Below are 196,408 nucleotides of genomic sequence, written 5' to 3'. Positions count from 1 at the left end.
CAACCTCGGCATCCAAAAAGGCTGGATCAAATAACCGCAACACGCCCGGAAAAGACACACTTTTCTTTACTTAACCCTGCCCACCGCCACCGAACATAAACGAAAAACCCGCCACCCAGACGCATTTTCATACGCCCTGGATGACGGGTACTTGCAGGGGCGACAGGACTCGAACCTGCAACCTGCGGTTTTGGAGACCGCTGCTCTACCAATTGAGCCACGCCCCTTCACCACCAGCGAAAGAACTTTTCAGTCCTTAGCTGACAATGTCCCACCTTACTGCATTGCTGCATAATCAAGGCGGGGTTCGACGAACATCACTGTCCGTAGTAGCGATGGGGGGGATCGAACCCCCGACCTCACGATTATGAGTCGTGCGCTCTCACCATCTGAGCTACATCGCCCCTATTCTCTACCGGACATAAGTCCGTATAAAAGAACAGAGCCCCCTGACAGAATCGAACTGTCGACCTTTTCCTTACCATGGAAACGCTCTGCCGACTGAGCTAAGGGGGCATCAGCATCCGTTGAACCCAGCACGTAACTCTGTGGCCAATTGTTGACCGCTTCGTTTCGCTCTGTGCTCTCCGTGAAGCCTTGCAAAGATTAACCCGAAATCACCACTAAGCACAAATCAGCAGGTAGGCAGCGGTATTTCTTGTCACGTTTGCAGACATTTGGCGCGCACTTATGGATAATCTATTCACTTATCGATGAGCCCCAGCGGAACCATAAGTGAATAGCTCATCGATGAGTGGCTGACCTCTAACTCGAGCCTCTAACTCGAGCCCCTGCCCCCGCTTAATCCAGAGCCCCTCACTCGAGCCCCTACCCCAAACCCCTGCCCCGCATCCCCACCAACGGCCCCTACAAACAAAAAATCACCGCGAGAAAGTTCTCGCGGTGATTTCACTGTGCCAGATGATGGATTCGAACCAACGAAGGCAATGCCGACGGATTTACAATCCGCTCCCTTTGGCCGCTCGGGCAATCTGGCGTGCACTCTTAAACGGTGCGAATGGAATGCTACCCACTACTCTGTCATTTACACAAATCGGCAGGTCGAGAGGATATTTCCCTACCTGGATTCACCCCTCAGCAGAGCTCAGCCCAGAGGAGAGCTCACCTCGGAGCAGTGCTCGCCCCTAGACCCATCTCGCCGATGGAGCTCAATCCGCTACCCCACGCGCTCCACGGTGTAGCGAGCAACGTGACGCAGGGCCTCCTTGGCCGCACAGTCAGGAAGGTCAGCGATGACGCGGTCGGACTCATCCAGCAGTTCATTGACCTTCTCCATCGCGCGAGCCACACCGTTGGTCTGAGCCAAAAGCTCGAGGGCCTCGTCGACAAGCGCGTCGTCGGAGACTGGGCCGACGAGAATCTCACGGAGGCGGTCAGCGGCTGGGGTATCCTCCTGCAGCGCGTAGAGCACCGGCAGCGTGAAGACGCCCTCGCGCAAGTCAGTACCCGGAGTCTTGCCGGACTGATCGGTATTGGAGGAGATGTCGATGATGTCGTCGACAATCTGGAAAACGATACCGATTAGTTCGCCATAGCGGCGCAGCGCGTTGGAAATCTCGGCGGACGCACCGGCGTGATAGGCGCCGAGATAACCGGCCGATGCGATGAGCACACCGGTCTTTTCGGCAATGACCTTCAGGTAGCGCTCGATGCGCTCTTCAATCGGCAGGTCCAAGTCGTTGAGGCACTCGCGCATCTGACCTGTGACAAGAACACCGAAGGTCTCAGCGAAGTGAGCCACGCTCTCGGAGCCGAGCTCTGCCAGCAGGCGGGACGCAGCAGCGAAGAGGTAGTCACCGGCCAGAATGGCGACGGTGTTGTCCCAGCGCGAGTTTGCGGAGGGCACGCCGCGGCGCTTATCCGCTTCATCCATGACGTCGTCGTGGTAGAGCGTCGCCAGGTGCGTCAGCTCCAGCACCGTCGCGGCGGTGATGACCTTATCGCTCTCCGGGTTCTCCCCGAACTGCGCGGCCAGCATGGTAAACATCGGGCGGAAGCGCTTACCACCAGCGTGAGCTAGGTGGGAAACCCGCTCGACTAGGAAGTCCTCGCCGCGCCCCAGCTCGGTAATCAGGAGGTCCTCGCTCTTGCGCATTCCCTCGGTGATTGTTGCTTCCAGCGCCTCATCAACGAAGTGAGAACTAGTGGCGGTGTGCTCACCAGTGCCCTGAGCACTTCCGGAACTAAGCCCGGAGTAGTCTCCAGTACGCATTCGAGACCTGCCTAACTGACGATAAAAGATAAGAAACTGCTAAATAAACTACCTTACGAGCATAGTGGCTAGCAGACCAGTTCCCATATTTGTTTCAACGTCGTTATACGCTGGGGCAATGACCTCAAGCCCGATTTCGCGAGTTTCCCCCACGTTCGACGGCACCGTCGCTCTACCCAGCAGCACTGACGTGCTCATTGTTGGCGCAGGCCCCACCGGCTCCGCAGCCGCAATTCACGCCGCCCGCGCCGGTTTTTCGGTCACTGTGGTCGACTCCCAGCGCTTCCCGCGCGACAAAACTTGTGGCGACGGGCTCACTCCTCGTGCCATCGCTGAGCTACGTCGTCTAGGGCTTGACGACGAGCTCCTGCGCCGCAACCGCAACCGCGGACTCAAGCTACACGGTTTCGGCGGCTCCATCACCGCACCTTGGCCAGATGATGCCTCGGGCACTTTCCCCGCTGTCGGATCCGCGATGCCGCGAGTTGAGCTCGACACTTTCTTGCTCAATGCCGCCGCTGATGCCGGTGCGCAGGTCTTTGATGGAGTCGCAGCGCGGAAGGTGGTTCTCGGAGCGCTGAACACTGGCGGCACGCGGGGTCATGGCGTGCGCGAGGTGGAGCTTTCCGACCGCGAGGGCAAGCCACACACCATCTCGGCCCGCTGGTTGCTCGTGGCCGATGGGGTCCGCAGTACCGTCGGCAAGCAGCTGGGGCGTGCGTGGCATCGAGACAGCGTCTTTGGCGTGGCCGCACGGTCGTATGTCAGCTTCGACAGCGCAGACGTAGCGGATGACTGGATTCACTCGCACCTGGAACTGCGCAGCTCCGATGGGCATACGCACCCGGGCTATGGCTGGATTTTCCCGCTGGGAGAAGGCCGGGCGAATGTGGGGTGTGGGGCGCTGGCGACATCGGCACGCCCGGCGCGCACGAACGTGAAGAAGTTGCTGCGTGAGTACCACGGACAGGTGCGCGATCAGTGGCAGATGAGCGAGCCGGAGCACGTGACGTCGGCGCTGCTGCCGATGGGCGGTGCCGTGTCGAATGTGGCGGGGCCGAACTGGGCGTTGCTCGGTGATGCTGCGTGCTTGGTCAACCCGCTCAACGGTGAGGGCATTGACTACGGCATGGAGTCGGCGCGGCTAGCGGTGGAGCTGATTAGTTCGATTGGTGCGTGCAGCGATGGGCTGACTCACTCCTGGCCCGCCCTGCTTCGCGAGCACTACGGCACTGGCTTCTCGCTGGCTCGCAAGTTGGCGCTGACGTTGACGTACCCGAGCTTCCTCCCCACGGTCGGCCCGCTGACTATCGGCGCCCCGTGGGGCAGCCAGCTCATGGGCGTTGCCGCACGACTGATGGGAAACCTGGTCACGGAACACGACCGCGATGTGGTGGCGCGACTGTGGCGCGCTTCGGGGCAGGCGGCGCTGGCCTCCGATAAGTGGTTCGGGCGCCAGCCCTGGCAGTAGGAATCGCTTTACGACGGGCCCTGCGACCCAGCCCCGATTGCGAGCTCGCGAGCTACTGTGCGGGCTTGGTTGCCGAGTGCAGCGCCGCGATGCCAAAGGTGAGGTTCTGCCACCCGGCATCCTCCCAGCCAGAGGCATTGATGTCGCGGGCAAGCTGCGGCTGGTTCGGCCAGGCGCGAATCGACTCCGCCAAGTACACGTAGGCCTCCGGGTTCGAGGAGACGACCTTGGCGATCTGCGGCAGTGCCCGCATCAGGTACTCCTTGTAGAAGGTGCTGAACACTGGCACCACAGGGGTGGAGAACTCACAGACTGTCAGCTGGCCTCCGGGCTTGGTCACGCGGGCTAGTTCGGCGAGGCCCGCCTTGTAGTCCACGATGTTGCGAAGACCGAAGCTGATGGTCACCGCGTCGAAGGTGTTGTCCGGGAATGGCAGCTTCATGCCGTCACCGCAGACCTTGGGAACATCGCGATGTGCACCGGCCTTGAGCATGCCTCGGGAGAAGTCACAGGCAACGACGTATGCGCCAGACTTTGCCAACTCCACTGAGGAAACAGCCGTACCGGCGGCCAGGTCGAGGACCTTCTGGCCAGGCTGCAGGTTCAGGCGCTTTGCCGTGCGCACGCGCCAGTAGTGGTCAATACCACCAGTGAGCACGGTATTAGTGATGTCGTAATTCTTCCCCACGCCGTCGAACATCGAGGCGACTTCGCTGGGATTTTTCGTTAAATCAGCCCTAGACACGATGTCCAGATTACGCGACCGACTTCTGACGCGTAGCAGCACCTGTACGGGAAGCGTCAATCGTATCTGCTGCGACCTTGCTTGACGTCTCGGCCGAGGAGACCCCAGAAACCTCCTCGTAGTGACAAACAAGGTCTGCACACAGTGCTTCCCAGGTACGTTCGGTCACGGTGTCGCGGCAGCGGTTGCGCAGCTGCTTGCGTGCCAGCTCATCGTCGACGAGCAGCAGCTTGTCGACCGCCTCAGACAGATCGCGGGTGAAAGTCTTGGGCTCCAGCAGATAGCCGTTGACATCGTTAGTAATCAGGTCGCGCGGGCCGCCTGCGTTCGGAGCGATGGCCGGAACACCGGAAGCGTGGGCTTCCTGTACGGCCTGGCAGAAGGTTTCAAAGTCACCGGTGTGAACGAACACGTCCAGGCTGGCGAATGCCGCTGCCAACTTATCGCCGGTGAGCTGCCCAGTGAAGACGGCATTCGGCATCTGCTTCTGCAGCTTCGGCAGCTCCGGGCCATTGCCGACAATGACCACCTGGATATCATCGCGGCCGTTCAGCGCTGCCAGCCGCTCCACAGACTTCTCCGCCGCGAGCCTGCCGACATAACCAACAATTGGCTTGCCCTCCGGGCTCCACTGCTTCCTGAGCTCTTCACTACGCTTTGTCGGAGTAAAGCGAACCGCATCAACACCACGACCCCAGCGGTAGACGTCACGAATTTTGTGATTCTGCAGGTCCTCAATAGTCGGCGACGACGGCGCCAGCGTTCGGGCGCAGGAGTTGTGAATCACGCGCGTCCACAACCATGCTGCCGTGGAGAGCCCCGCCAACTTGTAGTTCTTGGCAAAACCCGCAACGTCCGTCTGATAGATGGCCACAGCCGGGATGCCCAGTGCCTTGGCAGTCAGCGCGCCCGCACCACCGAGCACAAATGGCGAAGCCAAGTGGACAACATCCGGCTTAAACTGCGTCAGCGCCGACGCTACCCGACGGTTCGGCACACCAATCGGTAGCGAATCAATCAACGGCACCATCACAGTGGGCACACGCTCAATGCGGTAGTCGCAGTAGAACTCTGCCTCTTCCTGCCAGTCCCGAGCGCCCGGCGCAATCACCAGCGCCTCGTGTCCTTCACGGCGTAAGTGTTCCAACACCCGCAGCACGGAGTTTGTCACTCCATTGATGTTGGGCAAGAAGCTTTCAGCAATGATGGCAACGCGCATGGTGCTAGTTTTCCATCTCGTCGGAAAGCGAAAGTGACCCTCTGTTTACCTTTTGGGGATCTCTTTGTAAACGACGGGTTGCGCGCAACGACGACCACCACAACGGCGCGACGACGAGAAATGTAACCACAGCGATACTGGTCGCCGGGAGAAGTGACAACGTCCATGTGCGTCCGGCGACGCGGACGACATTGGGATCAGTGCGGTCGTATTCGACGCGGACGCGCTGCCCCTCTTCCAGACCAACGGGATAGAGCAAACCGGTTGGCGGCGACTGAAAATCACCATTCTCGTCGACGAAATCAACCGTGGTGCGAAGGAGCTCGACCGAGCGCACGTTGGCTACGGACTGCCCCATGTTCGACTCGATATTGCGGTCATTAATGAAGCAGCCAACCACCATGGCCAGGCACGACAGCAACAGGCAAATCATTACAAAGAGCAGTACCTGACGAAGGAAGCGCGGCCAATTGGCCAGGGCAGTTTTCCACTGCATGGCGGTCGCGACCTCCTATTTTTCTGTCTCTGATTGTTTCCAGCTCTGATTGGATGCTGCCGGCCGGCTAGTGCTTGTTCACCAAGCCTTGTCCAGCTAGTGCTTGTCCAGCACCCCAATCTCCGCATTGTATGCCAGCTTGTGGTGCAACTGCCGACGCGTCGCACGTGTGGTCGCCACCTCGATGACGCGGATGCCATCGACGTCGGTATCCGGGTGCAGCTGCGCGAGCAGATCTGGGAGGCGGTCGACACGCACGTGCTCGACTCCGTAAGCCTGGCAGATGCCCTCAAAGTCCACGTCCTGCGGCGTGCCGAAGATGCGCTCAAAGCTTCCCCGCAGAGCCGGGCTGCCCGCCTCCAGCGTCTCGAAAATACCGCCACCGGCATCATTGGCCACCACGATGGTGAGGTTTTCCGGCCTCGGCTCCAGCGGCCCAATTGCCAACGCTGCGGAGTCGTGCTGGAACGTCAGGTCACCCATAAGTGCAATCGTCCGCGGCGGGCGAATCTCGTCGGCATGCTCACGGTCGGACGCCAGCGCAATACCGATTGCCGTCGCCACCGTGCCGTCGATGCCCGCGGCACCTCGTCCCGCATACGTGTTCACACCCGGGAAAGGCAGGCCCGTGTACGACGCATCGCGCACCGGGTTCGACGCGCCCAGCACCACGTTGTCACCCGTGCGCAGGCTATCCGTCAGCGCCGCCGCCACATGAAATCCGGTCAGCGGTTCCTCCGCTTCAATCGACTCTGTCAGCGTCTCTCGCACGGACTTCACCGCCAATTCGCTGGCAGCCTCACAGATTTTCGTCCACTGCGGGTCCTGCTCCCCCACAGTCTGCACATGCTTTACGACGGCCCTTGCGTTCGCCGTCACATCCGGGAACTCCACCCCAAAACCGTGGTTTTCCGCTTCGGAGACAACGGTCAGCTCGATATCCGGATTGGCCAGCAGCTTAGAGATACCTCGGTGCAGCGTCGGCCTGCCGACTAACACAATCTGCTCCGGCAGAATCTGCGCAAAAGTACCCGCCGCGAGCGGGTGAACCGGGTGCGCCGGCGCATATGCATTCGGCTCAGCGATGGTTGGCAGATCCTCCAGTTCTGGCAGGTGCGAGGCATTCGAACCCGCAATCACGAGTGTGCGGCGGCTGATGTCAATTGTGGCTGTGCTAGCCGAGTTGGCCGGGCCGGTTGCGGTGGCCGAGTTGGCTGCGATGGCGGCCGCGCCGACGTTGTTGCTGTTGGTAGGCGCAATCGTGGTCCAGGGGCCGCCGTCGGCGCGGCCCTCGGGGATGTCGGCGACGGAGTCGTCGTCAGGCACGAGCGGTTCGACAAAACGGACGTTAAGGTGGCCGGCGCCGGATGCCATGGCGGCGACAACGCGATCGATGCGGGCGCGGATCTGCGCGGCGGTGGCCTTCGTGACCGGGGCGGTGCCGTCCAGATCGAACTCGACGACGGAGGCATCAGCGAACAGGCGGTCCTGGACGATGGTCTGGTTCGCGCCAGTGCCTCGATAATGCGCGGGGCGGTCGGCGGTCAGTGCCAGCAGCGGAATGCCCGACGCGGTGGCTTCCACCATGGCGGGCACGAGGTTCGCCACTGCTGTGCCGGACGTTGTAATTACCGGGGTCACCTTGCGGGTGCGCGAGGCCAGGCCGAGGGCGAGGAAGGCGGCGGAGCGTTCATCGATACGTACGTGGAGGCGAACCTTCGCCGCGTCGGCGGCCTGGACCAGAGCGCGGGCGAGCGGGGCGGACCGGGAACCCGGGCACACCACGGCATCGACCATGCCGAGACGCAGCAGCTCATCGACGATGAGGCCCGCTACCACTGCGGATGGGGCCGTGGGGGCTGCGGGGGTATGGGACGTGGCGTCGGTTGCCGAGGCGTTGTCGTTCACCGAGATGTCCGGGGTATGGGAGGTGTCCTGGTTGTCGTTCACACTCAATAGGCTACTTGCCGGAAGTTACTGACTAGGTTTATGTCAGTTTGGAAGCCGTTTTTCGGGCTCAAAGTGTCATAAACCTAGTCACTTTCTTGGCGTTATAGATGGGCGTACGCCGCGCGGAGGCGGTCGAACCACCAATCGCGGCGGGGGCCCGGCGCGGCGAGCTCGGCCAGGCGGGAAGGGTCGGGAGCGGGGTTGGTGACGGGCAGTCGGCCATCGATAAGTGGCCGGGGCTCGATGACGTCCTCGATAAACAGCGAGGACGTGGCCAAACCCGCCGCGTTCGGCTCCGGCTGCAGCTCTGTGGCAGGCAGGGCCGCCGCCGTGAACAAACCGGCGGCCATGCCAACACCGGTGTCCAAAGCGCTGGCGACGGTCACCTTCATCTCCAGTTCCTCGGCCAACCGAAGCAAGCGGCGTGGTCCACCAAGGGGCGCGACCTTCATTACGCCCACGTCAGCAGCCTGCTCGCGCGCAACCAAATACGGGTCCTCGGCCTTGCGAATCGACTCATCGGCAGCAACCGGGCAAAACTCCCCCACTGCGTCGCGGACCTCGCGCAGCTCGGCGACAGTCGCAACGGGCTGCTCCATGTACTCCAGCGGCCCCAACTCATGAGCGGCGCGGATGGCCTGCTCCACCGACCAGCCACGATTCGCATCCACCCGCACCACAGGTTCATAGCCATAGGCTTCCGCCACCGCGGTGCGGACGGCGGCTACGCGCTCGATGTCGTCGTTAAGCGATTGGCCGCTCTCTGCGACCTTGACCTTAAACGTGCGGCACCCGGGGTAGCGCGCCACGACCTCCGGCACCTGCTCGGGTGCGACGGCGGGGATGGTGGCGTTGACCTCGACAAACTCGCGCTTCGGGATGGGCAGGCCGACGTATGCGCATTCGATGGCCGAGCGCAGCCACGCGGCGGCCTCGGACGCCTCGTATTCCAGGAAGGGAGCGAACTCGCCCCAGGTGACGGGGCCGTCGATGAGGAGTGCCTCGCGGGTGGTGACGCCACGGAATTTCACTGCCATGGGCAGCGCGACGACGTGGGCGCGGTCGAGGATGTCATCGATGGGCGGAAGCTGGATGTTGGGCGCAGCGGACACAGACATACCCCTCATGCTAGAGACCTTTATGCTGGAAGCCATGACTGATACCGCGAAGTACTCGACCGATAACCCCTTCCGCCCCGAGCAGTGGAAGACGGTTGATGGTTTTGAGGATTTGACCGACATCACCTACCACCGCCACGTCGGCGAGGGCCGCGAAAACGGCATTGTGCGTATTGCGTTTGATCGCCCGGAGGTTCGTAACGCATTCCGCCCGCATACCGTCGATGAGCTCTACCGCGCGCTCGACCACGCGCGTCGCACCCCGGATGTCGGCGTTGTGCTGCTGACCGGTAACGGCCCGAGCACCAAGGACGGTGGCTGGGCATTCTGTTCGGGTGGTGACCAGCGCATTCGCGGTCGTTCCGGCTACCAGTACGCCACATCCCACGAGCATGACGACGCTACCGCGGACGCATCCACCATCGATACCGCGCGTGCCAAGGTCGAGGGTGGCCGCCTGCACATCCTGGAGGTGCAGCGCCTGATTCGCACTATGCCGAAGGTTGTCATTGCCGTGGTCAATGGTTGGGCCGCAGGTGGCGGACACTCCCTGCACGTGGTGTGTGACCTGACACTGGCATCCCGCCAGGAGGCCCGCTTTAAGCAGACCGACGCTGACGTGGGATCTTTCGATGCCGGCTATGGCTCGGCCTACCTGGCGAAGCAGGTTGGTCAGAAGTTTGCCCGCGAGATTTTCTTCCTCGGCCGTTCCTACGACGCTGAGACCATGCACCGCATGGGCGCTGTCAACGAGGTCGCCGACCACGCTGAGCTGGAAGATGTCGCGGTGGAGTGGGGCCGCATGATCAACGGTAAGTCCCCAACGGCGCAGCGCATGCTGAAGTTCGCTTTCAACCTGACCGATGACGGACTGATGGGCCAGCAGGTCTTCGCGGGCGAGGCTACTCGCCTGGCGTACATGACCGACGAGGCCGTCGAGGGCAAGGAAGCGTTCCTGGAAAAGCGTGACCCGAACTGGGACGAGTTCCCGTTCTACTACTAGGGGCAGTTAGGGGGGCGCCGGCTGGGGCGCTCGTCGGGCCCTGCACTTTAGCGCTCATTCGTGGCTGTAGAACAGCCGAGAGCGTGCGCTACAGTCACGGGTCTGCGCTAGAGTGCCTCCGACGCTTCGACCGCCAGCCCGCCATTGCGAGTCGGGAGCACCGCACCTTCTACCTGATAAACCTCTCGCAGCATAGCTTCATTAATGACCTCTGCCGGAGGCCCTGCACTGCTGACCCGACCATCGGCTAGAACAACCACATGTTCGCAAAAGCGCGCCGCTTGCCCCAGGTCATGAAGTGTCATCACTACCGCGCAGGGCAATTCCCGCGCACACTTGCGTACCTGCCCGAGAAGCATCAATTGGTTACGCAGGTCGAGTGCGCTGGTGGGCTCGTCGAGAAGCAATACCCGAGGTCGTCGCACAACCGCCTGCGCAAAACTCACCAACTGCCGCTGTCCCCCAGACAACTCAGACATCAGCCGCGATGACAACGCAACCAACCCAAGTCGTTCAATGGTGGCCTGCACTTCTGCCCGCACTGTGGATCCGACACGCAGTGCGGAAAACCCAGAAAATGACTGTTGCCGGGCAAGCAGGACGCTTTCGTACACGGTCAATGAGCTCAGCGGCGGAGGGTCCTGTGGCAAATATAGAGATCTTTCAGCACGTACCTGCCCCGAGCAGTTTTCAAGGCCCGCCAAACACCTCAGCAGTGTCGATTTGCCAGCTCCGTTGGGACCGACCAACGCAGTCACGCTTCCCATCGGAAGAGGCCCAACGTCGACATTGTGCAGGACATGATGGCCGTCGTAAGCAAAAGACACTCCTCGCGCGCTAAGAGCGGACGATTCTGGAGGGGTTTCGCCGAGGGGTTTACCGTCAGGTTTACTGGGGCTGTCGTGATGACCATGTACAGCGTCGTTCCCGACAAAGCGACTTGCCTTTAGCCAACCCACATTTTCCTCCTCTGGCCAGCGATAATCGCGACAAATACGGGCACTCCTACAATTGCGGTAATAATGCCTACGGGAAGAATTACACCCGGTTGAATCACCTTCGACACTGCCGATGCCGCAACCAGAAGCAGCGCCCCTACCAAAGTCGAAGCAGTAAGAAAATAACGTTGATCTTCGCCTACCAATAAGCGCGCAACGTGTGGGCCGACGAGACCGATAAATCCAATCGTACCGGCCATCGACACAGCGGTTGCCGCCATAAAGGACACCACGATAAGGGTCAGCGCACGCAGTCGATCAACGTCTACGCCAAGGGCTTTTGCGCGGTCATCGCCCATCCGGAATGCAGTCAGCGACCAGGCATTGAGGTAAAAGAAGAGTAGCCCCATCACGAATATCACCGCGAGCAACGCAATCTGCGTCCAGTTCGAGCGGGTGAGACTACCCATCGTCCAGAACACAACCTGTTCCAACTGCGTCTCCGAGGCCAGGTATTGCATCAGGGCCAGTAGAGCGTCGAAAAAGAATACAATCGCGATACCGAGGAGAATCATCCCCTCGACTCCTGGGCCACGAAATCGGGAAAAGAGCAGAATCGCAGCGCAGGCCAGCATCGCGAACACCCACGCAGTCCCGGCCATCCCCAGCACCGCACCGATTCCCTCAGAAGCGAAGCCGGTGACCACAGCCAGGGCAGCACCGAATCCGGCCGCCGCTGACACGCCCAGGGTGTACGGCTCGGCCAGGGGATTTCCCAGAATTGTCTGCATTTGTGAGCCCGCCGCTGCCAGCGTCGCTCCGACGAGCACTGCAGTCACGGTCATCGGAAGCCGAATGTCGAAAACAATCTGGTGGTCAATGGGTCGCGCACCAACCGGATGGGTCAATGTATGCAAAACTTCGCTGGCAGGCATGCTACCGCCACCGAGTAGAAAGTCAGCAAGCGATGTCAAAGCCAACACCACAGTAATCAGAGCGATTATCACCCACTTCTTCCGTGCTGCGCGCTGATACCAGTGAAAAGTTGACTGCACCATTACTCTATCAGGGCTGACTTCCTGCTCCCCGCGAACGGCGTCTCCGCTCCCCTGCGTTGTTGCCAGGTTTCCGTGCGAAACTTGCATGTTCGACATCACTCCAGCCCAGTCCAGAAGGTGCCCGAGGCCTCGATTGGCAGGAACTTATCGTGCAGGTCCTGTACCTCTCGTTCAGTGTCAATGTCGCCGAACAAGTCCGGGTGCATGGCCTTTGCAAACATCTCGACTGCCAGGAAGTTATATGGCGAATCGTAAAAATGATGCCATGCGACGAAAGTACGCTTACTTTTCACCGCGTCGACTTCACGCACAGCGGGTTGCTTACCGACGACATCGTGAAGGGCCTTTTGCGCCTCTTCCTTCGATTCCGAGTAACCCAGCGGTACGTAATTTCCTTCCTTGACCGGAGTCTTACCCTGATCCCAGTCTGCGCCTGTGGCAATGATGACTTCAGGATTCTTCCCGGCCAATGCCTCTGGCGATACCTGCCCTTGCTTCGCATCAATCATTTCGTCGCCAAGGTTTAGTCCACCGGCAAAATTGACAATCTGCGCCAGGTTGGACTTGGCGAAGGTTGAGCAGCAGTCAAAGTAACCGGGTGCTCGCCACAGGAATGTCGGTGTCGGTGCTGGTTTCTTCTCGGCAAGGCGGTCAGCGACCTTGTTGACCTTCTTCTCGTAGTAGTTGATAAAGTCTTCCGCCTGCTTTTCACGCCCCAGCAGTTGTCCCATCATTCGAATACTGGGCTCGGTGTTTTTCACTGGGTCAATGAAGTAGTCGACAGTCACCGTCGGCACGCCTGCCTTTTCTAATCCATCAACGATTCCAGCATCTTTAGCCGCGTCGAAGACACCCGCATTTACTACGAAGACATCGGGTCGGGACTCCAGAGCCTGTTCCAGCGACATAGTGTTGTTGTAAATCTCGCCTGTGGTCGGGATGTCCTTGATCTTGGGGAACTTCTCAACGTAGCGGTCGTAAGTGGCTTTGTCGTTTTCCTTCAGGTCCTCTGGCCAGGCAACGATCTTGTCAGTTGGATTGTCTGGGTTCAGAAGCGCCGTCGTGTAAAGCATCTTCTGCCCGCCCATCAGGATTCGCTCGACATTCTGCGGGACTTTAACTTCGCGTCCTAGCGCATCGACGACGGTACGCTTCTCACTGCTAGCGGATGCGTCTCCATTTCCATCTGAGCAAGCGGCGAGAAGGACGAGCGACATGCATAGGAGTACCGCGAAAAGCACCCTTGCGGGGAAGTCACGCAGTAGCACGCTTGGAGTAAGAGGAGAACTAACCTTCATTTTCTTCTTTCCGGAGCAGGCGGTCAGTCGACCGCATATTCAGCTCCTCGGATCCCCTTCGGTAGAGGGAAAACGTCATCTTTACGTGGATGGTTCAGACTATTTCTGGATGGGTGTTACGAAGCTTCGGCCGTCACACGGAACTAGTGGGTTGCAGGTGACGCTGCAGAGCGCGGTAAAGCAGAGCAGCGGTCGTGGAAAAGCCAAGGATGAGCCCAACCCAAACGCCATATCCTTCCCAACGAAGGCCAAGGCCAAGAATCAGGAGAGCTGGAACCCCCACCGCCCAGTAGCCCCAAAGGGTCGCACTGAGACCCGACTTCGTGTCGCGCAGCCCACGAAGGAGCCCCACCAGCACGTTCTGGGAGCCTTTAGCGAACTGCTGAAGCACGGCAAGGCACAACAAGATTGTCGCTATATGGCGTACATCGGGATTGGCACTAACGTTGGAATCAGTAAGGAACAGTCCAACGACGTACTTGCCCAGTAGCAACCAGAGCAAACCGACGACGGCAAGATAAATACCCACTGCGTGCAAAACCCGACGTGATACCTGTTTGACTGCCTCGGCACCATCCGCTAATGCACGGCTGACCAGTATAGATCCTCCGTGCGAGAAGCCGATACATACTTGGTAGACGATATAAGCGAGTTGGTTAACAACGGTGTGCGCTGCCAGCATGACTGGGCTAACCAGGCCCATCGCTAGACCTGCGATAGTAGTAATCGCAGCTTCAGAGCCGTAGGTAAGCGAAACTGGAATCCCAAGCCGAATAATGCGCCTCATGCATGCTGCGTCGCCGGGCCTCGGAATGACCGCGAAGAATTTCCGTAGCTGACGGTCTCTTTGCAGCAAGCCAGCAAAGGACAGCAGGGTAAAAACCTGGACGCAGGTGGTCGACAGACCGATGCCCACCAGTCCCCATGCAGTTCCCCATTCATTGACACTTGTTAGCCGGAGGAATCCAGCGTTGAGAGCAGCGTTGACAACGATGGAGATGAGCGTAACCACCAGCAGAGAGCCCGGCCGACGCATGCCGACTGCAAACTGCCGCAGGACATTGAGCCAAATCATCGGGATAAGGCCTGGTGCAAGCGCGACCGTCATCGAGAACGCTAGCTCGGCAACAGTGTCGTCGATGGGCAAGATGAGTGCAAGCGCACCAAATGAAATCACGATGAGGCCACCAATGATTGCAGTTGCGGTACCGACGGCCATGCAACTGCGTACCGCTTGGCGGATTCGCTCAGCCGCAACTTCCTCGCCTGTCTTTTCCCACTCCGACGCGGCCTCGGCTACTAGGTTGCCTCCGGCGGTGACCATACCGACACACATGGTGCGAATCTGGTTGTAGAACTGCATTGCGAGTCCGCCGCCGGCAATTGCCACTACACCGAGGGTCTGCAGCATCAGCACATCGGTCGTGGTTAGCGCAACCCCCGCTAGCTGAACGCCCGCGATGGGTAGCGCAAGCGAATAGACATCACGGTAGGACACGGTTTGCTGGCCAATTGCACGAGCTGGTTTTATCACCCGGCCACCTCGAAGGAACTAGCAATGGCACGAGAATCACCATAGGCTCTGAGCATTCGCGAAACTTGACGCTCCATAACTTCTGAATACAAATGATTTTTCTGAAGCCAATCAGTATCAAAAATTGTGTCGAGATATTTCTCACCAGCATCACAAACAATGACGACCATTGTTGTTCCTGCCTGAAACTCGTGTAGATGACGCAAACCTTCGTAGATTGCAGCACCTGCTGTGCCTCCAACCATGAGCCCATGTTCCCTAGCCAACACTCGGGCCACAGCGAATGCCTTGACATCGCTAACTTTGACTCCATGGTCGATGAGGTTGTAGCGGACGTTATTGCCGATTTTGAAACCCGACGGAGCACCGGCACCTGATTGCTTATATGCCCCTGGCACCCCACCAAAAATGATGGAGCCTTCGGGTTCAACAGCCAACGACTCGGCGGTATGCCCAAGCTTCCTCAGATGTTCCGTTGTACCGCACAACGTCCCGCCCGTTCCGATTGCCGCAACGAGAACGTCAACCTTTTCTGGGATTTGCTCATCGAGTTCGTATGCAAGCTGCCAGTAACCAGCTGGGTTGTTGGGATTATTGTGCTGATCTGGCCACCATGCATCCGAGGTCTCGGCGACAATTTCTGCGGCCTTCGCACGTCTAAGGCTCGTAGACGGAACACAGGATTCTTTATCCCCGACGAAGACCAACTCTGCTCCAAGTGCTTGCATGGAACGCAGCTTGTCCTTAGCAGCGTGATGATCCACAATCGCCGTAAACTTGTATCCCCGCTGAGAGGCCACAAATGCCAGACCTAAACCAGTGTTTCCACTAGTGGGTTCAATGATTCTTCCGCCCGGCTTGAGCTCGCCGGAGATCTCCGCAGCAACAATCATCTCCAGCGCCATTCGCACCTTTACGCTTCCCGTCGGATTTAGGCAATCCATCTTCAGTAATAACCGGCTTCCGGATCCGGTATTACACAGTTCAAGAATTGGCGTGTTTCCAATTAAACTACAACTCTCAAGCGAACATGTTGCGCAAGGTTTTCTTAATTTTTTTTCAGAATATGGAAAATCAATCATGACAGACCCCAATTAGACATTTAAACCAATTCCCGATATAAAGGCCTATCTATTTTCGGCAAGCTTCCCCGACCTTCCCAAACAAACCGCATGGGCAGGCGAATTTGATGAAATTCGCTTTCATTTTTGTCCATCTGATAACCAGCCGTATTGTGATAAATAACCAAATCCCCAACTCTCGGAATTCGATTCATTTGGACCTTTCGCCAAGTGAGCATGTCATATTCCATACAGCTACTTCCGCCAACACAGACACCAACCGAGCGCGATAGACAATTACTGCCACCGCTAGGCCTGCCCATGTAATTGGCGCCATCATCTGAGCCGGGATTCTCCCATAACGTCATGTCAGGCATGTATTCACTGCCTTTCCATTGCTCAGAAAGGCTCATACTTAAACCCGCAACAGTAATAATTATGTAGTCGTCTCTCCATTTCACACCCTGAATTGGAAAAACGCTCAATCCACAACCATCTAACGCCGCTCGGCCTGGTTCAATGGCCAACTGAAATCGCCCATTTTTTAGCCGTTCCGCAAGCGAAGTGCTAGTTTTATCAATCCTCTCAACTGAAGGCGAATTAGCTACTCCTGAAAGAATTTCATCTAACATTTCAGGGCCATCATTGCCCTGCCCACCATACGGATAAAGCCCTTCTGGAATTCGACCAGAATGAAAATAGTCTCGCTTATCCGGTGAATCAATAACCTTTTCCCGAAACATTTCCCACTGGGATGGCTCACAATACTGAACCGAAAATCCTCCACCTATGTCCAGCATCTCTGCCGTCCATCCTTTAATTCGAAGAATTTCCATAAAATCCAAAGCTTTATGTGCTTGGCGGTTACGCTGAGCGGGACTGTATCCGTTCAAATGGAAGGTCACGCCCCTACAGTCAATCCCATTACTAGATTGTTCTCGCAGGGCCTCAAGCTCTCGAAGCCACTGTGCCATGGAGGTGCCGAAGCGAGTCTCAGGCTGTTCTTCAGGCAGTAACCTAATCAACACCGGAGCATCAACGACTCCAAGATCCTTAGCCAGCGAATTAATTCGGAATAGTTCGCTCGGAGAATCTACTGCAATTAGAACTCTCTGCCTGAGAGCAAGAGTCAAAAGCGATTGCGATTTTTCCGCACCCGTAACAACTAAGTCGGCAGCACACACACCAGCGCCTAAAGCGCCGGTGAGCTCCTCCCCGCTCGCAACGTCTACGCAATGCCCCTCTTCGGCGACTGCGGGGATCCAGCACGCAGACTTATTTGCTTTGTGAGCGAAGTAGATATGCGAGTCGACTCCGTGACGCTCGCAAACAGCAGCAAAAGCATTCAAATTCTGGCGAAAAACCTGAGTATTTAGAACATGAAAAGGCCCTGCCGCTAGTGTGGCTAAACGAGTTAGTTCCGAGACGCCGTCACTTGGAATTGACAGTAAATCTTTCGCCCAGTCACGTTGTTTCGGGACCAGGGTCGAGGTCTTGGGCACAGAGGGTGTAGAAGCAAAAGTTTTATCGTTCACTTTTCATTTCCCGTAGTGCCGACAGCGAGCGTTACGACCATAGCGACACCTCCGTACCTCGCCCAGCAGAAAATGCACGAACCGCAAGTTCCTGAGCAACTGGAATATCCGTAATAATCATTCCCGTCGAGAATGCAAAAACTCGGTCAGTTTCATTCGTGCGCCCTGGGGCCTTTCGCGCGAGAATATCGGGTAGTGTTGCATCCAATTCCACTTCTTTGCCCTGGAGCAATCGCTGCCCAACTAGCTCGAACTGTCCGGCACTAGTAGCAATTACCCTGTCTGCAGCAGCAACAGCACCATCCGCAATTCCCTTGGAAGCAACAGAAATTAGCAGCCCACCTTCGGGAATCCATTCAGTTTGAATCGATGGGTGCCAGGCACGACCGGAAGCAACTACGGTGATATCGCTGCTTTGAACTGCCTTCATAACAGAAGCATCATCGCGTTCAACTAGTTCGATATTCCGCTCGGGAAACCAGTGATTAAGCGACTTCCGGCTTTTTTCTAATCCTCCCGGATGAGTTCCATGCAGCTGTAGTTTTTCGAGGCTCGGCACTGCTGTGACCAAGTAGGAAAGTGTGTTAACTGACTGAATCCCAGTGCCAAAAACAGTCACAGTCTTCGCATCAGCGCGTGCACATTCTCGCGCAATCAATGCTGTCGTAGCGGGAGTTCGCGAGGCTCCAACTTTTTGGCAGTCCATTAGCGCGTATGGCATGCCGCTTTCATCGTCGTAGAGACTAATGGTGGTGTAGTACTTATCTGGGTTGTCGCTTCCGTGGCGATAAGAGGTCTTGTATCCAACGAGATCACGGTTGGCATCAAAACCGAGCATCGAAAAAGCAATCGAGTCCCGGCTCTCAACCGGTAAGTCAATCATCATTTTTGTCGGGCACTGCGAGGAACCTTCCGCGAATGCCAAGTATCCATCTTCTACTGCACGGATAACCAGCGAAGGTTCGAGTTCGATATCTTCCAAGTCCGATCGGGTCAAAAGTCGAAGCTTTGGAGTTTTTGAATCAATCAATAGAAGTCCTTCAAGCAAGTAACGATTGATAGCCAACCATTCAACCAACAAAAGGAGAGCCTACACTACCTGTCATAGGTATGGCTACCCTAATTCCTAAATTCTATCGGCGATCACAGGCAGTGAAGGTTCAATGACTCCAAGCTGGGCGCTAAGCAATATCGCTACTCTAAGGCGACGACGCCGTCGCACACGGCGGCGAGAAGCCTGTGTTCATGGCTAATCATGAGAACACCGCCGCCAGATACGGCGAAATCCCGGATGACCTCGACGATTGCCGCGGAGTTGGCGGCGTCGAGCATGGCGGTCATCTCGTCGCAGATGAGGTAGCGTGGACCGGCGGCCAGGGTGCGAGCGACTGCGGCACGCTGGAGCTGCCCGTCTGAGACCTGGCTAGGGAAGCGATCGAGAAGGTCCGGAGTCAGCCCAACGTTTCGGATGAGCTCGTCGATGTCCACACTTTTCCCGGTTCGCTGACCATCCCGTCGCCCTTGCCGCCCCTGTCGTGCGGCTGAGCGAATGGTGCGCCCCAAAGTCATCCGCGGGTCGCAGGACCTTCGGGGAGACTGAAACACCATCCCAATCTGGCCACGAACCCGCTGCCCGGCGCGGCTGCGCACAGCGCCGACCGGCACCCCGTCGCAGAAGCACTGCCCTAAATCGGGCACTTCCAGGCCTGCGAGGATACGGCCGAGCGTGGACTTGCCAGCCCCCGAAGGCCCACGAAGCCCGACGATCTGCCCTGGATCAACCCTGATGGAAACGTCCGATAAAACGACTCTCGCAGAGCCGTCCTTGGCGCCGAATGACTTCGACACGTTCTCGGCGACCAGCGCTTTGCCACTCGCCTGCGCGTCACAGCTCACCGAAGCCTGCTCACTCACCAACGCCTTACTCACCACAGCCTCCTCGTTCATTTCCCCGCCTCCTCGAGCCTGCGCGCGTAGCAATAGTCCTCGTCCAGGTTCGTCAAGCTCGGCACCACGCCGGGCATCGGCCGCATGCCGTTTTCGGGCAGCGCTGCGAGCAGGTCGCGCATGTATTCGCTGGCTGGGGCCTCAATCACCTGTTTTGCCGGTCCCGTCTCCTCAAGGCGCGATGCGTACATCACTGCAACTCGGTCGGCGATGCCGCTATCGCGCAGCTCGGAAATGTCGTGCGTAATTAGCATGACTCCCACACCACTGTCGGCGATTTGGCGAAGCATGCGCAGCAGGGCCATGGTCAGGTCGGGGTCGAGGGAGGCCGTCGGCTCGTCAGCAATCACCAGAGCAGGGTCGCCAGCCAGGGCGAATGCCACTGCTGCGCGCTGCGCCATACCCCCGGAAAGTTCGTGGGGATACAGCGCCGCGACCTCCGCATCCAGGCTGACTCGCCGCAGCATCTCCTCCACCGTGTGGTTGCGTCCCAGAACGGAAATTGTTTCTTTTAGCTGTGCCCCGACCGTGCGCACCGGTGTCAAAAACGTCGCCGCCGACTGCGGTACTAGCGCGATTTGCCGCCCCGCCAGCTCCTCGTCAGTGCGAGCAAGGCCCGCGCCGGTACGTCGCCGCGCCAGAATTTCGATGGGCTCGGCGTTCCTCTCCGCTTCTGCACCACTGTCAGCTGCCCCTTCGCGCGGATAGAAACGCACCTGCCCCTCTACTCTCGCGTGCGGCGGCAGCATGCCAACCACCGCCGAGGCAATAATCGACTTTCCGCAGCCCGACTCACCCACAACCGCGACGACCTCTCCCCTACCCACAGTCAGGGACACGCCCGTCGCGGCATGCACCACGTCACCACCGCGCAGGGGAATCCGCACTGTCAGTCTCTCAATGTCCAGCAGCTTCTCTCGCTTGCCGACGCCCTCCCGAGCACTCACACCAGCACCTCCTGTCCGGTCACCCGCTCCTTCAAATGCGTGCCGACGGCCGCAATACACAACGTTGTGGCGACGAGGAAAAACGAGGGAAACACCAAAATCCACCAATGGCCGAGAAGCAGGGCGCCCTCGGCGTCGGCAAGCAGAGTCCCGAGAGACGGCTTGTGCGGCGGCAGGCCCACCCCAAGGAAAGACAGCGTCGACTCGTGCCAGATTGCGTGCGGGATCAGCAAGATAAGGCCGACCAAGGACTGCCCCAGTGCCGCCGGAACAACGTGCCGAGCTAGCACGCGTGCGCGGCTCATTCCGGACAGGAGCGCGGCCTCGACGAACTCGGCGCCCCGCAGATGCAGCACGGACGCACGGACCGTTCGGGTGATGGTCACCCAGTGCGTCAGTACCAGGGAGATGATGATTGCGGGGACCGAGCCTCGGAAAAGGCTGACGATGAGCAGCCCCAGTAGCAGGTGCGGCAGCGCGTTGGTGACGTCGGCGCTGCGCATAATGACGCGGTCGACGCGCCCGCCGAGCATGCCTGCGGTAACGCCGAGGACGATACCGACGATCGCCGAGCACACTGCCGTGACCAGTGCAATGAAAAGGGAAATGCGCATTCCCGCAGCAACTCGAACGAAAACGTCGTGCCCCTTCGAATCGGTACCGAAGAAGTGCTCAGGCCCCGGGGCGACACCGGAATTGGCGAAGTCGGTGAGCACCAGGTCGGAGTCGTGAAACAGCGGAGTTAAAAAGGCGTAGGCAGCGATGAGGACCAGGCACGCCACGGCCACGACCGGGGCGACCGGCCTCTTTGTCGTTTTAAGCATCTGCATCCACCCGTGGGTCGAGGACGACGAAGGCGACGTCGGCAAGCAGATTTCCGAGCAGGACGATAGCCGTCGTCGCGATAGTGAGAATGCTCAGCAGCGGAAAGTCCAAGCTCTGAGCCGATTTGACCAGCGCGGTTCCGAGCCCAGGCCACGCGAAGACCGCCTCCACCAGTGTCGATCCGACGACCAGCTCAGACAGTCGCGCGCCGATGAGCGCGAGGAAAGGCGGCACTGCGGTCGGCAGGATATGGGAGAAAATGATCGTTCGGCGCGGAATGCCGCGGACCTGCGCTCCGGTGACCGCGCCGGAGTCCATGACCTCGACGATGGACTCACGCAACGACAGCACCAGCCACGGCACCTGCGTAATCGCAAGAACGACAGCTGGCAGCGTAAGGTGCGCCACTGTAGAGGAGAAAGTCACGGGCTCGCCCGGGTAGGTCAGGCCTCCGGTGGGAAATAGCTTCCAGGCCAACGCAAAAAGGCCGAGGCCGCCGAGTGCAACGACGAAGGGCGGGGTCGCCTGAATCACCGTCGAGATCGACAGGACTAGCCGGTCTAGCACTCCCCCGCGCCGCACCGCAGCCCACAGTGCCAGAACGAATGACAGCGCGATAGCTCCGGCAAGTCCGCAGGCGCCGAGCAGCATCGTCCACGGCAGACGCTCGGCGAGCACCTGCGTCACCGGCTGTGAGTAGGACCTCGAAATGCCAAGGTCGCCCACCGCCAGGCCCTGCAGCCACACCAACCACGACTCCCACCAGGGCCTATCCAGCCCCAACTGGTGAGAAATCGAGACTCTCTGCGCTTCGGTCAGGTTGCCCGCCTGACCTTTGAGATACGCATCCAAAGGGTCGAAGGGGCTCACCGCCGCCAGCGCGAACACTGCTGCCGTCACCGCCACAACGATGGGAACGGCTACCAGCACTCGCCTCACGACGATTCCTGCGACCTGCCGTTTCCGGCTCTTGAAACGGGGTTGATGCTCAGAGGGGTGTAGACGCGGGTGTGAGTGCGGGCGCGAGCGAGGGTGAGGACGTGGGTGTGGCTCGGCTTTTGTCATTTACTTGTGCCATGCCCCCAGGTTGAACCACGGGCCGAAGTTCAGGCCGTGGGCATGGGGCTCAAGGATGGCATCCGGGTGCGTGTAGCCACGGTCGCGCTCGACATAGACATGGTCAACGTAGACCAGCTGCAGCATGGCGGGCTTTTCGGCGTAGAGCTTCTGAATCTTACGGTAGAGCTCGTCTCGCTTGGCCTGGTCCGCTTCGACGCGCGCCTGGTCGAGCAGCTTGTCGATCTCCGGGTTGACGTAGTCGGAGCCGTTATCCCACTTGGCACCGGCACCCGGCTCAGCGTACTTGGAGTGCAAGATTGAGTAGATCTGGCCGTCGACGGAGTACGGGGTACCGCCTCCTCCCAGCATGACCGGGGTCTTGGCGTAGTCCTCGCGGGTGACAGACTTGGAATCACGGGCGACCGGATTGACCTCAATGCCGACCTTCTTCAGGTCGGAGGCTGCGGCCAACGTCAGGTCTGTGCGGGCGTGATCGCGGTTCGGGAAGTAGATGACATCGAACGCGGCGCGCTGGCCGTCCTTGACGCGGATGCCGTCCGAGCCCTTCTTCCACCCGGCGTCGTCGAGAAGCTTCTCGGCCTTCGCGGTGTCGTGCTTGATCTCGGCGGTCGGGTCGTAGGCGTCGCCGTAGAAGTCCGCGAGGAAGGTGGAGTTCGGCTTCGCGTGGCCCTTCATCACGTCTTTCGCCATGGCCTCACGGTTGACAGCCAGGTTGACCGCATTGCGGATTGCCTGGTCACCGGTGACCGGGTTGCCCGCTGGAAGGGTGATTCCGCGCCAGTCCGCCGAATGCGCCGACTCGACCTTGAATCCCTCCTGGCCTTCAAATTCCTGCGCCAACGCCGGCTCCATAATGGTTCCGTCGCCCTCGCCGCCGCGCAGCTGCTGAGCACGGGAGTTTTCGTCCTGATTGACTCGGTAAATGACTTTCTTCAGCTCAGGGGCCCCGCCGTGATAATCCTCGCGGGCCGTGAAGATGGCCTCGTCGGCACGCAAAGATTCGAGCTTGAACGGGCCAGTTCCCACGGGCTTGGTATTGAGATCTGAGTCCTCGGCGGGCTTCAAATCATCGAAGTTGAAGGCCTCCGACGGGGCGATGCCGTTGAGGAGCTGGTGATCGAATTCCGCGTACGGGATATTCAGCTCGAAGACGACCTTGTCTCCGTCGGCGTGCACCTCATCGAGCATTTCCCAGTTCGGAGCCTCAGAGGAGGCCGAGCGCTCGTCGAGGATGGCCTTGTAGGTCGCCACGACGTCCTCCGGCCCGAAGGTGGTCCCGTCGGAGAAGGTGATTCCGTCCTTGATTGGAACGGTCCACGTTTTGTTGCCATTGCTCGGCTCGGCGGGGCCGGAGGCTAGCAGAGGCTCAAAGTCGACGGGCTTCGTGGAGGTGTCACCCGACACCGGCTTGAGCCGGAAAAGGCCCTCGTAGACCGGGGAATCGCCGGACCTGCTGTAACCAGCAACCGGGTTGTATCCGCCGGTTTCGTTGTTATCCAGCAGGACCAGGGTCTGCTCGGCGCTGGCGCCGGAGTCCCCGGCGGCACCGGAGGCGGACTTATCATCGGGGTTCGAACAGGCGGTCAACCCGAGGCCACAAATCGCAAGTGCAGAGACCGAGACAGCCAGGGTTCGCCCCGTGCGGGTAGAAAACATTTACTCCCCTTTATTGAAGGATAGGCACAACTAAGTAGTAACCGTTTTCATTATCTACTCATTGGAAACTTTATTTCAATGGTTCAAAATCTTTTCTTCTTGTTGCGCAAATGTTTAGAACCCAGGTAAAAGGCAGAAAAATCCCGAAGACCTGGTACGACGATGGCGGCAACACATAAGTGCTGCCGCCATCGACTCCCCCCCTATATTCGCTTATAAAGCGCTACGCTACCTTCGTAACCTCAAAACGCTGCTCCGGGTGAACGTAGGCCTCCTGCGCGCGCACGAGCTCCAGCTCGCCAGAGCCGGACTCGTGCGTGACCTTCAGCAGCTCAAAGATACTGGCCGCTGTGTTACCCAACGCGACCGAAAGGTCACCGTAAATACCGCGACCGCGCAGCAGGTTGCCTGCAAACAGCGCAGCCGCGACATCGCCGGAACCGTTGCGCTTCAGGGGCAGGTACGGCGTCGCCACCAGCCATGCGCCCGCACCATTGACGGCGAGCATCTCAATCTCGCCCTCCTTGCGCTCCGGACGCAGCACACTGGTCACCAACACGGCCTCCGGGCCCATCTCACGAGCAGCATGGGCTGCCGCAATGGTGGACTCCAGGTCGTTGACCTCGCGGCCCGTCAGGTATCCCAGCTCAAACTGGTTCGGCGTAATCACGTCTGCCACCGGCACAACCTTGTCGCGCAGCAGCGGCGGAATGTCATCCGAGACGTGGCAGCCGCTCTTGGCATTTCCCATCACCGGGTCACACGAGTAAATGGCCTTCGGGTTGCGCTGCTTGGCCATCGCCACGGCCTCGATGATGACATCCGCAATATCGCTACCGCCCTGGTAACCGGAGATAATCGCATCGACGTCGTCAAGCTTGCCCAGCTCATCGATACCCTTGATAACCTCGCGCACATCCGTGGCCGGAATCATCGGGCCGCGCCACTGGCCGTAGCCGGTGTGGTTGGAGAAATCGACGGTGTGGACCGGCCACACTTCAAAACCTGCGCGCTGCAGCGGGAAAACGGCAGCGGAGTTACCCACATGGCCGTAGCTCACATGCGACTGGATGGACAGGATCGAGGGCACGCGGTTGAACTCCGCGACGGCTTCAGCTGCCTTTTCGGTAGGGACCTGATTTTCGTTCATTCCTCTATATTGCAACGGATGCACGAAAATCCCATATCCCCTAGTAGGCGCTGGGGCGACGTCGGCTGGCTTTGAGCTCGGAGCGGCGTTGCTTCTGCGCTTTACGACGCGCAATCGAGGCCCGACTCGGTCGAGTCCGCCGGCGCCTCGGAGGCGGTGGCTGCACGGCTTCTCGGATGAGATCTGCCATGCGACGCCGGGCTTCCGCGCGGTTGCGTACCTGGGAGCGCTGCGTGGTAACCGACACGGTGAGTGTCGTGCCATCGAGTCGGTGGCTGAGGTTCTGGAGAGCGCGGCGGCGGTAGACGTCGGAAAGCACGCTGAGCTCGGCGATATCGACCGATAGCTGCACCTTGGAATCCGTGGTGTTAACGCCCTGACCGCCCGGCCCTCCGGAGCGCGCGAAGCGTTCGGTGAGCTCCGCCGCGGGGATGACGAGGCCCTTTGGGATGCCGGGACCTGGTGGGATGTTCAGGGGTTTCATGGTGGCCAGTGTAGAGGGCGCGTTTGTAATCAGGGCGCGTTTCCTCTAATCCGCGGTTAAACAACAAATACTCACCTAAGCTGGCAAATAACACTTATCCACTTATAAAAACAGCAAGAAAAGGCAGGATTGAGACACCATGGCCACTTCTGATTCCCCGTCCATTTTCATCTCCGGCGGCGCGCAGGGCATTGGCCGCGCGGTGGCCGAGAAGTTCCTGGCTGCAGGCTGGACCGTCGGCGTCTACGACATCAATGAGGATGCCCTGGCGAAGCTCAAGGCTGAGCGCCCGGAGGTAATCGTCGGCAAGCTGGACGTGACGGACTTTAAGCAGTGGGAGGACGCGCTTGCGGACTTCACCTCCCACACCGGCGGCAAGCTGACGGTGCTGGACAATAACGCGGGCATCATCGGCGATGGCGATATCACTGACCAGTCACCGGAGATTATCCGCGCGCAGGTGGACATCAACTGCACCGGCCTGACACTGGGCGCGAAGGCGGCGCACCCGTACCTGAAGCGCACTAAGGGGTCTCACCTGGTCAACATGGGTTCGGCTTCGGGCATTTACGGCCAGCCGCACATCGCGCCGTACTCCGCGTCGAAGTTCTACGTCTCTGGTCTGACGCAGGCTCTGGATCTGGAGTGGCGCAAGGACAAGATCCGCGTCGTCGCAATCATGCCGCTGTGGGCGAAGACCAAGCTGGCGGACGTTTCCGCCGGTTCCACCCGTCGTCTTGGCGTGCGCATTACGCCGAACCAAGTCGCTGATGCTGTGTGGAAGGCAACGCACCCGCAGAACTTCATTGAGCGCCAGCGTCACTTCTACTCGGTGTCGGCGGCAGACTTTATCCTGCGCTACCTGGGCAAGATTGGTCCGCAGTTCCTTTCCCGCCCGGTTAACGCAATCATCGCGGGTTAAGAGGCAAACTAGACCTATGCTCTTCGATCAACTCCCGCGCGACGATGCCCGCATCACGCCGGGAGTTGTTCATTTGCCGGGATGGCTTCCCCTGGACCGGCAGGCGGGCATCATCACGCAACTCCGCGACATCGCCCGCGACGTTGCCGGCACTCCCCTGGCCATGACTCGCCCGCAGCTCAAAAGTGGTCAGATGCAGGTCTTTATGCTGCATCTCGGCCGCATGTGGGCCACCAATCCCTACCGCTACGTCACGCACGCAGGCGGCGTTCGCGTCCCGCCCGTGCCTGACAACCTGCTACAGCTCGCTACCGAAGCACTCGGCGCTGCCGCGCTTTACGACGAATCCCTCAGCCAGTGGCCCACCACTTTTCGGCCCGACATGGCGTTGGTCAACTACTACCCGCCCGGGGCCACCATGGGGATGCACCAGGATCGAAACGAAAACTACCCTGCCCCGATTGTGTCACTCTCTATCGGCGATGAGGCCCTGTTCCGCATTGGCGGGACTGAAAACCGCAACAAACCCTGGGATGACGTGACTCTCGCCAGCGGGGATGTGATTGTGTTTGGTGGTCCGAAGCGGCTTGCGTTTCATGGTGTGCCCAAGACTCGTCGCGGCACTTTGCCGGAGGGGTGCGGGCTTAAAGAGGGCCGCATCAACATCACATTCCGGCAAGTGGAAAACTCACACTAAACCGCGCAAGCCACCGACCGCTAGCCTAGACACATGCAGCGCACCGCTTCCTCCATGCACGCACAGCCTGCCACCGCGCAGACCCCTGCCCCACTCGACTGGCGCAGCCGGGTACGTTTCTTTGTCGGCTCGTTCCCAACTGCCGATCTCGCTATTGCGACTGCTTTCCTGCTGTGCTGCTGGTTGAGCATGACGCCGCTACTTACTTATGGCCCGAGCTTTACTTATGTCACCAATGTGATTCTGTCCGCGATGATTGCCGGGGCCGCAGCGTTTCGTCGTAAAGCAGTGCGTGCATCGTTTGTGGTTACGTACAGTGCCCTAGCGGGTCTCGCCTTGCTGGTGTGGCTATCCCCAGTGAACCTTGGGCTAGACCCCATTATTGTTGCTGCCCCACTATCTCTATGGGCTGTGACCAGGTGGGAACCGAATCGCACCTGGGGCATCGTTGGGCTGTTTTTAGGGTTGATTGGCAGCTTCCTCAACCCGGCAGTTCCTGCCTTCGGCTTTACCCCGGAACGACTATTGGTCTTCGGACTACCGGCGGTGCTTATCACGGCGAGCGCGTACGCAGTGCCACTATGGCTGCGCATCAACGCCGAGGAACATGCCGCGGAGTTGGAGAACGTCGTGGCGCTCAACAAGCTGGAGTTGTCCAGGGAGCTTCACGACGTCGTGGGGCACGGACTCACCTCTATTAAGGTTCAGGCCCAAACCGCTCTGTACCTGGCGGAGATGGATGGCTCACGAGCGGAATCCGCTGCTGAAAAGACCACGCTGGAAGGTATTGCCCAGACCGCAGACCAATCGTTGCGGGATGTGCATGCGCTTGTCGATGCGCTACGTGATGGCGGCGAGATTAGCGCTGACCCGAATGAGATTCCGCGTCTGGTTGCGGCAGTTTGTCCGCCGGGTCGCGATGTTTCGGTGACTCTGCCGGAGTCTTATGGAGACCTGGCGGATTGGCCACTCGCGAAGCGTTTGACTTTGGTGCGGGCAGTGACGGAGTTGGCCGCGAATATGGCCAAGCACTCATCGGGCGCTGGTCAGCTGGCACTGGTAATCGATCCACCTGCCGATGCTGATGACAGCCCGGCGCGGGTTCATTTGGTGACTGCAAACCGGGCTGAGAGCGAAACTTTGGAACCCAGGAAGCGAGCTGGCGCTGGCCTGATTGGTCTGGAAGAACGCGTGGCTCAGCTCGGTGGCGAGATGACTTATGGTGAAAGCGACGGCATGTTCCGCGTCAGTATTCGGCTGTAAGCGGTTCGACCGAAGCAGGGCTGACTGTCAATCCTGTTGAGAAAGACGAGCAATGGATGTAATTCGAGTATTAGTGGCTGAAGATCAGGCTTTGATTCGGCAGTCTTTCGCGCAGCTTATTGATGCCCACCCGCAGATGAAAGTCATTGGTGCCGTGGGCGACGGCGCCGAGGCTGTGCGTCGTGCCTCCGGAGCCGATGTGGTCGTCATGGACATTCGAATGCCCGTGATGGACGGTATCGAGGCCACACGACAGATTGTGCAAGGCGTGCCGTCCGGAGGTGCGGCTCGCGCTTCCACTCCAAAAGTCTTGGTACTGACCACTTTCCGCGAAGAAGACCTGGTGCTCGGCGCTTTAGAAGCTGGGGCCGCAGGCTTTTTGCTCAAAGACTCCAATCCCCGTGAGCTGCTTTCGGCCATCATGCGTATCCACCGTGGTGAAGGAGTCATCGATCCGAAGGTGACGCCGATGGTGTTGCGGCATGTTTCACCGCGCGCACCGCACTCAGGACAGCCAGCGAGAGCGTTCTCGACACATGGCGCTGACTCAGACCCCACTCACACAGGAACCCAATTCACACCCCGCGAACAGGAGATTTTGAACCTCGTCTGCCAAGGGCTTTCCAATGACGAAATTGCTCGCAGGTTGGTTGTCGCCACGACGACAGTGAAAACCCATGTGAAATCCCTGTTGACCAAGACAGGCTCACGCAGTCGCGTGGATCTTGTCATTTGGGCTGCGAAAAACGGGCTGCTGTAGCTTCTCCTCGCTGGTACCGTCATCCTCGCTATCGCCTCCTCCCTAGGGAGGATATTTCCGCCACCTCATCCTCAGGGAGGGCGCGAACCGTGCCAAACACTCCTATTACTTAAGGCATGAACGCACCAACCCCCACCTCAGGCCCTTCCGCAGACGCCGCCGCTCCCCTCCTCCAGCTGCGCGGCATCACTGTCTCCTACGGCAAGAACGAACCTGTCCTGAACGGCCTCGATATGAACGTCCGCGCCGGCGAGGTCTACGGGCTATTGGGACTCAACGGCGCAGGTAAATCCACGTTGATGAGCACGGTGCTTGGGCTAATTCCCTACTCCGGTGAAATCAGCATCGCGGGACACCCGTGGTCCGTTGTCGACCTGGACCGCATCGGCGCCTCCATCAATGGCCCGGCGTTCTACCCACAGCTCTCAGCCACCGACAATCTCAAAGTGCACGCACATCTGACCGGCACGGACAAGAGCCGTATCGCCGAAGTCCTCGACTTGGTCGGGCTTCATGCTGGTAACAAGCGTGGCCGCGCTTTCTCAACGGGCATGAAGGTTCGTCTTTCCCTGGCGATGGCGCTGCTCACCGACCCCGACATTGTGCTTCTCGACGAGCCCACCAACGGCCTCGACCCCGAAGCTATCGTGGGCCTGCGCACCTTGTTGCGAAATCTTGCCGCTAGTGGCAAGGCCGTCGTGGTGTCCTCCCATCAACTCGGAGAGGTCGAGAAGAGCGTTGACCACCTTGGCGTCCTTGCTGGTGGCCGACTGGTCTACGAAGGCCCGCTGGCTGACTTTGCGGCTGCTGGTCAATCCCTCGAGCAAGCTTTCTTCACCGCAGTAGGTGTTGCCCGATGAGCACTCAACCGCACACGCGCACTCTTAACACGCGCACCGTTCCTGCCCGCCGCTACTTCCGCGCCGAGCTACTGCGGGCAAAGTGGTCACTCACCATGTTTCTTCCCATCATCATGGTGGCAATCGCTCTGGTCAGCATGGTCTTTTCTAGAGGCGTTGACGCCACCGCCATGGCGAGCGCCCACATCTACTCGCTTATCCTGCTTCCTCCCCTGGCTGCTATTACGTCCGTCATCGGCCAAAACCGTGAAGAAAAACTCCGCCAAGGCGGCCTAATCTGGCGCAATATCTCGGGCACTCGAGTGCTCCTTGCCCGCGCAGCCACTGTCATTGCCTCCGCGGCCCTCGGTCACGCATTGATGGCTGCACTCCTTGCCCGGAGCGTGAGCACCGCATTGCAATTCACGCTCTTTAGCACGTTGTCATTCTTCGTCTTCTGGACATTCGGCCTTGCCCTATGGCGCCTTGTGCCACGCGCAGCTCTCTTCCTCGCTCCGCTCGCTTCCATCGCTTGGGCCATCGCAGGAACACTGGACGCCATGAGCCCAAACTGGAAAGTTCTCCCGTGGACCTGGGCAATCCGCCCAACGTTACCTATCCACGGAGTGCAGGCTAATTCCATCTCGGCTCCCGCCGACAGCGAGATCTGGAACATCGCCATCCTGCCGCCCGCGTTGCTGCATTTACTCCTCGGGCTAGGTCTATTTGCCATCGCATTGCTTGCGCACGGAAAATCTCTCAGCTTGCCGACGGGCCGGGAACGCAGCACTTCGTCGTTAAGCCATGGCATGAGCGCGACCCTTCCCTGGCGCACCTGGTGGAGTCTCGCAGCGCTGATGCTTGCCGGACTTGCGGTCGTGCGTGTGGTGTGGAACCCGGAGTATGCGCTGGGGCTGCTGAGTTTCGTCTGCGTGCCGACGGCCGCAACCGTGGTGGCCATCATGACATGGACTTCGCAAGCCGATGCCTGGCCAGCACTGATGTATCGGCGTGCGCGACGCAGCATCACGCTCCGACTGTTTGCCTTGGATATGGCGTTTCTCCTGCCGGTGCTGGTGGTTGCGGTGGTTATCAGTGGTGCAGGCGGCGAGACCAATAGCCAGACGGGCATTAACCCCTGGCCGTACCAGGCGGTAATCGCGTCTCTTGTGGCCGCGATGATTGTGACCGTGACCGGCTTAATTGCGCGTCGAAGTGTGGCGGCCGCAATCTTTGTCTCGGTCGCGCTCGGCGGTTGGGCGGTGATGGTTGGCGGTGATGTCCTCAGCGCCTCACCGTTGTGGTGGACCTCGGAATGGGGATGGACTTGGGTAGTCCGTGATTACCCCGATCGGTGGCCAGTGATGGTTCTCGTGTCCGCCATTGTGATGGCGGCGTTCGTGGCTTGGGCTCGGGCGACATCATTGAAAGCGATCCGATCCCAAGACTGACGGCGGCGCTACGAGCAGCCCACCTACTCCTCGATCGCCTCGCGGACCTCTTCGACACTGAGGTTGGAGTCTTCAATCTCCTCGCGGGCCTCCTTGTTCCGGCCACGGCGGACCAGGCGGAAGATGCGCTTGCGGCGGGAAGTCTCTTCACTGATGCGCTCGCGGCCGCGCAACCAGGCAACAAGCATGACAGTAATGAGCAGCAGACCGATGTAGCCCAGGATTGGGTAGACCCAACCGATTAGGTTCTGGAAGCCCATGAAGCTCAAGGCGAAACCGAGCAAGACCAGCGCGACGTAGACAATCTTGAATTTTTCCGGGTGATTTGCGGTGACGCGACGCCCCAGTGCGTAGAACATGCCAAGTGCCGTGTTGAAGATCATGCCAAGGATTACCACGGCCATGGCCTGGCCCAGCCACGGGTGCAGTCGATTAATGACGGTGAGCATTGGCACGGCATCGGTGGCGACAGTACCAACAGTGTGGAACAGCGTGATGGTGGTAATCAGCAGCATCGCGGAGTAAATCAAACCACCGGTAAACCCACCGGCTCCAGCGGCGCGGGGATTGAACAGGCTACCGCCAATAACAATCGCCATGGAAACCGCAACCATCAGGTTAAAACCAACATAGTTCACTGCGGCGACAACCCAGTTCGGCAGGGTAGTCGGGACTTCCGCAACGGCAGCTGCCTGCTCCGCGGCCGGGGTGGCATCGGTGAACGCCAGCGTATAAACACTGGCCAGCAGGATAAAGCCGACGATAAACGGCGTGATGGAACCGATCACTGTGGTCACTCGGTCAACATCGAGGAAACCGGCTGCAATGGTCACCAACACCATGATTACGGCACCGATCCACACAGGGATGCCCCACTGCTGCTCCATGTTGGCACCGGCACCGGCGAACATGACGAACCCGGTGGCGAAGAGCGTGATAATCACGCCAATGTCCAGTACTCGCGAGAAGATGGGGTGCGATACGCGTCGGAAAACTTCGCCGTGCTCGCTGGCCTGAAAATAGCTTCCCAGCTGCAAAATGATCATCGCCATCAGGCTCATGATTACCGCTGAGAGAACGGCACCCCAGACACCATTGATGCCAAAGGCGACGAAGTATTGCATGATTTCCTGACCCGTCGCAAAGCCCGCGCCGACGACCACGCCGACGAAGGCAAATGCAACGCGCAGTACTTGCTTCACCACAAGGGTTCACTCCTATTCGACTATCGGATTAATATAACCACCTTACTTTTCTCAGTGAGTTTTACTAATCGCAATTAAGCGTTCTACGAAGTTTCGCCTTTAAATTCCGCAGGCCACGCCGGTCGAATGCACTGGGCAGTAGCCGTTCGGATTCTTAAACAAGTACTGCTGATGCTCATCCTCAGCCCGGTAGTACTCCCCTGCCGGGGTCTCCGCGAGTGGCTTAATCTCCGTGGTGATGGCCCCCAGGCCAGCGTCGGCAAGCTTCGGCGCGTAGGCATCGGCGATCTCCTGTGCCCGGCGCGCTTGCTCGGGCGTCGTCGTGTAGATCGCGGAACGGTACTGCGTGCCGACATCATTACCCTGGCGGTAGCCCTGCGTGGGATCGTGGGCCTCGAAGGCCTTGGCGATCAGCTGGTCGAAGCTAATCTGCTCCGGGTCGTAGACGACCTCCACAATCTCGGTGTGGTTGGTGCGTCCGGTGCAGGACTCGCGGTAGGTGGGATTCGGCGTCATGCCCCCGGCGAACCCGACCGATGTGCTGAGCACGCCCGGTGTTTCCCAAAACAGCTTCTCAGCACCCCAGTAACAGCCAATCCCGATGTAGACGACCTCCTGGCCTTCCTCCCATGGGCCGGTGATCGGCGTGCCGAGCACCGCATGCGGCTTCGGATTTTCCAACACCGGGTGCGAGCCGCCCTTTAGCGCCTCATCTTCCGGCACCAGCTCCGCTGATCTACCAAAAATCCAACCCATCTTCGACGCCTTTCTATCTATGACTGTCTTTGGTCTGCGCAACGCGCCCGAGGCCACGATTGTTCCGACCTCGCCACCAGAAACTACGGAATAACACCGACTATGGTTTGGGTTGTGCGTACGCTCAGCCTGCTTTCCATCAATCCCCACAACCCGACCGCCATCCTGCCCGACCTCCGCGCTGCGCTGGACGGTGAGGTCTCTCTTCTTCCCGTTCCGCTTCACGACGGCACGCGCGCCTCAATCTTGCGGAACTCGCAACGCGCAGGTGAGCCAATTGATGAATCCATCGCGCTTGTTGTCGGCACCTCCGGTTCCACCGGCACACCGAAGGGTGCACAGCTGACGGTGGATAACTTGGTCTCCTCTGCTACCGCTACACATCAGTGGCTCGGCGGTGAAGGGCAGTGGCTGCTGGCGATGCCGGCCTACCATATCGCTGGCCTGCAGGTTCTCATTCGTTCGCTGCTCGCGGGCACGAATCCGGTGTGTGTGGATGTGACCGACGGTTTTGATGTGGCCGCATTCGCCGACGGCGCCGAGGCCCTCACCAGCGACCGTGCCTACACCTCGCTGGCTCCGATGCAGCTGGCCAAGGCCATGGAAGAACCCTTTGGCGCGGCAGCCCTGCGCCTGTTTGATGCTGTCCTTGTCGGCGGCGCAGCCTTGAACCCGCAGGTGGCAGCGCGCGCCGAAGAACTCGGCATCAACGTCGTGACCACCTATGGTTCCTCCGAGACAGCCGGCGGCTGCGTCTATGACGGACAGCCCATCGAAGGTGCACAGGTCGCCATCGAAAATGGTCGCGTTTGGCTGGGCGGACCGATGACTGCACACGGTTACCGCAACGCGCCCAGTCACGAGGCTTTCCATAAACCAGGTTGGTTCGCCACCTCCGATGCGGGCGAGATCCACGATGGCCGACTAGTCATTACGGGACGCCTGGACACCATCATCGACTCCGGCGGGTTGAAGCTGCACCCCGAAGTCCTCGAACGTGAACTGCTCGCCATCGATGGAGTTACGGGAGCCTGCGTGGTCGGTGTGCCACACCCAAGGCTCGGCCACGCTATCGTCGCAGCGTATGAAGGCATCGCTGAGCTCGGCGATGTCATGGACGGGCTCGGCGATGCTGAAGACGCCGGGCGAATCAATCACTGGATGATTCCCAAGGACCTGCGTCGCGTGGAGGTCCTGCCACTGATTGGTCCGGGCAAGGTCGACCGGAAGAAAGTCGCGGCGCTCTTTTAGCTCATTCAGACACGCATTAGTTCAAGGCATTTGGTGTCACGTCCTATTATTAATTCATGTCTGAAGCACCAAAGAGTCCTGCAACGGCGTCGTTAAGCGATTGGCTGGAAGGCGCGCGCCCCCATACCTGGGCGAATGCGTTTGCGCCGGTCATCGTCGGTGTCGGAGCGGCATCGACGCACGCGCCGATTATCTGGGGACGTGCGGTGCTCGCGCTGGTTGTCGCGTGGGCGTTGATTGTGGGCGTGAACTTCGCCAACGACTACTCCGATGGCATCCGCGGCACTGACGATGACCGCTCGGGCCCGCTGCGCCTGACGGGTTCTGGTCTGGTCGAGCCGAAGGTTGTGAAGTACGCGGCGTTCGGTTCCTTTGGTGTCGCCGGTCTTGCCGGTGTGGCGCTGTCCCTGATGAGCGCGTGGTGGCTCATTCTGGTCGGTGCACTGTGCATCGCGGCTGCGTGGTTCTACACCGGCGGTAAAAATCCCTACGGTTATCGCGGACTTGGCGAGGTCTCGGTCTTCGTCTTTTTCGGTCTCGTCGCGGTGCTCGGCACGGAATTCACCCAGACGGGCTCGCTGTCTTGGGTCGGCCTGGCCTGCGCAATTGGTATTGGTTCGGTGTCTTCTGCCGTGAACCTGGCGAACAACTTGCGCGACATCCCCACCGACGCCGCTACCGGCAAGATCACCTTGGCAGTTCGCCTGGGCGACTTCCGCACCCGCATCGTCTGGCAGATTCTCTCCCTCATGCCCGCGCTGGCCAGCAGCTTTATCGCTTTCTGGCGCCCATGGGCGCTGGTGGGTCTGCTCATCGTGCCGCTGTGGGTGAAGGCCTCCGAGCCAATTCGCATGCATAAGAAGGGCAAGGAGCTCATCCCGGTACTGGGGCTTACCGGCAAGATGATGCTTGCCTGGTCCGTCATTACGGCACTCGCACTCGCGCTCAGCTAGGGGGTACCGATGGACTTCCGCACACTGACGCACAAGGCGCTTGACGACGTCCAGGAGGCCGCAACCCGAGTTGGCGACACAGCAGCCAAGGCTCCAGCTTTCGCCCGCAGCGCTGCTCTGCGTTTGACCAAATCGGGACGCCGCCGACTGGCGCTGGAGCACGGTGCGCTGCATTCGCAGACCCGTGAACCGGGACTCACCGATCTCACGTCAACCGGCGTGGTGCATATCAAGACCGCACCGGTCACGGCCGAGATTGCGGCCAAGGACGACGAGCGGAAGGCCAGCGACAAGCCGGATGCTGTCACCACCGATATTCCGGTGCACTGGTACGAGGTTGAACCTAGCGAACCCGCCAAAGAACCCGTGACCATCGTCTTCGTCCACGGCTTCACCCTGGCTGGTGAGTCCTGGTACCGGCAGTTCAACGCGCTGCGCAAGTCGCACCCGGAAGCACGCCTGTTGACTATGGATCTGCGCGGCCACGGCCTGACCGGAGCGGTTCCGGCTTCACTCTGCACGGTCGAAGGGGCTGCGGCCGATGCGCTGGCCGTGATCGCCGAGCGTGCCGCGACCGGAAAACTCATCGTGGTTGGGCATTCGCTAGGCGGTTTGATTGCACTGCACATGGTGCGGGCTGCCGAGGAAAGCATTCGCCGTCGGATAGCAGGCGTAGTGTTGATTTCCACGTCTATCGACAAGCTGGCCGCCCAGGGTGTGCCGCAGATTCTGGCGTCCCCGGTGGCGGATGCGGCGCGCAATGCAATTGAGTCCTCGCCGAAGGAGATTCGCAAGTTCCGCGAGGCAATCGCGTCACTGATGGCGCCGTCGTTGGCGGTGGCGGTGTTCGCCCGGCGCACGGACTACGAGATCATCGAGTTCCACGCGGCCATGATTAATGAAACACCGCTGGAAACTTTCGTGGGATATCTCGACGACCTGCAGGATCACGACGAGTTCGCATCCGGGCCTTACTTGGAGGGCTTGCCAGGAGCGGTACTGGTGGGCACGAAGGACGATGTCACTCCGCGCAAGCAAGCAGACCTAATTATGGAAAAGTGGCCGGACGCCGAACTGGTTGAAGTCGACGGGGCCGGCCACATGTTGCCGCTCGAGGCTCCGGAAGCGGTGAACCGGGCTATCGAGCGGGCCCTGGAGAAGGTGCGCTAGTTTTCCTCGCGGTCCTTAATCTGCTGCGCAATGTATTCCTTGTGCGCGCGGCGGTTCTCCGACCACACTGCAACAGACTCATTGGCCTGGACGCGCAGCTTCGGGAACACAAAAACCGACAGCGGCATCGCAATAATCAGTGCGAACACAGCCGTAATTGCAGCCGGAATCTGCACATTAACGAGGTAGATAATCACGAGCAGAATGAAGAACAGCACTAGGAATAGCAGCAGACGAGCAAGGCCGTACCAGAACAGCCCCTTCATGGCATTGCCGCGACCAGCATTCTTGGTCACCGGAGCTGCTGGCATCTGAGCCTCAGAAGCCAACTTGTCCTGCTCTGCTGGATTGGTCATTAAACCCTCACCTCTACGTGTTACGCCTGTACTGCGCCCCGGGCGTTGTTAGCGTCCATGGCTGTTCGTGTCCAACGTTCCTTTGTACCCTAACGAACTCTGTACGCCGTACCGCATGCAGTGCGATACCCCTCGTGGGCACTACGGGACTCGTTGCGTATTCTAGTCGGTAAATCCAGGAGGTTAGCTATTACATGGGTCGGCTCATTCTGCTGCTGTTCATCATCCTTGTCGTAGTCATGCTGTGGAAGGCATTTGGCCCCGGCAGTCGCGGCAACGGCATGCGACGTATTTCCGCTCCGCAACCGGAACCCCGTCCGCTCGCTCCCGACGATGATCCGGAGTTTCTCTGGAAGCTCAAGAAGGCCGAATTCGATCGCCGTAAACGTGAGCAGGAGCTGCAGGAGCGGCGCGAACGGGAGCAGGACGACAACCCCGATAATCCCGGCGAAACTGACTAAACGTCCTTGCCACGCAGCAACAACTGCTGTAGATATTCCCCGTAGCCACTGGCGCTGAGGGCGTCGGCACGCGCGCTAAGCGCAGCATCGTCAATGAATCCCATGCGCCACGCCACCTCTTCCGGCGAGCCAATCTTTAGCCCCTGCCGCTGCTCAATCGTGCGCACGAAATCACCCGCGGCCATCAGATTGTCCACCGTGCCCGTGTCCAGCCATGCCGTGCCGCGCGGCAGCACCTCTACCTGCAGTTTCCCGCGCTCCAAGTAGGCGCGGTTAACATCCGTGATTTCCAATTCGCCGCGTGACGACGGTTGCAGCGAGCGAGCTATCTCAACAACCTCGGCATCATAGAAGTACAAACCAGGCACCGCGAAATGGCTGCGTGGTTTCTTCGGTTTCTCCTGGATCGCCACGGCTTTGCCGCTTTGGTCGAAGTCCACGACTCCATAGGCTGTGGGATCTGCGACCCAGTAGGCGAAGATCGCTCCGCCATCGACGTTATGGAAGCGGCGCAGCTGCGTGCCCAAGCCAGCACCGTAAAAGATGTTGTCGCCGAGGATGAGGGCAACGGAGTCATCGCCGATGTGGTCCGCACCGATGATGAACGCTTCAGCGAGACCACGGGGCTCGTCTTGGGTGGCAAAGGTGAGGGTGAGGCCCCACTGCGAGCCGTCGCCAAGCAAGCGTTCAAACTGCGGGGCATCATGTGGCGTGGTGATGACGAGGATGTCCCTGATTCCCGCTAGCATCAGCGTGCTCAGCGGGTAGTAGATCATCGGCTTGTCATAGACGGGAACCAGCTGCTTGCTTACGCCAAGTGTGATGGGAAACAGCCGAGAGCCCGTACCACCTGCGAGGATGATGCCCTTCATAGTGCTCGCGCCTTTCTGCCTTACTGCCCGGCCGCTTCGTTGGCGATTGCCCACTCGTCGCGAGCCATGTTCTCAAGATCCTTGCAGTCAAACTCACTGGGGAGCTTATTGCCCTCGGCCTCGAACTGCTCGATAGTCGGAGCCTTCTGATCGCGCTCGGAGAGAATCATGTCCGCGTCGGTGAGACCACCCTTGGCCAGCAGCGCAGCCAGGTCAATTCCGAGAGTCGGGTCCTGGATGCTAACAGCACGCTCTGCCTCCGGGTTGTAACCGGTGGAAGTGAGGTAAGTGAGCACAGAGTCGTCGGCAAGCGAGACGAAGCCATGTCCGATGCCGTTGGGCAGATAGACCACTCGGCGGGTCTTGCTGTCGAGCTCGAAAACCTCGACCTTGCCGAAGGTATCGGAGCCGCGACGCAGGTCAACCGCAATGTCGAGGATGTGGCCCGCGGGACAAGTAACCAGCTTCGCCTGGCCGGGGTGGCCATCTGGCGCGGTGCTGACGTCAGCGAAGTGCAGGCCACGGACAACGCCTGCGGCGGAGACACTCATGTTGGCCTGCTCCGGGAAGAACGGGTAGCCCGTGGCCTCGGCGAATGCGTCGAGGCGATACCACTCGTGGAAACTACCGCGGCTGTCGCCGTGGATGACCGGTTCGAAGGTGAAAACGCCGTCGATAGAAGTGGGCTGGAATGTGCTCTTAGGGCTCATGGGTAACAAGTGTAGACGGGGCGCCCGGGCTGAGGCTGTGGCACGCGTTGAGTGTGCACTGAGTGTGCGTTGAGGGTTCGCTAGGCATGCCCCAGCAGCGAACTACAACTCCTGCTCGCGCTCCGCGTAGCCAGCCTCAGCGGCATCGTAGGCCGCCGCCCACCAGGACTCGTTGGCGCGATACCAGTCGATGGTCTCGGCGAGCCCCGCGGAAAAGTCTTGGTAGCGCGGCTGCCAGCCAAGGCTGCGGATGGATGCGGGGTCAATCGCATAACGACGGTCATGCCCCGGGCGGTCAGTGACATGGACACAGTCGGACCGCTCACGACCGAAGCCCTCCAGGATGTCTCCGACCACGTCGAGGTTGGAACGCTCGCCATCGGCACCAATCAGGTAGGTCTCCCCCACCTCGCCAGAATCCAAGATTGCCCAGACCGCGTCGTTGTGGTCATCGACGTGAATCCAGTCCCGAACATTCTCGCCAGTGCCGTACACGCGAGGGCTACGACCGCGCAACAGACCACAGATCTGGCGGGGAATCAGCTTCTCCGGATGCTGCCTCGGCCCGTAGTTGTTCGAGCAGTTACTAATCGTCGCAACCAACCCGAAGCTGCGCACCCACGCCCGGACAAAGTGATCCGCTGAAGCCTTGGAGGCCGAGTAGGGGCTGGAGGGTTTGTACGCGGTGGCCGTCGTAAAGCGTGCTGGATCGTCGAGAGCGAGATCGCCGAAGACCTCGTCGGTGGAGATGTGGTGAAGGCGGACGTCGTGGGTGGCGCAAGCCTTGGCCAGATTCACGGTGCCCATGACATTAGTGGTGACGAAGGGATCGGCATCCACCAGCGAATTGTCGTTATGGCTCTCTGCGGCGAAGTGGACGACCACGTCGAAGCGGGGCACGAGGCGATCGATCAGCTCCGCGTCACGAACATCGCCGCGGATGATTTCACAGTCCGCGCCATCCAAGCTCGCAGGGTTCGCGGCATAGGTGAAAGCGTCCAGCACCGTGACATTCACATCGGGCCGTGTAGCCAGAGTGCGGAGAACGAAGTTGGAACCAATAAAGCCGGCACCACCGGTGACGAGAACGCGCATGGAAGCGATTCTAGTTCACCCGGCGATGCCGGCTTTGTACAAGTGTGAAGACTTAGTTCAGACCAGCGTAGGAGTGCAGGCCCGAAACCACCTGGTTGATGAAGAAGAGGTTGAACACCATGGTGGCAAAACCGAAGATGTTGATCCACGCGGCCTTGGTATTACGCCAACCCGAAGTCGCGCGAGCGTGCAGGTACAGGGCGTAGATAATCCAGGTAATCAGCGCCGTGGTCTCCTTCGGGTCCCAGCCCCAGTAACGACCCCATGCGGACTCGGCCCAGATAGCGCCCAGCACAATGCCCAGACCGAACAGTGGGAAGGACCAAATAGCGGTGCGGTAAGCAATCGCATCCAGCTTTTGAGCATCCGGCAGCGGCGCGACCAGTTTGCCCAGGAAGCCCTTTTCCTTGCCCTCGCGGTTGTACATCCGCAGCATGTAGAGAATCGAGGCAACACCGGAAATCAGTGCGATACTGCACCCGATAGAAATAATCGAGACGTGAACCGGAATCCAAATCGACTGCAGTGCCGGCACCACCGGAGCAGCCTCAACATATAGGTTCTTACCACCGTAAAACATCAGCGCCAGAATCGGAGCCAACAGCCACGGCCAGAACACACGCATGGTTTCACGATGCAGTACGCCAGCTGCAATTGCCATAGCAAAGAGGATTGAAACTGATACGTACTCGTAGAGGTTGCCCCACGGGAAACGCTGCACGGCCAGGCCACGCAGCAGCACCGATGCAAAGTGCACGGCCACCCCGACGTAAATCAGCATTTCCGTCACAACGCCGAGTCGGTTCGTCAGCACCTGGTTCTTAGGCTCGCTTGCCGACGACTTCGTCGCCGACTCCCCAGAGTCAGCAACACTAGCGGTGGTAGCTCCCTCACCCGCACCGGCGGCTACCAGCTCGCGTTCCGCAACCTGGCTTTTCGCTTCAGCGGCCGCGATACGACGACTGTAGTAGGCAATGGAAATAACAAAGGCCACAAGATAAAAGGCGAAGGCCGTGAAGTACGACCAGTCCGAAAACTGCGCCAGTGTCTTATTGACGAGCATGTACTTGGCTCCAAAGTGTGGAATTAGCGGAATACTTCTTCAAACCCTAGTACTAAAGCAGGACTAAGCAAAAGGGGACCGGGGACACGGGGGACGCAAAAATGCGCGGAGGCGCAATTCTCGCCCCCGCGCATTCACCCTGCAGTAATGATGGACCAGACTTAGTGGTCAGTTAGCTTTTGTCCTTGTCGTCCGCGCTCTCGTCGGTCGCAGCATTGTTGTCAGCAGCATCCTCGTCATCACTGTCACGTTCCAGGATGTCATCTACGATGTACTGGAACTCCTCGCCCCAACCTGCCTTGTCGGTGCGGGCAAGGCCACCGAACTCAACGCGAGTGCGGCCATCTTCCAGCGGGAACATGCGCACCCAAACACGTCGGCGCTTAATGCCCAACGAAAGAACCATGCCCGCCAGTGCGGCCACAGTTGCCACCAGCACCCAGAACTGCGTGGGATCGTGCGAAACCTGCAAGTTGACGAATTCCTTCGCACCGAGGAATTCAATCTTGGTGCCGTCGGCAAGCTCGGTGGATTCGCCCTGCTTGAGGTTGACGCGGGCTTCCTTAGCCAGCTGACCCGAGTGCATCAGATCGCGGTCGAGGGAAAACAGCCCCTGCGAACGACCGGTGTCCAAGCCCGCGTCGCCGCGGTAGATGTCGACAGCCACGGCCGGGTCTTGCATCGCCGGGTAAGAGGACTGCAGCAGAGCACCCTTTTCACCAGTAAACTCCGCGGTCGGAGCGAACAGTCCCTCGATTGCAATCTGGTTCTGGCGGCGCTCGAACAAGTCCGGGTACATGCCTGCTGGTGGGTCGAAGCGCAGCGCACCAGAGGACAGGAAGAAGGTCGGATCATCCGGACGGAACTGGACAATCGACGTACGCGACTCGCCATTCGGCCAGGTCACCTTAAAGGCCGGGGCAAAGCCGTGCCCCTGCAGGTACACACGGTCACCGGCGACGCGCAGCGGATGGTTGACCTGCAGCGTGGTCTTTTCCCACTCATCGACCGGCTTGCGCATATCCTCTTCTTCTGCGAATCGGATATGAGAGGTAAACATCTTGGCCTGACCGTTCGGCAGGTAATCGGCGAAGAAGTCATCGACCTGAATACAGAACGGGTTCAGAGTTGTACCGTCGAAGGTGTTGCCAGCACGCAGCGAGTCATAGTTCGCAGCAGCGGTGTTACAGAACGGAACGCCCACCGCGCTATTGACGTTGTCGTCAGAAATCTCGGTGCCGGTGTTGGTCAGCAAAATGACCTGACCCTCGTAATAGATCATGCGGCCCAAGCCGACGATGATAATCAGCAGCGCAATGCCCAGGTGGAACACCAGGTTGCCAAACTCACGCAGGTATCCCTTCTCCGCGGAAAAGGATCGTGCCCCAGCGCGATCTTCATCTGCTGGAGTCTCGGTCAACGCCCACTTGTTCAGGCGCTCACGCACCCGCTTAGAAACTTCATCCGCAGAGGCATCGACCACGGCTTCGTCGTGAAGCGGAAGACGCGCCAACCGTTTCGGCGCCTTGGCCGGTGGCGTCTTCATGGCCTTGTAGTGGTCGATGGTGCGCGGAATAATGCAGCCAACCAGGGAAATCAGCAGCAATGCCACGATGGCGACGAACCAGACGGACGAGAAGACATCGAAAAGCTGCAGCTTATCCATGATCTCGGCGGTCTTGCCGTTGGCGGCTAGATACTGGTCGACCTTGTCCTTATTCAGCGAGCGCTGTGGCAACAGGGCGCCCGGAACCGCTGCGAAAGCGAGGATGAACAGCAGAATCAGCGCTGTGCGCATGCTGGTCAACCAGTTCCAGACCTGCTGGAAGGGCTGTCGTACCTTATTCCAATTCACCGACATCGAAAAATCTTTCACTAAATTGGCGTTACCGTATCAGTAATAAAAGCGGCCTGAACCCAGGCAACAAAAACATCCCACAGTCCCGTGACCAGGGCAATTCCGACCAGCACCAGCGCCACACCACCGATGAGCTGAATAGTTCGCGAGTGCTTACGCAGGAAGTCCACTCCACGCATCGCGCGTGCCGACCCCAGCGCCACCAAAATGAACGGCAGCCCCAGCCCCAGGCAGTAAGCGATAATCAGCGCCACTCCCCTGGCCGCGGTCATACCCTGCGTGCCCGCGGACACCGAAATAATTGCAGTCAGCGTCGGGCCCAGACACGGCGTCCACCCCAGCGCGAACACCGCGCCAAGCAGTGGCGCTCCCAGCCACGTGGTCCAGCGCTTCGGCGCCATGCGGGTGTCCTTCTGCAGCGCCGGCACCATGCCCATGAAGGCGAGTCCCATCACGATGGTCACCACGCCACCGACAATCGTCAGCGTGCGCGCCTGCAGACGCAGCGTGGACACGAGCCCGAAAATTGAGGCCGACCCCAGCACGAAAATGACAGTGAAGCCCAGCACGAACAGCAACGCAGCCAGGCCGACGCGGGCAGTTGCGGAACGCTTGCCACGCCCTCCATCGCCGTCACGCTTATCGACGGCGGTTGCGTCCGCAGTGCCCGTCGTCAAGCCCTGGCCCTGCGCCCCCGATGCTCCGGAAATACCGGTGAGATACGAGACGTAACCGGGCACGAGCGGAATGACGCACGGGCTGGCAAACGAGACGAGACCAGCCAGCGCAGCAGCGAGCAGCCCCAACACAATGGGACCGCCGGTGGCGACGTCGGCGAACTGCTGGCCGATGCCATCGGCAAAATAGATCGTGTCCATGGCAAAAGTTCCCATGCCGGGGCCTAGCCCTCCGCCTTCACTTCATCGACAGCCTTCATCAGCATCGTGTGATCGACCTCGCGGAGGAAGACCTTGGCCGGGCGGTGCTGCTTGTCCAGAATGATGGTTGTCGGAATCACCGAAGCCGGGATGCCGCCGAGTGCGCTGGCGTTGACGAAGGCCGGGTCATAGATGGACGGGTAGGTGATGCCGTTGTCCTTCACAAAGTCGATGGGAGCCTGGCGGACATTGTCGCGGACGTTGATGCCGAGAACGGTGCCGATACCTTGCTCTTCCATCTGTTCCTGGACATACTGCAGGTCATCCGATTCGGATCGGCACGGTGCGCACCACTGCCCCCAGGCGTTTAGGACCACAATCTGGTCCTTGAAGTCATCGAGGGAGATTTTCTTGTCGTCGTCCTCTAGAGAAGGACCGAACACCTTGCCGACCGGTTTGCGCTCCTCGGGTGCGTAGTCAATGATCTGCTGACCCCCTGGAGAAACAAACTCGAACTGACCGCCGACGGCAACGGCATCGTGTCCCACTGAATCTCCGGGGTTACATGCTGCGAGCGACAGAGACAGAGTTGCTGCCGCTAGCGTTGCTGCAATTCGGGACGATGAGACCTTGGCCACTTGGGGTGCCACCTTCCGGGGGTCAGTGAAACTTCAACAAAACTATTTATTCACCTTACAGGTGACCGGCCGGTTCACTGTAGCGCACGTCGACAATGGTGTCGCCGACGAAGACCAAGGAGGTCACGCTGGCCAGATCGCACTGCCTAGTTGCCGGGTTGTGGGCGAGCTTCAAGTACCGCGCACGACGCTGAGCTGCAATGATGCACAGCTGGTGCGTCACCAGCACCGCTTCCGCTCCTTCGGCGGCCTCGCGGGCTCGCTCGATGGCGTGGAACATACGGTCCGCGATCTCCTCGTAGGGCTCGCCCCAACTGGGCACGCTCGGACGACGCAGCCGTGGCCAGTACTTCGGATTCCACAGTGCGGAGTCAATGCCCTTGATGTGCAAACCCTCAAAGGAGTTGCCAGCCTCCAGCAAATCTTCATCCAGGGTCGGCTTCATGCCGATTATCTCGGTGAAGGGCCGTGAGGTTTCCTGCGTGCGCTGTAGCGGGGAACAGGCGAAGTAGCGGATGTCGTGGCCTTCGAAGGACGAGGCCGTGGCCGCTGCCTGACGCTGACCGCGCTCAGACAAGTGCCAGCCGGGCAGGCGACCGTAGAGAATCTTATCCGGGTTATAAACCTCGCCGTGGCGGACGAGATGTACGACCGTGGTCTTGGCGTGCTTTGTTGCACGCTTAGACGCCTGGTTTTCCGGCTGTGTCGGCTGCGATTCCTGCTGTGCTGCCTGCGAATTGGTCTTGTTCGGCACGTGTCACCTACTCCGGCTTGGCGGTTGCCGCCGCCTCGGCCGCGCGGGCTGCTGCACGCTCGATAATCTCGAAGTCGGCGTCGGTCAGCGCAGCGGAGACGAACCAGGTCTCGTAGCAAGAAGCCGGCGGGTAGACACCATTGGCCAGTAGGGCGTGGAAGAAAGCCGGGTAGCGGAAAGTATCCGCTGCCTGCATCTGCTCAAAGTTATGGCCCTCGCCCTCGGCGAAGCGTGGCGAGAGCATCGTGCCCGCACGCTGAATGTGGTGGGCCACGCCCTGCTTGGTCAGGGCGTCGGACAGAATCGTGGCCAGGCGATCTGCATTGGCTGCGACGGTGTCATAGACATCCTTCGTGGCATTCTCCAGGTTGGCCAGGCCAGCTGCCATAGCGACCGGGTTACCGGAGAGTGTGCCTGCCTGGTACACCGGACCGTTCGGAGCCAAGTACTCCATGACGTCGCGGCGACCACCGAAGGCAGCTGCCGGCAGACCACCGGAGACGACCTTGCCGAAGGTGGTCAGGTCACCGGCCACACCATCAATGCCGTACCAGCCGTTGTAGGAAGCGCGGAAGCCAGTCATGACCTCATCGAGAATCAGCAGTGCGCCGTCTGCGTGGCAGACTTCCTTCAACTTCGCGTTGAAGTTGTCCTGCGGTGCGACGGTACCCATGTTGCCCGCTGCCGCCTCAGTGATGACACAGGCAATCTCGCCCGGGTTCTCAGCGAATGCGGCCTTGACGGCCTCAATGTCGTTATAAGGAACAACAATGGTGTCGGCAGCCGATGCACCGGTGACACCCGGCGAATCCGGCAGACCAAAAGTAGCGACACCGGAACCGGCCGATGCCAGCAGCGCGTCCACGTGACCGTGGTAGCAGCCGGCGAACTTGATGATCTTGGAACGGCCAGTGAAACCGCGAGCCAGGCGTACTGCGGACATAGTGGCCTCAGTGCCGGAGTTGACCAGACGCACCTCATCTACCGACGTGCGCTCAACGATGTGACGAGCCAGGTCGGTCTCAGCCGTCGTCGGAGCGCCGAAAGACAAACCGCGAGTGGCGGCGCTCTGAACGGCCTCCACCACTGCCGGGTGCGCGTGGCCCAGAATCATTGGACCCCACGAGCAGACCAAGTCCACATATTCGTTGCCATCAACATCCACGAGACGAGAGCCCGCGGCGTGGTCAATGAAACGTGGGGTGCCACCGACGGAACCGAAGGCGCGGACCGGCGAGTTCACGCCACCCGGCGTCACTGCCTGAGCCTGCGTAAAGAACTCTGCCGAACGATCGGTGAGCTCAACGTTTTCTGGGACATGAGGAGCATTAATGTCTTGAGTCACGGTGACCATCGTAGACGGCCACTCGGATGAAGGGCTACCCTGCCCTACCAACGTCCCAGCTTCACCCTGAATAGATGCTTGCGGCGAGAGGACACTCGACGGGATCGCCAGTCGATCCACAAGCTGGAGAAAATCATCAAAAGCGATGCCAGCAGCGGGTGAATCATACCGGTCATACCCAGCAGGATGACCGCAACGTTGTAGAACCACGCAAAGTAGATGTTGGAGTCCATCATCCGCACCACAGCACGTGCGATTTCAATGGCCTCCGGAATCGACAACACGTTGTTACGCAGTGCCACGACATCGGCGTAATCAACATCAAGATTCTGATTGCCTTCGGTGTTGTCCATCAAAACACCCACGTCAGCGGCACGCAGAGAGTCCCGGATGTCCTTGTCGCCAACCATCACGACAGTCTCGCCGTCACTGTGGACCGAACGCACCGCAATGGCCTTGCGGGAGGCAATGATGCCCGCGAATACTCGTGAGATATTCAGCCGGTCAGCAAAACGACGGGCTACTGGATACGGATCTCGCGTGATCATCATGGTGTCCACGCCCATATCCTCAAGCTGGTCAATGCTCTCGACCGCATCGGGCTTAATGTCCTCACCAATGGTGATGACACCACGGACCTTGCCACGCCACGACACCACCATCGGAGTACCGCCACTGAGCGCAGCCACGGCCATTTTCTCGCTGAGTGCAGTGAGATCACGCGGACGCCAAACACGCCCCTCAACAAAGCGCATCTCCAACTTGTCGTCCGAGTCCTTCACCGGGATCTCTACCTGGCCAACGAACGCACCGTCTTCCGCAATTGCGACGTGTACAGTCTCAATCCAGTGCGGCACCTCGCCACCGCCGGAACCGGCGTCGCGGGATACACGGCACGCGCGCACGATTGCCGCTGATGCCGGGTGGTTGCTCTCCATCATGAGAGCGCCCGCCACACGCAGAACCAGATCCGGATTTTCATTGCGCTCAGCGGCGACACCGAGCACGTGGGTGTCACCCTCGGTCAGCGTTCCAACTCGGTTAAAAATCACCACATCGGCAGCGGCCAGCTTTCGGAAAGTCTCATTGCCACGAATCAAGATTCCGTTACTAGCACCGGCCAGAATCCCGATGCGCTGCACGGTCGACGTAGACATTGCCAATGCCACCGGCGCGATGCCCGAGAGCATAGCCAGCGCCACCGCGAGGGCACCGCTCATCGTGCCAGTCGCCAGCCACCAGCCGCAAAAAGCCACGCCCGCCAACGACAGCGTCCATGGCACCAGCTCTGATGCCGAGTGCACTGCGGTCTGGTGCATCACCGTTTCTTCTCGAACCGCTTGACGAAGCCAGCGCGCTATCGATGACGCCCGGGTCTTGAAACCGGTGCGTTCCACGCGCACCTTGAGCTCCGAATCCAGGTTGATTGCACCGGCCCAAACCTTGGAATTGACCTTGACCTTCTGCGGTTCAACGCCGATACCGAGTAGCTGCGCATCCATCGTGGACGCACCACCGATGACTGAGCCATCAACCGGAATCACCGAGTGCGGTGGAACCACGATGTCATCACCGATATTGAGCTCCGCGACCGTCACCTCCACCCGTTTCGGCTCCGCGGATTTAGCGCTCTTGCGCACGACTGTCACGTTTCGCTCAGCTGGAATGCGCAGGTTGCGCAAGATTTGTCCAGTACGCACCTTGTTGTAGCGCGTAAACATGCGACCTGTTAGCAACAGCACAGTCAGGCCGCACGCAACGTCGAAAAACACCTCTGCCGAGGCGCTTTCCCGGTAGTTGAAAGCAAACCAAGTGGGCGCAGTGGTATATCCAATCTGTCCCGCGGGACCAAAGATAAGCTGCGCTAGCGACCACAGCCACGCCAGCAGGATGGCAATGGAGCTCGCCCCATCCAGCGCCGACATCCGCCGACGCAGGGACGCCGCCATTGCCCGGTGGAACGGCCAACCACCCCACCACACCACAATCGTGGTCAGCACAAGACACATCCACTGCCAACCCGGGAACTGCCAGTTGACGTTCAACGACGTCACCAGCACCGGAATCGATAGGAACAGGCTTCCCCAAAAGCGTTGCTTGGTCACCAGTTCACGCGCCGTGAACAGTACTTCCGCGCCACCGCCGCTTCGGCGCAAGGCCGCTTCACGACGGCGAATGCGCTCCTCCTCATTCTGTTGAGCGGCAGCCGGAACAGCGGGACGGCGATGTTGTGACACATCCAGCCGAGTTGCACGACGCCGAAGCGTGCTGCGCGTGAGGTACGACTCGACCCCAATTTCGCGGAGAGCTTCGATGAACTGATTCGGATCGATGGTATCGGGCGCGGTAATCCACGCGCGTCCGGGCTTGTAGACCACAGAGGCGGTCACATCTGGAAAGGATTCCAAAACATGCTCAGCACGCTCAGCGCTCTCGGCGTTTTCCAAGTTTTCCAGGATGAGTGCGAAAGCTGTGTTGGACTGGCCTCTGCGGTGTGCAAGCCGCTGATGGGCACTTTCTTCGTCGATGTCCTGACGGCTTCGTGGCAATGCCTTACGAGCAGCGACCTTGGCATCCACAATCGCTTGTTCAACGCGATTGTCCAGAGAGAAATCAAACTCACCGGTGTCACTCATGGCCTTTGAAACTTTCCGTCTAATCCTGTGGCTGGTTGGCGCGCGTGAGCGCTAATTCACGATAGAGCAACAGTAGTCCACACGCCATCGCCAGGCTGGGCGCGATAACCCATACAGTCAGCGCTCCAGCCATAATGGCAAAGAACATGGCGAGAGCCGTGATAATCACCATGATGAGCAGGCAGTTCCGGGAGAGTTTGAACTCAGTGGCCGTCGGCAAGCAGCCGCTACCAATAAGCGAGCAGACCAGCGTCACACCGGCGACGATGTAGATATCGCGGCCAACGGCGGCGGGAGCCTGCGAATAGTCGCCGGTGACCAGTATCAAGCTCAGGACAATCTGGGCGATGAGCGCGACGAAGAGCACCCACTGCCAGGGCCGACTCGGCAGGGACATCATCGCTTGGACTCCTCAGGCTGCTTGGATTGCTTGGGCTGTGACTGGCCCAGCTGCTGTTGCCGCTTTGGATCAGCGCCATGCTTCGACGCTCTCGGCAGATGCGATTCCGGAGCGGACGGGGTCCACGGTTTCGACGGGCGCTGATGATCGAAGTAGTCCTTGGATTCCTTCGAAGCGGCGAGCACTAGACCCGCTACCGCGGCAGTGGCCGAGGCGATTCGCACAATTCCGCTGATAAGAACGAGGGATGCCGGCACTCCCGATTCTGAAGCCGTAGAAGAGAAGAAGGACATCAGCGCCGACAGTGCCAGGTAAAGCGAGCCGATAACCAGCACGGTGCGAGCACCTTCGCTCCCCTTGCGCATTCGCTCGATAATGGCGAAGAACGCGATGCAAAGCCCCACTGCGAAAAAGAACGCGATAACGATAGTCGCCTTCATGGCAGCATCAATCTGGCCCTCGCTGAAACCCGGGAAATTCTCCTTAGCGGTTGAGGGGCTCATCAGCATTTCCGGATGCAGCCAGTAGGTCACCGTAGCTACCGCAGCGACGAGCAGCTGCAACACGGCCGTAACCCGCCACGCCTGCCTAGCTCCCTCGACCTGCTCGGGAATTGCGGGCTTCTTCTCTTCTTTAGTCATCCGTCCACTTCTCGATATTTGCTACTGCACGTTCACCCGAGCGAATTAGAACTGGGCGCGCAGCTTCTTCGCCAAGTCCACCGCTGCGTAGGTCAAAATCTGCTCCGCACCGGCACGGCGAATGCTCAGTACTGCCTCCATCATCGCAGCATCCAGGTCAATCCACCCGTTGGCGGCAGCGGCGTGAATCATCGCGTACTCACCAGAGACCTGGTAGGCGGCAACCGGCACCGGCGACATATCCGCGACCTCGCGCAGAATGTCCAGGTAGCTCATGGCCGGCTTGACCATCACCATGTCCGCACCTTCGTCAACGTCGAGCTGCACTTCAAGCAGGGACTCACGACGGTTTGCAGGATCCTGCTGGTAGGTACGGCGATCACCCTGCAGCGAGCTGCCCACAGCTTCACGGAATGGACCGTAGAAGGCGGAGGCGTACTTTGCCGAGTACGCCATGATGGAGACATCCTCATGGCCAGCGGCATCCAAGCCCTCGCGAATTGCGGCAATCTGGCCGTCCATCATGCCCGAAGGGGACACGATATGGGCACCGGCGTCGGCCTGCGCAACGGCCATCTTGATGTAGTTAATCAGCGTGCGGTCATTCTCAACGACCGTGTTGCCGAAGCGGTCCTTGCCCAGCACACCACAGTGGCCGTGGTCAGTGAACTCATCCAGGCAGGTGTCGGCCATAATCAAAATGTCATTCCCGAACTCGTCGCGGAGACGACGCAGGGCACGGTTGAGTACGCCCTCCGGATTCCAGGACTCAGAGCCCTCGCCGTCCTTGTCCGCATCCAGCGGGACACCGAAGAGGTCAACTGCCGAGATACCTGCCTCAACAGCCTCGCGCACAGCTTCTACCAGGGAGTCCTCGGTATGCTGCACTACCCCGGGCAGGGAGCTGATTGGCTTCGGCTCATCAATCCCATCTGCAACAAACATGGGCAGGATGAGATTTTTCGGAGTCAGTGTCGTCTCCGCCGTCATCGCACGCATCACCGGGTTGGTGCGCAGCCTGCGTGGGCGACGAATCGGGAGAGGAAATCCAAACTGTTCGAGATCGATTTCGCGGGATGATTCAGAAGCTCCAGATGTAGTCATAAAGACAACCTTAATCAAAACGCGAACTCGCTCCGGTACGCCCCTGCTCAGTCCTTGGTTTTACGCGAACGACGACGCTTCTTGCGCGGTGGTGGCAGCTGCCCTGCCGCCCGCAGTTGCGCAACATGCTCTGCCAGCGCATCCACCAGCTCCGGGATGCTTGCGCGCTCCGGCACGACATCTACCCGCAGGCCGTACTCGCGAGCCGTGGCTGCGGCCATCGGCCCGATGCAGGCAATGATGGTGCGAGCATGCGGCTTACCCGCGATGCCGACCAGGTTCTTCACCGTCGACCCCGAGGTGAAGCACACTGCGTCGAAGCCACCGGACTTAATCATGTCGCGGATATCCGCACTCGGTGGCGCTGCCCGCACGGTACGGTAAGCGACCACATCATCAACTTCCCAGCCCAGGTCAATCAGACCGTCGACAAGCACATCGGTGCCGATATCGGCGCGCGGCAGCAGCACGCGGTTGACCGGATCGAGATCCTCGATGTACTCCGGGAACACGTCGACAATGCCCGCGGCATTTTGACGAGTGTCATCCGGAAGCAGCTCCGGAGTGATGCCGAGATCGCGGATGGCAGCGGCGGTGCGATGGCCGACGGCTGCGATGCGGACCCCAGCGAAGGAGCGCGCGTCCAAGCCGAATTCCTGGAACTTCTCCCACACTGCGGTGACGGCGTTGACGGAAGTGAAGACAACCCACTGGTAACGGCCGTCGACAAGCCCCTTGATGGCGCGTTCCATCTGCGCCGGGCTGCGCGGTGGCTCGATTGAGATGGTCGGGACCTCAATCGGGATGGCGCCGTGCGCAACGAGACGGGCACTCATCGGGCCTGCCTGCGCCTTGGCACGTGGGACCAGCACCTTCCATCCGTAGAGAGCGCGGTTTTCCCACCATGAGTACTTCGAACGATTGTCCACACCCTTGCCAAGCGTGACCACCAGCGGACCGGTCAGGTCACCCGAGAGCTGCGCCAAGGTGCCCAGCGTGACGTCGTAGGTGCGCTGCAGACGAGTCGTACCGTTGACAGTCACCGACACCGGCAACGACGACGGCAGGCCGCGTTCGCCGAGCTCAGTTGCAATGGCGGACAGGTCGTCCTGCACGGCCTGCAGTACCAGCGGCTGCGGTGCCTGGGCCAGCTCGTCCCAGTCCACATCGGCGCGATCGAGATCGGTCTCCGTGTACGTCGAGCCCAACGCGATACCGGCAAATGCCGGGACGGTGGAGGGCACGGACATGCCAGGGACGATCTGGAACTCAACATCGGCGTGCGAGACCTCGTTGATTTCGGCCAGCAGCGAATCGTTGGTCAGCGGATTGCCTGCCACCAAACGCACCACGTCATTGCCTTTAGCGGCTTCCTCGACGAGCAATTCTGCCATCTTCTTGGGATCGTCGATAGGCGTGCGCAGATCTGCGGCGGTCGGTGGTGCCGGACGCGGCGGCTTACGACGAGATCCCTTGGCCTTGGCTGCGGCGCACATGCGCTCGTACTCTTCCTCGGCTTCCTTCAGCAGCTCGGGAGGAACAGGCACATCGGTTGCGACGAGCTCTCGAACCCCCGGCATGACATCGGCGTCGACGTAGGCGATAGCGGTGTCTGCGAGAATCTCACGGGCGCGAAGCGTCAGCAGGTCGGGATTTCCAGGACCAGCGCCGACGAACAGGATGCGTCCCGTTGCTGAGGGGAGGGAGGTGTTCATCGTTGCGGAGTGATTTCTTTTCTATTGGTTGTTCACTTTTCGTGCCGATGAGTCTTGAAGGAAGAAAGCGGACATGCGCCAACGCATGTGAGGGGCAGGTAGATACCTGAATCTCACATGCGAGCACACGAAGGAAACCCTTATCCCAACGGCATGCATACAGGCCTATTAGCATAAAGGGTTTGAGCCAAATTAACTAACCGGCTACTTTTGAGATTCCCGCAGGGTATCGCCCATTACCTCATGAGCACCCCGTTCGAGCAGGGCCGCCGCAACCTTCCGGCCAAGCTCATCGGCCTTATCCACGTTTGCGGTAGCGGTCTCGAGCAACTGACGCGAACCGTCGAGTGCGAACACCCCCGCCTGCAGGGTGAGTTCACCACTGTCGCTCACGGTTGAGTAGGCCGCGACCGGAGCGGTGCAGCCCGCTTCCAGCTCATTGAGTACCGCGCGCTCAGCGACAGCCCGGGCATGGGACACCGGGTGGTCAATCTTGCGCAGAATATCCACAATTTCGCGGTCAGCAGTGCGGCACTCCAGCGCCAGGGCGCCCTGAGCCGGGGCTGGCATGAGGACATCCACATCCAGGGATTCCGCAATCTCTCCGAGGCGACCCGTGCGCTCCAGCCCAGCGCGAGCCAGAATGACAGCGTCCAAGTCCTCAGAGACGCGCCCCATGCGGGTTTCGATGTTTCCACGCAATGGTACAAGTTCCAGATCGGAGCGCAGCGCACGCAGCTGAGAGACACGACGCGGCGCGGAGGTACCCACACGAGCCCCCTCAGGCAGGTCCATCAGCGGCGTGGCATCGCGGGAAATCAGCGCTTCTCGCGGATCGACGCGCTCCGGCACGGCTGCGACCATCATGTCGTCTTCCGGCAGGGTCGGCAGGTCCTTAAACGAGTGCACGATAATGTCGCACACCCCCTCGCGGAGTGCATGACGCAGCGCCTGGGTGAAGACACCGATGCCAATCTTTTCCACCGGGTCGTGGCGGTTATGGTCACCGGCGGTCTTTACAATCACCAGCTCTGCAGGCTGTCCCAGCTCAATCAGTGCATCACGGACGTGACCGGCCTGTGTCGTGGCCAGTTCCGAGCCCCTGGTACCGATACGAATAGTCGCTGGGTCAGGCATGTTTCCCTCCGGGTGTTAATTTTTGGTGGTTTCAGCAACGCCTTCAATGATGGCACTACTGTCAAGACCATACTGCTCAAATCCCTGCATCCGCCCAATTCGGCCCTCTACCATGAGATCTGCGGGGATATCGGTGTCAGCATACAGGCCAGAGGGGGTGGATAGGGGCAGGTCGAAGAGCTTCTGCAGGGCAAGCGCGTAGTTGCCACCACCCTGCTGGCTAGAAAGCTTCTTGACCTGAACCGTTGGCGCGTGCAAGAGCTTATCGACGACGCGGCGAACCGTGGACTCGACCTCGCGACGTTCCTTTTGAGTAAGACCCGGTGTCTTCGCCTCCAGGCGAGCGAGCTCAGCCGCCGCCACATCCGCCGCGCGCTCACGCAGAGCGCGAACAGTCGGTGCTACCTCGCTTGCGCGCTGCGCCGTGAGGTAGGACTCCAACTCTTCGGCCACAATGTCGCGCGCTGCAGCCTCATCATCACGACCCGGAACCTCCGTGCGAGTCATCTGCAGCAATTCGATGTTGAAGAGTGCGATCCCCTCAAGCCCGGAGACATCCTCCGCGACGTCGCGAGGCATAGACAAATCGACGATGGCGAGCGGGCCGTGGTCGACAACATCTGCAGCTGAGACCACTGGAGTCATGGCTCCGGTGGCACTGACGAGAATGTCCACATCATCGAGGACATCAGCGAAATCATGCAACGCAATAGCAGTAGCGGGGATGCCCGCTTCGATCGAGTGGTTAGCCAGGTTCTGCGCCCGGTCAACGGTGCGGTTGGCAATAATCAGACGATCAATGCCGCAGCGCCCCAGGTAACTGGCGGCCAGCGAACTCATCGCACCGGCGCCGAGGATAAGGGCCGAACGTCCGGCCAGAATATCGGTACCCTCAGCGACGTCAACACCAGAGTTGAACCCAGGATGCAGCGCAGCAATCGCCTCGTCGATGGCCACGGAGACCATCGATGCGCCCGCATTATCAATCAGTGTTTCGCTGTGGACTCGCTTGCCTGTGTGCAGCGCCTTCTGCGCCAAGTCATGCAGCATGCGACCGACGGTGCCGGCTTCGTCCGCTTCCTGGTAAGCATTGCGAAGCTGACCGATAATCTGCTGTTCCCCCAGCACCATCGAGTCAAGACCAGCACACACCGAGAAGGCATGCTCCGCTGCGGCCTGTGCGTACCGCACATAGAGGTGCGGTGTCAGTTCATCGAGTTCGAGCCCAGTACGACCGACAATTTCACGGACCACGGCCGATAGGCCAGAGTGGAAGCCGTTGGCCACCACGTAGTACTCAACGCGGTTACAGGTCGACAACAGCATCGCTTCGCTGATCGCTTCATCCGCGACCAGCCGAGCCAAAATGGCCTCTCGCTCAGTTTCACCGACGGAGACCTTTTCAAGAAGGGTCACCGGTGCAGACCGGTACGACATTCCGACGAGAAGCACACTCACCGCTCAATCACCGCTCTATTGCTCCTTCACAGGCCCCGCTACGGGCTTTTTCACACAGCTATGACTGTTAACGCTAGACAACTCTGCCATCTCGTCACAACAAAGGCATACTTTACTTAGTCTCTACCTCGATGTTCGCAGCACTCCCCTACTTCTTTGCCGCTACTCCACATTCTGCCATGTCTCCGCAGCTCCTAGCAGTTCGGCAGAGTTGTCTCCCGAACTTATTCGGCCTCCGCTATCGCTTCCAGGAGTTCATCATCATCGATTTCCCAGCAAGCGATTTCCTCATCATTGACCAAAATCACCGGCACGCGATCGCCAAATTCCATGGCCAAGTTCGGATCGGTATCGACGTCTTCCACCTGGAACTGCGCATTTTGGTCCCGAACTAGCGGCTCAATCTGCGCAATCACTCGGGCGCACGAACCGCACGTCTTCCTACTCATCACCGTCACAGTCACCATAACGGCCAGTCTAAAGGTCGACTGTTTCGCTTTACGACGTCCCCCTCCCCACACTTCCCCTGCAAAAGTGACTCTTCTTATCCTTGCCCCATCCGCTCCTTGAATCTCAGCGCGCAGCTTTGCCTAAAGACCGGATACTATTCAACAAGAGCTTCCGATAACGGATGTCGGTTGCATACACCGTGGAAAGAGATTTTCGTGCCGTGAGTGAGTTCAGTGCCGACAACCGCTCCCCCTTCCCCATCGACATGCTGGGTGACCTTGCGTCCTCGCAGGGTAACGTCCGCAACTTCCTCGAGCAGGTAGTTCTCGCTCCGCTCAATGACGAAGCACAGGAGGAAGCTGGTGCTGCAGCGGCTGCCAATGCACTGGAAGCTCTCGGCGAAGTCTACGACGTCGGCGGCGAAGAACTGGCTACGGGATTTCGCAGTGTAGCTGGTGCCGAAGATGCCGCTGGCGGTGCCCGTGTGCTCTCGCAGCCCATTCCAGGTGTCGAACGCGATCAGGGCGCAGCCGCTTTCTTCGATGTGGACAACACGCTTGTCCAAGGCGCATCAATCTTCCTCTTTGCCATGGGTTTGGTCGAGCGCGGCTTCATCAAGAAGCGTGATTTGGCCGGCATGATTTGGAAGCAGCTGAAATTCCGAATCTCAGGCGCGGAAAACGCTGCCGACGTAGCTAAGGCCCGTGAACAGGCATTGGAGTTTTTCGCCGGCCACGATGTGAATGAAATGGTCAAACTCGGCGAAGAAATCTTTGAAGAAAAGATCAGCGACCGCGTTTACCAGGGCACCCGCGATCTGGCGGAACTACATATCCAGGCTGGCCAAGAGGTCTGGCTGGTCACCGCCACCCCGGTGCAGCTGGCCCAGGTTATCGCTAAGCACATCGGACTGACCGGCGCCCTTGGCACGGTCGCCGAGGTCAAAGATGGCAAGTTCACTGGCCGCCTGGTAGGCGATATTCTCCACGGCCCGGGTAAGAAGCACGCGGTGGCAGCTCTGGCGGCCTCTTCCGGGTTGGATATGTCTCGCTGCACGGCATACTCAGATTCCGCCAACGATATCCCCATGCTGTCCATGGTAGGCACCGCCGTGGCCATCAACCCGGACCGCAAATTGCGGAATTACGCCCAAAAGATGGGGTGGACTGTCTACGACTACCGTCACTTCCGCTCCGCAACCTTCGCCACGATGCGGTGGCTCTCGATCGGAGCACTGCTGGCAGGAGCTGTCGGGGGCGCGGGACTCGTCGGCAAGCGACTGTGGGACGCGAACAAGGAAAGTTAAACGCTGCTAGGCGCACTCGAGAGTTAGTGACTGCGTTTATGACAAAAATGGCTCGAAAAATGGCCTGAAAGTGTCATAAACTCCTACAGTTTCACATTTGCAGCCCGTAATCGGCAGCCCGTGATTAGCCCCCCCCCAACGACAAAACCCGCCCTATCTCAACGAGACCGGGCGGGTTCTGCTTTTAAAACGTGTACGCGACGCAGCACGCGCGCTCCTGCGATAACGGCAGGAATGCTGGCTTACTTGCCGAGCTTACGACGCTGCACGCGGGTACGGCGAAGCATCTTGCGGTGCTTCTTCTTCGACATGCGCTTGCGACGCTTCTTAATGACGGAACCCATCGGCTCGACCTCGCTATTCGTTGACGGAAATTTCTTTTCTTGCACAATGGCGGCGTACTCAATGCGGCCTTACAACCGCCGAGATGTCACGCCCTTTTTCCTTCCGCCTTCACAGCTAGATACTTCATGACTTGAAGACGATAGGAAACAGGGGCGCAGCACAGCACCATGTACTAATCGGATTAATCATAGCGGGGACATATGCGTTCAGGTCAAACAGCCCCGCTTAAAGGCAGAAAAAATTAACCCGCGTTGTAGAAGGAGGAGTCCAGGTATTCCTTGACTGCGGACTCATGGACGCGGAAAGAACGGCCAACGCGCACTGCCGGCAGCTCGCCAGCGTGAACCAGGCGGTAGACGGTCATCTTGGATACGCGCATGATGTCAGCAACTTCTGCAACGGTCAGAAAGGTGCCTTTATCTGCATTCTGCATTAGTAAATATTCCCTTCAGCGCACGCGACGCGCTGCAGGCTTCCCCTCCTGCAGAAAATCGTGACACGCACGTGCTTTTCATATCCTACCGGTAGGCAAGGTGCCGGTGCGATTTTTGATAAAAAATAGGGGCATTGGCGAATGGTGTGACAGTTGTGACTAACCCATCGTCCCTGCGTATCGGATTAGCTACTGCCGCTGACCATTTCCAATGCCCCAAATATTGGGGTTACTTGTACACCCGCCTCTACTCGGCGAAATGCTTATTTACCCATCTCGTTGGCCTTGTCATAGCAAGCCTGCAGCGCACGATGCACCGCGCGACGAATGCCTTCTTCCTCGAAAACTCGGGTGGCCGCAGCGGTTGTACCGCCCGGAGAGGTGACATCGGCACGCAACGCAGTCGGGTCCGCGCCTTCCTGCATCATCATCTCGGCTGCACCAGCAGCCGTAGCCGACGCCAGACGCTTAGCCTGATCACGCTTGAGGCCCAGATTCACACCCGCGTCGGTCATCGCCTCGACGAACTGGAAGAAGTAAGCCGGACCGGAGCCCGAGACTGCAGTGACTGCAGACATCAGCGACTCATCGACAACCTCAACGCTGCCGACCTTCTTCAACAGTTCGACAACCTCGTCGGTCTGGCTCTCCGTGACAAAGCGGCCCGGCGCGACTGCACAGACCCCCTTGCCCACCAGCATCGGGGTATTCGGCATGACGCGGATCACCGGAGTACCGACAGCACAGACGCTTTCCATCTTGTCCAGCGTGATGCCAGCCGCCATCGACACCACAATGGTGTCGACCTCAGAGTCATCGAGCACGTCGGCAATCTGCTCGAGCATGTCGATAATCAAGTACGGTTTTACGCACAAGAACACCACGTCGGCACCGTCGACGGCCCCTACTGGGTCGTCGGCATCGACAATGCCGTAGGTCTCCTTCAGACCGGCCAGGCTCTCCTTGGTGCGCCCCACCACATAAATCGAGGAGGGCGAGACACCACCGTCGATGAGACCACCGACGAGTGCGCTACCAATCTTTCCGCCACCAATTACAGCAATTCTTGTCATGGACGCTAAGTGTGCCAAAACTGGCCCACACATGCGAATGCAGGGACCGGAAAACTACGCTTCCGACCCCTGCATCAGGTGATGATTATTCTGTTGACCCCACTACAACTGGAAGAGAATCCAGGGGCCAAATGTCAGCGCCAAACCGACAAGTCCTGCGAGAATCGGTGTCAGTTTGTCCTTCTCACGGCGCAGGTAGTTCGCCATTCCCGCGAAGCCACCAGGGACCACGAGAGCCATGATGACAACCACAATCTTTGGCAGCGACGACCAGGCCATGGTGAAGCCCAGGAACACCAATGCACCAGCAATCAGACCCACGAAGACCTGGATTAGCAGCAACGGCACCGAGAGGGAATTGTCCTCGGCGTAGCCATCGCGCGCGACGGCCTTGCCCTTGGAGCTCTTGGATTCTTCACGCTTAACGACGTCCCGGGGCTCCGCCTGCTTCTCGTCAGCTGCGGCCTGGGTCGGTGTGGTCTCGACCTGTGCAGCCTCAGTGGGGGCGTCCTCGGCCTGCTCGATATCGGCCTGTGCGTCTTCTGCCTGTGCAACTTCAGGAGCGACAGCGGCTGCCACTGCCGCCTTGGAAGCGGCACCGGTATCGGCGTCAGCGTCGGCAGCCTCGAAGGTAGCGGTTTCCTGAGCAGCTTCAGCCTCAGCAAATTGTTCACCGTCGACGTCATCCGATTCAGCGGATGCCTCGGACTCTTCGTCGACATTGTCCTGGACAACCGGAATGGAGGCAGTCGGACGGTCGTCGTAAGCGTTGGAACCGGTGAGTACCGCACGAGCGACTGGCCCCGGCTCCCCAAGCTGCTGCGACTCGTCTGCCATGTCACGCAGTTCGGTGAAGGTGTAGGTAATCTCCGAACGCTCGGAGTTGACCATGACCGGACGGGGTTCCATCGGAATTGCCAATGGCACCGCAGGGGCTGCTGGCTGCGCAGTTGGTGTGCTCTGCGCGGCTTGCTCCTGCTGCGGAGCTGCCGGTGCAACCGGTGCAACCGGTTCTTCAGCAACTTCGGCAACCTCGTCAGCTTCGGCCTCAGCGACCTCGGCGTCAGCTACTTCGGCGTCAGCCTCAGCTAATTCCGACTCCTCTTCTTCCTGATCAGCAGCTTCAGCCTCGGCCTCAGCTTGAACCTCATGCTCCGACGAATCCGCCCCTTCAGCAACTACCACTGGCTCAGCGACAGCCTCCGAGTGCTCCGGAGCTTCTACCTCCGGTTCGGTTGCCTGCGCTTCTTCGGCGGCGTTGGCCGCAGCTTCGTCGGCAAGCAAATCACTCGTAGTCGTCTGATCGTCGTCTGCGTTGGAAAGAGCGTGAGCACCACGTCGCGGTTCGTCGGCCTTTACACGAGGGATTGAGCCGGTGAGCTCCTGAACAGACACACCGCCTTCTTCAAGGCTGCGTCGACGGCGGCGCCGCGGTGGTTCAGAGGGGGCTCCCTCCTTCTGCCGCCGCGCCAGCAGTTCGGCAACGGTGAGCTTTTCCTCGCTCATCTCAACCCTTTCCGTATAGGTCACTGTCCAGTCGTCGGAAGATAATGCCCTCACGCAGCGCCCAAGGACAAATCTCGACCTTCTCTAATCCCAATGCTCGCATACTAGCCTCTGCAACGAGAGCACCTGCGACAATTTGGTGAGAACGATTCGCACTAACACCCTCAAGTTCAGCACGGTCAGCCGCCGTCATGCGGGAAATAAACGCAATCAACTGGCGCAAACCAGCGGCAGTCAGAGTGCGCTTAACCCGGGGACCAGCAGCGGAAGGCGCCGCACCGGTCAGGCGAGCGAGAGTGCGGAAAGTCTTCGAGGTGGCGACAGCCAAGTCCGGCTCACCAAGCGTACGCAGATGACGAGCTGGCTCAGCGAGCTCAGCATCAATGTAATCGCGCAGCAGGTCAATCTTCTTGCGCTCCGGCGGATCGGTCTCGAACCACTCGTGGGTCAACCGTCCCGCACCGAGCAGCAGCGAGTACGCGGCCTCCGGATCTTCATCAGTACCCGACGTCAGCTCAAGAGAACCGCCACCGATATCCAGGTTGATTAGACGACCAGCAGACCAGCCGTACCAGCGCCGTACTGCCAAAAAGGTCAGACGAGCCTCATCCTCACCGGAGAGAATCTGCAGCTTAATGCCAGTTTCTTTCTCAACGTGGGCGAGAACCTCGTCCGCATTCGTGGCATCGCGAACAGCTGAAGTGGCGAAGCTAATCATCTCTTCGCACTTCATCTGCTCAACCAATTCCTTGGATTCAGCGACGTAGCCCGTCAGCTTGTCAATGCCCTTCTTGGACAGGTTGTTGTCCTTATCCAGGTACTCGACCAGCTTCATCGTCGACTTGGAATCGCTCATCGGAGTCGGATGTCCGCCCCGGCGGGCGTCCACCATCACCAAGTGGACGGTATTACTACCTACATCTAATACACCTAATCTCACTCTTAGTAGGTTAGACGGTCTACGGTGTATTGGTGTGAATCAACCCCACCCCCGCCCCGGTCGTGGACCGCAACCGTCTCCCGCTGAAGTCGCCTATGACTTTCCCCGCGAGTGGTTCGAGTTCGCCCACCCGGAGGACCCAGAACATATCATCACCTGCGACCTAACCTGGTTGATGAGCTCCTATCAATGCGCTTTCGGCACCTCCGCTTGCCAGGGCATCGACTCCGCGAACGCGGATGTCGGATGCTGTGGCCATGGCGCCTTTATCACCGACGAAGAAGACCGCGAGAGGGTTATTGACGTCGTAAAGCGAATGGAAGGCGACTCCGCAGAGCCCCAGTGGTGGCAGAACCGCCCCGAACAAACTCTGAAGTGGCTTGAAACCTACGAAACCGACCCCTCCGAACCGTTGGAACCGTGGTTAGTGTGGGACGAGCTTGACGACGAAAACGGAGAGCCTGAGCCTGCTCTGAAAACGAAGGTCGTGAAGAATGCCTGCATTTTTGCCAACCGTGACGGATGGCGCAATGGTGCGGGCTGTGCCATCCACCAATGGGCGATGGCCAACGACATTGACCCCGTAAAGGTCAAGCCGGATGTGTGTTGGCAGGTGCCGCTGCGCCGACTGGAGGACTGGGAGGAACGCCCGGACGGCCAGGAGATTCTGCGCACGACCATTACCGAATACGATCGTCGTGCCTGGGGCGATGGCGGCGAGGACTTTGAATGGTTCTGCACGGGCGCGCCGGCCACACATACCGGTGGCGAGCCGGTGTGGCGCACGCACAAGTCCGAGCTAATAGAGCTCATCGGCGAAGAGTGCTACGAAATTCTGGCGGAGCACTGCCGTGCCCGAGAAATAGCGGGCGCGGCCAAGGCTTTCGGGCCGAGTGGCTACCCACTGCTGGCGATTCACCCGGCCACACGCGCAGCGGCCGAGGGGCTGGCGCCGGACGAGGTTTAAGTCGGGGTTTCTCAGACCGACGGCGGAGATTGTCGGCAGCAGTCTGCTGAGCTAGTCCTCGAACTTGTAACCCAAGCCGCGAACGGTGACCAGGAACTCCGGCGAGGAAGGATTGCGCTCGATCTTGGAGCGCAGGCGCTTGATGTGTACGTCCAGCGTCTTGGTGTCGCCGACGTAGTCGGAGCCCCAGACGCGGTCGATGAGCTGGCCACGGGTTAGCACACGACCACGGTTGCGCAGCAAGTACTCCAGCAGGTCGAATTCCTTGAGCGGCATTGCGACATCATCGCCGTCAACGGTGACTACATGGCGCTCGACGTCCAGCACGACCGGGCCGCCGCGCAAGACCTCCTCGTAGATATCCTCGACATCGTCGGAGTCGTCGTGGCGACCGCGGCGCAGCACAGCCCGGATACGGGCAATAAGTTCCCGAGAGGAATACGGCTTGGTCACATAGTCATCCGCACCAATTTCGAGGCCGACGACCTTGTCAATCTCAGTGTCACGGGCGGTCACCATAATCACTGGGACAGAGGACTTTAAGCGGATGTTTTTGCAGACCTCGGTGCCACTCATACCTGGCAGCATGAGGTCCAGCAGCACAATGTCCGGTTCTGCCTTGGAGAATTCTGCAAGTGCTTCCTGGCCGTCAGCGGCCATCCGCACCTCGAATCCTTCGCGCTGCAGCAGAAACGCAAGCGGCTCCGCCAAAGCCGTCTCGTCTTCGACAATAAGTACCTCAGTCACGGATTACTTCATTCCTTCCTTGGAATCCTTGTTCTGGGAATCCTTATCCTTGCCACGGGTTTTGCCCGTACCGCGCTGCGCGTTTTTCTTAGCCGCAATTTTACCCGCAGGCTGGGTGTGGCCGATTGGCAAACGTGCAGATACATCGCCATCATTCGACGCGGAACCGTTCTTTTCCATCAGCGGGAGCTCAATGGTGAAGGTCGATCCTGTGCCCAGCCGACTCCACAGCTTCACGGTTCCCTTGTGATTCGCTGCGACGTGCTTAACAATTGCCAAGCCCAGACCGGTACCGCCTGTCGCCCGCGAGCGTGCCTTATCCGCACGGAAGAAGCGCTCGAAGATACGCTTCTGATTCGCCTGGGAAATGCCGATACCGCGGTCAGTGACGCGGATAGCGACGGTGTCGTTATCCTCCTTGACCGCAGTCACAGATACAGGCGTGGCCTCTGGCGAGTAGTTGATCGCATTTGAAATCAGGTTGGACACCGCGGTGATCAGCAGGCTGCGTTCACCTTCAACCACCAAATCCGGCTCACAGTCAACGGTGATTTCAATACCCGCCTGCTCCGAGAGCATCTGGTTACGACGCACAGCTCCTTGGACAATCTCTTCAACCTTCACGGGAGACATGTCCGGCAGCGGCTCTGCCCCCTGCAGCTTCGACAGCGAGATGAGTTCCGTAATCATGGTCGACATCCGCTTGGACTCCTGCGTCAGGCTCTCACTAAAGTGACGCACGGCAACCGGGTCGTCGGTAGCTTCATTCAGCGCCTCGACCAAGAGGCTGATGGCCCCCACCGGAGTCTTGAGCTCGTGGGAAACGTTAGCCACAAAGTCACGTCGCGCGGCCTCCATACGGGCCTGTTCGGAGACATCCGCCGCATAAATCACCACAAAACGGTCGTCCACCAGCGACAACGGAGTTAGCTGACAGCGGACAATTGTGTCCGGCGCCCCCGCCCGGCGCGACGGCAGCACCAGCGTTAGCTCCTGGTCCTCCTGCGAGTCAAAGACCTTGAGCGCAGCTTCCCAGCCCACGTCATTGAGGCGGCGCTCATAGACCAGCCCCAACTTGTGCGCCATGGAGTTCGACAAAATCAAATCACGTGAGATGTCAACGACCACCACACCCGTCGGAGACTTCTGAATGGCCAGGTGCATGACCTGCGCCATGGTGGTTATTGAACTTTCCTCGTCGCTCTTCTGACGCCGAGCGGCGTTATAGGCACCCGAGACAACTCCACCAAGAATCAGCACAGCTGCCATAACCGCAGCACCTAATAGAGCGGCGATAATGATTTTTGACACGGGTCTTACCCTAAGCTCTTTTCACAATCCGCGCGCGCTGAAAAATCATTGCGCTAGCTAGCTCTAAATAGACCAAGGAGCACAGCCCCACTTGGCTGCGCCCCTTATCGGCCTATCAAACACCTACATATTTACTTGTTGCCCTGAGCAGCAACAGCAGCAGCACCTGCAGCTGCAGCTTCCGGATCCAGGTAGGTGCCACCCGGGTTCAAAACCTTGCCCTCAGCATCAAAGTCGTAAACCAGCGGGATACCGGTCGGGATGTTCAGAGCGGCAATGTCCTCGTCCGAGATGTTGTCCAGGTGCTTGACCAGTGCACGCAGGGAGTTACCGTGAGCTGCCACCATGACAGTCTCACCGGACTTCAGACGCGGCAGGATTTCCTCTTCAAAGTAAGGAATGAAACGCTTCACGACGTCCAGGAGGCACTCCGTGCGCGGAACCTCATCCAGGTTGGCGTAACGCGGGTCATTAGCCTGCGAGAACTCACTGTCATCCGACAGCTCCGGCGGCGGAGTGTCGTAGGAGCGACGCCAGGACATGAACTGGTCCTCGCCGTACTTCTCCTTGGTCTCTGCCTTATTCAGACCCTGCAGAGCACCGTAGTGCCGCTCGTTCAGACGCCAGTCACGGATAACCGGAATCCACAACAGGTCAGCGGTATCCAGGGCAATGTGTGCGGTGTTAATTGCGCGACGCAGCAGCGACGTGTAGAGAACCTGTGGCTTCAGGCCTGCCTCTACGAGCATCTCACCGGCACGTACTGCCTCAGCGCGGCCCTTGTCGGTCAGTGCAACGTCGACCCAGCCCGTGAACTGGTTGGATGCGTTCCACTCACTCTGGCCATGACGGACAAGAATCAGTTTTCCATTGCTCATACCCCCAATTGTGCCCCAAAACTGGAAAGCCCGCCGTTCGTTGCCCCGCTATGTGGGTTGCTACCCCCGGCTACTCAACCATGTGGCGGAACTGCTCCAGATTGGCCAGGTTTTCCCCACGGTCAACCCGCCACTCCCACTCGCGCTTAATTGCCGATGCAAAGCCGCGTTCGAGGATCTGGTTGAAGTCCCCATCGGCCGTCTCCAGCAGCTGACCGAGGAGACGGTCGAGGTCATCGTCGGAAAGCTCAGCGGGCAGTTGACCGACCAGGTAGATGTCGCCGGCGGCGTCGATGGTGTAACCGATGCCGAACAGACGACGGTTGCGCTGTAGCAACCACTTGTAAACGGCCTCGTGGTTTTCTTCGACCGCGCGACAGACGAAGGCTTCAACACGCAGGGAGTCCGGCGCCGGGATGAGGCCGACGATAGTCTTGAGCTTCTTCTTACCAGGCAGGACCACCACGGCGGCATTGTCTGCAATACCATGCTCGACACCGAGGCGTTCCAGCTGCTCACCGAGGGATTTCAGCTGTACTTGGATGTCCGTGCTCATCGTGAATCATCTCCCTGTTTTTGTGGTTACGGCCCTGGCGATACTGAAGCTAACGAAACTTACCGGGAGCCGCCCGCATCCCGGATAGAGCCGGGACAATTTTCCTTTTGGAGTTCGGTTCGATGATAGACATCGGCCAACCGATCCACGGTCTTTTGCCAGGAAAACTCCAAGGAGTGCTCACGCGCCTGGGTGGCCAACTTAATGCGCAGCTCGTCGTCCTCCACCAGGCGACCGAGGGCATCGGCCCAGGCTGCGGGCTCATGACCGTCGACAAGCAAACCGCTGACCCCATCGTCGACAGCGATGGAGAGCCCGCCGACATTCGCCGCGACAACGGGAGTGCCAGTGGCCTGAGCCTCCATCGCCACCAACCCGAAAGTTTCGTTGTAACTGGGCACGGCGACAATATCTGCGGCCTGGTAGAGCTTCGCCAGGTCCTGCGGCGGGCGCGGGGGCATGAAACGGACCAGGTGGTCGATCCCCTCTTCCGCGGCGAGATTGGTGAATTCGTCGGGCGCATGCAGCCCAGAACCGGAAAGTCCACCGCAGATAATCACTCGGACATTAGTGGCGGGATGGCGACGCATGAGCTCACCGACACCCCGCAGCAATACCTGCGGGCCTTTCAGCCGCTGCAACCTGCCGACGAACAAAATGACCTTAGTGTGCAACGGGATGCCCAGCTCACGACGGGACCGCTCGGTGGCACGATCACTGCCCGGCGAAAAGAGCTCCACGTCCACCCCGGGCGGCACGACATTGATGCGCCACGGGTCGGCATCGTGGAGATCCGCGAGCTGCTTAGCCTCGGCATCGGTGTTGACGATGAGCCGGCACGCATTGTCCACAATCTGCTGCTCACAGATACGCCGAGACTCCGGCTCCGGCGTATCTCCCTCCGCCAGATGGAGATTCTTCACTGCCGCCAGCGTGTGCGCCGTGTGCACAAACGGAATGTCAAGCAAATCCGACAGCAGCCAGCCCACCTGTCCAGAGAGCCAGTAGTGCGAATGGATCAGGTCGTATTCAATCCCCTGTTTGCGGGCGAATTCAATGACCCCACCGGCAAAGGCCGGCATCTGCGTAGCCAGGTCTGACTTCTCCAGCCCCTCATATGGGCCAGCCACAATGTTGATGACGCGGAAGTTCTCACTGACCTGAATCACCGGTCCATCACTGGAACGCGTGGCGCGGGTAAAAACATCCACCTTCACACCGCGGCGCGCCAGCTCCTCGCAGGTGCGCAGCACGTAGACATTCATGCCACCAGCGTCACCGATGCCCGGTTGCTCCAGCGGAGAGGTATGCATGGAGATCATCGCGATGCGGTTCGGCCACGCCGGCGTGTTAGAGGTGGCTGCGTCTGCGCCCTCCGTTGCCGCCGGAAATATTTCGCTCATACTGCCCAGAGTGCCTATGCCAGGGGCAACCCCGCAAATGAGTACCTCAAATACGTGTATAGGAATTCCGGCATCGCAGTGCGACGTAGGGCACAATAGAGGTCGATACCTACTACGTCGTAGGTTATTATCACCTCACGACATAGTCAGGCGATAAACAAAACTTTAGGAGGACCCCATGGCCGATACATCCAGCTCACACGCTGCAAATGACTCTGCCCCAGCTCACGGTTCCACACCCAACGCTGCGGCCTCCAAGGCCTGGCTGAACCTGTATCCGGAGTGGACCCCACCCCACATCGACTACAACTTCGACACCCTCCTAGACGTCTACCGCCACACTCTGAGCAACCACCCGCGCCGCAAGGCATTGACCTTCTTCGGTCGCTCCACCTCCTACGCCGAGCTGGATGCCAAGGTTCGCAGCGTTGCCGCCGGCCTGCGCGCACTTGGCGTACGCAAAGGCGATCGCGTGGCACTGCTCATGCCGAACTGCCCGCAGCACGTCATCGCCTACTGGGCAGTTCTGCACCTCGGCGCTGTTGCCGTAGAGCACAACCCCCTCTACACCGCCCACGAACTGCGCCACCCATTCAACGACCACGGCGCCCGCTTTGCCATCTGCTGGGACAAGATCGTCCCCGTACTTGAAGACCTCCGCAACAACACCCCGCTCGAGACCATCATCGCGGTCAATATGCTGCAGGACCTGCCGTTTGTCATGCGCACCGCCCTGTCGATCCCGCTGCCGAAACTCCGCGCCGCCCGCGCTAAGCTGCACTCCTCCGCACCGCAGGTCATGGGTTTTGACGCTTTGCTTCACGACGCCGTCGGCGGAGACGGCCACGACCTCCAGGCCGATGAATCCATCATTGCCGATGACACTGCAGTGATGATGTACACCTCTGGCACCACGGGCTCGCCAAAGGGCGCGCAGCTGAGCCACCGCGGGCTGGTCGCCAACATTCTGCAGGGCAAGGCCTGGGTGCCGGGCCTTGGCAAGGAGCGGGAAATCTCCCTCGGCATCCTGCCAATGTTCCATGCCTACGGCCTGACCATTGTCACCAACTTGTCCATGCTGATTGGCGCTGAACTGGTGCTGGTGCCGGCACCGGAGATTCCGCTGATTATGAAGGTGATGAAGAACAATCGCCCGACATGGGTGCCTGGTGTGCCGACTCTCTACGAGAAGATTGTCGAAGCCGCCGAGCGCGATAATGTCGACCTCTCCGGCGTGAAGTTCGCCTTCTGCGGTGCTGCTACCCTGCCGGTTTCCCTTGTGCAGAAGTGGGAGAAACTCACTGGCGGGCGCCTTGTCGAGGGCTACGGCCTCACCGAAACGTCACCGATCATCGTCGGCAACCCGATGGACGGTAACCGCCGCCCCGGCTACGTTGGCCTGCCATTCCCGGACACCGAGGTCGCCATCGTTGACCCCGAAGATCCCACCAAGCTCCGCGCTGACGGCGAGGAGGGCGAGGTCATCGTCCGAGGCCCACAGGTTTTCGCCGGTTATCTCAACCTCCCGGAGGCAACGGAGAAGTCCTTCACCGATGGGCCTGCTGAGCTTCCCGCTGGCGATCGTTGGTACCGCACCGGCGATGTCGGAGTCATGGAGTCGGACGGCTTCATCAAGCTGGTTGCCCGCATCAAGGAGGTCATCATCACAGGTGGCTTCAATGTCTACCCGGCCGAGGTCGAGGAAGTACTGCTCTCCCACCCGGACATCACCGATGCCACGGTCGTCGGCCTGCCGAAGAGTGACGGCTCCGAGATGGTCGTGGCCGCCATTACCCTTGCTGACTACGCCCGACTGGATTCTGACGCCTACCGCGACCACTGCTACGACAACCTGACCCGGTACAAGGTGCCGCGCGCATTCTTCCACCTGGAGGAACTACCTCGCGACCAGATGGGCAAGGTCCGCCGCCGCGATGTCCGCGACGTGCTGCTCACGCAGCTGGAGCAGAAGGGCCAGAGCGTCGATTCGCTTTCCCACCGCAAGCACCATTAGGTCACGGTGGTTTTGTAGTTGGGATAGGGGCCTGAGTAGAGCGGGCTCCTATCCCTTTAAGGCGGACCCCGGCTCCCCCCCCAGACTTAGTGACTAGGTTTATGACAAAAAACTGAGGGTGAATAATATTCACATGTCATAAACCTAGTCACTTTCTCTATCCCCGACCCTGAGAGAAGGCCCGGGAGCGCAAGCTGAGGACTACTCAGCGGCTCCAGCGACTCCAGCGCCCCCCATCAAGCCCGCCAGCCCCATCAGGCACGCCAGCCTCTCCAGTCCGCCCCCACTGGCCATCAGCCACCCGCCGCGGGCCTAATCGATGCTCACGCCGACCCACACCGGCTCGGGCACCAGGGTCACGCCGAAGGCCTTTTCCACACCAGCGCGCACATCGCGCGCTAAAGCCACCAAGTCGGCGGCGGTCGTAGGCGTACCATCGCCGGACTCCCCGCGGTTGGTCAGGGCAAGAGTGTGCTTAGTCGACAGTCGTGCGGGCGCACCGTCACCGGGGTAGCCCTTCGGGAACCCGGCGCGCTCGATAAGCCACGCCGCCGAGAGCTTCACGGCTCCCTCGTGGCCGGGGCCAGCGGGGAATGCGGGCATATTCGCGGCCTCATCGGCCCCACGCAGCGCGGCAACCTTTGCACGCACGGCCTCCACCGAGTTCTCCGGAATGATCGGGTTGGTAAAGAAAGAACCCGCCGACCAGGTATCGCGGTCAGCATCTTCGAGCACCATGCCCTTGCCCCGGCGCAGCTCAAGCACCTTTTCGCGCACCAACTCAGCCGGCCTGCGAATCTCGCCAGCCGCAGCCTCGGCCTCGTCGACGCCCAGGCGCCGCGCCAGTTCGCCATAGCGAAGTGGCGCGGACATGCCATCCACACTGAGCTCGAACCGCACGGCCAGCACCACTGCCCGTGCGGTGAACTTCAGGTTCGAGTAGCGGTAGGAAAGGTCGAGAGACTCCGGTTCCACCCACTCGACCGAGCCGGTTGCGCGATCGTAAAGCTGCACCGAGTCCAGGACCTGCGACACCTCAGCACCGTAGGCGCCAACGTTCTGCACCGGAGTGGCTCCGGCCGATCCCGGAATACCCGACAGGCATTCAAGGCCGCCAAAACCTGCGTCGACACTCATCTCCACGACCTCGTCCCAGACCGCACCGGCCTCGGCCTCCACGATTGCCGACACGGACTCCAGCCCGTGTCCGCGAGTGCTCATGGTCACGTTGTCGGCCTCGATCACCACGGCCACCAGCGGCTCGAGTTCATCGGCTACCACCAGGTTGGATCCGCCTCCCACGATGAGGAGGGGCACGTTAGCGTCGTCAAGCGCGCGTACAACATCGACCACAGCGTCCGTCGTGCTACACCGGACGACGGCACGCGGCACCCCGCCGAGGCGGAGCGTCGTCAAATCCGCGAAAGCGGTATGCGTGCTGAGCTCCACCCCCTCTAGCCCCGCAAGCCCATCGATGGCTTCTTCCATGTCGGAGGTCAGGTGAATTGGGTTCGGCGATTGGTCGAGATTTTCCACGCCCCTAGCGTAGTGCAAATTACGTATCATCAAGCGCATGACTACGACTAACACGCACACCGTCAACTTCGACCAGCCGATTGAGAAGGTTTACGAGGCCCTCACCGACGCCGGTTTCTGGGAGAAGGTCGCAAACCGTTTCTCGGCGGCTGACGGCAAGGTGGAAAAGTTCGAGACCACCGACGCTGGCACCACCGTCGTGATTCGCCAGACCGTCTCTGCTGACAAGATTCCGGCGCAGGCACAGAAGTTCGTCAAGTCCGGGGTCGGCATGACGCGCACGTTCGTCATCAGCCCGCTTAACGACGACGGCGCGACCTCCACCGTGACCACAGAAGCTTCGGGCGTACCGGCGTCCTTCAGTGCGTCCCAGAAGCTCACCGCCCAGGGTGAAGGTTCAGTGCTGACCACCAACTCCGAGTTCTCCATCAACGTGCCGCTGCTCGGCGGCAAGCTCGAGGAGAAGGCAGCTCCGTACCTGGAACGCGTCCTCAACGCTGAGACCGCTGTGCTGGCGGACTACGTCGCTAAGTAGGTTGCGCACTGGGGGGGGCACTCCGGGGCGACACCGAGGGGACGGATACCGGGCGAAGATAAGCGGTAGCGACGGAGCCGTCGTTAAGCAAGACTGGGAACCATGAGTTCTGCTAAACGCTCGTCGAGCGTCAAAGTCCTGCCCACCGTCCTCGGTGTCATCATCGTGGTGGCGCTCATTGCGATCGCCGGCGAAATCGGCGTCCGGATGTTCGTGAGCAAGGAGATTTCCGACGGCTACCGCACCTCCGCCGAAGAGCGTGGTGCGACGGTCACTGAAGACCCCAAGGTTTCTTTCGGCACCCGCCCGATACTGCTCGCCTTGGCCACCAAGTCAGTGCCCTCGATGGATCTGTCCACTCCGAACACACTGGAGGTCAAGAACCCGGAGGCGCTGGGTGGCGCACCGGAGATCAACGGTGACCCGGCAGCGGAAGTGCACCTGGAAAACGTGGATCTGAGCAATCGTGCGGATCCGACGGCAGAGTCGCTGCGAGTAGACGTCACAATCCCACCTCAACTGCTGCAGGCGCTAATTAACCGGGAAAGCGGTGTACGCGCTTCCACAATCACGCCGTTGCCGGACGAAGGCCTGTTCAACATTGAATTCGCCTCCGGATTTGCGACCTCCAAGTTCCGCCCGATTGCCAACGGCGGTCATATCGAAATCAACTTGGAGGGCGGCTCAATCCTCGGCTTAAACCTCGATGGCCTGGCCGGCTGGCTGGGAGAAGCGAGCGGTACGCTGTTGAGCTACGACATCGGCCACGGCATGCAGGTGGAGGAGGCGCACGTCACCGGGGAGGGCCTGGCGTTGACACTGACGGGCGCAAATCTGCCTTTGTCGACCGTGAGCGAACTTACCTTTAGCTAGCAGGTAAGATACCGAGAATGACTCGCTCTCTCATCACCGCAAAAAGCGGTACTCCCACCGAGCGCCAGTACATCTTCTCGCTCGGCTGTCCAGACCGTACCGGTATCGTTTCCACCCTGTCGACCTTCCTGTCCGACATTGGTGCGTGGATTACCGAGGCGGACTTTTTCTCCGACCCGGAGACCGGATGGTTTTTCACTCGCCAGGCGGTCCGCGCCGACGCGCTCGACCTGACTGTAGAAGAGCTGCGCGAGAAGTTCGCTGAGCTCATCGGTGATTGGGGCCCTGAGGTCCGCTGGAAGGTCACCGACAACGCTGTCCCGAAGCGCGCTGTCATCCTGGTGACCAAGGAAGGCCACTGCCTGCAGGATCTGCTCGGCCGCGTCGCACAGTCGGACTACCCGATGGAAATCGCTGCAGTAGTTGGCAACCACCGCGATCTGGAGCCACTGGTCGCAGCATATGACATTCCTTTCCACCACGTGCCCTTCCCCAAGGATGCCGTCGGCAAGCGTAAGGCATTCGATGAGGTCGCCGAGATTGTCGACGCCGAAAACCCGGATGCCATCGTGCTCGCACGTTTCATGCAGATTCTGCCGCCGGATCTGTGCGAGAAGTGGGAAGGCCGCGCAATCAATATCCACCACAGCTTCCTGCCGTCGTTCATGGGCGCGCGCCCGTATCTGCAGGCTTATCGACGTGGTGTGAAGCTCATCGGTGCCACCTGCCACTACGCCACTGAGGACCTCGACGACGGCCCGATTATTGAGCAGGACGTCATGCGTGTCTCCCACAAGTACACCGCTGCGGACATGCAGCGTGAGGGTCGCGATGCGGAGAAGCAGGTCCTCGCCCGCGGTTTGCGCTGGCACCTGGAGGACCGTGTGCAGGTCTACGGCAACCGCACCGTGGTGTTCCAGTAGGTTACCGTGGTGTTCCAGTAGGTTTTCGGGGAACCAGATCTTTCCCCTATTCCCCCCCCCAAAAAAAGAAAGTGTCTGGGTTTATGACAAAATAACCGGGTTTTTCACCCAGAAACTGTCATAAACCCAGACACTTTCTCAGTTGTGCGGGCTAACACCCGCCCTGGGCTAGCACCCGCCCGGGACTAATACCCGCCCTGTGCGTTCGACAAAATGTCCTTGATCTGTGGGCGAACATCCAGCCAGTAAATACCCGTGATGACTAGTCCGGCAATCAGCGGGATGCCCAGCATTGCCCAGCCCAGCCACGGCAGGAGTAGGAAGATAGCCGAACCGACCAGCATGCCGGCCCAGACGTTGCGGCTCTTGCGGTCTGCAGCGTCAAAGGCATCCGCGCGGGTGGTGATGACAAGCACCGCACCGATTAGCGCCAAGATGCCGATGACAAACGGAATGGCGAACTGAAACAGGACGTCCACATAGACGGAAATTGCCATCAGCGGCGAATCCGCAAGACTGGGCAAAGATGGTAACAGGCGCACCGGGGGAACAACTCCTTTAACAGGGATGCATTGCTTTTTACATGCTAACGCACACGGTCTGATGTGCTGGGTTGTGCTGCTAAATAGCCCCAAACACCAAGGTCGACAGGGTGTAAATAGCCAAACCGGCCAGTGATCCGACAACAGTGCCGTTAACGCGAATGAACTGCAGATCGCGACCGACCATCAGTTCAATCTTGTCGGAAGCCTCATCGGCGTCCCAACGCTCGACGGTCTCGGAAATGATCGAGGTAATCTCGCCCGCGTAGTTCTCAGCGATGAAGACGACAGCCGCTTCCAGACGGCGGTCCATTCGTTTGCGCAACTCAGGATCGGACTGGATTCGCTCGCCGTAGCGGGCGGCCGTTTCCGAGACCTTCCGACGGAGCAGGGAGTCCGGGTCGCGGGCAGCGTCGACAAGCTTTGCGGATGTTGATGCCCAAATCTTCGCCGGTGCCTGTGTGACGGCGGCGGACGAAAGAATGTCAGTCTTAATTTCTTCGACCTTGGCGATGGTCTTCTCGTCGTTCTGCAAATCAACGGCGAGCTGCGTGAGGAAGCGGTGGAGCGCCAGGCGCGCGTCGTGCTTAGGGTCATGCTGCACCTGCCAGGTCCAGTCAACCAGCTCGCGATAGACCTTGTCGCCGATGAGATCGTTGACAAAGCTCGGTGCCCAGGATGGGGCGCGCTCTCCGACAAGTCGGTCGATAAGATTCTGCGAGCCCAGCGACTTCCGGTGCAGCCACTCAGCCATCTGCTGGACAATAGGCTCGGTGCGCCCCTCTTCGATGAGCTGCTCGAGAACCTTACCCGCTGGTGGCCCCCACTCCGGGGCTGCAACTTCGTCGATGACTGCTGACTTCAGCACTGCGGCGGCATCGTCAGGATTAATCGCCTCCAGCACATTTCCGGTGAACTTACCGACCTCTGCGGACACTTTGTCGGCGTTTCCCGGCGCTACCAGCCATTCGCCGATACGCTCAGGAATCTCGGCCTTACGCACCTTGTCCACAATCAAAGCGGGGTTCAGGAAGTTATCACCGACGAACTGCGCCAGGGACTCACCGACTTGGTCCTTCTTGCGGCGGACGATAGCGGTGTGTGGGATAGGAATGCCGAGCGGGTGGCGGAACAGGGCTACGACTGCGAACCAGTCGGCGAGGGCACCGACCATGCCAGCCTCAGAAGCAGCGCGAACGTAGCCCACCCACGCGGGCACAACTTCGCCTGCGGATAAGTGTGAAGACTCAATACCGCGGCATGTGAAATACACAGCGGTTGCGATGACCAGCAGCATCGTAGCGAAGGCCTTGGCCTTACGCAGTTGCGCACGTTTTTCCGCCTCAACCTCTGGTGATGGCCCGGGAACTTCGAGACGGCCCGAGACCGTATCTACAGCTGCCGGGAGCTTAGCGGGGTTGTTATCCATGTGTATAGATTAGGCGCCGAAAACGCGAAAATGCCACCGCGCCGCAGTCCGCTGTTGGTGAGAGAGGTACTTCTCAATACTTCCCTACCCCAGCGCACTGTGCACAGTGGCATCAACTGTGGAGGTGCTAGTTCAAAAGGCTAGCGTTGCATCCGCCTAGAGGCGAGCCCCTTTAAACTGGGGCAAGCCTTTAGTGGTGAGTGCCGAATTCCTTTCGGTAAGCCTTGTAGTCACGACGACCGATGGAGATGCAGGCCAGACCCGCAATAACCATAACCAGTCCGACTACCAGGCCAGCCCACATGAACACGCTGCCGTCGAAGTTCCAACCACCGGTGTAGTCGGTGTAGTTGGCGGCATCCTTAGCCAGGAAACCGTTGCTGTGAGAGGCAGCAGTCTGGTCGGCAAAAACGGTCGTTGCGAGACCGAAAATGAAGGTGCCCCAAGCCGCCAGAGAGGCGAGCATGAGTCCCATGCCAATCCAGGTAATGCTCTTGTGAAGCGAGGAGTATTCGGCATTCATGCTCTGAGGCACGTAACCGTCGACGAAGTGCTCTTCGCCCTGGTAACGCTTGACTGCATTCGCCATAATCTATGTCCCTTCTGGAAAACTCTAATCGAGAAAGAGTTTAGTCGTCCTTACCGCGGAAGAACGAACGAGCTCGTTCCTTGGTAACGGCGGCAACCGCAGTCAGCGGGATACCGGCCGGGCAGACATCAGCACATTCACCATAGAGGGAGCACGGACCGAAGGTGCCTTCGACCTCGTCAACCATCTTGCGAGCACGCTTGCCACGCTCTTCCTTACCCAGCGGGACCAGGGAGAGGTGAACCAGCTTTGCGCCGGTGAACAGGTGTGCAGCACCGTTCGGGCAAGCTGCCACACAAGCACCACAGCCGATGCAGGCTGCGTGGTCAAGTGCGAACTCAGCCGTCTCGTGGTTCAGGTGCAGAGTATCTGCATCCGGAGCGGTACCAGCGTTGATGGAGACGTAGCCACCCTGCTCGAGGACACGGTCCAGAGCGGAGCGGTCAACGACCATGTCCTTGATGACCGGGTATGCGGCGGAGCGCATCGGCTCGATCTTCAGGGTGTCACCATCGCTGAACTGGTGCAGACGCTGCTGACAGGTCGGGGTGTTCTGGCCCGGGCCGTGCGGACGACCGTTGACGTTCAGACCACAGGTACCACAGATACCCTCACGGCAGTCAGATGCGAACGCGAACGGCTCCTTGCCGGACTCGACGTACTTGGAGTTGACGTGGTCAAGCAGCTCCAGGATCGACATCTCTGCGACGGCGTCGTCAACGTCAACGGATTCAAAGTGTCCCTCGACGTTCGGACCTGCTTGGCGCCAGATTTCAAGGTGCAGTTTCATTACTTGTAGTTCCTTGTCATGAGCGGGACGGCTTCGAAGGTGAGCGGCTCGGCGTGGCGAATGAATTCGTAACCGGACTGATCCCATGCAGGACCGTTGTTGCCTCGCTCCCATGCGGAAACGAAGCACCAGTTAGCGTCATCGCGCTCTGCCTCGCCATCTTCGGAGATGTGGTCATCGCGGTAGTGAGCACCGCAGGACTCATCGCGGTCGAGGGCGTCGACACACATGAGCTCACCGAGGTCGATGTAGTCAGCAACGCGGTTAGCGTACTCGAGCTGCTGGTTCATCTCGTTCGGCTCACCCGGAATGAACAGGTCAGACCAGAATGCCTTACGCAGTTCGCGGATCTCCTCGATACCGCGAGCCAGGTCTTCCTTGTTACGGGCCACACCACAGTCGCGGTAGAGAATCTCACCGAGCTGGCGGTGGAAGTACTCAGCGCCGTGCTTACCCTGGATGCTCATCAGCTTGTCCAGGCGAGCCTGAGCGCGGTCCAGTGCTTCCTTGGCCTCCGGGGCATCCTCAGCCAGGCGGTCGGTACCGAGCAGCGGGCCGAGGTAGTTCGGAATGGTGAACGGCAGGGTGAACCAACCGTCGACCGAACCGGACAGCAGGGAGTTTGCACCCAGGCGGTTTGCACCGTGGTAGGTCCAGGATGCCTCGCCACCGGTGAACAGACCCGGGATGGAGGTCATCTGGTTGAAGTCAGACCACAGGCCACCCATGGTGAAGTGGCAGGTTGGAGCAATACGCATCGGAACCTTGTACGGGTCCTCACCGATTGCCTCTTCGTACATCTGAATCAGGTTCGAGTAGCGTTCCTTGATGACCGGCTGGCCCAGGCGCTCAATTGCGTCACGCAGATCCAGATAGACGGAGTTCTTCAGCGGGCCAACACCGTAGCCGGCGTTAATCTGCTGAGAGTTGGCGCGGGAAGCGACGTCACGCGGGACGAGGTTACCGAATGCCGGGTAGCGACGCTCCAGGAAGTAGTCGCGCTCGTCCTCCGGGATGTCGTTGGCCGGGCGCTCGTCGCCCTTCTTCTTCGGGGTCCAAATACGTGCGTCGTTACGCAGGGACTCGGACATCAGAATGGTCTTCGACTGCCAGTGCGCGTTGACCGGAAGACCGGTCGGGTGGAACTGGATGAAGGACGGGGATGCGAAGTAAGCACCCTGGTCGTATGCACGCATGATGGCCGAAGCGTTGGAGTTCTTGGCCAGCGTGGACATGTGGTAGACGTTGCCGTAACCGCCGGTAGCCAGAATAACTGCGTGAGCAGTGTGAACGGTCAGCTCACCATTGATGAGGTTACGCATGATGGCACCCTGGCAACGGCCGTCGGCGACGATGATGTCAACCAGCTCGTTGTGGGTGAAGATCTCGACGTTGCCGAGACCAATCTGACGCTGCAGAGCCGAGGTAGTCGACAGCTGCAGCTGCTGACCCGTCTGACCACGGGTGTAGTACGTACGGGAGACCTGCACACCACCGAAGGAACGGGTTGCCAGGGTACCGCCGTACTCGCGAGCGAACGGAGCACCAATTGCATTCAGGTGGTCGATGACGCGGACAGACTCGACAGCCAGACGCCAGCAGTCGTTCTCGCGGCAGCGGTAGTCGCCGCCCTTAACGGTGTCCTTGACGTGGCGGTAAGCGCCGTCGTTGTCGACCTTCTTACCGCGAGCGGAGTTGACACCACCCTGTGCAGCAATGGAGTGCGCACGGCGCGGAGCGTCGTGGTAGGTGAAAACCTGCACGTCGTAGCCGAGCTCGCCGAGCGCAGCAGCGGCAGCGCCGCCAGCCAGGCCGGTACCGACGACCATGACGCGGAACTTACGACGGTTCAGCGGCGAAACCAGGTTGGCGTGATCCTTCTGGTACTGCCAGTGGTCCTTCATGGAGACCTTGTCACCCGGGGAGTTATCGGACAGAACCTTGCCGATCTTGACCCCGTCGACAGCGCTTTCCGGCGCGCGGAAGTCCGCAGCGACGGTTGCTTCAGTGTTAGTCATAGTAAATTTCCTCCTCGACCTACGAGACCAGACCGGTCAGGACGGCGACTGGGATGAAGATGTTGCCGACAACAACCAGCAGCGGCAGCAGGCCGGACAGGAACAGCAGAACCTTGCGCCAGCGCTTACCGGTGATACCGAGGTCGGAAGTAGCGGTCCACAGACCGTGGGACAGGTGCAGCAGCAGAGCGAGCTGCGCAATGATGTACCAAACAACAACACCCGGACGCGAGAAGGACGCAACCACGTTCTGGTATGCCTCACCGTGCTCGAAAGAAGACGGAGCAACGCCAGCACCGATGGTCAGGTCCAGCAGGTGGAAGATGATGAAGGCCAGCAGCACAATGCCGGTGATCACCATCGAACGTGCAGTAAAGGTGTTCCAGCTGGACACCATGCCCTGACGGCGGAACTTGCCGCGGGACTGCTTAGCACGTGCAGCCAGGGTGAGGCCACCGAAAATGTGCAGGACAATAGCTACCAGCAGGACAATGCGGAAAATCCACAGAATGCCCTCGTTCGGAACTGCCGGAGCACCGACAGTGCGCAGGAAGGTCGCGTATGCGTTGAAGTCTTCCTCGCCAGCGAAAATCTTCAGGTTACCCAGCATGTGGACAATAACGAAGAGGCCAAACAGCACGCCAGTGACGGCCATGGTCAGCTTCAGAGCCCATGAAGGGTATTTAGGCTGCTCGCGCAGCGGTTCTACATTAATTTTGCCGTGCGCGATTGCGTCACGGTTTGAACTTTTAACAGTCATGGCACCTCCAGTGTCATATTCACTCTAAAGTCACACAGCGCCTGGTAAACATTTTTCCCCCTTTTGGGTGGGGATTTTCACAGGTTACCTAGGTCTTTTCTCCGCCTTTTCTCAGGTTATCGCATTTTAGCCACTTCTGACGTCGTCGCTGCATAAACCCTCTCCCCCACCATAAAAACGCCCCTACCCCGACTTTTGCCGATTTTTCCCCCGCCCAAACTAGCTAATAACGCAACATAAATAGCACGAAAATAAAAAACCGCCCACTTTTCTCAGGTGGACGGATTTAATACTCAATAATTATGTTGCGAAATTCTTTATTTTTACCCCTGCCGAATTCCCCAAAGGCCCAAACAGCCACCCCCAACAGGCAATCCCCCCCTATTGGCACCGTGTACGGCCGAAGCCGTCCGACTAATCCTCGCTCTGATCCGAGTTCGCCATCACCACGGTCAACGGCTCCGGACCAATGATCACCTCATGTCCTGCGACCATAATCGGCCCAACCTGGTGGTCTCCCTCCTCCAGGACGACTTCCACCGTGCGGCCGCGCACCGTCACTCGGATACGACAACCACGAATAGTGACTCGGTACGTCAGACCACTCCAGTCCTCCGGCAGACGCGGGTCAATACTGTAGCGGCCGTCATGATCGCGGAAACCACCGAAACCATAGACCAGGGACTGCCACACACCACCGGCAGATGCGACGTGGACACCATCGGCAGCGTTGCCATGCAAGTTCGCCAGGTCCACATAGAGTCCGCGTAGGAAGAAGTCCATTGCCTGCTCCTGCAAGCCCAACTCGGCCGCAACAATGGACTGCACAACGGCGGACAGCGAGGAATCACCGGTGGTGAGCGGATCGTAATACATGTAGTCTGCGCGCTTTTGTTCCGTCGTAAAGCGATTGCCCATGAGGAACAGTGCGAGGACGACGTCCGCCTGCTTAATGACCTGGTGACGGTAAATCGTCAGCGGGTGGTAATGCAGCAGCAGCGGGCGCAGCGGGCCAACTTCGGGATCGTCGAGATTCCAGCGCTTACGCAGCAGGAACTGGTCATCCTGAGGGTGAATGCCGAGCTTCTCATCGAACGGGATGTACATCGCCTCAGCGGCCTGCTCCCACTCTTCAACCTCGCGCTCAGTGAGGTCGAAGCGGTTGGTCAGTTCGCGATAGGCAGCAGGGCGATCACGCTTCATCTGCTTGACGACGTCCGCAGCAACCCGCAGGTTATACTGCGCCATCACGTTGGTGTACAGGTTGTTGTTCACCACCGTGTTGTACTCATCTGGACCGGTGACGCTGTGAATTTGGAACTCTCGCTGCTCGGCATCAAAGAATCCCAACGACATCCAAAACCTGGCCGTGCCGAGCAACAGATCCGTGCCCTCCTTGAGCAGGAACTCCTCATCGCCGGAGGCATAGACGTACTTCATCATCGCGTACACGATGTCCGCATCGATGTGGTACTGCGCCGTGCCGGCCTCAAAGTAGGCCGAGGACTCCTGACCATTGATAGTGCGCCACGGGAAGAGGGCACCGTCGTGCGCCAGTTCGTCGGCACGCGCCCACGCGGCTTCGAGCATGTCCCAGCGGAAACGCATGGCATTGCGCGAGAATTGCGGCGACGTATAGGTAAGGAATGGGGTCACGTAGATTTCCGTGTCCCAGAAGTAGTGGCCGCCGTAGCCGGTGCCGGTCATTCCCTTGGCCGGGACGCCTTGGAATTCGGCGCGGGCGGCGGCCTGGATAATCTGCCAAATGTTCCAGCGCACTGCCTGCTGAATCTCCGGCTGATTGTAAATGACCACGTCAGAGCGCTCCCAGAAGCGTTCGAGCCACTCCTCCTGGTTCTCCATCAGCCCCAGCATGCCGATGCGGCCGACGCGGTTCAGGGTGCGCTCACAGCGGAATGCCAGCTCTTCGGCACGCACCTTACGGGAGGAGTGGTACGCGACCAGCTTCTCCAGGCGTATGACAGTGCCGACCGGCGCATCCAGGTTGAACAGGGAGCTGGCCACATCCGGCTCGGTCGACTGCGAAATCTCTACGAACGGCTCCGTGCCGTCGGGAGTGCGGACAGTAAAGGTGTGGTCCATGGAGGTAGCCACGGTCATACCGGAGTTCGCGCAGCGGTAGCCCAGCGTCGAGCGCTGCCCGTGCGCCGATTCCGACTGAAATGCCGGAATGAGAACGCGGTCTTCCAGCGCCTCGGCGCGACGGGGATCCAGTTCGGTGCCCTGCGCCTTAGCGGCATCGTGGTATTCGTCCTCGCCGTCCTGGCGGTTGAGGATCTGCGAGTTAATCATCACCGCAGCATCCGCATCCAGCAGCTCGACTTCCAGACTCATCGCGGCGACATGCTTTTCCTGGAAAGACACCATGCGCTCAGAGGTGACGCGAACGCGCTTGCCACCCGGGGTGCGCCAAATGAACCGACGACGCAGCACGCCCTCGCGGAAATCCAGGCTACGTTCGTAGTCGCTGACCTCAGCATTGCCGAGACGCAGGGGCTCATCGTCAATGTAGAGACGCATTGCCTTAGCGTCCGGAGCATTGACAATCGTCTGCCCCTGGCGGGCTAGGCCGTAGGCGTCCTCGGCGTGCCTAATCGGCCAGGTCTCATGCAGACCGTTGATATAAGTGCCGTGCTCACTGGAGTCACGGCCCTCCGGCGGGTTGCCACGCATGCCGATGTACCCGTTCGACAGCGCAAACAGCGTCTCGCCCAAACCGAGCGGGAGGCCGTTCGGCTTCGTCTCAATCAGACGCCACTCATCGACCGGAGTGATGTCTCGGTCCATGAGTCCCTCGGCATTTACAAGGTGGTGGTGCTTATCCGCACGATCCGCCGGGAAGTTACGACGCTGCTTACGACGAACTGGGGACACCGTCTCCTCCTGTTTTTCAGCCTCTGCGGTCTCCGCGTCGTGACCCTGCCCCTGCGGAATCACACGCTCAGTCTCGTCGACTGCTGCCGTGGTCGAATCGTTGGCCATGATGCCTTCCGGTTTTGTCTCAGCCATTTGTCACGAGCCAGCCTAGACGAGTGCCGCCAAGTCACTGACCACAACGTCGGCGCCCGCTCGGCGCAGCGCTTCCGCACCAGCACCGCGGTCAACACCAATGACCAGACCAAATGCGCCGGCTGCACCCGCTTGCACACCACTGATGGCATCCTCGACCACCACAGCATCGCGCGGCGCCACCCCCAGATTCTTCGCCGCGTACACGAAAGTATCGGCGGCTGGCTTACCCGGCAGGTTGTTCTCATGCGCCACCACGCCGTCAACAATCTCCACGAACCGCTCACGCAGCCCAGCGGCCGTCAGCACCGGCACCGCGTTCTTCGACGAGCTAACCACCGCCAACTGCGGTTTTTCGCTTGCCGACGAGTCCCTCGCGCCCTCTAACTCGTCGAGCAGCGCAACCGACCCCGGGTAGGCCTCAATTCCCCTCTCGACTCGCGCCAAGAAGTCATCATTTTTGCGCTTCCCGAGCCCGACAATCGTCTCGTCTTTCGCTGTGTCCTCATCGCTACCGTGCGGCAGCGAAATGCCGCGAGATTCCAGGATTGCTGCGATGCCCTCATCGCGGCGGCGGCCATCGAGGTAGGTGAAGTAGTCCTCCTCTGTGTAGGCCGAGACGCCCTTGTGCTCGAAGTAGTCGCTAAACATGTCCGCCCACGCCTGCTCGTGCACATCGGCGGTAGGGGTAATCACTCCGTCGAGGTCAAAGAGGATTGCGCCCGCGCTATGGAGGAATTCTTTGGCCTTGGCGAGGTTGGTAGCACTGTCGGTCGTGGAATTAGTCATGGGGGGTCGCAGCTCCTTGGACGTTGCAGACTGCATATTCTCAATTAACTTCCCAATCAACGCTAGCAACGTTGCCCCTACCCCGCTTGCGAACCCGGGTATCTCGAATCCGAGAATCATGGTGCGCTTCCCCCAAAAACAAAACTGCCGGCGCGCATGCGGAATTGGCATCAGAGGTTAGCCAATACCACCTACACACCGGCAGTTTGGATATCTATTTTGTTATTTCAGGCTCGGCAGCCGCAGCCCGACCAAGAATTAATCCTGGTCGATACCCTCGCGCTTCTTGAACTCCAGGCGACGGCGGTGCAGGATCGGCTCGGTGTAACCGGACGGCTGGTTCACACCATCGAGGATGAGCTCCTTGGCGGCCTGGAAACCAATGGACTTGTCGAAGTCCGGAGCCATCGGCAGGTATGCCTCATCGCCCTCGTTCTGGCGGTCAACGACCTCGGCCATGCGCTCCAGCGAATCGATGATCTGCTCCTCGGTGACAACACCGTGCAGCAGCCAGTTAGCCAGAGTCTGGGAGGAAATACGCAGGGTAGCGCGGTCCTCCATCAGGTCAACATCGTTGATATCCGGCACCTTGGAGCAGCCAACACCCTGCTCAACCCAGCGGATAACGTAGCCCAGGATGGACTGGCAGTTGTTGTCCAGCTCGTTAGCCTTGTCCTCATCGGACCAGTCAGCGCCCGGCTCGCCGGCCTTAGCTGCCGCTACCGGGATGGTGAGCAGATCACCGAAGGTGTCGCGGCGACCGTCGGTAAGCAGCTTGTCCTGAACGCCGAAGACGTCAACCTCGTGGTAGTGGGTAGCGTGCAGCACACCACCGGTCGGGGACGGAACCCATGCGGTGGAAGCACCCTGCTTCGGCTGACCGATCTTCTGCTCCAGCAGCTCGGCCATCTGCTCGGTCATGGCCCACATGCCCTTACCAATCTGAGCCTTGCCCTGCAGGCCGTGTGCCAGACCGGAGTCGACGTTGTTGTCCTCGTAAGCCAGCATCCATGGAGCGGTCTTCTGGACAGCCTTGCGGAACATCGGACCAGCCTGGATGGAGGTGTGGATCTCATCACCAGTGCGGTCCATGAAGCCGGTGTTAATGAAGACGACACGCTCGGAAACAGCCTTGATGGCGGCGTCCAGGTTGACGGAGGTACGACGCTCCTCGTCCATCAGGCCGACCTTCAGGGTGTTGTGCGGAAGACCCAGCAGCTTCTCAACGTCTGCGAACAGCTCGTTGGTGAATGCAGCCTCATCCGGGCCGTGCTGCTTCGGCTTCACGATGTAGATCGAACCGGTACGGGAGTTCTTACGTGCGTTGTCCTGGTCCAGGCCCGGGATTGCACACACAGCGGTGACGACGGCATCCATGATGCCCTCGAAAATCTCCTCGCCGTCGCGGTCGAGGATGGCCGGGTTCTGCATCAGGTGGCCGACGTTACGGACCAGGTTCAGGGAACGACCGTGCAGGGTGACCTCGGAACCGTCAAGCGCGGTGTAGGTGCGGTCGTCATTGATGGTACGGGACAGCTTCTTGCCGCCACGGGTGAACTCGACTGCGAGGTCACCGACGTTCAGACCCAGCCAGTTGGTGTAACCCAGGGTCTTGTCTGCAGCGTCAACTGCGGCGACAGAGTCCTCGAGATCCATGATGTTGGTGACAGCGGCTTCCAGGATGATGTCCTTGACGCCAGCCTTGTCGGTCTTGCCAACCGGGGACTCCGGGTCAATCAGCAGCTGGATGTGCAGACCGTTGTGCTTGAAGTAAATGGACTCCGGCGCGTCCTTGTCACCGGTGTAGCCGACCAGGGTCTCCGGCTCGCGCAGACCGGAGGTAGCGCCGTCTTCCAGGGTTGCCTGCAGGTGACCGTCGACGATGTCGTAAGAGGTGACGTCCGCGTGGGAACCGTCGACCAGCGGCAGAGCCTTGTCCAGGAAGTTACGACCCCATGCGATAACGCGGTCACCGCGGACCTTGTTGTAGCCCGGGGTGTCCTTCTCCGCACCGCCATCTTCAGGAATAGCGTTGGTGCCGTACAGCGCGTCGTAAAGCGAGCCCCAGCGTGCGTTCGCAGCGTTGATGGCGAAACGGGCGTTGAGAACCGGCACAACCAGCTGCGGGCCAGCCGTGGAAGTGATCTCGGTGTCGACGTTAGCGGTAGTGACCTGGAAGTCACCCGGGTTGTCAACGAGGTAGCCAATTTCCTTCAGGAATGCGACGTACTCATCCTGATTCTGCTCGCCCGGGTGTTCCTTGTACCAAGCGTCGAGCTTTTCCTGCAGCTCATCGCGCTTGGCCAGCAGCTCGCGGTTGCGCGGAGTGTACTTAGCGACAATGTCACCGAAGCCGTTCCAGAACGCGTCCTTGTCCTCAATGCCGGCGGCGGGGAGTGCGGTGTCATTAACGAAGTCGTAAAGAACCTTCGCGACCTGCATTCCACCTGCCGAAATACGCTGTGCCATTGCTCTCCTCAAAACTATTGATTGCAATTTGCCCATCCAGCCACGGCCACGTCAGCGGCTCACACTGGATGCGTTGTTCCCCTACTGTATGTGATTCGGCGCACTTATGAACCGCCTTTTTCCATAACCGCCAACCGCCAGCCCGGTATAGCGCCGCTCACATTTGCCATTTCATTCGCTTTACGACGAGCACCCTGCGAACAGACCCCACCCCTCCCCAATGACCATTCGGGCATTCAGTCCTGACGCCACAACCAGCCCTCCCCCACCCGCATTGACTGCAGCATCCCCGGCACTCTTTCCTCCAGCCACAGAACACCACACACAATGGGAAAGTGTCGCGCCTCACAGACATTTACTATTGCGACCTGCATATCAACGGCCAGCGACCAATCACGTCGCTACAGCCTCCGCCTTCAAACCAGACCATAAAAGCGAGATGACAACCGAGACCCTGGCCACTACCCAGGGATGCTCCGGCGGGGTACTGACGGTGTAACGGCAGTGTATTTAGAAGCCCGTTTCCACCTTTACGGCCGTAATTTCGGGGGTAGCGAAACACCCCCTAAACCCCAAACACTGTTAACGGCCAGCTTTGATAAATACCAAAATATAAATCACCCCAAAGCGGGGGGAACATTATTCGCGAGTCCGCCATAGGGAAATAACAGTACAAATGTACCGGCCGGTCACAGGCGAAAATTGTTAAAGCCAAGCTACACATCACAATGTTTGCAATCTTCACAAGTGTTATCCGTATTACATACTTGAATTCACATCGGAAGCTGCTTGACGAACGTAGCGCTATGCCCCAAAATGTGAGACATGGCACGCGGAAGCGGACATTGTTTTTGTTCGCGTGTTTGTGTGCAGGGGTACAGCACTTTGCTAGCGCCCCCTGCATTCACGTGACACCGCGGTCACTATCGGGTCAGCCTGTAGATCGGTTCTGTCGGAATTGTTCTTAAGTCAGCACCCGGAGTTCAAAAAGCAAGCAAAAGGAAGTGACTCCGTTTATGTCTAACGTTGGTAAGGCACGTACCGCCGCCGAAATCCAGAAGGATTGGGACGAGAACCCGCGCTGGGAAGGTATCACCCGCGACTACACCGCTGAGCAGGTTGCTGAGCTCCAGGGCTCCGTCGTCGAGGAGAACACCCTCGCTCGCCGCGGCGCTGAGATCCTGTGGGAAGGCGTCAACGTTAAGGACGACTCCTACATCAACGCTCTGGGCGCGCTGACCGGTAACATGGCCGTTCAGCAGGCTCGCGCTGGCCTGAAGGCTGTCTACCTCTCCGGTTGGCAGGTTGCTGGTGACGCTAACCTCTCCGGCCACACCTACCCGGACCAGTCTCTGTACCCGGCCAACTCCGTGCCGAACGTCGTTCGTCGCATCAACAACGCTCTGCTCCGCGCAGACGAGATCGCTCGTATCGAGGGCGACGACTCCGTCGACAACTGGCTGCTCCCGATCGTCGCTGACGGTGAGGCTGGCTTCGGTGGCGCTCTGAACGTCTACGAGCTGCAGAAGGCTATGATCAACGCTGGTGCCGCTGGTACCCACTGGGAGGACCAGCTCGCTTCTGAGAAGAAGTGTGGCCACCTGGGCGGCAAGGTCCTGATCCCGACCCAGCAGCACATCCGCACCCTGACCTCTGCTCGCCTGGCTGCTGACGTCTCCAACACCCCGACCGTCATCATCGCCCGCACCGACGCTGAGGCCGCTACCCTCATCACCTCCGATGTTGATGAGCGCGACCAGAAGTTCATCACCGGTGACCGCACCTCCGAGGGCTTCTACCACGTCCAGAACGGCCTGGAGCCGTGCATCGAGCGTGCAAAGTCCTACGCTCCGTACGCTGATATGATCTGGATGGAGACCGGTACTCCGGACCTCGAGCTGGCTAAGAAGTTCGCTGAGGGCGTCAAGGCTGAGTACCCGGACCAGCTCCTGGCTTACAACTGCTCCCCGTCCTTCAACTGGTCCGCTCACCTCGAGAAGGACGAGATCGCCAAGTTCCAGAACGAGCTGGGCAAGATGGGCTTCAAGTTCCAGTTCATCACCCTGGCTGGCTTCCACGCCCTGAACTACGGCATGTTCGACCTGGCTTACGGCTACGCTCGCGAGCAGATGTCCGCATTCGTCGACCTGCAGAACCGCGAGTTCGAGGCTGCCGAGAAGCGCGGCTTCACCGCTGTCAAGCACCAGCGCGAGGTTGGCGCTGGCTACTTCGACCGCATCGCCACCACCGTCGACCCGAACTCCTCCACCACCGCCCTGAAGGGCTCCACCGAGGAGGGTCAGTTCTAAGTCACTCGGCTTAGGGCTTAGGTCTAAGACCTAGCTTCAACACCCAGCGAGGGCTGCACCTGCAGCCACCGCTGGGTGTTTTTGTGTGTTCATCGACGTGTCGACTCCGGGCCGTCGTGAAGCGTGCCAGAGAACCTGAGCACCTACACACGCAAGCAAAGGTTGCAACGGTTTTCTACACAAATTCAGCAAAGCCCGCGATATGCTGGGCAGTATGTCGAAAACCTATGTCGGATCCCGCCTCCGCCAGCTCCGCCGCGAGCGCGACCTCAGCCAGGCCGCGCTCGCGCAGGCGTTGGGCCTCTCGGCTAGTTACGTCAACCAGATCGAGCACGACGTCCGCCCGCTGACCGTTCCTGTTCTGCTTCGTATCACGGACACATTCGGCGTTGACGCGACTTTCTTCTCCCGCGATGACGACTCCCGCCTCCTCGCTGAGGTCCAAGATGTGGTGATGGACAAAGAGATCGCCAAGTCCCCCATGGACCTGCAGGAAATCTCGGAAATGGTCCGCGACCACCCCGACATCGCCCGCATCATGGTGGACATCCACCGCCGCTACCGCAACGTCACCGACAAACTCTCCCTGGCCACCGAAGAGCGCAACTTCGGCAACAGCACCGACACCGCCTCCGGCTCACAGGCGCTGACCATGCCACACGAGGAAGTCCGCGACTACTTCTATGCCCGCCAGAACTACATCGCTTCGGTAGACACCGCCGCCGAGGAGCTGGCTCGCGAGCTGCGCATCACCGACGAGACCACCGATGTGGTCTCTGTGCTGGCCGACAGGCTGTCCAACGACCATGGGATTCGGATTGCGCTGGAATCGTCGTTAGGCGATGTGCAGCACAGCCTTGATCGGCGGACGAAGACGCTCTACCTCGCGCGGCACCTCTCGCCGGGGCAGCGGGCCTTCCGCATGGCCACGGAGCTGGGGTTTTTGGAGCAGGGCGAGACCATTTCCGAGGCTGTCGCGTCCGGGCATTTCATGTCGGAGGAGTCGCGGAAGCTGGCGCAGCGCGGAGTCGCGACGTACTACGCGGCGGCGCTGATTCTGCCGTATGAGTCGTTCCATGCGATGGCTGAGTCGAAACGCTACGACATCGAGCTGTTGTCGCGCACTTACGGCGTGGGCTACGAGACCATCTGCCACCGACTGTCCACGATGCAACGTCCCAGCCTGCGCGGTATCCCGTGGACATTCGTGCGCGTCGACCGCGCGGGCAACATGTCCAAACGCCAATCCGCCACGGGCTTCCACTTCACGCATTCGGGCGGTACCTGCCCACTGTGGAACGTCTACGAGACCTTCTCCTATCCCGGCAAAGTCATGCGGCAGGTCGCGCTCATGCCGGATGGTCGACCCTACATGTGGATCTCGCGGACCGTGGAACATCACGCGGCACGTTTCGGCAAGCCAGGTAAGGTTTTTGCCATCGGTTTGGGCTGCGAGGCCCGTCACGCCGAGCGCACCGTGTACGCCGATGGTCTCGATCTCGCGGACCTCGACGCCGCCACTCCGATCGGTGCCGGCTGCAGGGTCTGCTCCCGCGAGGCCTGTCCGCAGCGCGCGTTCCCGCCGATCCATCGCGATATCGACATCAACATGCACCGCTCCACCGTCTCGCCGTACTAGTTCGCTTTACGACGGGCGCAGGGCCGGCCTGTTTGCGGGGGGCTTGGTTCGCGCAGGATGCCCCCCCCAAAAAAAAGGAAGACCCCAAAAAGAAAGTGCTTAAGTTTATGACACTTTCGCACCGATTTTCACGGTCAAACTGTCATAAACTTAAGCACTAACTCGTATTTGCCTGAACCGGAACCAGCCCAGTGAGAGCCAGGACCAGCGAAAACTGGCCCCAGGCCAAAGCCACAACCTCTTACAGGTTGATCATCTTGCCCATAACGCCCTCAGCTGCTTCCTTCATAGCCTCGGACATGGTCGGGTGAATGTGGACGGCGCGGCCGATTTCCTCAGTGGTCAGCTCGTACTTCTCAGCCAGAACCAGCTGCGGCATGAGCTCCGAAACGTTGGCGCCCACCATGTGACCACCCAGCAGCTCGCCGTACTCAGCATCTGCAATGAGCTTCACGAAACCAGCCGGCTCCGCCAGACCCTGGGCCTTACCGTTGGCAGAGAACGGGAAGGTGGAAACCTTAATCTCGCGGCCGTTCTCCTCTGCCCACTTCTTGGCCTGCGCCTCGGTCTTACCGAAGGAACCAACCTGCGGGTTACAGAAGGTTGCGCGCGGCATCATGTTGTAGTCCGGGATGGTCTCGGTCTCGTGTCCCGCCATGTGCTCAGCTGCGATAACGCCCTGTGCCTCAGCGACGTGTGCCAGCTGCAGCTTCATGGTGACGTCACCGATGGCGTAGATGTTGTCGACGTTGGTGCGCATGTACTCGTCGATGACAATCTCGCCGCGCTCGCCCAGCTCAACACCGGCCTTGTCCAGGCCGATGCCCTCGGTGCGCGGTGCGAAGCCGATGGAGACCATAACGCGGTCGACGGTCAGAGTCTGCTCGTCGCCGCCATCCTTGGCCTCGACCTTGACCTCAACCGAGTCACCATTGTCCACGATGGAGGTGGTCTTGTGCCCGGTCATGAGCTTGACGCCCAGCTTCTTGTATTCCTTGGCAATAACCTTGGAGACGTCTGCGTCCTCGTTCGGCAGAACGTTGTCCATGAACTCGACGATGGTGACGTCCACGCCGTAGTTAGCCAAGACGTATGCGAACTCCATACCGATGGCGCCAGCGCCGACGATAACCATGGAGTCCGGCAGCTCGTCGGAGAGAATCTGCTCTTCGTAGGAAACGATGTTGCCGCCGACCTCAACGCCCGGCAGGGAACGGACGACAGAGCCGGTTGCAATAATCGCCTTGTCGAAGGTAATTTCCTTGCCCTTGTCATCGCCATCAGTGATGGCCATGGAGGTCGGGCCAGTGAATTCACCGAAACCGTTGATTTCGGTGATCTTGTTCTTCTTCATCAGGAAATGAACACCCTTGACGATGCCCGCGGACACCTTGCGCGAACGCGCGTGTGCGGCACCGAAGTCAAAGGAGACATCGCCGGAGATACCGAAGGTCTTAGCCTCATGGTTGAAAATGTGCGCCACCTCGGCGTTCTTCAACAGAGACTTGGATGGGATACAGCCAACGTTGAGGCAGACACCGCCCCAGTATTGCTTCTCCACCACAGCGGTCTTCAGCCCCAGCTGGGATGCACGGATTGCTGCGACGTATCCGCCAGGACCGCCGCCGAGTACTACAAGATCAAAATGTTCAGCCACGTGCACAAGTCTACGCACGACTTGTCTTTACTTCACGCGCGAGTCCCGGTTTTACCTACTGCGGTCGGCTACGGTGGTGGGCATGGGCACCGACACGGACACCGACTTGGGCAACAATCTCTCCTTCCTCTCCACTGATCTTGTCCCCGATTGGCTGGACGATATCGACGGCTCCCAGGCGCTGGCGTGGGCTCGCGCGCAGTCGAAGGCCACCGTCGCAGGTGTCGATTCGCTTGCCGACGACACCAGCGACCGCACCAACCTGGAACAACGCATCCTGGCTGCGCTCAACACCGATGCCCGGATCGCATACCCGGTGCGGCGCGGCGAGTACCTCTATAACTTCTGGCGGGATGCCGAGCATCCTCGGGGCCTGTGGCGGCGCACCTCGTTGCAGAGCTATCTGGCTGGCCAGGAAGATCCGCAGGCGACCGAGTGGGAAACTCTCATCGACCTCGATGCGCTAGCGAAAGCCGAGGGAGAAAACTGGGTCTGGAAGGGCACGGTGTGCCGTTATCCGGAGTATGACCGCGCGTTGATTCTGCTCTCTCGCGGCGGCGCCGATGCCACTGTGGTGCGGGAGTTTGACCTCGTCAACTGCATTTTTGTCGAGGATGAGTCGTTCTACCTCCCGGAGGCGAAGTCCGATGTCTGTTGGTTGGGTCGTGACGAAATTCTCGTTGGCAGTGACTTTGGTCCGGGGTCACTGACGGATTCGGGCTACCCGCGGCAGGTGCGTAGGTGGCGGCGCGGCACGCCGTCGTCAAGCGCGGATGTGGTTTTCTCGGGCCACAGTGATGATGTGGCCGTGGGCGGCTGGTTCGACGCGACGGAGGGTTTTGAGCGGCTGTTTGTCGAGCGTGCGCATGATTTTTATAATTCGCAGCGGTTCGTGGCAGCGGAGCGTCCGGGCAAGTTGGCGGCGCAGCAGAATGGGGACTTTTCCCTGCAGATCCTGGAGGTACCGCAGGACTGCCGGACGAGTGTCCATAGGCAGTGGTTGGTGCTGATGCCGCGCACGGAGTTCAATGGCATTCCGGCTGGTGGCGTGGCCGTTGTGGAGCTCGATAAGTGGCTGGCGGGCTCGCGTGAGGTGGAGGTGATTTTCACCCCTGATGCGCACACCTCGTTCCAGCAACTGGCGTGGACGAAGAATTTCCTGGTGTTGACGCTGCTGGAGGATGTCGCGACGAAGTTGGTCGTCTTGCGGGAGGGCTCGTGGGAGCCGGTGGAGGCTTTCGGCGAGTTACCTGCGCAAGCCACTGTGAGCGTGATTGATACAGCCTCTGAACGCGACGATGAGATCTGGTTGGTTTCGACGTCGGCAACGCAGCCGGCAACCCTCTGGTACGGGCAGGTCGGCAGCCCGCTCACGGAAGTGCGGCGTGCTCCGGCGCTCTTCGACAGTGAGGGGATGGAGACGCGGCAGCACTGGGCGACTTCGGCCGATGGCACGCGGATTCCGTATCGCATCACCGGTCGCTTCGGCGCGGGGGCTGGTGCAAGTGCTGACGCAGGCGCTAGTGCAGAGACAACCACAGCCACACCCGCTCCGAACCCAGCCCCTACCCTCGTGCACGCCTACGGCGGTTTCGAGGTCTCACTGGTCCCGCAGTACTCGGCGATTCGTGGCCTGACCTGGCTCGAGCGGGGCGGGTACTTCGTGGAGGCCAACCTGCGTGGCGGTGGCGAATTCGGCCCGACCTGGCACTCCTCGGTGGTCAAGACTGAGCGGATGAGGGTCTATGAGGATCATCAGGCCGTGCTGCGCGACCTGGTTGAACGCGGCTACTGCACGCGCGAGCAGCTGGGCGTGCGCGGTGGTTCCAACGGCGGGCTGCTGACCGCTGTCTGCCTAACCTCCTACCCGGAGTTGGTGGGCGCAGTGGTGTCCCAGGTGCCACTGGCGGACATGATGCGCTATCACAAGCTGTCCGCGGGAGCCTCCTGGATGGCCGAATATGGAAACCCGGACGACCCCACCGAGCGGGCTGCGATTGCGCAGTATTCGCCGGTCCAGCGCGTCGTCAAGCGAGAGCAGCGCGCCTACCCACCAGCGTTGATTACGACGTCTACCAGGGATGACCGTGTCCACCCGGCACATGCGAGGAGCCTGGCGTGGCTGCTGGAGGAAGCGGGACAGCCGGTGGATTATCACGAAAATACCGAAGGAGGCCACGCCGGTGCGGCGGATAATTCGCAGGTCGCGTTCGTCGAGGCACTCATATCTACGTGGCTGTGGAACAAGCTCAAGTAAGGTAACAGCCGTGAGTAGCGCTGATTTCAATAATCCTTATACCGGTATTGCGTTCAACCTGGGTTTCCGGGTGAACAAATACGAGCTGGACCTCGATTATCGGGTCGGGCCGAATCGTCTGAAGGCGACGGCGACTCTGCATATCGAAATCAATGCTTGGACCTCACACATCACGCTCGACTTTGCGGATGCGCTGGGGGCCGATTCGGTGGATGCGATTTCCGATTCGCAGGCACACTCAATCGATGTAAAGCGCTGGCGCCATTCGGGACGCAAGCTGCGCGTCACCTTTGACCGCGAGTTGGCTCCCGACGAAACGCTGCGGCTGATTGTCACTTACTCGGGCACGCCACGTCCGGTGCGCTCGAAGTGGGGCGAAATTGGCTGGGAGGAACTGGAAAACGGCGCACTCGTGGCATCGCAGCCGGTGGGCGCGGCGTCGTGGTACCCCTGCGATGACGATCCCGAGGTCAAGGCGTTCTACGAGTTCACGATGGTCACCGACGCTCCCTACGAGGTCGTCGCACCAGGGCTTGCCGACGCTCCGGTGAACGTGGGCGGATCGCGCCGCCGCTGGCGGTTTGTCACCGAGGAGCCCATGGCCTCCTACTTGGCCACCATCAATGTCGGCCAGTTTAAGAAGGTGGAGCTGCCGTGCCAGACCTCGACCGTAGTGGCCTGGGTGCCCTCTGAGTTGGTGGCAAATGCCCGCCACGACTTCCGCGACCAGGGACGCATGCTCGATGAATTCGCCAAGCTCTTTGGCCCTTACCCCTTCCGTGCCTACCAGGTGGTCATTTGTGAAGACGACCTGGAGATCCCCATCGAGGCACAGGGTCTGTCCATCTTCGGAGCCAACCACGCCGACGGCAAGGACACGTGGAATCGACTGATTGCCCACGAGTTGTCGCACCAGTGGTTCGGCAACAGTGTCGGCATTTCGCAGTGGCGCGATATCTGGCTCAACGAGGGTTTTGCCTGCTATTCCGAGTGGGTGTGGTCCGAGGTCAGCGGCGGTGCCAGCGCGGATGTGCACGCCCGCAAGCACTACCTGGACCTGCTTGAAGATGATCAGGACATCGTCATCGCCAACCCAGGGCCCAAGCTGATGTTCGACGACCGTCTGTACAAGCGCGGCGCGCTGACTGTGCACGCTCTGCGTCTGCTGCTGGGAGACAAGGTGTTCTTCGACCTGGTGCGCAAGTGGACCACCACCAACCGCCACAGTGTGGTCGATGCAGTGGACTTCCGCGCACTGGCCAACCGCGTATGCCGTGAGCGTGGCATCACCACCTCGCACCTGGATGTCATCTTTGACTCCTGGCTGTCACGCAGCTCCTTGCCGGACTTCCCCACCGACCCAACGCGTTCCCCTGCTGACCAGGGCATCGACGATAATGGTGCTCCAATCGTGGACGAGGAACTGGCCGCTCAGTTTGAAAAGCTCGGCTACTCGAAGGCCAAGGACTAGAGAGCTAGAGGCACGTCAATGTCCGGTTTCAAATGGTTGTCGCTGGCCACGATTGTCGCGGCGCTAGGCAGCTTCGCGGTGCTGATTATCTCGGCCCGCGCACTCCCCAATGCGGTAAACCTGCAGTTCGTGGCGTTCTGGGGGCTTTTCTTCGCGCTCACGGGTGTTCTCGGCGGGCTGATGCAGGAGACCACGCGCGCAATCGGCGCTGCGGAATCGCGAGGGCGGGATCGGGATCGAGAGCAGGGGCAGAGCCAGGAGCAGGAAGCCTCGGAAGCGGGTCAAACTCTCGGTGCTCGTCCCATCACAGTGTCCCTGGGCGTCGCCGCAGTTACTTTCATCACCATGGCAGTGACGGGTCCGCTGTGGGCCCCACTGGTCGTGCAGGATGACGCCGGCACTGCAATTCTGCTCATGGCCTCTGGCCTTGCTCTGTACTCGATGCAGGCCACCACCTCGGGTCTGCTCAGCGGCCGCCAGCTGTGGGGCCCCTACGCCGCCCTAATCATGATCGACATTCTCGTGCGCGTAGCACTGGCACTCGTCGCCTGGTACTTCGGCTGGGGTCTGCTGGCCTGGCTGATTATTACGGTGTTCGGGACAGTCAGTTGGCTTATTCTCGCGCTGTTTTCCTCGGCAACCCGCTCGGTCATGTTCGCGCGTGCCGACGTCCCGGTGCGCCGCTTCATCACTCTCATGGTCACGGCCATGGGCGCATCTGGCGCATCTGCTGTGCTGGTCACAGGTTTTCCGACAATCGTCAAGATTGCCGGCGAAGCGGTCACCACTGGCGCCGGGATAGCCGAGTCACTTACCCCGCCGCATGCCAACAACTTCACCGCAGCAGTGACCATTGCGGGAATCGCCTACGCCGTAACGCTGACCCGCGCTCCGCTGCTCATGCCCTTGGAGAAGTTCCAAAACGCCATCATTGTGAGCTTTGTCCGGCATCGCTCCGAGGGCGTGCTGGCAGCGCTGGCCAAGCCGTTGGGGGCGCTGGCTGCTTTCGGCACCTTCGGGGCGGGCCTGGCATGGCTCATCGGCCCGTGGATCATGACTCTCATCCTGGACGATAGCTATCACGTGTCCGGGCCGGTGCTCGCGGCGCTGACGCTCGGTGCGACGTTGACCGCCATGTTGATGATTACCGGCTCGGTCACCTTGGCAGTGGAGAAGCACCATATGTATCTGATCGGTTGGTTGGCTGCGACCACGATCGCCGTTGCCATTCTTTTCCTCCCTGGGCACCTGTCGGTACGCACGGTCGCCGCTATCGCCGTAGGCTCTGCAGTAGGTGTTGCCATTCACCTGCTTGCGCTGCGCACACTTTCCCCACGTGCTGCCAGGTCAGCCGTATCGGAGGCTTTTGCGGTGGAATAACACCACCCGCATCCGATGCCGTCCCAAAAAGCACCGTCCATATCTCCCTGCAACTCCCAAGGTTCGAGACTCACATGTCCACCATCACTGACCTCACGGTTCTCATGACCGTCTACCACCGCGTCGTCCCCGACCAGCTCGATACTGCGCTGCAGTCGCTGTGGAACCAGACGCGTCCGGCCGCGCACGTCATTGTGGTCATCGATGGCCCGATTGGGCAGGAACTCGACCGGGTCGTCGTCAAGCATGAGCAGGCGCATTCGGAGATGACCGTGCTGCGTTGTGCGGAAAATGGCGGCTCGGGAGTGGCTTCGCAGGCGGGTCTTCAGCTGGTGGAGACCCCATGGGTGGCGCGGCTGGATGCGGACGATATTGCGCGTGCGGACCGATTTGAAAAGCAGTGGGACACGCTGACCGCTGACCCGGAGTTGGATGTATTGGGCAGTGCAATGGCGGAGTTCGAGGGCACGCCGAACAATGTGGTGCGCGTGCGGACTCTGCCGCAGACGCACGCCGAAATTGCGCGTTATATCAAGATCAATTCGCCTGTAAATAACCCCTCCTCGATGCTGCGCACGGCGAAGGTGCGTGAGGTCGGCGGGTATCGCGACATCCGTCTGATGGAGGACTACGACCTCTGGGTGCGCCTCATGGCCGCCGGCGCGAAGTTTAAGAATCTGCCCGAGCCGCTGGTGTACTTCCGCGCCGACGGCATGTTCGAGCGACGAACCTCCCGCGGCATCATCCGCGGTGAACGCCAGCTCCAGCGCACGCTGGTAGCTGAGGGGCTGATTTCCCGGCCGCGGGCGGTGTTTAACTTGGCGGTGCGGACACTTTTCCGACTTTTGCCAACTCAGCTCATGTCACGCGCATATCGACGATTGTTTGTGCGGTAGGCTTCGGAGCGATGACTGACAACATGGATTTCTCGGACACCTGGCTGATTGTGCCGTGCTACAACGAGGGCCAGGTTATTCGTGAGGTTCTCGAGCACGCTCGCGAGACCTTCCCCAACATTGTCGCGGTCAACGACGGCTCTTCGGATAACTCCAGCCTGGAGATCCACAGGGCTGGCGCTCACCTGGTCAACCACCCTGTCAATTTGGGTCAAGGTGCCGCTATCCAAACCGGCGTGGAATACGCCCGCGCGCAGGCTGGCTCGAAGTACTTTGTCACCTTCGACGCCGATGGCCAGCACCAGGTCAAGGACGTCGTCGCTATGGTGCAGCGACTGCGCACCGAACCAATCGACATCATTGTGGGAACCCGTTTCGGCCGCCCTCGCGCCGAGGATGACCAGGTGCCGCTGATTAAGCGAATTGTCCTCAAGACGGTGGTCATGTTGTCACCACGCACGCGCCGGCTCGGGCTTACCGATGCCCACAACGGCCTGCGCGCCTTCAACCGCACGGTGGCAGAGCAACTGAACCTACGCATGAACGGCATGAGCCATGCCTCCGAATTTGTCGAGGTCATGGACAGCAGAGGTTGGCGCACCGCTGAACAGCCGGTGGATATCCTCTACACGGAATACTCCATGTCTAAAGGTCAATCCTTGTTCAACGGTGTCAATATCCTTGCCGACTCCCTGATTTCGAAGAGGCTGCCATGACCGCATCCATCGTTCAAATTATTTTGCTGCTGGCGATGGTGGGCCTGGTCGCTTACTTCGTCGCTAACCGTCGTAAAGCGCGCGCCAAGGCGGGCGTGAAGCTGGGATTCGTCGTTTTCGTCATCGCGTGCCTATGGGCAATCGTGCGTCCCGACGATCTGACCGTGGTGGCCAACTGGATTGGTGTGACTCGGGGCACCGATTTGCTGCTCTACGTACTGGTGTTGGCGTTCGTGTTTACCACGGTGTCGTCCTACATTCGCTTCCGCGAACAGGAGCTACGCTACGCGCGACTGGCTCGTGCAGTGGCCTTGAAGACCGCTGTGCGTCCGGAAGAAGAAATTGTGATTTCGGGCAGCCAGAACAACAGTCAAAAGGACAGCGCGACAAACGTCGAGAACAACGCTCCGTCCGACTAATCGGCACGCTAAGCGCATGTGAATCTGAGGCTGTGGTTCCATAGAAGCCATGAGCGAAGCAAATAAGGACAACGCCGCCGCTGACAACAGCAGCGATTCGCAGCAGCCCTCGGCAGACGCAGCGCCGCAGGGGACACAGCAGGAACCCCAGCAGGTTTCTCAGCCGGTACCCACTGAGCAGGACTTGGAGTCCTGGTCTGCCGACAGTGATGGAAAAACCAAGTCGTGGTACTCGATTCCGAACGCCGCATGGGCGCTAGCTGTCGTCGCATTGATTGTTGTCGGCGCAGCGGGCTTCTTCGCTGGTTCGCGTTCGGCTAGCTTCAACGGCGTGAGCACCGTCAACATGGCGGGCGTTGCACCAGGCAAGGGGGAGATTGCGCCTGTACCTGGCCCGAACGGGGATTTTGATGCCAGCATCTATGGGCCAAAGGCGGGAGCACAGCTGAAGTCCCCGGAGGATATGGACAATGTCCACCGCCGCAATGAAAATGATCCTTTTGCTCTCGGTGCAGTGGATGCGCCGGTCGTAATCTCGATCTACTCGGACTTCGAATGCCCGTTCTGCGCGAAGTTCGCAAACGAAACCGAGCCTGCCCTCGTGGAAAAGTACGTCAATGAGGGCCTGGTCCGCCTGGAGTGGAACGACATGGCCATCAACGGCGAGAAGGCTACCAAGGATGCTGAGGCCGGACGTGCCGCGGCAGCTCAGGGCAAGTTCTGGGAATTCTCCCGTGCACTGTTTAAGAAGGCCGGGGAAAAGGGCCAGGGTCACCCGGAGTTCACTGAAAAGGAACTGATTGCCGTCGCTCGTGAGGCCGGTGTGCCGGACATGAAGCGCTTTGAAAAGGAACTTAAGGACGGCAAGCGGACCGAGGCGGTAGAGAATGCCACCCAGTTCGGTTCCATGCTGGGCATTTCCGGTACTCCGGGCTTCCTCGTTGGTACTCAGTTCGTCTCGGGCGCACAGCCTCTCGACGTGTTCGAGGACAATATCGAGCTGGCTCTCATCCACGCTAAGCGCATGGAAGAAGCTGGCAAGTAAGCTGCGCTGACTCACGGCTAACTTACGCGGGCGAGTGCACGAAGCCGCCCGCATAAGTTGCGCTAGCCCTGATTCCGGAAGTACTCCACAGTACGAGCAACACCCTCGTGAATGCTCATAGCTGGCTCCCAGCCGAGTACCTCACGTGCCCGCGTGGGATCCAATGCCGACCGCGCCACATCACCAGTGCGCGGCGGTGCAAACTCCGGATTATCCTCGGCTTTCGCAGCCTGCGCCACCAACGAGTGCAGCTGCCGATCCGAGGTTTCTACACCGGTGCCAATATTAAAGCGCATCCCGCCACCGACCTCGCCGGATGCGCGGTAGAAAGCATCCACTACATCGTCGACATACACATAGTCGCGGGTATTTCCGCCGTCACCGAACACCTTGGTTGGCTCTCCCGCCAGCAGTCGCTGAGCGAAAATAGCCACCACACCGGCCTCACCGTGTGGATCCTGCCGCGGGCCGTACACATTCGCCGGCGCGATGTGCGAGCATTCGAGCCCGTAAAGATTGCGGAACATATTCAAGTACAGTTCGCCCGTCGCCTTTGAGGCGGCATAGGGGCTCAGCGGATTGACCGGCACGTTCTCCGACACCGGAAGCTCCTCCGGCGTGCCGTAGATGGAACCGCCCGAAGATGTAAACACAACCTTGCGGACACCGTGCTTTCGGGCCGCATCGGCAAGTTTGATTGTGCCAATGATGTTCAGCGTCGCATCCCGCACCGGGTCGGCCACGGAAATCCGCACATCAATCTGCGCTGCGAGGTGGAAAATAACCTCCGGACGGTTTTGCTCGAGCAGCTCGTCCCAGTCCACCTCCAGCACATCGGCGGTTATGAACTCAAAGTCGTCGTTAAGCGATGCCTGCTGGAGGTTTTCCAGCTTTCCGTGGGAGAGATCGTCCAGCGCCGTGACTGCGTACCCTTCAGCCAGCAGCCGGTCAACCAGCGTCGAACCGATAAATCCCGCACCACCCGTCACCAGCGCACGCGGTTTCGCGCTTGCCGACGATTCTGTCATCGCGGTGGCCGGTGATTCGTTCTTGTGCTTCTCCATAGGAAGAACTATAGGCGCTTAGTAAGGAAAGCCGCTTATACGTGTGCCAACCTCACATTGACGGGGTTGATTAGTCTTCCAGGGAATGCGAGATTACTCAGCGCGCTGTGGCAGGTTGACGGTGGAATTGAAGAAAATAACCAAGCCCATCAGGATGGCGATGACCATACCGCCACCGAGCATGACCGGGTAGGTCATCCAGGAGATGGACTCGGAGAGCTTGGTCAGAATTGCTGGGAATGCGAAGCCGATGTAAGTCAGGCAGTAGAAGATACCGGTCAGCCCGGCCATGTCGCGCGGGCCGGCGATGCGCTGTACTTCGTTGAGGCCGGTAAACATGGCCAGGCCGTAGCCGGTGCCCAGCACCAGCGCTGCAATAAACGCCGTCACTGCGGTGGGGTTGGTGGACATCCATGCGGCCATTCCCATGCCGATAATCACAATGCCCATTGCGATCAGCGAGCCGCGGGCGTTGTGCTCGGTTACAAAGCGTGGACCAATCTGCTGAATGCCAAAACCACAGAGCAGCGCAAACAGTGTGACCATCGCGGAGTAGAACACTGGCTGGGAGACGTGGTCCTGAAGCAGAGAAGGAATGATTGCATAGGCAACACCGGCTGCACCGAAGACCCACGGCGCTCCCATCGCGGCGACGAGCAGGAAGCGACGGTTAGTTACCGAAGGGGTGTGTAGAGATTCCCAGACGCTTTCGTGCGGAGCATTGCTGCCGCCCAGGTGCGGCGACTGGCGGGTCTCCGGCACAGCCACAAGACCGAAGATCGTTGGGATGGAAATCAGGATGTGGATGATATAAGCCAACTGCCCCGGCAGCGGTGCGAACTGCGCCAACGTGCCGGCAATACCCGCACCCAGGCCAAAGCCCAAGGTCAACGCCATGGACTGACGCTTCGCGCCCGAGGTGGAAGTGGCCTTGGGGTCAAAGCGTGGATCGGAAAGCTCCTTTACCCACGAGCCGCCCACGGCCATGACAATGCCGACTGCCAGGCCCGAGATAAAGCGACCGGTGAGAATGAGCGGAGCGATGGTCTCGCCCAGCGCGATGAGAGTCGAGCCCAGAATCGAGAGCACCGGCGCGGCGAGCATCACCGGCTTACGGCCGATACGGTCCGAGATTGGGCCAGAAATCAGCAGTGCCGGCGCGATGCCGAGAGCGTAGACCAGCAATAGAAGGTCAATGAACACCGGCGCCAGGTCAGCGTTTTCGCGGTACATCACCATCAGCGGTGTGAATTCATTGCCACCCCACGCGACGGCGAAAACTGCAATTGCGGCGAGCAGCCACAACGGCGTGCCTTTATTGGATTTGGCCCTGCCGTGAGGTACCTCATTTTCATTGCCGTTAGTTCCTGCGTGAGAAGACATGTCGTTTACTTTACGACGGTCCCCAGCGCCTTACGCACAATGGTGCAGATTTTAAGCCACCGGAGCTAACCACAAGAGGTGTGCCGAGATAGTTGAGCAGGCGGGGCGGGGCAACTGAGTCGGTTAGTGCTGTGGCGACTAGTGGAGTGGTGGCTAATGCGGTGGCGTGCCCAGTTTGGTCACCTCGGGTTGGTCTCGGCACAAATGCCCCTGAAACCTGGGGCTCACACCCCCGTCTCGGGGTGGCATGTTGCCGACCTTGCATCCCTGCCCCATCCGGGGGCAATGACCTTTTCGACACTACATCGTTATTGTTCCGTTACTTCTTTCGTATCTTGCGCCACTTTCGCCGCACTATTCACACAACTTCTGATTATATAATTACAGATTAGTTCAATGTGGGGGTAGCCGAACAGCCATAAAACGCAGATTTCCCCTATTTAAGACAGTCTCACGCACAAACGGCCATCAGCTCGCGCACATCAGGCCGGAAACGGCCCGTCGTTAAGTAGCATCCATTCCACACCCTTTACATACCCCCGATTCCACCTTTTTCAGACATCTAGAAAATGAATTCGGTCACAAACAAAGGAAATCTACCGCCATTCACCAACCCCCATTACCCCCGTTGCCCACTTTTTGTCGTCGCTCGCTGAAGTTCAAACGCTGGTCGCTACCGGTCTGGCTGTGTAAGAATTCGACACCGTCAAACAATCTGTCCATTCCCCAAACGCTGGCTGAGAAAAACCTGGGGCGATTTCTGCACGACCGCTGAGATCGCCAAGGTCCTCGATGGCCGTGCGGACGGGTATGTAAAGAAAGTCTTGTTATTTATGACTACTTCGATCATCGCGAATGATCCCAAGCAGCGCCGCAAGGTGCTCACGGGAACTCTCGTGGGTACGACCATCGAGTTTTATGACTTCCTGATTTACGCTCAGGCCGCAGCTATCGTGCTCGCTCCGCACTTCATCGAGCCGGCTGCGAAGTCGAACCCACAGGTCGCTCAGGTGCTCGCCTGGGCAACCCTGGGTATTTCCTTCCTCTTCCGCCCGCTTGGCGCTATCGTCGCCGGCCATATCGGTGACCGCTACGGCCGCAAGATGATTCTGGTCTTCACCCTCATCGGCATGGGTGCAGCTACTTTCTGTATCGGTCTGCTGCCGACTTATGAGTCAATCGGCATCGCTGCACCTATCCTGCTGGTCCTGCTCCGTATCTTCCAGGGCCTTTCCGCGGGTGGCGAATGGGGCGGTGCGGCCCTGATGTCCGTGGAGTACGCACCGAAGGAAAAGCGCGGTATCTACGGCGCATTCCCGCAGGCCGGTGTTCCCCTGGGTCTGACCCTGGCTACCGGCACCATGCTGATTGTTATGGCTATCATCGGCGAGGAAGCCTACATGGACTGGGGTTGGCGTGTGCCATTCTTGCTGTCCTTCATCCTGGTTCTGATTGGTTACATGATTCGTCGCACCGTCGATGAGTCCCCGGTCTTCCAGGCTATGCAGGCTGAGTCTGCTGAGCGCTCCGCTCCGCTGCCGGAGCTCTTCCGCAACCACTGGGGCAAGGTTATCCAGGGCGCCCTGATCTTCGCTGCTCAGCAGGCCACCGGTTACCTCGTGATCGCATTCTTCGGCGCTTACGCACAGAAGACACTGGGCTACCCCGCAACCGTCGCTTGGACAGGCACTCTCGTCGCCGGTATCTGCTGGACCATCTTCATGTTCATGGCCGGCGCTTGGTCCGACCGTATCGGCCGCGCAAAGACCTTCATCATCGGCTACGTCCTAATCATGATTTGGGAAGCCGTCATGTGGAGCCTCCTGGATAAGGGCCCGTTCCTCTACGTCATGACCGTCGCAGTCCTCACTCTGCCGCTGGCACTGACCTTCGGCCCGCAGCCGGCCATGTACTCCGAGATGTTCCCGGCTGAGGTTCGCTACTCCGGCGCTTCCATCGCTTACGCCATCGGCGCCGTCCTCGGTGGCGCATTCGCTCCGATGATTGCCCAGATGATCATGGACGCCACCGGCAACCCGTTCTACATCTCCGTCTACCTGATGGCCATGGCTATCCCGGCACTGATCGCCCTGTTCCTGCTGCCGAAGGGCCTCGAAGACCGAGACCTGATTGAGCACCCGGAAACTAACCTCGACGAAGTTAAGTCGCGCGTCTAGTTCCCACAGCTAAGGGATCTGCCCCACCGAGGGCCTGATTACGTAAGCCGTCGTTAAGCACTGCACAATGCAGCATTTGCTTGACGACGGCTTTTGCGTTTCCACCTTCTTTTTCTCCCGGTAACCCGTTTTCTCTTTCCTCGGTCCCGATTTCCTCATGAGTTTCTCAGTCGAAAGCGACTGACAAGCCCCAGATATCCCATTAACGTTGGGTTATGGCACAGAATTCATCCAGCTCCACGCGAATCCCCCGCCGGCGCTCGACCGACGCTCCGAAGACACTCCCCTCCCGTCCGGAACCGGAAGTGGCACGCGCACTGCAAAAGGTCCTGGACGGCTATTTCCCCGAGGCGCGCGCTGATGTCCGCGCCCTTTTAGAAGACCCCACCCTGCGGCCCACCTCTGGGCTGACCGTGGAGGAGGCCAGGCAGCACACCACCGAGGCGTTGTCCAAGGTGCTTAAGACCGGCATGCCCTATGGTGCTTTCCGCACTGACCAGGGAGGCACAGGAGATACCGGCGGGACACTCTCCGGGATTGAAATGCTCGGCCACACCGACTTGTCGTTGATGGTGAAGTCCGGAGTGCAGTGGGGCCTTTTCGGCGGCGCTGTCAGCAATCTGGGGACTGCGCGTCACGGCGAGTTGGTGCGTGACCTCATTGAGCTGCGGGCTCTCGGCTGCTTTGCGATGACCGAACGCGGCCACGGCTCGGACGTGCAATCACTCGAAACCACGGCACATTACGACCCCGAGACGGAAGAATTCATCCTCAATTCGCCGACAGCTTCCTCTGAGAAATGGTTTTTGGGCAACGCCGCGCGCGATGGGCGCTGGGCTGCGGTTTTTTGCCAGCTCTACACACCAGGACAAGAAGAATCCCATGGTGTGCACTGCATTGTTGCCCGGATCCGCAATGATGACGGTTCGCCTGTCGACGGGGTTGCGATTGGCGACCACGGCACCAAGGGTGGCCTCTTGGGCGTGGACAACGGCACTCTCATGTTCGACCATTACCGCGTGCCGCGGGAGAACCTGCTTAACCGCTTTGCAGATGTGTCAGCTGCTGGCGAGTACACCAGCGATATTGACAGCCCCAATGCACGGTTTTTCACGATGCTCGGTGCTCTCGTGCGCGGCCGCGTGACAGTCGGTGCGGCCGCTGGTGCGGCAACCCGCACCGCACTGACCATCGGCACCAAGTATGCCCACTTGCGGCGCCAATTTGCTCCCGACGATTCGCTGCCGGAAAAGAAACTCATTGAGCACCGCCAGCACCGAATCCGACTACTCCCCCGCATTGCGCGTTCGTACGGTCTGCAATTTGCCACCAACCTGCTGATCAAGCGGATTCACGACCTCGAAGCGGAAGGGCTGGACCGTGCGAATCTAACCCCGGAGCAGGCTCGCGATCTACGTGAAGCGGAGGCACATGCCGCCGCATTGAAGGTCGCCAACACCGCGCATGCCACCGATGCCATCCAGGAGATGCGTGAGGCCACCGGTGGAGCTGGCTACCTGGCGGAGAACCTGTTGACCATTCTCAAAGAGGACTCTGACGTATTCACTACCTTTGAGGGCGACAACGTGGTGATGTTGCAGCTGGTCACCAAGGAACTTTTGGGTGGTTTTGCCCGGGAGGTACAGAGTTTTTCCAACCTGGAAATGGTGCGCTTCGGCCTCGACAATTTCAGTGGCATTTTGCGCCGTCGCACCGGTGCGGATGCCGTCGTTCAGAACCTCTTGGATGCGCTGACTGACGCTGATGAGTCCTCACTCTTTGACCCCGCCAGCCAGATGCAATTGCTCATCGAGCGCGAGAATCGACTTCTCAAGTCCCTTGCTCGCAGGCTGCGCCCGGCGCGGAAACTGCCTGTGGAAAAGGCCGCGAAGCTGGTGGACAAGGTCCAGGACCACATGATTTCCTGCGCGTGGGCGCATATCGATCGCATGATTTTGGAAGCGTTTTTTGAAGCTGAATCCACACTCACAGATGAGCGCTCTCAAGAAGTGCTCGAGCAGGTTCGCGATGTGTTCTTCCTGTCGGTGGTCTGCGATAACGCCGGCTGGTTCTTGGAGCAGTCACTGCTCACCGGTACTCGCACCAAGGGCGCGCGGGCGGGCTTGGCCGATCTTGTTGATTCTCTTGGCCCCTGGTCTGAGGTGCTTGTCGACGCCTTTGGCACCCCCAGCACGATGCTGGATATCCCAATGATGGAGCCTTACGACGCGATGACACCGAAAGCTAAGGCAAACCCGGCTAGTTAGCGGGTTGGCCGGTTGGCCGCTGTGGTGGCTGCTGTGGCGGTGACTGGTGTGAGGTAGCTACGGCCTGGATGAGCAGGTTGGCTACTGCGCCAAGAAACCTTCCAGCCCAGCCACAGTGGCCTCTGCCAAGCGCTGACGGCCTTCGTTGGAGGTCAAGAGGGCAATGTCGCTGCTATCACGCATGTTGCCGTATTCGACCAGTGCCTTTGGCTTCGTCGATAGGTTGAGTCCGGTGAGGTCTGCGCGTGGATTCAGTCCTTCGCTGCCGAGATAGTTGGATGGAGCAAAACCGGCTGCGACGAAAGCATCGCGCAGGGCGGTTGCCAGCGCGGTAGATCCCTGCTCGTCATTATTGGCGAGCGGCTGCGAAATCGCAGACACATGGAATCCACGGTTGCCCTCTCCAGCGCCGTCAGCGTGAAGACTCACCACGGCATCGGCGTTGGAGGCATTTTCCTTCTCTGCACGGGCATCGATGCAATCTGCACGACCTGCGTCATCCTCGCGGCTGAGCAGCACCTGAGCACCGCGCTGTTCGAGCAGCTGCTTGATTTCCTGCGCCATCAGCCAATTGAACTCGTGCTCCGGGAAGCCGTCGTTGGAAGCGGTACCGGAGGTATTACATGGCTTCTGGCCACCGCGGCCGTCAGTGACCATCAAGTCGGCAGGTGGTGGGGTGCCGGCGTGTCCCGGATCGAGGTAGATGACCTTGCCAGCTACAGCGCTGGAACCGTCGGCACGCGAAGTAGCGCGATTAGCTTGCTGTTGTGGTGCATCGCCCGGAGCGACCGCGTCGGGGTTAGCAGAATCAGACATTGCAGACTCCTCATTCGGCGGAGTGGGATTCGGCATCTGCATGGCCTCTTCTTCAGCTGCCAACGACGTTTGCGTTTCCGTAGACGCAGCCTGCTGAGCGCTTCCTGCGTTGGAAGCCTCCGTGTCGATGGTGCAAGCTACAAGACCGGCTGGCAAGATTGCCGCAGCCACCAAAGCCACAGCTAGTCGTCTTGCTGATCGCTGCACTGCTAGTCCCTGGTGTCCGGGCTGCCGCATAGTGCGTTCTCCTAGTTTCCGCATACCTGCCATGTGTTGAATAACAGTAGCAAACACTCGATTGAGAGTCGCCGGCTCCGAGATTTCCTCCCCCTTCGTTTCGGGGAATCACCGCACGTCGGGACGTGTGCAGGATTTTTCAGCACTTATCACCGAGGGGTTTAGTGATTCCCCTTCGCCTGTGCTGCCAAACCCGTAAGCATTAAGTCCACAAGCTTTTCTTGCACACCGGGAAAGTACTGCTCGACCGCTGCAGAGTTAGGAAGGGGACGCGACACCACAGCGAGCCCAAGGTGGAAATCAATCGGTGCAACGCCCTCCGGGCATAGCCCAGCTGCTTTTGCCTTATCCAGCAGTCGCGTATAGCTCTGACGCAACTCCGTCATTCGCTTTTCGATAATGCCATCAATCTTTTTCGCCTCGCTCCCCAAACTGGTACTGAAATCGCTGAATAATGCCTGGGCAAGTGCCGCAACACTTAATTCCGCGATCGCGTGGACTGCTTCGTGCCAAGCGCCGTCCGGATCGTCGTCAAACTGAGCTACGGCTGCCTCAGTAATCCTGTCGATATCAGCTGCAACACGAGCACTGACTGCGCCGAGAAGCTCAATCCTGCTGGGAAAGTGCCTGCTTGCCGTAGCTACACCGACACCGGCCTCCCTGGCAATCGCACGCATGGATACACCGGCTCCTTGCTCTATCAAGAGTTTTCGCGCTGCTTCCACGATGGCATCACTGTTCATCACTGCATCTTGTCTCACACTTGCATCCTAACAAACGGAACACTATACTCCACTTTGTAAGTGAAACACTCTGCTCCAGTTAGGAGATAGGCCATGTCAACAGCTACGACTGAGACGAAAAAAGCCTCACCCGCCCCCAAAGCAGTAGCCGTGATCTTCGGTATTCCGCTCGTCATCGGGCTCATGCTCTTCGCGTTCCTGGCACCGACATTTGCCTCCGGCCCGAAGGATGTCCCCATTGCGCTGACTGCCCCCGCCCCAATGTCCGAACAAATCACCCAAGCCATCGAGCACAAAGCTGGCGACAATGCTCCTGACATCCAGGTGATGGACACTCCTGATGCCGTACGCGAGTCAATCCTCAATCGCGAAACTGTTGGCGGCATCGTCATTTCCCCGACGGGCGCTACCGCCTACACCGCTTCAGGCAACGGCGCACCTTACTCGCAGCTTATCGACGGCATTGCGACGACCCTCGAGTCTCAAAACATCCCTGTAGAGCGGGAGGATTTGGCTCCAACCACCCAGGATGACCCACAAGCTTCCGGTGTCGCGCTCCTCGGCTTGCCGCTGGCTTTCGGCGGTATCATTTCAGCAGTTATAGCCACCTTCCTTTTCCGCGGTAAGAAGTGGACGAAACTGAGCGTCCTCACTGGCATCGCAGTCTTCGGGGCTCTCGTGGCAACGTGGATGCTCCACTCTGTCTACGGCACGCTTTCGGGCAGCTTCGGCATGGAATGGCTGGCAATTTCTCTGGGAATCCTGGCTACCTCAATGCTTACCGCCGGGCTCGCGGCCATTATTGGCACTCCCGGTGTGGGCATCGGCGCCATTTTGACGATTTTCTTGGCGAACCCGCTCTCTGGACTGTCCACCGGCCCCTGGCTGCTTCCGGCCGGTTGGTCCACCCTTGGCCAGTGGATGCCCATTGGGGCGACTGGCTACCTAGTCAGGTCACTGTCATTTTTCGATGGCAACGGTGCTGGGGCAGCGTGGTGGGTTCTCATCGTCTGGGTTGCCGCTGGATTTGCTCTACTCATGTTTGATCGTTCCAAAAAATAAAAAACGGGACCCCTTTAAAAGGATCCCGTTTCACACCGAGCCGCCTGCGAGAATCGAACTCGCGACCTTCTCATTACGAGTGAGACGCTCTACCGACTGAGCTAAGGCGGCACGCACATTGCGCCGAGCTTTCAAGCAAGCAGAAATAACCCTGCACAAAATGTACAAGCGGTAATACTACTGCACTGCCCCCATCGCTACCAAAATGGAGCCTACAGGCCGCTAAATTGGGAGCTTCTCCCGGATTACCTGCGGCCAACCTGCCCTGCAATCTGCAATTTAGCCATCAATTCATCCATCAAGACCGTCAACTTCACTGCAGTCACGAGCATGCCGCGCACCTCGGTGACAGCATCAATGGAGGCCAATATCGCCTCTGGCGGAAGGCGTCGGGCTAGCTCCGTGGCTGTCCGACGACGGTCTGGATTTATGAGGTAGACGGAGCCATCCCCAAACTCGGAATCAGCGCCAGAAGCCGGCCCAGAACGTTCCGCCCCAAACGCCAGCACCAGGGCGTCACGGTAAAGCCCCATAATGTCGGTCAACGACAGGTCGATCAGATCTGACTCCGCGCGCCTGCGCCGCCGCTTCTGATTTTCCTCCAGCTCCTTGATAACCCCCTTAGAGCCGCGCAGTGCCGCCTGCGCACCCTTGCCGGACGCACCTACGCCCAGTGAGCGCTCGAGGTTCTCCAGCTCCTCAGCCTCTAGTGGCTCCATCCGCCGCTTGACCTCGCCTGCTACTTCGTTGGCCAGCTCACGCGCCGCCACGTACGACTTCGCCGGATCGAACACAGCCTCCACGAAATCCAGGGCCTTACCCCGCCAAGCACGCGAGCCCTCATCGGAGACAAAGCCACGCGCACGCCCAATGTGACCGTTGGACACCGTCGCGGCCCAGACCGCTTGCTCGTCGGTAAGCTCTGGCCGCTCGGCGCGCAGGAGGTTTGTGACGTCGTCGATATGCGGCGTCGGCACATAGACATGACGGCAGCGCGAACGGAGCGTAACGGAGAAATCCTCCGCGTTCGTCGTTGGTGCGCACATGATGATGACGGTGCGCAACGGCGGCTCTTCCACCACCTTGAGCAGCGCATTTGAGGCGGATTCGTTGAGACGGTCGGCGTCTTCGATGATCAGCACGCGGCAATCCGCCGTCGTGGGCATCTTGTAAGCCCAGGGCCGCAGCTCGTCCCTCACCGTCGCCACCGAGATAATGGTGCCCTCCGGGCGCACGATTTTGATGTCGCCATGCGTTCCCGCCAGCGCCGTCCGGCAGCCCTCGCACTCGCCGCATCCGGGGTTGTCATGCCTCGTACACAGCAGTGCCGCCGCAAACGCCGTCGCCGTCACCGACCGCCCCGACCCCGCAGGACCAGTGAACAGCCAGGCGTGCGTCATGTCCGAGTCGCGTGGCGCATCGCTTAACGACGACCCCGCGTCCCCACCTTCCGGCGAAACCTCCGCCCCATCGCCTGCCAGCGGTTGACCATTGGCAAAGCGATAATGCGCAGCGCGCACAGCAGCCTGCAGCCGCTGGCGTACCCCACCCGTTTCGGGCATACGAGAAAACACGCTGCGCTTTGTCATGGGCTCTGTCATGGCCACAACTCTAGCGCGCCCCACGAGACTCTTGTGAGGTAACTACTCCCTGCAATCCGGGGTTGCCACTAAGGTAGTAGTCATGCAACGGCTCTGGCGAAATCTGAAATGGCTAAGCGGGACAATGTGGCCTGCTTATGCCTCATTTATCTTCGTCTGCAACCTTGTCGGAGCCATGATTGTCGGCTTGTTCCTCGGCATGCTGTTGCCACTGAACCAAGAAACTCACCTGCCGCGGTTGGCTAATGGGGTCATCTATGCCCTGGCTGGTTACCTGGTTCTGGCAATTATTGCGGGAATCGGCACTACTTGGATCCTGTTCAAGCCGCTGTTGAAATGGCAGCGTCATCCAGAGCTGCACGATCCGCGGCGGGTGCGCTATCTGGTCATGCGCGTGCCTGTCTATCAGGCACTCTTGGGTACCGTCATCTGGTCTCTGGGCGTGATTGTCTTCAGTGGAGTCGCGTTCGCCTATGACAGCAAGATTGGCCTGATGGTGCTGCTCACCTCGGTGCTCGGTGGCGCCATGGTGGCACTGTTGACCTATCTAATTGCGGAGCGCATGGTGCGTCCGGTTGCTGTGGAGGCGCTGGCGCGTAGGGCCCCGGATTCTTCGCTGGAGCCACCGATTGGCCACCGCCTGCGCCAGACGTGGGTGTTGACCAGCGGTGTTCCAGTGGTAGCAATCCTGCTTGTGCTGATAGGTCAGCGCCGTGGTCTATTCACAGATGACGCGGCAGATTTGCTGCCCACCATCACCGCGCTGGCAATTCTGGCTCTGATTACCGGCTATTTCGGCACGATGTTGGCCACTATGTCCATCGTCGACCCGATTCGTGATCTCACGGGTGCGATTAACAAGGTCCGCCAGGGCCAGGTGGATACGCGCGTGCCTATTTACGACGGCTCCGAGATGGGCGTTCTCCAGGCGGGTTTCAATGAAATGATGCGTGGCCTGCAGGAGCGTCAGCGGGTCCGTGACCTCTTCGGCCGCTATGTCGGGTCTGAGGTCGCCCGTAAGGCTCTGGAAGAAAAGCCGACTTTGGGCGGCGAGAATCGCCTCGTCGCGGTGCTGTTTGTGGACGTGATTGGTTCGACCAACTTCGCGGAGAAGAACTCGCCAGAAGTCGTTGTCCGTGAGCTCAATGCCTTCTTCGACCACGTTGTTGACTGTGTGCACCGCAATAAGGGCATTATCAACAAGTTCCAGGGTGACGCGGCTCTGGCTGTCTTCGGCGCTCCCCTGCCCCTCGATGACACTGCTGGGCACGCCCTCACAGCCGCCCGTGAACTGCGCGAGGAACTGCTCGACCTCCAGCTCACCGCGGGTATCGGCGTCTCCGCCGGGCACGTCGTTGCCGGCCACATCGGTGCCCGCGACCGTTTTGAATACACGGTTATTGGTGACGCGGTTAACCAGGCTGCCCGTCTGACCGAGCTGGCCAAGGACACCCCGGGCCGCGTGCTCGCCACAGCTTCCACCATTCGCCTGGCCAACGAGGACGAGCAGGCTCGCTGGACCACCCTGAAGTCCGTGGAGTTGCGCGGTCGTACGCACATGACGCAGCTTGCGCGCCCGGTGCGCCCGACGCTTGCCGACGAGGCCTAGGGGGCAGCGGACTCGTCGGTCTCGCCAACCTGCGTACCCTCCCGCAAATCCTTTACGTTGGAGGAATGACTGACAGCCGCCCCAGTTCTAGCCCCAACCCCAGACCTCGCATGCTCGTCCCCGACGCTGCGCGCGGGTTCGCTCTCCTCGGCATCGCGATCGCGAACATTGCCACCGCCTGGCTGGTTGCAGATCCCGAACTGCCCGCAGCATTCTTCGGCGGCGTCATAAGCGACAGCATCGCCGACAAGGCCACCGTGCTGTTTACCGCAGTGACCGCGCATAACCGCGGGCTGCCGATGTTCGCAACGCTGCTCGGCTTCGGTGTGGGACTCATCGTCCGCAGTTTGGCCAGGAGGAACTTTCCACGGTCGCGGGCGCGGGTGGTCGTCGTAAAGCGTTATGCGTTCCTGGGGCTGTTCGGCGTTGCGCACATGCTGTTTCTGTTCTTTGGCGACATCATGTTTCTCTATGGCATCTGCGGCATCATCCTCGGGCTACTTATGGGCCTCAGCAACAAGGTGCTGACGATTCTCGCGTGGATTGCGCTGACGATCAACGCTGCACTGAGCCTGCTGTTTTTGGGATTCGTAATTGCGATGCCCGACGCCGAGTTCGTCGGCTCCGACATGAGCCAGTTCGTCAACGGCGGTGCGATTGAAACAAGTTACCTGGATATGCTCGCCGCGAATCTGCAGGTCCTGACAATGAGCATCACTACCCTGCCACTGCAGCTGTTCCTCTACCTGCCGGTGATGATGATTGGCTTCGTGTGGGCTCGCAAGGGCGTGCTTGACGACGTTGACGCGCACCGCCCCCTGCTTATTCGGTGGCTCGTGGTGGCTGTGGTCGTGGCTTTCGGCATCGGCATCCCTATGGGGTTGGCAGCGATTGGTGTTCTTCCAGCCGGACAGCACATGGCCTTCTTGGTAATTAATAACTTTGCCGGAGTGTTCGCCGGTCCTGGCATCCTAGCCGGGCTGGCGTTAGCACTGCAGCCGCTCCAACGACGCCTGAACGAGGGCGCCGCTGTACCTGGTTGGCTGGTGCCGATTGTGGCGCTCGGCAAGCGTTCGATGACGGGCTACCTGATGCAGTCGGTCATCTTCTTTGTGCTGGTATACCCGTTTATGCTGGACATCCCGCGCGACATGGGCGCGTTCGTGCAAACTCTCATTGCTGTGGGCGTCTGGTTGGTGACATTGTTCGCCGCGTGGGCGATGGAGCGTCGCGGCATGCAGGGGCCGTTCGAAAAGGTGCATCGCCGGCTGTCGTACGGGCCGACGATGCGGGCGGAGTTGGCCGGGGTCGGTGGCCCCAAACCGGCTCCGCAGGATGCGCCGGGTGCGCCGGATGCGGCGGGCTCGCCAGGTACGGCGGGCGCTTAAGACCTACTTGCCCTACTTGCCCCGGCGCGTCGCCTTCACCACTCGCTTGGTGGTGCGCTTGACCGCCTTCCTGGTGGTCTTCTTCGCAGCCTTCTTCGTGGTCTTGCGAGTCGACTTCTTCGCCGCCTTCTTTGTGCCACCATCGGCGGCTTCCTTCGCACGACGCTCAGACAGCAGTTCGCAGGCGCGGGCATCGGTCAGTGTCTCAGGTGTATCACCCTTGCGCAGCGAGGCATTGGTAACGCCATCGGTGACGTAGGGCCCAAAGCGGCCATCCTTCACCGACATCGGGCGACCGGAGACATCGTTGTCACCCAACTGCTTCAGCGGTGGCTTCGCAGCAGCGCGACCGCGTCGCTTCGGCTCAGCGTAGATACGACGCGCCTCGTCCAAAGTCACGGTGAAGATCTGCTCTTCGTTGGCCAGTGAACGCGAGTCCGTGCCCTTCTTCAGGTACGGACCGTAACGGCCATTCTGAGCAGTAATAACCTCGTTATCGACCGGATCGACACCGACCTCGCGCGGCAGGCTCATCAGCTTCAGAGCCTCTTCCAGCGTCACGGTCGACGGTTCCATGGAGGAAAACAGCGAGGCCGTCTTCGGCTTCAGAGTTTCCTCGATGATTTCCGCGGTGCGCTTTTCCTTCTGCTTGGCGGCGGTCTTGGTTTCCCAGTTCTTCTTCCGCTTGCCCTCGGCAGCGCGCTGAGCGTCCTCTTCGGCGCGCTCAGCTGCGATGATCTCCTCAGCCTTGGCTACGACACTCTCGCGTTCTTCATCGGTGACCAGCTCGGTGACGTAGGGGCCGTAGCGGCCATCGCGAGCAACAATCATGCGACCATTAGCCGGGTTAATGCCCAGTTCACGACCGCCCTGCGGCATGGCCAGCAGCTTCTCAGCGGCAGCCAGATCCAGCTCGTCCGGAGTCATGGCCTCCGGGATGTTGGCACGCTGCACCTCGTCGGCACCGTTTTCACCGGCACCCGGGCGCGTACGCTCCAGGTACGGCCCATAGCGGCCAACGCGAACGATGATCGGGTTGCCCTCGGCATCGTCGAAAAGGTGGAGCGAATTGACCTTCCGAGCATCAATCGATTCCAAGTTCACATCGATGATGTTCTTCAGACCACCGTGGGTCGCAATAGCGTCGGCTCCCTTGTGGCGGTGATCCTTGTCATCGCCGAAGTAGAAACCGGTCAGCCAGGTCGTGCGATCCTTATTGCCCGCAGCAATGCCGTCGAGCTCATCCTCTAGCTCGGAGGTGAAGTCGTAGTTGACCAGATCGGAGAACGCTTCCTCCATCAGCCCCACCACGGCAAAGGCCACCCACGAGGGCACCAGAGCGTTGCCGCGGGAGTAGACGTAGCCGCGATCCTGAATGGTCTTGATAATCGACGCGTAGGTCGACGGACGCCCAATTCCCAGGTCCTCCATCTTCTTCACCAAGCTGGCCTCGGTGAAGCGCGCAGGCGGGTTGGTGGAGTGGCTGTCGGCACTGAAGTCCGTGGCCGTCAGGCCCTGGCCTTCCGTCAACTGTGGCAGACGCTTCTCGGCGTTGTCGGCGACCTTGCGACCGTCGGAAAGCGCGGAGACCTCGACGTATGCCTTGAGGAAGCCCGGGAAACGAATCGTGCGTCCGGTGGAGGCGAACTCGACGGCGTGCGTGTCGGTGGCACCGGCGATAGTGACCTTCATGGACGTGCCGCGTGCGTCGGCCATCTGCGAGGCGACGGTGCGCTGCCAGATCAGTTCGTAGAGCTTGAACTCCTCGGCATCCAGCGATCCCGCCAGCTGCCCCGGCGTTGCGAACGTCTCTCCCGCCGGACGAATTGCCTCGTGCGCTTCCTGCGAGTTCTTCACCTTGCGCGAGTACTGGCGCGGCGCATCGGCGACATACTCCGAGCCGTAGAGCTCCAGCGCTTGCTTACGCGCGGCATCGATACCGGCCTTGGACAGCGTCGTGGAGTCGGTACGCATGTAGGTAATGTGACCGTTTTCGTACAAACGCTGCGCCACACGCATCGTGCGCTCAGAGGTGTAATGCAGCTTTCGACCCGCCTCCTGCTGCAGCGTGGAGGTCATAAATGGCGGGTACGGGCGGCGCGTGTACGGCTTCTCCTCCACCGACGCGACCTTGAGCTCAGAGCCCACGAGGTCCGCCGCCAGGGTTTCGGCGAGCTGCTTATCGACGACCCGGATGCCATCGGACTTCTTCAGCTGGCCACGGTCATCGAAGTCTCGGCCCTGCGCTACGCGCTGACCATCAACGCTGGTCAGGGTTGCGACGAATTCCTTCGGCTGGTTGGCGTCAGCAGAAGCCGAGCCGGTGTCCAAAGTTGCGGCGACATCCCAGTACTCGGCGGAGATAAACGCCATGCGTTCGCGCTCACGCTCGACGATGACGCGCGTTGCCACCGACTGCACACGGCCTGCCGACAGGCGCGGCATGACCTTCTTCCACAGCACCGGGGAGACCTCGTAGCCGTAGAGACGGTCGAGGATACGGCGACCCTCCTGGGCGTCAACCAAGTTCTGGTCCAGCTCACGGGTGTTGGCGGCGGCTTCCAGGATGGCCTGCTTGGTGATCTCATGGAACACCATGCGACGCACCGGCACCTTGGGTTTCAGAACCTCCAGCAAGTGCCAGGCAATAGCCTCGCCCTCACGGTCGGGGTCAGTTGCGAGATAGAGCTCGTCGACTTCCTTGAGCTTGGCCTTCAGGTCGGCGACTTTCTTCTTCTTATCAGCGCTGACGACATACAGCGGGGCGAATCCGTTGTCGACATTCACACCCAGACGAGCCCAGGGCTCCTTCTTGTAACGAGCCGGAACGTCGGCTGCGCCACGGGGCAAGTCGCGAATGTGGCCCACCGACGCCTCCACGATGTAATCATCGCCGAGATACGGCTGAATCTTGCGAGCTTTCGTCGCCGACTCGACAATTACAAGGCGCTTTAGGCCGTCTGAATTCGCCATAGAAGTTTTTCTATCCTGCAACGTTGAATGTTTTTGACTGTTTAGATTCTTGTTTTCGTTTAAATCTTGGGGTTCTTGGCCGGACTCTGGCTGGGCTTCAGCTGTGAGAGGCCCGCAATCGGTTCCAACCGGTTCCGATCAGTGCAAATCAGTTCCCGGCCGCGTTCTCCCCGGAAGATTATCTGGAAAGAATATGAAGAATATAAGGAATACCGTACACACAATCTAGTTTGTCGCGTGGATTCCTCAAGTATCGGGCGGATTTTGGGTGTGACTGAAGGGGCTGCAAATGTGAAACTGTATGAGTTTATGACACTTTCAAGCCATTTTTCGGGCCGTTTTTGTCATAAACGTAGTCAGTAACTCGCATCGCCCCAACGCCCCCAGAAATACAAAAATCCCACGCAGAAATCACTTTCCACGTGGGAGAATCAAGGCTCACCCCATGAACACAACATGGACCTTGAAAAGCCAAAAATTCCGCGCGCCAAACCAGACAATAGCCCAGTTCAACCCGGAAACGGTTGACTTACAGAGGCTTCACGTCCAGAGCCTGCGGACCCTTCTGGCCCTCACCAATCTCAAACTCGACTGCCTGGTTCTCTTCCAGCGTCTTGAAACCAGTGCCCTGGATCTCGGAGTAGTGAACGAACACGTCGTTGCCACCGTCAGCTGGGGCGATAAACCCGAAGCCCTTCTCCGAGTTGAACCACTTCACAGTACCCTGTGCCATTACAAAACTTCCCAACTTCAGGATTCGATAAAACAAGTATTCGCCACGCACATCCGGCCACACACGATGGGGTAAACACGGCCAAAGCACCCTTTCGCCTCGTGCGAGTTTTTGCTGGGTGCCCGTTGGCGGGCGATACACTCAAAAAGTCTGCCACGTTTGGGGCGCGAGCGCCGATTAGGAACAGCTTCTTGCCACCCCCGTAAACCCGTGTTCGGAGTCCGGAGAAACTGGGGTGTCGAATAGCGAGAATGTGGCTGATAGGAAGCGTCGTCAAGCATATGAAGTGCGCGTTTACAGGAAAGGGTGGTGTCGGTGGAGTCGTTTGGGCGGGAGCTGCTGGGGCCGGTTATTCGTGCGCATCCGCGGGCGACAGTGACGCACATTGCGGACCTTCCTGCGCGTGCTGGCGTGACCGCGCCTTGGCCTGAGTGGGTGCCAAGTTGGCTAAGAGAAGTGCTGGTAGATCGCGGAATTGAAAACCTGTGGACTCATCAGGCGACAACCGCGAACCTCGCCCGCGAGGGCGTGCACTGCGTCGTCGCGACGGGCACGGCGTCGGGTAAATCGCTCGGCTACCTGCTGCCCGTGCTCACAGAACTGTCCGCCACCCCCGCGGCCACCGCGCTGTACCTCTCTCCGACCAAGGCGCTGGGCGCCGATCAGCTGGACACTGCACGCGCGATGGCACCGGCGTCACTGAGTTCGCTGATTTCGCTTTACGACGGCGACACCCCACAAGACGCCCGGCGCGCCATCCGCGACCACGCCCGTTGGGTGTTTACCAACCCCGATATGCTGCATGTTTCGGTGCTCGGCAACCATGTTCGGTGGACGCGGATGCTGCGCAACCTGCGCTATATCGTCGTCGACGAATGCCATGCCTATCGAGGCGTGTTCGGCGCCAACGTCTCTCAGATTTTGCGTCGCCTCCTGCGGCTATCCCGCGAGTACGGTGCCTCGCCGACCGTGATTTTTGCCTCTGCGACGACCAACGACCCCGCTGACCAGGCTCGTCGCCTCATCGGCGAGCCTGTCGAGGCCATCACCGAAGACGGCGCCCCGGTCGGCGAGCGAACGATCGCCCTGTGGGAACCCGGCCTGCTCCCCGACCTCCAAGGCGAGAACGGCGCACCCGTGCGCCGCCCCGCCCCGACCGAGGCCGCGGATATCATGGCCGACCTGCTTGTCGAGGGCGCCCGCACCCTGACCTTCACCCGTTCGCGAAGCAGTGCTGAGAAGGTAGCGCTCGGCGTGCGTGAGCGCCTGGAGAAGCGCCACCGCAGCGATATCGCCGAGCGCATCGAGTCTTACCGCGCCGGCTACCTGGCCGAAGAGCGCCGCGACATCGAGCGCATGCTCGATGACGGCACCCTGCTAGGTGTGGCCACCACCAATGCATTGGAGCTGGGCATTGACGTCGGTGGCCTCGACGCGGTGGTGCAGGCCGGTTTCCCGGGCACGGTCGCTTCATTCTGGCAGCAGGCCGGCCGCGCGGGTCGTCGTGGCCAGGGCGCGCTGGTGGTGCTGGTGGCTCGTGATGACCCCATGGACACGTACTTGGTCCACAACCCGTCCGCACTGCTGGGCAGGCCGGTGGAAAAGACCGTCTTCGATCCCCGCAACCCACATGTGGTGTGGTCACACCTCTACTGCGCGGCTGTGGAGAAACCCGTCACCACCAGCCAGCTTCAGGCATGGGGAACCCTGCCCGTAGCCGAAGACATGGTGTCCGCAGGCTGGTTGCGCAAGCGCACCTGGGAAGGACAAGAACCCGTCTACTACCCGACCGACCGCGATGAGGGGCCGCGCATTGCCACTGCCCACGATGCCGTGAACGTCCGCGGCGGTGATGGCCAGGAAGTGGCCATCGTCGACCAGACCGATGGTCGACTGCTTGGCACCATCGATCTTGGCCGTGCGATGCAGCAGGTCCACGACGGTGCCGTCTACTTGCACCGCGGTGAGTCCTATCTTGTCGACCAGCTGGACTTCGACAGCCTCGTCGCCCTGGTCCACCCCGAGCAGCCACGCTATTCCACCAGCTCGCGCATGGACACCACCATCCGCATTCTGGACGTTGACGATATGCGCCACTACCAGGGCCTACAGGTCGCTTCCTGCCAGGTCGAGGTCTTTCACCAGGTCACCTCCTATCTTCGTCGTCTGGATACCGGCGAGATTCTCGACAGCGTTGAACTTGACTACCCTCCGCAGCGTTTGGTCACGCGCGCCGTGGCCTACACAATGCCCGAGTCCAGCCTGCGCTCGTGGGGTGTGGGCTCCGACATCGCACCGGGGGCTCTCCACGCAGCCGAGCATGCGGCTATCGGCATGCTGCCGCTGATTGCCACCTGCGACCGCTGGGATATCGGCGGTGTTTCCACGGTCATGCACGCCGATACCCAGCAGCCCACCGTTTTTGTTTACGACGGGCACCCTGGTGGTGCGGGGTTTGCCGACCGTGGCTACGAGGCCTTCGCTCAGTGGATTCGCGCGACCCGCGATGCCGTCGCCGCCTGCGAGTGCGAATCCGGCTGCCCATCGTGCATCCAGTCGCCCAAGTGCGGCAATGGCAACGATCCGTTGGACAAGGCCGGTGCAATCAAGGTGCTCAGTGGGGTATCGCGCGCGCTTAACGACGGCCAGTAGCAGCATCCTCCACCGCTACCGGCCCTGCTCTGGACGTGGCTTTTCTCTCCTTTCGTTGGACGCTGACCTGCACGTCCTCCCCATCAATCTCACAGGTCACAAGGCGTGCGTGGTTAGCTTTTGCGATTGACCCCGCAGCTTTGCAGGCGTCGTCGCTCTCTTGCGCTGCCACGGCGCCGGCCACCGCGGCCAGGTCCGCTGCTACCGCTGCCTGCCGAGCCTGCACCACCCTCACCCCGGCTGTAACTCCAACCAAAGTCAGAACGACGAAAGCGGCGATGAACAGTGCAGCTGCGACTGTGGTGGAACCTTCTTCTTCGCGGAGAAGGCGGGCTGTCACGTTTCTCATGACGATGCCGCTCTTTCCCGCAGTGCGACCGCGCGTGCTTCCAGCGAAAATGGCCCCGCTGAGCGCCGAATGGTCACGCGCACGGTACCGGAGGTTTCCGATATCGCGACCTGCCCATCCGCGTCTGCGCGAAGCTCGGCTACTGTCTCCGCATCGCCCCGCGCCTCAGCCCGTGCGATGGCTCCGGCTGCGTCGGTAAGCCCTAGGTACATTGCGATTGTGACCAGCCCGGACAGAGCCGTGACCATGACCGTGACCAGCGCCGCGAGACCGAAAGCGGTTTCTACCGTCGTTTGGCCTTCGTCGCCGACGCACAGGCGATGAAGCGTAGAGCGGATGCGGCTAGACATCGGTGTTGAGCGCCCTTTCGATGATGTCGGTGAGCGCCTGGGTGATATCGCCGCCGGTCACGACGGTGTAGAGCAGGGCTCCGAAAGCGGCGGCCGCAATAGTTCCGAGAGCATATTCCACGGTTGACATGCCGTTTTCCTCAGTTGCCAGAGCGTGCAGACGCTTGTGCAAATACGAGCGCAGCTGGGACTGCGCAGCGGTCAGCGGATTGGTTGAAGAGTTGGTTGGAAGGTTGGTCGGATGGTTGGAGTTTTGAGTGGTCATGAGTGTTTTCCCCTGTGTGGATGTCGAGTGACAGGTCAGTTGTGAGGTGTGATGTGCATTGACGCGCGTTGATGCGCGTTGATGCATGTTTGGATTGCAGCGCGGCAGGCGGCCCGCGCGCGCAAGCGAGTACGCAACCGAGAAAACAACCAGCACTGCATCCGGCGCGTGCCAGCGCGCGAGGCTGGGCGCAGAAGTGTCCACGCTTCATGACGGCATCAGTCCTGCAAACATTTCGTCGGCAAGCCCAGCGATGGTGGGCACCAAACCCAGCACCACAAACGCGGGTAGAAAGCACAACGCCAGAGGCCCGGCAATGAGGACACCAGCCTTTTCGGCGACGGCTTGCGCCGCATCGTGCGCTTGACTGCGGTACGTGGCAGCGGTGTCCTCCAACGCCTGCGCCAGAACGGTGCCGGATTCGCTTGCTCGGCGCCCAGCCGTCGCCAGGGGCACGAGCGCGGGTGTGGCAGCAAGGCTGTCCCAAGCGGAGTGCGCGCCCACGGACAACCTGGCGGAACACTGTCGAAGTGGCTCGGCCAGCTCAGGGTTTGCACCATCGGCAGCTGCTGCCATGGCCTGTGACAACGGCATACCGGAGCTCAAACAAGCGCCAATGATGTCGAGGGCCGCTGCGGCATCGAGCAGCACAGCCGAGCTGATGCGCTCACCTCCACTGAGAGTTCGCACACGTTCCCGCACCTGTGCGGCAATCTGCGACACCCGATTGGTCACCTGTCGACGTAGGCCTCCTCGCACACGAGCATCCGACTCGGCTACCAATTCGGGCAGTCGGCTGCGGACGGGATTGAACGTCGGCAAGCAGAGGTAGACGGCGATGAGAAGTGCGGCGGCAATCATTGTCCGGCCTCCGCACGATCGATGATGGCGACCGCCCATTCGATGCCCGCGCACACCAGCCCGACACCGATGACCAGCACAATTCCTCCGATACCGCGACTGAGGAACTCGAATGGGGAAGCCCCGAACGCTTGCCCCATGACCAAACCGAACACCGGCAGTGAAGCCAAGATGGCGATCGTCATGCGCGGTCCCGCCAGCGCAGCAGACGTCTGTGAGCGATGCGCCTGACGAGCCTGCAAATCACCCCGCGCGCAGTCCAGCAACCCAGCCAAACTCAGACCGTGCTGCTGCGCCACCGTCCACATACGCCCAATCCGGCGCAGTTGCTCCGAAGATTCTTCGCCCTCCCACGGGTCGGCGAAGTTCGCGCGATGCGCCGCGTGCGCGAGATGATCAGCCAACACAGTCTCATCCTCTGACCTGCGCAATTCCGCTGCTGCCGCGTTGAGCGCTCGTGAAGCCGCCGCTCCTGCGCGCAGCTGCGTGGTCAAGGTTTCCAGCGCTACCGCAGCGCTGTCCGCTTCCCGACGTTCACAGCGCCTCTCCCCCACAGCGCGCACTACTGCCCCTGCGGTGCGACCCAGCAACAGCCCGGCTATGACACCTGGAATCCCGGCGATCCACAGCAACACGAGTGCTGGGCCTGCAACGATGAGGATTGATAGTCCTGCAGTTCGATTCGCACTGCCAGTGGTTGCTGCGCTCGACACCGTGGAACCAGCACCAAGTCCAACCATGCGCTGCAACCACTTCAGCCCGCTGGACACCTCGCGGGCACGGCCTGCCAGTGCTCGCGAGCGCACCGCCGCCGAGCTGTCCGGCCAGATAGCGACTGCCGCAGCCGCTCCCCCAATGAGCATCGCCACGCTAAACTCTTCCCCCATAGCTGTTAATCTCCCCGTCTAATCCCCTGGCGTTTCCTCTAGTCATTCCATCGGGTATTCCACCGGTTATTCCCCGCCGACCAGCAACTTCTGCAACGCTTCCCAACCCGGCCCAGGCCCATCCCGAGCAGTCCAGACCTCCACCACCTCCGGTGGGTTACCGCGTAGCAGCCCGATCTGTGCCAGCCTGCGAACATCAGCGCGTTCGACCACCAACACCACCTGCACCGCCGAGACCAACTGCGCATGTAGCCCGGCGCGACCAAGGCCACCGATCAACCCCAGGGCCTCAAAGCGCGCGACGACATCCCCAATCCGGTTGGCGTGAATTGTCCCCGCCCCACCGCGATGCCCCGTATTCAACGCTGCCAGCAGATCCACCACTTCGGCGCCTCGAATCTCACCGACGACAATGCGGTCGGGACGCATGCGCAGCGCCTGCTTCAGCAACTCCTGCTGCCCAATCGCACCGGCACCCTCCAGGTTGGCGGCCCTGGTCACCAGCTTCACCACATGCGGGTGCTGAGGTTGCAACTCCGGAGTGTCCTCGATACACACAATGCGCTGGTCAGGATTAACTTCTGAGAGCATCGCCGCCAATAGCGTGGTCTTTCCCGCACCCGTGCCACCGGCGACAATAAACGACAGCTGTCTCGCCACGATTCCCCGCAACACCGGCAGAATTTCCGGTGGAAATAGCCCGACATCGCATAGCTCCGCAAGTCCGCGACGAGCCGGACGCAACACCCGCAGGCTAATCTGAGTGCCGGTCGCCGACGGTGGTGAAAGCACCGCATGAACTCGCACACCACAGCCGCCGACACCACCAGGAATATGGCCGTCAGCCCAGGGTTGCGCGTCGTCAAGCCTTCGTCCACACCGCGACGCGAGCCGCACCGCATACGCGCGCACCTCGCCCTCGTCCGCGAAGGAAATCTCGGCGCGCTCCAGTCCGTTGCCCGCGTCGACCCAGACCTCGCCCGGCGCGGTTACCAGCACATCGCTGACACCCGGGCGTCGCAACAGCGCATCCAACACACCCGCGCCCACTGTTTCCTCGCGAATCGTGCGTAGAATCTCCAGCACCTTCACATCGGAGACAACCCCCGAGGTCTCTGCGCGAATGATGTCGGCGACCTCGCTATGCGATGCCACCCCAGGCCGCTCCGCAAGCGCCGCCCGCACCGCTGCCAACAGCCTGACGTCATCCATCGCCACCACCGCCGACAAGGGCAAACATCGCTTCCAATCCCCGCGTCAGCTTGCCGACGGCCCCAGCGAGCCCGCCCACATCTATCTCGTGAGCTACTTTCTTGCAGTACTCAATCTCACCAACAATGGGCAGGTCGAGAGCGTATTCCACCTCTTCGACACTGATATCGCGGTGCTGCTGGTACCGAACTGCAAGATTTGGGGTGAACCCCGCCTGTGCACAGATGCTCGCCAAAGGGCCAGCGGCTGCGATAGCTCGAACGGAGGTGGGCAGGACTATGACGGTGTCATCGGCAAGCGCGCCGAGAGTGGTGACGTACTCCACCTGCTTCGGGCAGTCCACGATGACCGTAATTCCGGCATGAATAAGGCAACTAATGGTGCTGGCAATGTGCCGGACATCGTCGGGCCTGTCGGTTCTGCCGGACCTGTCGGCGCTGTCGAATTTGTTGTTCGCCGTAGCGTAGTTGTAAGCCGTCTCGGGCGTGCGACTGCGAGTCCACGTCAACACTTTCAGCGCGGGCGATCGCGGGCAGGATGGCAGTGCTTCGTAGAGTGCCGCCCCGTCGAGACGGCCATCAGCAGCCGAGAAATCTTGCCACCTCAATCCCGGTTCCGTTTCCATCCCGAGCACCAGATCAATGCCTCCCGCCAGCGCGTCCGCATCCACCAAGCAGATGGGCCTTTCGCGGGAAAGAACCAATGCACTCGCTGCCGCCGCGATGGAAGCACCGGCACCGCCGACCGCAGGAACCAACATCAGGCACGTTGCCGAGGAATCGGTTGTAATTGCCGGCACGTTCGGTACGGGTTCTGTACCTGGCGCTGTAATCACGTCGGTGCTTGCAGGTGACGCTGGGTTCTGATGGTGGTTCAGGAGGCTCGAGCCGTTTTGGTGATCGGTGGGATTCGGAGCATCCGGGCGTACGTCGCCACGACCGAGCAGTTCGACAATATCGACGTTATCCGCGGGCAAACTAGCACTGTAAACAGGAGCTAAAACCTTCGCTACCTGCGCATCTTCCGCCTCAGTATCACTGCGGACCAGAAAGATTGCTCCCTCACAATGAGGCCGCCCGGCTAATCTTCGGGCTGCCGGTGCATCGACGAACACCGCTGGTGCCCGACGCCACAGGGCCGATGAAACTCCCGCTCCTGTCGATACTGACGATGGGGCTAACGCTGTGGCTGATGCTGGCGGCGAAGCAAATGTTTGTGCGGCCACTGGCGCTGCAGCCACAGGTGGCACGGTCTCCTGCACACAGTCACGACCGGTAGCAGCGACTATGAGCGCAACCTCTTCACGCAGCGCCTCATCATCGACGGCGTTGACTACTGGATTTGTTGGAGCCTCAGTTCGATGAGCCATGGACAGTTTCTTGATTGCCATGGCCATAGCGTGCACTACAGGGCGGATTCAATGACGCCCGCAAGGGGCCAAAACCTCGCTGTCTGTGGATAATTTTCAGACTGTGGATAACTGCAGAACGCCACGTCGCCTTTGCCTTATGCTACTGCGCGACCTGGCTACTGCGCGGCCTGACTACTGTGCGGCCTGGCCAATGCAAGTTAGTGACTGCGTTTATGTCAGGTGGCGTTGGGTCGATGCGAGTTAGTGACTGCGTTTATGACAAAAATGGCACGAAAAATGGCTTGAAAGTGTCATAAACTCATACAGTTTCACATTTGCAGCCCGCAATTTTTACTACACACCCCTCAACATTGGGCCAAAAAGGGGCGACGCCCCGCGCCGGGGGGGGGATTGGCGCGAGGCGTCTTTAACCGGCTCGGGGGGGGATTGAGCCGGGGCGGCCTCGCAGTCTGTTTCTAAAAAGAACAAGAAGGGGCCAGCCACGTCCAAGTATTACATATCCCAAGGAATCTGCAAATACCTTACAAAGGATTTAATGCCCAATATGTTCGATGTCACGTTTCCTCGATTAATCGCGCCCAGGAAATGCCGCGCCCCAATCGCCGCCAAGCCCCCCCCACGACCGCCACCGGCCCAATCGCCCCAGTCCCCCACCCAGCAGTTAAACACTCATAATGCTCTCCCCGGGTCCGACATCCATGGGTAAGCTCGGAGTCTATGAACACCGGCGAGAACAAGGCGTCAACAACGCCGCAGCCTCACGCTTCTACGGACACGAGCAGCTCTAAAAATGCCCAAATCGCTGCAGGCCTCCACGCCACCGCTGACTCTCGCGTCGCTGCGTTCTTTGACCTGGATAAAACCATTATTGCCAAGAGCTCGGCATATGCGTTCAACAAGCAATTCCTCGAGCGCGGCATCATTTCGCCGACAGACATGCTGCAAATGGCGCTCAGCCATGCCCTATACATGTCGCAGGGGCACGATGAGGCGCAAATGGAGGCCACCCGCGAGCAGTTTTCCGCCCTTATCGCTGGTCACAGCGCCAGGGAGCTGCGCCAGGTCGCCATCGAAACCCTAGAGCAGAACATCACGCCGTACATCTACGCCGAGGCATTGGAGCTCATTCGTGAACACCGCGCACAGGGGCATCAGGTGTTCATTATCTCGGCATCGGCTCGGCAGATTGTTGAGCCCATTGCGCAGGCGCTCGGTGTCTACAACGTGGTGGCCACCGAGCTGGAGGTCCGCGATGGGCTCTTCACGGGTGAAACGGAGTTCTTCTGCCGGGGCGAAAACAAGGCTGTGCAGATGCGTCGGATAGCGGAAAAGCGCCAGTTCGACCTGGCCGAATGCTTTGCGTACTCGGATTCCATCACTGATGAGCCCATGCTGTCTGCAGTCGGCCATCCCGTTGTGGTCAATCCCGATCGCGCTCTGCGCAAGATTGCGACGGAACGTGAGTGGCCTGTGCGCCAATTCCGGAATCCCGTCCCGCTGTTTCGCGCGCCGTCGAAACGCAATGCTGCAATTCTTGCCGGCGTCACACTGGTGCTTGGCGCGGGTGCGACGCTGTTGGCACTGCGCAACAACGACGACGAGTCAAAGGCCGACTAACCCACCATCCGGCAGCCAGCCCGCCTACACCGCTTCGGCGATACCGCGCGCTTCCACGGCACCGGCCTTCAGCCCCTCCAGGTGCAGGAGAATCCACGCACGCAGGCCATCGGCGCTTCCCGACGCGAACCCCTCTGCGGCCTCGAAATACTCCTGGCGGTGGCGGGTCCAGTAGACCTCGGGCACGGCCAAGCCACGCGGATCCAGGCCGGTTGCGACAGTTGTCAGTCGCGAGGCGGCGCGGGCGATGATGCCGTTGTGATACTCGAAGGGGCGCAGAGTCAGCAGCTCACCGTGCACAATCGCCGAGAGCACACCAGCATGAATCTGGCTGCGGCCAGTGATGAAGTCACCGAGCACGTGCAGACGCTGCTCCTTCATCGCGGACGAGAGCTTGTCATCACCGACCGGACGGCCGGCCTTCATCCGCGCCTCGGAACCGTCTTCAGTTTCACCTGCGGGCGATGCGTTCAACGCAAACTTGGCCAGCACCTGCTGCGGAGCGCGCTGCCACACGCGAGTGGTCTCACCAATTGACTCCGGGGAAATGGTGTCGGCAACCCGCAGGGCTGCTGCGAGTACGGGGTCGGTGATGTTGCCGTCGTCGGGAAGCGATGGCTCGCCGCCTTCTAGCCACGCCGATGCCCGAGCGCCACGCAGGACCGACTCGGAGCCGGTGACGTTGTGCTTGCGCAGGTTGGCCTTGTGCCTATGGACGGCCTGGATAGCCTTGGCCGCGACATCAGCCGCGTGCGCAACGCCGTCGAGCTGCCACAGGGGCGCGAGGGGGTCCTTGGGGTCAGGCTGCGGAATAGCAGCGGCGGGAGCACTGTCAGCGCCACCGGCACCCGATTCAGATGCCTTCGCCTGCGCTGCCTCACGCTCTGCGCGCTTCTTCGCCGACACGGAGGACACACCCAGGCTCATGCCAGCTAGGCCACCCTTTCCGACACCGGCGCCATTGCCGACACCGTTGCCAGCACCGGCGCCAATTCCATCGGCTCCACGCACGTTCTCAGGCTGATTGTTCATATCCCACACCCTAATTCTTCACCGCTAAGTAAGTGACAAACTTATATAGAAATGGTCAAAGATGAGAAAAACTTCAACGAGTTCTTGGCTTTTTCGCCCTTATGGCGCGCCCTACCCACAATCAGAGGTAGTATGGCAGTTTGTAACTGCAGTTTTAAAGTTTCAAACCATCTTTTCCAACCATCTGCGTAGGAGGAAGTACACGTGAGCAACGACGATACGAAGGGTCTCTTTACCGACGGCACCGAACCGCGTGTTACCGCTATCCCGCTGAGTGATGTGGATAGCAACGCATCGGGTGATGCTAGCGTCGGCCAGCTCGTGTCTAATGCTTCTTCGCAGATTTCCGCTCTGGTTCGCTCTGAGATTGAGCTGGCCAAGGCCGAAATTGCTGGCGAGGCTAAGAAGGGCGCAGTTGGCGGTGGCTTCTTCGCGGTTGCCGGCGTCGTCGCGCTGTACTCCTCGTTCTTCTTTTTCTTCTTCCTCGGCTGGCTGCTGGATGTTTGGCTGCCAACCTGGGCTGCATTCCTCATCGTTTTCGTTCTGATGCTGGTCATCGCCGGTGTTGCAGCACTGCTGGGTCTGAAGAAGGTCAAGTCGATCCGCAAGCCGGAGAAGACCATCGAGTCGATGCAGGAGCTGAAGGGGGTCGTGCCGTCGGGGTCGGCGAAGAAGTCTTCGCAGTCGAACGGTATGTACACCTAAAGGCTTGAAAGAAATTGGGCGGGACTTTGTTGGTCTCGCCCTTTTGTCTTATTCAGTCCCGGTTTAAGCCCTTCGGATAAGGTATTTTCCCCTCATGACCTCCCTCAGCGATTCTCTTACCGGCCCCTGGCGTCATCGTCTCATTCACGTCCGCGGCCAGCGCCTGCACATCGCCGAGTGCGGCCGCCCCTCCGATCCGCTCGTGTTGTTTATTCACGGCTCGACTGGCGGTTGGTTTGAATGGCGCGAGGTTTTGCCAATGCTTAACGACGACTCGGGCGACCCCCTCCCCGTGCACGCTGTGGCTATTTCTATGCGTGGCTACGGTCAGTCCGACCGAACACCGCATGGCTACGATCCGTTTGAGGCGGCCCAGGACATCGCCTCGTCGATTCGCTCGTTGGGGCACTCGACCGCACTGCTGGTCTGTCAGGGATTCGGCACGTGGGTGGCATGGACGCTGGCCTCGCGGCAGCCGAACCTTGTTGCCGGAATTATTGGTTGTGGTGCTGCTCATCCGAAGGTGTGGCTCAACCAGTTGAAGAGCCCGTGGTCGGAGGACTTCCGCAGTAGCCTAGCTCCGCTGCTGCGCCGTTCGTGGTGGGATTCGCGGCCACGGATGCCGCGGTTGCGTCGCAATCAGTTCAGCACGCAGGCGGCTGAGGCTCGCCAGCAGCGGCTCATTGACCGCATCGTGAGCGAGTCCATGTCCACCGCCGGAGAGGGGTTCGCCGAGACCCCCGAGGGGAAACAGACCGCGGAACTCATGTCTGACAGCCTGGCCAGTGGGGCACTCCGCCCTGCACTGGCACATATGAATTGGTGGACGCGACCGGCTCCGGCCGCTTTCCGCAAGTGGTTGGGCGCGATGGAGGGGTCGTCGAAAAGCGATGAGCACACGGTGCTGCTCGTCGGCGAGCAGGACACTCGTACCCCACGTGCGCTGGTGGAGCTCAGCTCCACCCACGTGCGCGTTGTGCCGGATTGTGGGCACTTCCTGCCGGTAGAGAAGCCTCAGGCTGTGGTGCAGGCGATCAGGGATCACCTGCACTGGTTGCCGGAAGGGTCTTAGACTCAGGCTCGGCTGGGGTTAGCCGGAACTCTCCTGCGGTTGCGGCTGGGGCTGACCTGCCCATAGACACACAACTTTCCGCTTACCCTGCCACGCACTGCTGCGTGCCGATCGCCCCGTAGTTATCCATCGCCTCATCAATGTGTGGCTGGACCTCGGCGTGCGTCAGCGCGTAACCAGTCTGGTCATTATTCACACCGGCACCGAAGACCAAGCCCAGAATCTGACCCTGCGGCGTAATCAGTGGGCCGCCCGAGTTGCCGTGGCGCACATCTGCCTTCAGAACATAGGACTGACGCTCGTGCCGAGTCGACGAATAAATATCCGGGCCTCGAATAATGATGTTCTCCGTCACGCGCGCAGGTGTGGCCTTAAAGGGCCCGGACTCGGGAAAGCCCAGCACTACCGCGTCATCGCCCGGACGAGCTTCCTGATCCGCCCACTGCATGGGCTCCAGGGGTAGGTCGGTGGTTCGGAGCAGGGCGACGTCGTCAAGCGGATCGTAGTGCACGACGTTCGCGTCAGCCATGCCGACCACGGTTTCCAGTCGAACAGTGGTGGCACCGGCGACCACGTGCGCGTTTGTCAGAATCAGATCCGGCGCGATGACAAAGCCAGTACCCTGCAGCAAGCGTTCACACTGCGGAGCTTCGCCCAAGACGCGGACGATGGACGGTCGAATACTGTCGACGACACCCTGTGAAATCACGTTGGGGTCGGCGGGTTCATCGGGGACGTTCTGCTTGTAGCCGAAAGGCGGAGCGATGGCGGGCATTCCATCATCGCGAAGCTGACGGAGGATGCCACTGAAGCCGTCGCTCCATTCGTCGGGCGCGACCTGGTCAATGAGGTTCATGCCCTTGGACTCACGCACCCAGTCGGCAAACTGCCCGGGCACGGCGGTGGCCAGGGGTACGGCGATCATCCATGTCACTACCAGCGCCGTCACGGACTGCACGATGGCACCGAGGCTCGAATCCAGGCCGACTGCCAACGGCGAGCGAATGGTATTCCGCAGCGACTGCCCCGCCACTGTTCCCACCGCATGACCAATCAACGCCAACAGAATCACCGTGCCGAGGCCCAGAAGAACCTTTCCCGACTGGTTCTCGACCTGCGCCATAGCTAGCGGCGCCAACGGCACACCAATGACCAAGCCCAGGACAACGCCCAAAATGGCCATAATCGACGACACTGCGCCCTGCTGCCAGCCGACGATAAGCGCGAAAATGAAGACCGCCAGCAGCGCAACGTCAAACACAGCGATTGCAGGCATCATCGTCGGCCTCCCTTCAGTACGGACAGTTTTTCACCATTAGCGGAACGCGCGAGCACTGGCAAAAGTTTCTGGACGTTGGTGTCGTCCCACGGTTCCGACCAGCCGGCCACATCCAGCAAGTAGGACAGCACGCCGCCGGTAAATCCCCAAACGATGAAGTCGCCAACTTTAAATGCCGGCCCTGTCCAGCCGTGATAGCCCAGCATCATGCGGTTGTCCGGATTCGTCAGATGGCTAATTGGCACATTGAGCACCGATTCCGTCTCTGCAGGGTCGACCACACGCAGCGGATGCGGTGCATGCCAATACGCCAACACCGGATTCACCGCGAAGCCAGTCCGCGAAATGTCAATCGAGTCCAGCACCCGCACCGGCGTCACCGTCTCTCGGTTCAGGCCGGTTTCTTCCTCGGCTTCACGCAGCGCGGTATCGATTTCATCCACGTCCTCGGGATCGACACGACCGCCCGGAAAAGCCATCTGGCCTGCATGCTTACGCAGGGTTGTCGCCCTGTGCGTAAGTACCACGCTGGCATCCTCCGGCCGTTGGTGCGCCTCCGCATCACCGCTGATCAGCACCAACACCGCCGACCGCGCCGGATTCCGCAACGGTTTCTCCTGCGTCGAGGAGTCTCGCCGCAACTTCGCAAACGCACGCTTCACGCTTGACGACGAAGCGGAGCGACCGGCCACCTGCTGCTCCGAGTGGCCTGTTGTGGCGTGGCTGGCGCTGCTGGCGTGACCTGCCGCGTCGTGATCAGCGCTGACCAGGTGCGGCGGCAAACTATTGGTCAACCATTTCGGCAGATACAGCCCCGAGCTTGCGTCACGATTCCACGACTGTCCCTGAGTCACTTCAATGCACCTCGCACGAGATCCGTAATCTGCTGCGCATCGGTGAATTCACCAGGATGAATGGTCGCCACCGTGCCATCTGCCTTAAACACCACGGTGATGGGCACAACTCGCGGTAGATTCAACGCTGGTCCGACCACGTCGACCGTGTCCGAGTAGGTCGGTAGCTTCACTCCGATTTCCTGCAGGAAGGCCTGGCCACGCCCCGCCTCACGAGCCGCATGCACCGTCGCCACCTGCACGTCCGGATTGTCCTTGGCCCATTGCTCAATAAGCGGTAGCTCTTGGCGACACGGCGCACAGTTCCACGCCCAGACATTAAGCACTGTCGGCTTGCCCTCGACGACCTGCCCCATGTCCACCAGTTCCACTTGCCCAGCCTCGTTGTCCTGGCCTGCCGAGTCTCCCGACTCCGCCAACAGCGGCAAGCGCACACCGGTCAGTGAGCCACTACCCGCTACCGCCGCGATCTCATCCTTCGACATCGCTGGCGCTGCCGACGCACCATCCACTTCACCATCACGGCCATCGCCATCACTGCCAGCGCCATCCGCACCGACACTCACACCAGATCCGGTCCCACCACCATCGGTCTCGTCATTGCCACTAGTGGTATTCACAATCGCGAAAATCACCAGACCCACAATGCTAACTCCCGCGATGAGCAGCGTAATCAGCGATGCCGAACGGTTAACGTCCGCCTGCCGATCCTCATAGTGGCCACCATTGTGACTATGACCGCCCTGCTCATTCACGAAAAGTGCTCCTCGACTAGTCCTGTGTCGCTGTGGTGTTGCGCGCGCTATCCCCGTCGTCAAGCGCGGAAAGTTTCTCCCCACTGTAGCCGTCATTAAGACCGGCCAGGTAGAGAAGCCATTCCCTGTCGTCTGACTTAATCAACTTCTCCGCAGTCTCCGGCTCCGCCGGACCCTCGACGCCATACGACGGGCAATCCGCCGCCAAGAAGCACGCCCCGCACGCCGCCCGGCGCGAATGGCACACCCGGCGACCGTGGAAAATCAGCCGGTGCGAAAACCACGTCCACTCCGCGCGCGGTAGCACGTCCATCATCTCGTGCTCAACGCGCACCGGATCTTCCTGCTCTGTGAGGCCCATGCGCCGCACCAGACGCCCAAAATGCGTATCGACCGTCAAACCCGGCACCCCAAAAGCATTCCCCAGCACCACGTTTGCCGTCTTTCGCCCCACGCCCGGCAGCTTCACAAGCTCCTCCAACGTGCCCGGCACCTCGCCGCCGTGCTGCTCCATCACCCCCTGCGCAAAACCGATGATGTTCGCAGCCTTATTCCTGTAGAAACCCGTCGGCCGAACGAGCTCCTCGACCTCTTCCTGGTTCGCAACCGCCAAATCGGCTGGGCTGGGGTACCTAGCGAACAGCGCCGGCGTGGTCATATTCACCCGCACGTCCGTACACTGCGCCGACAGAATCGTCGCCACCGCAAGCTCATACGGATTACGAAAGTCCAGTTCACAGTGCGCATTCGGGTACGCCACCGCCAGCGTGCGGTTAATCCGCCGCGCACGCCGCACCATGCCCAGGCGCGTCTCCTTCCCTCGCGCCGCCGGATGCGCCCCCACCGCCCGACGCTTCTTCGACGTCAGGGATCCCTGCGGGTGCGTGGGTTGGGGTTTGTTTATCTGGTGCGTGCTTAACGACGATGCCTTGCCAGTCGTATCCATGGTCGTAGTGTATCGGCTACCCCGGATTGCAATTCGCGTGCGCACCTTTCGCGGGCCGAATCTTTAGATTCGTCCGGGATGCGGATGGAACCGGTAGCAGCTCGGGCATATTCGGTCAAAAACCAAAGAAGTCATGCCCCACCACATCTTGCAACACCGTTAGCGAATTATTAGTTATAAATACACAGTTCAGCGGCTTTTCACCAGAATTCCCCACAGGCGCAGTGGCTCTTTTGCTACAGTGGTGTTTATCACATCTTGGTGACGGCGTAGTTTTGGGATGCATCTGTAGTGGCGATTTGTCGTGAAATTCGCCCAGGGATGAACCTGCCTTGAAAGCTGGCAGCGGCGTTACCGGGAAAGACCGAAAGTAGTGGGACTAGTGGGACGGGGCAGTTTCTCTTCCTGTTTGGCCACTGCAATCTGTAGTCGAGTGCTAATTTGGCGGCTGCTGGCCTGTATTTACGGTGGTTAGTGGCCAAAGACAGGAGAATTTTACCGTGGATGACGTCAAGGAGATTCTCTCCCGGGCCGGTGTATTTCAGGGAGTCGACCAGGAGGCTGTGCAGGCCTTGCTCGGCGAGCTCGAGACGGTTCGCTTCCCGCGTGGAACCACCATCTTCAATGAGGGTGAGCCGGGCGATCGGCTCTACATCATTATTGATGGCAAGGTGAAGCTGGCTCGTCGCTCAGCCGACGGTCGTGAAAACCTGTTGACCATCATGGGCCCGTCCGACATGTTCGGCGAGCTCTCCATCTTCGACCCGGGCCCGCGCACCTCTTCGGCGGTCTGCGTCACCGAAGTTTCCGCCGCGTCCATGAGTGCCGATCAGCTGCAGGAATGGGTTGGTTCACACCCTGATGTTCCAGCTCAGCTGCTGCGCATGCTGGCCCGCCGTCTGCGCCGCACCAACAATTCACTGGCTGACCTCATTTTCACCGACGTCCCAGGTCGCGTTGCTAAGTCCCTGCTTCAGCTGGCCAATCGCTTCGGTGTTCAGGAAGGTTCTGCTCTCCGCGTGAACCACGACCTGACTCAGGAGGAAATCGCACAGCTCGTCGGTGCCTCCCGAGAGACCGTTAACAAGGCTCTGGCAGAGTTCGCCCACCGCGGCTGGATTCGCCTTGAGGGCAAGTCCGTGCTCATCTCCGATACGGAGCGTTTGGCCCGCCGCGCACGTTAGCTTGTTGCGCACGTTAGCTTGTGGCGCACGTTAGCTTGTGGCGCTTGCGGCGCTGCCCAAACGACTCACATCCCGCAGCCTCTGCTTTTGGATCCCCGGTTCCCGTAGGAGCACATGAAACGCATGAGGCTCGCGGGATTTTTGTTGTCTTCCCCCGCTGGCCTGGCATGCTGACCTGGTATGCCGGCCTGCCATGCCGGCCAAGTTTGGCGCACTTATCGACGCTTTTCTGCCACTTATCGATGCTTTCCCGGCACCTATCGATGCACCATTCACCGATTTCTCCTTGCATCAATCACTTATCGATGCGCTGTTCACTTATGCGCGCGCTATAGCTCATCGACAAGTGGATACCTCATCGATAAGTGATTGGGCTGGCCCCGACGAGGCCAACCCACCCAACCGGCACTAGCCCACCCCAACCAGCACTACCCCAAACAAAAAGCGCGCAACCCGCAAAACTGCAGGTCACACGCTCTTTTCATGCGGTGAGTCGAGCTCAGCTTCAGCCAAGTCTCAATTAAGCCCAGCCCAGCAACCGGCCGAAGCCGAGGCCGAAGCCAAAGCCCAGCAATTACTCCCCGTGATCGCGCAAGTAGCGCAGGGTCACACGAGTCGACTGCTCAGCAGCATGACGCAGCACCGGATCGACATCGGTGTAAATCTCATCCACAATCTGGTCGACCGTAGCTTCGTCGCCCAGCTTGGCAACGGCATCCTTCACCTGCTGAAGGCGCAGCTTACGACGCTCAATGTACTTCTGCGTCATTACAGTGATGTCCGGCAGGTCAGCACCATGACCAGGCAGCAGACGAACACCCTTGCCGCGCGAATCCAGCATTTTCAGGGTTTCCATGTACTTACCCAGGTCGCCGTCGGTCTCCGAAATCATAGTGGTGTGGCGGCCAGCGATCGTGTCACCGGTAACGATGCCTTCAACATCGTCCTCGCCATCACCAGTGTGGATGAAGAAGCAGACGGAATCAGCGGTATGACCAGGGGTTGCCACGACCTCAATCTGCGGAGTCACTCCGTCGAGGACGATACGTTCGCCGTCGACAAGCGGATCCTGACCTCCCGCGCAGTACTGAGACTCCAGCTCACGAATCGGCGCGCCGGTGAGCTGGCGGAAACGTGCGGCGCCATCAGCATGGTCGCCATGACGGTGCGTCAGCAGAATCAACGCAACGTCGCCGGCATAACGCTGCAGGACGTTCAGGTGTCCCTCGTCCTCCGGGCCCGGATCGATGACAATGCTGCGGCTATCCCCCTCAGCCTTAATAACGTAGGAGTTCGTACCCTCCAGCGAAGAGTAGCTGGGGTTCGGGCACAGAACGACGCCCACAGACTGAGAAATCTGACGCAGTTGGCTATACGCAGGATGCTCCATGTCCTCTATCCTACGTGGTTGCGCAATCCGGGGAGCGCGCCACGTCGTCCAATTCGGCTCATTTGGGTGTAAGCACGCTTTACGACGACCCGGAGAACGCAGCATCCCCGCTGGTCACGGCAGCAAACACAGCAGCTACTGGGCTACTTCAACGATGATTTCGACTTCGACGGGAGCGTCCAGCGGAAGCTGATTCACACCCACTGCCGAGCGAGCGTGCTGGCCGCGTTCGCCAAAGACGTCGCCGAAGAGTTCCGAGGCTCCATTGATAACGCCCGGTTGACCAGTGAATCCGGCGGCGGAGTTGACGAAGCCGACGACCTTCACGATGCGGGTGACGTTGTCCAGGCCAACCTCAGCATCGACTGCGGCCAAAGCGTTGAGGGCGCAGGTGCGGGCTGCCTCCTTGGCCTCCTCAGCAGTGACTTCTGAGCCGACGTGGCCGACGTGGGTGAGCTCGCCGTTAACGAATGGGAGCTGACCGGAGGTGAAAACGAGGTTGCCCGTGCGCGTTGCGGGTACGTAGGCCGCAACTGGCGCGGCAACTGCAGGCAGGGTAAGCCCCAGGTCCTCGAGGGCCTGGGAAGGAGTGCGAGATTCAGAGTTGCTCATTTGAGTTAAGCCTTTCCACGGCGACTGGGGCCCGGCGAATAAAGCCGGCCAAAGAAAGATGGCAGCCAACTGTTAGTCAGCTGCCAATCGAAAGCACAACCGCCGTTGTTAGTTAGGTGCTAGACACCGAGGTAATTAGTCAGCCTTCGGGCGCTTGAAGTAACCGACGTGGTTTTCGCCGGTCGGGCCCGGGAGAACAGTGACGAGTTCCCAGCCGTCCTCACCAAAGTTGTCCAGGATGGCCTTGGTGTTGTGAATGAGCAGCGGTGCGGTGAAGTATTCCCATTTAGTAGTCATGGAAGCTACTTTATCTGTCCCCCAGCCTCGCGCGCTGGGGGTTTAGTTTTACTTCGATTTAAGTTCGGTTTTTACTTAGCCAGCTTTGCCTTGCGCTGAGCTGCGTACTGCTCAGCGTAGAAGTCGGCCCACGAAGTAATTTCCGGGTGCTCGCGCAGCATTGCGCGGCGCTGACGCTCGGTCAGGCCACCCCAGACGCCGAACTCGACGCGGTTATCCAGAGCGTCGGCACGGCACTGCAGAACCACTGGGCAATGGCGGCAGATAACTGCGGCTTCGCGCTGTGCGGCGCCGCGAACGAACAACTTATCCGGGTCAATATCGCGGCACTTAGCGCGCGGGACCCACTCCTGACGATCGCGGAAGCTCTCTACACCGAGCTCGTAGTCTGGAGTAGTAGCAGTGCGGTTGCGATCGGGAATCGTGGCGGTCATTGTAGCCTCCTCGTGCCTGCGATTTTCGTTATTTCGAAATAGTTTCAACTAAATAGTGCTGAAATTTTGTTGTAAGTCTATTCACACCACCCAAATAATGTCGATTGGGTCACACTGGGAGGGTGGACGTGGCGCAGCTCTAAATACAACAATGCAGGTGGGGCAACTTTTTCCAACAAAAGCACGGGGGTGATTTGTGTCACTATGAAAATCTTTTTCCAGAAACCACCCCACGATGACTTGCCCGGTATTGTAAGGGCGCTCGTAGCGATCCTCCTCCGCTCGCCAGGCGTTTTTCTGGGCTCGCCGGGCATGCCTCTAGGCGGATTTTCGAAAACTCACTTCGGCTCAATCCGCCCTACCTTGTAGTGTGATTGCTGTGAATAAAGGTTCGACGCTGTTCAAGCTCTCCGTTGCCACTGTGTTGGCTGCGTTGATTGTGGCCAGCGCCCTCTTTCCTCTTGTGGGCGGCTCGGCCTACCTCGTCGCGCGCACGGCTGATGAATTCGCGTCGGCGTCGCGGTCGGTGATTTCTAAGGACGCACCGGGGGTCACCACTATTACGGATCGTAATGATCAGCCAATTGCGTGGCTCTATGATCAGCGGCGGTTTAATGTGCCGTCGGAACGCATCTCGCCCGCTATGAAGGACGCGCTGGTCAGCGTGGAAGATAGGCGCTTTTATGAGCACTCTGGTGTGGACTGGAAGGGCACTGCTCGTGCGGCGGTAAAGAACTTCATGTCCCAGTCGGTGCAGGAAGGCGCCTCCACAATTGAGCAGCAGTTGATTAAGAACCACACGCTGCTGGTGGACGCAGAGTCGGAGTCGGAGCGCCGCGCTGCTACTGCCACGGATTATGGTCGCAAGATCCGCGAGATTCGCATCGCGTTGGATCTGGAAGATGAGCTGACGAAAGACGAGATTCTGACTAAGTACCTGAACTTGGTCCCCTTCGGCAATGGCGCTTTCGGCGTGGAAGCTGCAGCTCAGACATACTTCGGCATTCCCGCGTCCGATCTGAATGTCCCGCAGGCCGCTCTGCTCGCGGGCATGGTTCAGCAGTCCTCCGGGCTCGATCCGTATACAAATCCGGAAGGTGCGCATGCACGGCGTAACGACGTGCTTGCGGCCATGGAATCCACGGGGGCAATTGGCCCGCAGGAGGCTCAGGACGCCAAGGCAGCTGATCTCGGTATTCTTCCGGAGCCTCAGCGCCTGCCGCAGGGTTGCATCGCGGCGGGCGATCGCGGTTTCTTCTGTGACTATGTGGTCTCCTACTTGGAGAACCACGGTATTGAGACCGAGAAGCTCAAGCGCGGTGGCTTCCATGTGAAGACCACACTGGACCCGCGTGTGCAGGACAGCGTGCAGGAGTCTCTGCGTCAGCAGGCCTCACCGACTGCGGATGGCGCAGCCGAGGTTATGAGTTTGCTTGAGCCTGGGGATGACTCCAGGAAGTTGCTCGCGATGGCGTCGTCACGCGTATACGGCCTCGATGCGGAACAAATGCAGACCGTGCAGCCGCAGCCATTTACGCCGGTGGGCAATGGCGCGGGCTCGATTTTTAAGATTTTCGCGGCGACGTCGGCGGTGGAAAAGGGGCTGGGTATTGACACCAACTTCCCGGTGCCGCGTCGTTATGAGGCCTCCGGGCTGGGCACCGGTGGCGCAGAGGGCTGCCCGCCGGGCCTGTACTGCGTGGAGAACGTAGGTAGTTTCCCGCCGTCGATGTCGCTACGTGAGACGCTCGCACGGTCGCCGAATACTCCTTTTATTCAGATTTCGGAGCTGGTCGGCGTCGATGGCGTGATGGACATGGCGGTACGCCTGGGCATGCGCTCATACACGGAGCCGGGCAGTTTTGATGGTGAGTCCTCGGTGGCGGACTATGTCTCGGAGCATAAGCTCGGCTCGTTCGTGCTGGGTCCGACGCCGGTGAATAACCTTGAGCTGTCCAATGTCGCTGCCACCCTGGCCAGCAATGGCCGCTGGTGCGAGCCCTCTCCGATTGAGTCGATCACGGATTCCAAGGGCAATGCGGTCAAGCTGAATGTGCCACCGTGCGAGCAGGCAGTGGAGCCGGGTGTCGCGCACGCGATCGCTAATGCGCTCAGCAATGACGCCACCGATGGCACCGCGAAGGATGCCGCGAAAGAGCTGAATTGGGAAGGCCCAGTCGCGGCTAAGACCGGTACCACCGAGTCGAACCAGTCCGCGGCATTCCTGGGCTTCACCGGCGGTCTGGCCGGATCGGTGTACGTCTACAACGACACCCCGACGGTCACGGAGCTGTGTACGTCACCGCTGCGCCAGTGCCCAAGCGGCAACCTCTTTGGTGGTCGCGAGCCCGCGCGGACATGGTTCGGCGCAGTTGGCCCAGTCATCGAGGACTACGGCGGAAAGAACCTCCCCCCATTGGATTCGGACTACGGCCTGGGCACCTCTATCACCCAAATGCCGAATGTGGTGGGCATGCAGAAGGCCGAGGCCCGGGAGACCCTTAAGAAGGCCGGCTACAAGGTAGAGGAACGCACAGTCTCCCTCACCGGCGAGTCGCGCGGAATCGTGGTCGGGTTGGATCAGCCGCCGCTACTACTCAAGGGTGGCACCGTCACGATCCGCGTGGCCGATGGCACCCGCCGTCCGACCCCGCCACCAGCGCCGTCGCCGCGACCGGAGTCGACGACGCCCCGGCCGGATCCGCTACCGCAGTTCCCTCGGCCAAACACTCCGCCAGCGCCGAGCTTGCGGGATCTGATTCCGCTGCTGCCGTTCTAGTTCGCCCTAGAAGGCAGCTCCAACGCTTATCGCCGAAAAGGGAAAACGGCGAAAGGTCGCGCTAGCCCTGCAGGGCAGCCTTAACGGCCTCGGAAAGCCGCTTGCCATCGACCTGGCCAGCGGCCTTTTCCTTAGCCACCTTCATAACCTGGCCCATGATCTTCATGCTCGGCGCGTCATCGCCAGCAACCTCGGCCACAGATTCCGCGACGAGGTTCTTCACGGCGTCGTCGTCAAGCTGTTCCGGCTGGTAGCGGGCGAAAACCTCTGCTTCGGCGAGTTCGGCGTCGGCAAGTTCCTGACGGCCGTTCTGGGCGTACATCTCAGCGGACTCGCGACGCTTCTTGACCTCCCGCTCAATCACACGCAGCACCTCGTCATCGGTGAGCTCGTGCTTGGAGCCGGAAACCTCCTCGGTCTGGATGGCGGCCTTCAGCATGCGCAGCGCCGCAACGGTTTCCTTGTCGCGGGCCTTCATCGCGGCGGTCATATCGGAGACAATTGTGTTCTTCAGTTCACTCATACGCCCTAGATTACCGCTGTAGTTGATAGTGTCTCTGTCATGACATCGCGCGCTTTTTCCAACCAAATTCTGCGGTCTGCCGCAGCTCTCGCCACGCTTGGCTTGACGACGTTCCTCTACGCGAACCAAATCGAATTGCGTGCATTTAAACTCCACCGTGTGCAAGTTCCCGTGCTGGCACCCGGCACGCTCGCCCGGGTGGGAAAGCGCGAGGGTGAGCCTTTCCGGATTCTGCATGTCTCCGACTTCCACATGCTCCCCGACCAGAAGTTGAAGCAGAAGTGGGTTGCCAGCCTCGATGCTCTGAACCCTGACCTGGTGATTAATACCGGCGACAACCTGGGCAGCGACAAGGCCGTCCCCAGTGTCCTCGCAGCGCTCGGCCCCCTACTGAACCGTCCGGGTGCCTTCGTGTTCGGTACGAATGACTACTTCGCGCCACGGCCTGTCAATCCGCTGAAGTACCTGACAGGCAAGAAGCGCAAGCCCTCACGCGTCGAACTGCCGTGGCGCGGCATGCGCGCTGCGTTTATCGAGCACGGCTGGCAGGATGCCACCCATGCCCGGCTGGAGTTTGTGGCGGGTGGCGTGAAGGTGGCGCTGTCCGGTGTAGATGACCCTCATCACGAGTTGGAGGATTATTCGCAGATCGCCGGTGCTCCGAATGCGGATGCCGACATCGCTATCGGCCTGTCGCACTCGCCAGAGCCCCACGTGTTGGATGCTTTTGCGGAAGACGGCTACGACCTGGTGCTTTCTGGTCACACACACGGTGGCCAGGTGTGCCTGCCCGGCGGGAAGGCCATTGTGACCAACTGCGGTATCGACCGCTCGCGGGCCTCGGGGTTGTCGCGCTGGACCGAGAAGACATGGCTGCATGTCTCCAATGGCCTTGGCACTTCCCCTTACGCTCCGGTGCGCTTGTTCTGCCGCCCATCCGCGACCTTGATTGAGGTTGTGGAGCGGGATTCGTAGTTCGTAGTCCGTCGGGGTGCAGTTCGTAGTTTGTAAGGGCGCGGCGGAGACCGCGGCTTGTTCCCACAGCCCGTTAAGCAGGCGTTTTGCATTCTGGCTCAGCGTCGGGCTAAAGTAAGTCCTCGCAAGCACAGCACTGAGACGTATGTTCCCAGTTCGTGTCTGCGGCCTCGGGGTATGGCGCAGCTTGGTAGCGCGCTTCGTTCGGGACGAAGAGGCCGTGGGTTCAAATCCCGCTACCCCGACCAAGTAGAAACCCTCTCTCACCTGGAGTTATCCGGGCGAGGGAGGGTTTCGTCGTTGGCTGCTGAACCCTACTTTTTGCCGCGGTTCAGGGTTGATAGCCAAAGAGTGCGTCTGACTCTCAAGATAGCGACTAGTCAGACCCCAACCGCGGCAGCACCACAGCCCGGGGTTACGGGGTTACGTGGCAAAACTGTCAACCCGAAAACTCCGGGGCTGCAAATGTGAAACTGTGTGAGTTTATGACACTTTCAAGCCATTTTTCGGGCCATTTTTGTCATAAACCTAGTCAGTAACTCGGATCAATCCAACGTCACCAGACATAAACGCAGTCAGTAACTCCCACCGACGCCCCGTTCATCACTCGTTCCTATGTATTTTCACTACTGCATCCGCACAGACTTTCCCCGCTCCCCCAAATGCCCCTTTCACCCCGCGTGAAGCAATTTCGTGGCTGTTAGTCTGTAGAAGTACGAACCTTTTTAACAGCAATGTGAAAGTAGCCCCCAAGTGACGCACCTGGCAGCAGCTCTGGCATCAGCCAGCTCCTTTACAGCCAGTCCGCCGTCGGCGACCGCACCACCAGACCAGACATTGGCTTCTGAGTTTGCGTCCGGCGGCGTATCGGCAACATTGAATTCTTTAGATTCCATTCTTTCTGCCCCGGCAACGATTACCCCCCAAGCAAGCAGCTCCGCAGAGCACGCAACAACGCTCGCAGCTCAAGCAGCTCAAGCAGTCCAAGCCACCCAAGCAGCCCAAACCTCCGCCAACAGCCTGACCCTCCTTTCGGTCCCGCTGTTGGTCGCGGTTGCCCTGGCGCTGACCCCGCTGTTTGTGAAGCTCCTTGGTCGTCACGCAGGCTGGCCCATCGTCGCGTTTTTTCTCGCGTCGGTGGTCCAGCTTTCGCGTGTAACGGGCGATATTCTCGACGGCACCACCTTCACCTGGTCCCGCGTCTGGTCCCCGGAACTGAACGCGGCGTTTGCGCTGAAGCTCGATCCCCTCTCCATGGTGTTCAGCTTCTTGGCGCTGTTGGTGGGCTCGATAGTCTTCATCTACTCCACCGCGTATTTGCCGCCGAAGAAATCCGCGATGAGCTTCTACGTCCTGATGACGGCGTTCATGCTGGCGGTTTTGCTCCTCGTGCTTGCCGACGACATCATGCTCCTCTTCATCGGGTGGGAACTGGTCTCGATGGCGTCGTTCCTGCTCATTGCGAGGTCGGGCTCGTCGGGCGAGCTGGGCTCGTTGCGCACACTCCTGCTGACCTTCACCGGTGGCCTGCTGCTTCTGGCCGCCCTCGGCGGTGCGGTGTGGCTAACCGGCTCCACGAACCTCACCGAGGTTTTGGCTTCGCCTGAGTGGGAGGCCAACCCGGCAGCGCGCAGCCTCATTGCCGCGCTGGTGGCCCTGGGCGCTTTCACGAAGGCAGCCCAGTTCCCCTTCCACGCCTGGCTTCCAGAGGCCATGGCGGCGGCAACTCCCGTCTCGGCTTTCTTGCACGCTGCGGCCGTCGTCAAGGCGGGCGTTTACCTGCTGATGCGTTTTTCCACGGTCTTCGCGGACGTGCGCGTGTGGCAGTTGCTGCTGATTGTCATGGGTATGTGGACGGCTGTTGCCACGGCCTACTTTGCGCTGCAGCAGACTGACCTGAAGAAGCTGATTGCGTACTCGACGGTCTCGCAGTTGGGTTGGATTGTTGCCACGATTGGTGTGGGTACGAAGTTCGCCATTATGGCTGCGGTTGTGCACACCATTGCGCACGCGATGTTTAAGTCTTCGCTGTTCATGATGGCTGGTGTGGTTGATCACCAGGCGGGCACGCGCGATATTCGTCGCCTCGGACCGCTGTGGAAGCAGATGCCGTGGAGCTTTGGCTCGATGATTTTCGGTGCGGCATCGATGGCGGCAATTCCGCCGTTCTTCGGCTTCATGTCGAAGGAGGGCATGCTGACCGCATTCGAGGGCGCACCTTTGTCCAACACCGGTGTCGTCATTCTGCTGACGGTGGCGGCGATTGGTGCGATTGGTACTTTCGCGTACTCGGCACGTTTGGTGTTCGGTGCGTTTGTGGATGGTCCGCGCAATGTTGACCACATCACTGAGGCTCCAATTTCGCTGTGGCTGCCGGCCGCTATCCCTGGCCTGCTGAGCCTGCCTGCGGCCTTCGCTGCCGGCGCTATTTTGAACCGCCCGCTGGACCGCGTGGCCGATACGGTCGGTCAGCTTCCGGCTGGCACGACTCAGGAATCGCACTTGAGTCTGTGGCACGGCGTGAATGTGCCGCTGATTATCTCTGTGATTGTGCTGGCTGTCGGCGTGGGCTTCATCTTCACTCGTGCCCGCGTAGGCGCCGTCATGGCAGACCGCAAGCTCTTCCCGTTCACTGGTGTGGAGGCAATCAACGCGTCGCTGAGCGTCTCGCAGCGTGTGGGGCGCGCGATGGGCAAGGTGGCGCGTTCGCATCAGCCATCGCGTCACCTGTTGCCGCTGCTTGGTTTGCTCGCGGTGTACGCCCTGGTTATTGCAATCGCTCCGGGTGTCGGGGGCGCTCCGGTGCTGCCGAAGATCGACGGCATCGATCACCTGACCGATCTGATTCCGCTGGTTGTTGTCGTGATTGGCGTGTGGGCCACGCTTCGGGCGAAGAACCGTTTGCAGGCGGCTGTGCTGCTCGGCGTCACCGGTGTTGGTGTCACGCTGCAGATTCTCCTGCTGGGCGCACCGGATGTGGCATTGACGCAGTTCATGGTGGAAATCCTGACTGTCGTGCTGATGATGCTGGTGCTGCGCTTCCAGCCGCGTGCGTTCTCTGAGACCTCGAAGAACCGCCGTGCCTCGGCGGCGGTTGTGGCAGTTGCCGTGGGCTTGGCTACGTTCGGCGCGGTGTGGTTCCTCACTGGCCGTCGTCAGATGCCTGAGGTCGCGCAGTGGTACATCGATAGCACTGAGAAGGTCACGGGCGAGACCAACATTGTCAACGTGATCCTGGTTGAGTTCCGTGCTTTCGATACCATGGGTGAGCTGGCGGTTCTCGGTATGGCGGGTGTCGCGATGGCGGCGGTTGTCACGTCTATGCCTCGCTTCCCGCACCTGCTCGATCAGCCTTCCCCGCTTGCGGAGCCCGCTCTGAACTCCATCATGATGCGTTGGCTGGTCCGCTGGTTGGCTCCGCTTCTGTTCGCCCTGTCCGCTGTGGTTCTCTACCGCGGCGGTACCGCTCCGGGCGGCGGCTTCAACGCGGCGCTGATTGGCGCCGCTGCCGTCATGCTGATTTACCTGTCCAAGGACCGCGACGAGCTGGTCTTTGGCGAGAAGATCCCGGCAGTGCTCAGCGCTGCGGGTGTCATCACGGCTATCGGCACGGGCTTCATCGGTTTCGCCAAGGGGTCGTTCTTGGCACCGCTGTACGGCGAGTTCCTGGGTCAGCACCTCACCACGGCATTGCTTTTCGACGTCGGCGTGTACCTGGCCGTCATCGGCATTGTGGCAACCGCGCTGAATCTCCTGGGCGGCCCGAACCGTCCTGGTGTGACCGGGTCGGACGATGTGATGCAGGATCTCTACTCAGACCGCTCAAGCTTGCGGGTGCCGCCGGAGATGGGCGTGTTCGCCTCAGAAGCGGAGAGCGCTCCAGCCCCCGCCCCAGCTCATGCCACCGTTGAGGAGGCCAAGAAGTGATTATCGCCATCATGGCTGCCGTCCTCGCAGGCGGTGGCACGTACCTGGTGCTACAGCGCGGCATGCTGCGCACCATCATCGGTATGACTCTGATTTCCCATGCCGCCAACCTGATTATTTTGTCCACGGGTGTCGGCGCCTGGCGCGGCGAACCGCTGCTGGGCAACGAGACCACTGCGGGCGCTGGCGCTGCCGAGCAGATGGCTGACCCGCTGCCGCAGGCATTCGTGCTGACGGCCATCGTGATTACCATGGCCGTCACCGCGTTCATGCTGGCTCTGTCTGGTTTGGGCCGCGATGACGACACTCGTATCCATGAGGACCGCGAGGCTATGCGACAGCTGTCGACGGCTGGTCGTCGTGCGGGTAAGCACATTCCGTCGGACTCGGATTCCACGGTCACCGGCACCCCAGGGGTCTCTTCGGCTCCGAATAAGTTCCCGCGCGAGACCACATTCGGCGGTGACGAGAAATGGTAGAAGCCTCTGCAATGTCCCCTTCAACTCTGTCTTCGCTACTGCCGCTGTTTGCGGCACTGCCGCTGATTCTGTCGGCGGTCGCAGCCATTCTGCCGAAGCTGTGGATGCGCGCGACGATGGGCATCGCCGTTCCGGCACTGTCGTCGCTGGCTGCGTTTTGGGTGATGTTCTACGTCGCTGACAACGGCCCGGTCGGCCACGGTGTGGGCGCGTTCCCCGGTGGTATCTCGATTCCTTTCTTGGCGGACACGTTCTCCATGCTGATGCTGGGTGTGGCCGCGGCTGTGGTTGCCATCGGTAACTGGTTCGCCCACGTCGCGGGCGAAAACACTTCGCGGTTCTTCCCCTCCCTGACGCTGATGATGTTGTCCGGTATGTCGGGTGCTTTCCTGACTGCCGATTTGTTCAACTTCTTCGTGTTCATGGAGGTCATGCTGCTGCCGTCCTATGGCCTGATCGCGGTAACCGGTACCTGGCACCGCCTGGCTGCTGGCCGTAACTTCGTGCTGGTCAACCTCTTGACCTCCACGGTGCTGCTGATTGGTGTCGCGCTGATTTACGGCTCGGCGGGCAATGTGAACATCGCAATGCTGGCCGACATGGCCAGCGAGGGCGGCCCCGGCGGCACGGGTGTGGTCGCGCTGGGCATTGTCATCATTGCGCTGTGTGTGAAGGCTGGTTTGGTTCCGGCGCACACATGGCTGCCGAGGACGTACCCGTCGACAAGCCCTGCGGTGATGGCACTGTTCTCTGCGGTGCACACGAAGGTTGCGGTGTACATGCTCTTCCGCATTTACGTCGTGATTGTGGGCATGAATCCCTCCTGGCACTGGCCGATCATTATCATCATGGCGATCTCGATGCTGGTCGGCGCGTTTGCTGGTCTCGCGGAGAACACCATGCGTGAGGTGCTGGCCTACCAGATGGTCACGGGTATGCCGTTCATTCTGATCGTGTTGGCGTTCACGGACGCTAACGACGGGGGCAGCGCCAAGGCTGCCCTGGCTGCGGGTATTTTCTACGCAATCCACCACATGGTGACTGTCGGCGCCCTCATTCTGGGCTCCGGCGCGGTGGAAGAGACCTACGGTACGGGTACGCTCTCTAGGCTTTCGGGGCTTGCTCGCCGCGACCAAGCGGTTGCCTGGGTGATGGCGGCAATGAGCTTCTCCATTGTGGGCTTCCCACCGTTTTCCGGCGTGTGGGGCAAGGTGGGCATTGTCTTTGCCTCTGCCGCCACTGGCGATGCTCGCTCGATTGTTGCGATCACCGCAATCATCGTTGCCTCACTGGGCTCGCTGCTGGCCATGATTCGCCTGTGGCGCGCGGTCTTCTGGGGCCGACCCATGCAGGGCGTGGATGATTCGGTTCGTGTTCCGGGAACGCTGGTTGCGCCGTCCGCCATGCTGGCAATTGTTTCCGTGGCCATGTTCGTCGCGGTCGGCGCCGTCACTTGGGCGACCACCGGCGCGGCCGATGCGCTGCTGAATATTGATGGCTACCGCGAGGCCACACTCGGCGGAGTTGAAAACGCCATCGGAGGTATTTACTGATGAAGTTTCTACACGTTATCCGCTATTCCCTCTGGCTGGTCTGGCAGGTTGTTGTAGCTGCGACGGACGTGGTGCTCGATACTCTGCGCCCGAACCAGAAGCAGCAGCCGGTGCTCATTGGACTGCCGCTGCGTGTGAAGTCTGACCTTGAGGTCACTCTCTTTGCCGAGTCCATCACCATGACCCCGGGCACGCTGGTCTGCGGCGTCCGTGAAACCGATGCGGGACGGTTGTTTATCATCCACGCGATCTTCGGTGCCGACCTGGACGCGCTGTACGACTCCCTCTACGACATGGAGGAGCACCTCGTCCCCCGCCTCCGCGATGTCCCCCGCCCGAAGGCATTTGTCTTCGAGGAATACAACGCAGACCAGTTCATTGACCCGGATGCCGTCGTCGGTGTTGCCGCTGAGGTCGACCATGGTCTGCCACTGCCGGATGGCATTGCCTCCAATGGCGAAGACAAAGGAGCACGCTCATGAATGACACATTGATCGATCCCACCGCAGTACAGGTAATTAGCGGCATTGGCATTGCTCTGTGTTCAGTGGCGCTGCTTGTGGGCGTGGTGCTGATCTTCCGGGTCAAGGGCAATGTCTCACGCGCAGTGCTTTCCGACGCCGCCTTCTACCCCATGGTGGGAGTGTTCCTCACAACTGCCATGCTGCGGACTACAGCCATTACTTTCGATATTGCAATGCTGGCGGGCTTGCTTGGCATTTTGTCGACCGTGGGCCTGGCCCGAGTTATTTCCCGTGGCCGCCGCTAAGACCGATTAAGGACGAATCGCACTATGAGTATCGCTTCAATCCTTGTAACTATCTTGTTTGCCGTGCTGGTCATTGGCGGATCTCTGTACCTGCTCCTGGCGGGCGTGGCCATGTGGCGCTCTAAAGATGCCCTGAGCCGGTTGAACCAACTTTCCGCCGGAATCATGGTGGGCATCCCCGCGCTGGTGATTGCCAACTTGGTCTTAGAGGCCGACCAGGGCGATCTGACGTGGGGCAAAACCCTCACCGCCATTCTGGCCATTGTTGCTGTCCTGGTCGTCGCTACCGTCGCCTCCGAAGTACTTGGACGCGCGGTGCTGGGTGCCCGTGACGGCTCCGCTGAGGACTACGTCCCGGAGCGGTAGCTAGCGGCGCGGGAAACGTCCTGAACACACCGTTAGCGGCCAGTTTCACAGCGACCCCTCAGCGCGCTCCGACACCCCCTTTAGGCCACCCGGCCTACCCAAAAGGGGGTATATTTCCCCACACTTTTGGCCTCCCACAATGTGATGTACCTCTCATGGGCTATGGCCCGCTCGTTAACCCCGCTTATGCCCCTAAATTGAGTGGCAGTTTTTGCCATTTACTAAACTTTGGTTTCCCTTACTTAGGGAACCCTTAGTTATCATTTGTGATGAATTTGCCGTTTGCCTGCACCTTTGTGACACCAAGAACAAAACAATCAATGCAATCCCGGTAAATTTTAAGAAAACAACGCTTTTGTCATCCGATATTCAGGCAGAGGCCGGAGTCGTCACAGACACCACAAAACCGCCCTCTTTCCAATGTTTTTAGGCGAATTTGAGCGAGCTTTGAGGGACGCAACCGACCGAAAGCGGATCGAGGCACTTATTTTTTCATTGCAGCCCCTTGCCCCATCGGTTAACTTAATTTCTGTGAGTCAGCCAAGAGCGACTCAAAATCTTTACCCCCGAGAACCTAAGGATTTTCTCATGTCCTGCTCCGCAGAAGATATCGCAACCATCCTCGAAGCCCTTCCGGCCGTCACCGTCGAGAGCCCGCTGCCGGCTTTCGAGCAGCTGGCTGGCAACGACGTCAACTTCGCTAACGTCGGTGGCGACCTGAACCTGCCGTTCGGTAACGACTTCCTGGACATCTCCGTCACCGACGACCACTCCACCCACGACTCCCACGACGTCGAGGTTTCCGACTTCCTGAACCCGGAGACCACCGTCGACAAGTCCGACCAGCGTAAGTTCGACTTCCTGAACCCGAGCATCTCTGGCATCGGCGCCAAGTAAGCTCCTGGGCTTCATGGCAGGACAATAGCTCCGCCAATCCTTGACACAATAAACCGCCAGTCTCTAAAAAAGACTGCGGTTTATTGTTCAGTTAAAACCGATATTCTTCATTTCGTTACTGTCTAAAAGGAACACCAAAAATGGACGTCACTCCTATCGTTGAGGTTCTGGAAGCAATGCCTTCCGGCCCGACCGTCAACGTCACCTTCGAGATTAACCCGACCATCGATGGTGACCTGACCCTCCTGGAAACCGGTGACTGGAACGCTCCGTTCGGCCGCGACTTCATGGACATCAACATCACGAACGATCAGTCCACCCACAACGACAACTCCACCCACGTCTCCGGCGTTGAGGCTGATAGTGTCTCCGACGCTGCCGAACAGGGTCGAGAGGTGTCCGAGTCCGCCGAAGAAGCCGACGAGGCTGCAGCTGCTCCGAAGTCGCTTTTCAACGGCTCCCCGAGCCTGCCGGGCATCGGTGCCTAAAACAGCTCACACTTAGGGTTGTTCCTTAGCCGCCCAAACCGGGCCGGCGTGCAGGCAACCACAAAGCCGTGGCTGTCATGCACAGACAGAAGTTTTAAATAAAGCGTTAGCCCTGCAGATGGTTCAACCATTTGCAGGGCTAACGCTTTTCTATTTACTTTGATCTACCGCGTGACTGTGCAGCTCTACTCTGCGGTTTTACTGCACAGCCCTACGCGGTTGCTTTACTTCGTTGCCTTAAAGCGCTTTTCCACCTCGGCACCGAGCCAGGAATCAACGTTGGTCCAGTACTGGTAGACACGCTGCTCCACCTCTGGGGAAACACCCTGCATGGCACCGACGATGTTGTTTGCCAAGCGATCGCGCTCGGCATCGTCCATCACGTTGCGAACAAGGTCGCCTGGCTGCGAGAAGTCATCATCCTCAGGGTGCTGCACGTAGGCGCCAGCGTAGAACTCTTCGCCCACGCTCTCCCACTGACCAAAGGCACCAGCATCGACCTGGCCGGCGTGACCGGAGCGCACTGGGCAACCAGCGGCCTTAGCCGCAGCCTCAGTATCGGCCTCCGGGCCGCGAGCGGTGGCGTTGGAGCCGTGAACCGGCAGCTTCGGATCCGAGTAGTAGTACGTGGCCGCACCATCCTGCGAGAAGGAATTCACTGGGCAGCGAGACTGGTTCACCGGCAGCTGATCGCTGTTGACGCCAAGGCGGTAGCGGTGCGCATCAGCGTAGGAGAACACACGCGCCAGCAGCATCTTGTCCGGCGAGAAGCCGACACCCGGGACCGTATTCGACGGTGCGAAAGCGGCCTGCTCAACCTCAGCAAAGAAGTTGCCCGGATTGCGGTTCAGAGTGAAGTGGCCGACCGGAATCAGCGGGTAGTCCTTCTGAGACCAGGTCTTGGTCAGGTCGAACGGGTTCACCTTGTAGCTGGCGGCCTCGTCGTAAGGCATGATCTGCACCTTGACGTCCCAGGTTGGGTAGTCGCCGCGCTCAATCGCCTCGAAGAGATCCTGGCGAGCGTGGTCGGTGTTTTCGCCAACCAGCTCGGCGGCTTCATCATCCGTCAGGAACTCCCAGCCCTGGCGAGTCTTAAAGTGGTACTTAACCCAAAAACGCTCCCCTTCAGCGTTAATCCACTGATAGGTGTGAGAACCGAAGCCATCCATATGACGGAAGTCCTTCGGAATACCGCGGTCACCCATCAAGTAAGTGACCTGGTGAGCGGACTCCGGAGAGGCAGTCCAGAAATCCCACTGCATATTGGCGTCGCGCAAACCTGTGTCCGGCAGGCGCTTCTGAGAGTGGATGAAGTCCGGGAACTTAATGCCATCGCGGATGAAGAACACTGGCGTGTTGTTGCCCACGATATCGAGGTTGCCCTCTTCGGTGTAGAACTTCAGTGCAAAGCCGCGCACGTCACGCCAGCCATCCGGGGAGCCCTGCTCACCTGCGACAGTGGAGAATCGCGCCAGCATCGGCGTGACCGTGTTCGGCTGGAATACTGCAGCCTTGGTGTACTTGGAGACATCCTCGGTGATGGTCAGTTCACCGAAAGCACCTGCACCCTTAGCGTGAACAACGCGCTCCGGAATGCGCTCACGGTTGAAGTGCGCGAGCTTTTCCAGCAGGTGGATGTCGTGGAGGTTAATACCTCCCTGTGGGCCATTGGTTAGCGAGTGCTGCTCTGTAGGAACCGGCGCACCGTTGAGGCGAGTGGTCGGACCATTGGAACCTTCATAGAGATTGGACATGGGGATTTCCTCCTAAAGACAGGGGCTAGATGGCAGTCACAACATGCCCTGACGTTTTCCACCCTACACGAAGTTTCATATTTTTCCTATTAGTCTCCCGCGATTGATATGTGGCCTTAATTATTAGTCCGATTAGGTTCGCTGTATCAGCCGCAAACACTCGGCCCTAAAAAGGGCAAAATTCCCTCCGCGAAAACCACACACAATGACCGTCGAAAAGCACTTACCGCGCTTTCATGCAATACCTATCAGCAGTGAATAAAAGGTATAGCCAGCACTACCACTGCCCGCAGGCGTTGAGGGTAGGATTTTTCGCGTACCACGCTGTCAATTTGGATTTTGATCGGATACTTCTGCAGACATGAAAAAACAAGGGAGGGGCGCAAAAGCGCTCATAGTCTTCAAGTACACGCTGGCGTTGCTGGCGACCGTTGCGCTTCTCAAGATCGCATTCTTCCCCGCTAACGACGAGGACTATGCGCAAGCAACCGGTGATTTCTCCCAGCCCACCACGGAGCTATCCCCTCAGCGGATCAATAACACGCAGAAGCTGTCTGCCACCATCGTCCCGGATGAGCCCACGGTGATCCGCGCCAACGCGTCTGGTGAAATCACTGACGCCTTTGTCAACAGCGGTGGCAACGCCGTAGAGGGGCAAAACCTGCTCCAAGTGAAGAAGACCTCGGTGTCCGAGACTGCCAGCACCTCCGGCGGCGCGGATTCCGATGATGAAAGCGCCGCAGCCGCCGCACCCGAAACTACCGTGACTTGGGGCAACATCACCGCTAAGGCTTCTGGCACTGTGCAGTGGGATATCGTCATTGGCCAGACGGTCGAGATTGGCCAGGAAATTGGCACGATTTCGCCGAATAGCTTCCACGCCGTAGCACCTATTAAGCCGAGCCAGCTGTACACGCTGGGAGACTCGATTAACAATGGCCGCCTCGCTATCACCGATGGCCCGGCACCGTTTTTGTGCGATTCGGTGAAGACCGTCACGGGAAGTAGCGCGGGCTCGCAGAACACTGGCGCCGGGGATGGCGCTGGCATGGGCGCCGCCGCTGCTGGAAATTCCTCGGGCGGCCCACAGCTGCGCTGTGACATTCCCGCAGATCAGACCGTCTACGAAGGTGTTCCTGCCACGCTGATTCTTGGCAGTGGCACCACCTCGGAGGTCCCGGCACTGCCGGTGACCGCCGTGGAGGGACGCTTCCGCGAAGGTGTCGTCTACGCTCCGGCTAAGGACGGCGGAAAGCCCACCAAAATCAAGGTTGAACTGGGCGCCAACGATGGCACTTTCATTGAGATCAAGCGCGGCCTGAAGGAAGGCCAGCAGGTCTTGGAGTACGTACCTTCCTACAAGGATGAGTCCGCCGGCGACGGCACTGACACCGGCACCGGCGCTGGTGATGGCAGCGACACTGGCTTCGATGAGTCCGGCGATGACGCTGGCTCTGAAAAGTAGGCCCGCGCCATGCTTAGTTTGACCGCAGTCACTCGAACAGTGACGCTCCCCAACGGCGAGGAGCTGCCTATTTTGAAAGGCATCGACCTCGAAGTGCCCCGCGGCGAGCACCTCAGCATTGTCGGCCAGTCAGGTTCGGGTAAGTCAACGCTGCTGAACATCATTGGCATGCTCGATTTGCCAGACTCCGGCACCTACACGTTCGACGGCACTGATATTTCCACTTTGTCGGACAGGAAACGCGCTGCGCTCCGAGGCGATAATTTGGGATTCGTCTTCCAACAGTTCAACCTCTTCCCCTCCCGCACCACGCTGGAAAACGTTGAGGTTCCGCTGATGTACGACCGAGGTGAGAAGTTTTGGAATCGCACCGAGCTCGCCGCCGCGATGCTGGAGCGCGTCGGCCTGGGGGACCGCCTAGAGGCCACGCCTTCGCAGCTTTCGGGCGGTGAACAGCAGCGTGTGGCTATTGCCCGCGCGCTCGTGCGCCAACCGCAGCTCATTCTTGCCGATGAGCCCACCGGTGCGCTCGATGTCGACACCGGCAAGATCGTTATGAATCTGCTCGAAGAAGTCGCGGCGGAAAACAACGCTGCGTTGATTCTGATTACGCACGATTTAGAGGTCGCCGAGCGCGGCGATCGGGTGCTTGAGCTTCGCGACGGTCAGTTGCACGCCGACTCCGTCCTACTATCTGCTGCCAACGCTATGCAAGGCTCCGAGGAGGCTGCTGATGACGACGAATAATGAAACCGAATCGAAGTCACGGCCTTCCTTCCTCTATGCAGCAACGCCTTATCTCGGCGCTCTGCTGGAGGCGTGGCATGAGCTGCGCATTAACCGTGGCCGCATCATGCTGTCGCTGGTCAGTGTGGCTGCCGCAGTGTGGGCGATGACCACGGTTATTGCACTTGGCAATATTCTCACCAGCTCTCAGGATGCGGTAACCGCGCAGAGCACGGGTGTCGCCGGAACGGTCACTTTGACTGCCGGAGCGGGTAGCTCCGATTCCGAGGAAGGCAGTAACTTCGGCGACAGCGGCTTCGGCGACGGCAGCGCCGGCACAATGGCCGATAGCTTTGGAAGCTTCGGCGGCGAGGGCACCGGCGGAAACGGTCCGGACGATTTGAGCGTCCTCAACCCGGACGGGTCTATCAATGACGCCTTTTCCACTGCCACGCATCGCCTGGTGAAGACCACCCATGCCAACTTGTGGTCCCGAGTTCGCATGCAGCCAGCGACACCCGAGCAAAATATGGATGACTGCGCTCCGGATGATTACGAGTGTTTTTCGCCAGGTACTCCCGAGCTGATCGCCGCTGACCCCGGTTGGTTCGATATCTACGCCCGCACCATCGTGCAGGGACGTCGTTTGGAAGATGCCGATGGGCAGCGCTTGATGAACCCCGTGGTGGTCAACGACCAGTTCTACGAAAGTCTGGGCAACCCAGCGCTAGCCGACCATCCAACCTTCAGGTTGAAGGAAACGGGTAACACCACCTTCACCGTGGTGGGAGTGTATAAGTCTCTGGGTTCATGGGACGCCCCGAGCATTGTCACGCACTACGATTCCTTCCTCAACGCCGGCTACGAAGGACAGGTGGGTGAGCCGCAACTTCTCGTCGCGACGCCTGAAGAATCCGCAAAGGAGAACCAGAAGGCGCTGCACAACATTTTCCAGGCGGAGCTCGGCCCCAGCTGGAAGGTGAATACCTCCCTGTCGGAGAAGGACACGCAGATTTCCCAGGAGATGAATAACACCATCACCACTGCGCTGGGCATTATCGGTGGCATTGTGATTGCGCTTGGCGCATTGGGGCTGCTCACGGTCTCGATTGTCACCATTGGCCACCGCGTCCGTGAGATTGGTATTCGTCGCGCAATGGGCGCGTCGGCAGGCAGGATCTTTATCTCTGTGTTCCTGGAGTCGATTGTCGCCACGACGGTGGCGGGTGTGGTTGGCGTGATTGCCTCTATCATCACGGTCAAGCAACTGCCGCTGGATAAGATGCTGGCGCTGCCGCTGGAGACCGGTGCCGTGGCCTACCCCGTCACGGCCGCTGTGATCGGCGTGCTGGTCGCGACATTTGTGGGCGCACTGGCAGGTATCATCCCGGCCACTATTGCCGTCCGCGTCAAGCCCATCGACGCCATCCGCTTCTAGCTTTTCAGCCCTTAGTTCGCCTGGCTGCGTCGCCGCCTGCTTTTTGCAGGTGAGGTCACGTGCAGACAGGCGAATTATCTTTAGGTTTTAAGTTGCTAAGCTATGTCCATGACTCCCGCACGCCTCGTCTCTAATGACGAATACATCACGCAGCTGGCGCTGAAAGCCGGCCGCGGTGATCAGGCTGCGCTGACGGAGTTCGTGCGGCTGACGCAGAAGGACGTGTGGCGTCTGGTCGCGCATCTGGGCGGCGTTGATGCCGCGGATGATTTAACGCAGGAGACGTATCTGCGCGTGATGGGGGCGCTTCCCCGCTTTGCGGCGCGTTCTTCTGCCCGTACCTGGCTATTGTCGCTGGCCCGGCGCGTGTGGGTGGATTCGGTCCGCCATGATTCGGCACGCCCGAAGAAGTCCGCGATGGAAGTGGAAAACGCTGCCGAGCAGTTCACAACCGGCGAGTCCTGGTCTGAGCTCGCTGATGCCCGCGTGCTACTGGAGCAGCTGCCGGAGGAACGCCGCGAGGCACTCATTCTGACGCAGGTGCTGGGGTACTCCTACGCGGAGGCCGCGGAAATCGCAGGGTGTCGTGTGGGAACCATTCGCTCCCGTGTCGCTCGTGCGCGCCGGGATTTGGTTGCCGCGCTTGACGACGGCGATAGTGCCACCGGCGACTCTGCTGCTGTTTAGCTCCCTCCGGCCAGGGGACGTAGCTAGCCGTTGTAGGTTGTCTCTCCCGCGAGGCTAACTAACGGTCCAGTTCGATTTTGTAGGTCGAGGCGATATCCGCATGGCCGAGGGCATCACGCATTTCACGCTCCGCGTTTTTCAGGGCAGCTACAACAGCGGGGAGGCTCGCCTGCGGTGGCATTGCCACAGTCACTTCCAAGGTGGGTATTCCATTATCCCGGTAGACCCGTGAATCCGCCTGGTTGATGTGGGCGTTGCGCTCTAGATCGGTGCACACCGCATCGGCAACATCGGCGACCGGCAGCGAAATCTCTCCTAACTTTTCCTGTGATTCCGATGCGGCGACCGTGCTGAACCGGTGTGATCGCAGATTAGCGACCACCAAGCTGCAGCCGACCACCGCTAGAATCGCTGTAATTACACCGAGGACGGGAACATACCAGCTTTGCTCAGGTATTTTTCCCCAGGATTCCATCCGCCCGGTGTCATGAAGCCACTGTGCAGGAGCGACATCGAAGTAGCTAGCAATCGCCCATGTTGCTACCAGTAGTAACAGCGCTGAGAAGAGGAACAACACAATTCGGTCGAATACGCTTACTGATGTTTTCACTTGTCATCACCTTCGTATCCGCCGTGAGTTCCGGAAGCAAGTGCCGTGCCATTCTGGATTTCTTGGTAGTCAGACTCATGCATCCAAACTGGCAGGTTGCCATCGTCATCGACGCGTACATACCGGCGCGGGGCGGGAAGAAACACCGCGATGAGCTGTCCCAGCCCATAGATTGCAGCGAGGATTCCGACGAGGAGCAACACCCATGACGCGGCTGAGCCCTGTGGGTTGCTGAACCAGTCGAATACCGGTTGTAACCATGAGGTGTCACCTGAGCTATTGGCGCTAATGATTGCTTCTCTACCTGCGACTATGGCCGCTGCAATCATCAACAGTCCGGCGAAAACTCCCAGCCCGCGGACCTTTGGTGATTGACGCGGGTCACGTCCCTGGCGAGTTTCGACTGACCCGTCCGAGACCACCGCGGCCGATGACCTCTCAGTCGGCGTCATAGGGTGTCACCTCAATCTTTTTCAGTGGGCGCGGCTCTGGCGTGCTTACCACCACGGTACGTGGTTGTGGCACGGATACCGGGCGCAGCTGCTCCTGTCGTGGTGCGCGAACCTGTTTCAACCGGGTTGGACGCGGCACTTTAACCGGCCGTAGTAGTGCTGGTCGTGGCGTCTTAACGTTAATTGTGCGTGGCGACGGCACTCGTACCGGACGCAGCTTTGGTTGCCGGGGGACACTCACCTGTACCAAGGACTTCGGCTTTGGTGCTGCGACTTTTCGCAGCTGTATTGGCCGTGGAGTTGGTGTGCGACGCACCTGTACCGGCTTCGGCGCCGAGGTGCGAGTCACTGGCAGCGGCGGTGGTGCAACAATGCGACGGGCCGGTTGCGGCTTTGGTGCCTTAATAGCCACAGCTGGTTGCGGCTTCGGCGGCGTGATGAAGCGCATCGGTTGTGGAGCAGGTGCTGGGACACTGCGTACTCGTTCTGGACGCGGCGGAGTAATGCTGCGTACCGGCTGCGGTGTCACCGGCTGAATGCTACGCACTAACTGTGGCTGCGGTACTGAAATACTGCGCACCGGCTGCGGCGTCGGCACGGCGATGGACCGCACTTCTGGGACCCGCCGCACCTTTGGGGCGGTCACTACCTGCTGGTTCACCCGGACAGGTGTCAACTGCGGGTGATCTGAAAAGTACGCTAAGTCCTGCCGGGTGACACGCACGTGCCCGGGTTCGACGCTGTCGATGTCAACATCGACGGTGACATTTTCAAGACCGGCCATATCAGCGAGCCAGGCGGCGACGCTTGAACGAATGCGCACTGCAATTTCCGCTGTCGGTGCCGGCCATGATGCAACGGCGCGAACTGCGACTCGAACTGCACTAACGGCATTGGTCGTGGCAGAACTAGGAGCAATCTCACTGTCGATAGAGACAATTGGATAGTCGCGCCCTAGCACACGGGATTGGTCGAGGGTGCCGGGAACCGCGCGCACGGCCATCTCTACGATGCGGCGGATCGCCTTTTCGCTTACGACGGTAGTGCCACGCGTTGCTGGAACGTGGATAGTCACCGTCGGCGGCCTCCTCGGTTGAACTTACGGTTGAGCTCTGGCGCATCGATTTTGCCATCGAGTACCGCACCGGCTGCACCGGCCAGACCTCCGAAGGCAATAACCGCAAGAAAGCCCGTGAAACCACCAATCATTGCGGCGAAGCACAGGACAACGGCAATCGTCGCGAAAGTCTTTGTGTAATTATCGAACATGAAATTCCCCTTTATACGGGCTTAACTGCCCATCCTGCCCTGCTTCGACGCGCAATAGTTGTTAACTACTGGACGCGTGGCTGCTCCTTGGGCTCGTTAGCAGCTGCGATGGCCTTGCGCTGCTCTTCGCGCTGCTTAGCGGCCTCTTCTTCGCGCTCCTGCGGGGTCTGGTAGTCGGTGTGAACATCGGATACGTCGACATTGACTTCAGTGACCTCGAGGCCGGTCATACGCTCAACGGAGCTAATGACGTTCTGGCGGATAGCCTCTGCCAGCTCGTGGATGGCAACGCCGTACTCAGCGATGATGGTGACGTCGACTGCAGCCTGGCGCTCGCCGACCTCAACGGCAATTCCCTGGGACACGTTGGCGCTGCCGCCGGAGACAAACTCACGGACGGAGCCAGCGAAGCGATCCATGCCACCACCAAGGTCATAGACACCGGAGACCTCGCGGGTAGCGATGCCTGCAATCTTGGAGACGACGCTGTCGTCGATAGAAGTGTGGCCGTGACCGGTTCCCTTATTCGCGGAGTCCGAGCCAGCCTGAGTTGCCGGGGTGTTCTTAGCAGTGTTCTTTGCGTTGTCAGCCATGATGTGCCGTTCCTGTTCTCAGTGTTGTAGACGAAATGTCTGGACAATGCCGATGCTATAGCCGCCACAGGCAATCTGCAGTGCGACTAGGAGTACATAGCTGCGTGAGACCCCCTCTAGTAGGGCTTTCGTTATAAAAAATTCTTAGATAACCGGATCGCAGATTTGATTTGTTTTTGCCCACAGCCTTCCGGGTATTTTTGTATTTTTGGATTACTCCTGCGTGACGGCAGTTTTTACCTGCCATTCACGGTTCTGATGTTACGAGCGGCCCCCACTTGCCTGCAGAATGCTAACAAATTCAACAACTTTGTATAACAAGGTGCAATTTGCGGCACTATTCCATATTTCGACGTTGGATTAGTACCGGCCCTGGTTGGAACTCGTGCGCGCCACGATTTGGTTGCCGCGCTTGACGACGGCGACAGTGCCAGCGGCGACTCTGCTGCTGGTTAGTGCAGCTGTTTAGCCATGCTCCCCCGATAGGCGTTGCCCTTTTTGCCACCCCATTTTTGGAGCGCTATCGCACATGATTGCTCAGTTGAGCGTAGGTTCTGCCTTAACTGATAGTTTTATACATTTCCTTATATTCGCGATACGAAACGGGTATATAAACTGCCCGGCACGCTTAAGTTCCATCTTTTTCGACGAGATTAGCTTCGTTTTTGCGCATCTTTAGGATGATTGGACGCTTACCATGCGCGTTCGTATTCGCCCTCTAGGAAAACCAACCAGAGGAAATGCTTTTCAATGTGCGACCTGGAAGCGCCAGAACCAGTTTTTGGGCCGCCACCGACCAACTCACTGAGGAGCAGATTTCCCCATGAATAGACCTTCATGGATTTTCACTGTCACTGCCATCATCACGGCTACAACCGGACTACCGGCCTACGCTGCCACTATCAACCAAGGTGATCCAGTTGTTATCGTTCACGCTAATGGGCCACAAGCCAGTGTCTGTACAGCTGGCTACGTCGACAAAAGTAACTCTCAGATCTACACAGCAGGTCATTGTGGGCAAGAAGGAGACACGGTGACGGATGGGACCTTTCAGAAAATTGGAGTATTCCAACCGTCTCCCACCTATGACCATTCACTAGATACGGGAAACGATATCGGAGTTGTTTCGCTTGATGACCCCGCTATTGCCGGTGAGAATTCCTATTCGGGTGACTCAATAATATCCCCAACAGATGTTCAAACTGGTGAGACAGTCTGCATATACGGCAACACTACGGGGAAAGTGACCTGCGGTTTAGCCGCTGACCGAGAGGCATACCAAACCGAGGACAGTGCTCTACAGGTTCAAAATGTGCACGCTCAACGCGGCGACTCCGGTGGCCCAGTATGGGTCCCGGAAAGAGGCGCTGTCGGTGTTGTATCGACTACCTGGAACATCATCGATGGGAACGGGCAGCAGCTTGGCTCATACATCACTGCTAACTCACCCTGGTAAGAGGGTTTGGTGATGTAGGGTTTCCTGATGGGTGGGAAGCCAGCCTAGTTCTTTTACTGCCAAATGGGTTCTGTGCAGGCAACTGCACAGATCCCATTATTTGTTATTAGGCCTGCTGGCGGCGAGTCCAGAACCAACCGCAAGCTGCGATTACCGCACCGAACAGCGTCCAGAGCAGGACTCCGTTTCCACCGGTCTTTGGTAGCGTTCCGGTCTTGGTGTCGGTCACCTGCATGATCATGAGCTCGCCGGAGCCTTCGGCCTTAATCAGCGGGCTACTGCCACCCACCACCGAGATGGTGTACTCCTTAGTCTCCTGGTCAACTGAGATTTCAAAAGCTACTGGCTCTGGCAGCAGGCTAAGCCCTGCCGGCGACTTAGTCTCTACCAGGTAGAAAGTACCAGTTTCGTTAATCTCAATTGACTTCTGATCTGGGGTGATGGTGTAGACCGGTCCTCCGCTGAAATCCGGCTGACCACCTGCCGAGGGGTAGATATCGAAAGTCGCACCACCAAGCCCCGGTAGAACCTTGACTCCTTCGCCATCGACATATTCCGCCTTTTCCAAGGTCAGCTTGCCTGGCTTGGTGTCCGGCGCTTCGTAGTTATCGACTACACAGGAAATGGAAGACAGGACCTTATTGGATTCCGACATCTTCACCCGGAAGCCGAACTCGCCGACGTTTTCGACCTTCAGTGGTGAGGTCTTCCCGCCTCGGGTTTGAGTACACACCGCGTTGAAATCACCGGTGGAATCTAACGTGTCACCGCGACGGAACAGGGTGTAGCCCTGCTTCTGCGTTTCGGTGAGAACCAGCGATTGCTCACGTTCGCTTTCAATGTTCCACGATGCAGTACCCTTGTCGGATTCGGATCCGGAGGTCACCTTCATCGACTGATGGACCAGCGGACCGGACCCGGTGCCGATGACATTGTCATTTGCGGCAAGGGTAAATTCCCAGCCAGGGGCACCGTCTTCGAGAACCTTGCCGTTTTCATCGACAATGCGCTTCTTGACCTTCACAACTCCGTTACAGCGAGAAGCAAGTTGTTCACCAATCTGCTTCATCTGCGCGGCGAGCTTGGAGTACTGCTCGACTCGGATGGTGTCACCGGTGCCAGAAATATCCTCACCCATGGTCTTGACCCCACGCGGACCATAGGTCCACTTGGATTGATCACGCGTAATCTCGATATTCCTGCCTTGTGGGGTTCGCTCCCAAACCTTGAAACCACCATTCTTATACGCAATCTCGAAGTTAGCAGTAGTATCATCGCCCACATAACTTGCTGCATCTACGTACTTATTCGTGAACTGCCAATAAAGTCCGGGCTCTGAAATGCTTGTGCCACTCTTCCACCAACGTACATTCTTTAGTACGAGATCCTGAGTAACAGTTGTGCGCTGAGCATACTTTCCACCTACAGTCAGGTCGACCATAATCGGGACGATGCGAGTTCCGGCCGCTTTCAGCTCATTAGCTGCATCAATTGCCTGGTTAAGGGCGGATTCTTGAACAAATTCGCCACCAAGTTTTAATCCGGGCGCTTTCGAGGAATATGTCGGCATACCGTCGGTGATGAAGTACACCACGTCATAGTTTCCTGCCGCGACCTGCTTGAGGCCTGCCTCCCAGTTGGTCGAGCCGTCGCCTTGCCAATTAGCGACAATGCTCTTTGCCCGGTTTACACCTTGTTCTGATTGCAACGAGATGTAAGGAGGGTTCTGCCCATAGGTTGAGCCGTTTGCAGCACGTGGCGCTCCACCCGCGAAGTTGTAGATACCCAGTTCTGCAGGGGTTCCAGCCAGCGAATCAATCAAAGCATTTGCCGCCCGCTTCGACTCGGTAAAGCCATTTGAATCAGCGTAATTCAGTGAGGTGGACAGGTCGGCCACCACAGCAATGCGCAGGCCACAGCGCTGCGGCATCGGCGGATTAGCGACACGTCCGTGAACCCACTGAGCTCCATCCGGCGGAGAGATAATCTCCGGTGGTTTTGGTGTGCTCTTTTTCTCTCCGTACACATCGAGCGTCACCTTCAGGTTCTTGTTCTGTGAAAGATTATTGGTGAAGGTAAACACTGCATCTTTAGGCACGAGAGCAGAGTCAACCGGCTTGCCGTCCTTTACCGGTACGACATCCATAGTGATGAACCCATTGCCGATGTTGACGTTGCGCTTCAGCAAAGTCACACCTGGTTCAATTTGGTCCAGCGTGAGGTTGTACTTCTGCGGATCCAAGAAAGTCGCGTCAGTTTCGATACGCACCGTTGCATACTTCATGTGAGACTCCTCAGTCACCTTAGCCGTAAAGGCATTGGGCTTCTTCGGATCTACTGGGTCAGCTTTAACTGCAAACTCGTGACCGATGGCGTCAAAGTGACGCCCTTCGACAGCCGGTGGCTTGGGGTCTTCGGAGGAATTTGAGCAGTTTTTAACTTCACCACTTAGATTGAAAGTCCACTCGGTACGCGCATTCGGAGCAAGCTTAAAACCTGGCTGCGCTACAGCAGTGACTTTGACAGTTCCTGGCTTGTTCTGCTCATACACATGAGGTCCGGCAGGCGCCTTTTTTGCGTTGAGGTAGTAATCAACTCCCTTGGTGTCCGGGATATTGATGTAAGCCTTCTCCACGCACTCCGGTGCAGTTGCAGGGTCGACAAGAGTCGGTTCTGCTGGAGTTATCGTTCCCGGCTCCGGTTCCGGCTCCGGGGTCTCTGGCTCGGTGGGCTCAGTCGGCTCTGTTGGATTTGTCGGCTGGGTAGGCTCCGTCGGGTCCGTTGACGGATCTGTTGGCTGACTTGGATTGGTGGGCTCAGTAGAACCTGCGGTAGTGCCACGAAGAGTCAGAGATACGCTGCCCGTTGCTGCGCTATTATTGATCCATAACTCTAAGTTAATTTTATCGCCCGCTTTCACCGTTTGATTTAATCCACTGTGCACAATTTCAAACGGTGCCCGTCGCGCCTCATAAGGCGGTCGACTCTGGTCGAACTGAGCTGGAATCATCCTGCCATTAATGCTCAATTCATAAGTTTGAAGCCACTCCGAGCCGCCAACATTGAACTGGAGACTGTCAATCGTCGCGTCACTATTAACTGTGAACTCAAACTTCGCGTCGCCCGGATTTGGCTTCGCCTTGATCTTCTTAAACTCATACTTCGGCGGGGTGGTCGGAATAACCTCCGTCTGTGCCTGCGCCTGTGGCGCGTTGGGCGCAAACGCCTGACCGCTGACAACGAGAGCTACCGCTAGCAAAGCAGCCAAGAACATGCGAAGCACAGTTCGCAGTGAATCCGGCAAGCGGAATGTTGTCGAAAACATTAGTTCTTCCTACTTTCTGAGTTCTTCCTGCTAGCGGCGATAATGACGAATCCTCCACCAATCAGGGCTGCGGCGAGAGCTACCAGCCCTGCCACCTGTACACCGGTAAGCGCCAGCGAGCCGGAACTTCCGCTGCTTCCGGAGCTCGACGAGGATCCAGAAGAGTCCGAAGGTGTCGAGGTCCCCGGCTCATCAGGTGGCGTGGAGGTAGTCGACGGGGTCGTCGAGGTTCCCGGTTCACCCGGTGTTGTCGGCGTCGTTGGCGGGGTCTTCGGCGGAGTCGATGTGCCCGGCGTCGTCGGTGGAGTCTTAGGCGGTGTTGCCGGCGGCGTCGTTGGTGGGGTCTTCGGCGGAGTTGTCGGAGGTGTCGACGGTGGTGGCGTCTCCCCCGGCTTATGCGACTTCGCCACAATGACTCCCTCTACCGGAGTGGAGTCATAGTCCGCGCCATAGAAAGGCACCGATACCAAGAAGGAGTTGATCTCCCGGTAACTGTCGTTCGGAGCCGTCGAGGTCACAAGGTAAATACCCTCCGGCAGATCGCTGAACTTCACGGAGCCGTTTTCATCAGTGACCTGGCTAAAGTGGAGATCTTTCGGCCACGTAGCAAGCTCAGCGGCAGTGGCTTTTTCAACCTTCTCGCGGTCCTGCGGGCTAGACGGCGAGATTCCCTTGAGACGCTCCAGATGGACGGTCACACCAGAAATAGAACCCGAAGCCGGCGAATTATCATCGTCCGGGTTTCCTGGGCTCAAGGTAATGCGCACAATGTCCGTGCCGCTCGTTGCTGAAACGCCCGGGGCATCCTGATGCCCAACAATTCTGGCCGCGTTGGCGTCATTCGCGCCAACTGCACCCATTACTGACACCAGAGCGCAGGCAGCTAAGAACGCAGCTATCCGGTTCCAGGTGGATGTCAAATATTTATTCATTGTCGTTTTCCCACCACGAAGTGTTGTTATTATCCTCGGATGCCGATTCGCTGCCGCCAGCGAGTCCATCGCTGTCTGCGTCGCCATCAGCAGTCTCGACGTCTGCATTCTCAGCGTCGTCGTCAAGCTCTTCGGCGATGTCGTCGATGTCGTCAGAGTCGTCGGCGTCGAGGCGCTGGCGCCAGAGCCACCACGCAAAGCCCGTGCCAAGCACAAGTACCGCTACAAGCAGGGCGTACATCCACCACTGCCATCCAGCTCCGTGCGTTTGGTCGAAGATTTTGCTTTCCGACGGATCCATCGGCACTTGGTGCCCACGCACTAGCAAACGATGCGTGTTAATTCCGTAAGGAGTGCAAGTGATGAGGGTGATGTAGTCCTGGCCTTCAACGGGACGAAGATCGTCGGTCTCATGTGGAAGTACAACCTTGATTTGATCAATCTCGTACTTCAGCTTGTGACCAGCGACCTGGATATAGAAGGCGTCTCCCTCTTTTGCTTTCCGCAGGTTATCGAAGAGCGTTACGTTAGTAAGTCCGGTGTGACCGGTAATGATGGAGTGGGTTCCAACACCGCCGACTGGAAGATCGGATCCGTATAGGTGTCCGAGCCCCTTGGCGAGCACCTCATCGCTGGTGCCGTGGTAAATCGGCAGGTCGGCCTGAATCTCTGGGAAGATCAGACGCGCCATCACGTCGGTAGCGTTTAGCTGATCGAGATAAGCGGCGTACTCGGGGTTGTGGTCATTAACTTCGTTAAGCCACGGGTCCAGAATCGGGCCGGTGGTTTGGCGCTCATTGTAAGAATGAGCGCGTTCCCACTGTTCATCTTTAACTTCTTGGGGTACGGACTTTTCCAACTTGGCGAACTCTTTGGCCGCCTTAGAGGTGCCGTAATTGTTCAATGCCGTGGAGACAACCGGGTACAGCATCACAAGTAAACCCACAATCACCAGAATTGCGGGGAGAACCATGCTGTTCTTTTTCGCCTGCTCAGGCTGATCAGGCTGCTCAGCTGATGCGTCCCGCGTCAGAGTCGACGCAGAGTGTTTACCCACGGAGGAACTCCCAAGAAGTCAATCAAAAAGGGATGTGGCCTTTCTCTTTCTCACCGGCGTAGAGATGCCTGCTGTTGAAAAAGAGCACATCGAAAGGCCGCAACAGTAATTTCAGTGATGCGCAAACTACAGGAATGGCGTGCGCTGTTGAACGCACGCTATTCCCGCAACACTGGAGCTAAGGCGCTCCAGTGACCGAGCCTCTACTCGGATTTAGTTCTTGGAACCGCGGCGGGCGAACCATGCACCAGCTGCGACGATAGCTGCACCGATAGCAGCCAGGATGCCGACACCGGCACCACCGGTCATCGGCAGGTTCGGGGTGGTGTCGTCAGAGTTAACAACCTCGCCCTCGTTAGCGCCGACCTGGACGGAAGCCAGCTCGTACTTGCGGTTGCCCTCAGAATCCGTTCCAGTAGCAACCAGCTTGAACTCGAGAGCCTCCGGCAGCAGCTCCTTGCCCTTCGGAGCCTTGGTCTCAATCAGGCAGTAGTGGGACTGGTCATCAGCGGCAACCTCAGCATTGTCTTCGAAGTCGTTGACGTGAAGACCGGTGATCTTGACGATACCGTCCTGGCCAGAGACGAAGGTGGTATCAACCTTGCCATTCTGCTGACCGTTTACCGGAGTCCAAGAGTCCTTCTTCTTGGTGTCAATCTCGGAGCACTGCTTGCCAGCCTCCTGGCGGACAATCTGGAACTCAGCGCCTTCCAGACCCTTGCGGTCGCCATCGACCTTCTTGAACTGCAGGCCACCCCAGTAGGTCTTAACCTCCGGAGTCTCCTTCGGAGTATGGTTCTCGGTACCATCCGGGTTGTTCTGGAAGACCAGAGCCTTGTTCGGCGCCATATCGGTATCCTTCGCGAACTCAGGCTTCAGCTTGGTGGTGATGGTAACGACGACCTTGTCACCGGCCTTGAGAGTCTTTGCAACTTCTGGCTTCAGGGCGACGTCGACGTTGTTGCCCTCGAAGAACTTCCCATCAACATCCTGCGTCGGCTGGATCTCATGGCCAGCGACCGTCACCTTCACGTCGGTGATTTCCAGCTTCGGGTCAATCTGGTCAGTGATCTGGAACTGGGTGCGCTCCGTGTCCGGCTTCAGCTGTCGCGCGGTACCAGTGACGGTGTAGACAAGGTTCTTATCACCAGCGTTCTGGTCCTTGTCCTTGACGGTCTTGGTCGGCTCTTCGTCCTTGTAGTTCTTCGGGAACGCGTGGACATCGTAGTTCCAGCTAGTGCCCTGGTTATCCCCACCGTTATCCGCGGTCATCGGAACGAAAGCGATGAACGGAACAGCCGGGTCGTAGCCTTCCTTCGGGGAAGTCTCAACAACCAGGTAAGCACCGAGGTCAAGATTCTGGGAAACGACCCACTTGCCGTCTGCGTCAGTCTTGCCGTCTGCGACCTTCTGCAAGACACCCGCAGGCAGGTCACCCTTGAGAGCTGCGCCCTGAGAGAAGTCAGATGCCTTCAGCTTCGAAGCAGCCAGCAGACCTTCGTTAGTGGTGACATCAATGTCGGTAGCGCCATCTGCAGTCTTGTTGATCTTGTAGACGGTAAAGCCGACACCCTCAAGCTTCTGGCCACCGTTGGCCTCAACATCCTTGATATCAGCCTCGGTACCAGACGGCTGGCCTTCACCAGTCGGGTTACCGAACTTGTGAATGGTGAGCGAGCCCTTGGCGTTCTTATTCACCAGTGGAGAGTCGCCAGCAGCCTGGTTGATGGAGGGATTCTCCTGAGCGATTGCAGCCGGGGCGGAGACACCCATCGACAGACCGACGATGGCAGCGAAAGTTACCGAGCGGGCGGTACGGGAGAACTTATTCACGAAAACAGGTCCTTTACAGAAGTCCAAAATGAAGCGACACGCTTCAATACGTCTCGCGATTCACTCCAGACGGCGACACCAACGTTCCCCGACTTGCCAAAACTGAGATTTTCCTTACGAAAAAGACCAGTCTGTCTAACCTTTTAAGCCTAAGCGTTATGAACTTTAATGTTTGAATGTATAAACATTGCAGCTCAAGCTCATTGCTTGCTCGGTTAACAGCGCTCAGTGAACCGCTTATAAATAACTTAACCGCTTAAGCATCTGGCCGATACCCCCAAGGAGAACGGGCCGCGACACCTAGGCATGAAAACCCTTCGCATTCACACTTCGTACTACCTCCGCGATAGCTCTTTGCACTGTTCGCGACGGGCTTTTGCTCATTCACCCAAAAAAGCGTAAAGATTTCCGCGATTTATCCCCCTCCCCCAATCAGGGCTAACCAGTTGGTTTGTATCAATAGCTTTTACCCCCTACCGCTATCGTCGCAGCGCACGCCGGGCAAATGAGGGCTCATCAACCTTCTCGTATTTGCTGTCACGACAACGTCGTCAAGCGAAAGCAAAAGGACACCATCAAAAAACCAAGAAACGCCCCGCGACCCACCGCCTTGTGCTAGGACCTGTAAAAGCACAGAGACAGTAAGCGACACGGGGCGCGCTTCGGCGTCACAGGGGACGTTTAGAGAACCGCCCAGTAGTGAACATCGTTGTAGCCGTTGAGCTTGAGGACGTCACCAATCTGGTCGACCTTCTTCTTGCCCTCAGGGGTCATGCCATCCGGCATGATCTGCACGTCAGCGCTGTGATCGCCGGTGAAGGTGATGGTGACGTAGTCCTTGCCATCGCGATGCTCAAGCTCGAAAACGTAGCGGTTGACGGCCAGCTTGCCCGAGTGCAGGAACCCGCCCTTGCCCGGAGCGACAACTGCAGTGTCAGCGGAGGTTGCAGGTGCAGCTACCGCCTGTGCGGCAGTAGCAACCGGAGCGGCAAGCACAAGTGCGCCCACACCCCAGACACCGATTTTCTTCAACATGCTCATAGGAACTTCCTTATCTTCAGTGTTTCTGCAGGGTTTCTGCAGATTTGTTCTGTGTTTTTCTGCGACTGTCGGCGCCGCCGTTGTTCGACGGCGTTCAACAGCCGCAGCCAATGAAATTGGTCAATGAATTGAGGCTGCGCCCCAGTGCCCTAGTGCCCTAGCGCACTGGATTAGCGCACTGGAGTGGCCTCGACGATGATGTTGTCGGCGTATCCCAACGTGCCGCCGACGAACTCGCCTCCGCAGGTAATGAGGACCAAGCGGTTCTCACCAACTGCATCGTTGACAGCCTCGGGCATCTGAGCGCCCTTGACCACCTGGATTGGATCCTTGCTGACGGTGAAGTCTCGGCTTTCGCCATCTACCTTCACCGTGACAGTGTCACCAGCTTTCAGGTCAGCGAAACGTGCAGCGTAGCCATCGCCCTGGTCCACCTCATTGACGTGACCGGTAATGACGGACGATCCAGCTGCACCTTTCTCACCCGGGATTGCGGAAGCCGAGTACCAGCCAAGGCGCGAAACATCGGTCGGTGGAATCAGAGATCCTTGATCAGTCAGCTGAACGAAATCAATCGGAGCCGACTTACCATCAATGAGCATCTCCATCTCGTGCACAGCTCCCCGAGAACCCTGTGCTGGAGTGGGCAGATTCTCCTGCGCACCATCGAGCGTCGAATCATTGCGATTGATCTGGCCAATCACCAGCAGAGCGATAACGCCGATTAATGCGATAGCGGCGATATACATTCTTGGCTGCTTCCACCAAGGCACGCTTTGTAGGTCTTCGGCTTGGCCGTCGACCTGGTCTTTGTCCTGGTCAAACGGATCAACGTGGTCGAGTGCGCCGGTTTCGGTTTCCGGTTCGAATCCTGGTGTGTTGCCAGGTTCCTTGCCGGTCTCGTCCGAGCCAAACTGATCAGTCATGGGATCTCCTTAGTTCGTGGCTACCGTCGGCAGAGCGTGAGTAGCCAAACCGGTCGGGCCAGACGGAACCGAACTAATTGCACGTCGTTCCGAGTTCGGAGCCAACGGCTTTCCGTGATTCTTCTGCTTGTCCTGGCCAGTGCCACCGATGATGGTGACGTTGGTGTTGTTCTGCTCCGAGTGCTGATTAATCACAGTGGTCGGGGTGGCAGAGTCGCTGGTAGGTGCAGAGGAATCGTCGTTAGGCGTGTTCTGCTCGCCCTCATCCTTCGGCTGCTCAGATGGCGTGTTCTCCGGGGTCTTGCCGTTCGTGACAGTCTGCTCCGCAGAGTTGATGTCCTTGTGAACAGCAACTTCCTTGCCATTGGCATCGGTCAGAGTCTCGAAGGCAACCTGAGAAGCGCAGTCGCCGTCGGTGATGATGATCGGAACATCAACCGTGCCGGCGGATGCCGTCGGCACAAAGTGCAGGCGGCTCCTAGCGCCAGTGGACTTGCCCGTCTCCTTGCACATCAGCTCACCGGTCAACGTGTACTTCGTGCCCGGCTTCAGGCCAGTGAAGTGCACGGTGTCGATAACGACAGCACCCTTCTCAACCAGACCCTTCCCGGCAATGCCGGCAGTAGTCGTGATGGCTGGGTTGCCCTCAGACTGAGCTGGGGTGCTCGGGTGGCTCGGCTTGCTCGGCTTTTCCGGCTGAGCGGGCTTAGTCGGCTTGCTCGGCTTCTCTGGCTGAGCGGGCTTGGTCGGCTTGCTCGGTTTTTCCGGCTGGGCAGGCTTCGTCGGCTTGGACGGCTTCTCCGGCTGAGCAGGCTTCGACGGCTTGCTCGGCTTTTCCGGCTGAGCGGGCTTAGTCGGCTTGCTCGGCTTGCTCGGCTTGCTCGGCTTTTCGGACTCGGACGTAGACGGAGTTGTCGTCTCAGACGGCTCTTCCGGCTGTGTCGTCTCCGGCTGCTCGGACGGCTCATCGTCGCTCGGCGTTGCCGGAACCGTGGACGTGGTCGGCTCAGTCGAGCTGGTCTCCGGTGCGGTCGTCTCCTCGGACGGAGTTTCGCTTTCCTCAGTCGGAGTGTCTTCCGGCTTCTCCGGAACCTCGCCGGTCACGGTCTGGCTAGCGTCGTTGATATCTGCGTGGTCAGCGATCTCATTGACCTGACCAGCGCTTTCCTTACCAGTCGAGTCAACCTCATCAGAGGTCAGGTGCTCGAACACTACAGCCTCAGCAACAGGAGTCTTAACAGAGTCAGACACCTCAAGAGTGACAGTCACAGTACCGCTTGCCGACGTCGGCTTGAACGTCGCCTCGCCATGACCAATCACAGAGCCATCAGCCTTATTAACCAGTTCACCGGAGAGGGTGTAGTTCTTACCAGGCACCAGGCCCTCGAAATGCACGGTGTCGACAACCTTGGCATTAGCCTCAATGCGGTTGCCCTGAAGCTCGGCTACCGTGCGCAGCTCCGGCTCCAGCGGCGTATCAGCGGGTTCGCTCGGCTTAGACGGTTCGGTAGTCTCAGTCGGCTCCGTCGGTTCCGTGGTCTGCGACTCAGTGCTGTCAGTCGGCTCGGTCGGTTCCGTCGGAGCGGCCGGCTTCGTGGACTCGGAGGTGTTAGGAGTAGTCGTCGAAGAGCTCGGCTGCTCTTCGCTTTCCGACGTCGTCGGAGCCTCCGACTCACTGGTCTCAGAAGTAGTGGTCTCGCTGGACGACGGCTCCGTTGTCTCCTCGGTCGTCTCCTCGGTTGTCTCTTCGCTCGTCGGGGTCTCTTCGGAGGTCGACGGCTGCTCCGGCTTTTCGCCGTGAACGGTCTGAGCTGCGTCGTTGATGTCCTCGTGGGTAGCGATTTCTACCCGCTGACCATCGGTGTTGTCCTGGCCATCGGCGGTGACCTCTGTCGAGGTCAGCTTTTCAAATGCAACAGCAGCGGTAACCGGCTCATCTACATCATCGGAGACGGTAATCATGACAGCCTGCTCACCCGAAGAGGTCTCCGGAGTGAATTCCACGCTGCCGGTCCCCAAGATGCGATCAGCATTGGTCTTGTCCACCAGGGTGGCGTCCAGGCGGTAGTTCTTACCCGGAACCAGGTCGGTGAACTTCACGATGTCCTTAACCACAGCGCCCGCAACAATCTTGTTGCCGTTCAGGCGAGCCTGAGTGGAGATCGACGGCTTACGCGTGGTCGGCTTCTCCGGCTCGGACGGCTTGGTCGACTCGGACGGGGTCGTGGTCTCCGCAGGCGTGGTCGGAGTAGTCGGCTTTTCCGGTTCGGTTGGCTGCTCCGGTTCGGTTGGCTTTTCTGGCTCGGACGGCTTCGTCGGCTCTGCCGGAACTTCACCGGAAGACGGAGTGACATTGTCAATCACAATGATGTCTTGTTTCTTACCATTGTTGAAAATGTAGCCAGTGCGGTTCGTGCCATCGACAGTGCCCTGACCGACGTTAGCCGGACCAGTGAGGTAGTCGTAGACAGCCTTCGTCGATGGGTTGTGAATGCCCTGGGAGAAGTCAATGCCATCGGAGAAGTGCCACAGAGCGAATTGAGTTGCGTTATTGGCGTCCAGCACTTTCAGACGTCCTTTAACTCCAGCTGCCTTCCCCAGTTCATCCAAACCAACAGCTGGAGAACCGTGGTGCGCAATCCAGTTGAGCTTCCGGTATCGGTCAAAGTCGTTCCGCAGCTTGTTATTGGTATCTGTACTGCGCGAGAACTGACTGAAGTTCTGCACACGACCGGTGTCATAAAGATCACCGGCGACGCTGGCCTCAATGCAGTAACCCATTTTGTGGCTACCAAATGGAGTTGCCGCCTCGTCAAATGCCGCAATGAGTGGCTCAAAATCACGGACATTTCCATTGGCTTCAACACCCTTAACGGTTCCAGGAACACTCAAAATCTTCTGGATTGTCAGGGTTTCGCCAGTGTCTTCTGCATCCTGCGCATGCGCAATTATTGGAGATTTAGCGAAGAAAAGAGCGAGCACAGCCATGAAGCTAAAAAGCGCCAACCAGCGCTTCTCGTTTGTAAAACGACCGAACATGAGCCCTCCCCCTTCCTTCGATTTCAGTGCGTTATACACCTTTCGCTACCTTTCCAGCCTTCAATGAACAATCAATGACCACGCATAAGCGTCTCCAGCCCCCATCACAGGTAGCCCAGTTGACATCGCCTTCTAATTCTCATTTATAGCGTTGGCCGCCCCCGAATATAACAAATACATTTTATGTTTGTTGAGCCATTTAATTGACACCCCTATTTCCCTTTATTTCAATGCCGATAATTGTTGTTTGGATATTTTTTCAGGGGTAGCCATATGGACAACGGACAAATACCAACATTCCACCTTCCTCTACGACGCCTAGCCATTCAGCCCAGATAAACCTCCATTACCTGCAGATATGAAGATTTTTCAATAAATTTCCACCCATTAATTCGGGTTGAAATGTCTCCCATGTCACGATTCTTATAATTGTGAGATAAGGCACAGCCGACACCCCACCCCCATCTAATGAAAATGCACCCCAATAATTTTCCGAACGCAATAATGACACCTCTGAGCCATTTGCAAAAACACCCCCTAGGCGCATTTAATAAGCCACATAATTGTGCGTTAATTGCGGCTGCGTAAATAATCGCCTCTCCACCCCCAGCCCTCTCCATCCGCAGTTAATAGACAAAAGTGGATCCGATTCAAGACATTCCAACAGATCACGTTATGTAAATCGCGCCCGAATAGAGGGCTGCAAGTGTGAAACTGTGCGAGTTTATGACACTTTCAAGCCATTTTTCGGGCCATTTTTGTCATAAACGCAGTCAGTAACTCGGATCGACCCAACGTCGCCAGCTAAAAACGCAAAAAGCGCCTCCCCACTCCACAGGAGTGAGAAGGCGCTCGTGCGCTGTTACGCGCTAAACGCCGCGCAAGCTAATTTCTGCGCAGTGCAGTGCCTAAGTCAGCTTAAACGGCCTTAGATAGCCTTTGCACCGGTGAGGTCCAGGTCGACTGGCAGGTTGTCACCCGCACCGTCCTCGGCCAGCAGGCCACCCTGGTTGTTGCCGCCGGTCTGGGCACCCTGCTCCTGGCCGCCAGTCTGGAGGCCACCCTGGTTCTTACCACCGGTCTGCAGGCCCTGCTCCTGGCCGCCAGTCTGAAGGCCGTTCTGGTTCTTACCGCCAGTCTGGAGACCCTGCTCCTGGCCACCGTTCTGCAGACCCTGGTCGCCACCGACGTTTTGCAGGCTCTGGTCCTGGCCACCGGTCTGGAAACCGGACTGACGCTCACCAATCTGGCCCTTGTCGTTAACCTGGTCGCCGCCGACCTTGTCGCCCTTGTCCAGCTTGTCGCCGCCAATCTGGTCTCCGCCGTTCAGCTGATCGCCGCCAGCGTTCTGGAGACCCTGGTTGCCGCCAACGTTCTGCAGAGCGTTGTCCTGATCGCCACCGACGTTCTGCAGACCCAGGTTGCCGCCCTCAGTCAGAGAGTGGAAGTTCGGGAACAGTGAGTCGACCTGAACCAGTGGGCCCTCCGGGAAGTTCACGTTGAACTCAGGTACCGGCAGCGGAGCCGGTGCTGGCAAGGAGGAAATCAGTTCGCAGATATTGCACAGGTTATCCATGATGATCCTTTAGAAAAATGAAGTGTAGATAAATGGTGTGGCGCGATGCCCAGAGCTGAAGGTAAAGGGCTTCTCGCCTTCTCCTTTGCGGCCACTGCCGTGCTCACACGAAAACCGTACCGGTGATGAAAAACGGTCACAATATAGAAATTCGACCCACTTCAGCCAGGAAATTGGAAACAGAATAACGGCAAAATTTAACCTGCACTTATGCCCAAACGTCGCATGTCACGGGTCACATTGCTAGCCGTTTGGTCACCCCAAACCAGGCTCGCCTTTTCCAGCAGAAAAGCCTCGGCACCTAATGAACTGCTCCCCATTAGTTGGACTGAGAAATCAGTTACCGACTAGTGGGGAGTAGTTGTCATTGAGAGCACGAAGTTCGCTAAGTGAATATCAGCGCGAGCAGTTGGTTGAACTATTTCAGCAAGGCATGGGCTATAGAGCCGCTGCTAATGCTCTGGGTGTCTCCAAACACGCTGTGCGCCGGCTCTATTGTCGGTTTGTGCTGCATGCAGGCTATGTCTTGTGGAGAAACCGACTAAGCAGCAGTATTCGTTTGAGATTAAGAAGGAAGTTGTCCAACGCCACCTTGCTGGCGAGACAGCGATGGATCTTGCGCGTGAATTTGGCCTGTCATCACAGCAGCTGGTCCGCGGGTGGTCGTGGAAATGGCGCAAAGACGGCGATGACGCGTTGAAACCGAAGCCGAAGGGCAGGCCCAAAGGATCGGTCACGCCGAAGCCGCTGTCGGAGGAAGACAAGCTGCGTGGCGAAAACGAACGGTTGCGGGCCGAAAATGCCTATCTAAAAAAATTGCGGGACTTGAGGAATCAGGGACGCGCCTGAAAGTCCAGGCGATTGTCATCCTCAAGTCTCACCACCGCTTGGAGCACCTGCTAGAGGCAGCAGGTATGCCACGGTCGACGTTCTTCTACCACCAGCAACGACTCAGTAAGCCAGATAAGCACGCCGAGCTCAAGCAAGCGATTCGGGAAAGCTTCGAGCGTAACAAGCATCGCTACGGCTACCGGCGAGTGCTACTTGACCTGCGTAACCAGGGGTGGGTGGTCAACCACAAACTCGTCTACAAACTCATGTGCGAGATGGGGCTGCGAGCCAAGATCCGCCAACGTAGACCTTATGTTTCCTACACCGGGACGATCAGCCACATTGCCGACAACAAGCTTGACCGCAAGTTCACCCCGGATCAGCCAAATACCGTCTTTGTCAGCGACGTCACCGAGTTCAGGGTTGCAGGCCGCAAGGTCTACCTGTCACCGGTGATGGACTTGTTCGACCGCTCAATCGTTGCCCACACTGTGGCTACATCGCCGTCGACAGCGTTGACCACCGATTCTTTGCCCAAGGTGATCGCGGCGTGGGCACCTGAACCCGGGTGGATGATGCACACCGATCAAGGTTTCCAGTACCAGCATGCCTCGTGGCGTGACCTGATCGGCGACAACGGCGGTGTTCAGTCGATGTCGCGTAAAGCCAACTGTTACGACAACGCGGTCATGGAGAACTTCTTCGGCCACGTGAAAACCGAGATGTACCACGGTGAAGTCTTCGACACGGTCGCAGAGTTCAACCAAGTAATCGACGAATACATCCAGTGGTACAACACCGAACGCGTCCAACAACGACTCAAGGGCCTGACCCCGATGCAATATCGGAATCAGACCCTTGAAGCCCTAACCGCCTAGAGTTAAACCAGTCCAACTTTCGGGGACCAGTTCACCTCGGATCCCCGCGGGGCTTTTTCTGCCCCTCACCCTTTCACTTTTGCTTTAGGTAAGGGTAAGTTAACTCCCACTATGACCTCGAACCCAGTTACCCTGAACACTCCGACGAACACTTCCGCCTACCGCGCGGCCTTTTCTGACCACCTACTCTTGGCCGCCCCTTCTGAACCGCACCATCGAATCATCCGCGCCACTGTTTATGACGTCAGCGCCCCGGCAGAAAACCTGCAGAGGATTGTCATCCGCTCCCCCGAGCTAGTCGGCTTTCAGCTTTCCGGCCCGGACGAATTCTTTGGCCTCTTTATGCCGGCTAAGCCCGGCGAGAATCTCCATTTACCCCTCCACGGAGGTGGCGCCAATATCCGCGCAAGCGTTACAGCCATGCCGGAGACCCAACGCCCAAATTTACGTTGGTACACCGTACGCTCACTCGATCCCGAGTGCGGACAGATAACTTTCGACGTGGCGACACATGGCGTCAAAAATCCAAAGGATGAGCACGTCGGACCAGGGCTCGCCTGGGCTCTTGCAACTCGTGTTGGCGACCAGGTAGGCATCTGGACATGCCAGGGCCTCTGGCACCGCGCGCAAAGTTCACAAACACTTATCGCAGACCCATCTGCCGTACCTTCCGTTCGCGCCATTTTGGATTACGCGGATGCGTTTGCCCCGGAACAGTTGCGCGACATACACCTCGTAGTGGTCGCCGAGAACCATGGTGACCTCGAGCCATCCCTCGTCGCCGACTGGGAGAGCAAGCTGGGCAGCCTAGAAGTGCTGTTTAGCGCTACAACGGACTTCAGCACGGCAGTGATGTCCCACCTACAGCAACTGGACCGTGCCGAACACCCCGCAACACAGTCGAAGTACGTCTGGGTCGCGGGTGAAGGACAGCTCTGCAAGGAAGTACGGCGCCACGCAATTCACACCTGGGGCCTCAATAGCGAATCCGTGCAGTGGTGCCCCTATTGGTTCCTAGGCAGGGCACGGCCTTAATTAGCCACAATCCCTCGCGGCACAATAATCGGAGCCATACCGCGGGGATCTTCCCACACCTCGGCATTCAGGCCATATGCCTCGCGCAACACATCCACCGTCAGAGCCTCCTTTGGAGAACCCTCGGCGATCTTTTCCCCTTCCTTCATGACGATCATCTCGTCGCTAAAAGCTCCCGCCAGGCCAAGATCATGAAGTACGGTAATCACCGTCTTGCCCTCTTGAGCGAGCTCCCGCACGATACTTAGAATCTCTATCGCATGTGCCGGATCTAGGTAGGTAGTCGGTTCGTCCAACAGCACAATTGGCGTATCCTGCGCCAACACCATCGCCATCCAGACCCGCTGCCGCTGGCCGCCAGAAAGCTCCGCCACGTCGCGGGCAACAAGATGGTCAACCTTCGTCTTCTTCAGCGCCTCGCGCACTTTTTCTTTATCTTCTGACGCCGTCGCTCCCCCACCCCAGAGCGATCGACGATAAGGGTGCCGTCCGCGCTCCACAAGTTCTCCAACGGTCAATCCCGCCGGACACAGCGGGTGTTGTGGCAAAAGCGCAATTAGTTGGGCGGCTTCGCGCGACCGCAAACTATGCACGTCCTTTTTCTCTACAAGAACCCGTCCTTCGGCGGGAGCAAGCAGCCGAGAAAGCGTCTTGAGCAACGTCGACTTGCCACAACCATTGGGGCCTAAGAGCGTGGTGACCTTCCCGGGCTCTGCAGTGAAAGACACGTCCTTAACAATGCTTGGGCCGTCGTTGTAGCCCACGGTGACGTGATCAACTTGAACGTTCATTGAACCATTCCTTTCAGAGTTCCGCGACGGGCCGCCAACCACACAAGCAACACCAACGCGGGGCCACCGATGATGGCGGTAACCAAACCCACAGGGGATGTAAATGGCAGTGCGCCCGCCACGACGGCGCACGCAGCTAATAGAGCAGCGCCTGCAAAAGTAGAGCACAACGGATGGGGCGTGGGCGTTCCGGCCACCAGCTTGGCCAGCTGAGGAGCCAATAGTGCCACGAATCCAATTGGGCCGACAAAGGAAACCACCACCGCGACAATGCCCGTTGCGGCAATGAGCAAAATAGCGCGCACCCTCGTGACATTTACCCCAAGTGTGGACGCGGTGGCGTCATCATGAGAAAGAAGAGGGACATCGCGCGTAACACAAAGGCCTAAAACTACGAAGGGCAACAGGCCCAACACCATAGGAAACAAAGCTTCCATACGCACAAAGCCGGTAGACCCAGCGAGCCAAGTTTGGGCATCCGTGGCACGAGTTAAGTCAGCCCGGAGCAGGAGATACTGCACTAAAGACTGCGTGAGGAAAGACAGTGCCAGGCCGATGACCACTACGCGCTGCGACGTCCCGAAGCCACCGAGTAGAACGAGCAAACCAACGATCACTAGTGCGCCAAGCAAAGCGAGTGCAGCACGCCACCAGAACGTCGGCACCCCCTCACTCCATGCAGGGCGGGTAACTACGGTGCCCGCCACAACCAAAACCGCCGCGCCGCCGGATACACCGAGAATGTCCGGGCTGGCCAGCGGATTGCGGGCCATGGTCTGAGTCCACGCACCTGCCAGCCCTAGAGCCGCGCCGACCAGAACGGTAGCGATTGCTACAGGCAGGCGGAGATCCCACACCACGTTGATTGCTTGCTGTGTGCCCCCACCGGTGAGAACCTCGATGACTTCCATCGGGCTGAGCTTCACCGCTCCTTGCCCCAGGATTAAGCAGTAACAAAGAGCCGCTATGAGGGCGAACCCTGCCGAAGCCGCCAGGACGCGTCTGCTTCGTGAACGCTTAATACTACGGATAGACGTCATATCGCTCATATCGTCAGCTCCGAGTCATTCGAGGTCGGTGAACTCTTCTTACGTCGCACCGCCAGAATCATCACTGGGGCACCGACAATAGCTAAGACAATGGACATTTCCAGCTCGTTAGGCTGCAGGACGAAGCGGCCCACAATATCGGCTAGCAACACAGCCGCGCCACCAACAATGCCGGTCGGCAGCAAGAGGCGAGTCAGGGACGGGCCGGTAAACGGGCGTAGTAGGTGTGGCACGGCGAAGCCCACGAATGTCACAAGCCCCACAGTGGCTGTCGCCGAGCCGGCGAGGATGATCACCGCTGCGGCAGCCAACAAGCGGGTTCTCGTGGGCGAGCTGCCAAGGGAACGGGCGGAGTCCTCTCCCATCGCAAGTAGATCCAGCGGGCGTGCTGCAAGCGCACCACATAGAGCACCTAGTGCTAGACCTAAAGCAGCTAAGGCCACGTCTTCCATACCCCGCCCAGCTGTAGAGCCAACGGTCCAGCGGCGGAGCCCTTCCAGGGTGTCGGAAGAATAGAGGCTCAGCATATTCGTGGCCGCTTGCAGGGCGAAGGTAACTCCCACGCCCACGAGTACCAGAGTTAGCGGGTTACGCGATACGCGGGAAATCAACAGCACGATTAAGGCAGCGACGGCCGCCCCGACGAGCCCTACAAGTGTCCGCTCCCCGACCGTCGTTGCCCAGCCCAAGGTCAGTGCCGCAGCGACTGCGAAACTTGCTCCAGCGTTCACGCCGATAATGCCGGGATCTGCCAGGGGGTTGCGGGTCCAGCTCTGAGCAATGGCACCCGCCATAGCCAGGGCTGCGCCTGTGATCACAGCCAAGAGGGTGCGCGGAACGCGCAAGTCCCAAATGATGCCGGATTGCGTAGATGGGTGCGGACCATGCATGAGGATGCTGGTCACTTCGCCAATGGAAAGATCTTTGGAACCCAAGTACAGGGAGGCAAGCAGCAGCAAAGCCAAGCCAACGAGTGCGGCCGAAGTAAGCAAACGCCGGGAAAACACCAAAGAATGTCGAGTTCTTGAAACGGACACTTTCAATTAAATTGCGTCAGAGAACTTGTCGACTGCCCAGGGGATGGTCAATGGGTTCGGCATACTCATTGCATTGCCCACGTTTTCGTCCATCCAGCGGACCTTGCCTTCGCGAACAACGTCCAGCTTGCTGAATGTTGGATCCTTCTTCAAGGTATCGGCGGCACCCTGGTAATCAAGGATGAAGAGGTAATCGACGTTGTTGAGGTCGCTGTAGTTCTCAGGTGCGATGTCGCGGTAGAACTCGCCCCCGTTACCTTCGAGCTCCTTCGGGATCTCGAAGCCCAGACTCTTGATAAACTGCCCGCGACCGTCACCGGAGGTGTACAGGCCGATCTTTCCCTGATAAGGCATGACGATAGCCGCACGCTTGCCTTTGAGCTCAGGGTGCTGCTGTTGGAAATCATCGAAGGCCTTCTGCGTTTCTTCGACGAGTTTGTCGCCTTCTTCTTGCTTGTCTACAGCGCCGGCGATCTGGTTGACCTGATCCCGCCAGGGGATCTGCCAGTCCGTGGCACCGTCTGGCTTAACGGTGGTTGGGGCGATGTCATTAAGCGCCTTCTTCGCCTGCGCGTCTACGGCAGAGTTCACCGCAATGATCTTGTCCGGATCAGCGGCGGAGATCTTCTCCAGGATTTCAGCAGTGAATCCGTTGGCAGTACCGTAAACCACTTCAGGCTTGTTGTCACCGAGCTTTTCGGTAGCCCATGGGCCGACGCCAGATGCATCAACATCTCCCTCAGCACCCCAGGGCGCTACGAGGACTGGTTGGATGCCTAGAGCGAGCAAGGTATCGCTGTCTCCCAGGCCAACTGCGGCGATGCGCTCGTCCCCGGTGCCCTCATTTTTTGACGCCGCCGCGTCGTCGCCTCGGGAGCAACCAGACAGAACAAGAGTGGATGCTGCCAAGACAGCGGCGGTCTTCAGCGCCGCTCGACGGGTCAGCGAATTGTTTCGAAACATGTGAAAACCTAACGCGTAAGGAACTCTTTGAAACGCTGTAAAGTACCCGTAGCCCCAAGAGACTGATGGCCTCTTTCGGCTACGGCCAACACAGCAATCGAGCCTATATTACACAGGTAAGGCTAACCACACAACAGGCTACCCTAAATTAGTCCGCTTCCTGCTCGGCCGCTACCGACTCCATCGCCGCCCTGGCCACCGTCGCCACGCTGGCCACCGTCGCCACGCTGGCCACCCTAGCCACCCTGGCCACTGTCACCGCCCTGGCCACCCTAGCCACCCTGGCTCTCAATGCCGAGATGCTCGCGCTATTGCAACTCGTGGCACCAACTGTCGGAAAAGTTGCACTTCGAAGGTCGAAATGTCGCTAGAACGGGAATCTGTCAGCACAGGCGCGCCTCCGAATTTTGCGACAATTCCCTGACCTGCAGTTTTGCGGAGCTGCAAATCAGTGTCTTTAACGCATTCCCGTTCTAGCGACATTCACCCCTGCTAGCGCCCCAAATACGGCGCCGTCGGCCACGCATCCCCGGTCTAGCGACATCTGCACATCCTCACGCCGCCAAATAGGGCGCCGGCGCCTCCCGTGACGCAATCCCCCCCCAGCACTGCGCTCGCACAATCTCACATTCCGCTGGCGCTGCAGCCAAGCGGAAAGCGTGGGCGTCAATAAGAAAAAATAGGCCCCCTACCGCAACAATGTGAACTACTCCCCATTAGTTGGACTGAGAAATCAGTTACCGACTAGTGGGGAGTAGTTGTCATTGAGAGCACGAAGTTCGCTAAGTGCCGAGGCTTAACTTTTTGCGCTTTTAAGTACTGCGCTCAACTACTGGTCAGCGACCAACAGCTCCGCAATCTGGATGGTATTCAGCGCAGCGCCCTTACGCAGATTGTCGCCAGAGACAACCATCACCAGGCCACGCCCCTCCGGAACCGACTGGTCGACACGGATACGACCCACCAGGGACTCATCCACACCAGCGGCAGCAAGCGGATTCGGAACGTCGACGACCTTCACGCCCGGCGCGGACTCCAGCAGCTCAGTAGCCTTCTCCACGGACAGAGCATTCTCAAACTCAGTGTGGATCACCAGCGTGTGGCCAGTGAAGACCGGAACACGCACACAGGTACCAGCAACAGCCAGCTCGGGGATAGACAGAATCTTGCGGGACTCATTGCGGAGCTTCTGCTCCTCATCGGTCTCCAGCGAACCATCATCAACAAAGTTGCCGGCCACCGGCAGCGCGTTGAAAGCAATCGGTGCGACGTACGGACCAAAGTCCTCCGCTACCAGAGCCGAACCATCAGTGGTCAGCTTCTCCAGGTTGTCGATGTTCTCGCGCACCTGGCCAGCCAGAGTATTCACGCCAGCAAGGCCCGAACCCGAGACGGCCTGGTAGGAGGACACACGCAGACGCTGCAACCCGGCCTCGTCGTGAAGCGGCTTGAGCACCGGCATCGCGGCCATCGTGGTGCAGTTCGGATTAGCGACAATTCCCTTCGGGATGTCCTGCAAAGCATCCGGGTTGACCTCGGAGACCACCAACGGGACCTCCGGATCCTTACGCCACGCCGACGAGTTATCAACAACAACAGCGCCAGCAGCCGCAAAACGCGGAGCCTGCTCCTTCGACAGCGTGCCGCCAGCGGAGAACACCGCGACATCAATGCCCTTCAGATCCTCGTCAGAAGTAGCCGCGACATCCTCGACAACAATCTTCTCGCCGCGGAACTCCAACTCCTTGCCCGCACTACGAGCAGAAGCGAAGAAACGAACCTTATCGGCCGGGAAATTACGCTCCGCCAACAGGGTGCGCATCACACGGCCAACCTGACCAGTGGCACCAACAACAGCAATCGTGGTCATGAAAACTCCTTAACGTCCCGTACCAGCGTAAACAACAGCCTCAGTGTCTCCACCGAGATTGAAAGCGTCGTGCAGGGCCTTCACAGACTTGTCGACATCCTGGTCATTAACCAGCACCGAGATACGAATCTCAGAAGTGGAAATCAGATCGATATTCACACCCTCATCAGCGAGCGCCTCACAGAACGTCGCAGTCACACCCGGGTGGGACTTCATGCCAGCACCGACCAAGGAGACCTTGCCCACGTGATCGTCGTAAAGCACGTCCTTCCAGTCGTTGTCAGCCTGCAGCTTCTTCAGCAACGCCATCGCCTTCGGAGCATCCTCGCGCGGGCACGTGAAAGTAATGTCAGTGCGGTTATCCGCGACGGTGGAGACGTTCTGCAGCACCATATCGATGTTGATCTCCGCATCCGCAACAGCACGGAACATCTTCGCCGCCTGGCCCGGATCATCCGGAATGCCCAGCACGGTCACCTTCGCCTCGGAGCGGTCATGCGCCACACCGGTCAACACTGCTTCTTCCATAGGGATATCCTCCATCGATCCATCAACAAGGGTGCCAAGTTCATTGCTATACGACGAACGCACACGCAACGGGACATTAAACGCGCGGGCGTATTCGACACTTCGCAGCTGCAAAATCTTCGCGCCAACCGCGGCCATCTCCAACATCTCCTCGAAGGAAATGTTGTCCAAACGCTGTGCGTCCGGCACAATGCGCGGATCCGCGGTGTACACGCCGTCCACGTCGGAGTAAATCTCGCAGACATCTGCCTCCAGAGCTGCCGCGAGCGCGACCGCAGTGGTATCCGAGCCACCACGGCCCAGCGTAGTGACATCCTTGGTCTCGCGGTTCACCCCCTGGAAACCGGCCACCAGGCAGATATGGCCCTCATCGAGGGCCTCGCGGACGCGACCTGGAGTGACCTCGACAATGCGGGCGTTACCGTGGCGCTCCGTGGTGATCACGCCGGCCTGTGAACCGGTGAAAGACCGAGCCGAGGCGCCGAGGCTTGCAATCGCCATAGCGACCAGTGCATTAGAAATACGCTCACCGGCGGTCAGGAGCATATCCATCTCGCGTCCCGGCGGGACCGGGTTGACCTGCTCAGCGAGGTCCAGAAGCTCATCGGTGGTGTCGCCCATTGCGGAGCACACAACCACGACGTCATTGCCCTGCTTTTTGGTTTCCACAATTCGTTCTGCAACACGACGAATGCGTTCGGCGCTCTCCAGGGATGAACCACCGTACTTCTGCACAACCAGTGCCATGGTCGGCAACCTCCAAAAACTAGGCAACTATATGCACGTAACTATTATTGACTCAATTTACTTGAGTCGCATTCGTAATTACATAGTGGGTTACCAAAACGTAGCTTGCGGGGGTTGTGTGGAGGGTTTGGAATGGGTTGCGTAGGGGTTGCGGGGTTATTGGGCATGGGTTGGGTGCGGATCGGACGCTGCTGCGGGCTGCAAATGTGAAACTGACTAAGTTTATGACAAAAATATGCCCTGAAACTTGTCAAAACTGACATAAACCTAGTCAGTAACTCTCGGTACTGTGCCAAGAACTCCGGGCTCAGCCAGCTCCACTCCGGGCTCCCCGGCCCGAGCTCAGTCAGCATATCGGCCGAACCAGCTAATTCCCGAGGCGCTGCGGGCACCAACCACTGCCCCGCCCAACCCCTGCGAAGTGGACATGACAAGTGTTGCATGCCTAGCATTCCCTACGTGAACAATGACCTTCTCGCTGCGATACTGGCACTGCTGTCCGCACTCAGCATCGCGTGGGGAACCGTCATCCGCCACAACCTCTCCGGAACACTGGAAGAGGGCACCAGCACACTTCGCGGAGTGGCGAAGACCCTGAAGCTGCCACGCTGGTGGCTAGGCTCGACTTTGGCGATTGCCGGGTATGTATTTCAGGTCGCAGCGTTGGCATTTGGCACGTTGCTCCTGGTACAGCCGTTGTTGGTTATGAAGCTGATGCTCACGCTCCCGCTGGCGGCGAAGGTCAATGGTCGGCGGATTTCGCGGTCAGAGATGATTTGGTCCGTGGCGCTTACTTTTGCGGTGGCGACGCTGGTGTTGCTCGGCAAGCCGACTGCCGGCTCCACCGATATCCCCACCTACCTGTGGGGATGGGCTCTTGCCGCCGGTGGCGTGGTCACCTGCGGACTGTACGCCGCTGCAGTTCAGTGGCCCAACACCGGCACCGGCACCGGCGGCGGCTCAGACACCAAACAGCGCGGAGTGCTACGCCAGAACCCGAAGGCCCTGCTGCTCGGCACGGCAACCGGCTGGCTGTACGGCTTCGTCGCGCTGCTGTCTAAGTCGGTGGTCGATACCTATGTCAACGACGGACTCGTCCAGCTCCTGCTCTCCTGGGAACTCTGGCTGCTGGTGGCACTGGCGGTTATTGGCGTCGGCCTGCAGCAGGCGGCTTTTAACGCGGGACCGTTGCAGGCTTCGCTACCAGCTATGACCGTCGTGGAGCCGATTGTTGCCTTCAGCTTGGGATACATCGTTCTTGGTGAACGCTTCCAGGCAGTTGGTGTGCAGTGGGTGGCGCTGTTTATCGCACTGGCGACCATGATTTCTGCCACTATTGCCCTGGCGGCTCGGCCGGCAGAAGCCACCGCCACAGCCTCCACAAGCGCCCCAAGCACCGAAAACACCGCAGACACCGCGACCACCGACACCACAAGCACCGCAACCACCGACGCCCCAAGCACCGAAATCACCACCACAGACTCCACCGATGCCACCGCTCGGTAAGTAGAGTTCAGCTCTCCCGGGTTGCATGACCTAAATTGGTATGTGCACTTATTAAGTCGTTAGCGATTTGTCGGCCTGGCTATCCCCTGCCCGGGAATTATCCCTGGTGAGAAAGACCCGTGGCCGCTATGCACAAGGTCACCAAAGGTAGGACTCGATGGGGCGTCATTCCCATTCCAAGCGGGCAACTTCCAAGCGGGCATCCAAACCGACATCTAAGCGGAAGTCCGAACGCGCAAACAGCACCAGCGCCGCAACCAAAACCGCCGCAACCAACACCAAAGCAAAGCCCCAAAAGGGCAAGAAGCTCAACTCGAACACCATCATCGCCCTGCTGTTGATCATTGGCGGTTTGGGCGTGCTGCTGTACCCGGTTGTCGCAACGCAGTGGAACAACTTCCTGCAGGCCCGCGCCGCAGATGAGTACTCCAAGCTGGAGAAATCCGCTCCTCCTGAGGTCTTGGACACCGCCTGGAACGAGGCCCACGAGTACAACGCCAGCCTCGGCGAGGTCAATCCCGGCGATGCCTGGACCACCTCCGATGACGAGTCTTCCCCGGAGTACCAGCGCTACCGCCACTACCTCGACGTGCTTGGCGAGACCGACGCGCTCGGTCGCATCGTCATCCCGTCCATCAACTCTGACCTGCCCATTTTCCATGGCACGTCGGAAAAGTCGCTCTCGCGCGGTGTCGGTCACCTCTACGGCACCGACTTCCCGGTCGGCGGCGTGGGCGAGGGTGAAGGTCGTCACGCGTCGCTGTCCGCGCATACGGGTCTGCAAAATGCGACGCTGTGGGACAACCTCGACAAGGTCAAGAAGGGCGACGCGTTCTACATCGCAGTCGCGGGTCACAAATTGAAGTATGAGGTCCACGACGTAGCCGTCGTAAAGCCGGATGAAACCGATGCTTTACGACGCGTCCCCGGAGAAGACCTGATCACCCTGATTACGTGCACGCCTTACGGCATTAACACGCACCGACTGCTGGTGACGGGGCATCAGGTGCCGATGGATCCTGACGAGGAGTCCGTGTTCGACGGCAGCGGTTCGCAGTGGCAGTGGTGGATGTGGGCCATCCTGGCAGCAGCGGCGGTGATCATTGCGCTGCTGATTTGGTGGCTGCGGAAGCTCTCGCGCGACGGCAAGGGCGAGCCGGAAGCCGAGCGCGAGAGCGACGAGACAGGGAATGACGAGGCGGAGGATTAGGCCCCCTTACGAAGTCGCCATCACCTTCGTCTCCTCGATTGCGTTCTTGATCTCGTTGATTCCCTTTTCAAAGATGCGCTGAAGGCCCAGCGCCAGAATCAGCGACGGGATGATGAACAGCGCCAACATGAACATCAGCTTCCAGTAGTCTGCCTCATAGATACCGGCGATGGAGCTGCGGAACATATCGATCGCGTAGGTACCCGGCAGCCAAGGGCTAATGTTCTGGACCCACTGTGGCACCAGCGGCAGCGGATACGCGCCACCTGCGGCCGAGACCTGCATCACCAGCAACAGCACGCAGATGGCCTTGCCGGCGTTGTCGAAGGTGAAGACGAACGAGAAGACAATCATCATAAACACCAGCGAAATCACCCAGCCGGCCAGCAGCATCAGGAATCGGTGCGCGGGCTCGATGCCCACGTACACCTGGAGTCCCAACACCATCAGTGTGGACTGAACCAGGCCCACGCTGGCGAAGGTGGCGAACCGGCCGAAGTATTTCTCGACGCGGGTGTAGTCCTCGGCCTGCGCAGCGTTGATTTGTGCGTCACTGGTCGGCTCGTCGATTTCATCGCTGGCTGCATCGCCCTGCGCATCATCGACTGCATCGCTGACCACATTCTCGGCCTCATCATCGCCGACCTTCTGACCGTCGCGGCTACGGACCGTGGTGCGGATCAGTACCGACGACAGCAGCGCACCGATCCACAGCGCGAGGGTCGCATAGAACGGCGCCATACCCGCACCGAAGCTCTGGACTGGGAAGACGGGGTCTTCCTCGACCTGCACCGGCGCGGCCAACTGCGCTGCCAGGGCACTTGGGTCATCACCGACGGCCTCAGCAATTCGCGAGAGGTCACCGGTGTCCTTCGCCTCTTCCAGCGCGTTGTGAATCTCGTCGAAGCGAGCGGCCAAATCATCAAAGCGGGTGCTCAGACCCATCGTGGCGGCGCTGGTCTTACGAAGCGTATCCACCGGCGAGCCGGAAATCGTACCGCGGATGCCGCGAATGTCCTCGCCAATGACCTCGATGTCGTTGCTCAGACGCGACACCGGCTCCGACAGTGCGTCGATCTGCGGGCGCAGGTTCTGCTCGTAGGAGTTTTTGGCATTTTCCACAGCGGCAATCGCAGCCGTGAAAGCGTCCTTCGCCTGGCTTATCGACGATCCCGTATCCCGGCCACCGCGCAAATCCGCCGCCACGGCGGAGAAACTCTCCTGCAGCCCACGGGTGCGAGCGATCGAGGTGTTCAAGTCGGAGATTGCATGGTCATAGCCCGGCTTCGCGATACCCGGAACCACTGCCCCAACGGTGTCTTCCAGGCGGTCGCGCATCGCAGTCAGGCCGTCGGCCTGCTGGCCGAACTTGGCCGCCATCGCATCAAAGGTATCCGCGGTCGCGCCGCTGGTGGCCTGGGTGCCGTCGACAAGCTCGTTGACCCGGTCGCGCACGCCTTCATAGCTCGCCTGCGTTGCGTCGAGCGCCGTGCTAACCGAGCCGCGAACATTGCCGACCGCGGCCTCCAGATCGCCGGCGACGTTGCCGTCACCCGAACCGTTGCGCAGAATATCCATCCGCGCACCAGCGTTTTCCAAGATGGAATCCGCAGTCTCCACCAGTGGCACGGTGGTCTCCACCAGCGTGGACAGCGAACGAGCAGTCTGCGCACCGGAGCGCAGCCGCGCGGCGGTGTCATCAACGCGGTTTTGCACGCGCGTCAGTGCCTGCTTGGAGTCGGAGGTGTTTAGATACTCATCCAGCGAGGTGATCACGCCCAGCCCAACACTGGCGACGACCTGCGTGAAGTTCTTGTCAATCTCCTGAATAACGCCACTCGCGCCCTTACTCGTAATGATTGACGAAAGCGCGTTCTTCTTCTCATTCGTATAGAGCGTCAGCTTAGGCGCCTTGGTGCCCCGGACGTAGAAGGTCATCAGTTCAGTACTGAAGTTCTCCGGAAGCACGATTGCCGCGTAGTAGTCACCGGACTTAGTGCCGTCGATGGCGTCCTCAGAATCCGTAATCTGCCAGTCAATTTCGTGGTTACGGCTCAGCTTCGACAGCACCTCATTGCCCAAGTTGACGTCAATCGCACCGATATCCGTGCGATGACCACGGTCATTACTGGCGACCGCAATCTTCAGCTTTTCGGTGTTCTCAAACGGCTCCCAGCTGGCCAGCACATTAAAGCAGGTGAACAGCAGCGGAATCAGCACCAGACCGAAAACCATGATGCCGGTCATCGTGTTCTGGCGGATCACCCGAAAGTCGTTCCGCACAATTTCAAGAACGTTTCTCATTAGGCTTCACCTTCTGGGGAAGTCTTCACGCTTGCCGACGACACCTTCGTCTGTGGCTCAAACGTATCGCCAGCATTTTCCAACGAGTACGCATGCGGATGGGAAGTCTGGTGCTCCATGTAGGCGCGCAGCTCCTCCTCCGACATCTCGCTGAGCTCCTGGGCGTGAATCACAGACTGCTTGACGTACTCGCGCACCGCGATGTAGGCGAGGCAGAGCAGCACAAACAGGCAAGCCAGACCGAAGAACAGGGCCTTCTGATCCGGGTAGTTACGGGCCAAAATACCCAGCACCACCAGGGCGGCCACGGCGATGCCAATGGCCATGCGCATGAACAGCGTGTAGCTGCCACGCAGATTCTCCATCCGCTCGTCGACTCGCGATTGGTACTCCTCGCGGTTACGCAGCGCAAAGACGAGGTCACTGAGCTTGTATCCGCTACCGACCAGGTGGACTTCTTCGTTGTTGACCAGTCCGCCCTCTTCAAGCTGGTGGTTAACCAAGACATTGACCGAGGACAGGCTGCGGCGCAGCCAGTAACCGACCACGTAGGCGACCACTGCCATGGCCATCAAGGTGAGCATGTTCTTCAGGTAGTAATTCGAGTAGAAACCACCAATGGTCTCGCGGAGAGCATCAATGCCGTAGGTCAACGGCAAGAACGGATTCAGCGCCTGGAAGAAGTCCGGGGTCATCTCAATTGGATAGAGACCGGCGGCGCCAGGAATCTGAATAAACGCGAGCACTACGGCAATACCACGTCCCACGTGGCCAAACGCCGCCACCAAACTGTAAATAATGGCGAGATAACACAACTCCACCACGACACAGGTGAGGACGAACGCAACCGCGCTGACATGCTGCACACCAATGACGATGTCACCGATAGAGACAATCAGCGCCTGGAAAGTAGCGATGATGCCCAGCAGCAATGTGCGGCCCATGTACGCCTGGCCCACCGTGATTTCCTTGAAACCTTCCGCGTCGACTTCCACGCGGAAAATCACAATCAGAATGAACGCACCAATCCACAACGACAGGTTGGTAAACAGCGCCGCCATACCCGAGCCGTAGTGATCCACCGGGAACACGGCCTCAGTCTGGATCTCGGCCGGATCGCTCAGGAACTGCGAAATTCCCTCGGGGTCGAGGTCATTGACCATGTTCATGGCTTCGCGCTCTTCGGTGGTACCCAGGGTAAGAACATCGAGACGCGCGGTTTCCAGGCCATCGCGTACGCCATCAAGGTCAGCCTTGAAGCTCTCGAGGACCTGAGTCGCAGCGGAAAGCTGCCCACTCGTAGCGTCGAGAAGCGCGGACGTTTCCTTGACGGTGTCCTTTTGCGCGCCCAGCGCCGCCGCGTACGAACCCACGCGCGCGTTGAGCTGATTAAGCGCCTTGCTCAACTGCGGGAGTGCGTCCTGGGACGCCTGACGAATCTGATCCGAGGCGGCCTTGCCGTCCTTAGTGGCCTGCGCCAATGCCTCGCTGGTGGCGTTGAGGGAGTCAAGAGTTCCCTGCGCCGAGCCGGAGACGTTCTTCAGGCCCTCCACCAGCTCTTTATTGGTGGCGTTGCTCTCGTCGAGCGCATCGATGGTGCGCTGGATTGCCTGCTTATCCGGGCCATTGAGCGGGTTGGCCTCCAGCAGGGAATTCAGCCCACCAATGACCTGATCCGCCTGGTTGACGATGTCCTCCGCCGCAGCCGTCGCAGAATCCGAACGGGAAATTGCGCCCTGCAGATTGCCAGTCATCGCGCCAATCGCGGCGTTGGCGTTACCGGTGCCCTCCACCAGAGCGGTGCTGCCCTGCAAGTAGGCGTCGTTGAGATCCGCGGAGAAATTCAGGACCTCGTTGTTGAGCTCACCAGTAATCGCCTGCACCTGCGTCAACGCATCCTGGGCGTCATCGAGGGCCGTGTCCACGCTGCCGAGAGTCTTCTTGATCTGCGCAATCGTCGGCTGCAGATTGCCAATCTGCTCCTGGATAGCACCGACTTCATCGCGGCTATTGGCAACCGCATCGGCGACATCCTGGAAAGCGTCAGCGGAATTGAGACGAGCCGCATCGAACCGGCCCTGCAGCAGGCCGCCAGCTTCCTTAACCTCCTCGGTGACCGCCTTCGCAATCTCCTTATTAAAGGAAGCGGAAATCTGACCATCAATACCGGACGCGCCCTGCGCCGTGATGTGCGGCGAGATCGCGTTGATCTTCTGGTTAGCGCGGTATTTCAGCTTTGCTGGATGCCCCTGCCCTTGAATCAGGTCAACCATTTCCTGCGAGAAATTCGGCGGAATGGTGATTTCGGCATAGACCCTGCCGCGCTTTAGGTCCCGGTCTGCCTTCTCGGCATCGGGGAACTGCCAGCCCAGTTCATGATTTTGTTTTAGTTGTTTGACCACCTGGTTACCGATATTGAGGCTTCCGGTAACCGAGGAACTCGCGCCCTTGTCCTCATTCACAATTGCCACACCGATGTTCTCGGTGTGCTCGTACGGATCCCAGAAGCCCGGGATGTTGAACCAGGAGTACAAGGCAGGGGTGATCATCACGCCGATGATGATTACCCACACTCTTGGGCTATTGCGGAATCGGCGCAAGTCTCGCTTAAGAATAGACCAGCTAGTTTGCACCTTAAGGACGCTATCATCTTTAATCCACTAAATACATTGGTCCTAGCTTTAGAACTATCGATGGGCGGGGCCGTCGGCAACGCCTTTCACTGCACGGAGCCCCACCGCACAGCCCCTAACGACGCAGAACTCTTACGGCACAGAAACCCGCGCATATTTCCCCCACTAAAACCCCCGAATGATGAAAATCATATAAACAAAGGGGTAAGGTACATCACATGCAACGCGGACTACTGCTTCTATGCCGCGGCGGGGCTTGGGTTTAAGGCCGGCTCCCCGTCGCGGGGTTAGTTGTGCCGGCCTACAAGAAAAGTCCGAATTAGAAAGGCCCACAACATGTCTCCTTCCGACGCTTTTATTTCCGCTCCTTCTGTAATCTCCACTCCTGCTGGCGAGATTCCGGAAGGACAGCCTGCTTGGAATAAGCAGCGCAACTCCCAGATGGCAACCAACCGCTACCTGCCTTACGACCAGGAAGTTCAGGACTTCCAGCTGAAGGACCGCACCTGGCCGGACAAGCGCATTACTAAGGCACCGGTTTGGTGTGCCGTCGACCTGCGCGACGGCAACCAGGCACTGATTGATCCGATGAGCCCGGAGCGCAAGCGCCGCATGTTCGAGCTGCTGGTCCAGATGGGATACAAGGAAATTGAGGTCGGATTCCCGTCCGCTTCCCAGACTGACTACAACTTCGTGCGCGAGATCATTGAGAAGAACATGATCCCGGACGATGTCACCATCCAGGTTCTGGTTCAGGCTCGCGAGCACCTGATCCGCCGCACCTTCGAGGCATGTGCCGGCGCAAAGAACGTCATCGTTCACTTCTACAACTCCACCTCGATCCTGCAGCGCGATGTTGTGTTCCGTAAGGACAAGGACGCAATCAAGAAGATTGCCACCGACGCCGCGGAGCTGATTAAGACCATCGCGAAGGACTACCCGGACACCAACTGGCGCTGGGAGTACTCGCCGGAGTCCTACACCGGCACCGAGGTTGAGTACGCCAAGGAAGTTGTCGACGCCGTGGTTGATGTCATCGACCCGACTCCGGACAACCCAATCATCATCAACCTGCCGTCGACCGTGGAGATGATCACTCCGAACGTCTACGCAGACTCCATCGAGTGGATGCACCGCAACCTCAACCGCCGCGACTCCATCATTCTGTCGCTGCACCCGCACAACGACCGCGGCACCGGCATCGCCACCGCTGAGCTCGGCTACATGGCCGGCGCTGACCGCATCGAGGGCTGCCTCTTCGGCAACGGCGAGCGCACCGGTAACGTCTGCCTGGTCACCCTGGGCCTGAACATGCTGACCCAGGGAGTCGACCCGCAAATCGACTTTTCCGACATCGATATGATCCGCCGCACCGTCGAGTACTGCAACCAGCTGCGCGTTCCGGAGCGCCACCCGTACGGCGGCGACCTGGTCTTCACCGCTTTCTCCGGTTCCCACCAGGACGCCGTGAACAAGGGCCTCGACGCAATGGCAGACAAGGTCCGCCCGGGCGCTGCCGTCAAGGAGCTTTCCGACGAGGACCTGCGCGCGGTGACCTGGGAAGTTCCTTACCTGCCCATCGACCCGAAGGACGTTGGTCGTTCTTACGAGGCCGTTATTCGCGTGAACTCCCAGTCCGGCAAGGGTGGCGTGGCCTACATCATGAAGACGGACCACGGCATGAACCTGCCGCGCTCCATGCAGGTTGAGTTCTCCTCCGTCGTGCAGGCAGTCACCGACGCCGAGGGCGGCGAAGTCAACTCCAAGGCGATTTGGGACATCTTCGCAGGTGAGTACCTGGACCGCGAAACTCCGCTCGAGCAGATTGCCCTGACTGTCGATGCCCCTCAGAACGAGTCGGATGCCACCAAGATCAAGGCTCACATCGTCTACGAGGGTAAAGAGCAGACCGTCGAGGGTGTCGGCAACGGCCCGCTGGCCGCTTACGCCAACGCCCTGGAGAAGCTCGGCATCAACGTCGAGGTTCAGGAGTACGTCCAGCACGCTCGCACCGCAGGTGACGACGCCGAGGCTGCGGCCTACGTCCTCGCAGATGTCAACGGCACCAAGGTCTGGGGCTCCGGCATCGCTGGTTCTATCACCTACGCGTCGCTGAAGGCAGTCACCAGCGCGGTCAACCGCGCACTGGCTTAAACTCCACATAGTTACTGACTAGGTTTATGACACTTTCGTGGCAAAATTTGTGCTCAAAGTGTCATAAACCTAGTCAGTTTCTTTTTGGGGCAAACTATCCAGCGGTCCCTCGGCCCCACTACCCAATTACCCAACTACCCAATCAACGGGCCAGCATTGCGCACATCCGCACGGAAAGTCACCCCACCTGCGGCTACCACGCGTTCGCGCTCGATGAGGATTGAACGGAGCGTCGATAAGCGAACTGCGTGCAATTCCACCTCTTTCCACACCACCCTCGCGACATCCAGCCCCGTTGCGCGCAGCGAACGCTCGCGGTAGGTCTCCCGCGTGAGCAGCTCGGACTGAGCCGCAGGCGTCGGCGCGACCTCGCTTGCCGAATACTTGATGTGGCCATCGAACTCCACGACAAGCAGCAGGTCAGGGATATAAAAATCCACGCGGGCGAGAAAGTGCGGCGGATCGTGGCTGGTGCCGCGAGTCCAGATTTCGGCTTGCTCGTGGAACTTCAGGCCGAGTTCGAGAAGAGCGGCTTTAGTCAGCGCCTCACCGGGCGTTTCGCAACGACCATGACAGACCGCGAGCGCACGATGAAACAGCTCTTGGCCCCGCACGCTGGGATAATGCGCCGGGAGCTCCTCAAGCTGATCGCGCGTGGCGCCATGCCGCAGCGCACCTTCGACAGCCAACACCGCCGCCCGCCACGACACGGACTCCGGCCCCTTCTGCCTGAACCGGACGCGACACTCATCGAAGGCCGCACGCGCGAGCACCGCGACCCGCCGGTCCGCGAGCCCCTGCGTGTGATCCAGATGGATCTCCGAGCGCAGGCGCATGCAATAGTCGATGCCGTGGAACTCCTGACTCCCGCCCACGACCACAATCTTCGCATCGCGCACCAGCACCCACGAACCGTGCAAGGCCAGCGCTGCAGCTCCCGAAATAACGCCTGACGACGTCTCGGAGACCACCGCCAAAGCAGTAATAGCCAGGCGTTTCTCGCGGTGGAGCCCCTCCCAGGCGTGCGCGACTACATAGTGACCTCGGCAAAGCCGCTCCAGATAACCGGCCCGCGCTTGCCTTGCGACCTCGCGGTATCCATTCCCCGGCTGGTCATCTGGCCTAATGATTCCAAACTGGTCCGCCACCAGTTGCTTGCGTTTCTTGTTGACCATTTCTCCCCCGCCCCGTGGTTGTTGTCCTGTGGCTGTTGCCCCGTGGTAGTTATTTCGTCCCTATTTTTGTGGCACTGTTTTGTGGCCCCTATTTAATAAGGCGCGGAAATTGCCCTCGCGGTTCCATTCCTTTTCGGCTGAGCACCCAGTCGGGGGAAAACTTTTGGGGCTTGCGTGGTTTTTGTAGTTTGCGTGGTTTACGGGACCCGTGTGACCGTGCCCCACGGTCCTTCTGAGCTTGAGGCCGAGCTAGTGCCCAAGTTACTGACTAGGTTTATGACACTTTCGTGGCAAATTTTGTGCGGTAGGTTCAGGCGGTGAATGCATCACCACTTTCGACCAGGAGAAGTAGTGAAGCAAACCCGCCGAACGAAATACAGTGCCATCAAACCGATTGCGCTTCAACACATCGCCAACGGGGCATCAGCAAGCGCAGTTGGACGTGAG

165 protein-coding genes, 6 tRNA genes and 1 pseudogene are annotated in these 196,408 nt (G+C 59.4%); 59 read left to right on the top strand and 113 right to left on the bottom strand.

Annotated elements, in window-relative coordinates; translation table 11 throughout:
- Positions 1–154 precede the first annotated feature (154 nt).
- The 5 genes from QP977_RS04025 to QP977_RS04005 all read right to left on the bottom strand — a co-directional run bounded on the left by QP977_RS04025 (position 155) and on the right by QP977_RS04005 (position 2,233).
- Positions 155–227, bottom strand: a tRNA-Trp gene (locus QP977_RS04025).
- A 103-nt stretch (positions 228–330) separates the two neighbouring features.
- Positions 331–404: transfer RNA gene (locus tag QP977_RS04020), tRNA-Met, on the bottom strand.
- Between the two features lie 39 nt (positions 405–443).
- Positions 444–516 (bottom strand) — tRNA-Thr (locus QP977_RS04015).
- Positions 517–915: 399 nt separating this feature from the next.
- Positions 916–997: transfer RNA gene (locus tag QP977_RS04010), tRNA-Tyr, on the bottom strand.
- A gap of 180 nt (positions 998–1,177) precedes the next feature.
- Positions 1,178–2,233, bottom strand: a complete 1,056-nt coding sequence (locus QP977_RS04005) for a polyprenyl synthetase family protein (protein WP_049172333.1) — start codon at positions 2,231–2,233, stop codon at positions 1,178–1,180.
- Positions 2,234–2,351: 118 nt separating this feature from the next.
- Here QP977_RS04005 and QP977_RS04000 point away from each other — a divergent pair, with 118 nt between their 5' ends.
- Positions 2,352–3,704 carry a geranylgeranyl reductase family protein gene (locus QP977_RS04000; RefSeq protein ID WP_284847156.1) on the top strand — a complete coding sequence of 451 codons (1,353 nt, stop codon included), beginning with the start codon at positions 2,352–2,354 and terminating at the stop codon, positions 3,702–3,704.
- 52 nt (positions 3,705–3,756) lie between these two features.
- Here the strand turns inward: QP977_RS04000 and QP977_RS03995 are convergent, their stop codons facing one another.
- The 5 genes from QP977_RS03995 to QP977_RS03975 form a co-directional block, all read right to left on the bottom strand.
- Positions 3,757–4,449 carry a demethylmenaquinone methyltransferase gene (locus QP977_RS03995; protein ID WP_048732404.1) on the bottom strand — a complete coding sequence of 231 codons (693 nt, stop codon included), beginning with the start codon at positions 4,447–4,449 and terminating at the stop codon, positions 3,757–3,759.
- A gap of 10 nt (positions 4,450–4,459) precedes the next feature.
- Complete coding sequence (locus QP977_RS03990) at positions 4,460–5,668, bottom strand: glycosyltransferase family 4 protein (protein ID WP_070851754.1); 1,209 nt, start codon at positions 5,666–5,668, stop codon at positions 4,460–4,462.
- 4 nt (positions 5,669–5,672) lie between these two features.
- On the bottom strand, positions 5,673–6,164 hold the full coding sequence (locus QP977_RS03985; protein WP_049172339.1) for a DUF3592 domain-containing protein: 492 nt from the start codon (positions 6,162–6,164) through the stop codon (positions 5,673–5,675).
- A 96-nt stretch (positions 6,165–6,260) separates the two neighbouring features.
- On the bottom strand, positions 6,261–8,114 hold the full coding sequence (gene menD, locus QP977_RS03980; protein WP_502870945.1) for a 2-succinyl-5-enolpyruvyl-6-hydroxy-3-cyclohexene-1-carboxylic-acid synthase: 1,854 nt from the start codon (positions 8,112–8,114) through the stop codon (positions 6,261–6,263).
- A 101-nt stretch (positions 8,115–8,215) separates the two neighbouring features.
- Positions 8,216–9,241 carry an o-succinylbenzoate synthase gene (locus tag QP977_RS03975; RefSeq protein ID WP_070827243.1) on the bottom strand — a complete coding sequence of 342 codons (1,026 nt, stop codon included), beginning with the start codon at positions 9,239–9,241 and terminating at the stop codon, positions 8,216–8,218.
- Positions 9,242–9,254: 13 nt separating this feature from the next.
- On the opposite strand from QP977_RS03975, the gene QP977_RS03970 reads away from it, so the two are divergent.
- The gene (locus QP977_RS03970; protein ID WP_016422029.1) at positions 9,255–10,235 is read left to right on the top strand and encodes a 1,4-dihydroxy-2-naphthoyl-CoA synthase; all 981 of its coding nucleotides are present in this window, start codon (positions 9,255–9,257) and stop codon (positions 10,233–10,235) included.
- A 107-nt stretch (positions 10,236–10,342) separates the two neighbouring features.
- Here the strand turns inward: QP977_RS03970 and QP977_RS03965 are convergent, their stop codons facing one another.
- The 14 genes from QP977_RS03965 to arfB form a co-directional block, all read right to left on the bottom strand.
- Entirely contained in the window at positions 10,343–11,002 is a 660-nt protein-coding gene (locus QP977_RS03965) for an ABC transporter ATP-binding protein (protein WP_080969612.1), read from the bottom strand.
- A gap of 179 nt (positions 11,003–11,181) precedes the next feature.
- Positions 11,182–12,231, bottom strand: coding sequence for a FecCD family ABC transporter permease (locus QP977_RS03960; protein WP_042389120.1), 1,050 nt, complete (start codon positions 12,229–12,231; stop codon positions 11,182–11,184).
- Positions 12,232–12,326: 95 nt separating this feature from the next.
- Positions 12,327–13,448, bottom strand: coding sequence for an ABC transporter substrate-binding protein (locus QP977_RS03955; RefSeq protein ID WP_224783767.1), 1,122 nt, complete (start codon positions 13,446–13,448; stop codon positions 12,327–12,329).
- A gap of 214 nt (positions 13,449–13,662) precedes the next feature.
- A complete protein-coding gene (locus QP977_RS03950; protein WP_016422025.1) occupies positions 13,663–15,063 on the bottom strand; it encodes an MATE family efflux transporter in 1,401 nt (466 codons plus the stop codon).
- Positions 15,060–16,145 carry a PLP-dependent cysteine synthase family protein gene (locus QP977_RS03945; protein WP_080985592.1) on the bottom strand — a complete coding sequence of 362 codons (1,086 nt, stop codon included), beginning with the start codon at positions 16,143–16,145 and terminating at the stop codon, positions 15,060–15,062. The genes QP977_RS03950 and QP977_RS03945 overlap by 4 nt, the downstream gene beginning before the upstream one ends.
- Before the next feature lie 20 nt (positions 16,146–16,165).
- Positions 16,166–17,659 carry a type III PLP-dependent enzyme domain-containing protein gene (locus QP977_RS03940; protein ID WP_083324576.1) on the bottom strand — a complete coding sequence of 498 codons (1,494 nt, stop codon included), beginning with the start codon at positions 17,657–17,659 and terminating at the stop codon, positions 16,166–16,168.
- Between the two features lie 31 nt (positions 17,660–17,690).
- Positions 17,691–18,689: an ornithine cyclodeaminase gene (locus QP977_RS03935; RefSeq protein ID WP_070653449.1), complete on the bottom strand. Its 999-nt coding sequence runs from the start codon at positions 18,687–18,689 to the stop codon at positions 17,691–17,693.
- Positions 18,690–18,853: 164 nt separating this feature from the next.
- Positions 18,854–19,606 carry an ABC transporter ATP-binding protein gene (locus QP977_RS03930; protein WP_016422021.1) on the bottom strand — a complete coding sequence of 251 codons (753 nt, stop codon included), beginning with the start codon at positions 19,604–19,606 and terminating at the stop codon, positions 18,854–18,856.
- Positions 19,603–20,553, bottom strand: a complete 951-nt coding sequence (locus tag QP977_RS03925) for an ATP-binding cassette domain-containing protein (protein WP_016422020.1) — start codon at positions 20,551–20,553, stop codon at positions 19,603–19,605. Before QP977_RS03925 ends, QP977_RS03930 begins: the two co-directional genes overlap by 4 nt.
- The gene (locus tag QP977_RS03920; RefSeq protein ID WP_016422019.1) at positions 20,550–21,377 is read right to left on the bottom strand and encodes an ABC transporter permease; all 828 of its coding nucleotides are present in this window, start codon (positions 21,375–21,377) and stop codon (positions 20,550–20,552) included. Before QP977_RS03920 ends, QP977_RS03925 begins: the two co-directional genes overlap by 4 nt.
- Positions 21,370–22,308, bottom strand: coding sequence for an ABC transporter permease (locus tag QP977_RS03915; protein ID WP_224783768.1), 939 nt, complete (start codon positions 22,306–22,308; stop codon positions 21,370–21,372). The genes QP977_RS03920 and QP977_RS03915 overlap by 8 nt, the downstream gene beginning before the upstream one ends.
- A 135-nt stretch (positions 22,309–22,443) precedes the next feature.
- Positions 22,444–24,114: an ABC transporter substrate-binding protein gene (locus QP977_RS03910; RefSeq protein WP_016422017.1), complete on the bottom strand. Its 1,671-nt coding sequence runs from the start codon at positions 24,112–24,114 to the stop codon at positions 22,444–22,446.
- Positions 24,115–24,337: 223 nt separating this feature from the next.
- Positions 24,338–25,264: a pyridoxal kinase PdxY gene (pdxY, locus tag QP977_RS03905; RefSeq protein WP_246820031.1), complete on the bottom strand. Its 927-nt coding sequence runs from the start codon at positions 25,262–25,264 to the stop codon at positions 24,338–24,340.
- A 40-nt stretch (positions 25,265–25,304) separates the two neighbouring features.
- Positions 25,305–25,748: an alternative ribosome rescue aminoacyl-tRNA hydrolase ArfB gene (gene arfB / locus QP977_RS03900; protein ID WP_048732538.1), complete on the bottom strand. Its 444-nt coding sequence runs from the start codon at positions 25,746–25,748 to the stop codon at positions 25,305–25,307.
- A gap of 139 nt (positions 25,749–25,887) precedes the next feature.
- Here arfB and QP977_RS03895 point away from each other — a divergent pair, with 139 nt between their 5' ends.
- The 6 genes from QP977_RS03895 (at position 25,888) to QP977_RS03870 (ending at position 31,680) form a co-directional block, all read left to right on the top strand.
- Positions 25,888–26,670, top strand: a complete 783-nt coding sequence (locus QP977_RS03895) for an SDR family oxidoreductase (RefSeq protein WP_070546372.1) — start codon at positions 25,888–25,890, stop codon at positions 26,668–26,670.
- A 16-nt stretch (positions 26,671–26,686) separates the two neighbouring features.
- Positions 26,687–27,367 carry an alpha-ketoglutarate-dependent dioxygenase AlkB family protein gene (locus tag QP977_RS03890; RefSeq protein ID WP_284837517.1) on the top strand — a complete coding sequence of 227 codons (681 nt, stop codon included), beginning with the start codon at positions 26,687–26,689 and terminating at the stop codon, positions 27,365–27,367.
- A 33-nt stretch (positions 27,368–27,400) separates the two neighbouring features.
- Entirely contained in the window at positions 27,401–28,630 is a 1,230-nt protein-coding gene (locus QP977_RS03885; protein ID WP_049192988.1) for a sensor histidine kinase, read from the top strand.
- A gap of 73 nt (positions 28,631–28,703) precedes the next feature.
- Positions 28,704–29,390: a response regulator gene (locus QP977_RS03880; RefSeq protein WP_246815967.1), complete on the top strand. Its 687-nt coding sequence runs from the start codon at positions 28,704–28,706 to the stop codon at positions 29,388–29,390.
- A 116-nt stretch (positions 29,391–29,506) separates the two neighbouring features.
- Positions 29,507–30,250, top strand: a complete 744-nt coding sequence (locus QP977_RS03875; protein ID WP_049172353.1) for an ABC transporter ATP-binding protein — start codon at positions 29,507–29,509, stop codon at positions 30,248–30,250.
- On the top strand, positions 30,247–31,680 hold the full coding sequence (locus QP977_RS03870) for an ABC-2 family transporter permease (protein ID WP_284847155.1): 1,434 nt from the start codon (positions 30,247–30,249) through the stop codon (positions 31,678–31,680). The genes QP977_RS03875 and QP977_RS03870 overlap by 4 nt, the downstream gene beginning before the upstream one ends.
- Positions 31,681–31,703: 23 nt before the next feature.
- Here QP977_RS03870 and QP977_RS03865 read toward each other — a convergent pair whose 3' ends face one another.
- Together QP977_RS03865 and msrA are read right to left on the bottom strand one after the other, a co-directional pair.
- Entirely contained in the window at positions 31,704–32,885 is a 1,182-nt protein-coding gene (locus tag QP977_RS03865; protein ID WP_016422008.1) for a YkvI family membrane protein, read from the bottom strand.
- 99 nt (positions 32,886–32,984) lie between these two features.
- Positions 32,985–33,641, bottom strand: a complete 657-nt coding sequence (gene msrA, locus QP977_RS03860; RefSeq protein ID WP_048732380.1) for a peptide-methionine (S)-S-oxide reductase MsrA — start codon at positions 33,639–33,641, stop codon at positions 32,985–32,987.
- 102 nt (positions 33,642–33,743) lie between these two features.
- Here msrA and menE point away from each other — a divergent pair, with 102 nt between their 5' ends.
- From menE to QP977_RS03845, 3 genes are read left to right on the top strand one after another with little or no spacing between them, the layout of a single operon-like run.
- Positions 33,744–34,892 carry an o-succinylbenzoate--CoA ligase gene (gene menE, locus QP977_RS03855; RefSeq protein WP_284847154.1) on the top strand — a complete coding sequence of 383 codons (1,149 nt, stop codon included), beginning with the start codon at positions 33,744–33,746 and terminating at the stop codon, positions 34,890–34,892.
- 56 nt (positions 34,893–34,948) lie between these two features.
- Entirely contained in the window at positions 34,949–35,845 is an 897-nt protein-coding gene (locus tag QP977_RS03850; RefSeq protein ID WP_016422005.1) for a 1,4-dihydroxy-2-naphthoate polyprenyltransferase, read from the top strand.
- A 9-nt stretch (positions 35,846–35,854) separates the two neighbouring features.
- Positions 35,855–37,015, top strand: a complete 1,161-nt coding sequence (locus tag QP977_RS03845) for an alpha/beta fold hydrolase (RefSeq protein ID WP_016422004.1) — start codon at positions 35,855–35,857, stop codon at positions 37,013–37,015.
- Here the strand turns inward: QP977_RS03845 and QP977_RS03840 are convergent.
- Entirely contained in the window at positions 37,012–37,371 is a 360-nt protein-coding gene (locus QP977_RS03840) for a DUF4229 domain-containing protein (RefSeq protein ID WP_016422003.1), read from the bottom strand. The genes QP977_RS03845 and QP977_RS03840 overlap by 4 nt on opposite strands.
- Positions 37,372–37,565: 194 nt before the next feature.
- Here QP977_RS03840 and QP977_RS03835 point away from each other — a divergent pair, with 194 nt between their 5' ends.
- Positions 37,566–37,832 (top strand): hypothetical protein, encoded by a 267-nt coding sequence (locus QP977_RS03835; protein WP_016422002.1) that lies wholly within the window; start codon positions 37,566–37,568, stop codon positions 37,830–37,832.
- Here QP977_RS03835 and rfbA read toward each other — a convergent pair.
- The 17 genes from rfbA to QP977_RS03750 form a co-directional block, all read right to left on the bottom strand.
- Entirely contained in the window at positions 37,829–38,704 is an 876-nt protein-coding gene (gene rfbA / locus QP977_RS03830) for a glucose-1-phosphate thymidylyltransferase RfbA (protein ID WP_016422001.1), read from the bottom strand. The two genes, QP977_RS03835 and rfbA, sit on opposite strands and share 4 nt — an antisense overlap.
- 20 nt (positions 38,705–38,724) lie before the next feature.
- Positions 38,725–39,414, bottom strand: a complete 690-nt coding sequence (locus tag QP977_RS03825; protein ID WP_016422000.1) for a dTDP-4-dehydrorhamnose 3,5-epimerase family protein — start codon at positions 39,412–39,414, stop codon at positions 38,725–38,727.
- A gap of 102 nt (positions 39,415–39,516) precedes the next feature.
- Positions 39,517–40,509 carry a dTDP-glucose 4,6-dehydratase gene (gene rfbB, locus QP977_RS03820; RefSeq protein ID WP_187406671.1) on the bottom strand — a complete coding sequence of 331 codons (993 nt, stop codon included), beginning with the start codon at positions 40,507–40,509 and terminating at the stop codon, positions 39,517–39,519.
- A gap of 52 nt (positions 40,510–40,561) precedes the next feature.
- Positions 40,562–41,572, bottom strand: coding sequence for a c-type cytochrome biogenesis protein CcsB (ccsB, locus tag QP977_RS03815; RefSeq protein WP_016421998.1), 1,011 nt, complete (start codon positions 41,570–41,572; stop codon positions 40,562–40,564).
- Positions 41,573–41,744: 172 nt separating this feature from the next.
- Positions 41,745–43,433, bottom strand: a complete 1,689-nt coding sequence (gene resB, locus QP977_RS03810) for a cytochrome c biogenesis protein ResB (RefSeq protein ID WP_016421997.1) — start codon at positions 43,431–43,433, stop codon at positions 41,745–41,747.
- Positions 43,434–43,447: 14 nt separating this feature from the next.
- On the bottom strand, positions 43,448–44,308 hold the full coding sequence (locus QP977_RS03805) for a cytochrome c biogenesis CcdA family protein (RefSeq protein ID WP_284847152.1): 861 nt from the start codon (positions 44,306–44,308) through the stop codon (positions 43,448–43,450).
- A gap of 23 nt (positions 44,309–44,331) precedes the next feature.
- The gene (locus tag QP977_RS03800; protein ID WP_284847151.1) at positions 44,332–44,946 is read right to left on the bottom strand and encodes a TlpA disulfide reductase family protein; all 615 of its coding nucleotides are present in this window, start codon (positions 44,944–44,946) and stop codon (positions 44,332–44,334) included.
- A gap of 55 nt (positions 44,947–45,001) precedes the next feature.
- Positions 45,002–45,700 (bottom strand): histidine phosphatase family protein, encoded by a 699-nt coding sequence (locus tag QP977_RS03795; protein WP_076772585.1) that lies wholly within the window; start codon positions 45,698–45,700, stop codon positions 45,002–45,004.
- 7 nt (positions 45,701–45,707) lie between these two features.
- A complete protein-coding gene (gene hemL / locus QP977_RS03790; RefSeq protein WP_049190552.1) occupies positions 45,708–47,054 on the bottom strand; it encodes a glutamate-1-semialdehyde 2,1-aminomutase in 1,347 nt (448 codons plus the stop codon).
- A 35-nt stretch (positions 47,055–47,089) separates the two neighbouring features.
- On the bottom strand, positions 47,090–49,681 hold the full coding sequence (locus tag QP977_RS03785; RefSeq protein WP_016421992.1) for a heavy metal translocating P-type ATPase: 2,592 nt from the start codon (positions 49,679–49,681) through the stop codon (positions 47,090–47,092).
- Positions 49,682–49,700: 19 nt separating this feature from the next.
- Positions 49,701–50,081, bottom strand: a complete 381-nt coding sequence (locus QP977_RS03780; protein ID WP_016421991.1) for a hypothetical protein — start codon at positions 50,079–50,081, stop codon at positions 49,701–49,703.
- The gene (locus tag QP977_RS03775) at positions 50,078–50,722 is read right to left on the bottom strand and encodes a hypothetical protein (protein ID WP_016421990.1); all 645 of its coding nucleotides are present in this window, start codon (positions 50,720–50,722) and stop codon (positions 50,078–50,080) included. The genes QP977_RS03780 and QP977_RS03775 overlap by 4 nt, the downstream gene beginning before the upstream one ends.
- A gap of 45 nt (positions 50,723–50,767) precedes the next feature.
- Positions 50,768–51,826 carry a porphobilinogen synthase gene (gene hemB / locus QP977_RS03770; RefSeq protein WP_049172406.1) on the bottom strand — a complete coding sequence of 353 codons (1,059 nt, stop codon included), beginning with the start codon at positions 51,824–51,826 and terminating at the stop codon, positions 50,768–50,770.
- Between the two features lie 47 nt (positions 51,827–51,873).
- Positions 51,874–53,541 (bottom strand): bifunctional uroporphyrinogen-III C-methyltransferase/uroporphyrinogen-III synthase, encoded by a 1,668-nt coding sequence (locus QP977_RS03765; RefSeq protein ID WP_070546360.1) that lies wholly within the window; start codon positions 53,539–53,541, stop codon positions 51,874–51,876.
- Between the two features lie 204 nt (positions 53,542–53,745).
- On the bottom strand, positions 53,746–54,678 hold the full coding sequence (hemC, locus tag QP977_RS03760) for a hydroxymethylbilane synthase (protein ID WP_049190547.1): 933 nt from the start codon (positions 54,676–54,678) through the stop codon (positions 53,746–53,748).
- Between the two features lie 15 nt (positions 54,679–54,693).
- Positions 54,694–56,136, bottom strand: coding sequence for a glutamyl-tRNA reductase (locus tag QP977_RS03755; RefSeq protein WP_042388369.1), 1,443 nt, complete (start codon positions 56,134–56,136; stop codon positions 54,694–54,696).
- A gap of 224 nt (positions 56,137–56,360) precedes the next feature.
- A complete protein-coding gene (locus tag QP977_RS03750; protein ID WP_016421985.1) occupies positions 56,361–56,603 on the bottom strand; it encodes a glutaredoxin family protein in 243 nt (80 codons plus the stop codon).
- Between the two features lie 164 nt (positions 56,604–56,767).
- On the opposite strand from QP977_RS03750, the gene QP977_RS03745 reads away from it, so the two are divergent.
- Positions 56,768–57,892, top strand: a complete 1,125-nt coding sequence (locus QP977_RS03745; RefSeq protein WP_088611899.1) for an HAD family hydrolase — start codon at positions 56,768–56,770, stop codon at positions 57,890–57,892.
- A gap of 242 nt (positions 57,893–58,134) precedes the next feature.
- Here QP977_RS03745 and QP977_RS03740 read toward each other — a convergent pair whose 3' ends face one another.
- The 5 genes from QP977_RS03740 to QP977_RS03720 all read right to left on the bottom strand — a co-directional run bounded on the left by QP977_RS03740 (position 58,135) and on the right by QP977_RS03720 (position 62,189).
- Positions 58,135–58,236 (bottom strand): 30S ribosomal protein bS22, encoded by a 102-nt coding sequence (locus QP977_RS03740; protein ID WP_003855542.1) that lies wholly within the window; start codon positions 58,234–58,236, stop codon positions 58,135–58,137.
- A gap of 242 nt (positions 58,237–58,478) precedes the next feature.
- Complete coding sequence (locus QP977_RS03735) at positions 58,479–58,670, bottom strand: helix-turn-helix domain-containing protein (protein ID WP_005509751.1); 192 nt, start codon at positions 58,668–58,670, stop codon at positions 58,479–58,481.
- A gap of 263 nt (positions 58,671–58,933) precedes the next feature.
- Complete coding sequence (gene proC, locus QP977_RS03730) at positions 58,934–59,743, bottom strand: pyrroline-5-carboxylate reductase (protein ID WP_016421983.1); 810 nt, start codon at positions 59,741–59,743, stop codon at positions 58,934–58,936.
- A 102-nt stretch (positions 59,744–59,845) separates the two neighbouring features.
- Complete coding sequence (locus QP977_RS03725) at positions 59,846–61,249, bottom strand: Rv0497 family membrane protein (protein WP_284847150.1); 1,404 nt, start codon at positions 61,247–61,249, stop codon at positions 59,846–59,848.
- 1 nt (position 61,250) lies between these two features.
- Positions 61,251–62,189 (bottom strand): Ppx/GppA family phosphatase, encoded by a 939-nt coding sequence (locus QP977_RS03720; RefSeq protein ID WP_161798518.1) that lies wholly within the window; start codon positions 62,187–62,189, stop codon positions 61,251–61,253.
- 34 nt (positions 62,190–62,223) lie between these two features.
- On the opposite strand from QP977_RS03720, the gene QP977_RS03715 reads away from it, so the two are divergent.
- The gene (locus tag QP977_RS03715) at positions 62,224–63,156 is read left to right on the top strand and encodes a DUF3109 family protein (protein ID WP_016421980.1); all 933 of its coding nucleotides are present in this window, start codon (positions 62,224–62,226) and stop codon (positions 63,154–63,156) included.
- Positions 63,157–63,207: 51 nt separating this feature from the next.
- Here QP977_RS03715 and QP977_RS03710 read toward each other — a convergent pair whose 3' ends face one another.
- The 5 genes from QP977_RS03710 to mshA all read right to left on the bottom strand — a co-directional run bounded on the left by QP977_RS03710 (position 63,208) and on the right by mshA (position 67,970).
- A complete protein-coding gene (locus tag QP977_RS03710; RefSeq protein WP_016421979.1) occupies positions 63,208–63,903 on the bottom strand; it encodes a response regulator transcription factor in 696 nt (231 codons plus the stop codon).
- A 3-nt stretch (positions 63,904–63,906) separates the two neighbouring features.
- On the bottom strand, positions 63,907–65,214 hold the full coding sequence (locus QP977_RS03705) for a sensor histidine kinase (RefSeq protein ID WP_016421978.1): 1,308 nt from the start codon (positions 65,212–65,214) through the stop codon (positions 63,907–63,909).
- A gap of 131 nt (positions 65,215–65,345) precedes the next feature.
- Positions 65,346–66,092, bottom strand: coding sequence for a phosphoglyceromutase (locus QP977_RS03700; RefSeq protein WP_070643272.1), 747 nt, complete (start codon positions 66,090–66,092; stop codon positions 65,346–65,348).
- Between the two features lie 70 nt (positions 66,093–66,162).
- A complete protein-coding gene (locus QP977_RS03695; protein WP_048732346.1) occupies positions 66,163–66,648 on the bottom strand; it encodes a type III secretion system chaperone family protein in 486 nt (161 codons plus the stop codon).
- A gap of 59 nt (positions 66,649–66,707) precedes the next feature.
- Complete coding sequence (mshA, locus tag QP977_RS03690) at positions 66,708–67,970, bottom strand: D-inositol-3-phosphate glycosyltransferase (protein ID WP_172620248.1); 1,263 nt, start codon at positions 67,968–67,970, stop codon at positions 66,708–66,710.
- A gap of 259 nt (positions 67,971–68,229) precedes the next feature.
- Here mshA and QP977_RS03685 point away from each other — a divergent pair, with 259 nt between their 5' ends.
- Positions 68,230–70,065, top strand: a complete 1,836-nt coding sequence (locus tag QP977_RS03685; protein WP_224433409.1) for a long-chain-fatty-acid--CoA ligase — start codon at positions 68,230–68,232, stop codon at positions 70,063–70,065.
- Between the two features lie 312 nt (positions 70,066–70,377).
- Here QP977_RS03685 and QP977_RS03680 read toward each other — a convergent pair whose 3' ends face one another.
- A complete protein-coding gene (locus QP977_RS03680; protein WP_070549788.1) occupies positions 70,378–71,553 on the bottom strand; it encodes a UDP-N-acetylmuramate dehydrogenase in 1,176 nt (391 codons plus the stop codon).
- An 85-nt stretch (positions 71,554–71,638) separates the two neighbouring features.
- Here QP977_RS03680 and QP977_RS03675 point away from each other — a divergent pair, with 85 nt between their 5' ends.
- The 3 genes from QP977_RS03675 to purU all read left to right on the top strand — a co-directional run bounded on the left by QP977_RS03675 (position 71,639) and on the right by purU (position 73,932).
- Positions 71,639–72,136, top strand: coding sequence for a DUF2505 domain-containing protein (locus QP977_RS03675; protein ID WP_049189515.1), 498 nt, complete (start codon positions 71,639–71,641; stop codon positions 72,134–72,136).
- Positions 72,137–72,238: 102 nt separating this feature from the next.
- A complete protein-coding gene (locus QP977_RS03670; protein WP_049189514.1) occupies positions 72,239–73,009 on the top strand; it encodes an LmeA family phospholipid-binding protein in 771 nt (256 codons plus the stop codon).
- A 17-nt stretch (positions 73,010–73,026) separates the two neighbouring features.
- On the top strand, positions 73,027–73,932 hold the full coding sequence (purU, locus tag QP977_RS03665) for a formyltetrahydrofolate deformylase (RefSeq protein ID WP_038627519.1): 906 nt from the start codon (positions 73,027–73,029) through the stop codon (positions 73,930–73,932).
- Between the two features lie 185 nt (positions 73,933–74,117).
- Here purU and QP977_RS03660 read toward each other — a convergent pair whose 3' ends face one another.
- The 9 genes from QP977_RS03660 to QP977_RS03620 form a co-directional block, all read right to left on the bottom strand.
- Positions 74,118–74,474, bottom strand: a complete 357-nt coding sequence (locus QP977_RS03660; RefSeq protein WP_016421969.1) for a DUF2516 family protein — start codon at positions 74,472–74,474, stop codon at positions 74,118–74,120.
- A gap of 79 nt (positions 74,475–74,553) precedes the next feature.
- Positions 74,554–75,903 (bottom strand): DUF445 domain-containing protein, encoded by a 1,350-nt coding sequence (locus QP977_RS03655; RefSeq protein WP_070429268.1) that lies wholly within the window; start codon positions 75,901–75,903, stop codon positions 74,554–74,556.
- 190 nt (positions 75,904–76,093) lie between these two features.
- Positions 76,094–76,492, bottom strand: coding sequence for a hypothetical protein (locus QP977_RS03650; protein WP_016421967.1), 399 nt, complete (start codon positions 76,490–76,492; stop codon positions 76,094–76,096).
- Positions 76,493–76,532: 40 nt separating this feature from the next.
- Positions 76,533–77,282, bottom strand: a complete 750-nt coding sequence (locus QP977_RS03645) for a succinate dehydrogenase/fumarate reductase iron-sulfur subunit (RefSeq protein ID WP_016421966.1) — start codon at positions 77,280–77,282, stop codon at positions 76,533–76,535.
- Entirely contained in the window at positions 77,282–79,300 is a 2,019-nt protein-coding gene (locus QP977_RS03640) for a fumarate reductase/succinate dehydrogenase flavoprotein subunit (protein WP_049189510.1), read from the bottom strand. The genes QP977_RS03645 and QP977_RS03640 overlap by 1 nt, the downstream gene beginning before the upstream one ends.
- Positions 79,301–79,319: 19 nt before the next feature.
- On the bottom strand, positions 79,320–80,060 hold the full coding sequence (locus QP977_RS03635) for a succinate dehydrogenase cytochrome b subunit (protein ID WP_049189509.1): 741 nt from the start codon (positions 80,058–80,060) through the stop codon (positions 79,320–79,322).
- Positions 80,061–80,474: 414 nt separating this feature from the next.
- Positions 80,475–83,090 carry a glycoside hydrolase family 65 protein gene (locus QP977_RS03630; protein ID WP_016421963.1) on the bottom strand — a complete coding sequence of 872 codons (2,616 nt, stop codon included), beginning with the start codon at positions 83,088–83,090 and terminating at the stop codon, positions 80,475–80,477.
- A gap of 15 nt (positions 83,091–83,105) precedes the next feature.
- Positions 83,106–83,879, bottom strand: a complete 774-nt coding sequence (locus QP977_RS03625) for an HAD family hydrolase (RefSeq protein WP_193390808.1) — start codon at positions 83,877–83,879, stop codon at positions 83,106–83,108.
- A gap of 258 nt (positions 83,880–84,137) precedes the next feature.
- Positions 84,138–86,348 (bottom strand): malate synthase G, encoded by a 2,211-nt coding sequence (locus tag QP977_RS03620; RefSeq protein ID WP_284847147.1) that lies wholly within the window; start codon positions 86,346–86,348, stop codon positions 84,138–84,140.
- Between the two features lie 1,016 nt (positions 86,349–87,364).
- On the opposite strand from QP977_RS03620, the gene aceA reads away from it, so the two are divergent.
- Both aceA and ramB read left to right on the top strand, forming a co-directional pair.
- Positions 87,365–88,657: an isocitrate lyase gene (gene aceA, locus QP977_RS03615; RefSeq protein ID WP_016421960.1), complete on the top strand. Its 1,293-nt coding sequence runs from the start codon at positions 87,365–87,367 to the stop codon at positions 88,655–88,657.
- Between the two features lie 214 nt (positions 88,658–88,871).
- Positions 88,872–90,296: an acetate metabolism transcriptional regulator RamB gene (gene ramB / locus QP977_RS03610; RefSeq protein WP_038629316.1), complete on the top strand. Its 1,425-nt coding sequence runs from the start codon at positions 88,872–88,874 to the stop codon at positions 90,294–90,296.
- 241 nt (positions 90,297–90,537) lie between these two features.
- Here ramB and lpdA read toward each other — a convergent pair whose 3' ends face one another.
- A complete protein-coding gene (lpdA, locus tag QP977_RS03605) occupies positions 90,538–91,953 on the bottom strand; it encodes a dihydrolipoyl dehydrogenase (RefSeq protein WP_049189521.1) in 1,416 nt (471 codons plus the stop codon).
- An 82-nt stretch (positions 91,954–92,035) separates the two neighbouring features.
- On the opposite strand from lpdA, the gene QP977_RS03600 reads away from it, so the two are divergent.
- From QP977_RS03600 to QP977_RS03570, 7 genes are all read left to right on the top strand, one after another.
- Complete coding sequence (locus tag QP977_RS03600) at positions 92,036–94,210, top strand: prolyl oligopeptidase family serine peptidase (RefSeq protein ID WP_284847146.1); 2,175 nt, start codon at positions 92,036–92,038, stop codon at positions 94,208–94,210.
- Positions 94,211–94,220: 10 nt separating this feature from the next.
- On the top strand, positions 94,221–95,681 hold the full coding sequence (locus tag QP977_RS03595) for a M1 family metallopeptidase (RefSeq protein ID WP_049172382.1): 1,461 nt from the start codon (positions 94,221–94,223) through the stop codon (positions 95,679–95,681).
- A gap of 18 nt (positions 95,682–95,699) precedes the next feature.
- A complete protein-coding gene (locus QP977_RS03590; protein WP_284847145.1) occupies positions 95,700–97,061 on the top strand; it encodes a lipopolysaccharide biosynthesis protein in 1,362 nt (453 codons plus the stop codon).
- 74 nt (positions 97,062–97,135) lie between these two features.
- The gene (locus QP977_RS03585; RefSeq protein ID WP_016421954.1) at positions 97,136–97,957 is read left to right on the top strand and encodes a glycosyltransferase; all 822 of its coding nucleotides are present in this window, start codon (positions 97,136–97,138) and stop codon (positions 97,955–97,957) included.
- 23 nt (positions 97,958–97,980) lie between these two features.
- Positions 97,981–98,673: a polyprenyl-phospho-N-acetylgalactosaminyl synthase PpgS gene (gene ppgS, locus QP977_RS03580; RefSeq protein WP_038629309.1), complete on the top strand. Its 693-nt coding sequence runs from the start codon at positions 97,981–97,983 to the stop codon at positions 98,671–98,673.
- The gene (locus tag QP977_RS03575; RefSeq protein ID WP_049192968.1) at positions 98,670–99,092 is read left to right on the top strand and encodes a DUF2304 domain-containing protein; all 423 of its coding nucleotides are present in this window, start codon (positions 98,670–98,672) and stop codon (positions 99,090–99,092) included. Before ppgS ends, QP977_RS03575 begins: the two co-directional genes overlap by 4 nt.
- Positions 99,093–99,141: 49 nt before the next feature.
- Positions 99,142–100,137, top strand: coding sequence for a DsbA family protein (locus QP977_RS03570; RefSeq protein WP_284847144.1), 996 nt, complete (start codon positions 99,142–99,144; stop codon positions 100,135–100,137).
- Positions 100,138–100,199: 62 nt separating this feature from the next.
- Here QP977_RS03570 and QP977_RS03565 read toward each other — a convergent pair whose 3' ends face one another.
- Together QP977_RS03565 and QP977_RS03560 are read right to left on the bottom strand one after the other, a co-directional pair.
- Positions 100,200–101,165, bottom strand: coding sequence for a GDP-mannose 4,6-dehydratase (locus QP977_RS03565; protein ID WP_049192996.1), 966 nt, complete (start codon positions 101,163–101,165; stop codon positions 100,200–100,202).
- A gap of 129 nt (positions 101,166–101,294) precedes the next feature.
- Positions 101,295–102,584, bottom strand: coding sequence for an MFS transporter (locus QP977_RS03560; RefSeq protein WP_284847143.1), 1,290 nt, complete (start codon positions 102,582–102,584; stop codon positions 101,295–101,297).
- 833 nt (positions 102,585–103,417) lie between these two features.
- Between QP977_RS03560 and QP977_RS03555 the strand changes: the two genes are divergently transcribed.
- Together QP977_RS03555 and QP977_RS03550 are read left to right on the top strand one after the other, a co-directional pair.
- Entirely contained in the window at positions 103,418–104,761 is a 1,344-nt protein-coding gene (locus QP977_RS03555; protein ID WP_284847142.1) for an MFS transporter, read from the top strand.
- A 215-nt stretch (positions 104,762–104,976) separates the two neighbouring features.
- Positions 104,977–107,028: an acyl-CoA dehydrogenase family protein gene (locus tag QP977_RS03550; RefSeq protein ID WP_070841427.1), complete on the top strand. Its 2,052-nt coding sequence runs from the start codon at positions 104,977–104,979 to the stop codon at positions 107,026–107,028.
- Positions 107,029–107,109: 81 nt separating this feature from the next.
- Here the strand turns inward: QP977_RS03550 and QP977_RS03545 are convergent, their stop codons facing one another.
- Complete coding sequence (locus QP977_RS03545) at positions 107,110–108,081, bottom strand: N-acetylmuramoyl-L-alanine amidase (protein WP_147722275.1); 972 nt, start codon at positions 108,079–108,081, stop codon at positions 107,110–107,112.
- A 161-nt stretch (positions 108,082–108,242) separates the two neighbouring features.
- The gene (locus tag QP977_RS03540; protein WP_180802992.1) at positions 108,243–108,842 is read right to left on the bottom strand and encodes a TetR/AcrR family transcriptional regulator; all 600 of its coding nucleotides are present in this window, start codon (positions 108,840–108,842) and stop codon (positions 108,243–108,245) included.
- A gap of 75 nt (positions 108,843–108,917) precedes the next feature.
- Between QP977_RS03540 and QP977_RS03535 the strand changes: the two genes are divergently transcribed.
- Positions 108,918–109,886 carry a hypothetical protein gene (locus tag QP977_RS03535; protein ID WP_049180733.1) on the top strand — a complete coding sequence of 323 codons (969 nt, stop codon included), beginning with the start codon at positions 108,918–108,920 and terminating at the stop codon, positions 109,884–109,886.
- Between the two features lie 38 nt (positions 109,887–109,924).
- Here the strand turns inward: QP977_RS03535 and QP977_RS03530 are convergent.
- Positions 109,925–109,997 (bottom strand) — tRNA-Thr (locus QP977_RS03530).
- Positions 109,998–110,131: 134 nt separating this feature from the next.
- Positions 110,132–111,487: a DNA polymerase III subunit delta' gene (locus QP977_RS03525; protein ID WP_284847141.1), complete on the bottom strand. Its 1,356-nt coding sequence runs from the start codon at positions 111,485–111,487 to the stop codon at positions 110,132–110,134.
- 82 nt (positions 111,488–111,569) lie between these two features.
- Between QP977_RS03525 and QP977_RS03520 the strand changes: the two genes are divergently transcribed.
- Positions 111,570–113,096, top strand: coding sequence for an adenylate/guanylate cyclase domain-containing protein (locus QP977_RS03520; protein WP_070549776.1), 1,527 nt, complete (start codon positions 111,570–111,572; stop codon positions 113,094–113,096).
- A 65-nt stretch (positions 113,097–113,161) separates the two neighbouring features.
- Positions 113,162–114,484, top strand: a complete 1,323-nt coding sequence (locus QP977_RS03515; protein ID WP_343217403.1) for a DUF418 domain-containing protein — start codon at positions 113,162–113,164, stop codon at positions 114,482–114,484.
- A 12-nt stretch (positions 114,485–114,496) separates the two neighbouring features.
- On the opposite strand, the gene topA is transcribed toward QP977_RS03515, so the two are convergent.
- Both topA and QP977_RS03505 read right to left on the bottom strand, forming a co-directional pair.
- Positions 114,497–117,457 (bottom strand): type I DNA topoisomerase, encoded by a 2,961-nt coding sequence (topA, locus tag QP977_RS03510; RefSeq protein ID WP_070827631.1) that lies wholly within the window; start codon positions 117,455–117,457, stop codon positions 114,497–114,499.
- Between the two features lie 529 nt (positions 117,458–117,986).
- A complete protein-coding gene (locus QP977_RS03505) occupies positions 117,987–118,190 on the bottom strand; it encodes a cold-shock protein (protein WP_005511370.1) in 204 nt (67 codons plus the stop codon).
- 315 nt (positions 118,191–118,505) lie between these two features.
- Between QP977_RS03505 and QP977_RS03500 the strand changes: the two genes are divergently transcribed.
- Positions 118,506–120,842 carry a DEAD/DEAH box helicase gene (locus QP977_RS03500; RefSeq protein ID WP_070827656.1) on the top strand — a complete coding sequence of 779 codons (2,337 nt, stop codon included), beginning with the start codon at positions 118,506–118,508 and terminating at the stop codon, positions 120,840–120,842.
- Here QP977_RS03500 and QP977_RS03495 read toward each other — a convergent pair.
- From QP977_RS03495 to QP977_RS03465, 7 genes are all read right to left on the bottom strand, one after another.
- A complete protein-coding gene (locus tag QP977_RS03495; protein WP_070603587.1) occupies positions 120,826–121,191 on the bottom strand; it encodes an Rv3654c family TadE-like protein in 366 nt (121 codons plus the stop codon). The two genes, QP977_RS03500 and QP977_RS03495, sit on opposite strands and share 17 nt — an antisense overlap.
- Positions 121,188–121,541 (bottom strand): TadE family type IV pilus minor pilin, encoded by a 354-nt coding sequence (locus QP977_RS03490; protein WP_053092999.1) that lies wholly within the window; start codon positions 121,539–121,541, stop codon positions 121,188–121,190. The genes QP977_RS03495 and QP977_RS03490 overlap by 4 nt, the downstream gene beginning before the upstream one ends.
- Positions 121,534–121,806 (bottom strand): DUF4244 domain-containing protein, encoded by a 273-nt coding sequence (locus QP977_RS03485; RefSeq protein ID WP_016421935.1) that lies wholly within the window; start codon positions 121,804–121,806, stop codon positions 121,534–121,536. The genes QP977_RS03490 and QP977_RS03485 overlap by 8 nt, the downstream gene beginning before the upstream one ends.
- A gap of 207 nt (positions 121,807–122,013) precedes the next feature.
- Positions 122,014–122,667: a type II secretion system F family protein gene (locus tag QP977_RS03480; protein WP_284847139.1), complete on the bottom strand. Its 654-nt coding sequence runs from the start codon at positions 122,665–122,667 to the stop codon at positions 122,014–122,016.
- Positions 122,664–123,554 carry a type II secretion system F family protein gene (locus QP977_RS03475; RefSeq protein WP_101738998.1) on the bottom strand — a complete coding sequence of 297 codons (891 nt, stop codon included), beginning with the start codon at positions 123,552–123,554 and terminating at the stop codon, positions 122,664–122,666. The genes QP977_RS03480 and QP977_RS03475 overlap by 4 nt, the downstream gene beginning before the upstream one ends.
- A gap of 66 nt (positions 123,555–123,620) precedes the next feature.
- A complete protein-coding gene (locus tag QP977_RS03470; RefSeq protein WP_080985603.1) occupies positions 123,621–124,766 on the bottom strand; it encodes a TadA family conjugal transfer-associated ATPase in 1,146 nt (381 codons plus the stop codon).
- Positions 124,759–126,156: a CpaE-like family protein gene (locus tag QP977_RS03465; RefSeq protein ID WP_284847138.1), complete on the bottom strand. Its 1,398-nt coding sequence runs from the start codon at positions 126,154–126,156 to the stop codon at positions 124,759–124,761. Before QP977_RS03465 ends, QP977_RS03470 begins: the two co-directional genes overlap by 8 nt.
- Before the next feature lie 699 nt (positions 126,157–126,855).
- Between QP977_RS03465 and QP977_RS03460 the strand changes: the two genes are divergently transcribed.
- The gene (locus QP977_RS03460) at positions 126,856–127,755 is read left to right on the top strand and encodes an HAD family hydrolase (RefSeq protein WP_284847137.1); all 900 of its coding nucleotides are present in this window, start codon (positions 126,856–126,858) and stop codon (positions 127,753–127,755) included.
- Between the two features lie 24 nt (positions 127,756–127,779).
- Here the strand turns inward: QP977_RS03460 and QP977_RS03455 are convergent, their stop codons facing one another.
- Complete coding sequence (locus QP977_RS03455; protein ID WP_350309570.1) at positions 127,780–128,787, bottom strand: Fic family protein; 1,008 nt, start codon at positions 128,785–128,787, stop codon at positions 127,780–127,782.
- Between the two features lie 204 nt (positions 128,788–128,991).
- On the opposite strand from QP977_RS03455, the gene QP977_RS03450 reads away from it, so the two are divergent.
- Both QP977_RS03450 and QP977_RS03445 read left to right on the top strand, forming a co-directional pair.
- Positions 128,992–129,492: a phage holin family protein gene (locus tag QP977_RS03450; protein WP_016421928.1), complete on the top strand. Its 501-nt coding sequence runs from the start codon at positions 128,992–128,994 to the stop codon at positions 129,490–129,492.
- Between the two features lie 94 nt (positions 129,493–129,586).
- Positions 129,587–130,564 (top strand): alpha/beta fold hydrolase, encoded by a 978-nt coding sequence (locus QP977_RS03445; RefSeq protein ID WP_284847136.1) that lies wholly within the window; start codon positions 129,587–129,589, stop codon positions 130,562–130,564.
- Between the two features lie 82 nt (positions 130,565–130,646).
- On the opposite strand, the gene QP977_RS03440 is transcribed toward QP977_RS03445, so the two are convergent.
- Genes QP977_RS03440 through nth form a run of 4 tightly spaced genes read right to left on the bottom strand, consistent with a single transcriptional unit; the run spans position 130,647 to position 134,398 of the window.
- Positions 130,647–131,843 (bottom strand): MarP family serine protease, encoded by a 1,197-nt coding sequence (locus QP977_RS03440; protein WP_149421296.1) that lies wholly within the window; start codon positions 131,841–131,843, stop codon positions 130,647–130,649.
- The gene (locus tag QP977_RS03435) at positions 131,840–132,697 is read right to left on the bottom strand and encodes an NUDIX hydrolase (RefSeq protein ID WP_049189452.1); all 858 of its coding nucleotides are present in this window, start codon (positions 132,695–132,697) and stop codon (positions 131,840–131,842) included. Before QP977_RS03435 ends, QP977_RS03440 begins: the two co-directional genes overlap by 4 nt.
- Positions 132,694–133,452 (bottom strand): TlpA family protein disulfide reductase, encoded by a 759-nt coding sequence (locus tag QP977_RS03430; RefSeq protein WP_070652843.1) that lies wholly within the window; start codon positions 133,450–133,452, stop codon positions 132,694–132,696. The genes QP977_RS03435 and QP977_RS03430 overlap by 4 nt, the downstream gene beginning before the upstream one ends.
- A 16-nt stretch (positions 133,453–133,468) precedes the next feature.
- On the bottom strand, positions 133,469–134,398 hold the full coding sequence (gene nth, locus QP977_RS03425) for an endonuclease III (RefSeq protein WP_370449823.1): 930 nt from the start codon (positions 134,396–134,398) through the stop codon (positions 133,469–133,471).
- 500 nt (positions 134,399–134,898) lie between these two features.
- On the opposite strand from nth, the gene glxR reads away from it, so the two are divergent.
- A complete protein-coding gene (gene glxR, locus QP977_RS03420; RefSeq protein ID WP_005511668.1) occupies positions 134,899–135,582 on the top strand; it encodes a CRP-like cAMP-activated global transcriptional regulator GlxR in 684 nt (227 codons plus the stop codon).
- A 193-nt stretch (positions 135,583–135,775) separates the two neighbouring features.
- Positions 135,776–135,994, top strand: a complete 219-nt coding sequence (locus QP977_RS03415; protein WP_284847135.1) for a hypothetical protein — start codon at positions 135,776–135,778, stop codon at positions 135,992–135,994.
- Positions 135,995–136,156: 162 nt separating this feature from the next.
- Here QP977_RS03415 and QP977_RS03410 read toward each other — a convergent pair whose 3' ends face one another.
- The 4 genes from QP977_RS03410 to QP977_RS03395 form a co-directional block, all read right to left on the bottom strand.
- Positions 136,157–136,972 carry an MBL fold metallo-hydrolase gene (locus QP977_RS03410; protein WP_005511689.1) on the bottom strand — a complete coding sequence of 272 codons (816 nt, stop codon included), beginning with the start codon at positions 136,970–136,972 and terminating at the stop codon, positions 136,157–136,159.
- Between the two features lie 135 nt (positions 136,973–137,107).
- The gene (locus QP977_RS03405; RefSeq protein ID WP_070854037.1) at positions 137,108–137,584 is read right to left on the bottom strand and encodes a RidA family protein; all 477 of its coding nucleotides are present in this window, start codon (positions 137,582–137,584) and stop codon (positions 137,108–137,110) included.
- A 135-nt stretch (positions 137,585–137,719) separates the two neighbouring features.
- Positions 137,720–137,881 carry a Sp36 family protein gene (sp36, locus tag QP977_RS03400; protein WP_005511670.1) on the bottom strand — a complete coding sequence of 54 codons (162 nt, stop codon included), beginning with the start codon at positions 137,879–137,881 and terminating at the stop codon, positions 137,720–137,722.
- A gap of 71 nt (positions 137,882–137,952) precedes the next feature.
- Positions 137,953–138,315, bottom strand: coding sequence for a WhiB family transcriptional regulator (locus tag QP977_RS03395; protein WP_005511664.1), 363 nt, complete (start codon positions 138,313–138,315; stop codon positions 137,953–137,955).
- 370 nt (positions 138,316–138,685) lie between these two features.
- On the opposite strand from QP977_RS03395, the gene QP977_RS03390 reads away from it, so the two are divergent.
- The gene (locus QP977_RS03390) at positions 138,686–141,094 is read left to right on the top strand and encodes a transglycosylase domain-containing protein (RefSeq protein WP_410397534.1); all 2,409 of its coding nucleotides are present in this window, start codon (positions 138,686–138,688) and stop codon (positions 141,092–141,094) included.
- A 61-nt stretch (positions 141,095–141,155) separates the two neighbouring features.
- On the opposite strand, the gene QP977_RS03385 is transcribed toward QP977_RS03390, so the two are convergent.
- The gene (locus tag QP977_RS03385) at positions 141,156–141,617 is read right to left on the bottom strand and encodes a GatB/YqeY domain-containing protein (RefSeq protein WP_016421920.1); all 462 of its coding nucleotides are present in this window, start codon (positions 141,615–141,617) and stop codon (positions 141,156–141,158) included.
- Between the two features lie 39 nt (positions 141,618–141,656).
- On the opposite strand from QP977_RS03385, the gene QP977_RS03380 reads away from it, so the two are divergent.
- The 10 genes from QP977_RS03380 (at position 141,657) to QP977_RS03335 (ending at position 151,071) form a co-directional block, all read left to right on the top strand.
- Positions 141,657–142,592 (top strand): metallophosphoesterase, encoded by a 936-nt coding sequence (locus tag QP977_RS03380; protein ID WP_016421919.1) that lies wholly within the window; start codon positions 141,657–141,659, stop codon positions 142,590–142,592.
- Positions 142,593–142,763: 171 nt separating this feature from the next.
- Positions 142,764–142,840, top strand: a tRNA-Pro gene (locus tag QP977_RS03375).
- Positions 142,841–143,612: 772 nt separating this feature from the next.
- A complete protein-coding gene (locus QP977_RS03370; protein WP_502870946.1) occupies positions 143,613–146,519 on the top strand; it encodes a DUF4040 family protein in 2,907 nt (968 codons plus the stop codon).
- Positions 146,516–146,998, top strand: coding sequence for a sodium:proton antiporter (locus QP977_RS03365; RefSeq protein WP_070546318.1), 483 nt, complete (start codon positions 146,516–146,518; stop codon positions 146,996–146,998). Before QP977_RS03370 ends, QP977_RS03365 begins: the two co-directional genes overlap by 4 nt.
- 11 nt (positions 146,999–147,009) lie before the next feature.
- Positions 147,010–148,551: a monovalent cation/H+ antiporter subunit D family protein gene (locus QP977_RS03360; RefSeq protein ID WP_070546379.1), complete on the top strand. Its 1,542-nt coding sequence runs from the start codon at positions 147,010–147,012 to the stop codon at positions 148,549–148,551.
- Positions 148,551–149,033 (top strand): Na+/H+ antiporter subunit E, encoded by a 483-nt coding sequence (locus tag QP977_RS03355; RefSeq protein ID WP_016421915.1) that lies wholly within the window; start codon positions 148,551–148,553, stop codon positions 149,031–149,033. The genes QP977_RS03360 and QP977_RS03355 overlap by 1 nt, the downstream gene beginning before the upstream one ends.
- Positions 149,030–149,320: a monovalent cation/H+ antiporter complex subunit F gene (locus QP977_RS03350; protein WP_005511667.1), complete on the top strand. Its 291-nt coding sequence runs from the start codon at positions 149,030–149,032 to the stop codon at positions 149,318–149,320. The genes QP977_RS03355 and QP977_RS03350 overlap by 4 nt, the downstream gene beginning before the upstream one ends.
- Before the next feature lie 24 nt (positions 149,321–149,344).
- Complete coding sequence (locus QP977_RS03345) at positions 149,345–149,686, top strand: monovalent cation/H(+) antiporter subunit G (protein ID WP_016421914.1); 342 nt, start codon at positions 149,345–149,347, stop codon at positions 149,684–149,686.
- Between the two features lie 588 nt (positions 149,687–150,274).
- Entirely contained in the window at positions 150,275–150,583 is a 309-nt protein-coding gene (locus tag QP977_RS03340) for a hypothetical protein (RefSeq protein ID WP_016421913.1), read from the top strand.
- Positions 150,584–150,723: 140 nt separating this feature from the next.
- The gene (locus QP977_RS03335) at positions 150,724–151,071 is read left to right on the top strand and encodes a hypothetical protein (RefSeq protein ID WP_016421912.1); all 348 of its coding nucleotides are present in this window, start codon (positions 150,724–150,726) and stop codon (positions 151,069–151,071) included.
- A 224-nt stretch (positions 151,072–151,295) separates the two neighbouring features.
- Here the strand turns inward: QP977_RS03335 and QP977_RS03330 are convergent, their stop codons facing one another.
- On the bottom strand, positions 151,296–152,825 hold the full coding sequence (locus tag QP977_RS03330) for a catalase (RefSeq protein WP_070549770.1): 1,530 nt from the start codon (positions 152,823–152,825) through the stop codon (positions 151,296–151,298).
- 361 nt (positions 152,826–153,186) lie between these two features.
- Here QP977_RS03330 and QP977_RS03325 point away from each other — a divergent pair, with 361 nt between their 5' ends.
- From QP977_RS03325 to QP977_RS03310, 4 genes are all read left to right on the top strand, one after another.
- Positions 153,187–154,290, top strand: a complete 1,104-nt coding sequence (locus QP977_RS03325; protein ID WP_016421910.1) for an efflux RND transporter periplasmic adaptor subunit — start codon at positions 153,187–153,189, stop codon at positions 154,288–154,290.
- Between the two features lie 9 nt (positions 154,291–154,299).
- Positions 154,300–155,037 carry an ABC transporter ATP-binding protein gene (locus QP977_RS03320; RefSeq protein ID WP_016421909.1) on the top strand — a complete coding sequence of 246 codons (738 nt, stop codon included), beginning with the start codon at positions 154,300–154,302 and terminating at the stop codon, positions 155,035–155,037.
- A complete protein-coding gene (locus QP977_RS03315; protein WP_016421908.1) occupies positions 155,024–156,454 on the top strand; it encodes an ABC transporter permease in 1,431 nt (476 codons plus the stop codon). The genes QP977_RS03320 and QP977_RS03315 overlap by 14 nt, the downstream gene beginning before the upstream one ends.
- A 102-nt stretch (positions 156,455–156,556) precedes the next feature.
- The gene (locus QP977_RS03310; protein WP_172620227.1) at positions 156,557–157,141 is read left to right on the top strand and encodes an RNA polymerase sigma factor; all 585 of its coding nucleotides are present in this window, start codon (positions 156,557–156,559) and stop codon (positions 157,139–157,141) included.
- A 58-nt stretch (positions 157,142–157,199) separates the two neighbouring features.
- On the opposite strand, the gene QP977_RS03305 is transcribed toward QP977_RS03310, so the two are convergent.
- The 5 genes from QP977_RS03305 to QP977_RS03285 all read right to left on the bottom strand — a co-directional run bounded on the left by QP977_RS03305 (position 157,200) and on the right by QP977_RS03285 (position 160,065).
- On the bottom strand, positions 157,200–157,751 hold the full coding sequence (locus tag QP977_RS03305) for a hypothetical protein (protein ID WP_049171128.1): 552 nt from the start codon (positions 157,749–157,751) through the stop codon (positions 157,200–157,202).
- Entirely contained in the window at positions 157,748–158,203 is a 456-nt protein-coding gene (locus QP977_RS03300; RefSeq protein ID WP_049171130.1) for a hypothetical protein, read from the bottom strand. Before QP977_RS03300 ends, QP977_RS03305 begins: the two co-directional genes overlap by 4 nt.
- The gene (locus QP977_RS03295; protein WP_049171133.1) at positions 158,190–159,278 is read right to left on the bottom strand and encodes an Asp23/Gls24 family envelope stress response protein; all 1,089 of its coding nucleotides are present in this window, start codon (positions 159,276–159,278) and stop codon (positions 158,190–158,192) included. The genes QP977_RS03300 and QP977_RS03295 overlap by 14 nt, the downstream gene beginning before the upstream one ends.
- A complete protein-coding gene (locus tag QP977_RS03290) occupies positions 159,275–159,472 on the bottom strand; it encodes a hypothetical protein (RefSeq protein ID WP_005511694.1) in 198 nt (65 codons plus the stop codon). Before QP977_RS03290 ends, QP977_RS03295 begins: the two co-directional genes overlap by 4 nt.
- Positions 159,473–159,537: 65 nt before the next feature.
- Positions 159,538–160,065 carry an Asp23/Gls24 family envelope stress response protein gene (locus tag QP977_RS03285; RefSeq protein ID WP_016421902.1) on the bottom strand — a complete coding sequence of 176 codons (528 nt, stop codon included), beginning with the start codon at positions 160,063–160,065 and terminating at the stop codon, positions 159,538–159,540.
- 823 nt (positions 160,066–160,888) lie between these two features.
- Here QP977_RS03285 and QP977_RS03280 point away from each other — a divergent pair.
- On the top strand, positions 160,889–161,521 hold the full coding sequence (locus QP977_RS03280) for a trypsin-like serine protease (protein WP_070827622.1): 633 nt from the start codon (positions 160,889–160,891) through the stop codon (positions 161,519–161,521).
- A gap of 106 nt (positions 161,522–161,627) precedes the next feature.
- Here the strand turns inward: QP977_RS03280 and QP977_RS03275 are convergent, their stop codons facing one another.
- From QP977_RS03275 to QP977_RS03240, 8 genes are all read right to left on the bottom strand, one after another.
- The gene (locus tag QP977_RS03275) at positions 161,628–164,846 is read right to left on the bottom strand and encodes an LPXTG cell wall anchor domain-containing protein (RefSeq protein ID WP_070827620.1); all 3,219 of its coding nucleotides are present in this window, start codon (positions 164,844–164,846) and stop codon (positions 161,628–161,630) included.
- The gene (locus tag QP977_RS03270) at positions 164,846–165,778 is read right to left on the bottom strand and encodes an isopeptide-forming domain-containing protein (RefSeq protein WP_070827618.1); all 933 of its coding nucleotides are present in this window, start codon (positions 165,776–165,778) and stop codon (positions 164,846–164,848) included. Before QP977_RS03270 ends, QP977_RS03275 begins: the two co-directional genes overlap by 1 nt.
- Positions 165,771–166,811 (bottom strand): class C sortase, encoded by a 1,041-nt coding sequence (locus tag QP977_RS03265; protein WP_222865273.1) that lies wholly within the window; start codon positions 166,809–166,811, stop codon positions 165,771–165,773. Before QP977_RS03265 ends, QP977_RS03270 begins: the two co-directional genes overlap by 8 nt.
- 237 nt (positions 166,812–167,048) lie before the next feature.
- Entirely contained in the window at positions 167,049–168,668 is a 1,620-nt protein-coding gene (locus QP977_RS03260; RefSeq protein ID WP_070827615.1) for a SpaH/EbpB family LPXTG-anchored major pilin, read from the bottom strand.
- Between the two features lie 681 nt (positions 168,669–169,349).
- Positions 169,350–169,709, bottom strand: a complete 360-nt coding sequence (locus QP977_RS03255; RefSeq protein WP_070827613.1) for a hypothetical protein — start codon at positions 169,707–169,709, stop codon at positions 169,350–169,352.
- A 170-nt stretch (positions 169,710–169,879) separates the two neighbouring features.
- Entirely contained in the window at positions 169,880–170,635 is a 756-nt protein-coding gene (locus QP977_RS03250) for a class F sortase (protein WP_070827611.1), read from the bottom strand.
- A gap of 9 nt (positions 170,636–170,644) precedes the next feature.
- The gene (locus QP977_RS03245) at positions 170,645–173,674 is read right to left on the bottom strand and encodes a VaFE repeat-containing surface-anchored protein (RefSeq protein ID WP_284847132.1); all 3,030 of its coding nucleotides are present in this window, start codon (positions 173,672–173,674) and stop codon (positions 170,645–170,647) included.
- Between the two features lie 928 nt (positions 173,675–174,602).
- Positions 174,603–175,250 (bottom strand): hypothetical protein, encoded by a 648-nt coding sequence (locus tag QP977_RS03240; protein ID WP_049171148.1) that lies wholly within the window; start codon positions 175,248–175,250, stop codon positions 174,603–174,605.
- 455 nt (positions 175,251–175,705) lie between these two features.
- On the opposite strand from QP977_RS03240, the pseudogene QP977_RS03235 reads away from it, so the two are divergent.
- Positions 175,706–176,959: pseudogene (locus tag QP977_RS03235) on the top strand (IS3 family transposase).
- Between the two features lie 111 nt (positions 176,960–177,070).
- On the top strand, positions 177,071–177,994 hold the full coding sequence (locus tag QP977_RS03230) for a siderophore-interacting protein (protein WP_016421889.1): 924 nt from the start codon (positions 177,071–177,073) through the stop codon (positions 177,992–177,994).
- On the opposite strand, the gene QP977_RS03225 is transcribed toward QP977_RS03230, so the two are convergent.
- The 6 genes from QP977_RS03225 to QP977_RS03200 form a co-directional block, all read right to left on the bottom strand.
- Positions 177,991–178,785, bottom strand: a complete 795-nt coding sequence (locus QP977_RS03225) for an ABC transporter ATP-binding protein (RefSeq protein WP_016421888.1) — start codon at positions 178,783–178,785, stop codon at positions 177,991–177,993. The genes QP977_RS03230 and QP977_RS03225 overlap by 4 nt on opposite strands.
- The gene (locus QP977_RS03220; RefSeq protein WP_016421887.1) at positions 178,782–179,834 is read right to left on the bottom strand and encodes a FecCD family ABC transporter permease; all 1,053 of its coding nucleotides are present in this window, start codon (positions 179,832–179,834) and stop codon (positions 178,782–178,784) included. The genes QP977_RS03225 and QP977_RS03220 overlap by 4 nt, the downstream gene beginning before the upstream one ends.
- Complete coding sequence (locus tag QP977_RS03215) at positions 179,831–180,826, bottom strand: FecCD family ABC transporter permease (RefSeq protein ID WP_222865141.1); 996 nt, start codon at positions 180,824–180,826, stop codon at positions 179,831–179,833. Before QP977_RS03215 ends, QP977_RS03220 begins: the two co-directional genes overlap by 4 nt.
- A 51-nt stretch (positions 180,827–180,877) precedes the next feature.
- A complete protein-coding gene (locus QP977_RS03210; RefSeq protein WP_016421885.1) occupies positions 180,878–181,834 on the bottom strand; it encodes an iron-siderophore ABC transporter substrate-binding protein in 957 nt (318 codons plus the stop codon).
- Between the two features lie 829 nt (positions 181,835–182,663).
- The gene (locus QP977_RS03205; protein WP_069359031.1) at positions 182,664–183,704 is read right to left on the bottom strand and encodes an aspartate-semialdehyde dehydrogenase; all 1,041 of its coding nucleotides are present in this window, start codon (positions 183,702–183,704) and stop codon (positions 182,664–182,666) included.
- A gap of 9 nt (positions 183,705–183,713) precedes the next feature.
- Entirely contained in the window at positions 183,714–184,979 is a 1,266-nt protein-coding gene (locus tag QP977_RS03200; RefSeq protein ID WP_016421883.1) for an aspartate kinase, read from the bottom strand.
- Positions 184,980–185,438: 459 nt separating this feature from the next.
- Between QP977_RS03200 and QP977_RS03195 the strand changes: the two genes are divergently transcribed.
- Together QP977_RS03195 and QP977_RS03190 are read left to right on the top strand one after the other, a co-directional pair.
- The gene (locus QP977_RS03195) at positions 185,439–186,485 is read left to right on the top strand and encodes a DMT family transporter (RefSeq protein WP_284847131.1); all 1,047 of its coding nucleotides are present in this window, start codon (positions 185,439–185,441) and stop codon (positions 186,483–186,485) included.
- Between the two features lie 157 nt (positions 186,486–186,642).
- Positions 186,643–187,695, top strand: coding sequence for a class C sortase (locus QP977_RS03190; RefSeq protein WP_284847130.1), 1,053 nt, complete (start codon positions 186,643–186,645; stop codon positions 187,693–187,695).
- A gap of 6 nt (positions 187,696–187,701) precedes the next feature.
- On the opposite strand, the gene QP977_RS03185 is transcribed toward QP977_RS03190, so the two are convergent.
- Positions 187,702–189,999, bottom strand: a complete 2,298-nt coding sequence (locus QP977_RS03185; protein ID WP_284847129.1) for a YhgE/Pip domain-containing protein — start codon at positions 189,997–189,999, stop codon at positions 187,702–187,704.
- Positions 189,999–192,632 (bottom strand): YhgE/Pip domain-containing protein, encoded by a 2,634-nt coding sequence (locus QP977_RS03180; protein ID WP_284847128.1) that lies wholly within the window; start codon positions 192,630–192,632, stop codon positions 189,999–190,001. Before QP977_RS03180 ends, QP977_RS03185 begins: the two co-directional genes overlap by 1 nt.
- 336 nt (positions 192,633–192,968) lie before the next feature.
- On the opposite strand from QP977_RS03180, the gene leuA reads away from it, so the two are divergent.
- Positions 192,969–194,786, top strand: a complete 1,818-nt coding sequence (leuA, locus tag QP977_RS03175) for a 2-isopropylmalate synthase (RefSeq protein ID WP_284847127.1) — start codon at positions 192,969–192,971, stop codon at positions 194,784–194,786.
- Between the two features lie 134 nt (positions 194,787–194,920).
- Here leuA and QP977_RS03170 read toward each other — a convergent pair whose 3' ends face one another.
- A complete protein-coding gene (locus QP977_RS03170) occupies positions 194,921–195,961 on the bottom strand; it encodes a hypothetical protein (RefSeq protein WP_070566811.1) in 1,041 nt (346 codons plus the stop codon).
- Positions 195,962–196,408 lie beyond the last annotated feature (447 nt).

It is taken from the genome of Corynebacterium sp. MSK012, assembly GCF_030232435.1.
Lineage (GTDB): Bacteria > Actinomycetota > Actinomycetes > Mycobacteriales > Mycobacteriaceae > Corynebacterium > Corynebacterium jeikeium_D.
This window is presented reverse-complemented; position numbering and strand designations above follow the sequence as displayed.

What these genes read in the sequence shown, in the direction of transcription:
- QP977_RS04005 (WP_049172333.1), bottom strand. Translation starts at nt 2,233, where the DNA reads ATGCGTACTGGAGACTACTCCGGGCTTAGTTCCGGAAGTGCTCAGGGC.
- QP977_RS04000 (WP_284847156.1), top strand. Translation starts at nt 2,352, where the DNA reads ATGACCTCAAGCCCGATTTCGCGAGTTTCCCCCACGTTCGACGGCACC.
- QP977_RS03990 (WP_070851754.1), bottom strand. Translation starts at nt 5,668, where the DNA reads ATGCGCGTTGCCATCATTGCTGAAAGCTTCTTGCCCAACATCAATGGA.
- QP977_RS03985 (WP_049172339.1), bottom strand. Translation starts at nt 6,164, where the DNA reads ATGCAGTGGAAAACTGCCCTGGCCAATTGGCCGCGCTTCCTTCGTCAG.
- QP977_RS03975 (WP_070827243.1), bottom strand. Translation starts at nt 9,241, where the DNA reads ATGAGGGGTATGTCTGTGTCCGCTGCGCCCAACATCCAGCTTCCGCCC.
- QP977_RS03970 (WP_016422029.1), top strand. Translation starts at nt 9,255, where the DNA reads ATGCTGGAAGCCATGACTGATACCGCGAAGTACTCGACCGATAACCCC.
- QP977_RS03965 (WP_080969612.1), bottom strand. Translation starts at nt 11,002, where the DNA reads ATGGGAAGCGTGACTGCGTTGGTCGGTCCCAACGGAGCTGGCAAATCG.
- QP977_RS03960 (WP_042389120.1), bottom strand. Translation starts at nt 12,231, where the DNA reads ATGGTGCAGTCAACTTTTCACTGGTATCAGCGCGCAGCACGGAAGAAG.
- QP977_RS03955 (WP_224783767.1), bottom strand. Translation starts at nt 13,448, where the DNA reads ATGTCGCTCGTCCTTCTCGCCGCTTGCTCAGATGGAAATGGAGACGCA.
- QP977_RS03945 (WP_080985592.1), bottom strand. Translation starts at nt 16,145, where the DNA reads ATGATTGATTTTCCATATTCTGAAAAAAAATTAAGAAAACCTTGCGCA.
- QP977_RS03930 (WP_016422021.1), bottom strand. Translation starts at nt 19,606, where the DNA reads ATGAACGAGGAGGCTGTGGTGAGTAAGGCGTTGGTGAGTGAGCAGGCT.
- QP977_RS03920 (WP_016422019.1), bottom strand. Translation starts at nt 21,377, where the DNA reads ATGCTTAAAACGACAAAGAGGCCGGTCGCCCCGGTCGTGGCCGTGGCG.
- QP977_RS03910 (WP_016422017.1), bottom strand. Translation starts at nt 24,114, where the DNA reads ATGTTTTCTACCCGCACGGGGCGAACCCTGGCTGTCTCGGTCTCTGCA.
- pdxY (WP_246820031.1), bottom strand. Translation starts at nt 25,264, where the DNA reads ATGAACGAAAATCAGGTCCCTACCGAAAAGGCAGCTGAAGCCGTCGCG.
- arfB (WP_048732538.1), bottom strand. Translation starts at nt 25,748, where the DNA reads ATGAAACCCCTGAACATCCCACCAGGTCCCGGCATCCCAAAGGGCCTC.
- QP977_RS03895 (WP_070546372.1), top strand. Translation starts at nt 25,888, where the DNA reads ATGGCCACTTCTGATTCCCCGTCCATTTTCATCTCCGGCGGCGCGCAG.
- QP977_RS03890 (WP_284837517.1), top strand. Translation starts at nt 26,687, where the DNA reads ATGCTCTTCGATCAACTCCCGCGCGACGATGCCCGCATCACGCCGGGA.
- QP977_RS03885 (WP_049192988.1), top strand. Translation starts at nt 27,401, where the DNA reads ATGCAGCGCACCGCTTCCTCCATGCACGCACAGCCTGCCACCGCGCAG.
- QP977_RS03875 (WP_049172353.1), top strand. Translation starts at nt 29,507, where the DNA reads ATGAACGCACCAACCCCCACCTCAGGCCCTTCCGCAGACGCCGCCGCT.
- QP977_RS03870 (WP_284847155.1), top strand. Translation starts at nt 30,247, where the DNA reads ATGAGCACTCAACCGCACACGCGCACTCTTAACACGCGCACCGTTCCT.
- msrA (WP_048732380.1), bottom strand. Translation starts at nt 33,641, where the DNA reads ATGGGTTGGATTTTTGGTAGATCAGCGGAGCTGGTGCCGGAAGATGAG.
- menE (WP_284847154.1), top strand. Translation starts at nt 33,744, where the DNA reads ATGGTTTGGGTTGTGCGTACGCTCAGCCTGCTTTCCATCAATCCCCAC.
- QP977_RS03850 (WP_016422005.1), top strand. Translation starts at nt 34,949, where the DNA reads ATGTCTGAAGCACCAAAGAGTCCTGCAACGGCGTCGTTAAGCGATTGG.
- QP977_RS03845 (WP_016422004.1), top strand. Translation starts at nt 35,855, where the DNA reads ATGGACTTCCGCACACTGACGCACAAGGCGCTTGACGACGTCCAGGAG.
- QP977_RS03840 (WP_016422003.1), bottom strand. Translation starts at nt 37,371, where the DNA reads ATGACCAATCCAGCAGAGCAGGACAAGTTGGCTTCTGAGGCTCAGATG.
- QP977_RS03835 (WP_016422002.1), top strand. Translation starts at nt 37,566, where the DNA reads ATGGGTCGGCTCATTCTGCTGCTGTTCATCATCCTTGTCGTAGTCATG.
- rfbA (WP_016422001.1), bottom strand. Translation starts at nt 38,704, where the DNA reads ATGAAGGGCATCATCCTCGCAGGTGGTACGGGCTCTCGGCTGTTTCCC.
- QP977_RS03825 (WP_016422000.1), bottom strand. Translation starts at nt 39,414, where the DNA reads ATGAGCCCTAAGAGCACATTCCAGCCCACTTCTATCGACGGCGTTTTC.
- rfbB (WP_187406671.1), bottom strand. Translation starts at nt 40,509, where the DNA reads ATGCGCGTTCTCGTCACCGGTGGTGCCGGCTTTATTGGTTCCAACTTC.
- ccsB (WP_016421998.1), bottom strand. Translation starts at nt 41,572, where the DNA reads ATGCTCGTCAATAAGACACTGGCGCAGTTTTCGGACTGGTCGTACTTC.
- resB (WP_016421997.1), bottom strand. Translation starts at nt 43,433, where the DNA reads ATGTCGGTGAATTGGAATAAGGTACGACAGCCCTTCCAGCAGGTCTGG.
- QP977_RS03805 (WP_284847152.1), bottom strand. Translation starts at nt 44,308, where the DNA reads ATGGACACGATCTATTTTGCCGATGGCATCGGCCAGCAGTTCGCCGAC.
- hemL (WP_049190552.1), bottom strand. Translation starts at nt 47,054, where the DNA reads ATGGTCACCGTGACTCAAGACATTAATGCTCCTCATGTCCCAGAAAAC.
- QP977_RS03785 (WP_016421992.1), bottom strand. Translation starts at nt 49,681, where the DNA reads ATGAGTGACACCGGTGAGTTTGATTTCTCTCTGGACAATCGCGTTGAA.
- QP977_RS03780 (WP_016421991.1), bottom strand. Translation starts at nt 50,081, where the DNA reads ATGATGTCCCTGCCGAGTCGGCCCTGGCAGTGGGTGCTCTTCGTCGCG.
- QP977_RS03775 (WP_016421990.1), bottom strand. Translation starts at nt 50,722, where the DNA reads ATGACTAAAGAAGAGAAGAAGCCCGCAATTCCCGAGCAGGTCGAGGGA.
- hemB (WP_049172406.1), bottom strand. Translation starts at nt 51,826, where the DNA reads ATGACTACATCTGGAGCTTCTGAATCATCCCGCGAAATCGATCTCGAA.
- QP977_RS03765 (WP_070546360.1), bottom strand. Translation starts at nt 53,541, where the DNA reads ATGAACACCTCCCTCCCCTCAGCAACGGGACGCATCCTGTTCGTCGGC.
- hemC (WP_049190547.1), bottom strand. Translation starts at nt 54,678, where the DNA reads ATGCCTGACCCAGCGACTATTCGTATCGGTACCAGGGGCTCGGAACTG.
- QP977_RS03750 (WP_016421985.1), bottom strand. Translation starts at nt 56,603, where the DNA reads ATGGTGACTGTGACGGTGATGAGTAGGAAGACGTGCGGTTCGTGCGCC.
- QP977_RS03745 (WP_088611899.1), top strand. Translation starts at nt 56,768, where the DNA reads ATGTCGGTTGCATACACCGTGGAAAGAGATTTTCGTGCCGTGAGTGAG.
- QP977_RS03740 (WP_003855542.1), bottom strand. Translation starts at nt 58,236, where the DNA reads ATGGGTTCCGTCATTAAGAAGCGTCGCAAGCGCATGTCGAAGAAGAAG.
- QP977_RS03735 (WP_005509751.1), bottom strand. Translation starts at nt 58,670, where the DNA reads ATGCAGAATGCAGATAAAGGCACCTTTCTGACCGTTGCAGAAGTTGCT.
- proC (WP_016421983.1), bottom strand. Translation starts at nt 59,743, where the DNA reads ATGACAAGAATTGCTGTAATTGGTGGCGGAAAGATTGGTAGCGCACTC.
- QP977_RS03725 (WP_284847150.1), bottom strand. Translation starts at nt 61,249, where the DNA reads ATGAGCGAGGAAAAGCTCACCGTTGCCGAACTGCTGGCGCGGCGGCAG.
- QP977_RS03700 (WP_070643272.1), bottom strand. Translation starts at nt 66,092, where the DNA reads ATGAGCAATGGAAAACTGATTCTTGTCCGTCATGGCCAGAGTGAGTGG.
- QP977_RS03695 (WP_048732346.1), bottom strand. Translation starts at nt 66,648, where the DNA reads ATGAGCACGGACATCCAAGTACAGCTGAAATCCCTCGGTGAGCAGCTG.
- mshA (WP_172620248.1), bottom strand. Translation starts at nt 67,970, where the DNA reads ATGATCTCCATGCATACCTCTCCGCTGGAGCAACCGGGCATCGGTGAC.
- QP977_RS03685 (WP_224433409.1), top strand. Translation starts at nt 68,230, where the DNA reads ATGGCCGATACATCCAGCTCACACGCTGCAAATGACTCTGCCCCAGCT.
- QP977_RS03680 (WP_070549788.1), bottom strand. Translation starts at nt 71,553, where the DNA reads ATGGAAGAAGCCATCGATGGGCTTGCGGGGCTAGAGGGGGTGGAGCTC.
- QP977_RS03675 (WP_049189515.1), top strand. Translation starts at nt 71,639, where the DNA reads ATGACTACGACTAACACGCACACCGTCAACTTCGACCAGCCGATTGAG.
- QP977_RS03670 (WP_049189514.1), top strand. Translation starts at nt 72,239, where the DNA reads ATGAGTTCTGCTAAACGCTCGTCGAGCGTCAAAGTCCTGCCCACCGTC.
- purU (WP_038627519.1), top strand. Translation starts at nt 73,027, where the DNA reads ATGACTCGCTCTCTCATCACCGCAAAAAGCGGTACTCCCACCGAGCGC.
- QP977_RS03655 (WP_070429268.1), bottom strand. Translation starts at nt 75,903, where the DNA reads ATGGATAACAACCCCGCTAAGCTCCCGGCAGCTGTAGATACGGTCTCG.
- QP977_RS03650 (WP_016421967.1), bottom strand. Translation starts at nt 76,492, where the DNA reads ATGGCGAATGCAGTCAAGCGTTACCAGGGCGAAGAGCACTTCGTCGAC.
- QP977_RS03645 (WP_016421966.1), bottom strand. Translation starts at nt 77,282, where the DNA reads ATGAAACTGCACCTTGAAATCTGGCGCCAAGCAGGTCCGAACGTCGAG.
- QP977_RS03640 (WP_049189510.1), bottom strand. Translation starts at nt 79,300, where the DNA reads ATGACTAACACTGAAGCAACCGTCGCTGCGGACTTCCGCGCGCCGGAA.
- QP977_RS03635 (WP_049189509.1), bottom strand. Translation starts at nt 80,060, where the DNA reads ATGACTGTTAAAAGTTCAAACCGTGACGCAATCGCGCACGGCAAAATT.
- QP977_RS03630 (WP_016421963.1), bottom strand. Translation starts at nt 83,090, where the DNA reads ATGGCTGAGACAAAACCGGAAGGCATCATGGCCAACGATTCGACCACG.
- QP977_RS03625 (WP_193390808.1), bottom strand. Translation starts at nt 83,879, where the DNA reads ATGACTAATTCCACGACCGACAGTGCTACCAACCTCGCCAAGGCCAAA.
- QP977_RS03620 (WP_284847147.1), bottom strand. Translation starts at nt 86,348, where the DNA reads ATGGCACAGCGTATTTCGGCAGGTGGAATGCAGGTCGCGAAGGTTCTT.
- aceA (WP_016421960.1), top strand. Translation starts at nt 87,365, where the DNA reads ATGTCTAACGTTGGTAAGGCACGTACCGCCGCCGAAATCCAGAAGGAT.
- ramB (WP_038629316.1), top strand. Translation starts at nt 88,872, where the DNA reads ATGTCGAAAACCTATGTCGGATCCCGCCTCCGCCAGCTCCGCCGCGAG.
- QP977_RS03600 (WP_284847146.1), top strand. Translation starts at nt 92,036, where the DNA reads ATGGGCACCGACACGGACACCGACTTGGGCAACAATCTCTCCTTCCTC.
- QP977_RS03590 (WP_284847145.1), top strand. Translation starts at nt 95,700, where the DNA reads ATGTCCGGTTTCAAATGGTTGTCGCTGGCCACGATTGTCGCGGCGCTA.
- QP977_RS03585 (WP_016421954.1), top strand. Translation starts at nt 97,136, where the DNA reads ATGTCCACCATCACTGACCTCACGGTTCTCATGACCGTCTACCACCGC.
- ppgS (WP_038629309.1), top strand. Translation starts at nt 97,981, where the DNA reads ATGGATTTCTCGGACACCTGGCTGATTGTGCCGTGCTACAACGAGGGC.
- QP977_RS03575 (WP_049192968.1), top strand. Translation starts at nt 98,670, where the DNA reads ATGACCGCATCCATCGTTCAAATTATTTTGCTGCTGGCGATGGTGGGC.
- QP977_RS03570 (WP_284847144.1), top strand. Translation starts at nt 99,142, where the DNA reads ATGAGCGAAGCAAATAAGGACAACGCCGCCGCTGACAACAGCAGCGAT.
- QP977_RS03565 (WP_049192996.1), bottom strand. Translation starts at nt 101,165, where the DNA reads ATGACAGAATCGTCGGCAAGCGCGAAACCGCGTGCGCTGGTGACGGGT.
- QP977_RS03560 (WP_284847143.1), bottom strand. Translation starts at nt 102,584, where the DNA reads ATGTCTTCTCACGCAGGAACTAACGGCAATGAAAATGAGGTACCTCAC.
- QP977_RS03555 (WP_284847142.1), top strand. Translation starts at nt 103,418, where the DNA reads ATGACTACTTCGATCATCGCGAATGATCCCAAGCAGCGCCGCAAGGTG.
- QP977_RS03550 (WP_070841427.1), top strand. Translation starts at nt 104,977, where the DNA reads ATGGCACAGAATTCATCCAGCTCCACGCGAATCCCCCGCCGGCGCTCG.
- QP977_RS03545 (WP_147722275.1), bottom strand. Translation starts at nt 108,081, where the DNA reads ATGCGGCAGCCCGGACACCAGGGACTAGCAGTGCAGCGATCAGCAAGA.
- QP977_RS03535 (WP_049180733.1), top strand. Translation starts at nt 108,918, where the DNA reads ATGTCAACAGCTACGACTGAGACGAAAAAAGCCTCACCCGCCCCCAAA.
- QP977_RS03525 (WP_284847141.1), bottom strand. Translation starts at nt 111,487, where the DNA reads ATGACAGAGCCCATGACAAAGCGCAGCGTGTTTTCTCGTATGCCCGAA.
- QP977_RS03520 (WP_070549776.1), top strand. Translation starts at nt 111,570, where the DNA reads ATGCAACGGCTCTGGCGAAATCTGAAATGGCTAAGCGGGACAATGTGG.
- QP977_RS03515 (WP_343217403.1), top strand. Translation starts at nt 113,162, where the DNA reads ATGACTGACAGCCGCCCCAGTTCTAGCCCCAACCCCAGACCTCGCATG.
- topA (WP_070827631.1), bottom strand. Translation starts at nt 117,457, where the DNA reads ATGGCGAATTCAGACGGCCTAAAGCGCCTTGTAATTGTCGAGTCGGCG.
- QP977_RS03505 (WP_005511370.1), bottom strand. Translation starts at nt 118,190, where the DNA reads ATGGCACAGGGTACTGTGAAGTGGTTCAACTCGGAGAAGGGCTTCGGG.
- QP977_RS03495 (WP_070603587.1), bottom strand. Translation starts at nt 121,191, where the DNA reads ATGAGAAACGTGACAGCCCGCCTTCTCCGCGAAGAAGAAGGTTCCACC.
- QP977_RS03490 (WP_053092999.1), bottom strand. Translation starts at nt 121,541, where the DNA reads ATGTCTAGCCGCATCCGCTCTACGCTTCATCGCCTGTGCGTCGGCGAC.
- QP977_RS03485 (WP_016421935.1), bottom strand. Translation starts at nt 121,806, where the DNA reads ATGACCACTCAAAACTCCAACCATCCGACCAACCTTCCAACCAACTCT.
- QP977_RS03480 (WP_284847139.1), bottom strand. Translation starts at nt 122,667, where the DNA reads ATGATTGCCGCCGCACTTCTCATCGCCGTCTACCTCTGCTTGCCGACG.
- QP977_RS03475 (WP_101738998.1), bottom strand. Translation starts at nt 123,554, where the DNA reads ATGGGGGAAGAGTTTAGCGTGGCGATGCTCATTGGGGGAGCGGCTGCG.
- QP977_RS03470 (WP_080985603.1), bottom strand. Translation starts at nt 124,766, where the DNA reads ATGGATGACGTCAGGCTGTTGGCAGCGGTGCGGGCGGCGCTTGCGGAG.
- QP977_RS03465 (WP_284847138.1), bottom strand. Translation starts at nt 126,156, where the DNA reads ATGGCAATCAAGAAACTGTCCATGGCTCATCGAACTGAGGCTCCAACA.
- QP977_RS03460 (WP_284847137.1), top strand. Translation starts at nt 126,856, where the DNA reads ATGAACACCGGCGAGAACAAGGCGTCAACAACGCCGCAGCCTCACGCT.
- QP977_RS03455 (WP_350309570.1), bottom strand. Translation starts at nt 128,787, where the DNA reads ATGAACAATCAGCCTGAGAACGTGCGTGGAGCCGATGGAATTGGCGCC.
- QP977_RS03445 (WP_284847136.1), top strand. Translation starts at nt 129,587, where the DNA reads ATGACCTCCCTCAGCGATTCTCTTACCGGCCCCTGGCGTCATCGTCTC.
- QP977_RS03440 (WP_149421296.1), bottom strand. Translation starts at nt 131,843, where the DNA reads ATGATGCCTGCAATCGCTGTGTTTGACGTTGCGCTGCTGGCGGTCTTC.
- nth (WP_370449823.1), bottom strand. Translation starts at nt 134,398, where the DNA reads ATGGATACGACTGGCAAGGCATCGTCGTTAAGCACGCACCAGATAAAC.
- QP977_RS03415 (WP_284847135.1), top strand. Translation starts at nt 135,776, where the DNA reads ATGCCGGCCAAGTTTGGCGCACTTATCGACGCTTTTCTGCCACTTATC.
- QP977_RS03410 (WP_005511689.1), bottom strand. Translation starts at nt 136,972, where the DNA reads ATGGAGCATCCTGCGTATAGCCAACTGCGTCAGATTTCTCAGTCTGTG.
- QP977_RS03405 (WP_070854037.1), bottom strand. Translation starts at nt 137,584, where the DNA reads ATGAGCAACTCTGAATCTCGCACTCCTTCCCAGGCCCTCGAGGACCTG.
- sp36 (WP_005511670.1), bottom strand. Translation starts at nt 137,881, where the DNA reads ATGACTACTAAATGGGAATACTTCACCGCACCGCTGCTCATTCACAAC.
- QP977_RS03395 (WP_005511664.1), bottom strand. Translation starts at nt 138,315, where the DNA reads ATGACCGCCACGATTCCCGATCGCAACCGCACTGCTACTACTCCAGAC.
- QP977_RS03385 (WP_016421920.1), bottom strand. Translation starts at nt 141,617, where the DNA reads ATGAGTGAACTGAAGAACACAATTGTCTCCGATATGACCGCCGCGATG.
- QP977_RS03380 (WP_016421919.1), top strand. Translation starts at nt 141,657, where the DNA reads ATGACATCGCGCGCTTTTTCCAACCAAATTCTGCGGTCTGCCGCAGCT.
- QP977_RS03360 (WP_070546379.1), top strand. Translation starts at nt 147,010, where the DNA reads ATGTCCCCTTCAACTCTGTCTTCGCTACTGCCGCTGTTTGCGGCACTG.
- QP977_RS03355 (WP_016421915.1), top strand. Translation starts at nt 148,551, where the DNA reads ATGAAGTTTCTACACGTTATCCGCTATTCCCTCTGGCTGGTCTGGCAG.
- QP977_RS03350 (WP_005511667.1), top strand. Translation starts at nt 149,030, where the DNA reads ATGAATGACACATTGATCGATCCCACCGCAGTACAGGTAATTAGCGGC.
- QP977_RS03345 (WP_016421914.1), top strand. Translation starts at nt 149,345, where the DNA reads ATGAGTATCGCTTCAATCCTTGTAACTATCTTGTTTGCCGTGCTGGTC.
- QP977_RS03340 (WP_016421913.1), top strand. Translation starts at nt 150,275, where the DNA reads ATGTCCTGCTCCGCAGAAGATATCGCAACCATCCTCGAAGCCCTTCCG.
- QP977_RS03335 (WP_016421912.1), top strand. Translation starts at nt 150,724, where the DNA reads ATGGACGTCACTCCTATCGTTGAGGTTCTGGAAGCAATGCCTTCCGGC.
- QP977_RS03330 (WP_070549770.1), bottom strand. Translation starts at nt 152,825, where the DNA reads ATGTCCAATCTCTATGAAGGTTCCAATGGTCCGACCACTCGCCTCAAC.
- QP977_RS03325 (WP_016421910.1), top strand. Translation starts at nt 153,187, where the DNA reads ATGAAAAAACAAGGGAGGGGCGCAAAAGCGCTCATAGTCTTCAAGTAC.
- QP977_RS03320 (WP_016421909.1), top strand. Translation starts at nt 154,300, where the DNA reads ATGCTTAGTTTGACCGCAGTCACTCGAACAGTGACGCTCCCCAACGGC.
- QP977_RS03315 (WP_016421908.1), top strand. Translation starts at nt 155,024, where the DNA reads ATGACGACGAATAATGAAACCGAATCGAAGTCACGGCCTTCCTTCCTC.
- QP977_RS03310 (WP_172620227.1), top strand. Translation starts at nt 156,557, where the DNA reads ATGTCCATGACTCCCGCACGCCTCGTCTCTAATGACGAATACATCACG.
- QP977_RS03300 (WP_049171130.1), bottom strand. Translation starts at nt 158,203, where the DNA reads ATGACGCCGACTGAGAGGTCATCGGCCGCGGTGGTCTCGGACGGGTCA.
- QP977_RS03290 (WP_005511694.1), bottom strand. Translation starts at nt 159,472, where the DNA reads ATGTTCGATAATTACACAAAGACTTTCGCGACGATTGCCGTTGTCCTG.
- QP977_RS03285 (WP_016421902.1), bottom strand. Translation starts at nt 160,065, where the DNA reads ATGGCTGACAACGCAAAGAACACTGCTAAGAACACCCCGGCAACTCAG.
- QP977_RS03280 (WP_070827622.1), top strand. Translation starts at nt 160,889, where the DNA reads ATGAATAGACCTTCATGGATTTTCACTGTCACTGCCATCATCACGGCT.
- QP977_RS03275 (WP_070827620.1), bottom strand. Translation starts at nt 164,846, where the DNA reads ATGTTTTCGACAACATTCCGCTTGCCGGATTCACTGCGAACTGTGCTT.
- QP977_RS03270 (WP_070827618.1), bottom strand. Translation starts at nt 165,778, where the DNA reads ATGAATAAATATTTGACATCCACCTGGAACCGGATAGCTGCGTTCTTA.
- QP977_RS03255 (WP_070827613.1), bottom strand. Translation starts at nt 169,709, where the DNA reads ATGAGCATGTTGAAGAAAATCGGTGTCTGGGGTGTGGGCGCACTTGTG.
- QP977_RS03250 (WP_070827611.1), bottom strand. Translation starts at nt 170,635, where the DNA reads ATGACTGATCAGTTTGGCTCGGACGAGACCGGCAAGGAACCTGGCAAC.
- QP977_RS03245 (WP_284847132.1), bottom strand. Translation starts at nt 173,674, where the DNA reads ATGTTCGGTCGTTTTACAAACGAGAAGCGCTGGTTGGCGCTTTTTAGC.
- QP977_RS03240 (WP_049171148.1), bottom strand. Translation starts at nt 175,250, where the DNA reads ATGGATAACCTGTGCAATATCTGCGAACTGATTTCCTCCTTGCCAGCA.
- QP977_RS03230 (WP_016421889.1), top strand. Translation starts at nt 177,071, where the DNA reads ATGACCTCGAACCCAGTTACCCTGAACACTCCGACGAACACTTCCGCC.
- QP977_RS03225 (WP_016421888.1), bottom strand. Translation starts at nt 178,785, where the DNA reads ATGAACGTTCAAGTTGATCACGTCACCGTGGGCTACAACGACGGCCCA.
- QP977_RS03220 (WP_016421887.1), bottom strand. Translation starts at nt 179,834, where the DNA reads ATGAGCGATATGACGTCTATCCGTAGTATTAAGCGTTCACGAAGCAGA.
- QP977_RS03210 (WP_016421885.1), bottom strand. Translation starts at nt 181,834, where the DNA reads ATGTTTCGAAACAATTCGCTGACCCGTCGAGCGGCGCTGAAGACCGCC.
- QP977_RS03205 (WP_069359031.1), bottom strand. Translation starts at nt 183,704, where the DNA reads ATGACCACGATTGCTGTTGTTGGTGCCACTGGTCAGGTTGGCCGTGTG.
- QP977_RS03200 (WP_016421883.1), bottom strand. Translation starts at nt 184,979, where the DNA reads ATGGCACTGGTTGTGCAGAAGTACGGTGGTTCATCCCTGGAGAGCGCC.
- QP977_RS03190 (WP_284847130.1), top strand. Translation starts at nt 186,643, where the DNA reads ATGGGGCGTCATTCCCATTCCAAGCGGGCAACTTCCAAGCGGGCATCC.
- QP977_RS03185 (WP_284847129.1), bottom strand. Translation starts at nt 189,999, where the DNA reads ATGAGAAACGTTCTTGAAATTGTGCGGAACGACTTTCGGGTGATCCGC.
- leuA (WP_284847127.1), top strand. Translation starts at nt 192,969, where the DNA reads ATGTCTCCTTCCGACGCTTTTATTTCCGCTCCTTCTGTAATCTCCACT.
- QP977_RS03170 (WP_070566811.1), bottom strand. Translation starts at nt 195,961, where the DNA reads ATGGTCAACAAGAAACGCAAGCAACTGGTGGCGGACCAGTTTGGAATC.